Genomic DNA, 195,526 nt, shown 5'->3' on the forward strand with positions numbered 1-195,526 from the left:
TTGTGCTTGGCAACAAGCTGCGCAAACTCTGTTCTTGGAAAATGCTGAAGAAGTTGACTAAACAAACTGGAACCTTTTATCATGGACTAACCCTCTTCGTTGATTGTGGCTCTGTTTTTATTGGCGTAAAAACTTTATACCACATCTAACAAGAGGGTTTTCCTGTTTAAATGCTATTGGGGACAAGAGTGAACAGGCATACAACAAGGGTGTATAAGTCAAAACCATTTGCTGCCTGCGATCAAGTTTCTTCACATGTTTTTGCTCTGGTAAAACGCAGGTTAGCGGTTCGGTCCCGCTTTCTGGCTGACATAAAAACAGCCATTTAGAGAACTCTCTGGGTGGCTGTTTTGCTTCCAGGACAGCTATGGGACAGTTGTTTTTGTAGTGTTATTCTTTCCTTCCTTGTACTTCTTGCATAAAGGAAGAAAGATGTACCGAATAATCAGACCCGTTTTATTTTATCCTCACTTTACCAAAAAGGAGGAAAGAAAAATGAAAACGGTCTTAATCCTGCAGCTAATCTAACCAAAGTCGTTGTTTAGCGGTTTGGTTTTGCCTTATCACGCCACTTGACCTCTTTTACGTTACCAACTATAGAAGACACTGGTCAAAACCCCAGTTGGGCTGATTGCGGGCCAAACGCCCCCCACCGTGGCAGGAAGTTGCCGCATGAACTGAAACCCATCATAGAGAGGGGGAATGAGGTTTATGCATGAGATATTCGCCGAGCGAGATGAGGCGGTGTTGCAAGAGATAATGTCACCTCACAAACGGTCGATCAGCCAATTAGCCAAAGAGGAAGGTGTCAGCGAGAAGTCGCCTCTCAATGAAAATTGTTTTTATGAGAAAATGTGGCAACAATGCTGACACATAGCAAAAGGGAAACTGACATGTGTCAAACAGTGTCAAACACCTGGTTAGCTTTTATCGACGTCACTGGAATACGACTGTAACGAATTGTATTTGCGTAATTACAATCAAGGTGTGATAGCGGCAGTTCGGTGTGTGGCGCAATACGAGTAAAAGGAAAATAATCATTTGGCAAACAAGTCTATGCAGGATTTAAGCTTTATGAGCAAAACACTGGGAATTTTGGGTGTGGGACATCTGGCAAGTTATGTGGTTACGGGATTGCGTAACGCTGGCGATCAACGTCCTGTTCTTCTTTCACCTCGAAACAAAAAACGCGCCCTAACGCTGAAACAGGAATATGGCTGTGATATCGCCGTTGATAACCAGGCGGTTGTAAACCAGTGCAAGATTGTCCTGCTGTCCGTCAGGCCCGCCCAGGTTGAAGAAATTCTCAACAATCTGAAATTTACAGCCGACCATCTGCTTGTCTCTTGTGTTGCAGGAATTTCGCTTGAGCAGATAAAGATACTGGCCGGGCCTGCAGAAGTTGTGCTGACCCTCCCCCTGGCCTGTTCGGAGATGGGCCAAGGCGTGGTGCCACTTCATCCGGATAACCTGATCGCCCGAGAACTACTCAGCCGGTTGGGCAGGGTGATTGTATTTAATGACCAGGGTCAGTTTGGGTTAGCCTCAACAGCTGCGTGCATGAACGGCTGGATGTATGCCTTTCTCGATAACTTAACCAACTGGTTCGCAGCAAAGGGCTTATCTGAAACACAGGCACGCGAACTGGTGCTTCATTCGGTGCAGGGGGCAACAGCATTGGCTGCGGTTAAAACAGACCAGTCACTGCGTGAAATATGTGACTCCATTGCCACTTCTGGTACCTACACCCGGATAGGACTGGATATTTTAGAAGCAAAAGAGGCCTTCTCGCCGTGGGCAGAGGCGTGTGAAAAAATCAACGAGGCTCTTGCTGAGGAAAAATCGGACTAGCAAACATTGAGACCTTGTGCAGATATATCAAAAACTCGAGTGGCAGTAGAGCGGCGATTCTTGTGTGTTGGCAGTTGAATACTGCGATCACGCTATTTTGCCCGGTGGATCAATAACGCGCTTTACCAGATAATATTTACTTGGTCTTCTGAAAATTTTTTTACGATATGCTGCCAATAGGCGTCAGCTGCCATAAAAGATAGTTGAAGAAATGAAAAACAGGACCCGACAGAAAATCTGGACATTTGTTGGAGCAGGCCTGAACGGTTCGGTCGATTCTATCCTGAAGCTTATTGCTCGATCCTGAAAGAAAAATAAATCAACATTGGCTCAACGGGGTTATGACGTCCCCTTAACAAGCTTAATGTGGTAACGTAGGAGCCGGAATTGTTCTATTTACTTTGCCGTGAACGGGGTTGGGGTATCGTCGGTTTTCTGTGCAAAGAAATAAATTATCGATAATACAGGAAAAATATTTTGTTGGAAAAAATTATATCAGGACACCAGACAGGTGCGGACATTGCGGCAATCGATGCAGCCATGGCTCATGATTTCCCGTGCGGAGGGTGGATTGGCAGAGGGCGGTTAACGGAAGCAGGGCCTCTTGATGAACGTTATGTTGTAAACGAGATGCTAACGGGCGGGTATCCCGAGAGGACGAAACAGAATGTTCTCTATTCGGATGCAACGGTTGTTTTCACCCACGGTCTTCTGACCGGAGGATCGGCACAGACAGGAAAATTTGCCGATGAGTTGGAAAAGCCGTGGTTGCATATCGATCTTGCTCAGTCAGGTCCTTTTGAAAGCATCAGGATGATTGCAGATTTCATTAACGACCATAATGTCAAAACGCTTAACGTTGCGGGGAAATCGGCATCCAACGATTCCAGGATATACGATGCGGTATATAGAATAATCGATGGTTTTCTCAAATACGCCCTATAACATCCATTTTACCCTGGCACAATGAGTTGCCTTGTGATTTTACAACCGTTTTTCAGTGATCACCTCAGTGCTGCCGGGTGTGAACTTGGGGGTGTCATGGATGGAGGAAAACTTCATGGTAATAGGAGTTATTCTCTCGACTGTTGCAGAAATGAACTTATAGTTTGCCGAAACTTTCAAAGCCTAGTTATTCGTGAGGACGGCATGTAACCATCGTATTTGCAATACATGTTGTTACCTGCCGTATTTTTTATCAAAACAGGAGGTCGATACTATGGGTAAATCGCTGTTTCAACCTTACGCTCTAGGTGAGATGAAACTTAAAAACAGAATCGCGATGGCGCCTATGACCAGGGGGCGTGCCGGGGAGAGTAGGGTGGCCAACGAGCTAATGGCACAATATTATTATCAGCGTGGTTCGGCCGGACTTCTTATCACGGAAGCAACAGTTATCTCCCCCCAGGGTATTGGGTGGATCGGGTCTCCGGGAATATACACTGCAGAGATGGTTGCCGGATGGCAGAAAGTGACCGAACGGGTGAAGCCTTCAGGGGCGAAAATGTTCCTGCAGCTCTGGCATTGCGGCCGGGCGTCCCACAGTGATTTTCATAAAGGTGAACTTCCCTTCTCGGCATCAGCGATCAGGTTGAATGGTGATTATATTCACACCCCGGCTGGAAAAAAAGAATACGAGACCCCAAGGGCTATGACGGTTGCCGATATCAAGGCAACGGTCGATGACTATCGCAGGGCTGCAGCAAATGCCAAAGATGCCGGATTCGACGGAATCGAGATTCACAGCGCCAACGGCTATCTGCTCAACCAGTTTCTCGATTCGAAGACAAACCTTCGAAACGACCAGTATGGAGGGAGCCTGGAAAACAAGTTTCGCTTTCTCAGGGAGGTGCTTGAGGCCGTTTTTGAGATATGGCCTCCCGGCCGAGTAGGAGTAAGACTCTCTCCCAACGGCATCTTCAACGATATGGGGAGTGATGATTTCAGGGAAACCTACCTGTATGTTGCCAGGGAACTGAACAAACTCAGCCCCGGGTATGTACATATCATGGATGGCCTCGCTTTTGGTTTTCACAACAAAGGGGAACCAATGACACTTGATGAGTTCCGTAAATGTTTTACCGGAACTATTATCGGTAATTGCGGCTACACTCTAAATGATGCGGAACAGAGAATGACTGGCGGACAGGCGGATATCGCAGCTTTTGGCCGACCTTTTATAAGTAATCCGGATCTTGTTGCCCGGATGAAAAACGGCTGGCCCCTCGCCCCGTACGACGATATGACATTTTGGTATACATCAGGAGCTGAAGGATATACGGATTATCCATTTTTTTCAGAATAACCGGAGAGGTTACTTCTGCTCCCTTTGGTAGTCGACATAACACAGGAGGGTGCAAAGGGGTGGATAATCTGACTGGTTATTTTGCCAGGTGCAACTAACTGTGGAATGAACCGACTGTCGGATAACTTCCCAACCTGCCGTATAGGTTGTTAATGGTTAGTGTTTGCTATATATTGGACAGTTTTTCGATTTTGTTTCAGCTATTTCCGCCATTGAATTATAATTTTTTATTTTATAGTAATTGTCTTGTAATACTGAACGTTTTGTGTTGATAATCAGTTGGGCCGCGAAGCGGCACTCTGCTCTATTGCTCATGGCGATAGCTGTCGGTGATCGAATTTGCTTTATCTTGACTTTCAGTTAACATTCAGGAGCGTAAAGCGTGGACCGTAACTTTTTAAATATATTTTCTGATTATCAGGAAATAACTCTAAGATATGATGCAGAGCATCGGGCTATCTGGTGTTATTATAAACCGTCGTTTCGGCCATGCTTTTCGTTGAGGATGCTGCAGGAACTCAGGCAAATGCAGCAGGGAATAATGGATTATTTTCAACAAAAAAATCCGGATGCCGATTCATTGATCCACTACCAGGTGCTTCATTCACAGATCCCCGGAGTTTTCAGTATGGGTGGTGATCTGGCTCTCTTTAGCCAGGCGATCAGGGAAAAAGACCGTGAGACCCTGCATAAATATGCCCTGCAGTGCATAGATAACCTCTACCTCAATTCTGTTAATCTGCGTCTGCCTCTGACAACGATTTCCCTGGTGGAGGGTGACGCTCTTGGCGGTGGATTTGAGTGCGCATTATCGAGCAACGTTTTAATAGCAACCGAAAATGCCAGGTTCGGTTTTCCTGAAATTCGCTTTAACCTGTTCCCTGGCATGGGTGCCTATAGCTTTTTGGCTCGCAATTGTGGTATGGTTGTTACTGAAAGACTGCTTACCAGCGGGGAAACCTACAGCGCAAAAGAGCTGTATGATATGGGGATTATCCATCACCTTGGCGAGCCGGACAGGGGGGTTGAGTGCGTGGAAGACTTTATGCGCCAGCATCGCCATGCCGGCAATAGCCTGCGTGCCCTGCAGATGGTCAGGCAGCGTTATCATCCCCTTGAATATCAGGAACTCGTGGATATAACGGAGATATGGGTTGAGGCGGCGCTGCGGGTTACTGAGAAGGACTTGCGCCTTATCGACAGGCTCGTTAAGGTTCAGTCGGCGAAAATTCGCAAAGGGCTCGCGCTTCTGAGAACAAAACAGGATCGTCGGTTTAATACAGAACAGACAACGTTTCCTTTGAAAGATTGGTCCGGTAAAACGATTTTGCACGATCGGCGGAAGAATCTCGACCGGCGGTTACGCAATTGACGCTAAGATCGCACCTGTTGCCAATATGACTATGGTAGATAATTTTGACAGCGTCGAATATTACATAGAAAAAACCCGTCTCGATCATCTATACGTAAGGTCCAAAGTTGCATCTATCGGACTGTTTGTCTCAAGTGCTATTTATGTCCTTATTCTGTCGAAACAATTCGATGCTGTCAACCTTGTTGTCTGGTTCTTGATTCTCAGCGTCGTTCTTGCTTGGCGCTGGTTTTTGTTCAGGCGGTATAGGGAAGATTCCCGTTTCCCGAAATCCCTGCCGTCCGGACTTGCCATATTCAGGCTCGGGATATTTATCACCGGGTCGATTATGGGCAGTCTCAATATATTTTTTTTCCCGCAAGATTCCCTGTACCTGCTTCTTATTGCTATCTTGTTTCCATATGGCATTGCGATGGCTGCCGTGACGATGCTGCTCGATGTTTTTTCCTTTGCCCTGTACCTTGTAACGCTGTTGTCCCCGGTGCTTATTCAATCCACTTTCAACCACGATCTGCTGTACTCGGGGACGAGTATAATGACTGTTGTGCTCGGTGCTTTTTTGTTGAAGATGAGCCTTGAATACAATCGAAGTTATGTAATGAGTACGAGACTTCGGTATGAAAACAAAAAATTGTTAAAAAATCTTGAAGAGGAAAAGAACAAACTGAGCAATCGGTTGGGGCGCATCTTAAACGACAGCACTACGGAAATTTATGTAATCGATGCCGATACCCTCAAATGCCTGCAGGTCAATCAGGGGGCGCTGGACAACCTGGGATACTCTCAGGAGGAATTCGCGAGAATAACCCTTCTTGATATTTTTACTACCCTTGATCGAAAATCGCTTTTCAATCTCATTGAACCGCTGCACAACGGCAGATGGGAGCCGGTCAAATACCGCGGCATAAACCGTCGCAAGGACGGCACCTTTTTTCCGGTCGAGGCAAGTCTGCAATTATCCACTGCCGATAATCCGCCGATTATTGTTGCCAACGTGCAGGATATTACCGAGCGGACCAAGTGGGAAGAAAAACTCATCTATCAGGCGAATTACGATCAGTTGACCGGGATATACAACCGTCATTATATCCAGTCCTACATGCATTCCGTCTTTACCCGCGCCCGCCGGCTTCAGAAAAAGGTGGCCCTTCTTTTTCTGGATCTTGATCACTTTAAGGATATCAACGATACTCTAGGCCATGACGCCGGAGACGAAATAATACGTAAAACGGCAAACCGGATCCAGGCACAACTGCGGGAGAGTGATGTTGTAGCCCGTACCGGTGGCGACGAGTTCATAATTTTTCTGGAAAACCTGGAAAACAAGACGGATGCAGAGGTGGTCGCCCGGAAGCTTATCAATATTTTTGAGAAGCCGTTCTATGTGCGAAAAAAAGAAATTCATACCACTGTAACTATTGGTATCAGTGTGTATCCAGATGATGGTGACACCCATGAACAGCTCATGCAGTGTGCCGACATGGCAATGTATCAGGCGAAAAGTGATGGCCGGAACACATATCACTTTTTCTCCCAGGAGATGCGCCGTATTTCCGAAAAACAGCTCTTGATTTCAAACCACCTCCGATATGCTCTGGCGAAAAACGAAATTTCCCTGTTTTTTCAACCGAAGATAGATATAACCCTCAACCAGATAACAGGGGCAGAAGCTTTGCTCCGCTGGCATAATCCGGAACTTGGTGACGTCCCTCCAAGTGAGTTCATTCCCCTTGCGGAAAATATCGGAATAATAAGTGAACTGGGCGCCTGGGTACTGCAGCAAGCCTGTAATGAAGCCATGAAATGGCAGGGGCTAACGAAACAAAGACTGCAGGTATCTGTCAACGTATCGCCGCAACAGTTCCGCATCGGCTCTCTGCTGAAGGAAGTCAAGAAGGCTCTTACGGTAAGCGGGCTGCCGAGCGATCAACTGGAGCTGGAAATAACTGAAAGTCTGCTGCTTCAGGATTCCGAGCAGAACCTCTCTCAGCTTCGTGATTTCGCCGACCAGGGAATACGGCTGTCGCTCGATGATTTCGGGACAGGATATTCCTCTCTGAGCTACGTGCGTAGATTTCCGCTCCATATTCTGAAGATAGACCGCAGTTTTATTCACGGCCTGGAAAATGACCTGAATCACAAAGTTCTGGTAGACGCAATAATCGCAATGGCGCGCAGTCTGAACCTGGAGTTAGTTGCTGAAGGTGTTGAAAATAAACAACAATTGGAGTTTTTACGCCAGCGTGGTGTGAGAACGATCCAGGGGTATATTATCAGCCCGCCGCTGAATCCAGAGGATTTTCGTAAATTCCTCAAAAATGAACACCAATCTTCTCGCTCCAACCCCCGACGTTAACGGGTTTGTCCCCACAGGCCGCTATGCGGCCGCCTCTTTTTTGTTAAGCTTTTTCAGACTGAATTGTTGTGAAAACCGGCTTGATTGATTTTTGCAATTTTCTCTGATACTCCTGTAATTAGAAGGGTAATCGAAAGAAATCGCACCGGTCGGAATATGTTTTTTCCGTACCATATACTGGCATTGCTGGCAATAAAACAAGATTATGAACAAATGTATACTCTGCTTATCCGTACTTTGTCTTGGTCTGTTATCTGGTGTCTCCCATGTACAAGGTGAAAATTCTTCGCCCTCAACCGGCAACCGGTGGGGGGAAGAACAGGGGGGCGATCTGCCCCTTTTAACCGAGAATCAGGAAGAGATGCTGGATGAAATGTATAACCAGGCATCCGAAATGCTCATTGCTACTGCCGAGTGGATAGATTCATTTTTTGATGACGAACGCTCTGTTGCCGAGAGGAATACCACTCGAGGCACCCTGAAATTATCGTTTGACTATCTGGAAGATGACGGGGGTGAGGTCAAGCCTCGTTTCGACCTGAGATTGAGGCTGCCCCGACTGTCCAACAAGGCCCAGCTTATCATCTTGGGCTCTGAAGATCCTGATTTTGACGCCAGTGACAGTCGTGAGAAAAGAGCATCATCTCAGGACAATGATGACGCAAGCTTTGTTACTGCTCTGAGGTATTTCTTCCGGGAAAACGACAAATATAATCTGGCTTTTGACGTCGGTGTATCCTGGGACTATCTCTACAGCGGGTTTCGGTTCCGGCATTTGCAGGATTTCGGCACCCTGCAGGGCAGGTTTGCCAATCGTCTGCGCTACTATACCGATGACGGGTGGGAAAACAAGACCTTCTATGACCTAGAATTCCAGCTGGACAACAACTATCTGTTCCGGTCAACCAGTGAAATACTGTTCTCCGAGGGGAGGGACGGGTATCCCCATGGCCAGCATTTCAGGATCTACCAGAGGTACAGTAGCTACCAGGCGTTGTCTTACGAATCGTCATTTCTTTTTGAGACCGAACCGGAATACAATCTTTACAATATCCGGTTGCTGATGAGATACAGGCAACGGTTTTACCGTGACTGGCTGGTTATGGAAATTTCACCAAACGTCGAGTTCCCAGAAGATAATGGCCGTGAACCAAATCCGGGTGTAATTTTTAAATTTGAAGCTGCCATCGGCTGCGACTCCGGCAAGGAAGGGTACCACAAGGTCTTTTATTGACCAAAAAAATGAGCCACCTCTCTCCATTTCCCTTGAAGTGTTCATGAGATATTTGTGGAATCGGCCGACAACCTGGGTGTGGCCCATGGCTGTTCAGGTTTTCGGACTCTATTCACTATTTGCCGGCCTCTGGGCTATGGCGTGCAGGGCTCAATGTGTCGCCGTACTGTTGCTGTGGCAAAGTATTTCTGACTTTATAAAAAAGAAATTCTAATTCTAACTGGTTATCGATAGCCAAGAGGCTCGCTGGAGCTGAATGTTCTTTTTGAGGAGAGTGTCGTTTCAATGTTGCGATGACTACTTACAGCCAGCTGACGAGTACCGCTCTCATTCCCATCCCCCCTGTTTGTCTTTATGTCCAACCTGCTGCTGCGGCCCGGTATTTCCGATCGGCTCTATCAGGCTACTGGCTCCTGGTTCTCCGAGTTAAAAGGAGGTCTTGCCATTGTGTCACTTTTTGTTTGTGTTTGTCTCGCCATGACCGGAGGATTTGCCCCGGGGACGTTTACCATGGGGACTATTGCCGTGCCGGGCATGTACGCGCGAAATTATGACAAACACTCCCATCATCGATGGTCGGAGGGGGCGACGTCAATTAATCTGGTTAACAATCATAAGATTAAAGCTTATCTTATTAACCAGGAAAGAGAGTTGGCCAAGAGGAGGTGTATCATGAAAAAGATGACCGTCAGAGAGCTCAGTCACGGCAGGAAAACAACACTGACCGCCCAAAAAACATACCAGGATGGATTCGGCGAGTGGGTAGCCGAAGTGGACAGGGGTGAATATTGCAAGGCATGTTCCTATGTGTGCCAAGGGGTTGAGAACTGTGTCTGGGAAAAATTGCAGGTACAGGCGGACCAGGATGATGACGGGAAAGTATACAGGGTGCTGAGTAAGTAAACAGCCGCGACAGGACCAGCCGTGGGTCACAATCTGCTGGCTGTTATTGCTTCGATATGGGTATATATCCACCCCTGCGCAAGAGCAGTCAGCAGGATGTAGAGCGAGAGTATCAGGCTAAACTGCCAGCCGAAATAGTCGATCATCATCGGCAGCAGCGGCAGCTTGATGGTTCTGGAAGCGAAAAAAGTTACAATCAGTCCCTTCTTCATACCATGTTCCAGCAGCTCTTCAAACAGGGGGTACCATGCATACATGGGACCATGACTTACTACCCCGGAGGCTAAAGCCCATAACCACCCCTTGATGCCGCTCTGCTGGCCGAGGTGAGCGGCTATTTTTTTCGGTTGTAGAACATAGTTGAGCAGACTGGTCAGCACAATGACCAGCATCAAAATCGGCAGGACCTTGGTAAATACCACACCGCTTCTGTAAAGTGCTGCCGCAGCTTGTTCCCTGTTGGTTATAAGCAGCACGATATATGCAAGGAAGACGAGTGCAAAAAAAAGCTTGCCCCTAAAGGCGAAAGGTTTTTGCTGTTTCTTCATGACAGAAGATGGACGGTTGAGGTGGTCAGGATGGCAATGAGCATGGTGAAGAAAAAGGCCAGTATATTTCGCAATAATGTGAACTTTGCGCCAAATACTTCAGCTTCCGCCGGCAGGTGAACAAGCCCTAGGGTCACCCAGGAGAGGATGAAGGCTGTGACGGCATAAAGGGAAATTCCGTGGTCGAGCAGTTCTCCGCCCAACAGGTAGCTGATAACGGGGTTACCCACCGCAAAAGCTCCGGTGATGGTGCCGGTAAAGGTGTCGATCAGGATATCTCCCTTAAAAAAAGAGACAAGAGTCTTCGCGGAGACCAGGGTCTGGAAAAGGCCGACCAGGCCGATGACCCCAGCGAAAAGGGGAGTCATGCTCAGAAAGGCAAGGCTGCTTTTTTTCAGGACTTCAAGAAAAGAGCGTTGGGGCTCAGCACTTTTATGCGGTTTATTCTTCATGGCTTGTTCCGGTGGCGCCTGTCTGGGACCAGACCAACTATCGAGAAAGGCAAGGTCGTTGGTCTGGTCTGCGGTTTTAAAAATGCAATAAGGCTAACATTATTGCAGTGGCAACGCAATTACCAGCTTTCCTGATTGGCCGGCACACGAGAGTGCAAACAATAAAACTATGTCAGCCGCTTATCATTCATCTCATTCAAGATTTCCTGCAGATAATCTTTGCCTGTCTCTCTGAACGGTTACCCTTTATCATTTCGTTTTTTTCGTGATCCAAGCTTCTGGACCAAACAGTTCTGTCACGATCGACGGTGAAGTACCGATTCGTTTCGTTGGCTTTTTTAATTAAAGCATCATAAAATTATATAAATAAAAGTTTCACTGTAATTGATGGGAAATGTACGTTTGCGGCAACTTAGAGAGGGAAAATCAAGGGGACGTTGGGCTCGGAATAGGTGATGGATTTTATTTGCAGGCGCATCTTTTTTTTTCGTTTAATCGCGGCGGACATATTCTCCGGCGAGCATCCTTTGCTCAATAGGTCTGTTTATATGGAAAGAGACAAAATGTGCACAGGTTACACCCGGCGGGTATCGGATCTCCTGTTGGGATAGCAGGTTTTGGTTGCAAGACGGGTTCGGTGTTTTGCGAAAATCGAAATTTTATAACCTGTTATAATACCAATACTTCACCAAAAGTGGGAGGTGCCAAATGAAGACATTTCTTTTTGTAACAGTTGTCCTGGCTTTTTTTGTCTGCCTGGGAAAGAGTGTCCTGGCGAAAAATTGTGATGTCCATAACCCTGGCAGCATGAAAGCCAAAATGTGTGAAGTCATCAATGCAGAAGGTGGCCTTGTTGGTGAACTGGGCAATTATGTTGATAGTGCCTGTCCCCAAGGCAATAATTCGGATAGCTGCAACTCTTTGCGAACAAGGCATGGCAATTTGCAAAATGTGCACCGCCGGGCGCACGAAGAAAATGACTCCCTGGAGGAAAGTGATTTCCAGGAAATGATTGAAGGTGCTTACAAGGGAAAGAATAAAAATGATAACGGAGCCAAGACGTGCAGAAAATTCCCTGTAGATATAGATATCCGCAATGAAATTCTTTTCGAAGACCTGGAAATCGGCATAGTCAGTCCTGAAGGATATTACGATTTTTTTAAGGCCACAGATGGAACCAAGGCTAATGACGATAAATGCAACAATTGGAAACTAGTCTGGATGGAGCCGGATTCCGCCAACCCGGGTAGTTTTGTGAAAGCCAAGGGACCTCCTGTGAAAATCAATGAAGATCAGGAAGGTCTCTGTGTCACGGAATGTACAGGCAAACAGGCAGAAGTTGCGGCAAAAGGTGACAGGTTTAAAGAAGAACTCGACGAGGCAATAGGTCAGATCGAAGAAGCGTCAGTACAAATGGCGACATATGCGCCGTTGTTTGCCGAAAAAACAATGTTGTTTACGGAACAGCAAAATGGTGATGAGCCGTTGTGTCCGCCAAGAGGTGGGACACTGTTGGAGAACCCAATCCATGTCTCGGTGGTGCTGACATCGTATGTAGCTGCTAAAGCATTGGAAATATCAGCTGAAATCTGTAAACACCCGGCGAACCAGGACGTCTTGGGCAATAATGGTGCCGCGGCATGTACACCCTTGGAAATCAGTTACAGAATTGCCAAGGAAGTTTATGACATGATGGATTTTTTAAACTCGGATTTTCAAGGAGCCCAGATCGACTTTATTGAGAACTGTGTCGAGAAGATGGGGGATACCATCGCAGAAATAAAGGAGATTGTCCAAAGAATTGAAATTCTGGTGGTCACTCCGCAGGGAAAAAGAGAAACGGAGGTTTTGGATTGGCCCAATAAAGATCCGGTACAGTAATGGTTCTCGCTCAAAAAAAGTGAGTGCGGCCTTGTTATCCTCACATGCTTCCCCCGGGAGCGGGGTGAAAAGCCAGCGATTTGCTGTCCCAACGATCTTACCGGTAACACCCCTTGGTGGTCCCTTAGGGGTGTTCGGTGTTCCTTGTTTGTAACGATGCTCCAGAGGGGGTGCCGGGAAAAGTTAAATATCAAGGCAGCAAACGCGCGTTTTAATATGTCGTTATATGAAGTCTGGCGGTCATGTGTGCTAATTTTGGTTATAATTATGCGGACCGTTTCTACATATTTAGAAAACGTACGACTGCGTCGTATCGCATGATTGTTATGAATAACTCCTTGACATCGTAATTTAATTATTGTTCTGTTAAGATCACTTTTTCAGGTACTTTGTGAAAAGTATAAAAGGGAACTCGGTGTGATTCCGAGGCGGGCCCGCCGCTGTGACCGGGGACGAACGCTGCGAAATACCACTGTCATTTACAATGATGGGAAGGGGCAGCCAGTAGGTAAATCCGGGAGCCAGAAGACCTACCTGAAATTATGGGTCAACGTCTGTGGAAAAGACGCGGACAACCGTCTATCTGGGAGATGATAGGGCTATCCTGGGTCAATTATCTAATTGGTCTGGGATTTTTTATTTTCCGGACCGTGAAAAACGGAGGTTTTTATGAAGTTGAAGTCACTTTTTTTTACGGTTGTAGGTATTTTCCTGATTCTCGCCGCAAACGCTCAAGCAAGCGGTGACTATAAGGTAGAGCATAAAAATGCCATTGTTCTCGCCATGTTCGGCACTACTGTCGAACCTGCCCTCGAGGGGTTGTTGAATATCAGATCCAAGATAAATGCTAAATATCCGGACACTACGGTAAAGATAGCATTTACATCAAACATTATTCGAAAAAAATGGCAACATCGGGCGGAAGACCCGGATTATATTAAGGCTCACCCGGAAATTCCCGCGGACGTTCTTCATGTAAAAACACCATTAGCGACGATTGCAGATCTGCAAAATGATGGTTACGACACCATCGTGATTCAACCGACTCATGTCTCTATGGGGGAGGAATTTCTTGACTTGCACACGTATGTTGATGCGTTAATGAACATGGGCACTTTTAAAAAGGCAAAATATAAGCCTTTTAACAAAGTAGCACTTGGCAGACCGGCACTCGGAACGTATGGACAGGAGCACCCGTATGCAGAAGATATTGAAACGGTGGCCAGGATTGTGGAACCTGATGTAAAACTGGCAATGAAAGAAAAAGCAGGGCTCGTGTACATGGGGCATGGAAATGAATTTTTCCCAGGCAACGGAGGAGCCTATCTTGAATTGGCCTCCAAGATGAGAAGAATATATCCCGATGTTGTTACGGCAATCGGTAATGTGGAAGGCTACCCTGCAATTGAAGATGTAATTGAACTATTAAATTTATATGGGGTCAAAAAGGTAGTGCTCAAACCTTTCATGATAGTAGCCGGTGACCACTCAATCAATGATATGGCCAGCGAGGAAGATGATTCATGGAAATCTATTTTAGATAAAAATGGTTTCGAAGTTATCGTTGTAAAAAAGGGTCTTGGGGAAAATGATAACTTTGCAAATATTTTTGCAGATCATGCCGCTGATGCGGCAAAAGATGCTGGAATTATCTTGAAATAAGATTGTTGATTGTTTTTTATCAGTCGATTCAGAGAATATGCGGTTACTCTTTGAATCGACTATTTTGTTTCCACTGAATTTGAAAAAGCTGAAGCCAAGTAATAACAGTTTTTGTTCAAAAGTCCTATGATCTCTGGAAAATATCCTTTGGCGGCTTGGTCCATATAGTTGGAGTGTGAATTCACAACCTCTTCCGGATGAAGTCTGTATGGTATGTGTCTTTCGGTAATTTGACTGTAGTCCGGTAAATCCTGCGGTGGGAGGATCCCGGTTAGTCTGATCGATACAATAGTACCTTGGATAACTATGTGTTAAATTGAGTCTGGAGTTCTACAACTGATAGAATTTTACAGCGCCTGCTACGGGATGAAATGTCCATGTCTTCACTACGTATTTTTATATGCATTCTCATCTCTTGCTGCTCGTTCTCAACTGTCTGTCAAACCGCGGAAATAGATACCATTACCCCATATTCCAAAGCCCTGCCCGATATCACCGACACTCTCAATGAAATCATCAATAGACGCTTGCGTGAGGGAGTCGATAATGCTAATGCGCATCGGGATGATTTTACCCTCTTTTCTGAAAGAGGGATGTGTGACGAAGAAATACTTTACACCGAGTTGCGCAAGGCCATCTTTCACTCGTTTTCGGCTTCATTGGGATTAAAAGGTTATAGCCTTGATAAACAACTTCGTGAACTGCTCGCTAGCCAGAGCTATTCTCTCCCCCTTGAGGACTCCATCTATCGCGATATAACTTTCCTTGAAGGGATTTCGCTCAATCTCAAAGAGCTCAGCAACGTTGTCCGCATTCGGGATCAACTCATCGGGTTGGATAAGATTGGCCATTTCTTTGCTGAAGGGTGGAACTATTTTGAACAAACCCAAGAAGACAATGCAACCATAGAAACTGCCATTGCATGGGGAACGGAGCTGGAAGAAGGAACGTTTGGATACCTGACCACCGGTATTTTTTCTTATGCTGACCTCGTTGCCAACTTTAATGGTTTCCGGTTCTGGAACGGTTTGCGAAAAAAAACGAAAGATCCGATCGAGACAGTTATTGCAGATTTTTTTACATCGCAACAGATCAGTTGTAATTTTGACCTGTTCGCCTCAATAAAAAAAAGGAAGATCGTTCGCAAATGGGTACTCGGCAAAAAATTTGATATTTCGGAGTACGTTGATGGGAGCTGGAATGAGGCGAACAACTGTAACAGGTATAAAGACACGGCTATAGAGGCAAAAGTTACTGCTCGCATTGCCGAGGTAAGGCCGGGGTTTTTATGTCCGGAGGATCGCACGGTATGCATGAAGGCTTCGAAAAAATATGACGGCTACGCAAAATACCTCCTGCATCCCCAGTGCCTGATAGCTTCCCACGATAATTGACATAGAATCGTTCGGATCTGACTAGAAATTTACCTTGAAGAGATCAGGGGACCAGTTTGGCAGAGGTGCGAACCAAACATCAACACAGAGCAGATACTCCTCATGGTTTTCAACCCAATTCAACCTGTACTACGAGTCAAGTCGATCAGCGCTCTATTGTGGACAGTTCAAATATGCAGCATTAATTGCCCTTGCAACTGTTATTGATGCAGCGATTTGCAAAGTAAAAGACGCTTGCCAGTGCGCCGGTATTTGTTGTCACCGCATGAGACAGTACACTCATCATTTGTCTCATCGCAGCCTTGACCTGGCTATTACCATATAACAATATGGTCAGAAATGGGCAGTAAGGTGCAACTGCCTTGGACCATACAGTCAAAAATATTTACATCTTAGCAATAGAGATTAGGAATACAGACTGAAAATTCAAAATACCTGGTTTCTCGCTGTGTAAGGTATGATCCTATTTGTAAGAGCTATGGATCTCCCTACAAAAACAGACCAGTGTGAACAGTGTGACGTACTATAAAAAAACAATAAAAAAAGGGCGTTAAGCTATTGAATTAGCTTAACGCCCTGAATTTTCAAGTGGTCGGGATGAGAGGATTTGAACCTCCGACCCCTTGTCCCCCAGGTAGTTGGAACATTTATTATTTCAATGCGTTATATGTGTTTTGGTAAAAATTAGGGCAATTTGTATTAATTTTTTAAACCGGCTCTCCACCTTCACAGGCTCCAGCCAGTATGGGTTCCGGTGGTATAGAAGCTGCCGGCAGCGTGAATGGATATCTAGACGGATCGTTATTAAAGTAGAAACTAGCCTCAGATCCATTGGCGCTGGCAAGGTTGAGAGTTAATCCAGGGCCTTCTGATGTTGCTGGTAAACAATCTGGAGACCTGTCAACTTCAACAAGTGTTCCTACTCCTGGAACAGATGAGAAAGTTGCTTCCCATTTACGCGTGTCTAACATGTTTATTCGGACAAAAACTGCAGTCCCATCAGCATAAACCGTTAATGCGCCTCTTCCCCAGTCGTCTGCTGGTCCAAAAGGTATTACATCAAGAAAATAGGTTGCGACTATGCCGCTGGTAGCAGCATGTGCAGGTAAAAATATCTGGTCGACAATGGGAGTACCCCATTTCGAAGGTAAAGTGTGATACGCAGCAACAGCAGTTAATCCCCCGACAATTGTTTTTACCGCTTTCCGGCGTTCCGGATTCTTTACATTCTCGGCCATCTCTCATTTCCTCCCTTTTTGTTTTTGACACAATTTCTATTGTTATTCCAATAATCCTAGACAATCGTATGGGTAAAAGTCAAGTGAAACTTCCTGCTTTCATTGAGAATATTTGAGAAGAACTTAAATGGATTCAAATGAAAATAGATAAGATAATTGAGGGGATAAGAGCTCTAGGATCTCCACACCCTTGTCTGCCAGATATACTAAATGCGTTTTGTATCAATTTGATGTGGAATTATGAGAAAGATTTAGGTGTAAAAAATAGTATTTGATATGACAGCTAATAGTAAAACTGGCAGATTCGTAGATGTACAGGAATAGTGTTAAATAACAAGGAAAGTGCGGAATTGGAATCTTGGAATTGGAAATGTCAACGCTGTTAATCAGCGGTGGCGCACATGAACTTGCCACGTCAGCGCCACCGCCGTTCTCGCCATCTGGTGAATTATTTTGTTATACACTTTAAATCAATAAATCCTGGAAATCTTTACCTTCAGCAGCGATATTATCTACTTTTATATCGGAGTTGATTAAAAATGCTTCGGCACTTGAAATTATTTCAATTAAGCGAGGCCATTCTATATTTGCGATGATTGAATACTGACTATGTGCCAGTTCATTTCTGATCTTTTCCAAGTCCTTAACAAATGAATCAAAGCTCCTACGCGAAAAATCAAAATCTTTCCTAAATTGTTGAGATTTTGCCAATAGATCACGTTTGTCACAAAGTTGCAGGCACTCAATCAATGATAGATCTTGGTTATTACCTTGCCTTAGTTCGTAAATTTTGGATGCTTCTTGCATTCGCTGTCCAGGCACCTCACTAACCCAACTATCATCACTATAGTAATGTTTTACCCATGCGTTGAGATGCATTTCAAATAAAGAGGTTATGCCAAAAAGGTATATTCTTACAGGGGGTTTATTAATATCTGCCTTTGTAATTATCCCAGAGATATGCTTTCCAGAGATTACAAATGCAAAGTTAATTTCAGTGAGTACTGAAAAAATCTCTGCTATTGGTGTTGAATCGGAAATGAGGAGATCAGAGGTGATTTTTTTAACATATTTCCCAAGATCCTCATCACCGAGATCAACGGCTTGAACATACCCAACAACCTCACCACCCTCAGTTTCCTTAACCCCAGCAACATCAAAATCTCTGATCCTTAAAGCTTCTCTTGCATCATGAGCATGAGAATGAACTGGACAACAAAGTAGAGGTTCATAAATGTTTCTAGCAGTTATGTTGTCAATAAATATTTTCCTGAGAGCGGAGAACCTAGTTCCTTTTCTTCTGTATCCTGTTACTGGCGATACCCATAGTTGATAGCCCATATTGTTCTTTGGTGTATAATGACAATGTTGAGGGGCTGCGCTGTTTGCCGTCCCTCTCAAACTGGAGGTTATCCTTTAAAAAAGATTACCAGTATATTTATAGCGGCTAAGATAAAAAGAATGTAAGAATGGAAAAAGTCTGCTATTGAATATTCTCCGGCCATTCTCCCGGGAACAGCAAAAGATTCAGGCAGAACAGTTTCATTCTTAATGTATCTGTCTTTTTCGTAAAGGCCCCATTCTTTTTCAATTTTCAGCATTATTGCAAGACCTTTATCTGATTCATTCCTTTGTTGTTTAATAAACAAAGATATATAAATACAGAAGGCCAATATGCCAATCCCAGAAACCACTCTGATATATGTGTTTATAGGACCTCCGGCGAGAAGACCGCCCAAAATAACCAATAGTCCAGCTATAGCTAAACTGAATGAGTTATATATAGATTGCCTATGCTGGAGTGACTCTTGTCTTTGGCCACTATAAACCGAAATTAATATTTCGTTCTTTTCCTGTTGTTTAAGATCCATGACATTCCACAAATATTTTCAGAAGGGTAACGTGAAGGAAGTCGGCGAGCTTCGGCGAGTCCGTGTTGACCGCCTAGTTGGGCAAATTTTAATCTTTATCGAACTCGAGATCTAAAAAAATGTTACATAATTTTGTTGGCTTATATAGCATTCCATCCCATGCTGAGATAGGAGACGCAAAACCAGATGAAACCAATAAATCAATATCAATATAGTCGTAAATATTTTGGCTGTTTTCTTTAGATTTACTTTGAAATTCTCTTAGATTAGATATTTCGTAGTAAGGAATACGCTCAACAGCGAATAACAATTTTCTTAAAACTAAAAAATCAATTTGTTCATTTATGTATGAACAAAATATTTTTCCTATAATAGTTGGTTTTTTATGTGATTCAATTCTAGAGAGAATCTCTACCAACCTTTCACCGACTTTATTTCTGAATTCTTTTTTTGAATTTAGTCTGTCAATCATCTTTTTACGATCAACATCTGACAATTTAGATATGGGTAATAAGAATTTGATAACTTTTTTTATGAAAATACGATCATTAATCTGAAAACCAGTTCTTATAAGGCTTGATAATGTATTAATTATCGGAATGTCTCTAAGTAGACCATTATCAAGAAGTGAATCTATTCCTGTTTCAGTAGCAATTTTACCTAATTCGACTAGTTCAGAACATTTTACTGATTCAAAAATATCATCTTCTATTTTCTTTTCTGGAGTCATTTTTATCTAAGCCCAACGTTGAGTTCAGCGGCGAACTTCAGCGAGTCCTCTGGAACGCCTTGTTATACTAATTTTTATTATGAACCATATAAATGAGGCAAGCAACGAAGCTAAAAGCCCGAAGCCAAAACCAACCCATCTCTCTCGCCAAACAGTTTTTCTTTGTCTTTCTTCCTGGGCTTGGAATAATGCTTCTACCACTGCTTGGTCACTTTCAACGAGTGGTTGCAATTTTTCTTTTTCCTTTTTTAGTAACTCAACAGAATCTTGAGTCTCTTTTAAATTTGTTTTTTGGAACTCAATAAACTCGAGTAGTTTTTTTAAGTTGTTTTCAGTCTCGGCTAATTGATTTATTTGGGTTTCATATTGGAGATTTTTTAAACGCCTTTCTTCCTGCCTTTGCTTGTCATGCTCATTTATGAAGTAAATTCCGAATCCAATACAGATGGCAAATATTATTGTGATCACAGACGTAAGGATTGGCTTTTTATTTAATAGATCTAGCCATGCAACTGCCGCAAATTCGATGAGTGACGTATTTAATGACATAGTAATTTTCAAAAGTCTAACGATTGAGCTAAGCGGAGCGCTTTAGCGCATCCGTTGGAACGATTGATTGGGCGACTTTAATAAAGAGGGGGTGCATAGTCTGCATTGAGCCTCTCGTCTTCGATTCCAATTTTGTTAATTGTGATTCCCTTCCGCTCACAAATGATTCCGAGAGCCTCGATCATCGAAGGATTTATCCGGTGCCCACAAATAATCCTTCTAACTGGCGATGGAAGGGAGAACCATTCCCCTCTTTTAAGTATCCGCACTTCCTTTTCGTAGGCCCATTCGTTGTATTTTGATGAAAGGACCCGGTCAGCAGTTTCCGAGGCGTTGCGATGCTCCGCCATCGACACAAACGCGAAGACTCATCGGTAATCAACAACTTTTACCTCCTGGTGATTGTTCGGAAGTTCCACCTCTATGGCTAGGCCGCTGAAGCCAGAAGTGTAGTGGGACCAAAGCAAGTGACAGTCGAATGTGAGCGAAAGTGAGCATACTTTCAGCTTCTTTTTCTCTTCAATGGTCTGCTGAAATTCCCTCCTGTATTCGTTGCAACCATTAGAGGCGCGGCTGTATATGAAACTTCCTTCGACTGGGTCGTTCTATCTCTTCCAATCAGCGCAATACAAGCGATTGTTGAACATGATGTCCAAGGCAAAGGGGATTTGGTCTGCGCTTCTAAATTTGTATGCCTTCATTGTGTTGCCCAACAAGTTATTCTCTGGTTTCTTATTGTTCCTGTAAACAGAGATTATTAACAACGTAAATTCGACAAGTTGTCATCTTTGCTGCTCTATATCACGACAACTTTACTGGATATCGGCCTAATAGGATACCATTCATGTTGCAACTCCCTGCTCAAATCGCTAGCCAAAGTCCCATTAGCATAAACAGTCAATGCGCATAATTCCCAGTCGTTTGCTGGCCCAAATCCATTAAATCTAGAAATATCATCAAGATATTTTTCTCCCTATTAATGTTCGTGGTTTGTAGTGAATAATTACACTCTGGAACAGACACCGAAACAAGATGCTGTTCAATTTCTCTAAGCTTGATAATTAGTAAAAATTAAAATGGAACATAAGATTCAAAATAAATGTCACCTGTGTATTGATAGTAGTGTTTTAAGGAAAATAATATTTTAATTTTGATTTCTTCATTATTATTAAAAAATTCAAGTTCTTCATCATCATATACTCCATTAATTGATAGAGCAATGGAGCCTTTTTTGTCGTCCCATCGAATATTAACATGTATATCGCTATATTTAGGTGCATTGTCATTTCGTAAGTGTAAAAACGCACTATATATACACCATCTAATTCTCTGATTAAAATTTTGTTCAAAGAGTTTAACTTTTAATTCATTTTTTACACAATTGTCAAAGTATGAATTATATAAACGAAATGTTTGATCGACATTGTGAGAATGCAATGAGTCGTACGTTGGTAAACAAACAGGAAAATGTTCTGCATTTATAAAATGAACTCTAGAAATGGTTTCTTTCTTGTTTATAATGTAACTTCCAATGTAAATATCTGAATTGATAGTTTTTAAAGTAGGTTCGTCGCTGTCGTATTCAATTCTTACAAGAGGCGCGTCAACTATAGATATTAGATTAAAATTATAAACTGCGTCTTGTTCTTTTCTTTTCTTTAATGATTCAATTTCGTAATTTTGAGACTTCATTGATGAAACGATTGAATTGAAAATGTTTTTGTCATTTTTAGGAGAGCCTGTGCTTTTGCTCATTTCCTGGAAAGCAAAAATATGTTTTTCAGATGAAAAAAGATTTTCAAGTAATTTTTTTGATTTTGAAATATACTTTTTTTTCCAATCAAAATGATCAATCATTAATTTGATGATCTTATGATTTGTCCATACCGTAACTGGATACCAATCTATGTTTGGATCTTTGATATTCTTGCTTTTGGCCAATAACGCCCATGCATTTTCAATGTTTTTTTTGCAACTAATAATAAGTACCGTATATATTTGGATATTTTTCTTTATGGAAACCTTATATGCTAAAATGTCAATTTCTCTTGCAACTCCTTGTACATCATCAATATAGTATTTGTTATTAATGACAGTCCAGTCATTATCCATCAAGATTCGTGAAATAGAATATTCAAGACCAAAACCAGTCTTTTTTATACCTTCAATGAACTTGTTATATTTTATGGTAAGATGCTGATTGTGTTCTTTGTTCATAATGTATAAATTGCTAATTTTATGACCATTTGAAAATAAAAAAATGATCTTGTATGGCGCTAGTATTTATGTAGATTAAATTGTTTAATGCAATAATAATTTGTTTGAATTATTCGTGGGAATGGAATCAATAAACGTGTACTCAAATGTCGATAATAATCAATTGGTAATGTTTCTTTTATGATACTCAAGTTAAAATTGATTGATTTTTTTCAAATCAAATATCCCCAAAAGGGATCTGATTGACAGACATTAGTTTTATCTAGAATCTCAATAATCTGAAATTTCAGAAGTAATATCACTCTTGTCCAAAATAGCTTTTAAATGAAATACCCTCTTGGTGGATTGTGGTGTAAGATTTTTGCGCCAACAAAAAACAAACAACCACCACCGAAGAGGGCACTCCAATGATAAAGGGTAGCAGCTTGTTTAGTCAACTTTTACATCACTTTCCGAGAAACGAATTTGCCCGACTGGTAGCCAAACACCAGGCAGAGCGTCGCTCAAAAGGATTCTCCTGTTGGACTCAACTCGTATCTATGCTTTTTTGCCACATGGCCCACGCCGATTCATTGCGGGAAATATGTGGCGGGCTTTCCTGTTGTATAGGAAAGCTACGTCATCTTGGCATTTCAAAAGCTCCCAATAAATCTACTCTCTCATACGCCAATCAACATCGCCCAGCTGCCCTCTATGAAGAACTTTTCTGGACTATGTTGAACCGTTTTCGTACCAGTGGCGGGCTTGGCCATCGAAAACGTAAATTTCGTTTCAAAAATAAACTGCTCAGCCTTGATTCAACCACAATCTCACTTTGCCTGAGCCTTTTCCCCTGGGCTAAGTTCCGGCGAGCAAAAGGTGGTGTTAAAGTACATGTGCTACTTGATCATGATGACTATATGCCTTCATTTGCCCTAATAACAACAGCCAGCAAGCATGATCGTACTGTTGCCGGCAAATTTGATCTCAAACCAGGTTCAATAGTTGCCTTTGACCGGGCCTATAATGACTATGCCCTTTTCTCCTCTTGGACAGCCCGAGGTATCTATTTTGTAAGCCGGCAAAAAGAAAATGCTGTCTACGAAGTCATCGAAAAACGACGTCCTGCTTTGCATCGTTTTATCATTTCAGATGAGGTGATTAAGCTCACAGGGCCAAAAGCCCAGGAAAAATGTCCATATCCTCTACGTCGTATTGTCGTCTGGGACCGTGAGAACGACCGTGAAATTGTTCTTCTTACCAATCACCTCGAATTTGGCTCAAGTACCATTGCTGCCGTCTACAAAGATAGATGGGAGATAGAAATCTTCTTTAAAACCCTGAAGCAGCATCTAAAAGTAAGAACATTTATCGGTACAAGTGAAAACGCTCTACGCATACAAATTTGGACAGCCCTCATTGCTTTGCTGTTATTGAAATACCTCCATCATCTATCAAAGTTTGGTTGGTCTATGTCAAATCTGGCCACAATGTTACGCTTAAATCTGTTTACCTATAGGGATCTGCTGGAATGGCTGCACAATCCATTTGACCATCCGCCAGCTCTCCCTCTTGTGCAACTCCGGCTGCCTGGATTTGGACAGCCACAAACGGTATAAATGAAGAAAGGGAACTTGGTTTTGAAAAAATGGCTTTTTCATTCACCAACCCCTTTAAAATCAACACTCAATTTTAAATTCTGCTCTGTTTTGGACAGAAGTGAAGTAATATATTAAAATTTGATATCTGATAATCGATGTTCGGTTTGATATATGTGAGAAGCATAGAAAAAAATCAAAAGATACATGCTCTTATCCGCTAGGGTGTAGTTTTTATAACTGATTTTTTACTTAAATTTGACATTACGACATATAACTGTTAAATGGAGTTTAGGGTATTGTCACTATTATCGCTCGCTGGCTTTTTTTCACGTTTCCAGGAGCGATAATTCTCGTCTAAAGCGTGAAGTTTCTCCATGAATTCTTCGACGCCTTCTCGATCGAATCCGTAGATTTCGCCGATATAATCGATTAGCTCATCAAGGTATCCGGCAGCCTGTTGTTTGAAGAATAGTCTTTTTTGTTCCGCCAGAGTGTCGGCTTCGGTTTGTTTTTGTTTTATGGCTCTGAAATCTGCTGTTTTTGCTGGTAGTGCTGTTTGTATTTTAGGAAACGGTTCACCTTCTCCTGTTTCAAGCCAAATTATATCACATTCAAAATATGATGAAATTTTTAGAAGAGTCGTTCTTCTAGGTGTTCCAGTAGTGCCCGATAGCCATTTGCTAACTTGTGATTTATGAAAACCAAGATCGTCACCAAGTTGCTTTTGGCTGATTTTTTTTGAATCAACAAGATATTGTAATCTTTTGCTAAATTGAATTATAGTTTGCAATAGGTGTCTCTGGTTGTAATTTAAAAGTTGACACTAGTTTGCATATGCGGTTACCATAGTTACCATGAACAGCATACAAATTATAGGAGCCATCCAGTTGGCAACCGGGAAACTGGTCCCGGATGTAGCAAAAGACTGTGGGTATACGAAAACAGCTTTTTACAGGGTTATCAGGAAAGATCGGACTTCACCGACCATTAGAAACTTGATCTCCGAAATAACCGGGTTGTCAACTGAAGCTCTTTGGCCCGAGGCGGCCGAGAAGGGAAAAGAGAATTAAGTCCCGTCCCCTGGACGCAACAAGGGCGTTGTAGTGGGCGCTACATATCCTAACAGGGGACGGGCGTTTTCGGCAAGTAATATTAGATAGGTGGCGTTGTATACCTATCTTTATATAGCAGTAGATACAATTAGTATTTGCTGTTTTTTTGTGTATTGCCATGAAAATTTCAGGAGATAATCCTCATGCCAAACACTCTGACCATCAAGCAGACAAGGACGCTGAAAGAAGCATTGTATGAAATGATACATCATTCCGATGTATCGCCCAAAGAGATAGCGGAACATCTGGATATGGCTCTTTCTTACCTTTACCGGGCTGCGACTCCGGATCCGGATACCGATGGACCCAATGCGACTGGTGTTCGTTTCCCCGCAAAGAAGATAGTTCCGCTCACCTTACTCACCGGTAACTACGCTGCACTTGATGTGATGAACTATCAGGCGGGTAGAGTTGCTATTCCACTGCCTAAAGTTTCACGGATTAATTCCGATGAGGTTGTAGCTGGTGCCCTTAAAGCTACTGTCGAGTTTGGCGAGTTCGCCAAAGAGGTTCAGGAATCAATCGAGGATGGACATATCAGCGACAGAGAGCAGAAAAAGATAGACCGGGAAGGGTTTGAAACAATTCAGGCTATCCTGGCGCTGATGAGTGATAGCAAGAGGAGATAGGTCAATGGCTGCTACCAGGATTTCAGTTAAGTCTTTTGATGATCTCACGTTGATATCTATTACCCAGGCGACCAAACGCTATAGATGCAGCCGAAGTCATATAGAGCGGGAAATCAAAAAGGGTAACATTGATTCTTATCGTCCGGCTAATAAGCGGTGGATTGATCAGGAATCAGCGGATGCCTGGTTTTTGTCAAAAAAGGAAAAGCCGGTATTCAGGAAAGGGAACCGAAAGAGATGAGATATCTTTCAACTGAACATATCCATTCTGCTTTGGCATTTGTTGGCATTGGGTGTTTATACCTAGCTTGTTTCTGGTTGTTCTGTTTTCAACTATCCGTTCATGGGTGGTGCTCATGAGAGAATTCCCCCTACACCCCCTGATTTTACCATGGCGACCAGAAAAGGGTTTTCATCCTGCTTGCTCAAAAATATCACATCGTAAAATCATGGGTCCTTCCTGGCGGTGCCGGAACAACGGTTGCGGGACTCCCGGTGCGCGCCCGCATTTAATTTTTTGAAATGATTGGAAAAATGGAAAATGCATATCCTGCGCTTAACAAGAAAGTCCCATAAATCAAATTGATACAAAGCGAGAATTATGAGTGACACCATAGCTGACCAGGTAGCAGAGCGAGAACGGGAATTGATGGGTGATGAATCCAATAAAATGTATGACGCCGTAATTGCTCTGGGTCTCGATTTTGTACGGGACTGCTTTAACGCAAATGAGAGGGGGGATGGACTGCTGCTTGCCGCTCTTTTGTATGAAAAATATCTCTATGTTACGACTCCGGATAAAAAAGGGGAGTGGTACAGATGGGATGGCCATATATGGGAGTTTGACGAGTATGACAGTTGTTACAACATGGTTGAATATGCAGCTATCGCCTATGAGGAATACGCTCTTGATATAGAGGAAAAGAAAAAAGCCGAGCTGGAAGAACTTGCAGAAGAGCGCGAGACTAAAATCGCTGAAATAAAAAGCAAGTATGGTGATGAAGACGCCAAAATCAAGATTGAAAAATTACTCAAAAAGCCGCTTATCCCTTCGTCCTGGATGGATGCAACCATCAAGAGTTATCGGGATCGCGCATGGAAGTTGCGCGGGAAAAACAAGATGTCGACTGTTCTGTTTATGGCTCCGAGAGTCGACGATAGAATTGCGACGGTGACTGAAAATCTTGATCAAAAAGAATGGTTGTTGCCGGCTAAGCAAGGTGTCATTGACCTGCAGCGCGGTATCCTTGTTGACGGCCGCCCGGATGATCTGCTGACAAAGCGCATTGATGTCGCCTATCGTGCCGATGCAGATTACAGGTTTTGGCAGGATATTGTTGATGATACTTGTATTGATCCGGCCAATCCGAGCACAAAAGAGTTGCCTCGTTTTCTGAAACGTTTTTTCGGATCTGCGATAACCGGTAAAATCAACGAAGAATTTCTAGCTGTATTTCTAGGCCCTGGGCGAAACGGTAAGGGCACTATTCTTGGCGCGATCGCTGATGTTCTGGGGCCGTATTACCATGAGGCCAACAGGTCTCTTTTTATCGAACAAAAAAACGAGCCGCCGCCGTCGGCAACGTCTGAGCATATGTACGCTTTGCTCGGGAAACGACTTGTCGTCGGCGCCGAAACCAATAAGGGGCAAAAGATAGACGGCGGCTTGATAAAAAAGCTCACCGGCGGCAATAAAATTAATTATCGACGTAACTATTCCTCAGAAAAAATTGCCAACGCCACTCACACTCTCGTTCTTGAAACCAACAATATTCCATATGGTCTGACAAAGGAGTTTTCCCTTGTCCAGCGCCTCCTGCTGATCGAGCTCTCTTACAGATATGTCGATGATATCGAGGAAGAAGAAAAGAAATATCCGGCGTTAAAAGGGAAGTTTAAGCAAAAAGACAGCGGTTTGAAAGACAAACTCAAGAGCAAGGAAAACCGTGAGGGAATATTGCGATGGCTTGTGGAGGGGTGCCTTGAGTGGCAGGAACATGGTCTTGATATCCCGGACTGTATTCTGGAGTCCAGGGGGGAGCTGATGAAAAAAGAGGACCACCTGGGCCAATTCCTTATAGAAGTCATGGAGCATTGTCCTGATCAGGAGAATATGACCATGAAATTTGGAAATTTTTACAAGGCATTTGAATATTACTGGAAGGAATATATCGACGAAAGCGGAGCCAAAAAACCGAGTAAAAAAACGATCAGTAAATGGATGCGTGAGCGCGGGTATCTGATAGAAAAAATCGGCGGAGACATGTGTGTTCGTCATTTCAAAGTGCGTGATGATGTGGCGTTATCTGTTGAGGAGTTACTGGCATTATGAAATTTCATCCTATTATCCTGCTCTTATCCTGTTTTTGTCCTGCTGTTAACATTTTGTTATCTCAAAGTTTTTTGCGCAAACAGGATGAAAGGATGAAATTCCCTTACGTGCGCACGCGCGTAAGCATCTCCAAAATAGGCAAAAAATGTAAATACAAAAAACTCCTCCCGCGTAGACTTTTTTATCCTTTCATCCTGTTCGTATATTTTTATGTTTAAAATCAATTAGATATTGACAGGATAAAAACAGGACGAAAGCAGGACAACAGGACAAAACCAAAAAGAGCAAAAATGAATACTTCATCCATCGTAGAAAAAATTGCGGCAGATTACAGGCTTCGCCGGCGAGGCAAATTGTATGCCGGTCCTTGCCCTTTCTGCGGTGGCTCAAGCAAGTCTGATAAGTTCAATATCCGCCCTGACGGTGGGTATATCTGCAGGGGATGTGGGAAGACAGGCGATATTATCACCTGGCTGCGTGAAAAAGATGGAATGAATTGCCCGGACGCGCATGACCGTGCCGGTCGCCAGTGTCGACGGTCTGCGGCTTGTCCGGCATCTGAAAAATGCCGCTATGGCGATAAAAAACTAAATTCATCAAGAACAGGACGAAATCATGTCCGGCGCTCTCGTCATTATCCGCACCAGCAGGAAGACAGAACTATTTCCGAAATCATTCCTGAATATCCAACCAGAGTATGGCTTTCGTGGGCTGAAGAATTTGTCGGTAAATGCCATGACCGACTGCTGAAAAATGAAACGGAACTCGAATATCTGGCAGGACGGGGAATCGACAGAAAAAGTATTGAGCGGTTTTCACTCGGGTGGGTGTCGCACCAGTATCAGATTGCGAAAAAAGATATCGGCCTTGCGATCGAGGAAGATGGCAAAACGAACATGTGGGTCCCGGAAGGATTGCTTATCCCCATTTATGACAATGGCGGAGCACTGCACCGCATCAGGATCCGGAGGCCGGTCGCCGCGCGGGAAAAATTTCTCAAGACCTTGAAATATGTGTGGCTGAAAGGGTCTGGAAATCTCCCCATGGTGATTATGCCTGGAGAAAGTCACAGGGGAGCTGTTGTGGTTGAAGCAGAGCTCGACGCAATTGCCATAGCTGCCTCACACAAGGAGGTCATGGTTATTGCAGTTGGCACATTGCATGGTGGAGTTTCCCAGGAACTTCAAGAAATATTAGAGGGCACAGCTGTCATCCTGGTCGCTCTTGATGCGGAATCAAAATCGGTTGACGCCGCTGCCGCCTGGAAAAGAACTTTTCGTCACGCAAAGTACTGGCCAACTCCAAAGGCAAAAGATGCGGGGGATTTTTTCCAGCGGGGTGGAGACCTAGCTGGATGGATTGAGAGTGGTTTGCCTCCAAAGCGATCGGCGGGCTCCGTTGATTCCGGTCCGGCTTCACCTCCTGTCTCTTTTTCCCAGGATGAAGCCTTTTCCCCTGCGCGTGAGCGGAACGGGGGGGAGGGGGAGAAAGAATTATATCAACCTGAGAGTGAGCCGGAATGTATCGAAATCGTTCTCTCAAATGGGAAGGTCATTTACATTGTGCAGCAAAAAAATGAATTGTGGGAGCGCATGTCTGCAGAGGGGAAAGCGGTGTTCACCAGGTGGGAGTTGGAGAGACTCAAAAAAGCCACAGCAACGATGGACCCAAAACAACGAATCAAGGCGGCCATGGCCGCAATAGAGGCAAAAGAAGTGTTCGGCGGATATTTGTCGCGCGGAGAAAATTATGACCGGTGAAAGACGGCCAACAATTCTGGTCGGAGGTAAGCGGAGGGATGCTCGGTGTTATATGGACCGGATTAACCATCGTGTGGATGAACTGAATTCGGCCTCGCGGCCCCGGAGAAAGAGGGACCTGTTACCGGGTGAAGAACGGCAGCTGATGTTGCCGGGGATCGACCGGGGTTGATGGTCGGTATGTGTGTGGTGCATGGAACGAACGTATTATTAACCAGTTTGGAAGAACTAACTAGGAGAATTTCATGAAAAATAAATTAACTGACTTGAATAACCACTTATTTGCTCAGCTCGAAAGATTGAATGACGAAGAATTGAAGGGAGAAAAGCTCCAGGAGGAAATTGAGCGTAGCAAGGCAGTGTCTGCTGTTGCCAAGGACATTGTTGGCAACGCGAAGATCGTGCTCGATGCTCAAAAAGCGGCTTGGGAATGGAACAAGCAACCTGGTGAAGTGCCGAAAATGCTGGAGGCATAATCATGTCACGTTTTTCTTATACCACGGAAATGAAGAATTTCCTCAAGGTAGGGTTTGCTTCATGGAGAATTCCAGAATTGACAGAAAAGTTTAATAACCATTTCGGTCTTAAAAAAACTCCTGGGCAGATTAAGTCATGCCTGAAAAATAACGGCTTTACTTGTGGTCGGAGGGGAGGATGCAGCAAAGGTGAGCGGATTACCTTGCTCACTCCGGAGCAAGTTGAATTCGTAGAACGTAGATATAAAGAGATCACAAGGCATGAGCTCCTTGATGAACTCAATAGAAAGTTTGGTCTCTCCCTGAGACTTACGCAGCTTGTGGCGTTTATAAAAAAACACAAAATAACGTCCGGACGCACTGGGCAATACGAAAAAGGCTGCGTTTCATTTAATGCCGGGACTAAAGGTTTGATGAAGAAAAACTCTGGATCGTTTCAGCAAGGTCATCGACCGAAAAACTATAAACCGCTTGGCCATGAGAGGACAGATAAAGACGGGTACGTACTGGTCAAGGTTGCTGAGTGCAACCCATGGAACCATACAACATCCGGATGGTACCGGCATAAGCATGTAGTCATTTGGGAGGAGGTAAACGGTTCAGTTCCTAATGGCTATTGCGTTCGGTTTAAAGACGGAGATCGGCGTAATATCTGTCTGGAAAATCTCATATTAGTTTCTCGCGGGGAACATGTTCGCTTGACTCAAATGGGCTACGGAGATCAGCCTGATGAAATAAAACCTGTTCTGGTTGGTGTTGCGAAACTGGAGCAAGCAATCCACGAGAAGCGTTGTAAAACAACCTGAAGGATCCCGCGAACGAAAATGAAAGTGTTACCAAATTTGAGAAGATCAAAAAATGAAGCAGGAACAGACTGTAAAAAATGCCGTTAACAGCATCTGTTAAATTTTGTAAAAATTTAAAAATAATATGCAGTTATCCAAAATATTATAATAATGCATATCAAGAAAATTGCGCCCAGTATATTGTCATTTTGGATCAGGTTGATTGACCATATTGACAAGACGGAAGAAATGAGTGGCTCAAAACTGTTGTTCAACAGTTCGAAAAGCTCTTTTCTTGCAAATATCAGAAAAAAAATAAGTGAGACAACTAATATGCAGCCGAAAACAATTTCCATTAGACGTCCTTGTTTTTTTGTGAATAGCCTGGAACACCTTGAATTACAGGGAGTATTCTATATCAAGGGTAAAATTTAAACAAATTTTTTGCAGTATTTTCACAGTGTCGAGCAAAAAAAATTTCTTTTTCTTGGACCAAAGCGTCAGAACCCCGATTTGAGATGTCGGGATTTTTGAGATGCTCTGGTCCCCGGACGGGCGGCATGACAGGTAAATCGGTAGAGATGAAAAGACAGGATATTCCCGTTGTAGATTGGAAAAAATATCAAGAGACCAAAAATAAAGCGGATGTCCTTAGATTCCTGGTTGATTCTGGATGGATGATAAAAAGGCAGACGTTTTATAACCATTGTGCGTCTGGAAAATTGCGGGTGAACCGTGGTGGGGTTTATTCGAGTGGGATGGTCAGGAAGTATGCGGAAAAATATCTCATTCACAAGGCTGCCGGAACAACTTTGGAAGGTGCCGAAGAGAGTCTTGCTGTGCAAAAGACACAGCGGGAAATTAAAAGAATTGAAACTCAGGAGGCCCATGAGCGTTTTAAGCTCGATCTTCTGCGCGGCAAGTATCTGAAAAAATCAGATGTTTATGCCGAGTGGGCGGCTCGGGCCGTGGTGATCGACAGGGGGCTTGAGTATATGATCGAGGCCAATCTGGCAAAAATGATTGTCATGGTCGGTGGCGATCAGCAGAAGGCGCCCCAGCTCCTGGAGTATCTGATTGAACAGAAAAATATACAGATGAACGAATTCGCCAATATGGAGAATTTCCGGGTGGTGATGGAGCTTGAAGAGGAGAGCGAAAATGTCATTTAGGGCAACACGGCTGGTCGCCAGCTATGAAGACAGATCGGAACTGCATTTTGTCCAATCAACTGAGGGGTATGTCTGGATGCGGCCCCAAACGGACAAGGGCAAACGCTTGCGGTTTTATGAGACGGAAATTGTCGCAAGCTCAGACCGCGAGGCGCTGGCTGAGGTGCGGCGGATAGCGGACCAGGAATTTAGCGACCGTCTGTTTCCCGGGAAAATTTCACGGAGGTAAAGCGTGTTGACTTCCCCTGGGGCTCCCCCAACATACCATGTAAAACAGTTGCCGACATGGATGCGGAAATTGCCATCGCATATTCGCACTGGTTTTGACTGCACGACTTCTTTTTCAATATCTGAAAGAAGAGCTTATCGCAGAGCGAAAAAGATCCTGCCGTCCGAGTGGTGCGAAAAGTACCGTTTTATTACCCAGGGATCTATGGCCGGATCGCTGATGAAAATGGAGGTAACGCCCCATGTGGTCGGCCAGCTGGACGCAGCCGATCGTCCATTTGTCCGGTGTGTTGTTGTCTGCGCGGGGCCTCAGTCGGCAAAATCTACCATGGTCGACAGCTATATGGGCTACAGAATGGACAGGGCTCCAGGTCCTGCCCTTTCCGTTTATCCGGACAAGCTTACGGCGGAAAAGAATTGCCGTAAACGTATCCATACCATGATCGATATGTCTCCTCGGCTGCGCCGTCTGAAGACAGGTAACCGTGATGACATAACCAACTTGAGCGTTAAGTTGTCGACGATGGAGTTTCTTATGGGGTGGTCCGGATCTGCTATTTCCCTTTCAAACGAATCGATCATGCTGCTCGATCTGCAGGAGGTCGACAAATATCCGGAGTCGCCGAACAAAAAAGAGGCTGGCACTATCGAGGTTGCCGAAACCAGGGTTATAGCTTTTCCCAACAGCTATAAAATTTTTATCACATCAACTCCGACAACGGAAAACGGCCCGATCTGGCAAGCGCTGACAGTTGAGTGCGAGGTCATATACGATTACTACGCAAAATGCCCATATTGCGGGAAAGTGCAGCATATGGTGTTTGAAAACATCAAGTGGCCGAAAGGAGATGACGGTCATTCTATCGACTACAGGGACATTTTCCGGGAAAAACTTGCGTGGTATGAATGTGAGGAATGCTCGGCGAAATGGAGTGATTACGATCGGAACCAGGCTATCCAGACAAAGTCATGGTATGAGCGTCGATCAGACGGAAAGCGCGGGCTGAAACTCGAAGAGCACCTTGAAAAATTTCGTCCGGCATATATCGGTTTCCACCAGCCAAGCTGGATTTCTTCCCGCGTATCGCTGTCGAAGGTCGCTGCAGACTGGTTGCGGATAAAGGACCCGAGAAGGGATAAAAACCAGCAACGGAAAGCTCGAAAAAATTTCTATAACAAACATAAAGCCGAGGCATGGCTTGAGCGTGAGGTGACCAGAACCGACGATATGCTTCTGGCTTTGAAAGATGATCGCCCTGCAGGTGTTGTTCCCGGGAAAAACAAGGTTGCCGGCTTAGTCTTTGGGGCAGATACGCAGGACGACGGTTTCTGGTATTCCATTTACGCTATCGGTTACGGCAAGGTGCCTGAGCGGTGGCTGGTGCAGGATGGATTTGTTTTTTCCTTTGACGATCTGGAGGCTGTCCTCTGGGAGAATGTTTACAAGGATACGGACGGGAACATTTATCCTGTGCAGTTTGGGCTCCTTGACTCAATGGGGCACCGGACAAGTGAAGTTTATGATTTTTGCGATGGTTTCCCAGGATTGATATTGCCGTCAAAAGGTGAGCGCACAATGGCAACTCCCTATAATTATGCCGATGTGGAATTCTACCCCGGAACTGAAAAGAAAAAATTCCCAGGAAACCTTAAACGGGTACGGGTTAACACCACCCATTATAAGGACAAGCTTGACGGATTGTTCCGGGTGAAAGCGGCGGATCCTGGAGCGCTCCGGTTTCACTCCGAAATATCAGAAGACTTTGTCTTTCAGATGCTTGCTGAAGAACGGGACGAAAACGGGGTCTGGGTGAATGACAAAAACCGTGCAAACCATCAGTGGGACTGCGGCGTTCTTGCCCTGGTTGCCGCTGATATCAAGGGTATCCGGTTCTGGCCTACTCCGGAAGAAGCGCAGCAGGTGGTGAAGCCAATAAGGCAGAGAAAACAGAAACAAAAAAGGCAGAGGTGGTAAATGTCTGGGCTTGTTGGCATGAAGGCAATCTGTAACCATATGGGGCAGTCAGAGACCACTGTTTTAAAGCTCATCAGACAGGAAGGGTTTCCGGCAGTAAAGGTGTGCGGGACTTGGAATTCTGATTCGAGTGAGATTGAGGCGTGGCGAAAAGATAAAATCAGGATCGCAAGGGAAAATAATAATCAAAAATAATTAAAGGTATTTCTTCTTGTCGGTATTAATAAAATAATGTAGCATTCCTCAACCACTCAGAAGTAACGGTTCCATAAAATTCGGCATTTAACGGTATGTTTTTTATGGTTTTTAATCCTAACTTTAACCAAACTTGGGAGATAAGATCGTTATGAAAAAAGATAATGAAGAACAAAAAGTAAATGATCCTGGCAGACGCTCGGCTTTAAAGAAAATGGCTGTAGGTGCAGGTGCCGTAGCAGGAATAAGTTTACTGCCTGATAAGTGGTCTATCCCAGTCGTGGAATCAATTGTTGTGCCAGCTCACGCAGAGACTAGCGGACCAGCTCCTCTCCCAAGTGTTACAGTTACTATTATTAATAATAGTTCCCTTGGTGTCGGTTTCGACTATACAGGCCCCAGTGGCACAGAAGAGGTTGGGAATCTTGCCACACTTTCAAGCCTGACTGTTCAAGCAAAGCCATTAAGCGAAATGATAATACATCCAGAGGGCCATGTTGGCTTTTTGGATTACGTAGGTGATGGTGTAGCCAGCACTTTGGTTATTGACATATCCGCGACCGAAAGCCGTTTTATAGGTAATCTAGGACCTGGTGCTAGCGGAACTGTTACTATTACTGATAGTCGAGGTTAAAGGCGATGGGGGCAACGGAAGTTCTATGGGTTGCTTAGGTCGTATAGGAAAAATTCAACCTAACCTAAGATGTGTCCTTCCATTATCCGCAGCTTGCCGCCAAAAAGATAATAAACCATTGAACCCTCAGTTTGAGAGTTAATGGTTTATTTACAGACTCGCCGACGCATCTTTCCAAACGATACGTCGGCTTTTAAAGTCGTGTTGCTGGCTATCCAGAAAGCTTCAAAAAGGCAGTTAAGTTATACAGAATTATTTACAGAGTCGTTTCGGTTTCGTCGTCTGACGTTTTCCGCTTTCCCTGCTGTTTTCGCTGCTGTTTCTCTTCTTTCTTCTTTTTCTTCGCGAGTTCTTTCTGGCGCTTTTCGTACGAATAATTATTTCTGGTCAAGACTCCCTCCTGTATTTATGGTTTGTAATCGGAAACTCTGTCTTGAACCACCCCCAAATACCCCTGCAGATCGCCGAGGTATTTACGTGCTTCCGTGCAGGTCTTATTTTTTCTGGACAACATTTGCCGCAGCCGGGCCTTTTGGTCCCTCGACAATGTCAAAGGTGACCTCAGCCCCCTCAGTAAGGGTTTTAAACCCTTGTGCCTGAATTGCAGAATGATGAACAAAGATGTCCTCGCCCCCTTCCTGCTCAATAAAACCAAAACCCTTTGCATCATTGAACCATTTAACTATTCCTTTAGCCATTTTGTATTACTCCTCTTTCTTGGGGATATACCCCTTTCTTGATAATAGTCGAAATATCTCACTGAAATTTCGACACTTTGTGTTGATTTTCTGATGAAAATGCTATCTCAGTGCAGGTTTACGTACTCCGAAATCAAAAGTACATGCCCTTCTGCGACGGCTTTTCCCTCTGTTTATTTGTTTTACCGTAGTTTGTTGTTCCTCTCCAGCAGGAAGTGTTTTAACCTTGCTTTCGAGAGCCTCTGGGGGATGCTCAGCACGGCTTATCTTCTTGCCAAGACTACGTTCAATGGTGGAAATCATCTTCATGTCTTGAGGCTCCGCAAAGGTCATAGCCAGACCAGTACGATTGGCTCGTCCTGTCCTGCCCGTTCGATGAGTATAGGTTTCGACGGTGTCTGGCATATCGTAATTTATGACAAAAGAGACATCGTCGACATCGATTCCCCGCGCGGCAATATCAGTTGCCACCAGAATCCTGTATGTGCCGTTTCGAAAACCATCCATGGCCTGCTGCCTTTTGCTTTGAGACATATTGCCCTGGAGCGCAATAGCATTAAAACCGACTTTCTCCAGAATCCCGGCCAGACTTCGTGCCTTGTGTTTTGTTCGGGTGAAGACCAGGGTACAGGCGTTGCCGCCTTCGGCAAGAATGTTTTTCAGCAGGGCGTTTTTTTCCCCTTTAGAAACCTGATACAGGGAATGGGAAATTGTTGCCGCAGGAAGAGTATGACTGACCTGCACCGATACAGGGTTATGCAGAATATCCTGGGCCAGAGAACGAATAGCCTGGGGCATCGTCGCAGAAAAAACAAGTGATTGGCGTTTTTTGGGAAGCTGCCGGATTATCCGCTTTATATCAGGGAGAAAGCCCTTATCGAACATGTGGTCGGCTTCATCCAGAACCAGAACCTCGACAGAACGTAGATCAAAGTGCTTTTCATTCAGGAGGTCGATCAAACGCCCCGGACAGGCAACTAGAATATCTACTCCGTTGCGAATAGCTCTGATCTGCGGCTGTTTACCTACGCCACCGTAAACGACTGCGCTCTTCAGACCGGTCTTTTTAGCCATTTTGATAATGTTCTCATTGATCTGTTCCGCCAGTTCCCTGGTTGGTGCAACAATGAGGGCCCGGATTCCCTTCCTGGGGCTCTGGAGCAATACCTGTAAGAGTGGTAATACAAAAGCCGCTGTCTTGCCGGTACCTGTCTGGGCCAGGCCGAGCACGTCGTGGCCTGCCAAAATTTGAGGGATAGCTTCCTTCTGGATTGGGGTTGGAGATGTGTAACCGCAAGCTGCAATGCCTGCGTTGATTTTAGGGTCAAATTGAAAGTGGTTAAAACTCATAATGTCCTATAATGTTTCGTGATAAGGATCTGCAGACCGAATATTTTCCAGTCTGATGAAATCCTTTGTAAAGTCAAATAAATACGTGTTTTTTTGAAAATGATTTTAGACGAACGAATGGTCTTGTAACTTCTGCAATATCCGTCTTGGGTAAAATTTGATCAAACGTCATGCCCTGCACTTTCGTGATGAAACAAAGCAAGTGGTTTGATGGTATGCTGAATGTGAAATTGATTGCGGAACTCGGTTGCTAAAGTGACGATAAAGATCGTATGGTGCTGTAAGTATTCAGTATGGTGCTGTAAATATTTAATAAGTGCTTCAAGAATAACTAACAACGCGAGTAAAACAACGAGGTTGGCACGAAAGACCTGAAGAAATGGATGACTACTTAATTGTCTGATGCGACTATAGCCTTTTTTTTCGAATGTGCAAGTAATTATTATGCAGTAAATATTATTATATCCTTTTGCAAAGTGTTTTTGCTATGTCGTTGCGACAAGCATACCTAATATCTACGTCGCTTGCCTTTTTTCTGAGGCTTGGTTTCATTGCATATCAGATTTTTAAATAATAACTGTAGGTTAGAAATATTTTTGATCGTGTATTTTTAGAAACTGATTGTTGAATTTAACTTTGCCAGAATGAAGGTACTCAGTCCAGTCTTTCCCTTTGCCTTAAGATACTTCCTTTTTTTTGTAGGCCGTACTCTGAAACCATGGTTACGAAGTAGTTCGGTCTGTTGAAAGACTTTTCAGCAAGACCGGTCCGGCCCAGCCGCGCAAGAGGCAAATCGTGGATTTCCAAAACCTTGTCAACCGTAAAAACCGGTAAATACCGGTAAATACCCATCTCTGACCGGTAAATACCGGTAAATTTCCAAACCAGCCAAAAACGGCATGTATAATCGCTCCAAGCAAGTTGTGAAAAAAATACACAATATTTTTCATAAACAAAGGAGCGACGCAAATGGCATTTACTCAGACGGATATTGACAATATCGAAAGGGCTTTGGTCGATGTTGCCCTCGGTAAGCGTGTCACCTCAATTACAATTGACGGTGATCGAACCGATTTTGCCGATGGCGCGACTATTAATCAGCTTAAATCACTCCTTGCTTTAGTAAAATCCTCCGTCGCAGGTTCAAGTTTTTCCCCACGCACTATCGCCAAACATGGGAGGCGCAGATAATGGGTTCTGTCGTCTCGTTGAAAGATTTTAAACGTTACGCTGCCGGCAAGCCCAGCCGTTCCGGTGGTGACTGGCGACCTGTTGATAGCGGAATCAACGACCTAATCTCCATGGCCGGTCCTACCGTCCGGGCCAAGGTCCGGCAGCTTATCCGTGATTTTCCATATTTTGCCAGAGCCAAGAGAATTATCACCGACTTTACCGTCGGAGAGGGAATTTCGCTGCAGTCCAGGGCAAGTGGGGCTGATGGCAAATATAACAAAAGACTGGCGCAGCAGATCGAGGATGGCTATCGCTGGTTTTGCGATGAGGCTGATATTGCAGGAAAACTGCATCTCAAGGAGATGGAGCGTCTCTCCCGTGATCAGGATACCGAATGCGGCGAATATTTTTACATTAAAACCAGGTCAAAAAACAGGAATCGCTATGTTCCCCTGGCTCTGCAGATGTATGAGGCCGACTGGCTGACAACGTATGGCGCACAAGTTAAAAACCGTAATCACAGAATAGAGCAGGGTGTCGAATTTCACGCCGAAACCGGGGAAGTAAAAGCGTATCATTTTACCGACCCTAATGGTTACGGCAAGCCGCAGCGCATCGAGGCCGACCAGGTGATCCATGGGTTTGAGACGCTACGTCCCGGCCAGCTACGTGGGATTTCCCCTTTTACTCCAGGAGTTATCGTCACCGAAGATCTCAAGGACTGTATGGAAGGGGAGATTGATGGCTTTAAGTACGCCTCCAAATGGCTGGCAATAGTCAAGTCGATGGACCCGGTGGCCCGGCAGAAAGCGCTGACAACAAAAGAGGCGAATTTTCTCCAACCAATAGAAGAGCTGGAGAACGGCATTATCGAATATGTCAATCCTGGCGAAGATGTGCATTTGATGGCTAACCCCAGGCCGTCCGGCAACCTGGAACCGTTTGTCCGTCTCATTCTCTCCATGCTTTCGGTCTCAACCGGTGTTCCATATGAACTGCTTTCCGGTGATTATCATTGTCTGAACTGGGCTGTTATCAAGGTTGTCCGGGCTGATTTCAAGCATGTACTAAAGCCTGTATCTGCTCGCCACATCCGTCAGAACTGTCAGCCGATATTCAGGGCGTTTATGGACGACGCGGTTCTTTCCAACCGACTGAATATTCCAGGATACTTCTTTAATCCATATCCCTATCTGAAAGCTGTCTGGCAGCCGCCTGTCGCCGATCCGGTGGACAAACTGCGGGATGTGAAAGCCGACATTGAGGAAATGCAACAGAACCTGCGCTCGCCGCAGGAGGTTGTGGCGGCAAGAGGACGTCAGCTTGAAGATGTTCTCGACGAGATCGCCGACGCCAAGAAGATGATGAAAGACCGTGGACTTACTATGGAAGAGGTTTCTACGGCCCTGGCCAATAACCCGGCAGCATTACAAAAGGATTGAAAATGACCAAACGACAGTTTTACCGCTCTTTATCTCTGCGAATGGAAAAAGGCACTCCGTCCACTTACGACGAAAAGACCAGGTCGGTTGAGGTCGTGGTCGCGACTGAAGGCAGGGTTCGTGTTTACGATTGGAATCGAGGGGTAATTGATGAAATTCTGCTGATGTCCGGTCTCGAAATGCCTGATAATCGCCAGGTGCCGCTTCTCGATACCCACAGCCGTTATTCAAGTTATTCGGTTATCGGTTCCTGCCGCAATATGGCTGTTGAAAAAGAGGAACTGGTAGGGAGAGCTCATTTTTCTACTGTTCAGGAAGCAGAATCACAGCACACCAAGGTGCGTGAGGGACATCTCACTGACTTTTCTGCTGGGTATGAAATTTTGGAAGGTGGCGCGATCTGGGTCGAGGATGGAGAGAGCGCTGTAGTCGATGGCAGGAGTTTCGAGGGGCCGGTACGTGTCGTGTCGAAGTGGAGAATAAAAGAGTTAAGTGTCTGCCCAATCGGGGCGGATGGAAAAGCAAAGGCAAGGGCAGAATCGCCCGCGCCCCAACAAGAGGAACGACTCATGGACGAGAGATTGAGAGCATTCCTTGAGCGGCGAGGGCTGCCCAAGGACGCAACCGAAGAACAGGCATGGGAGTATTTTGGCCGTATGAGCGATGAAGATCAGCGTAAAGGGCAACGTTCCGCAGGAGCCAATAATCATACCGGTGGCAGCGGTCACCAGCCAGCGCAAATAGATCCGGCAGTGGCGGCACAAAATGCGATTGAGGCGGAGAGGAAGAGAAGTGCGGAAATTCAGTCAATGTGCCGATCGCACGGTTTTGACGACCTTGCCATCACTCTGGTTGCTGATGGTTCGAGCATTGAGCAAGCTCGTAAAACGGTAATGGATGAGATTCTCAAACGGCAGCAGGGTGACGGCGGATATGGCTTCCGTGCTCCTGTCGAGGTCGGCGTTGAGGAGATGCAGAAATTCCGCGCGGCCAGTCAGGACGCGATCATGGTTCGGGCCGGGGTGCCGGTTGAACAGCCTGCGCCTGGTTTCGATGAATTGGCCGGTCGTTCTCTGGTTGACCTTGCCAGGATGTCATTGATTCGATCCGGTAGATCAGACGCCGGTCGACCGCTCGACGTTGTCGGTCGGGCGCTTACGACCTCAGAGTTCCCGGTAATTCTCGGTAATACGGCAAATCTATCATTGATGTCTGGGTGGGATGCTTCCGGGGAAACATGGCAAATCTGGTGTGATACCGGATCGGTTTCGAATTTTCTTACCCACAAACAGGCAAGAGCGTCCGAGACTTCCGATCTTGATGAGATTCCGGAGGGCCAGGAATACAAGTATGGTGAGCGGTCTGAGGCGTTCGAGGAGTATGCCATCGCGACCTATGGGAAGCTCTTTGCCATAACCCGCCAGGCAATTATAAACGACGATATCGGCGCTCTTACCGATATACCGTTTGCTCACGGTGAGGCTGCTGCCAGAAAGGTCGGAGATATAGTTTACGCAGTGCCTATAGCAAACTCCGTAATGGGTGACGGCAAGGCGCTTTTTATCGCCGCGCATAACAACATCCTTACCGGAGGAGTAGTTTCCGAAACCACGCTCAACGAGGGTTATACCAAAATGGGCCTGCAAAAAGATATCGCCGGAAAGCGTGGGCTCAATATTTCTCCTGAATATTTTATCGGTCCCAAATCTATCCAGGGTTCAGCGGAAATATTTTTTAACTCCAACCAGTTTGCCGCCGACAACAAAGGGGCGACTAGGACCAATATCTATTCCGGCAACAAGCTGACCAGGGTCTACGATTCACGCCTTGATGATGACTCTACCACGGCATGGTATCTGGCAGCGAGGAAAGGCAAGACCGTTAAGGTCTTTTTCCTCGACGGAATCCAGAAGCCGTACCTTGAGCAGAAGTCAGGTTGGTCAGTTGATGGTGTCGAGCATAAGGTCCGGATCGACGCAGGGGCAAAGGCCATGGATTGGCGCGGTCTTTCCAAAAATGCCGGAGCGTAATGGGGTTGTTCCGGTGATGGACGCAGCTAGTTTCCTCTCCTGGCTGGCTGCGTCCAGCTGTAAAGAATAGGGGGGAAACGAAAATATCATTTATTGAGGGGATAACAATGCAAAATTCCGCACTTGAGAACAGAAAGAAAGTCGCTCTCTTTCAGTATGATTTTGAAAAAGACGGCGGCGCTGTTGGCGATATAACCCTTCGCGGTCCGTCGATTCCGGATGGCGCTCTTGTTGACTTCGGTCTTATCGATGTGCAGACCGCTCCAACCAGTGGCGGTGCCGCAACTATAGCTCTGGAACTTGCATCTGCAGGTGACGTAAAAGCTGCTACTGCAATCGCCTCCTTTGCCACTGGTCCGGTGTCTGCCGTTCCTGACAAAACAGCGGGGAATGCTATCAAGTTGGCAGCGAATGCTTCGCTTACCATGACCATTGCTGCAGCCGACCTTACTGCCGGTAAGATTGTGGTCGCTCTTGAATATTTTATGACCGAGTAAGACGATGACATCTTTTCGTGACCTGCAGCTGTCAGTCCTGGTCGACGCTTTCTCACCGGAAAAATTCGGCCAGGTTGTCAATTATAACGGCACTGATCTAAACGCTATTTTCCGTTCCCAGGGCAAGGACCGTGATAATCGTAATGGTTCTGCCGATGTCGGAAAATTGCAGGTTATGAAATCGGATATCCCCGAGTGGAATTATGGGGATGAGGTCCTCGTTGACGGTAGATGGTGGAAGGTCAAAAAAGAAGTTGAAGGTTCAACCTGGTTTAAATGGATGCTCCATGTTGAGCGTGATGTGAGGCACAAGCCATGAGTGGTCCGTCTGGAGCCAGAATGGTTGTTCGTAATATGAACAATTTTCGCCAGGAGCTGAAAAGCTACGATGAAAATCGGCGAAAGACCGGTGAAATCGCGGTGCGTGTGGAAGCGTTTCGGCTCTCGAAGTTGTTGAAAAAACAGATGCGTGGTGGTGGGGCTGGTGGCAAACAGTTCGCCCCGTTGCGAACGGTTTCCAAGGCTGTTCCATCAGGCCGGAGAAAACCTTTGGCGGCCCTGGCTATTGCCGTCCGTTACTGGGCTGAGACATTGAGTGATGGCCGGGTTTTCTCGGTCGGTTTTAACAAGAATAAAGTTATCAGTTTTCGTGGGACAAATGATCCGAACCATAATCTCTCGTCGTCATGGGTAAGAATTGCGGAAGTGATGCAGGAAGGGGTCGAACATCCAGTAATGGATCGTGGATTATGGTTTGCGCGTAGGGGCGGTCGATATGAAAAAATAGGTAAGTACCCACGGTTGAGGAAATACTTTTTCCTGCGTAAATCAACGACCTTTTTCAGGACTCCGGCAAGGCCGATTATTGACCCGTTCTGGCAGCAAAACAAGATGGATGCAGAACGAAATATCATATCAAACTACAACCGTAAAATGCGAGGCGAAAAAATCTGATGGATGCCAACGTGTTGACCTCTTCTTTTCAGCTTGCAGTTGCAAATAACGCAGGTTTCGTCGCCTGGTGCGTTGAAAAATATAACAGCGAACCTGTTGTCCAGGTTGGTCTTAATCTTGAAGACCCTCCGGACGGATATAACTATCCTCTGGTGGCTATCAGTTTTGCCACTAAAAGAGGAGGGTTGGGATCTGATAGAGAGACATTGCTCTATGCCGTATCGTTTGCAATTCTTGACGACGCCGCTCCGGATGTTGACGGAAAGCTGAAAACATACCGTCAGGTGGTCGACCTGGAAGAGGGGCGGCAATTGCTGGTAAAGGCTCTTGCGTCTGCCGATCTGGATGGAGGTCAATTCGGTGAGATAGAGGTTGAAAACGATCCTGTGGAATTCTTCCCTATCTTTTCCACCAATATGGCGATTCCGGTTACCAGGCCGTATGTGTTTCGCGAAGATAAACTCATTTAGGAGACTGCTATGGCTCTTACTCCAAACAATTTCCCGGCGGCGGTGGAGAGAATCCACGAGCTGGAGAAAGAAGTAGAAGAACTGAAAAACGAAAACATCCGGTTAGCGACTGCTCTTAAAGAGGTTCAAGGCTTTCCCCCGGATGCATCGATTAACTCCACAGAGGAGAAAGGATAATGTCTGGAGCACTTGATTATTTGACTGCTGCTGATGCGGCCATCGTTCTGAATTACGGTAAAGCTGAACAAGCTGTGGTGAAGGGTTTGAATAAACTTTCCCCACCAGGGTTTGAGCGTCAGGTTATTACCCTGGATGAGTTTCGTCAGGCTTTTGACCGAAAGTTTCTCGGGTCTGGCGCATACAATGATATCAGCTATGCAGGGTGGTTGATTGCCGATGATCATGATGGGCAGGGAGCTTTGAAGCAAGCTGCGCTCAACGGTACCAAGCTGGTTGGTCGTGACCTGCTCGGTTTTCTTGACTACAACCACTTTTTCACCACAGATCTGGCAAACGATCCATCGTCCTCGATGCAAATTTCCGGGGCTCTCTCCGGGGAGGCTGGCAAAAACGATGCTTTCCCGGTGTCCGGGAAGATCGTTCCCAATGGTCGGTTGGCAATCTATACCGCTCATATGGTGGAATCTGCCACTCCGACTCTTGCCTTTGTCGACGGCGCTGGCAGTAACGACACTATCACCGATTCGGCAAGCGGTTTTATTACTGCAGGTTTTGTTGCCGGAATGACTCTGCTTATTTTCGATTCTACATCAAACGATGCGGTTAACACCACTATCACCAATGTGGCTGCGGGAGTATTGACCCTGGCGTGTAAGTCTGTGGTTTCTTCTGAGGCCGGTATCGAGGGAATGGAAATCCACGGCGGCACCATTTAAGGACGACCGTTTTAAGATAAAAATGGCCCGGAGTCCGGGCCTGAAAAAAACAGGAGAAACAGTATGCCACGGCTTATCGGGAAAATTGAGGTCTGGTTTCCTTATATGGACGATGAAAAAGAGGGGAGGGTCCTTATTCAGAATCTGACCGACGAGGATCTGTCGGCGATCAAATCAAAGGCTTTGACTGAACGTGCGGTCTATGACCCGGAAAGAAACACCACGGTTACCGAAAGGGTGTTTAACCAGGAGGTTGACCGCGCTGAAACCGCTATCAGGACGGTGAAGGATTGGGAAGGCTTTTTCGACGAGGACGGCGTGAAAATGGAATGTACAGACCAGAATAAGGCTCGCTGGTCTTGTTCGTCTCAGTTCATGGTTTTTATCAACGGAAAACGCAAAATTGTAGACGAACAAGCCAGAGAGAGGGCGAAGGCTGCGTCAAAAAACTAATCGACTTTGCCGCCTGGTTGTCCGGGGTGGGGCGGCAAAGCTGCAGAGATTGCAAGGCGACATACGCGGCAAGAAACAAAAAGGCACCCTGGGACAAAGTTGCTCCGGTCAAAAAGGATCCTCCGTGCCGCAAATGCAAACCGGAGGAAAATCAAGACAACAAGCAGGTTTTTGATGTGTACAGCCGTTGCAGCGATCAGTGGCGGGAGTCTGGCGGTCTCTGGATTGCAAACGCTGATATTGAGGCTGCTATGGACGTTATTGGTGTTCCGGTAGGTGACCGGTTGGATCTTTTTGACCAGGTTAAACTTCTTGCCTCAGAGGTGGCTTTGCATATTGGTAAGGAGCGGGAAAAGCGGCGGCAGGAAGAGGAAGAGAAATTGAAGAACAGGGGAAAGGCGAGGTAATTCAATGGCGCAGCTCAAAGTCGACCTTGTGGTTGATGATAAAGGAAAGCTGGTTATTACCGGTTTCGGCAAAGAGGTCGACCGCGTTATGTACTCGTCCAGGGCCGCTGTTGCCGATTTCGGTCGCCAGGTTGCTATTGGTGGTGCTGCTCTGACCGCTTTTGTTGCTGCCGGTGGATATGCCGTTTCTCAGTTTACAAAAGTTGCCGACACCTACTCTCTGATTGAAAGCCGTCTCAAGCTGGTTACAGATGGAACCGAGCAGCTCAACCGTGTTCAGGAAAAGCTGTATCAGAGTGCGCAGGACACCTATCAGGGGTATGAAGCGACAGCCGGACTCTATACAGGTCTTGCCAGGTCAACCAAGGAGCTCAATATCTCAGAGGAGAGGCTGCTTGGAATAACCGAGTCTCTTAATAAGTCGATGGCCGTTTCCGGTGCTTCCCAGGAGGCCCAGGCCAACTCGATGCAGCAGCTGAACCAGGCAATGTTTGGAGGGATCGTTCGTGCTGAAGAATTTAATTCTGTCATGGACAACACGCCTCGGGTTCTGGAGGCGGTTGCTGACGGTATGGGCGTTACCATGGGAGAACTTCGCCAGAAGATGCTTGATGGCAAGTTGACCGCTGAGCTTTTCCTGGAGAGTTTTGAAAAAGGCGCTGGCAGAATAGACGAGGAATTTTCCCAACTGCCGCTCACGGTTGAACGGGCAACTACTTATCTTGGCAATGTATGGGAGTCCATAATCGATGGGGCAAACGACACCTCCGGAGCAACAGGATCAATCGCTCAGTCGATAAAGGATCTTGCCGATACTGTCGAGGAAAACAAGGATGGGATTATTTCTTTGTTTTCCAATCTGATTGATGCTTCTGCCTGGGTAATCGGTGCGATTGCCAATATAGCCAAAAGTTTTGAGGGGTGGGCTGCTGTCGTCGATGGCGAACTCGGATTTTTTGAATTTGCCACCATGAATGCTGAAGAGCTCGCGGTGTGGCTTGAAAAAGACCGGCAGGGCATTGTCGACCTGGAAAAGAAAATTGAAGAGTTGGGAAGAAAGCGTAAAGAGGTCGCTTATTCCTATGCTCTTACCAGCGAAGCGAGAAAGGCAAAACAGGCTGAGCTGAAGGCGATTGATGCTCAGATTGCTGCTCACAAGCTGCAGATCAAGGTTATTAAAAATCTGTCTCAGGTTGTAGAGGAAGAATATCACGACCCATGGATACAAGGGGCAAAGGAGGTTGTAAAGGGTACAGAAAAAGTCACCTACACGCAAAAGCAGCTCAATAAGTTTGTCAAAGACGGCGAAAAACTTGGGGAAGATCTCTGGCTGGTCCACGACAAGGGAATGAAAAAAGCAAACATGCGAGGCATTCAGCTTGTCGGGACAATGGAAGAGCTCAAAGAAAAAACCGCCAAAGTTGATGGAGCCCTTTCTGAATTCTTTGACGATCTTGACGATGGATCCTACCAGGCCACAACCAGTATGTCAGATGATTGGGAAGAACTTTCTTCATCAATTGAGACAAATTTCAAAACAATGGTTGGCGACTCCCTGAGAGGTGAATTTGACAGTATTGGTGATGCCTTTAAATCGCTAATTGACGACATGCTTTCAACGTTTCTCGGAATGGTTGCTGAGATGATGGCCAGTGAGGCGTGGAAGTGGCTGACGTCTTGGTTTACTGGAGATGAGTATTCTTTCGGTGGTTTCAGTTTTGGTGGCGGTTCTGGTGGCGGCGTTGGTGATTTGATGAGTTGGGGGTCTGCCTTAAAAACCGGGGTTTCAAAAGTGGGAGGGTGGCTTGGGATAACCAGCGCAACTTCTACTGCCCCAGCCGCTATTGCAAGCACTACTCCGGCGTATGTTGCCGGTGGAGCACCGCTCGCCTCCGCTCCAGCATACTCTCTCATGCCGTACAGCACGACTGGGACGCTTGCCGGGGCCGCAGGGGCGACTGGAACAGCAACAAGTGTTAATGCCGGAACGCAGCTTGCACTCGCAGAAGGGACATATGGAAGCTCGCTTGGCGGCGGTGGCGGCGCAGCCATGGCCGGAGCAGGGGTTGCTGCTGCTGCGGTGTTCGGGGCGAAAATGATAGCCGAATGGGGCGCGGACGGCAGCCTGTACGACCAGCTCCAACAGGCTGCCGTCGGAATTCAAGAATTGCAAGCTGCAGGGGTTGGGGACACACTTACCAGGATTACCGGAGATACTGCTGAGAACTTGGATGCCCTGGCCGATGATTTTGAGGCGTTTACCCATGTGTCGGCAAATGCGTCCGGGGTCATGTATTTGGCACGAGAGTCAATGGATGGCCTCACAACCTCCGTCGATTCGTCGGTTATGGTGTTGAACCAGGCTACAGGCGAGTGGGTCGACCAGACCAGCGCGTTTTCAGCGATGATGGGTTCTATGAGCGATGCGCTTGCCGGGGCGTCTGAGGTATCGATGGACGTTGTCCGGGCCACGGCACACCGGATTGCAGCGGAGCGAGGGCTTCCGAGTCTCGAAGATGAACTTGCCGCCGCGTTTATGGTCAATTACGGGGCCGCAACCGACCTTAACCAGGCGATGAAGATGCTTGCTGCAGGAACTGCATCGTCTGCCGATTCCATTTCCTCTTCTGCCAGACGTGTTGCCAGTTTTCGAAATTTTGATGTCCGGGTTTATAACCCGATGAACGAGGGACGCAGGGCTGATGGCGGCTTACTTCCACGAGGGTACGCGACGTTTAACGACGGAGGTATTCTCCAAGGTGGGTCCGGAATACGTGATGACCTATACCTCGGGACCATAAACGGCCAGGCGCAGATTGCTATGGGTGGCGAGTATATTATCAATACATATTCGACCGCCAAGCATAAGCAACTGCTTGATTATATCAATGCAGATCGGTATGCGGGTGGCGGTCACGTTCGGTCTACAGCTGTACCTTTGTCGTATGGTTCCTATTTTCCTGGAGGTCTGGATTTAGAAACTATGCTCCTGCAAATTTTAACGCATGTCAAAAAAGCTGCAGATGTCCTGAGACGCATAGAACATACCGGGTTGCCGGTTTCCAGTAGAGTTGGTGTGAGTGGATGAAAGTCATATACCCTGAGCCAATAGCAATGACCTATACAAATGTCGCTGTGAATTCTGAGAGTGAGTGGTCAGATTCAACGACGTATACCGTTGGTGATCTTGTGCAGGTTACTGATCAGACTCCGCATCGTGTATACAAGTCATTGCGCGGGAACAACACCGATAAATACCCGCCTGACAATGTTGATCCTCAGACTATAGAGTCTGCAAGTTCCACCAGTAACACGGTTGGTACCGGTGCAAAGACGTTTACGGTAGCTACAGGTCTTGGTTTTGTCGCCGGTATGGTTGTCAATATTGCCAAATCATCAACGCCTTTGTCGGTCAATATGACTGCTGAAATCACTAGTTACAACTCAGGTACCGGCGCACTTGGTGTGTCTGTGTATTCGAGCAAGGGTGATGGTACTCATGCCGCCTGGACTATTACCAGCGAAGATGAAATCGGTTTCTGGAAATTGGTGGAGAGTACGAATCAGTACAAGATGTTTGATGAATACGTCAATACCAAGACGGTTAATCTGAATTTAATCAGCGTGAAACTCAATGTCCAGCGTGCCGACAATATTGCCTTATTTGGTTTGACTGGCAATAAAGTAACTGTTGCTCTTTGGGATGCCACCGAGACCACAAAATATTGGGAAGAGGCTGTTGACCTTACTTATGGTGCGGCCATAGTCCAGCAGATCTCTGACTGGTATGAGTATTTTTTTGGTGAATATTCGGTAAAAGAAGAGGTGTCGCTTCGCTCAATTGTAAGCACGTACAATGGGGTACTCACGATAGATATAGCTGCTGAAACAGGTACGAATGCTGAGTGCGGGAATGTCGTTGTTGGCAGAGGGTTGGGTATCGGGAAGCTGCAGCATGGTGTGAAAGCAGGGATTATCGATTTTTCCCAAAAGGAGACTGATGATATTGGTCGAACCTCTATTACTCCTGGATATTGGGCAAAAACAAACAATATGAATGTGTTTGTTGAAAATATCGTTGTTGATGCAGTTTACAGAAAAATTTCATCTTTACGTGGAATCCCAACCGCCTGGATAGGCGATGAGACCGATGGGATGGAGATGCTTTTGGTCTTTGGGCTATTTAAAGATTTTTCAATTACCGTCTCCGGACCGTTTCATTCATGGTGCGACCTGGAGATAGAGGGGCTTATTTAAGAGGACATTATGGCTTTGAACATTCCGTCAATTACTTTACTTCCGGACCCGCCGTCAAAATCTGATCCTGCAAATTTTGCAGCTAGGGCTGATGCTTTTCTTGATGCGCTGGCTGATTTCTGTACCGAGTTGAACGCGTCTGTTGCGGAGCTGAACACGATTACCAGCGGTCTTGACCAGCAAACAGTTATGGTTGCCTGGGGTAATACCACAACCTATGATTTCCCGGACGTAGTGGCTGGGAGTGACGGTTATTCGTACCGATGCATTGACACCGGCGTACTGAACGTTGATCCGACCACTGACGATGGAACATATTGGTTGAAAATCAGCAATGTGATTCCGACAGGAGGGGGAAAAGGGCAAGTGCTGATAAAACCATCCAACTCTGATTTTGATACAGAGTGGGCGGATTTTCATCATAAAAACTTATTGATAAACGCTCTCGGACGCATCAACCAGGAAGATGTTTCAGGAACAGTTGTACTGTCTGCCGGAGAATATGGCCATGATGGGTGGAAAGCAGGTTCGGGTGGTTGCACATACACCTTCTCAACCACCGGAAATACAACCACCTTCACCATCACTTCCGGGACATTGCTCCAGATAATCGAAGATAAAAATGTCCCTGGAGGTAGCGTTGTCCTGTCATGGACAGGAACAGCACAGGCTCGTATCGATTCTGGCTCTTACGGAGATAGCGGAGAAGTAACCGCAACTTTTACAGAAGGGACTCAGACGCAGGTTGAGTTTGGAACCGGAACATTCAGCACGCCACAATTAGAAAGTGGAACGGTACCAACAAGTTTTGAGTATGTGGACTACCAGACAGACTTTGTTAAGTGTGAGCGATATTTGCGGCTGATCTACTGGAAGGGCATGATGCTTTCCGGGCGTTCTACAAACAGTTCCGTTCTTGGTTCGATTCCACTTAATCCTCCGATGAGGGCAACACCAACAGTATTAAAAAATCAAAGTTCAGGGTGGCAAGTACTGCAGTCCGGATACTCTTACGCTCCATCGTCAAGCCCGACGTTCACCACGACAGCAACGACCAAAGAACTTCTACAGATAAATTCAGACGGTGTCTACACGACACTGCCAGATCAGTCTATGGCCCTATCCGGTAACTCAGTGAATCACCTCATTTTAGACGCTCGCCTGTAAGGAGAATACAGTATGTATAAATATGAAAACGCAGAAGGGACGGTTGTGTCTGACCTGATGACTGGACGGTCAAATATTACGCCTTCAAGCAGGTTTTGGGCGGATTTCCAAGAATGGCTTGCCAAAGGGAACACGCCGGAAGCTTTTAGAACCCAGGAAGAGTTGGACGCTATAACAGCTCTTGAGACCCGGGTGGCAGAGTTGGAGGCTGAACGGAATGCTGCCGGGATTCGAGATATAACCCCGCAACAGGCTAAGGACTGGATCGACAACGAATTTGCGAGTGCATCGACCAATCCCGAGATAGTAGCTGTGATAAAGAAGATTCTCAAGAAGATTGTTGTGTTCCTTCTTCGGTAAACAAAAGTGAGGTGATGGGATGAAGATTTTTATCAATTTGTTTCTGCTGACCACGGTGTCTTTTCTTCTGAGTGGATGTTTCCCGGGGATGTCCACTCAAAGCACAATTAAAATGTTTGACGAAGCCGGCAAAGTGACAGCCACAATAACCGGCGCTGCGGTCCAGCGTGATTTCCTCTATACCGACCAGCATAAGAACCGGGATAACCAGACGGCGAAAATGTTCAAGAACTCAGGGGTTCAGGTCGAGATGGAGATGATCACGCTTGCCGACGGCAGCAAGGCATATCTGCCGAAAAAATTCTCGATTCGCGGAGAGCCGAAGTTCCAGCAGAATCTTGAAACCAGGCCGCCGGATCACCGAGGTTGGCAGACTGCCGACAAAGTGCTTGATGTTCTGACCTTCGGCTTGGGGTCATATTACCTGAACGATTTTGGAAAACATGCGGTAAGCAGTTCGCAACCGGCCTATCAAGGGGATTACAACTATCAATCGTACAACCCGCAGACTGCGGAGCCTTACATGGTACCGGTGGAGTAGTGCCATGCATGAAGGTGTACCTATTGATGTCACAGTAAGAAAAGTTGGCGGGGTGTATGTCTTGAAAAATCCTGGTTGCAAAGAGGTGTGTTCCATCCTTGACGAAAATAACAAGCTTGTGCGTCCATGTAAGTTTTATGACCATGGTTTGCATGGACTCGGGACATGTAAGAAAGATTGTTGAGGCTAAACGTTTATCCTGGGAGGATAAATAATGAGCATTGCAAAAAAGATCATCTACAACACAGTTTCGAAGTATCTGAAGCACCTGTCTGACAGAAATGTAGATGACATTATCTACATGAAGCAAGGGAAGGACAGTTCAGTCTTGATCCTCACTCAGCCTTTCCATGCTTATGGTATCACGGTTCCGTCCGGCTATAAATGGAACGGGGCAAGCTCGCCACCTGGCCCGGCTCGGATGGTAATCCCTAAATTTCATAAAATGATCAAGACCAGCTGCCGGCACGATCGGGCGTGCGAACTGGCAAAAAACAAGTTTGATCGATTAATGGCCGATATCGTTTTTTTTCTCATGGCGCATGAGGTGGAAGGAATGAAGTTGTGGCGCGCTGTTTCCGGTTTAGCTGGAGTCAGGATCGGCGCACATCTTGGAATTGGAAACAAATATTAATCTGGTTGTCGAAATGGATGGTGGCAAATTGGAGATCGACGGCAGGACAGCACTTACCGGTGCGGCATTTCTGGTCACATGGATTGTGCAAATTATAGCCTATGTGCGCAAGGATGAAAAAATCAGGTCCCAGGTGCAAGCGAACAGTGATGCTATAGAGAAACTTACTAAGGTACTTGCAAATGAAAACGGGGAACCGCATTTTATCACTGAAAATCGCTGCGAACGTACACAGGAATCTTGCAACAAGCTGAACAATGAGCGATTTACTCAGGTGGCCAAGGAGTTGTCAGATCAAAACAAAGCGATCGGGACCCTGACCGGGAAAGTTGATGGCCTGCGCGGTGACATACTGGAATATGTGCTCAAAAACAAGATAAAAAACTGACATGGACTTGATCGATGAACTCAAACGGCATGAGGGGTTCTCACCTCGTCCCTACCTGTGTCCTGCAGGAGTTTTGACAATAGGGTATGGGTTCACCTATTTGACCGAAGAAGAGGCACATATGATCTTAAAAACGAGAGTTAAACGGCTCCATAACCAGCTGTTGCCTTCAATGAAAAACCTGTCACCTGCCAGACAGGAGGTGCTTGTGAACATGTCGTTCAACCTGGGTGTCGAAGGATTGTTCAAATTTCGGCGCATGTGGGCGGCAATCCGGGCCCATAATTTTGATCTCGCCGCAGATGAGATGCTTGATTCAAAGTGGGCGCGTCAGGTAGGCAGCAGGGCTGAAGAGTTGTCTGAGAAAATGCGAAAAGGGTGATCAGCTGTAATAAACAGGATTCTGGACAGTTACAGAAATCCTGCCCCTCTTCATTGAGGGGCCGCCCCAAAAGAAACAGCCCCCTTTTAAAGAGAAAAGTATAGGACTTTATCTGTTATCGACAGATCCCTTTATTACATCGGTTACTGCAACAATCACTGTTATCACTACATTCCTCTTTGAATCCATTGCAGGTGACAGCAGGACAGTCAGCCGGGCAGGAGGTAGTATTCTCGTCAGTTTCACAGATTTTGTTACCACAAACAGAGGGCTGACAATCAATTGCGCACACATCGTATGTTTCCCCGCTCTCACAGATACCATCACCACAGCAATAGGAAGCCAAACAATCAGGGCAAGTGGGTCCATCCTTGGATAAATTGCACTTACCGTCTGCAACATGTTTGAAGCATTCACTCACATCACCATCACCCACTGTTCCAGAGTCACAGTCGGAAGGGCAAGTAAAACAGTCTTCTCCTGGATCGCCGCAATAACCATTGCCGCATAAGGGGTCACATCTATCGTTCACTTCATTGCAGATCTCATTTGAAGCGCATGGGTCACCTGAACTGCCGCATCCTCCGTTGGCTTCATTGCACACCTCTGTGCCATCACAGAAGGATCCATTCTGTTCGCAGGATACAGGTGTCCCTTCCTGACAGGTACCGCTTACACAGATTTCCACACCGTTACAGTAAATGCCATCGTCGCATTCCTGGTCGGTTTCACAACCTGTAGAGGTCAAACTGAAGTTGGCCATTGCAAAACCCAGGTTATGTGCGTGTCCATCATAGGCGATCCAGAAAGTACCGTCGCCGTTTGGTCCTCCACCACCCCAACTGTTTTTACAGAGAAATGCACCTTTGCTGTCATCCCATCCGATCAACAGTACCGCATGACCACCTACATAGCGATTGTCATAGTTAATGTACACTGCGTCAGGGTTATTACTGTACCAGTAATCATAAAAATCATCATAGACATTGTATCGCCAATAACTTGGCCCGTTGATAACGAGAGAGTTCTTAAACCCTTCTGTTGTTTGAGGAACCGTATGATAATCAAAAACGCGGTACCCTAATTGTTCCGCTGCTTCCTCAATGCAGTCTGTCGAATCAGAGCCAGTGTAGGGGAAATAACTCTCATCTACTGGTCCTTGACCATTTTCTTCATTGTAATACTGTATGGCGGTTGAAGTGCCCCCCGAGCAACCCCACATAGCTGTATTGCAGGAAACCTGTTGTTGCTCGGAAAGATCCTCCAGGCGGTCCACGCCGTATTGCTTGAGCAGGTGTGATTCAAAGGCGCCCACGGTGGCAAAAGCCCAACAGCTGCCGCAGGAACCCTGATCTTTTGGTGGCGTGACGAAGCCGTAATCTCTTGCATCGTAGCTTCCGGGCAGAGGTATATCTAAAGCCATATCCATGGGTTGGAGTTTTAAGAGCTTTTTGTAGACTGCAGGTGGCAGTTTAAAGTCTCCCAATTGGTGTCTGTTGGGGTCTGTATATCCCGGAGAGACTGTCATAGCCATCAATATGGCAGTTGATACCAGGAGCCCCAGCCATTTTTTATAGTTGCTTTTCTCTTTCACGATGATCTCCTTTGGTTCAAAATTTTTGATGAGATACAAACCGGATTTATAAATTCTCAAATGCTCTTTTAATTCACGGTATTGATTTTATCAGTTGTCTTTGTACTAAGGAGGTTAATGACTGCCAGCTATTGTTTTGCCTTTTGTGGTAAAGAACGTAATCTTAGTAATATGCGGCGATGTTTGAATGCTCCCTGATCGAGGTACTGGTTGATAAATATCACTGAGTGTATAGAAAATAGACGAATCAATCCATATTAGAAAACTATTCTATTAGAATAATTGTATTGGATCGTTAATAACCTTGTCAATCATCAGCAAAACAACATTTTGCCACTATAGGTCGTTGCTGTTGGATCACCTGAAGTCTAAATTCGAAAAGAAAATTATCGATGTTTGACCAAGACAAGACGGAAGGTTATTAATCGAACCGTCAGCCTGAAAGAGAACACCAAAAAACAGATTGTTACATTGGATAACGATATCTGCAATTTACAGGTTTAAATGAAGTTCAGGGTAGTCAAGTTTTGAGATCTGGGCAATCAGTCCGGCGTCGTCATAGTGGGTATAGGTCTTTTGCATTCGGTCGCCGACATGGCCGATGATTTCCTCCGCCGCGGAATCCTGAACTCCGCAGATTGCCATCCGGGAACGGGCCGTATGGCGAAAGGAGTAGAAGTCGATGTTCTGCCTTAACCTGGATCCGTCTTGCAGGAAAGTGTTTGTTCTGGCTGTTTCAAACGCTGAGCGGTAGATTTTATATGGATGTGTTTTCTGGCCGTGGCTGTTCGGGATGAATACGTATTTGAGAGTGCAGTCGTCTTTGGTGCCGGATCCCGGCCCGTTTCTCTTCTCAAGCTGCTCCCGCAGCTGTTGTTCCTTTGCCGATCTTAATCCTTCAAGGTGGCGAATTATTTTGGCGGCAACGGGGTGTGCCGGCACAAAACGGGTTTCCGTTTTGGTACCGACCTTGGAAAAGCCTCCACGCTCCAGGTCAACGTGGCCGAGGTGGATTGCTTTTTTTTTGCTTTCTTTTATTTCCCTTGCCGTTGGCGGGGACCATCTGAGATACGCTGCTTCGGTCGGCCTCATGCCGGTGTGAAGCAGGAACATAAGATATAAATAAAGAGTCTTGTTTCGATCACCGAATTTTGCAAGATACTTTTCAGAGGTTATAAATCTGTTGATGTGACCTGATCTGATTTTTTCCAGGAAGACGATCAGTTCATTTTCCTTGATGACCCGGTCAAGTTTCTCCTCCCTGGACGGATGTTTCTTTTTAGGTCGTACAATGTTTCTCTCCGGGCTCTCCACGGTAACTCCCCAGGTGCGGGCGGCGTCATACACCATTTTGATAAAAGAGAGCTCCTGGCACAATTTGGAGGATCCTACGCCGTCGATATTTTGGCGGTGGGTGACATACTCATACATTCTGCTCGGAGTGATCTGGGACAGCAGGGTCTTGTCTCCAAAATAATCAAGGATCTTGTTCTGGGCAAAATGATATCCGTTGATGGTGGCCCTGCTTTTATGGGAGCATCCCTTGATGAATTTATCGCTGGCTTCCCCGAGCTTCATATCGCCCTCGGGGACCTCCCCGGGCAATGGCTGTCCGGTGTGTAGCAGGTGCTCGGTTTGTTCCCGCCATTCGATTGCTTCGGAAAGTTTATCCCTTGTTGCCTGGAAAACTTGTCCCTTATACTGAACCCTGACCCGGTAGGTCATACCCCACCGCGTTTCCCTCGCTTCGATATTTCTCATTGGTTTTTTATTTTTCGCCATGAGCTCACTCCGTTTCGGTCCGCCCAGCTATTTCTCAGGGCAGTTTTTTGGGCAGTTTTTTCGATCTTAACATAAACAAATTGTTAAAATCCACCAAAACAGATCAATGTGAACAGTGTGACGAACTATAAAAAACCATAAAAAAAAGGGCGTTAAGCTATTGAATTAGCTTAACGCCCTGAATTTTCAAGTGGTCGGGATGAGAGGATTTGAACCTCCGACCCCTTGTCCCCCAGACAAGTGCGCTAACCAGGCTGCGCTACATCCCGACTCGTGCAGGTCTATCTACCATTTGTTGGCCCCGGTGTCAACAACCATAAGACTCAATTTGTCTCTTTTTTACTGTTGAGGATTCGCTGCAATTTTATGAGCTCGTCTTTTATGGATTTCAACTTATCCGGCACCGAACCCTGATGTTTTTTATCTTCGATTTCATCAAGGTTGATGGTGCTGCCGCTCTTTAAAAGCTTTTTCGCTCCTGCAATGGTAAACCCCCTGTCATGCAGAAGGTATTTGATCTGAAGAATAATCTCCACATCCTGTTTTTTATAGAGGCGCTGCTTTGAATTGGCCCGCCTCGGTTTAATTGCTGGAAATTCCGATTCCCAATAACGCAGAACGTGGGGGGGCACGTCTGCCATCTTTGCTACTTCACCGATCTTAAAATAGAGCTTATCTGGTATTGCGGGTATCATAATGCCAGTCACACCTCTATAGGATCAGAAGAAAGATTAATTATTGACCTGCTCCCGTAGTTTTTTGCTTGGCCTGAAACTGACCGCCTGTCGTTTTTTTATGGTGATTGATTCACCGGTGCGCGGATTTCTGCCTCTTCGCGGAGATTTGTCGCGGATGGTAAAGGTACCAAAATGAACCAGCTTTATCGATTCACCGTTGAGCATCGACTGCTTGATGTTGTCGAAAAAACTGTCAACTATCTGGGCGCAGTTGCTTTGTGAAAATCCAAGCTGCTCGGCCAGCGTTTCAGTTAATTCTTTTCTCGTGAGATTATTGCTGTTGTTATGCATGACGGAAACTTCCCCCGAATTTATTTGTTAGCATATGTACTATTTTTGCGTGGGATTTCTCCACGTTTTTTTCTGTAAGGGTTTTGCTCTGGGAACGATAGGTTATTGTAAGGGCAACACTCTTACACCCATCAGGAATTTTATCTCCCTTAAAAATATCAAATATTTCCGCATATTCGATCAATTTATCTCGACTAGTCCTGACCTCGTCAAGTAATTGCCCGGCTGATACGCTGTCCGGGACAACAAGGGCGATATCTCTTTTAACAGATGGATATACCGGCAGGGAAGAGAATTGTTTAGTTTCTGTCTGCAAATTACAGATGGCATCGAAATCAAGATCGAAAAAGTACACTTCGTTTTTTATTGAAAAACTGCGCAAAACATCGTTTTTCATTTTTATCAAAAAACCAAGTTTTATATCTGATGTTCTGATTTCTAGAGAATAGCCAGGCTCGGCGTATGGTTCCTCATTGCCGCTGTCAGGAACCTGAAAATAGATGTCGTCCGCTTCTGTGGAAAGAGCCATCCCCATTTCCCTGAAGATAAATTCGACAGTGCCTTTGGCATCGAAAATATCGACACTTTTATGCTTGAAATAGAGCGGTGAACTTTCGCCATACCGGTTGCCGGACAAAATTCCGGCAAGTCTTGTGGATTCCACCGGCTGTACATTGTCGCCGTTTGGAAAGAACACCTTTCCCAGCTCGAAAAGCCGTATGGCAGGTTTCTGGAAGTTGATGTTCCTTTTTACGTTTTCAAGCAGACCCGGTAGAAGGGTGGTTCGCATCACCGCCTGATCTTCGCTGAGCGGATTGAGCAGTTTGACAAAACAGTGTCTTTCATCTTCAGCTGTGATCCCGAGTGAGTCGATATGTTTTGCTGCAGTAAAGCTGTAATTTATAGCCTCTGAATATCCTATGGTTGTCAGTTTCCGGGCAATTTCAAGACGTTTGACCCGGGCCTGGTCCTGATCCGGATAACTCAAGGTAACGGCGGGAAGTGTAACCGGAATATTATTGTATCCATACAGTCTGGCAATTTCTTCGACCAGGTCGGCTTCGCGCTCAAGATCAACCCGGAAAGAAGGCACGGTCACCAGCAGAATATCTTCGTCCTTCTTGGTGCATGCAAGCTCGATTGACTCAAGCATCCGGCAGGTCTTGTCGATACTCAGGTCGAGACCTAGCAGGGTGTTGGTGCGGGTGACACTCAGGGGCAGGACCAGAAGTTCTTTTTTTCCTGGATACCGGTCAATCCCCTCGTCTACGATTTCTCCGCCGCCAAGCTCGCATATAAGCCGAGCTGCACGGTTGAGGGCATTAATCGTCCCTTCAGGGTCGACACCGCGCTCGAAGCGATAGGATGCATCGGTTGAGATATTGAGCGAGCGTGCGGTCTTACGGACAGACACGGCATTGAAGCAGGCACTCTCCAACAGAATATTGGTCGATTTGTCGGAGACTTCCGAATTGAGTCCCCCCATAACCCCGGCAACCGCCACGGGTTTTTCTGCATCGCAGATCATCAGCATATCGCTGTCGAGTTTACGTTCGGCCTCATCCAGCGTAGTGAATGTTTTTTCCTCCTCCGATGGAGTCCGGACTACAATTTTACCCCCCGCAAGGTTGTCAAAGTCAAACGCGTGGAGGGGTTGTCCGTATTCGAGCATCACAAAGTTGGTAATATCGACCACATTATTGATTGGGCGCAACCCTACACTGAGCAGACATTTCCTGAGCCACCACGGAGATGGTGCAATGGTCACACCCTTTATAAGCTTGCCGGCATAACGGAGGCAAAGTTCAGGTGAGTCTATCTGCACATCGAATTTGTCGCTCACCGAACTGATTTCCTGGTTGGTGACAGGAATCTTCAGTGCAGAGCCGGTAACAGCGGCAACTTCACGACCAATTCCTATTACCGAGGTGCAGTCGGGCCGGTTTGGGGTAAGGTCGACCTCTATGCATATATCAGCAAGCTTGACAGCTTCAGTGAACGCCTGGCCATGCTCGGTGCCCTCGGGGAGTTCCATAATCCCGTCATGTGCGGTGCTGAGGCCGAGTTCTCGCTCAGAACATATCATGCCGCCGGAGCCAACACCTCTTATTTTTGATTTGCTGATCTTGAAATTACCGGGAAGTATCGTCCCTGGAAGGGCGACAACGACTGCGAGTCCTTCCCTTACATTGGGAGCTCCGCAAACGATCTGGTGCGTCTCTGCTCCAATCTGCACCTGGCAGACGGTCAGCTTGTCGGCGTTGGGGTGTTTTTCCGTCGATACAACCAGACCGGTTTGCAGGTCGGCAAGCTCCTCATAGAGGTGTGTTACCGAGTCCACCTCAAGTCCCAGCATGGTGAGATGTTCAGCAAGTTCGTCCGGAGTAAGATTTCCTGTTTCTACGTAGTTTTTCAACCAACTGAGAGTAAACTTCATATCTATATGTAATTAGGCAAATGACTAAAACTGTGACAGAAACCGTTGATCATTTTCGTAAAAGAGGCGAATATCGTCAATACCGTATTTAAGCATTGCGATACGCTCAATACCAAGACCGAAAGCAAAACCACTGTAAACTTCCGGGTCGTAACCGACCATTTTAAAAACTTCAGGATCGATCATCCCCGAACCAAGGATTTCAAGCCACCCGGTTTTCTTGCAGACGCGACAGCCGGCACCGTTGCACATTACACATGCAATGTCAACTTCGGCGCTGGGTTCGGTAAAGGGGAAAAAAGACGGGCGGAAGCGAAGTGCAAGGTCGCGGTCGAACATTTTCCTGGTAAAGACCGTCAGGACCCCCTTGAGGTCGGCAAAAGAGATGTCTTTATCGACCAGAAAGCCTTCAACCTGATGAAACATGGGCGTATGGGTGATATCGGAATCGCAGCGATAGACTTTGCCGGGAGCGATTACTCTGAGCGGCGGGTCCTGTGCTTCCATTATACGTGCCTGCATAGGTGACGTATGGGTCCGCAAAAGGATCGAGTCGCTCACGTAGAAAGTATCGTGCATGTCCCGTGCAGGATGATGCGCCGGGATATTGAGCGCCTCGAAGTTGTAGTAGTCCTGTTCAACGTCCGGCCCTTCCGCAACCGAGAAACCGAGACTTTCAAATATTGCACAGGTCTCCTGCATAACCTGGGTGACCGGGTGCAGACGGCCGCCGGCCGGACATCGTCCGGGCAGGGTGAGGTCAGGTGTCGACAGTTTTTTGTCCTTGCCGAAACTCTGTTCGATCTCAATTTTTTTCTGTTCAAACAGTTTCTCAACCTCGGCCTTGACCTGATTAGCCATCTGCCCGAGCCTGGGCCTGTCCTCTGCGGCAACATTTCCAAGGGAGCGCATGATTGAGGTAAAATGCCCCTTTCGCCCAAGAAAACGAATGCGAAATTCCTCTGCTTCAGCCTTGTCCTTGAGATTTTGCAAAAAATCTTTAGCTTCGGTTGCTAAGCTTTGTAACTCTTTTTCCATATCCGCTGTGAAAGTCAGGTGCTCAAAGAAACAACGTGCCGGTGTTGGTTGCAGGGAACCAAAACCGGCACGCTAAGAAAGACTATGTAAGGTTGACCAGTTATGCGTTCGCTTCTTTTGCTATCTGTACCACTTTTGAAAAAGCGTCAGCGTCAAGAATTGCGAGGTTGGCGAGAACCTTACGATCAAGCTCAATATTGGCCTTCTTCAGACCGCCCATCAGCTTGGAGTAGCTCATATCGTTCATTCTGGCACCCGCATTGATCCTGGTGATCCACAGTCCGCGAAAATCTCTTTTCTTGACGCGTCTGTCGCGGTATGCGTAGGTTAAGGCGCGATCGACAGCTTCGGTCGCTGTTTTGTAGAGGCGGGAACGGCCTCCTCTAAAACCTTTGGCAAGTTTTAGTACCCTGTTTCTTCTTCTGCGGGCTTTAAAACCCCTGGTAACACGTGGCATCGTATACTCCTTTGGTGCCCGCTTCATCAGCAGGCGGTAAAACTCTAAAAAGAGTGAATTGTCATGTTGTTGTCAGTGACTATCAGGCGTAGGGTAAAATACGCTTGATCGATTTAAAATCACTGGCATCTACAGTTTCGGACTGACGCAGGCCACGCTTGCGCTTGGTGGATTTTTTCGTCAGAATATGGCTGGAGAAGGCTTTGTTTCTTTTCAGCTTACCGGAGCCGGTGAGCTTGAAGCGCTTTGCGGCTCCTCGTTTTGTTTTCATCTTAGGCATGATAAACTCCTTTGAACCTAAATATCATCAACTCTTGCGAGTATTTTTAATGATCAGCTGATGACAATAAAACCCGATCAACAGCGTCTGTCTATAAAAAAAGCGAGCTTAACGGGGCTCAAACTGCATATTGTAATTTTTATTTCGGACCGACGAACATCACCAGCTGCCGTCCTTCCATTTTCGGCGGCTGCAAAATTACTGCATCCTCTTCGAGGCTGGCGGCGATTTTGTTCATCGCGTCGACCCCTATGGTTTCGCAGTAGACGATTTCACGTCCACGAAAACGCATAGTGAGTTTTACTTTATGTTTTGCGGCAAGGAACTTTTTAATATTCTTTATCTTGAAGTTGAGGTCATGTTCCTCGGTCTTTGGCCGGAACTTGATCTCTTTCGTTTCTACCGTTGCCTGTTTTTTCTTCGCTTCCTGCGATTTTTTCTTCTGCTCGTAGCGGAACTTGTCGTAGTTCATTACTCGGCAGACAGGAGGATCAGCGTTTTCGGACACAACCACTAGGTCAAGGCCTGCGTTATAAGCTATTTCTCTTGCCTCTTCAATTGACAAGACGCCTCTCTGCTTACCGTCGTGATCAATAAGTCTGACCCTTGGAAAACGTATTCCTTCGTTTGTTAATGCTTTGACTTCTCGTTGTACCGGACCACTTCTTCCTTTTCTGATATCCTTACCCCCTCGAACTTACGAGCTAAAATTAAACGTTATTCCTGCAGGACCAGCGCCCGGCAGCTTACAGTATTTCTCAGTATCCTCGCCCTTCAGCCTCTTCCTGGCGAATTTTTTCCACGAATTCGGCAGGGGTCATGGGCGCTAAATTTTCTCCGTTCCTAAGCCGTACAGTGACGGTGCCGTCGCTTTTTTCTTTGTCACCGATAATAAGCATGTACGGAATTTTAGCAACTTGCGCTTCCCTGATTTTATAGTTAAGTTTTTCGTTGCGCAAATCTTTTTCAATCCGTAATCCCGCTTTTCTCAACTGGCTGAACACTTCGTCGCCGTAATCGAGCTGATCGTCGGTGATGTTCAGGATTCTCGCCTGGACCGGTGCAAACCAGATGGGGAACGCTCCGGCGTAGTGTTCTATGAGGACTCCGATGAACCTCTCAAGCGATCCCATCAACGCTCGGTGGATCATGATGGGCTGATGTTCCGCGTTGTCGGCTCCTGTATACTTCATCTGGAAACGTTCGGGAAGATTGAAATCGACCTGAATGGTCGAGCACTGCCAGGAACGTCCAAGCTGGTCCTTGATTTTTATATCTATCTTGGGCCCATAAAACACCCCTTCGCCGGGATCTATGGTGTAGTCGAGGCCTTTCTTTTCAAGCGCGAGTTTCAAGGCTTCGGTCGCTTTTTCCCAGTTTTCGTCGGTGCCGACATATTTTTCCGGCCTGGTCGACAGGTATACGTCATAGTTGTCGAAACCGAAGGCCTTGAGTATGTGCAGGTTCAGATAGAGGATGTTGAAAATCTCATCTTCGAGCTGGTCGGGCCTGCAGAAAATGTGCGCGTCGTCCTGGGTGAAGCCGCGCACCCGGAGAAGTCCGTGCAGAGCTCCTGCACGTTCGTACCTGTAGACTGTGCCAAGTTCACACCACCTGATCGGCAGTTCTCGATAGCTGCGTTTCTGGCTGTTGAATACCCCGATATGGAATGGGCAGTTCATCGGTTTGAGCTGGTACTGGACCTCGTCTATATCCATGGAGGAGTACATGTTCTCGTTGTAGAAATCGAGATGCCCAGAGGTCTTCCACAGATCCTGGCGCGCGATATGTGGCGTATACAGCAGTTCGTAGTCGTGCGAGTAGTGTTCGTCTTTCCAGAAGTCCTCGATCAGGCGTCGCAGCTGAGCCCCTTTGGGCTGCCAGAGAATCAGGCCCGGGCCGATATCATCTTTTATGGTAAAAAGCTCCAGCTCCTTGCCGAGTTTGCGATGATCCCTCTTTTTCGCTTCCTCAAGGGCGTTCAAATACTTCTTCAGGTCTTTTTTGTCAAAGAACGCGGTGCCGTATATTCTCTGCAAGACATCACGGTTTTCGTCACCGCGCCAGTAAGCACCCGCTACACGAAGCAGTTTGAATGCCTTTATAAATGAAGTGTCGGGGACATGAGGGCCACGACACAGATCGGTGAATTCACCAACATGATAGAGCGACACCGTCTCTTCGCCCAGGTCCTGGATCAGTTCGACTTTGTATTTTTCACCTTCAGCGCTGTATTTATCTATTGCCTCACTGCTTTTCATCTCCGTTTTTGCAAAGCCCAGGCCGGCGCCGATTATCTCGGCCATACGGTCCTCTATTTTTGCAAAATCATCAGGGGTGAAAGGGGCTTCGCGCTCGAAGTCGTAGTAGAATCCGTTTTCTATGGCTGGCCCGATGGCGACTTTTACATCTTGGCCGAAAACATCCCTTACGGCCAGTGCCATGACATGGGCGGTGCTGTGGCGGAGTATGTTCAGTGCCTCTTCAGATCCTATCTGGATTGGACTGAGTACCGTATCTTCAGTGAGTGTCGCGGTGAAATCGACGATGTCGTTGCCGATTTTCGATGCAACTGTCTTTTTCCTTTGTTTGTTCGACAGTAGCTTGTTTAGAGCGTCCCGGACGCTTGTTCCTGAGGAAACAGATGCGGAGTCACCTCCATCAATTGATACGGTTATGTCAGCCATTTTTCTTTTCTGTATAAAAATAAAGGCTAAAGAGCGAACGCCCCGATCGGAAGCGTTTTTACTTTAGCCTTTTTATGCTGGTAGGCGCGGACGGGATTGAACCGACGACATCCACCACGTCAAGGTGGCGCTCTCCCACTGAGCTACGCGCCTAGGAATGCTTTTTTATGCCTAGAAGCTGCAAAACTTGAGTGCGATGTTTAACTCAAGCGTCGCAAGGGCCATTTATTACCACGATTAAATTGCCAGTGCAATAGAATTTTACGCATTATAATCAAAAATTACGGTCTAGTTCAAACGACTTTGACAACCATACTGGGATTAAAGGTAATTCTTACAGAATATCAACCTTTTCAAGTTTTTGTCGCGGTCCGTTCAGGGGCGAAGGAATTTTGAGGTCTTAGAAGGTTTTTATACCTCAATGGGCCTGTGATCTCGCCTCGAGTGCTTTTGCCAGAGTGTATTTATCTGCATATTTAATGTCCATACCCATTGGTATGCCGCAGGCAAGTCTGGTCAAGGTTACCGGCTCCCGGGAGAGAATATCTATCAGATACGATGCCGTCGCCTCACCGGGCACAGTGGAACTGGTGGCTATTATGACCTCCTTCACGGCTCCGCTTCTGACCCGGCTGAGGAGCTCCCGGATTTTTATCTCACCTGGACCTACCCCGTCTAAAGGGGAAAGTACTCCATGGAGAACATGGTAGTGTCCCCTGAAGACGGCTGTTTTTTCAATAGCCAGTAGATCTCCTGAACCCTCGACCACGCAAACCGTTGAACCGTCTCTTCGCTGATCGGCACAGATGGAGCACGGGTCGTCCTCGGAAAAAGAAAAACAACAGCTGCAGAGTTGGATAGAGTTGTGAAGATCAGCCAAGGCGCTGCTCAGGTTCCTGGCGAGGGCAGGCGGCTTGCGCAAAATGTTGAGCGCCAGGCGAGTGGCTGTTTTTTTACCAATCCCTGGCAGCTGAGAAAGCTGCTCAATGAGATTTTCAAGGGCTGGCGGGAAGACCTGCATGGACAAGACTAGGGCCTCATGAAATTGGTAAGACCTGGAATATTAAGGCCGCCGGTCAGCTGGCCAAGCTCACGCTGGCTCAGTTCCTTGGCTTTTCTCAAGGCGTCGTTGGTTGCTGCGGCAATGAGATCCTGGAGCATCTCTGCCTCTTCAGGGTCTATGACGGGTTGTTCGATCATAACCGAAAGAACTTCTGCCTGTCCGTTTACGGTAACCTGTACCATTCCTCCTCCGGCAGATCCGGTAATTGTCTTCTTGCTCAAATCCTCCTGGATTTTTGCCATCTTCTCCTGCATGGCCTTGGCCTGTTCCATTATTTTGCTGAGATCCATTATGGTAGTCCTGTTCTGTTTTGTTATCTGCTTCTCGGACCGATTCGGATATCTCCGATCTCGCCGTTGAAAATGTCTGCGGCCATGATAACGATGGGGTCGTTGGCCAGCTGCTGCCTTTTCTTATGGGGGGAGTCTTCACCGTTTACATCAGTGGCCTCCTCGGTCTTGGGAACCGTGATGCGTACTTTGAGTTGTTTTTGAAAAAAATCCAGTGCAAATTCGGTGAGGAGGTTGAGATTTTCTTTCTGTTTCAAGAGGGAGCAGTTGTGAGGGTCGGAATAGGTGATGTGCAGTATCCCCTCTGCGTCTTCTTTGGCCGAGTCCGCCCGCTGAAGATCCTTGGCCATCCAGATTTTTCTGTCTCTGACATACTCTATGAAACGCGGCCACTCCTTGCGAATCTCTTTCTCGTGGGAGTGAATTTTTATCTTGCCGGCGTCGGGGGATGGTTTCGGTTGCTGCTGTTGACTTTGTTCTTGAGTCGGTTCCGCCGTGCCTGCTGAAGGCTGCTGCGCTGCCGCCGGGGGGACTGGCTGTTCAGAAGGGGCAGGCTGCTCAGCTGTTTTTTTTTCGTTACCGTTTTTTTTTGACTGTCTCGCGGCCTCCTGTGGCGGCGGGGCGATCGGGTTGGGAGTTTCTCCTCCGGTTGGAAGGTTGCTAAGAAACTGGTCGAGCTGTCCCAAAAGAGAGGAGATCGGAACGATGTTGGAGGTCTCGATAATCTTAAAAAACGAAGTCTCCAGGGACAGTCGTGGCAGGGTGGAAAACTTCAGTTCCTCGGCAGCCGCCATCAGTAGCGATAATTTCAAGTGGATGGTTTCCGCCGAATAGTCGGATGCGAGTTCTGTTAAATCGTTCAGATCCTCCTGGGGAAGGTCTATGAGATGGCTGCAGCCATTGATTTTGCAAAACAGCAGGTTCCGGAAATGATCGAGGAGGTCGACCATGAACCTCTTGATGTCGGTACCGAACTCAAACACTTTTTCAAGGGATAAAAAGGTCTCTTTTTTGTCTCCGTGCAAAAGCGCCCGGGACAAATTCATCAATATTTCACGATCGACAAGACCGAGAACTTCTACGACATCTTCCACCTTGATCTCTTGTTCGCCAAACGAAAACATCTGGTCCAGCAGCGACAACCCGTCGCGCACTGATCCAGCTGCTTCACGGACGATAAGAGAAAGCGCCTCCGGTTCTATCCTGTATCCTTCCATTTCGGCCAACTTGCCGAAATGCTCATAAAGTTCTTTCGCCGGAACTCTCTTCAGTTCGTATTGCTGGCACCTTGACAGGATGGTTACCGGTATCTTGTGGATTTCGGTGGTGGCGAACATGAAATAGACATGATCCGGTGGTTCCTCGAGGGTTTTCAGCAAAGCATTGAACGCCTCGGTGGTGAGCATGTGTACTTCGTCAATTATGATGACTTTAAATTTGGCGGATGTCGGGAGAAAGCGCAATTTTTCCTTGAGCTCACGTATCTCCTGGATCCCCCTGTTTGATGCACCGTCTATCTCGTAGAGGTCTATAAAATTGCCTTTTCTGATCTCCCTGCAGGATGAGCATTCGTCACAGGGCTTGTCAGGCTGGGTGCTGCTGCAGTTGATGGCCTTGGCCATGATGCGGGCAAGGGTTGTCTTGCCTACTCCCCTTACACCGGAAAAAAGGATGGCGTGAGCGATACGATTGCGGTCTATGCTGTTCTGGAGCGTCTTGACGACAGGTCGCTGACCGACAATCTGACTGAACCTTTGCGGGCGGAATTTTCTAGCAAGAACGAGGTAAGACATGGAGCACCGGGAGCTGATTATGGCCGTGCCGGAGATACCGGAGAAAAAATGATAGCCGGGTTACCAGTGCACACAGGGAGTGTCGCTACCGTTGCTTCCTCCCGGACCTGGCGGGGTTCGCGATTCCTTGTTGCACAGGGCCCGGCTATCAAAGTCGAACTCAATCTATGGCGGAGAGGGTGAGATTCGAACTCACGGTACTTGCGTACACACGCGTTCCAGGCGTGCACCTTAAGCCACTCGGTCACCTCTCCTCAATCAGAGATATTAAAAATGTGAGCTACTATGTAAACAGTAACCGATGTTTTGGCAATCAAAAATTCAAAAAAAATAAAAAAAAATGAATCAATTCCGGCAACGGTCGTTTTTTTGTCCACAACGCCTTGACTTGAAAAAATCCTTTAAAAGTGAGCCGCATTCAGCCTCCTGCACGCCGCCCGCTATCTCCAGCCGGTGATTGAGTTTTCCGTCGCTGCCTATGCGGTACACGGAATCCGCAGCCCCGGTCTTGGGGTCGGATGCACCGTAGACCAACCGGCTCACCCTGCTGTGAACGATGGCGCCCATGCACATAATGCACGGCTCCAGGGTTACGTACAGGGTTGTGCCCACCAGACGGTAGTTGCCGATTTTTTCCGATGCCATGCGCAGGGCGCGGATTTCGGCATGGGCAGTGGGGTCGTGCAGGCTAATCGGGCAGTTCCCGGCGGCGCTGAGAAGCTGGCCGTCTTTTACCAGGACGGCACCCACGGGCACCTCTCCTATTACCGCCGATTTTTTCGCCTGTTCGATTGCAAGGTGCATCCACTTTTCGTCGGGTGTTGCCACGGCCGCTGTTTCCTCTTATTATTGCTGGTTGACAGTTGCCCCATCTTAAGGGGAGGGCTGCTAGGATTTGCAAATTACACTAAATATACATATATAACAGTATAAATAGAGAACAACCAGCTGTAAGCCTGAAATCAAATTCCTGCTATTTTACGAAGTATGCTCCGAATTCTCATATACGACACGTTCCCCAAAACCAGGACAAGACTGGCACAGGTGCTAAGAGAACATTGTGCGGTGACGTGTATATCGGATCAGCGGGAATTTCTCGAAAAAATTAAGAATCCGCGGTTTGACCTGGTATTGCTCGATATCGATTCCGCCGGCCAGTCGCCGCTGTCTCTAGTCGAGCGGCTTCACAGAGTCGACCCGTTTTTGCCGCTTATAGTAACCAGCAGGGAGGAAAAAGCGGAACTTATCCTGGAGGCGATTAAAAAAGGAGCCAGCGACTTTCTGGTCCACCCTGTTTCATCAACCAGAATACGTGTGGTCATCGACAAAATCATCGAGTCCCGATCCCAGCGTTTTGAGCTGGCCTACCACCGAAGGCGGCAGAGGGTTGTCAATACTTTCGACGAGGTAGTCGCCCGCAGTGAGTGCATGAAAAAATGCATCCGGCAATTGGAAAAATATGTTGGAGACGAGCAGCCAATTCTTCTTGAGGGAGATATCGGCACGGGAAAAAAATATCTTTCCGGGGTTATCCATCTCAGCTCGCCCGGACGCAACAGGCCGCTGATCAGAATACGCTGTTTTCGGCGGGAGGACAAACGGCTTGAACGTGAGCTTTTTGGCTACGAAAAAAGCGAGACAGGCGACGCTGGCCAGATGCTGGCAGCAAGATTCGCCCAGCCAGACGGCGCCACGCTGCTGTTTGAGGAAATCGGTGAACTTGGGCTTGAAATGCAGAAAAAACTCCTGCACGTCCTGCAAAAACAGATGGTTGGCAGGGCAGGGGGGGGGAGGGCAATCCCCCGCCAATTCCGGATTATAGCCACGTCCTGCACGGATCTTGAAAAGCTTGTGGGCAAAGGTGAATTCCTGGATGAATTGTACCAATGCATCGCCCGTCGCAGGGTTGTGCTGCCAACCCTTAAAGAGAGAAGGCAGTGCCTTGTCCCTCTTGCCGAGATGCTTTTGACAAAATGGTGTGGTGCCCATCATCGTGAAATTAGTGGTTTTAGCGAACGGGCGCTGGAAAAAATCCGCCGTTACGACTGGCCGGCGAACATCAGGGAGCTGGCAAATGTTATCGAGCGGGCGGTTATTCTTGAAAAAACAAGCGTGATAGGCAGGGACAGTCTTTCTCTTACGCTCTCTCAGGAAAAACGTACTGGTACGTCCAGGGATAAAAAAACAAATATCGGGAGAACGGGGGTACTGCTGGCCGAGCAGGAAAAAGAACTTATCCTGCAGGTGCTCAAGGAGTGTATGTGGATACAAAAGAGTGCCGCTGAAAAGCTGGGGATAAGTCCGCGGGCCTTAAACTATAAGATCGCAAGGTTTGGGATAACGCATCCGCACTGGAGAAAAAACAGGTCACAGTCCTGAACCCAAAATTACCGCACTTGTGTTATTTCTTCGCACCGTTATGGATAATGGTGTAGAAAATACTGGCCGACCGGCCACCTTGAAAATGGTAATAAAAGAGTGGCTGGCGTAACCCTGATTACATAAAATTAAACAATAAAGAAAAGAGAGGATAGATGAATAAGGATATAGCCAAGTATCTGCTGGAAAAGGAATCTGTAAGGCTCAGCATTAAAGAGCCGTTTACTTTCGTGTCGGGAATAAAAAGTCCTATCTATTGTGATAACAGGAAAATGCTCTCCTTTCCCGCAGAGAGAGATGAGATAGTCAAAGCCTTTATGGATGCCTTGAAAGACAAGGAGTTCGACGTTATCGCCGGAACCGCAACTGCCGGTATCCCCTGGGCGGCTTTTATCGCCGACAGGCTGAACGTGCCGATGGCGTACGTCAGGAGTAAAAAGAAAGCTCACGGAACGGGGAGACAGATAGAGGGTGCGGAAGTAGCGGGAAAACGGGTCATCCTGGTAGAAGACCTCATCTCCACTGGAGGCAGCTGTATCACCGCTTTAAACGCCTGCCGGGAAGAAAAGGCGGCAGAGGTGGAAGTTGTGGCGATCTTCTCCTATCAGTTCGACAGCGCAAAAGACAATTTTTCCGAGGCAAACTGCAAGTGGAGTGTCTTGACCGACTTCCCGACTCTGCTCGAAGTGGTAAAGGACGAACACCTCATCAGTGAAGAAGAGTTCAATACCGCCAGACAATGGAGGAAAGACCCGCAGAACTGGCGGAAGACTGACCGGTAGATCCGGTTGGCAAGCCGGGGTTCGACTTTTTTCCTGACTGTTTCGCGTAAAAACATTTCTGCCTGAGACCGGCCCCGGTTACCATCCGTGCAGGGTTCAGCCGGTCAATGGCGAACTGGTCCTGTCTTTTCTTCCTGCTGAAAAACAATACCATAATATCATGGATGTCGACGGGAAAATCCTTGACGGGCCGAAATAGGCTTCGTATAAATATGATTTTACTGAACGATCGTTTAGCCAGTGTATCGGGGGGCACGCCAAGCGCGGATAGCAGACCTGGCGCCCCAGCCTGAAAAGAGAAATAAGCCGTGCAGGCGGCGAAACGAAACGAGGCGAGCCATGAGGTTGGATTTTACCGATAAAGTCGTTCTGGTTACCGGCGGTACGTCAGGTATCGGCTTGGCCAGCGTCAAGCTGTTTTTACAGGACGGCGCTCAGGTGATGATGTCTGGAACAAACAGCGAAAAAGCAGACGCAATAATCAGCCGCCTGGGGTACGACGTCGATGACGGTCGGGGCCGGTTGCGGTTTCACCAGGCCGATGTCGCAAAAGTCGATGAATGCAGGCGGCTGATTGAACGGACCGTCTCCTGTTTTGGACGGATTGACAGCGTGGTCAATTCCGCAGGAGTATTCAAGTTCGATCCCATAGACAACGTCAGTGAGGCCGATTACGACTGGATCATGGACGTCAATGTCAAAGGAACTTTTTTTGTGTGCAAATACGCTGTTCCGGAGTTGCGTAAAACCTGCGGAAATATAGTCAATATCTCCTCGGATGCGGGAATACAGGGTAATGCTCTGTCCAGTGCCTATTGCGCCTCCAAAGGTGCCGTGACAATTTTCACCAAGGCCCTGGCGGTGGATGTCGCCCCCGATAATGTCAGGGTCAATTGTGTGTGCCCAGGTGATATTGTCACGCCGATGCTGGACAAGGATCTGGCGCGGGCCGATAATCCCGGCCAGTATCTGAAAAACTTGACCGATCCATACCCTGTGGGGAGACTGGGCAATGTCGATGAGGTGGCCAGCGTGATCGCTTTTTTAGCATCGGATGCCTCGCTTTTCACCACCGGTGCGGCGTGGTCCGTCGATGGCGGCATAACTGCCTCGTAAATCTATTTCGGTAAGTTCTGTTTGTTGCCACCAAAAAGTGAAATTGCCGGCTCAGTCCATGCAGTCTTTGCTATAGCCCCAAAACGAAAAATATATCATTATTCCACCTGCTTGAGCAGTTGATCGATGACATCGAGACCGCTTAGCCAGAACTGGCAACTGTTCAGGTCAATACCAAAGGGTTGGAGGAGCTCGTACGGGGAGCGTGAACCGCCGGAACTCAGCAGCGTCAAATATTTGTCGATAAAGCTGTCGCCTTCTTTCTGGTAGATGCTGTAGAGTGACAGTACCAGCAGTTCCCCGAAAGCGTATGAGTAGACGTATCCCGGAGTGGAGAGGAAATGGGGGATGTATGCCCACCAGATTCCGTAATCATCCCGCAGTTCAACCGACTCGCGAAACATGTCACGCTGGGTGGTGAGCCAGAACTGGGTGAGCTGTTCCGCGGTGAGTTCTCCTTGTTCTCTTCTGCCCCGGTGCATAAGATCCTCGAACCTGTTCATGGCCGTCTGGCGGAAGACGGTGGCAAAAATCGACTCGAGTTTCTGGCAGATGAACGCTTTCTTTTCCTCTTTTGCCTGCAGCTGTTCAAGTTGCCTGGTAAAAACCAGCAGTTCGGCGAAAACCGACGCTGTTTCAGCAAGAGGCAGCGGAGTATCGCTGTTGAAATGTCCCTGGCCACCGGCGAGGACCTGGTGAATTCCATGACCAAGCTCGTGGGCCACGGTGGACACGTCGCGGAGATTTCCGGTAAAGTTGACCATAACATAGGGATGCACCTCGGGGACGCAGGGATGGGCGAACGCTCCACCTCGTTTGTTCTGCATCACGGGAGCGTGAATCCAGTTGCGGTCGAAGAATTGTTCGGCGATTTTGCTCATCTCGGAAGAAAATGCCGAAAACGAGTCAAGGACAATAGTTTTTGATTGGTCCCAGCTCACCTGTTTTTTGCTCAAGGAAGGCAGCGGGGCGTAGCGGTCGTAGTCCTTTAGCCGGTCAAGTCCGAGCAGTTCTTTTTTGAGATTGTAATACCTGGAAACGATGTCGTATCTTGAGGTGACCGCGTTGACCAGAGTGTCAACTGTCTTGTCTTCCAGTTCGTTGTGCAGATTCATCGAACTTACCCAGCCGGGATAATTGCGGAGCCTGTCCTCCACCATTTTGTCTGCGGCTAGGGTGTTGAACACGTGGGTCAGGATGTGCAGGTTTGCGCGCAGTCCCTCGGTTAATTCATCGGCGGAGTTCTTGCGTACAGTGCGGTCGCTGTTATAGAGATCGGTGAGGACTTCTTCTTCGGTACGCTGCCTCGCTCCGAATTTATGGTTGGCTAGCACCTTGGTGAAAAGGGTGGTCCAGGAGCTTCTTCCGGTGATTTGTTTTTCCAGTAAAATTTTTTCTTCCGCCTCGGACAGCTGGTGGGACCGGTAACGTCTGAGCGCCGACAGGTAGTGTCGATATTTTTCAAGGGCCGGATCCTCGAGGAAAACTGCGACGTGCTCCTCTTCTATCCGGTTCCATTCAAGCTCAAAAAAGATAGTTTTGGTGCCGCACTGGGAGTTCAGTTCCCTTATTCGCTGGTCAAGGCCTCCCGCCTGGCCGTTGTCGAGCTGTGTGGCAAAATTTAAAAAAGAAAAGGTGGCAAGCTTTAACAGACGGCAGTCGAGGGCTTCGAGCCTTACCACGAGTTTTAGCAGGTCGGTTGGCCGGAGATCAGTAACTCTTCCGTAATAGTCCTTGTTGATGTCTTGGGCTTCCTGCCTGCACCACGCTTCATCCCCGCCAATGGCATCGTCCTCAACGGATTTGTACAGATCCTCAAGGTTCCAGAGGACCTCGCTGGTCCCCAAGCTCTGGTTGAGCTCCGTGGAATTCATCATCTCAGTTCCTTTTGAGGTGTTGCAGGCCGCTGTCTCAGCCCGGCGATGAACGGACCTACCGCGTCAACTCCCTTTTCATCCACCAGTCGTATGGTCTGCGAGCCGATAACGGCAATATCGGCTTTGCCCTTAAGTGCCGCCACATCCTCGCTGTCCTGGATACCGAAGCCCACCGCAATGGGCAGGGTAGTGGACTTCCTGCAGGTGGCAAGATAGGATGAAAAGTCTTCGCCAAATTCTGATTTTTTTCCGGTAACGCCGCGTCTGGCAACACAATAGATAAAGCCGTCGCCTGTCTTGCCGAGGTAGGCCATTCTTTGCGGGGTGGAGGTGGGGGCGAAAATGAAAATCGGGGCGACCTGGCGGCTTTTGGCCAGCTGCAGAAAATCCCTGCCCATTTCCGGAGGGAGATCAGGGATGATCAACCCCTGGATGCCAGCTTTGCTGCAGTCGTCGAAGAATTTTTCTTCGCCGTATTTGAACAGGATGTTGTAGTAGGTCATGAACAGGAATGGGATGTCGTGGGTTGCAGCCATCTCCCTGCCGAACTCGATACAGTCAGCGACCCTGGTACCTGCAGCCAGGCTGTCCTGATTGGCCTTTAGTATCACCGGTCCGTCCGCCATAGGTTCGGAAAAAGGTATCTGCATTTCAATGCAGTCGACCCCGTTTTCCACCATCTGCGCCACAATTTTTCTGTTGGCGTCAAAAGAAGGATAGCCAAGGACAATGTGGGTCATGAGCAGGATCTCTTTATCCTGCATTGCTTTTCGTATATTTTGTTCTAGTTGCATTGCGGTTCACCATTTTTGCGCTGTTTTTACAATTGCCCTGGAAATCCGGTTAGATTCCATATTCCCTTGCCCGTGAGATAATGAACTCCTGCCATGAAGGATCGTTAAAAGCGTGAGCAATGGTAAAAATATCCTTGTCCCCGCGGCCCGACTGATTGATGATTATGGCTTGGTCGGGGGGGAGAGAGGAAGCTTCCTTGAAGGCCTGAACGAAGGCGTGGGTCGATTCGAGTGCCGGGATAATACCCTCTTTTTTCATGGTAAGATCCAGCGCCTCCATAACCTCCTGGTCGGTAGCGGCTGCAAACCTGACGCGTTTTCGCTCGCACAGATCGGCCAGGATGGGGCTGACCCCTACGTAGTCGAGTCCGGCGGCCACCGAGTGGGTTTCGAGCATCTGGCCGTCGCTGTCCTGGAGAAACATGGTTTTGTATCCTTGAGCCACTCCCGGGGTGGCATCGTGGCCGCAGAGCCGGGAGGCGTGCAGCCCTGAGTCGATGCCCTTGCCTCCCGCCTCGACCCCGACCAGTTCCACTTCCTCGTGTTCGAGAAAACCCTGGAATATGCCCATGGCGTTGGAACCACCGCCAACACAGGCATAGACCCTTGCCGGCAGCTTCCCGTGTATCCGCTCTATCTGTTCTTTTGCTTCCCGGCCGATGATGGACTGGAACCAGGAGACCATTTCCGGGAAAGGAGCGGGACCGCAGGCGGTTCCGAAGACGTAGTGGGTGGTGTCGACATTGGTCACCCAGTCCCTGAACGCTTCGTTGATCGCATCCTTGAGGGTCCTGGAACCGTCCTTGACCGGGACAACCTTGGCGCCCATTTTTTCCATCCAGAATACATTGGGACGCTGACGTTTTACGTCGACTTCGCCCATATAGACGGTGCAGTCGAAACCGAACTTGGCGGCCATGGTTGCCGTGGCCATACCATGCTGGCCGGCGCCGGTTTCGGCGATGACCCTTTTTTTCCCCATCTTGCGGACCAGCAGCCCCTGTCCGATGACGTTGTTTGCCTTGTGGGCACCGGTATGGTTAAGGTCTTCCCGCTTGATATATATCTGGGCTCCGCCGAAATGGCGGGTGAGGTTTTCGGCATAGGTCAGCGGGGTGGGACGGCAGGAGTATGACTGCATCAGGGATTCATACTCTTTCCAGAAGGAGGGATCCTCTTTGGCCTTTTTATAGCCTGTTTTCAGCTGCTCAAAGGTTTCGTGCAGTATTTCCGGAATGTACGCACCACCCCATTTCCCAAAAAAGCCATTTTCATTCATTGTTTTCTCCGTAAAATCATAACAGGGACGCGCACGGGTGATCGAGCCTTCCGGTTTTGGTAAAAAACAAGGCCCGGCCTGGTGGATTGTAGCGCGGCGTGCCGCCTGAAAAACTGTAATTTGTAATCAAAATACCTGCATAAAAAATTTATAACAAGTGAGAATCCCGGCCCGCGGGAAAGAATTGTATTTCCGGACGGCCGGCGGTCACGATGGGGCAATGGACGTTATAGACAATTTCTCAATGCCAGCGCAAAATCTTCGGGATAGTGGCCGTTGATAAAACGCAGCTGGGCTTCGCTGAAGGCCCCGGGAGATTCCGGCAGGCGGGGCATCAGACCATACATAAGAGGCTGGTTGAGCACGGGGGTTTTCCCGATTCTCTTGGAATATTCTATGGTCGTTACCATCTTGGCCCCAAGAGATGCAAGCGCACGCTGCGCGTTGAGGATACCTTGGTCAACGGAGTATCGCGTATCGGCATCACACTCTATGAGATTTCCCGGAGCGTTCCCGTCCTTGCGGGGCAGCGTCATAAGCTGGATTTCCCATTGTGAGGTCTGGGCTTTGGGAACGAACACCATAACGTTGTCGTCGCTGTAGATAACAAGGCTCGCCTCTTTATCCGGGTGATCGTCCATGCGCCGGTTTGTCCTGATGGCCTGCAGATAATCGGTAAAAAAATCGCTCTGATACTGCTGCCGGTACTCCTCGATTACCTGGGTTACGAGGTCTCCGCAGCTGTAAGCGGAGATGGTGCCGCAGCTGTCTTTGGTGCCGGAGGTAAAAGCCTCTATCCGGTCGGGGATTATGGCGTATTGCTGATGTATCTGCTGGTGTGAGGCGTGGAGCCGGTATCTTGTCGGTGCGTAGTCAAACCCGAAATTCCAGCCCCATAACGTGGCCACCCGGTCGCTGCAGCCTGCCAGGGCGCCGATGATACTAAGTCGCAGCTCTTCAAGCTCTGCAGCATTAAGCGTCCGTTGCTGTTCGATGCCGGCTGTTATGCCAAGTTGCGTTGCAAGGCGCACATAGGTCCTCTGGTAGTAGAGGTGGCGGAGTCCGTGAAAGTCTTGTTCCGACAGGTCGTCGATCGAATATCGTATGGCGTCATCAGCCATATTGGCGGCGTAGTGGCCGCCGGAGATATAGGAGTTTCTCCTGAGATATTCAAACACGTGAGTATGGTCCGCTGCGCGGTATTCACCCACTATCTCGCTTGCTCCCTGGGCTCCCGGCCGGATCACCATGGCAATTTTGTAGGCACCGGGCAGAAAAGGATTGTTGGCCACGGCCTCAAAAAGCTCGAAATCGTGTATTACCGCCCGCATTCTTCCACTGGGATCCTTATGGTAGCGCAGTCCGAGGCCGCCATCGTCGCGACTCGTGAATTCGCAGCTTATTTCCGCGAGCCGGCGAAGGTCTTCGGGATCGGTTGAAGTTGTGGCCAGCGCAAGCAACAGGGGGACGGGAAGACTCCTGAACAGTTCACTTCCCGCTTTCGACTGTTTCAGGCAGTTGCTGAGTGATACCTGCGGCGGTTCGGGAATTTTTATGTTGCCGATATTTTCTGCACTGGCATCGGCCCATCTCTTGTTAATATAGGTTCGGCCCCTGAACGGCAGGGGATTGGGGACTTCGTATATCCAGTCGGTTTCAGCTATCACAAGATCCGACTGCGGATAATTTATGGTATTGTCGACATACTGGCCGTCGTTGTCCAACCCGAGAGTGTCCGTTTTTGTCTTTCCGCGCAAATTTTTCACGCTGAAAGAAGGTTTGTGGATACCGTACTTGAATGTTCCCCCGGGGGTGATGCAACTCTCAATTCTGTTCATTTCTTCTACCGGTTCAAGTTGTACTGTTCCAGATTTTCAGCGCCTGCTTGTAGATCTCAGAGCGTGATAATCCCAGATCAGATGAAAGCTTTTTACTTACGTCCTTAAGGCTCAGGTCGCTGTTGTCCCGATACCAGACAAGCAATTCGTCGAGATTCTCTCCTGCTGCCTCCTCAACGGTCTCGGGATAAATGATAATTACAAATTCACCTTTTTGCGGCGCTTCACACAGTTGGACCAGTTCAGACAGTGATCCCTGCTGCAGATCCTCAAATGTTTTTGTCAGCTCCCTGGCCCAGAACCCCTGGCGGTCGCCCAGTATAGCCAGGGCGTCGGTAAGCATTTCTCCCACTCTCCTCGGCGATTCGTACAGCACCACCGGGTAGGAGCAATTTTTGATTTTTTGCAGGAATTTTTTCCGTTGTCCTTGCTTGGAAGGAGCAAAGCCGAGAAAAAGAAATCCGTCATCGGTCATGCCGGCAGCGGACAGAGCGGTGGTCGCGGCACATGCCCCGGGCAGTGGAACGATTTTTATCCCGGCCTGGCGGGCGTGCTGCACCAGGATCGCGCCGGGATCTGAAATGGCGGGGGTTCCTGCGTCGCTCACCAGGGCGATATCCTTGCCCTGGTGCAGCAACTTCACGATAGACACGCTTTTTTCCCGCTCTTTTTCCCGGTAGTAACTGATAACGGAGGTGGAAATCCCGAAGTGGCTGAGTAATTTCCTGGTGTGGCGGGTGTCTTCTGCGCAGACATGGGATACTTCTCTTAGAATGCGAATTGCCCTGGCCGTTATGTCTTCGAGATTGCCTATGGGGGTTGGAACTATATAAAGCGTTCCCGAACTTCCTGATTTTATGGTCTGCATAGCTGTCCACCTGTTGGTTGCTGCTTGTTGTATGGTGCTGCCATTATTGTCAATTACCATAAAAAATGCATCCTGTTTTCTTGACACAAAGAGAAGATGTTATATGAATATGTGTACATATATTAAAAACAGGAGGAAGGATGGACGCTGACAGGTGCGGAGCGCGCATAGTTCACGGTGACAAGGTGGCAAGGGCCAAGGCGAACGATCTGATGGTGGATTTTGTTGAAAAATCGACACTGCTCTTCAAGGCGGTATCCGATCCGGGCCGCTTGCGGATACTCCACGCTCTGCTTGATGCTGAGATGTGTGTCTGTGATCTTGCAGCTTTCCTCGATGCAACCGAGTCGTCGGTGAGTCATCAGCTTCGTCTGCTGCGAAGCATGGGGCTGGTGAAAAACAGGAGGGACGGGACTGTTCTGTATTATCGGGCGGTGCCTGTAAAAGCTCTCAAGGGACTGTTCGATGCGGCTGGACGGTTTCAGGCGGAGCCTTGATGACAAATGAAGTAGGAAGTTGAGGGTAGCAGGAAATGGATATTGTCTTACGTCTGATAAGTGAAATCTGGGAAATACTATTGGATTCCTCCCTGTTTATGCTGGGAGGGATCGGTGTTGCAGGGATGTTGAAGATCATGCTCGATCCGGACACCATTTTAAACCATCTGGGGAAGGGGAGGTACATGTCGGTGGTCAAGGCTGCTTTTTTCGGCGTACCTCTGCCGTTGTGATCTTGTGGTGTGCTGCCGGCGGCAGCATCACTCAGGAAGCAGGGAGCGAACAAGGGCGCGACTTCGGCGTTTCTTGTCTCAACACCGGAATCAGGAGTTGATTCCATAGCCATAACCTACGCACTGCTCGATCCGATGATGACGGTGATACGGCCTGTTGCGGCTTTTGTGACGGCAATGACGGCAGGGCTCGCAGAGAATCTGCTGTTCTGGGAGAAAAAAGAGGTTCAGCCGGTTGTCGACAGAAGCTGTAAAATTGACAATTGCTGCGACGGGATTGATTGCCCCGATGAACTCCACCGCAGACATCACAGTCTGTGGGAAAAGATACGGGCCGGGATGCGATATGGCTACCGGGAAGTGTGGGGTGATATCGCCGTCTGGTTTTTTGCCGGAGTAGGGTTGGCAGGCCTTATCACCACGTTTATACCGCAGGAGCTGCTGGAGACCTTTCTCGGCGGCGGCTTCGGTTCCATGGTTATCATGCTGGCAGCCGGAATTCCGCTCTATATCTGTGCCACGGCTTCCACCCCGATTGCCGCGGCGCTGATTTTAAAAGGGGTAAGTCCCGGTGCCGCCCTGGTTTTTCTGCTGGTCGGACCGGCAACGAACCTGACCTCTCTTTCCGTTCTTGTCAAGATTCTCGGCAAAAGAAGCACCGCCCTGTATCTGACGGTTATCGCTCTTTGCGCGGTTTTTTTCGGGTTGGTGGTCGACTATTTATATGTGCTGGCGGGAATATCCCCCCAGGCGATACTGGGGGAAGCCTCTGATCTCTTTCCGCCGGTGATGAAATACGCGGCTGTCGTGATCCTGCTGCTGCTGTCCATCCGCCCGGTCACCTCTTTTTGCAAAAAGCTGTTTGGCAAAAAGCAGGCACAGACCGTTTTTGTCAGTGATTTTCCACAGATGCCTTCTGCTGGATCATCCAAGTGTGAGCTAAAGAGCGAAGAAGAAAAGAAAAAATGCGATTGCAGCTGACAGGTGACAATCAAAACATCAACGCAAAGAGCCCTCTGGTCCCTGGTTTACGACCAGGGGCCACTTTCGGGGTTTGCCAAAAACGGGATAACCGCCTTGAGAAACTCCTCCGGACGTTCGCTATGCAACCAATGGCCGGCGCCATCGATTCCCGTCACCCTTGAACGCTTGAAGAAGCGGTGGCGATCGGCGTCGTGTTTGGCCTGATAGTAGTCGGAGTCGTTGCCCTTGACAAAGAGCGTTGCAACCGGAGTCGGACCAAAAGATTGCATCCTTTCAAGTCCAGTGAAAAGATGGGGCAGATCGTCGAGCAGCACCTTGAGGTTGCATTTCAGGCGGTAGGGGCCGCCCGAAGGCGGACTGACGATATTTTTTGCCAGAAACATGGCCAGTCGGCGGTCACCAAGCTTTTGCTGCAGCTGTGTTATAATCTGCCCCCTGCCGACAGTGGTTGCAAGGGGGATTGATTGCAGCGACTTGATAATATTGAGATGGAAGATATAGCCACCAGCCGGGTAGGCGGATGGAGCGATGTCGACAATCACCAGGCTCTTGAGCAGTCCGGGATGTGCAAGAGCAAAATGCATTGCCGCCTTTCCCCCCATTGAATGGCCTGCAAGGTGGACTCCGGCAAGGTCATGATCGTTGAAATATTCCAGCATGTCCGAGCACATATCAGGGTAGGTGTGGCTGTCTGCATGGGGCGAATCACCGTGATTTCGCATATCGGGAAGGTGGACGCAATATCCACTCTCACCGAGTTTTCTGGCTATGGGGAGCCAGTTGTCGGACATGCCGTAGAGACCGTGGATAATGACGACAGGAGCACCTTCGCCGACTATTTGTGAGGCCAGTTTCATTGTATGTTCCGGCAGCGGATGGAGACATCTGTTTTGTTGCGAATGTGGTGCTCAGGCTAATGATTATTTGGTTGGTTTTCAAGAGCGTTACGTTTTTTTTAACGAATATGCAGATTTTCCTTGGGAAAAAATAAAAAAAGATTATAACCCACCACCTTAAAAAAAAGATACCAAACGATGAGTTTCAGTTAACAAAAATAGTAATGAAAGGCGTTGGTTATGATTTATTATCTGGCTATGCTGGGGGTGGCGGCTTTTGCCGTTACCGGTGTTATCGCCGGCGGCAGAAAAGATATGGATATTTTGTCAGTGGTGCTGCTGGGGGTGGTGACCGCAGTTGGCGGCGGCACGTTGAGGGACATTATCCTCGATACTAACCCGATTTTCTGGGTCGGTGACATGTCTTATCTGTGGGTCGCGGTCGCTGCTGCAGTTATCTCTTTTTTTACCAATCGCCATATTGTCAGTCTCTACACCCTGTTTCTCTATTTCGATGCTTTCGGCCTGGCCCTCTTTTCCGTTCTTGCCACGGAGACTACGCTGAAATTGGGATTTGACAGTGTTACGGCTGTATTGATGGGGGTGACAACCGGGGTGACGGGAGGGATGATCAGGGACGTCTTGTCGGCCAGGGTTCCGGTGATCCTGGGAAAAGAGTTTTACGCAACTCCGGCCATGTTCGGCGCAGTGGTGTTTATCCTGCTGATAAAATATTTTCCGGATCACGAGTATAACCGGATTTACGGTATGGGGATCATATTCATCCTTCGCATCCTGGCGATCCGTTGCGGTCTGTATTATCCCCACTGGCTGACCTATAAAGGCAGTTGAGCAGCACCTGCCTGCTAGATACATGAAAAAAACGGGAAGTCCCTTGTGGAAGCGGTACCACAAGGGACTTCCCGTTTTTTTTGTCCGCCACTTCGCAAGGAATGTGAAAAGAGCAGCCCTCAACACGTTACAGGGAATATTTGTCGCTGTATCCCCTGGGGGTTACCATAAGGTCGTTCCAGCTGTAGGTCTGGCTGTTGCCGATTATGATCGTTGACTGCATCCCGATCTGCTGTTCAAGCATTTCACCGAGGGTGGTTACGACTATTGTTTCATTTTCTCTGGTTGCCGCGGTTACGATGCCTACTACGGTTTCTGGCGAGCGGTGGGCAAGAAATATTTCCTGTGCGCGAACGATCTGGGTGGTTCTTTTTTTCGATTTGGGGTTGTAGATCGCCGTTACGAAATCGGCGCTGGCTGCAGCGTCGAGACGTTTTTCTATCACCTCCCACGGGGTGAGAAGATCGGAGAGGCTTACCGCTGCAAAGTCATGCATCAGCGGTGCACCCAGACGGGCTGCGCAGCTGTTGATCGCAGCAAGTCCAGGAATGATTTCAATGGAACAGTCAGCGTCCATCTGCTTGGCCATTTCGTATACCAGGCCGGCCATGGCGTAGATGCCGGGATCTCCGCCGGAAACAAGGGCCACATTTTTCCCACCAATCGTTTTTTCAAGAGCGGACCTGCAGCGGTCCACCTCTTTCATCATCTCCGAAGAGACGACTTCCTTGTTCTCCAGGAACTCGGGGATAAGATCGAGATATGTCCTGTAGCCGATGATGATGTCTGCTTTTTTTAGAACCTCGGTGGCGTGAACGGTCATGTGCTTTACCGAACCGGGTCCGGTTCCTACCACGTAGAGGGTACCTGCGCCACTGCCATTGTTATGTTTTTCCATTTTCTTTTCCTAGAAAGTAGGAGATGGCTTTTGGCACTCAGCAGACAGGCCGGCTCGGCGACTCCGATGGCCCCGACCGCCTTGAGCGCGGCAAAAGATATCTCAAGGTTTTTAAGTGAATTTATTTCGTCGCTGGTAAAAAAATCAATTGTCCACCCGTTGTCGGTGGCAAATTTCAGCAACCCTTCTTCGTCGTTTTTTTTGTCGATCGACGCCAGGTTGCGTATGGAACCCGGCGCAAGTCCCAGCTCGGAAAAGAGCTCGTCCAGGGCCTGTTTGAATTCACTGGCAGGAGTGTTGCGGTTACACCCTGTGCCCACCACGAGGTCACGCGGCCTGAAAAAAGGCAGGTCGCTATCGCCGTACACCCTGTTGGAAATAGCAAAATCAGCTTCTGAAAGGGTGAGAACCCGTTCAAGTCCTTCGGGTGTGGAGCCGAACTCTTTGTCGCTGTAGAATTTCAGGCTGCCGCTGTTTACAAGTTTTGCCGAAAGCGTGGTCAGGATCCGGGGGGCAGGCGGCACCAGGTTGCAGTCCCTTGCCCAGAGGTCGAGCGCTGCCAACTCAAGGGTGTCCGATGCCGTTGTGATGACCGGGTTGGCGCCTAGAATTGCGGCAACCCGCCGGGTCAGGTCGTTTGCTCCTCCGAGATGGCCGGAAAGAAGACTGATAACATTTTTGCCCTTTTCATCAATTACCACCACCCCGGGATCAGTTTTCTTGTGTTCAAGCAGCGGCGCTATGGACCGCACCACTATACCGGCTGCCATAATGCATATGAATCCGTCGAACCGGTGCCAGTTGTCCCGGAGCAGGTCGGCCGTTTTCACCTGTTCCCGCTTTTCAAGCAGGGTGGCGCGATCAAGGGCGGCCGCAAGCTTTCTCCCAAGCGCGAGTCCTCCCCTGGTAATCGCCACAACAGCGATGTTCATGATTGTCCGGAGCCTTGTCGGTACCCGTGGGTGAACTCGCTGTCGTACAGTTTCGAGAGTGCCGGCGGAGCACTTTGCGCCAGCACGTCGCCTACGGAAATCATGGCGGTTTTGGTGATGCCCGCCTCCTTTATCAGGGACGCTATGTTAGCAAGGGTTCCGCGAATTTGTCTTTCATCGGGCCAGCTCGCTTTTTCCACAACCGCCGCGGGAGTATCTTCAGGGTATCCTCCAGCCACCAGATCCTGGACCACGTCATCTATCATGCCGACGCTGAGAAAGATCATCATCGTGGCTCGGTGTGAGGCAAGAGATGCCAGGCTTTCTTTTTCCGGAACCGGAGTTCTCCCGCCTCTTCTGGTAAAGATGACCGTCTGGGAAACTTCCGGCAGGGTCAGCTCGGTCTCAAGTGCAGCAGCCGAAGCGGTAGCCGAGCTCACCCCGGGAACGACCTTGAATGGGATTCCATGTTCCCTGAAAAGGGCAATCTGTTCGTTGATTGCACCGTAAATTGAGGGGTCACCGGTGTGAAGTCGTACTACATTCAAGCCTTTTTCCCAGGAACTTTTGATAATCGAGAAGACCTCGTCAAGGTTCAGCCCGGCGGAATTGTGCACCGTGGCCTGAAGAGAAGAGACCAGAGCTTTTGGCACCAAGCTTCCGGTGTAAATTACCACATCGGCTTCGTCCAGAAGCCGCTTGCCCTTGACCGTTATCAGCTCCGGATCACCCGGACCGGCGCCGACAAAATAGACGAGATTTTTCTTGCTGCTCATTTGCGTAGTATCACTTGGGGCGTGCATTACCTGGTTCCTGTTATAATGGTTATTGGATTAAATTGCTGCGTGTTACCTTCGCTGTCTGTCCTGGATACAGCAACCGTTGCCGTGCTGACCCTGAAATTGTTGGCTCGCATCAGGCGCGGCGCACTTTCCACGGTCTTGGCGATGACGCCGTTGACCACGATTCTTCCCGTCTGCGGCAGAATATCTTTTGCAATTTCGATGAGTTGCTGGAGGCTTCCGCCGCTTCCGCCGACAAAAATCCGGTCGGGGGACGGCAGTGAAGTGAGCGCGTCCGGAGCCCTGCCCGAAACCGGGACCACGTTAAAGCAGCGGAACTTCCTGATATTGCTCTTGATGTTTTCTATTTCTGTCCGGTTGTGCTCGACGGCGTATACGGTAAGATCCGGGTTTGCCCGTGCCGCTTCAATGGAGACGGAGCCACTGCCGGCGCCGATATCCCACATCACGCCTCTTGTGGGCAGTTGCAGGGTGTGAAGAGTTGCGGCCCGTACTTCGTTTTTGGTTATAAGGCCTCGGCTGTGGGCAATCGTCTCTTCACCGAGCCCCAGGCTGCAGACAGGAACATCGGTTTGCGGCTGTTGCGGCAGCAGCAGGCAGAATATGTTGAGTGGGGAGAAAGTGGTGTCAACACATTGCTGAAGCGATCCGGTAAATATATTTTCGGTTGCAAGTCCGATATCCGCAACAACCATGGCGGTTATCCTTGCGCCGTAGTCGGTGTCTTCGATTGTCTGAAAATATTCGAGAAGCCTGGCGGCGATTTTGTCGGGACTGTTGGCCCGGTCGGTAAAGATTATGGTTTTTGGGTGGCGCAGTAAAACGGTGGGCAGGTGGCCCGGACTCCTGCCGTGGAGACTGACGAATCTTGCGTCGTCCCAGGGTATTTTAAACCTTGAACAGGCCAGCTGGACAGAAGAGAGGGCCGGATAAAATTCCACCTGCTGTGGAGGAAAGCGGTCGAGCAGTTTTTTGCCGATTCCGTAAAAGAGCGGATCGCCGCTGCACAGGACAGCAACGGTTTCGTGCTCAAGTAATTTTGCCATGGCACCAAGGGAATCCGCCAGCGGGGTTATCGGTAGAAATTTTTCCGCGGCCACTCCGGCTTCTTCAGCAAGTGTGCCGAATCTCTGCGTTCCGAAGACGGTACCGCACCCGCAGATAAGCTCTTTCTGCCTTCGTGAGAGCACGTTCTCGCCAATGCCGATAACAAGGATTTTAAACATGGATTATTATATTTGCGCTTGAGTCGATAAGATACACGTTTACCTGAGTCCCGGACACCTCTTCACAGTACTCCCTGGCCTTGAGACAGACCGTTCTGATCAGTTCGTCCTCACCGCTGTCTTCAAGATGAGTAAGCATCTCCCTTGCGGTGTTGGCCCGTTGCAGTTTTGCCAGCAATTCTCCGGAGGCACCGAGGGACTCGAGCAGGTCGGCTCCGTCGCTTACCTCCAGGGCACCGTTGCGTACATGGGTCTGGGGAATTTTCAGGGCCGCTTTCATGATCTTGGCCCACATGCCGCAGAGGTGAATGGTGGCAAACTCTTTTTCGGCGGCTTTTTTCAGGCTGAACTCGAGGTAGTCGCCCATCATGGCATAGGCTTCTTCCCGGAGATCGAGCAGACGCTGACCCCCTTTTTCGGAGGTTCTTCCCGTCGACAGAACTATCTCGGTAAGGCCGGCCTCCCTGGCAACGTCCATGGATGCAACAATAGTTGCTTTCCAGGCGTCTGCTGACACCGGCCGGACAATGCCGGTGGTGCCGAGAATGGAGAGTCCGCCGACGATGCCGAGCCGGTTGTTCAGGGTCTTTTCCGCAAGAATTTCACCGTTTGGTATAGAGATGACAACCTCCACCGGTCTGTCGGTTACCTCACGCACCGCCTGGCAGATCATCTGTCTCGGGACCGGGTTGATCGCCGGTTCTCCGACCTTGGCCGCAAGTCCGGGTTTGGTGACGTAGCCAACGCCTTGTCCACGGCTGATCTGAACGTTTTTTAGCACCACGGCGTCACGGTCTGCCCGGGGCGTCTTTACAAATCGAACGGTGGCGCAGATCTCCGCACCGTTGGTGACGTCGGGGTCGTCCCCCGCGTCTTTTACGATGGAGGCAAAGCCCAGGACCTGTTGATTGCTGCGGTCGATTGCGCACCGACACAGGGGAAAGGTTTTTCTGCTGTTGTCCGGAAACGTTATCGTGACAGATTCCTGACACTCGCCGGTTACAAGCGCTTTTACCGCAGCTTTAGCTGCTGCGGCGCTGCATGACCCGGTGGTGAAACCGCTTCGAAGTTTTTTTCCCATGGTCACTTTGCTGCAAGTTTCATCATGGCGTTGATAATCGCTGCAGCAATGGGACTGCCGCCTTTGCGGCCCAGGCTGGTGATGTAGCAATTGTTTTGTTCAACGAGCAGTGCTTTTGATTCCGCCGCATTGACAAATCCGACCGGAACACCGACCAACAGCGGCGGCTCACTCATCTCCTTTACCTTTTTTATGGAGGCAACCAGTGCGGTGGGGGCGTTGCCCATCGCTACAATTCCAATCGACTCGTCGAGATACATCGATATGGCCATTTCCGATCTGGTGGTTCCTTCTTCTTTTGCCTTCCTGGCAACCTCCTGATCGGCGACCTTGCAGATAACCTCGCCGCCGAACCTTGCCAGCATGGTCTTATTGATGCCTGCGGCAACCATATTGACGTCGGTCAGAATGTTTTTGCCGGCTTTGAGCGCCTTAATACCCGCTTCAATGGCACCCGGCGCAAACCGCATGTTTTCGGCAAAGGAAAAATCGCCGGTGGCATGGATCACCCGCTGGACGATTTTGAAGGTGGCCGGGTCAAATTCTGTCGGCCCGAGTTCTTTTTCTATGATGTTGAAACTTTCCTGTTCTATATCGCCAGGGGCAACTTCCTGCAGTTTTACAGACATGATCATTTCTCTAGACAATAATTAATAAAAGCACTCGCCACATCGGGGGAGTATCCAAAATGCAGGTGCATGTATCCACCCAGAACCCTGCGGTACTGATACCCTTCCTGGGTATCATTGTTTACCCGGTAAATCGACGCCACATCGGGTGTCATCTCCTCGATGGTCGAGTAGTGGAATTCGTGTCCGCGCAGCACCGTTTTCTCAGGACCGAAGATGGACGGTTTTATGGTGGTAATCTCCCGGTATCCAAGACTCGCCCTCCTAGTCTGCATCCTGGCTCTTACCGGGTAAGCGCCGACCAGCGGATGAAACCTGCCTTCTTTATCCATGATCCCTTTGGTAAGGTACATGAACCCCCCGCACTCGGCATAGACCGGTCGGTCATTCTCGATCCAGTTTCTGAGCGAGGCAAGCATCCCGGTATTGCCACTCAGCTGTTCGGCGTAGAGCTCAGGATAGCCGCCGCCAAGGTACAGCCCGTCAATATTTTCCGGAAGAGACGAGTCTGTCAGCGGACTGAAGAACACCAGCTCGGCTCCAGCGTTGCGGAGAATGTCGAAGTTATCCTCGTAGTAGAAGCAGAACGCCTTGTCTCTGGCTACTCCGATCCGGCATCTGGGCGAGGGCGGCGTCGCATTTTCGGGGTCAAGCCTGCGACCATGCGCCGGCCTGGAGAGCTCGAGTATCCTATCCAGGTCTATATGCTGTTCGACGCTTTCCGCAAGAAGTTCTATCCCATCCTGGGAAATCGGCGCTTCATCCCCCGTATGTAGGCCAAGATGCCTGGAAGGGATTGAAAATTCCAGGGTCCTGGGAAGATACCCGATAATTTCAGCTTTGCAATGTTTATGTATTGCATCGCTGACCAGTTCAAGATGCCTGGGGCTGGCAATCCGGTTGAGAATAACGCCTGCCACAGCCGCCTGCGGATGAAAGGTCTCAAATCCCTTTACTATGGCAGCGGCGCTTTCCGCCATCGACCGCACGTCAAGAACCAGAATGTTGGGCAGCTGTAAAAAAGCGGAGAGTGACCCACTTGAGGAACGGTTGCCGTCAAACATGCCCATGACGCCTTCAACTATGGCGATATCCCCAGAGCTTGCATTCTGGTAGAAACTGTATTCGGTGAAATTTTCGCCGGCCATCCAGAGGTCGAGATTTCTTGAGACGTTGCCGGTAATCAATGTATGGAGGCCGGGGTCGATGAAGTCAGGACCGCACTTGAACGGTTGAACGTCAAAGCCCCGGGCCTTGAAGGCGGCCATTAATCCAAGAGACACCGTGGTTTTTCCGGAGCCGCTTGAAGTGCCTGAAATTACGAAAGCTGGAGTGTTGTGGATTGTCATCAGAGTAGCCCCGGTTCCCTGGCGGTGGTGTTGAAAAAGAGGTTATGGAGTTTTTCTATGCCGGTAATGATCCGCAGCGTCGGACGCGAAACCAGCTGCTCCTCTATCAGGTATACTTTTTTTTCTCTTACGGCTTTTATAGCGTCGAACCCGGGTTCTGAAGTGATGGTATCAACCGAAACCGGGTTCATTCTTCCTACCTGGGCGAGGAAAAAATCCACTTCCTCGCCATTGCTCAGCAGCTGCTCCTTGCCGAAGTAAGCGATATTGGTTTTTCGCACCTGCACCGCATCTGAGGCGACGTTTCTGCCACCCGCCTGTTCCAGCACGTAAGCGCCGATGCTCTCGGGAGCGAAAGTCTTTGACTTGGTGTGGATCGACTCGAAATAGACCAGGGGACGGTCGGTGTCGTCAATTGCCAAAACGCTGTCTTTTATATGTTGCAGCCGGTTCTGAAAATCTGTGATCATATCGTTTGCCGCCTGTACTTTTCCGGTCAACACCCCAAGCGTTCTCCAGTAGTCGAACATTTCCGAGACGCTGTTGGGCTGAAGGGAGATGACCGTTATCCCGCTGCGCCGTAATTTTTCCAGGAACTGGGGGTAAGATCTCTCTATCATCGGTCTGACAAGTACCAGGTCAGGTGTATAGGCGATGAACTTCTCAGGGTCCTCGCGATAGGAAAATCTTGTGCGGTCGAGTATCTCTTCAGGATAGTCGTCGGAGGTGGAGATTCCTACCAGCAGCTCGGCCGCCCCGAAACTGCAGATGTTCTCGGTATGGGCGGAGTAAAGGGAGATGATCCTGGTAAAAGGCTTTTTTACCTCGATCCGGTTGCCGTGGGCGTCCAGGATCACGGTCACCGGTTCGGCGGCCGGTGTTTTCACAGCGGCAGCGAGAAAAAAAACAAGAAGAACAAGACCAACAATGATTCCAGGCAACTTGCCGCTGCCTGATTGAAACGGTTGTAACACGCCTCTACCCCTTATACCTGTAACTGATCTGGTGTGAATTACTGTATTCGTCCCAGCTGATGCGGGAGTCCACCCCGAACACCGACCCGATCAGCGACTCCGTCAGGGTCGATGCCGTGGGTCCGCAAGCCGCTATTTTGCCGTCATTGATGAAACAGATCTCGTCGCAGTAGGCGGCGGCAAGGTTCAGGTTGTGGATAACAGCAATAACAGTTCTTTCTTCTTTGTCAACCAGTTGCCTGGCGAGGTTGAAAATCTGCAGGGTATATTTGATATCCAGGTTGGAGGTCGCTTCGTCAAAGAGCAGCACCTCGCTGTTCTGCGCCAGGGCTCTGGCCACCACCACCCGCTGTTTCTGTCCGCCGGAAAGACTGTTGATCGGCCTCTTCCTCAGGTGGTCGATACCGATCAATTCCAGGGACTGATCAACCTTTTGCCAGTCTTCCTGCCCGGGGCTGGCAAATCTGTCGATATGCGGATGTCGCCCCATAAGAACCATATCCTCGACGCTGAAGCCGAACCCGGTGTCATACTCCTGCGGCACCAGCGCCAGGCTTTTCGCCAACCGTTTCTTGGGATACGAGTCGAGCCGTTCTCCCTTGAACTCTATGGTGCCCTGCTGCGGCGTGCGGGAGCCGGTGAGCAGATCGAGAAAAGTGGTTTTACCGCACCCGTTGGGCCCGACGATGCCGTAAAATTTTCCCCTTGACAGCTGCAGCCTTATCCCTTTTATCACAGGCGCGCTGTCGTAAGAAAAAAATATGTCTTTTACATTGAACAGCAGACCGTTATTCATAAAACTTTCCTTTCTGTTTCTGCCTGAAAATCACACAAAAAAACGGTCCGCCAATAAGGGCGGTGAGCACGCCGATAGGTACTTCAACCGGTAAAACAGCGCGGGTTATGGTGTCGGCGGTTAACAGCAGAACCGCTCCTGCAAGAGCTGAGGCTGGGATAAGCTTGCGGTTATCAGGCCCTACGATGTACCGCATCAGGTGGGGGACGATAAGGCCTATAAACCCGATTATTCCGGTGACTGCTACACAGACGGCGGCAACAAACGAGGCACTGAGCAGCAGCATCCGCCTCACCCTGGCGGTGTCGACTCCAAGTGAGTCGGAGGAACGCCGTCCAAGACTCATGATGTTGAGGTCCCTGGCGAAAAAGAGGGTGACCCCAAGTCCTGCAAAAACCGTCAGTAGAACGAGAACGACCCCTCCCCAGGTGGCCGAGGCGAAACTGCCCATGAGCCAGAAAATAATAACCGCCACCTGTTCATCGGCAATATACTTCATAAAACTGATTCCGGCGGAAAGAATAGCTCCGACTATTACCCCGGACAGGATAAGTGTCTGGGCTGAAATCTGGCCGTTGAACGTTGAAAGCCTCATGACCAGCAACAGGGTCGCCACCGCCCCGGTAAAAGCGAAAAGCGGGGTGGAAAAAAAACCGAGCATGGAAATGTTGGCAAGAAGCGCAAGCGATGCCCCGAACGCCGCCCCGGACGAAATGCCAAGGGTATAAGGATCCGCCAGGGGATTGAGCAGAATCCCCTGATAGATAACGCCACTAAGCGCAAGTCCGGCCCCGACAAGGGCTGCCGTGAGTATGCGCGGCAGCCGGACATCCATAACCACGTAGGGGATTGAGGGATCGAGATTGGCGACAAGAGAGTTGCTGGAAAAAAGCCTTGCTCCTATTACCCGTAAGATATCGGACTGGCCTATGGCGATATATCCCATCCCGGCTGAAACAATGATGGCTGCCAGGGTCAGGATTACCAGCATGACGGTTATAAGTAGGAATCTGGTGTCTTTTCCGTGGAATTGTACTTTTGGTGTCATTTTACCAGGTGACAAAATAGATTAGCCCTACGGCGATAACGCATATGGCTCTGACGATCTGGCTTAACGACACCAGTTCAACGGCCAGTCTCGGTGAATAGATTCCGGTATAGTAGGGCAGCTGATGCCTTATGGCGCGGATTGGCGTTGATAAAATATTACCCACCAGCAACGCCATGACCACCTCTTTGTAGGTGAGGCTGTTGTCGGCAAGAAGTGCGCTGGCGGCGGCTAGGCCGGCTGAAAATTCAGTCGTCACGTGAAGAACGACGATTCCCAGCGCCTGGGGCGACAGCCAGCTGAGAAACCAGACGTTGCCGGCGAGAAACTGCTCGATCCTGGCAAAAACCCCGAACCAGTTCATGAAAAAAAAGAGCAGATAGACCGGCAGCATGAACTTTAACAGTTTAATTAAACGTTTTTTCAGCCTTTTGACCGATTTTTGAAAAGCACTTTTTAAGGTCGCCTTTTCTCCGGTGGCCTCGGGCAGATCGATTTTCAGTTCGGTTTTTGGCAGCAGGAATCTGCCCGCTGTTACCACAAGAAAGGTTTGCAGCAAGGCCCCTGAAAAGGTGATTCCCACGTACATCAGGGCCCCGAATTTGATAAGCGGGGCGGTAAGGAAAAAGACTGTGGGCAGATGGAGAAAGAATCTCGGTAGCGAGTTGAAAAGGTTGGCAAGTATGAGTTCTTTTTTGGTTATCTGGCCGCTGTCAAACGATTCGGCAAGCATGCTGTTGGCGGAGATGCCGGAAAAAAAGGCCACCGAAAAACTGGCACCGGTAATCGAAGAGAGATTGCCCATGCGGATCAATGGTCTGGCGAGTAGTGCAAGTCGATGGGTCCAGTTAAGGCTTTCAATGAAGTTCGCCACAAACAGCCCGACGATTATCAGGGCGGTAATGCGGAGCAGAGGAAAAAGAAGCTGTGGGCCCAGTGCCGATATGAAGTCCTGTTCCATTGATCGAGTTCTGAGGTTTGTGGCATATACCGGAAATTGCTGCGGCAATATCCGAGAATTTACTGGAAAAATGATTTTAGGGGCGATACTACACTTCTCAATCGAGAAAGAAAACAGTTAATGTAAAAACTTGTGAAGCGGTTGTTGTATTTTGTATACATAAATTGGCCGATGATAATCCGGCTGGGGAAAAAGGGTTGACTTTTCGTGCTGCACCCTGTTATACAGCACTTTTCAGGTGCCTGTTTGTACGGCTTGAGTGAAACCGGACTCTGATCGATCGAAGATCAGCGTCTTTTTTCAGAACTCAAAGGGAACCTTGTGAAATTCAAGGACGGGCCCGCCGCTGTAACCGGGGACATTGTTCATGGTAAGCCACTGGGTGATTACATCCGGGAAGGGATGGGCAATGGATGATCCGGGAGTCAGAAGACCTGCCTGGGAAATTACAGTTAGTGGAACTCCCGTGGAAAGGAGGCTTCATGCGAGACGAGGAATACAGGGAATCCCCGGATCATAAAAAAATGATCCGGGGATTTTTTTTTGCGCTTCAGCTATAGCGCCCACTCTGCTGTGGCCCCGGTCGATTCGATACGGTTCATCGCAGCAGCTGCACGGCATGCACGGATGCAGGAATGCACCGTTTGTACGCGGCAAAGAGAAGGAAGGTGAATGATGGAAGGAACATTTTATGTTGTCGGTGTTGGACCGGGCGATCCTCAGCTGGTAACGCTGAAAGCCGCGGCGATTCTTGAAAGATGCAATACCTGGTTCGTACCTTCGGCTTTTGAGAACGGCGGTTCCATGGCCTTGAAAATTGCTTCAGGTGCGGTCAAGGAAAACGGCAAGACCATCTTGAGCCACCGGTTTCCGATGAAGCAGGTGCACCGTGGTGCCGATGTCGACCCGGAGGTCAAGAAGGCGTGGCGAAAAGCGGCGGAGACCATCATCGAATATCTTAAAAAAGGTGAAGATGTGGTGTTTCCCACCCTTGGCGATCCCGCTATCTATTCCACGGGATTCTACCTGTGCGAAACGCTGCAGGAATATGGATCTCCCTTCAGGGTGGAAATCGTACCGGGGGTTTCGGCCATCGGCGCGTCATCGGCCGTTGCCGGACAACCCTTATGCCTCGGGGACGAACGGCTGGTGGTGATCCCCGCAACCTTTGAGAATGACCGCATCAAGGAAATTCTAGAACTCACCGATGTTGTCGTCTTCATGAAAGTCTACAAGGTCATGGACCGGCTCGTCTCACTGCTTGAAGAGCTCGATCTTGTGGAAAATGCCGTTTTAATAGAAAAATGCAGTCTCGAAGACCAGCGGGTGTGGACCGATATCCGCAAGGCGCAGGGTAAAGACATACATTATTTTTCGACCATGGTGGTGAGAAAAAAATAGTCGTCCCCCTGGAAATCCTGCTGCACCCCGGCAAAACGGCCGACCAGAGGGACTGTTCATCAACTGCTGCCGATCTTCCTTGTTGGTCGCCGGCGACCAGTTACCGGATAATTGATTTCTCGGGGTAAAAACCGGCCTTGGCTGTCGTGTTTGGTAAAAGGATGGTCTTTTTGGCCATCAGGGTGCCGGGGTTGGTGACCGAGTTGCAGCCTGTCTGGGCATCATCTCCGAGGATTGCCCCGAATTTTCTTCTGCCGGTATCAAGTTTTTCATTGAGGTAGGGGATCTTAACATTGCCCTGCAAAAACCTGAGGTTGGCAAATTTGGTGCCGGCACCCAGGTTGGCGTTGTTTCCCAGTATCGAGTCTCCCAGATAGGCGAAATGGCCCGCCTTGGCGTCTTCGAGGAAAATGGAGTGCTTTACTTCGGTGGTATGGCCCACGACGCACCGGCTGCCCAGGAGGCAATAGCCGCGGATGTAGGCTCCCTGTCGTATCTCGGCATGGTCGCCGATGATCGTCGGAGACTTGATCATCGCCCCGGATTCTATCAGGACTCCTCTGCCGATTGAAATCTTTTCCCCGACCAGAACGGAACCGGCCATGACAACCGAGGCGCCCTCCAGTTCGACTCCGTTTCTGGTTACCTTCAACTCTCCCCGCGTCGCATCTCCGAAGGTGATCACGATTTCGTTGAGGCAGAACGATCTGCCTTTATGCAGGACAAGATGTTCCGTCAGGGGCACACCGCTGCGCAGCACGCATGGGGCGTCGAAATCGTCGTAGGTAGCGTAATGATAGTTGTCCATAAACCCTTTTAAATCGTTTAAGGGCTGCCATACGGGAGCATCCTTTTGGAAAAAGGACATATTGGGATCATCCGGAAGATTAAAAAAAGATTGGACGGAGAGCATCAGTCACCTCATTGTATGAATAGGATAGACCACTGGGGTAATATTGGCCAATATGAGGGAAATCGGAAAAGACTTCAAGAAAAAAGCCTGTGGGTAGAGGCGGTGAATGTCGGCTTGACTTAACTTCCTTGGATGTTTAGTATTTGCGTGGCTTTTAAGGTGATATCCGAATAGTCGGGTTATCGCATTGATTATAGGTGTTTAACTGTTTAAAACAGCGAAGGACAGACTCGGTCTCAGTACCGAGAATGACGATTAACTGAGCTGTTTGCAGGAGGAATGAGTGGATTTTAATGATTCATTGAATATAGGGATGGACGATTTTTCCAATAACGACGAAATGGAAATTCCGGAAGTGTTGCCGATGATGGCTGTGCGGGATGTGGTAGTATTTAATTACATGATCATCCCTCTTTTCGTCGGTCGTCCAAGTTCAGTTGACGCAGTGAATGAAGCTTTGAGTTCAAACAAGCTTTTGATGCTGGTCACCCAGAAAGACGCGACCAAGGATAACCCGAAAAAGGAAGACCTCTACTCTGTCGGTATGGTCTGCATGGTTATGCGTACTCTGAAACTGCCCGATGGAAGGCTGAAGGTGCTGGTCCAGGCGATGTCGAAAGCGCGGGTCAAGGAATTCGTTCAGACAGAGCCCTCCTATCAGGTTTCGGTGGAAGTGATAGAGGACGTGGAGGCCAAGGAGGTGAGCATTGAGGTCGAGGCCCTGATGCGCACCGTGCGGGAGCAGACGGAAAAAATCATGTCCCTGCGCGGCATTCTCTCCGCAGACCTGATGATGATCATCAACAACATCGACGACCCGGGCCGGCTGGCCGATCTCGTTGGGTCCAATCTCAGGCTGAAGGTTGCGGAGTCGCAGGCTATTCTTGAGGAGGTCGATCCCGTCAAAAGGCTCAACCTGGTTAGCGAGCTGCTCGCAAAAGAGCTGGAAGTATCGACGGTGCAGGCGAAAATACAGAGCGATGCCAAGGAGGAGATGAGTAAATCCCAGCGGGAATATTTCCTGCGTGAACAGCTCCACGCGCTGCAGAAAGAGCTTGGCGACACCGATGAAAGGACCCAGGAGATCGATGAGCTCGAGAAAAAAATAAAGAAAACCAAGATGCCAAAGGATGTCCGCAAGGAGGCCAACAAACAGTTGAGCCGGCTGGAGATGATGCATCCGGACTCTTCCGAGGCGACGATTATACGAACATATATCGACTGGATTCTCGATGTTCCGTGGCAAAAGAGCACCAAAGATATTCTTGAACTCGATCATGCCACCAAGGTGCTTGATGAAGATCACTACGGGCTTGAAAAAATCAAGGAGAGAATTCTTGAATATCTTGCAGTACGAAAACTGAACCCGTCGTCAAAGGGACCGATTCTCTGTTTTGTAGGACCTCCAGGTGTCGGTAAAACCTCGCTGGGGCAGTCGGTGGCAAGAGCGCTGGGCAGAAAGTTTCACCGCATGTCCCTTGGTGGAATGCGTGACGAAGCGGAGATACGAGGTCACAGGCGCACCTATATAGGGGCGATGCCGGGCAGGATTGTCCAGGGGCTGAAGACGGTGGGTTCCAACAACCCGGTATTCATGATGGACGAGATAGACAAGGTAGGGTCCGATTATCGGGGCGATCCTTCCTCAGCGCTGCTCGAGGTGCTTGATCCCGAGCAGAATTTCGAGTTTTCCGATCATTACATGAATCTGCCCATCGATCTGTCGAAGGTGATGTTCATAACCACCGCCAACATGAGCGACACCATACCCGGACCGTTGCTCGACCGTATGGAGGTTATTCGGCTGTCCGGATATACGCTTGAGGAGAAAATTGCCATAGCACGAAGATATCTCCTTCCGCGGCAGATCAAGGAAAACGGGCTTAAGGCATCGAAAATAAGGATTGGCGACGATACGTTGCAATATATCGTTACCCATTACACCTATGAGGCCGGGCTGCGTAACCTTGAGCGCGAGATAGGCAAGGTGTGCCGGAAAATCGCGAGGAAAATAGCCGAGGGAGGGCGCGGTCCCTACACGGTGTCGGCCACCAACCTCCACCGCTATCTGGGGCCTGCCAAGACCATTCCCGAATCGGAGATGGAAATACTCGATCAGCCGGGGCTGGTGACAGGGCTTGCCTGGACCGAGGTGGGAGGGGAGATCCTGCAGATTGAAGTGAACATCATGCCCGGTAAAGGCAAGCTTACCCTGACCGGTCAACTCGGCAATGTGATGAAGGAGTCGGCCCAGGCGGCACTAACCTATTGCCGGAGTAGGACCCAGACCCTGGGCGTTGCGGACGATTATTTTGAAAATGTTGATTTTCATATCCATGTTCCAGCAGGGGCTATCCCCAAGGACGGTCCTTCTGCAGGTATAACCATGGCGACGGCGCTTTATTCAGCGATCACCGGAAAGAAGGTGGTCGGCCGGCTGGCCATGACCGGCGAGGTTACCCTGCGGGGGCGGGTATTGCCGATCGGCGGGTTGAAGGAAAAAGCACTTGCGGCCCTTCGCGCAGATATCAACAAGGTCATCATCCCCGAACAGAACAGGAAGGATCTTGAAGAAATTCCACCCAATATCCGCAATAAAATGAAATTCTATCCGGTTAAGGATATGGATGAAGTTGTCAAGATTGCTTTTAAACAGACAACGGAAAAAACAAAATGACGGCAGCCACAGCAGTATGGTGACTGATATATCACCTGATCATAGTAAAAAAAATCCAAACAGAACCAGGAGGGTCGCTTTTTATGCGATCCTCCTGGTTCTGTTTGGAGCAGCCTGTCCCAGCGGATGGTTTCTGCTCTACAGTTACCGCAACGGTCCCGAGATAAAAGAGCAGACGGTGACGGTCTCTATTCCTAAGGGGACCACTGTCGCCGGCATCAGGGAAATTCTCGCGGACAACAAAATTATCCACGACGATATCCGTTTTCTGGTTCTGGCCAAATTTTCCGGGGTTGCAACCAGGCTCCAGGCCGGGGAGTTTAGTCTGCCCAGCGGGAAAAAACCGGGCGAGATTCTTCGTATTCTCGCTTCCGCCCGCTCCATACAGTATCCGGTAACCATTCCCGAGGGGCTGCGGGCCGATGAAATTGCCCGGATTTTTTCCCAGGGCGGCTGGTGCAGGTATCAGCGGTTCATGGAGCTTGTCGATGACCAGACGCTCATTGCCAACCTCGGTTTTACAGGGGTAGAAAGTCTTGAGGGGTATCTCTTTCCCGACACCTACCTGTTGACCAAGGATTTTCAGGGCGCGGACAAACTTATCAGGATGATGGTCGCCAACTTTGAAAATGTGTGGTCAGGGATTTCAGCATCCCATCCTGAAATCCCTGAGAGACCGGCGGTGGTGACCCTTGCTTCTATCATTGAAAAAGAGACTGGAGAACCTTCTGAACGATCATTGATTTCAGGGGTTTTTCACAACAGACTGAACAAGGGGATGCGGCTGCAGTCCGATCCGACGGTTATTTACGGCACCGGTGATTTCTCCGGGAAAATTACCAAAACCCATCTGCGGACCCCGTCGCCCTACAACACCTATACCCTGCCCGGCCTGCCTAAAGGCCCCATATGCAACCCCGGGGAGGCGGCGCTTAAAGCTGCCGTCGAACCGACCGAGACCGATGCTCTTTATTTTGTTTCCAAAAATGACGGGACGCACTATTTTTCGACAACCCTTGATGAACATAATCGTGCCGTTGTAAAATATCAGAGGCAAAAGCAGAGCAAAAAAGGTAAATAGAAGCGGACTGTTATTAGAAGATGTCAACCGAAGGTACAACTGACTGGAGAAAAGTGTGAAGATCGGTCTGGTGCAAATAAATCCTGTGATCGGGGATTTCGCTTATAATTGTCGGAAAGTTCTTGAATGGTCGAGGAAAGCCGTTGACAAGGGATGCACGCTGGTGGTCTTCCCTGAGCTTGTCGTTTCCGGATACCCGCCGCAGGACCTGCTTGAACGGGAATCCTTCATTGAAGATCATGACCGGGCCGTAGCGCAACTGGTGGCGCAGTTGCCGGCGGTTGACGTGATGTTCGGCTGTTTTGAGAAGAGAACTGAAAGCAAGGGCAAAAGGCTGTACAACAGCGCTGTGGTTGCCCGGGGCGGCGCCATAGTTTTACGGGTAAGAAAACAGCTTCTGCCCACCTACGACGTTTTCGATGAGTCGCGATATTTTGAGCCCGGTTTCGGAACTGAGCTTTACCGGGTGCAAGGACTTACGTTCGGCGTCACCGTTTGCGAGGATGTCTGGGGAGACGAGGTGGACGACTACGGCATTGAGCCTGTTGAAACAATCGTTAAGGCTTGCCGGCAGCAAAGCTTAGGGCTGGATGCGATCATCAATATTTCCGCCTCCCCGTTCCAGAGAGAAAAGGAAAATACGAGGAAAAAAATATTTTCTGCGTTGTGTCAAAAACATAACGTCTCATTTCTTTACGCCAACCAGGTCGGCGGCCAGGATTCGCTCATCTTCGACGGCCGCAGTCTGGCCATGAACTGGGCAGGCGAGGTAGTGGCACAGGCAGAGGGGTTTGTGGAAGATCTGGTGGTGGTTGACACCGACTCCTGGCGCGGGGATATGAACGGTCCCGACCAGCTATCGGAACAGTCCGCCATCTATCGGGCACTGGTTACGGGCGTTGCCGATTATTGTCGGAAATGCGGTTTTTCCTCTGCCGTGCTCGGGCTTTCCGGAGGAATCGACTCGGCTCTGACCGCCGCGGTGGCAGTGGACGCGCTCGGTGCGGAAAATGTTCTCGGGGTGGCGCTCCCGTCGCCGTACAGCTCCGATCATTCCCTCGAAGATGCGCGCAGGCTCGCAGCCAATCTCGGCTGCAGATTCGAGGTCATTGCCATCGACAGACTGTTCTCGGCCTTTACAACGGAACTTCACGACCTGTTTGCCGGCACCAAGGAAGATTTAACCGAACAGAACCTGCAGGCACGCATCCGCGGGAATCTGCTGATGAGTCTTTCAAACAAGTTCGGCCACCTGCTGCTCACCACCGGCAATAAAAGTGAGATGGCTGTTGGCTACTGTACGCTCTATGGTGATATGAGCGGCGGGCTGGCGGTAATTTCCGATGTCCCCAAGCAGATGGTCTATGCACTGTCGAAATATGTGAACCGGGACCGGGAAATCATTCCGGACCGGATCATAACCAAGCCGCCTTCGGCCGAGCTTAAACCGGACCAGACCGATCAGGACGACCTGCCGCCTTATGAATTGCTCGACAAAATACTCGAACTTCACCTGGAAAACGGGCAAAGTGTCGATCAGATCATTGCCAGGGGCTATGCACCCGAGGTGGTACAGGACATTGTCCGCCGGATCAGGATAAATGAGTACAAACGGAAGCAAGCCCCCATGGGGCTCAAGGTGACGTCAAAGGCTTTCGGCAGCGGCAGAAGGTTTCCCAACGTACAGAACTATCAGGGCTAGAACCGGCTAAAAATGATATCCACCAATTGTGAATAAGAGCGGAGCAATAACATCGACACTGCTGGGGCTTCTCGCCGGTATTGCATTTCTCGGCGCGGTAGCCCTGCTGATGGTCAATGAACAGAAAACCGAACGACCCGAAAAACTGTACACCACCAGTGGTGGAACAGTCGATATGTGTCTTGCCTGTCACAAGGAGGAAAAACTCGATCCGGCACATGATCCGGCCGTTATCGGGTGTAGCTCATGCCATCTCGGCAACAGTCTTGCGGTTGCCAAGGAAGAGGCGCACCGGGACATGGTGCTGAATCCCGGTGACCTGCGGGTGGCCGAAAAGACCTGCGCAGCCGATGGGTGCCATCCCAGAGACATCCATAAAGTGAAGAATTCGCTGATGGCTACCAACAGGGGGATCCTCGGGACCCTGCTTTACTATTGGGGGGAGAGCGACAGTCAAAACACCGACCTCACCGTTGAACAATTGCTCGATTCCGAAGAAAACTCGCTGGCTCTTGATTATTTTCGAAAACTGTGCGCCACATGTCATCTCTGGAAACAGAAAAACGACTTGGAAAACGCCCCGGAATTTTTCAACAGCAAGGGAGGAGGGTGCTCCGCCTGCCATTATCATCTTCCGGATGCGGATTCCATGGCCGGGATCATTGTCGGCGATGGGACGGCAAGCGGTGTAATACCCACGGAAAATCGGAAAAAACATCCATGGATTACCAAAAAAGTAGAGTCCGCCAACTGCGTGCGATGCCATAACCGCTCCGGCAGGATAGGCCTTTCCTATCTCGGTATTTTTGAATCGGAGGGGTATGGAACCCCATATGAAGAGGGCGGGCTGAACAGTAAACAGCTGCCCGGGGCCCGCTTTTATCTTGAGATTTCCGATGATATTCACCACCAGAAGCAGATGGAGTGCATCGACTGTCACACCAGAGATGAAATAATGGGAAACGGCACCAGCTATGCTCATTATGAAGAACAGCTGGAAATATCCTGTACCGTCTGTCACGCCAAGAATCCGGGGACCACACGAAAAGGCAACGTGTTGACCAACCTTGACCGGATTGACGGAAAACCTGTTTTGACTGGCAAGCTTGACAACAAAACTCACCCGCTCAATCCCCCAAAAAGCGGGATCTGCGATTTTCCACCACACAGCCGGGTCAGTTGCGAAGCGTGCCACTCCACCTGGGTCGCCCAGTGTTACGGATGTCATGCCAAACGTGATGATTCGGGAAAACATCTGGACAAGCTCAGCCTGGAACAGACCAAAGGGCTTTGGGAAGAAGGGCGCTCCTACATCCGCTACGAAAGGCCGATGCTCGGGATATGGGAGGACGAGGTTGTTGTGGTGACTCCCGGTTGCCAGGATATCGTAACCGTGATTGATGATCAGGGAAATATTGAAAACAGCTTTAACCGTTTTACCATGGCGGCCATCAATCCCCACACCACCCAACCAAAGGGAAGAAGCTGTGTCGATTGTCACGCGTCAACGAAAACAGTCGGCCTCGGGGAAGGAAGGATCAGGGTTGTCGACGGCAAGATGATATTTGAGTCGACTGAGCAGGGGGTGGTTACCAGTGGCGGCGCTACTGTTCCGTTCGACGCTTATGTGACTATGGACGGCGATCCGTTGCAGCACAGCTCCAGATCTGCGCTGAGGCCGTTTAACAAGAAGGAACTGGAGGCGATTCTGCGGGTCGGGCTCTGCGTCGGTTGTCATGACAGCTATGAGGATCCGATCTGGAAGAATTACAGTGAGAAGAGCAGGTGCGTCCGTCAAGAAGGCTAAGCCGCCTGCGGGGAAAATCAAATTGATACAGGAGTGACGCCATCGCAATTGTTTCAGGTAATACTTCGGGACTAAAAGCCAATCAGCTCAAGGCGCTTGAGAGGTTGAGCCAAAAAAGGGTGCAGCGAGACAAGATAATAAACCCAGAACTTGCCCGCATGTTGTGCCAGCTCTCTTCCGAGCTCAACCGGCAGATTGGTCTGCTCATACACCGGTCAGGGAAAGTCGAGCAGGTCATTGTCGGCAGCTACGGCCAGATAGTCATTCCGCAGCTCGGACAGATCCGATCGACAGGAGGACGGCTGAGAGGGCTCCGGCTGGTACACACCCATCTCGCAAACGAGGACATCAGCGATGAGGATTTGATGGATCTTCTCTTTCTTCGCCTTGATCTTCTTTCCGCCCTCAAGGTTGATAAAAACGGACTGCCGCATGTCATGCAGACCGCGCACCTGCTTCCGGAATCAAGGGAAGGCAAGAGCTGGGTGTTTCTTGAACCGGTTCATCCGGCCAACCAGGTTGATTCCGCCGAAGAACTTATTGTTGCTCTTGAAAGGGAGTTCGCCCAGAAAAGCAAGAGCAGTGTGGTCGATTCCGGCCAGGATCGTGCCATCCTGGTCAGCGTTTCCACCGAACCGCGGCTGCAGGCTGAAGAATCGCTTGCCGAACTCGTTGAACTTGCCGCATCGGATGATGTCGCCGTACTCGATACCATTTTGCAGAGAAGGCAGAAGATCGATCCCAGGTTTATCCTGGGCAAAGGAAAGCTGGCCGATATCATGATCCGCGCCTTGCAGCATGACGCCAATCTCCTTATTTTCAATCAGGAGCTGAACCCATCGCAGATTCGGTCCATCACCGACTTTACCGATCTGCGGGTAATTGACAGGACCCAGCTTATTCTCGATATTTTCGCCCACCGGGCCATGAGCCGGGAAGGGAAGCTGCAGGTTGAGATGGCGCAGCTTAAGTATATGCTGCCGAGATTGTCATCCCGTGACGATGCCCTGTCGCGGCTGACCGGTGGCATTGGTGCCAGAGGACCTGGCGAGACCAAGCTGGAAATCGACAGGAGGCGGATTAACGACAGGCTGGCAAGGCTTGGCAGGGAGTTGGCCCAGGTGAGCAGGGAAAGATATCGCCGCAGGGCAAAGCGACGAAAAAAAGATCTGCCGGTGCTGTCTCTTGTCGGGTACACCAATGCCGGAAAATCAACCCTGCTGAACACCCTGACCAACAGCGATATTGTTGCCGAAGACAAGTTGTTCGCCACCCTGGATCCGACCTCGAGACGGTTGCGCTTCCCGACGGAGATGGAGGTTATAATAACCGATACCGTCGGTTTTATCAGGCATCTCCCTGCGGAACTTGTACAGGCGTTTATGGCTACCCTTGAAGAACTCGGGGAGGCCGACCTTCTTATCCATGTGGTCGATGTATCAAATCCTGCTTTCCGCCAGCAGATGAAGGTCGTGGATACTATTTTAAGAGAACTCGATCTGGGGGATATCCCGGTGATGAAGCTGTTCAACAAGGTGGATCTTGTTGAAAACAGGGGGGAGGTGGAACAGTTGATCGGTGATGAGGGGCTGTTGATCAGCGCCCTGCAGCCGGAAACTCTCAAAGGGTTTCTGGAGCAGGCCGGATCGCTCATAGAAAAGAGCATGCAATAGCGCGGACAAGCAAGATAGAGCTGCGAAAAAACGGTCTTGTCCGCAAGGACGCCTGGCGAGGGGGGGTGATTGTCGCAGGTGTTTATTTGTGTTTACAAAAAAACACCAATAAACAGCGAGATGTGGCTGAAGTGTGAAGTTGTTTCCAGGGGTGGTGCGGCGTGCACGAGAGCTTTAATCGTAAATTATCGCTGTATAGCGTTCGAGAATTTCTTCGGTTTTGCGGTCCAGCTCACTGGCCACTTCGTGGATCTGGTACTCCTTGCCGCAGGATGTGCAGCGCATTCGTACTTTTCTGCACATGCGGTGCACTTCCAGATTTCCTGAACATTTTTTACATTTCATTTCTAACCACCAAGAATTTTGTTACGGGAAAAACACCCATGGCCTCAAACTGTTTGTTCCGGATCACGGAACGTTGCAGCTGCTGTTTAAGGTCGCTGGCCGCCGACGACACGCTGACATTACCTTTTTTTCGCAAGAGTTGGAAGACTAAAGTAATCCTTGGCGATGTGCGGCGATTAATTACGACCGTTTCCGCTTTTTTATGAACTCTTATTGTTAACTTCAACTGCTTGAATTAAATTTTAAAAACATTTAAATATCATGGTGTTTTCTCGTTGCCGCCGGAGAGTTTCGTCTTTGGGACAATCGATTTGGACGGCAGCCTGATGGCTGCAGGTTTTCTTTTGCGACCGGATTTTGCCAGGTATCGGGTTTTGGACCTGATAAACAGATAAAGAGGAAAATATGTGTGGAATTGTAGGATATTGCGGTGACAGGCGGGTCGTTCCGGTAGTACTCGAAGGTTTGCGGAGGCTGGAGTATCGGGGGTACGATTCCGCGGGAATAGTCTATCTGCAGGATGGCGAGGTCGTCAAGCATCGCGCGGAAGGAAAACTGGTTAACCTGGAAAGTTGTATCGGCGATGCCATCATCGCCGATTCGCATATCGGCCTTGGCCATACCCGATGGGCGACCCATGGCGCTCCGACCACCGAAAATGCTCATCCTCACAGCGACTGCAGCGGAGAACTTGTTGTAGTTCATAACGGAATAATTGAAAATTATCATTCACTGCGAGAGGAATTAAAGGAAAAAGGCCATCTTTTTTCTTCGCAAACGGACACCGAAGTTATTGCTCACCTCATAGAGGAATATCTCGAAGACGATCTGGTCGCGGCGGTGAAGCAGGCAATCGGCCGTCTCGAGGGCTCTTTTGCCCTGGGAGTTTTCTGGACCGGAATGGCGGATACCCTGGTTGCCGTTCGCAACCAGAGCCCCTTGGTCCTCGGCATAGATAAGGAGTCGGGATCGTTTCTTGCTTCGGATATCCCGGCGATTCTGCCATACACCAATCAGGTAATTTTCCTCGATGACATGGAGCTTGCGGTGTTAACGCCTGAGCATCGCATTGTCTATTCCTTGACCGACGGTCGCGAGGTGGCCAAAGAGACGAAAACGATCGAGTGGAATGCCGCGATGGCGGAAAAGGCCGGGTATAAACATTTCATGCTCAAGGAGATTTTCGAGCAGCCGCAGGCCATTACCAATACGGTGAGCGGGCGAATCAATCTCGAATCCGGAGTGGTGAATCTGCCGGAGGTGGGGTTGCTGCCAAAAGATCTCGAAGATATCGATCGCATTTTCCTCGTTGCCTGCGGCACTTCCTGGCATGCGGCGCTGGTGGCCAAATACTGGATTGAGGAATTCGCCCGGATTCCCGTCGAAGTGGATATCGCCTCCGAGTTCAGGTACCGCACCCTGCTGATGAACCGGAGGGTTCTCACCGTATCGATCTCGCAGTCCGGCGAAACCGCTGATACCCTGGCCGGGATACGTATCGCCAGGAAAATGGGGGCAAAGATCCTGACCATCTGCAACGTGGTCGGCTCTACCATGACCCGCGAGGCCGACGGCACCATATACACCCACGCCGGCCCGGAAATAGGCGTTGCCTCTACCAAGGCGTTTATTTCACAGCTTTCGGCACTGTTCCTGTTTTCCCTGTATCTTGGCCAGATTCGTGGGACAATCGATGGTGCAACAGGCAAACGTTACGGCAGGGCGCTGATTGACATAGCAACCGTTGTTGCGGAAGAGTTGCCGAGATTGCAGGAGGAAATTGGCAGCCTGGTGGAAAATTATTACGACAGCAGGGATTTTCTTTTTATAGGGAGGGGGCTCAACTTTCCAATTGCTCTGGAAGGCGCGTTAAAACTGAAAGAAATTTCTTACATACACGCTGAAGGATACGCCTCGGGAGAACTCAAGCACGGGCCGATTGCGCTGATAGACAAGGATATGCCGGTACTGGCCCTGGTGCCAAGAGACAAGGTTTACCAGAAATCGATATCCAATGTCGAGGAGATAAAGGCGAGGCAGGGCAGGGTTATTGTTATCGGCACCAAAGGCGACGATTATCTGCATAATATTACCGACGATGTAATCTATATGCCGGAGGTTGACGAAGTGGTCAATCCGATTCTTTATACCGTTCCGGCGCAGCTGCTGTCTTACCAGATAGCTGTAAAGCGGGGCTGCGACGTGGATCAGCCCCGTAATCTTGCCAAAAGCGTGACTGTAGAGTAGCAGGGGCAGGTAACCGGGTACCTCTTATTATCTGGTGAAACTATAGCCCTATATCATGTTGATTCAGCTATGACGACGAAAAAATGGAAAAATAAAGGTTGCCCTTTCGGTCGGTTACTGCAGTTCTGGCGGAAAACCCATGCCATGAGCCAGGAGGATCTGGCTCTGAAGGTCGGAGTATCGCGGTGACATATTGGATTTCTTGAAGTCGGCAGGGCGAAGCCGACCAAGGATATGGTGGTGCGGATCGCCCAGGCTCTTGATTTCGGGAGCCGGGAGACCAGTTTTCTCTTGCGAGGGGCCGCATTTATGCTTTTTTCTTCCGGCAGGCAGATGGATGCCGAAGAAGAAGAGTTTTTGCGCTACTCGCTGGCTATTGCGCTAAGACATCAGGACCCCAACCCGGCTTTCATCCTAGACGAGTTTTCTAACATCAAGATGCTCAATAGAGCGGCTCTTCACTTTTTAAAAGAGCTGGTCAACCCGGAACTGCTGCAGAAACCTCTCAACCTGTTCCAGCTGGTCATGAAGGACGATGGACTGCGTCCATATATCCTTCACTGGGAGGATATGGTCGCACTTCGCCTTCTGCACCTGTATCAGGAGATTCTTCTCAACGATCGCCCCGAGGATAACCTGAAATTCACAAAATGCAAGCTTGAAACATCCCCTTCTGCCTTATTGAAAAAGAGTCATGTAGCTCCTTGTGCCTGGCAAAATAAATGATTTTCCAAGTGGTATGAAGCTGCAAATGATTGGTCGCGTGTAATCGCATAATCAACGGGTGCATAGCTAAAAAGTCCGATTCAAAAGTTATAATAGCTTGGCCGATTTTTCATAACAGTGCCGGTCACCGGTATATCTGATGCGAATCTTTCTCAGTCGCTGTTGGTTTTATCAAATATCATTCTGTGATAACAGTTACGTAAAATTCCCCCTCCCTTTTTTTTATTATTACCTGCCCCATCGACTTGACAGGGATGTCTCTGCCAATGTCCGCAGTCCCCGTATTATTTAAGAAAATATCGTTATTTTGCTATCTCCGAGGTAGTTGAGCAATGGTCGAAACCATTATAAGCTCCTGTTTGTCCGGTCGTATAACCTGATCGTATCTTAACGTAAAAAGGCATATGGAGGCGTCGCTAACGACCTATGTGGCCGGTATCCTGATTGTAATTTTTCAACCATACAGATGACGCCAATCACGGAAACAAGGGAGGGAATAATCTATCGACATTGCTTATAGCACACCACAGCTCCCTGGGGGGCCATTACCCCCTCGAACATGGGTTATCAGAGGATCGTCAACAAACGAAGGAGAAAAGAGGATGAAAAACGGTTTATTGGGAGAGAGGTTCTTGCTGACTGTTGCGGCAACCGCACTGGTACCGGTACTGACTGCAGGATCCGCCAGTGGTTTTCAGGTCGATTTGGGGTAGGAAGTTACTCTAGACTGTGACGTGGCTCTCAGCTATAGCGCAGGGTGGCGAGTAAAAGACCAGGATAGCAAACTGCTGGCCAATATCAATGGTGATGATGGTAATCGCAGCTTTGATAAAGGGGATATGGTCAATAATCGCTGGTCTGCTGTTGTTGACATGGATTTGCAATATAAAAACGTTGTTGTTTTTGTAAGGCCCCGGGCGTTCTTCCACTTCGCCTATGACGGTACCAATGCGAACATTTCTCTGACCAATAACAACGGCCCGCAGTTTGGCGGTCCACTGTCCGCCAGCAACGAGTTTATGGAAGAAACCCAGAATCTGCATCGTGACAAGGCGGAAATACTAGATTTTTTCGGCTACGGCCTGTTTGAGCTGGGTGAACGTTTTTTTGATCTGCGGGTAGGGCAACAGATGGTCAGCTGGGGTGAGAGCCTGTATTTGCAAAACAGTGTATCGGCTGCCATGAGCCCAGTCGATGCGACCGCTGCCAACGTTCCCGGTACTGAGCTCAAGGAAATTTTTCTCCCGGTAACACAGATATATGGGCAGATGGACCTCTTGTCCAACCTCTACGGCGCAAGTGTCGGCACTACTGTAGGAGATACCAATATCGGAGCGGAGGTGACCTACCGGCAGGACCTGCCCGTTTCGGTAACCGATCCTGTGAATCTGCTTGGATTCGGCTACAAGGATGCCGACGCGCTTCAACTCCAGGTTTCCGCAATTCATGTTTTTGGGACCAGTGCTCTGTGGGATAATTTGACCTTCATGGGCGAAGTCGGCGCAAACAGGGTCTATAACTATGGCGACGACGAACTTTACAACGACCGGTTCGCATGGGGAGGATCAGCCAGTCTGTCTTTTGAGTATCTGGGGATATTGCCAGAACTCAATCTTACCGTACCTGTCAGCTACAGGTTTAACCCCAATGGTGTTTCATCAGTTCCGGATAACCCTGACGGCGGTGAAGGTGGTGGCTGTCTGGCACAATATCGTGCCGGTTGTCGCGATGTCTTCAGCGGCAGCGCTGTTTTCATTTTTCTACCTTTTATACTTTGGCCGCCGGCAGGAACAATTCGGTTTTGAGAGATTTATCGGTCTCTTCGGGATGGGCTTTGGAACGGCTGCCAGCGGGCTTCTGCTGCTGAGGATAGTCGATCCCGATTATGAGACAACGGTGGCCACCGAAATTGGGCTGATGAACCTGCCGGTCATGATATTGGTCCCCCTCAGCTTTATCAGCTATACACTGCCCGAATTCGGGGCCGGCAAAGGGATGATCGTCTTGGTAGTCATGATTCTGGTCATGCTGATCCTGCTGAAGTCGTTGAAGATGTGGGGAAAAACTGCCTGGTAGATGACAATGAACCAAAAGGTCGCCACGCCTGCCACCTCCAGGGGGTAAAAATGGTCAACTACTAACCTGGCACTTATAAAAGAAGGATAACCGCAGAAATGAAAACCGACTCGAAACCTACTATTTTTACGGCAAAAAAGATAATAACCATGAATCCGGTCGTCCCCGAGGCCGCCGCCGTTGCTGTCCGGGGCGACCGGATTCTTGCGGTGGGTGCTCCAGACGAACTGAAAGGGTGGGGGGAACATGTAATCGACGAGACATTCAAGGATAAGATCCTGACACCCGGTTTTGTGGAGGCGCACAGCCACGTGCTCGAAGGAATATTGTGGATGTTTCCCTACGTCGGTTTTTTCGATCGGCGCGACCCGGACGGCAGGGTATGGCAGGGGTGCAGGGACCTGGATGCGTTGAGCAGGAGATTGAAGGAGCTGGAGACTGAATTGGCTAGTGCTGATGAACCGCTTGTTGTGTGGGGGGTCGATCCCTTATATTTCGCAGGAGACCGGCTGACAGCGACCAACCTCGACGTGATATCGACAACCCGGCCCATTTTTGTTTTGCACGCCAGCGGACATCTGGCAACCGTCAACACCGCGCTTATGAATCAGCAGGGAATCGATGAAAAAACCGATGTCGTAGGGGTGGCTAAGGGAGCTGACAACAAGCCGACGGGTGAACTGCAGGAGCTCAAGGCAATAATGCTGGCCGGGGACTTCCTGCAGCAAGTGATCGGCTCTTATCGTTCGCCAAAAGCATGGCATAATTTCGGCCGGCTGGCAAACAATGTGGGGTGTACCACCATCACCGATCTTGGATTTTTAAATCTTGATGACGATGCTGTGGAGCTGCTCAGGTCGGTAGTCGACACCCCGGATTATCCGGTGCGGGTCACGGTTTTATATTCACTTGTAGGACAATCGGAGGCAGATCTGGACGAGGTCGCCGAATATGTTGCGGCCCAGGCAAAACGGAGTTCAGAAAAGTTGCACCTGGGGCAGGTAAAATTAGTGCTCGACGGTTCCATTCAGGGATTTACGGCACGGTTGAGACCGCCGGGGTATTACGGCAGAAACGACAACGGTATATGGACGAGCCCCCCGGAAAAGTGTTTTGATACCCTGTTGCCGTTTCACAAGAAAGGAGTGACCGTTCATTGTCATTGCAACGGAGATGAGGCGGTTGATGTATTTCTCAATGCGGTTGAACAGGCGCAGGCCGAGTACTACCGGCCCGATATCAGGCACACCGTGCAGCATTGCCAGCTGGCCACCATAGATCAGTACCAGCGCATGGCTGCGCTGGGGGTTTGTGCCAATATATTTACCAACCATCTTTTCTACTGGGGGGATCAGCACGTGGCCGCCACGGTGGGTCCGGACAGGGCTATGCGCATGGAGGCATGCGCAACAGCCAAACTCCATAACATTCACTTTTCCCTGCACAGTGACGCGCCGGTTACGCCCCTGGGACAGCTGCATACCGCATGGTGCGCGGTAAACAGGCTCACTTCTTCCGGTCGCACCCTCGGCGAGTATGAAAAAATCTCTGTATACGATGCCCTTTATGCCGTCACTCTGGACGGTGCCTATACTCTCGGGCTGGACCGGGAGCTGGGGTCCATCGAACCGGGAAAACTTGCTGATTTTACGGTTTTTGAAGAAGATCCCCTGGCGGTCGATCCGGCCCGGTTAAAGGATATAGGGGTGTGGGGGACGGTCCTTGGTGGGAAGGTGATTCCTGCAGCAAAATAATATCTTGCGAGGAATTGTTTACGTGAAATCAAGATAAAATAATCCGGATCAGATCCGGGTGATCTCAACGGGGGTAAGCCCGGCCATTTTTTCCGGATCGAGGATAAACTCTTTTCTGTCTTCGTTTTCCAGGTAAACCAGGATGTCCTGCACGGTGACCTCGATCGCAAAAACGGTTCCTCCGCCGAGCGACTTGTCCGCCCACCGGTTGAGAATCCATTGCACCTCGTTTTTATCAACAGTCCAGCTGTGTCCCCTGGCGATACCGGTTACCGAACCGCGATACCCGGTCAGTTTGGCGACCGGCGGTGTACCACCTTGTCTTGCGAGCAATTCTCTGTCGCAGCGTAACAACAGCATTTTCCACGTATCATAGTCACCGCTGGTCACAAAAGGAGTGTTGCCCCGATAGTAGAGCTCCAGAACGGTCGGTTCCAGAAGCCCAGCCTGCTTGAACTGTTCCAGATTGTTGATTACAAATTTGACATGTTCCAGCGGGTTGAGGATCCTCATGGCCGCCGCCGGATCATTCTCGTTGGTGAGCCTGGCGAGTATCTCCATGATTTTAACCTGTTGCATCTCCTCGTGGCGCTGCTGCATCTTCTCGTTGGCAAAAGTCCCGGTAAAATCATCGGGAGGATGGAGAAAGCGGATGTTGTCAAGGTTCCAGCCCGTGTCTTTACTAGGGTTGAGTGTCTTCATGTGGTGTCCTGTAAAATGGGGTGAAGTTATTGTGTATGCGCCGTCGTTAAAGTTTGAGCCATCTGTTGGCAACGTCCAGCATCCTGCTGGCAAAGCCCCACTCGTTATCAAACCAGCAAAACAGCTTGACCAGCCGGTCACAGCAGACCTTGGTCTGGGTTCCGTCGATGACGCAGGAGCGGGGGTCGGTATTGAAGTCCACTGACGCATGAGGCTCTTCAGTAAAGCCTGCCAGGCCGTGCAGATCGTTTTCGCACTCGTGTTGCAGCAGTTGATTGAGTGCCCCCGCCGAAGTTGGCCGTTTGAGGTTTATCGACAAGTCCATCGCAGAAACATTTATGGTGGGCACCCGCACGTGCAGACACTCAAACCGTCCGGTGAGGTGCGGCAACAGGCGATTAATACCCTTTGCCAGGCCAGTGTCGACGGGGATAATGGAATGCAGCGCGCTCCTGGTCAGCCTGAGGTTGGTATGGTGATAGCTGTCGATGACCGGCTGGTCGTTCATTGCCGAATGAATCGTGGTTGTGGTGCCGCATTCAATACCGTATTCACGATCAAGTATATTGAGGATGGGTACGATACAGTTGGTCGTGCACGAGGCGTTGGAAACAACAGTATGGTGTGGCAGAAGCTCTTTCTCGTTGAATCCATAGACGATTGTGGCATCCACTTCCGAACTCATGGGGTGTGAGACCAGAATTTTTCTGGCCCCGCTGGCTACATGTATATCTGCGGTCCCACGATCGTCAAAAGTTCCTGAACACTCAAACAGAAGATCTATGCCAAGTTCTTTCCAGGGGAGTTTTGCGGGGTCTTTCTCGCTGATAATTTTGACCCGGTCGTCACCTATATAGAGGGTGTTGCCCTCAAATCGAAGAGGATACGGGAAACGGCCGTGGGTGGTGTCGTATCTTGTCAGATAGGTAAGGGTTTCAATATCGGCAAGCTCGTTTATGGCTATGATGGAAAATTCCGAGCGGTACGGGCTTGAATAGACAGCCCGCAGGACAGACTGGCCGATCCTGCCGTATCCGTTGATTGCAACTTTGTAGCTCATAGGGTGAAAATTGGTTGGATTGGTTTGTTGACTTGGCCCGGCAGTCAAAGTCCTGGCCGGTTACATCTCTCACACGTTACAGTCCGCAACATATATTTTTCCCCGCAGTAACTGCGGCTGCGATGTTTTTTGGCTGCAACAGGTATCATTACAGCGATTGGGTGCAATTAACAACCGCAGATTTCAGGAAAAGGTGTGTATCGGGAAAAAAAGGGTGGATGGGGGGAGTCGCCGGTGAACAGTTTTCCCTGGAACCTTAAGCGACAGGTAGAAAAATAAATCGATTCCGGGTAATACAAAGGATGCTTCACAACATTGCCGCTAACTTATCAATTCAACAAACCAGAGACGGGAGAGAAAATGGAAGCGGAAGGCCGCATAATCATAAATACCGGAGACGGTAAAGGAAAAACAACGGCAGCCCTCGGGACAGCCTTCAGGGCGCTTGGACACGATAAAAAAGTATGTGTTATTCAGTTCCTCAAGGGAAAAGGTAGATATGGAGAACGGATAATGGCGGAACGGCTGCCAAATCTGGACTGGCATATCTGCGGCAAAGGATTTGTTTTTATGAAAGAGAATCTTGAGGAAGACCGCAGGGTGGCAAGAGAGGGGTTTGAAACTGCAAAACGCTGTATTCTCAGTGACCAGTATGATCTGGTTATTCTCGATGAGATCACCTATCTGCCGTTGTACGATTTTCTCGACGTGGAGGAAATCGTCGAACTCATACGCAACAAGCCCAGGCGGTTATCCCTTATTCTTACCGGAAGGGACGCTGACCCCAAACTGGTGGAACTCGCCGATACCGTGTCCGTCATGGAACCGTTGAAGCACGCTTACAAGCAGGGAATAAAAGCGCAGAAAGGTATAGAATTCTGACAACAGCGGGCGCGAACTTCACAGCAACACATTTTGCGGAGAAAAAAAATGATGAACAAGGGGGTGCTGGAAAATATTTTGGTTCTCGATCTGTCACGGATGCTGCCCGGGCCGTACTGCTCGATGATTCTCGCCGATCACGGCGCAGAGGTGATTGCCATAGAGAGTTCTCGTTTTCAGGAGGATGGCCTCTTTTTTAACGACCTGAACCGAAACAAGCAACATATGTCGCTTAACCTGAAGTCGGCAAAGGGGGCGGAGATTTTTTTTGAGCTCGCCAAAAAGGCCGATGTGATTCTCGAGGGTTTTCGTCCGGGAGTGGTAAAAAGACTCGGGGTAGACTACGAATCGATACGGCAGGTAAATCCCGGGATAGTGTACTGCTCGATCAGCGGCTACGGCCAGACCGGGCCGAAGAGTCAGGAGGTCGGCCACGATGTCAACTATCTGAGCAGTGCCGGACTGCTCGACTTGATCGGTGAAAAAGACCGGCCGCCCGCTATTCCAGGGATCCAGATCGCGGATATTGCCGGAGGCAGCATGAATGCGGTTATCGGGATTCTGCTCGCACTTCTGGACCGGGAAAAAAGCGGCAAGGGGCAGCATATCGATATCTCCATGACCGACGGAGTCCTCGGGTTTCTCTCGCTGCCCTATTATTTCAGCAGAGCAACGGGCAACCAACCCGAAAGGGCGGACGGTATGCTTTCGCACCGATACGGATGCTATAACACCTACCGGACCGAAGATGGTAAATATGTGGCAATCGGGGCAGTTGAGCACCGGTTCTGGGCCAGGCTCTGCGCCATTTTGGAGCTGGATCATTTCACCAATCTGCAATATGACGAAAAGCGGCGGACCGAGATTATTGCTAAGCTGCGAAAAATTTTCAGCTCCAAAGCCCAGAAGGAGTGGGAAAGGATACTGGGCGGTGAAGATGTCTGCTTTTCCTGTATAAGGACAATGGACGAGGTGTTCACCTGTGACCTGTTTATCGACAGGGGGATGATCCAGTCCTACGGGTCTGAAGACGGTGAATCCGATACGGCCCGGTACGGGTTCGGCATCCCCGTCAAGCTGAGCAGAACCCCCGGGGCAATAAGGAGTAATCCCTGCGGCTTCGGTGTCCACACCGAACAGATCCTGCAGGAGCTGGGATATGACGAAGATGAAATTGAAACTTTCAGGCAAAGTGGCGTTATATGAGTTTTTTTGCAGATTGCAGCTGTGACAGCGGTTGTCTCTTTACCTTTCTGTGCATACAAGTTTACAGCGGACTTTGATAATGGTCCCGACTCGACTTTTCAACGAAACAGAGGAAAAGGAGGTATCCTATGTCGCTTACACCTTCAACCATGCAGGAACTTGGCACAAAAGCACCCGGTTTCACCCTTAGGGATTTTGACGGAAACATCTTTTCCCTGGAGGACCAGAAGATAGATCGGGGACTGCTGGTGATCTTCATGTGCAACCACTGCCCGTATGTGATTCATATCCGAAAAGTCATGGTGGAGAAAATCCTGGATTATCAGCACCAGGGGATCGCGGTTGTCGGAATTAATGCCAATGATTATATGATGTTCCCCGAAGATGCTCCGAAGAAAATGGCGTCGGTGTCGCAACAGTTCGGTTACAGTTTTCCCTACCTGGTGGACGAACAGCAGCAGGTGGCCAAGGCCTACAGGGCCGCCTGCACTCCCGATTTCTTTCTCTATGACAAAGACCTTAAGCTTGTATATCGGGGGCAGTTTGACGGCGCCCGTCCCGGCAACGGGGTGGAGATCACCGGAGAAGACCTGGGTGATGCGGTGGCCCGGCTCATCGGTGGATTGGAAATTTCGGCAGAGCAGCGACCGAGCATGGGGTGTAATATCAAGTGGAAGACAGGCAACGAACCCGATTATTTCCGTCGCTGACCGGAGCTGGAAGATCGGTGTTGAACTATTTTGCCTACGGCTCTAACATGTCTCTTGCAAGGCTGCAGGAAAGGGTTTGCCGCGTCCGGATCCTTGGCACCGGCATGCTGCGGGGCTACCTGCTGAAGTTTCATAAAAAAGGCATGGACGGTTCCGCCAAGTGTGATGCCTTTTATACCGGAAACCCTGACCATTATGTTTTGGGCAGGGTCTTTGCGATCAACGAGCAGCAGAAAATCCTGCTCGACAGGGTTGAGGGGCTGGGGAAGGGATATTGTGAAAAAATGGTGGAGATCCTTCCTGTCTGCAGCCTGTCCGCACCGGTTCAAGGTAGGCAAAAAGCCTCCATCTATTATGCAACGGATATAGATGAATCCCTCAAACCCTTCAGCTGGTACAAAAACCACGTCTTGCAGGGAGGAAGGGAGGCCGGGTTCGACTGTGACTATATGCGCCTGATTGAGCAGACAGCGGCAATTGAAGATCCGGACCTCTCAAGAGAGGCGCAACAAACCGCTGTCTACCGCCGGTAAACGGCCTGGGCCTGCAACCAAGCCGGCCCTCCCAAGCTATTTTTTACTTGAGTTTTTTCGGTTTGCAGACGTCTTCCGGCTTCGCCACGCTGCGGCCGCACCCTTCACAAAAGTGCGTCGCCGGCTGAATAAGCGAAATAAACGATTTGGCATCTTTTACCTGCAGTTCTTCCTCTACATAAGCACAAAGGGTTTTGTGTTTTTTATCACTCATTGCAGATCTCCTTGTATATATCAGAATAGCATGTTGTTCCTTTTGTCGGCCGGCCGCTCGTCAGAGAGCATGTTGCCGGCTCCTGATTGTACCTGCACCCGACTTTGCAAGTCATCTATAAATGATTATCATTGCTGTATCCTTGGGCAACCGGAATTATAAGTGGTGATTCCGTTTTCCCGGTATTTATTCAGGAGGAAACACGATGAAAACACAACAACAAATGGTAGAGTCGTTTCAAATGGCTCACCGCGGATATATGAAGAATCTCGGTTTATGTCTTGAGCGGATAGAAAAAGATTTTGAAGCTTCCCGCGAGATTGACGAAGTGTGCAACGGCGAATGGTGCCGGGCCATAGAGTATTCCCTGGATGAAATGGCAAAAGAGCTCTATTCAATCAGTGAACCACGCTGGGTTGCCGATGACTATTCAAGGACTCTTCGCAATATGCGTCGCAGGTTGCATGACCTCTACGCCAGATACCAGGGGCTCCGTTCAAGCGCAGAACATTGACGGCTGGTCCTCCCAAAAGGAGGACGGCAACATCCGTCATCTGTTGCCCGCCTGTCCCTGTCTCCTTGTCTACGGCCCACTGCTCTTAAAACGATAAACTGTTCGCCGGGTCACTATTATCTGTTACAGTAAGAGTACGGATCTGAATTACTGCATGCTGACAGGAGAATAGAACACAATCGTCATTTTTCTTTACCGGCGGAAAAGGTCGTTACAGGGAGGTGGGTGTAATGGAGACAAGGGGGCAACAAAAGAGCACGGGGGTTATTGTCGTAGATGTTCAGGGCGATTTCACAGAGTGGAAAAACGGTGCGCTGGCGGTAAGCGGGACCGGCAAGGCTTTTATCGATAAACTCGGCCAGGCAACCAGCACCCTGAAGAGCAGCGGATGTAAGATCTATGCCACTATGGACTGGCATCCCTCCGGTCACATCTCTTTTTTTACCAGTCATAACAATAAAAAGATTATGGACGTGATACGGGTCGATGGAAGAACACAGGTGCTGTGGCCGCCCCATTGCGTTCAGCACAGTTCCGGCGCAGAGCTTGTTCTTGATAAGGGACTCTTCGATGCGGTGGTCAAAAAGGGGCAGAATAAAAATTTCGACAGCTATTCCGGATTTAAAGACGACGGGGGTGAGAGCACCGAACTGCTCGACATCCTGAAAAAAGACGGAATTGAGCAGTTGATCGTCTACGGCATAGCGATGGATTATTGCGTCAGGGCTACTGCAATCGATGGCGTATACGCCGGATTTGACGTCACCGTCATTGAGGATCTGACCGCTCTAATCACTCCCGAGACCTCCTTAAAAGCGAAACAGGATATGATTAACAGCGGTGTTGTTTTCCAAAAGCAGCTGTAACCGGACGGAAGGTACGTTACTGCAGCAGAGAAGATTTTTTTCTCCGGGAAGATCCGGGCAGTTTACCAAACAGGATCCCCACCAGGAAAACTCCGGCTCCCGCCAGAAACCAGTGCAGTTTTTTGTCTTTTTGCAGCTCTCTGTTCTCCTCTTCGATGGTGGCTATCCTGGCGGTGAGTTCTTCGTTTTTCTTTTCGGTCCGCTGCTGCAGTTCCTTGAGCTCAATCACGTCGGAAGTATCCTGAAGCAGGGTCTGGTATTCATCGTGAATGCGGTCTTTTTCAAGGGCAATGGTTTGCAGTTCAACCCGGGCCTGCTCAAGAGCCTGGTCGGTCTCTTCGAGCTGTTGTTTTGTTTCGGCTTCCCGTTCTTTTATCTCATCATTTTCCTTGCGCAGGGAAGTGACCATTTCGGTAAGCGGTGGGGTGGGGCTGAGAAACCTGCTCAATATCCAGCCTTCGTTGCCGTTTTGCAACCGGACCCTGGAGTAGTTTCCCTGCTCTTCAAGAAGCGACAGGGAACTTCCATCCTTTACCATTGCAATAATCTTAAAATTCGTTCCCTGGCCGGTACGAACGACAACTTCTGCAGACGGTTTGACGTACCGTACCTGCGAAGCCGTGGCCAGGGCGGCGGCAGTAACAACGACCGCAGCGGCAACAATAGTTACGAGATATTTTTGAGGGCCCGGTGATGATGGGACAAAGTTTGTTTTCATGATTAAGCGTTGGTACCAGTATGATTATGATAAACGTCGGCTGTGGTGCTTTTTGCGCGGGTTATGCTTGTGATCAGGGGACGTGCGTTGGATTTTGCAGCGGCACCCCTGACGCATTGATTACGGGCTCTGTCTATCGGTGAACCAGTGACACCGGTCGTAAGCCATGACTCTAATGAAATAGAGTTGTTTGCAAAAAACAATCGTTTTTTATGCAGATTTACAAAATTTTAACAATCAGTAGCGGTCAGAGAAAATTGTCAACAGCGGAATGATTAAGTGCGGTGGCAAAATTCTCGGCGAAGCCTGGATAGGTCTTCCGGTAGGCTGAGAAAATCTCATCAAACGGCACATCGACGAAGGTGCCGCGATCTCTTAGATATTCCATGTGTTTTCTGCCCCTGGTGTCAAATTCATGAAAAATCGAATCGGCTTGGCCGTCAAACTCCAGAGGTTTGACGCCGAAACGTTCACAGAGCGAGAGGTTGAATGCCGGGGTCGCCTTGACCCACTTCCGGTCGAGAAGCATCTCGGTATAGCCGTGATAAATAAAGATATCTGTCCCCATAAGAGCCCGCAGCTTCGGGGTGGTGAGATGGTTGGTAACATCACCGAATCCCAGCCTGCAAGGTATTTTCTGCCGGCGCCCCAGCGCGGCGAGAAGTACCGCTTTGGCAACGCAATATCCCTTGCCTTTTTTCAGGATTGCCGAAGCTCTCATTGAATCGCGGCTGTAGCCCAGATCGTATGGGTCGTAGAGTATCCGGTCACGTACCGCATAATAGAGGGTGATCGCTCGCTGGACCGGGGTGTGGCAGTCGCTGCAGAGGGTGTCGGCAAATTCGATTATGTCGGGATGATCGGAATCAATGAAAAATGACGGCTGCAAATAGGGATGGTTGTTGTCGTACATGGTATCTGGCAAAATATTGTGATGGTACTGTTATGTTTGTGGTATCCGGCCCGGACAGCTTAAAACATCTGCACATAATAGTAAACCTGTGTTTGCCCTGTACGGCTGCCGCCTGGCTTTCAGGCGACCCCTCTCCCGTAGTTTCAGCAGGAAAAGTTCCCTTTGAAGGATTTTACCTGGGATTAAAGAGGTATTGGACAAGAGAACAGCAAGCTCCGGGAAGTATTTTTGTAAAATTGACTTAATCCATTTTATCGCAGCCAACAGGTGGTATTTTGGCAACGGTATGGTGGCAGGGGTCTTTCGGTTGCCAATAAATGAGATTGCCGAAACGATGAAAAATTGTAACAGTAAGGGGAGAAATGATAAAACTCGCCATTCTCGTAAGAGAGGAGACCACCGCCAGGTGTACCGGCAAAGGATGTCTGAAAAGTTTTTTTGCAAAATCTGAAAGCTTTGCCCGATACCAGGGCAGCGAGGTAGTTCTCGCCGGTTTTTTTCACAGCGGCGGAGACCTGGAGTATAAGATCGGGAAAATGAAAGAGGCCGGCGTACAGGTGATCCACGTCTCCACCTGTATGAGGGCAAAGTATGAATACTATGAAGAACTGGTGAAAAGACTGGCAGAAGATTTTGACGTCGTCGGGTATACCCACGGTTCAGAACACGGCAAGATCAGGAATACGCTCACCATCGTCGGCAAAACTGGTAAATTCTAGACTCTTGCTCGTGGGCTTATCTTCGGGTGAAGCCGGACAAACAGATTATACGTATCATGAACAGGAGCATCTCTTATAAAAACGGGACAAAAGCGGACACCGGTTGGCCGTGCAGTAGATCCTTCAGGGAACAATTACAAGGCAATCTCGACTCCTTTACCCGTTGCGAGGTGAAGCAGCCGCCTGGAAGTATGCGGTTTGCAGCTGTCGCCGTCACTGTGATCGATTTCCGTCATCAGGGCAATCTTGCCGGGCTGGGAGAACAGAGGGACGACAGTGCCGCGCTGATATTGACGCGGCGGTCGCCGATGCTCAGAAGCCATGCTGGTCAGTGGGCTTTGCCAGGGGGCAGGATTGACCCAGAAGAATCACCGGTGGAGACCGCACTCAGGGAGTTGCGGGAGGAAGTGGGGCTTCACCTCACCAGGGACAACCTCATGGGTCTGCTTGATGATTATGTTACCCGCTCAGGGTTTCATATTACCCCGGTGGTGTTCTGGGGAGGCACGGTGGGGAAATTACAAAAAAATGACGGCGAGGTTGCCTCGATTCACCGCATTCCCTGCTCTGAACTGGCGCGACAGGATGCTCCCTTGCTGGAGAACGGTGTCGTTCCCGGCCGTCAGGTGCTTTATATGCCGGTGGGCAATACGGTGATTGCTGCTCCCACCGCGGCCGTGTTGTTCCAGTTTCGGGAAGTCGCCATGTTCGGCAAATCTTCGCGGGTGGCCCATTACGATCAGCCGTACTTCGCCTGGAAGTAGTGTTTTCCGAAACAAAAAAGTCTGCCGGTAAAAATCTAGTCCACATATCTTACGATGTTGCAGGCTTGTTTCGACTCCAGGAGATCAATCGCCGCCTCGAGTACCCGGTTCTGGTAAACTATATCAAACGGGGTGCCGAGAACCAGCGCTCCATGATGTTACCGGTCAGGAGGGATTTTGGGATCGACATGGCCGTGAGCCTTTCGGCAAAACCGGCAACGGCAATTACAACCGTTGCAATACCTGTCATGTAGGAAATGACTAGCGCGTTCAATTAGTTTTTCTACATGAAGTCTGAAGGAAAGGTGGGGAGTGTTGTCAGCAGTTGTCTCTTTAATCTGTATCAGTTAAAAATCAGTTAAAAGCATTACCGCTCTTGTATAAATGTTGTGTAGTACTATCTGTACCCCATGGATTTGCCAGCAAACAATAAAATAAAGCATCATCGGTGCAATAGCAAAAAGTTGATAAAAGTTGATTTTTGTTAACTTCATCTTTTCACTAGATGAAATACACCGATATTCCATAGATAATATATTTATTCTTCCCGAATAATCTGGACATGGTTCCAGAATTTTTGCAATAGAGTCAAGATGTCACCAGGCAGGATGTGGTTTCGGCAGCCGGAAGATTGCTTGAGGCGGGTAATCTTATTCAGTTTAACTGGAATCCTTTTTACAAGTTCCATTCTATGGGCAAACATCGTGATTGATGTGGCAATTTGTAAGGGGAAACAATTTGGTTACGAAAAAGTAATGCACCACTGAAGTAGGGGCAATCTTATATTTGTGAAATCACACGTCATAGACATCATTTTATAGCATGAAAACGAACTGGCTTTAGTGTAAGGTGTTGTGGTAACCTGATTTCTATGGGGAATTTTTGTTTCCACCAAAACAGTTTACGGTGAATTTAGTGGTTTTCGTGTATTCAACAGTCAAAAACAGCTATGCCGAAGAAAAAAAATCTGGATGATAGAGAGATAGAAGATCACGTTAATGATAACTCACAACCGTTGAACATGGTTCACTCGAAAGTAAAGTTCGAGGTGTTCGGTGAGGAAATGATCGAGAAAAGTGTGAAAGCCAGTGGTAATAGCGGCAGGATCTATCTACCCCCTGACTGGGTTGGTCATCGAGTGAAAATCATAAGAATAGACTGATTGAGTGAAAGGAAATATGGACACGAAAAAAGATCTGAAGATTCGCAGTTGGAAAAAAGAAGATACCGATGGTATCTGTGAGATTTACAGCCTCATAACCAATAAAGATGTTGATGCAGATTTTAGGCGTGTTGTTTTGGAGCGAGCTCAACAGGCCGGAAAACAGGCTCATTTTGTCGCAGAGTTTGAAGGCAAAATTGTAGGGTTCCTGATCTCTTACATTCTCCCTTTCGGGTTCGGTGCTGAAGATTGTGCGTATATTGCCACGATGGGCGTTCATCCGAAATTTATGGATCAGGGTATCGGAGCCGAAATGACGAAAGAGGCGTTTATGTACTACAAATCTCAGGGGATTGTTAGTGTTTACACTTCGGTTCGTTGGGATTCCCCTGATCTGCTTTCATTTTTCAAAAATATGGGGTTCGAACGAAGCAACTATATAAACCTCCAAACAAAATTCAGCCTGCTAAAATAATAATGGATTAGTAAAAAGTGAGGTCTGCAACGAGGTAGGCTGCACGTCTTTGATGTCAATTGATACGGACCTCTTTAATGTCCATCCTATACGGACCCTTTTAGGGTTTCGTGCCTCTCTTACTTGTTCAATGTCATATTTGTACGCGAAATTTTATCCCCGAAGGTCAGCATAGACTCAGATGTCAGTCATATGTCTGTGGTAAAATTACTCGCATACCATGATTTAGAATAAATCCCCCCTCTTTTATCTCAAGTGCTGTAACCTTTCATGGCAGGCGGTTTATTGGCCGGTTCTGATCTCCCCTCCCTTGAGTGGCGGCTATCAAGGGATCATAAAGCAAAAGTCTCCACCACCCAGCATCCATTTTAACGAGTTTGTCGTGCCAGGTGCGATCAACTTTGTCGAATTTACATATTTGCCTTTTGCGACTTGTGTCGAGAAATCCGTGTGATATTGGCTGGAAACCTGGAACGGGCACAAGGTTGTTCAGCAATTATACTCTTTTTCTTGACATAGTATGAAACAATGGTTTATACAATAGCTACAAGATAGCTTTTAAGTAAGCATTATGAAGCTTATTTCCGCTATATTGTATCTTGGACGGATACTGAAACTGTTTGGTCGCGGATGGATTTATGGCAGGTAACGAAAGAATGAGAAGCAGGTGTTCAAGATCGGTTGTTTTTACTTCGATTCACTAAAATCAGTTGATATTGGACTCATAACTATAGATTAGGAAAAAGTAAGAAAAGAGAGAAAAAGAGCCTGAGGGAGAAGGGATGTCTACGAACACGGTACGGATAGGAAACATCTTTAAAGATTTACCTTTCACTTCGTTTCAATACCGCATCTGTATTTTCTGTTTTCTTGTTTGTTTCCTGGATGGTTTTGACTTAACCATCATCGGCGTCACTTTGCCGAAAATCGCCGAGTATCTGGGGGCTTCCCATGAAGCTCTTGGCTTTGCGCTTGGAGCGGGTCAGTTTGGTCCACTGGTAGGAGCCATATTTCTTGGCATGCTTGCCGACCGGTTAGGTCGTAAGTGGATGTTGTGTGTGTCTGTCTTTATTTTCGGTATATTTACACTGCTTACCCCGACGATTTCAGACGCGGGTCAACTTGGTTTGTATCGCTTTCTGGCGGGGATAGGTCTGGGAGGTGCGATACCGAACGGACTTGCAATTGCCTCAGAATATGCTCCAGCAAAATCCCGATCATTTATTGTGGCCACGATGTATGCCGGGATGCCAGCAGGTGCCATGACGGGCGGCTTTGCAGCTGCGTACATCATCCCCAATATGGGTTGGCAGCATATGTATTATCTCGGCGGCTGGGCTCCGATTGTGTTGGGGTGCTTTATTGCGCCTTTGCTACCTGAATCCCTGGAATTTCTTGCTTCGCGCGGCAAGCTGGGTGACCAGGAGAAAATTCGTTCCATCGTCGCTAAAATATCCCCTGATATAATCTGCAATGGTCCTGTCAGGTTCATCAACACCGTTGCTGTTAAGCCAGGTGTGCCAATCAAACGGCTCTTCACTGAAGGTCGTGCGGCAACAACTCTACTGTTGTGGATTGTGTGTAGCGGCGCACTCTACCTGCTATGGGTTTTGAACACTTGGTCACCGACATTACTTAAAAACAGCGGCGCAACGGTTCAGCAATACAGTTTCGCCTATTCACTGCTCTGTTTCGGGGCAATGATTTCGTCACTGTTTGTGGGATGGACAATGGATAGAATCAATCCGTTCCGGGTGTTGCAAACAGGTTTTGTGTTTGCAGCATTTAGCCTTATTGCATTTGGAATCGGTGCCGAAAGCGGGTCTTTTGCTGTCATCGCGATTCTATCAGTAGTTTGCGGAATATTTATCAATGGCAGTCAGACGGGGACCCTCGCTGTTGCAACACTCTCGTACCCTGCAGATATCAGGGCCACAGCTATTGGCTGGGCATATGCGGTAGCTAAGATAGGTGCCATGATGGCACCTGTGGCTGGTGGCTACATGCTTGCGGCAGAATGGCCAGTGACGAAAATATGCAGCGCCAATGCCCTCATGGGATTCTTTACGGCTGTAATGGTGTTTCTCCTTCATTACCAACTTTCCGGAAGGTGTTTTACGACCTCTGCCAATGAGGAAGAACAACTGCGTGTTCTAACAAGAGAGGTCGGCGCACAGGTCGTCAAGCAGGTATCGGATAACTGATCAGGGTATCGGACATGAGACATGGAAAAAATGAGAAATTGAAAAGAGGACAAGATGGAAGCAAGTCGTGAAATCTATTGGAATGTCGGACATGGAATCGTAACTCTTTTGCCGATGTACCTGCTTGCCGTTTTTGGATTGGCATGCATGGCCATAGGGCTCTTGAAAAGAATCAAGGTTTATAAAACGGGCCTTCCGATGAACAGAAAAGATCAACCGGGAAAGAGACTTCTTTGCACTCTGCAGACCGCTCTTCTGCAAAAACGGGTGACCTCTCCTCTTCTCCCTGGACTCTTCCACGGTCTTTTTTTCTGGAGTTTTCTTATCCTGTTCATCGGAACCGCTCTGATCGTTCTTCAGGCTGACTTTACCGATCTTTTCTGGGACATAAAGTTTCTTGAAGGGTCTTTTTACAAACTGTTCTCTCTGGTGCTTGATCTGGCTGGCATTCTGGCGGTGGTGCTGCTCATCGCACTGCTCGTTCGTCGATTTGTAATATTGAGACATAGCATCAATGAAGACAGGGAACAGCTGTTCATGCATGTTCTCATGTTGCTCATCCTGGTCACTGGCTTTCTTATAGAGGGTTTCCGCATGGCGGTAACCGAGTTGGGCACCCCCCTGGCGTCCTGGTCGCCGGTGGGGCTATTTATAGCAACCATTTTTTCAGGGGCAAAAGAACAGTCAATGCTCCTTCTGCATAAATTCACCTGGTGGATCCATCTGCTGCTTGTCATTGGTTTTATAGCTGCTATTCCATTTACTAAGTTTCGTCACATCGTCACTACTGCCTCTAATTATTTTTTCAAAGACCTTGGTCCAAAAGGGAAATTAATCAATCTCGACCTCGAGGATGAAAATAAGGAAACCTTTGGCGCAGTGGCTGTAACAGATCTGGCATGGAAGGATATTTTAGATGCTGATGCGTGTACCACGTGCGAGAGGTGTCAGGACAGGTGTCCGGCGTACAACACCCAGAAACCTCTTTCCCCCATGCAGGTGGTTTCTCAGATTGGGGATGCCGCATTTACAAAACCGGATCAGAACCTGATTGACAAAATAGGCAAGGATGCATTGTGGTCTTGTACGACCTGTGGGGCATGTCAGGAAATTTGTCCTGCATCAATAGAGCACGTACGCAAGATTGTCGATCTGAGAAGATCCTTGGTGTTGATGGAAGGTGAATTCCCAGGCGATGAAGTCATGACGGCAATGGAACAGACAGAAGTGAACGGTAACCCGCTCGGTATGGGCTATGCAGGACGAGGCGACTGGGCAGCCGATCTGGAGGTACCAACTCTGGCCGAGAATCCGGAGGTTGATGCTCTGTATTTTGTTGGCTGTTACGGCTCTTTTGATAAACGAAATATCAGGGTGGCACAAAGTTTTGTCAAGCTTTGCAAGGCCGCAGGGATCAAGCTGGCTATTCTTGGTAAAGAGGAGAAGTGCTGTGGTGAACCAATGCGGAAGATGGGCAATGAGTATCTCTACCAGACACTGGCCCAGGAAAATATAGAGCTGATTAAATCGTACGGTATCAAACACATAGTTACCACCTGTCCACACTGTTTTAACACCTTGAGCAAGGATTATGCAGACTTGGGTCTGGAGGGAGTGGCTATAGATCATTACACGGTTTTTCTCGATGAACTCATTGCTGAAGGAAGTCTGGACATCGCCGCTGACAATTTTTCATGCACATATCACGATTCATGCTACCTCGGCAGACACAATGAGATATATGAACCACCAAGGTCACTGTTGCAACATGCGGGAGCCTCGCTGGTAGAAATGGAGCGTAGCGGAAGTGAGGCGTTTTGCTGCAGCGCCGGAGGGGGCCGGATTATGGCTGAAGAAAAGCTTGGTGAACGTATCAATATAAAACGGGCGAAAATGGCAGCTGATCTTGATACAGGTCTCCTGGTATCAAACTGTCCTTTTTGCCTTACGATGTTTGAAGATGGTATCAAAGGTGCTGAGTTAGAGAATAAACTAGAGCCGAAAGATATCGCCGAAATTCTTGTCGAACGGGTGAAACATTAAACAAAACCGCTCAGATAAGTCCATTTTGAGATGAGACGTTTTCAAATTATCGGTTTTTGCTAAAAACCTGGTAGCAATATCATTTGAGGAGACAAATATGAAACTGCTCGTATGTATGAAACAAGTTCCTGATATGGAGTCAAAATTCCAGATTGACGGCAACGGTACATGGTACAGCCTCGAGGACCTTGCCTGGCGCATGAACGAGTATGACGAATACAGTGTTGAACAGGCCGTCTTGATAAAGGAGCAGCTCGGTGACGTCGATGTTACGGTACTTTCGATTGGCTCAGATAAGGTTAAAGAGACCATGAAAAAGGCACTTGCTATGGGCTGTGACCGGGGCGTTCATATTGATGATGCGAATGTCTTTACCCGTGAGCCGTATGAGATCGCAGGAATTATCGCTGAATTTGCAAAAGATAAAGGTTTCGACGTCATCCTTACTGGTATGCAGTCCCAGGACAGGGGGAGTGGACAAGTGGGGCTTCTGGTCGCAGAGATGCTTGATATAGCGTCTGTTTCCACAATTGTCTCCTGTTGCTGTACAAGCGAGGATGTTGAAGTTGCCCGTGAACTGGAAGGAGGTATCAAAGCGAAGATCAAAGTGAAGCTTCCCGCCTTACTGACCTGTCAGCTCGGTCTCAATGTTCCCCGCTATCCAACCCTGCCAAACATCATGAAGGCCAAGAAAAAAGAACTTCTCACACTTCCTGGAGAAGACTTCCTGCAGGTTGCTCCAAGGATGACAACGGAAGCGATGTTTATACCAGAGAAAAAAGCCGGGGGAATCATTCTGGAAGGCGATGAAAATGAACTGGCTGACAAGCTGATAGCGATTCTCAAAGAAAAAACTGCTGTACTGTGATGGAGGGAAATATGAAACTATTACTTGTTGCTGAGTACAGAGAAGGGAAAATACTGGATACTTATGGAGAGTTGCTTGGCTTTGCCCAAAAACTTAATGCTGAAAGCTCCATGGTTCTGGTCGGTGCAGCGGACAGTCTGCCGTCTTTTGATGGAAAACTTTATCTTGCGGATGTTGCCACGCATGGTGAGTCCAATGCAGATGTTCACAAGCAGGTGGTGCTGGACGTGGTTTCCAGGGAAAATCCGGATATGGTGGTGCTCTGCCATTCTTCCTACGGTTGGGATCTTGCCCCAAGGATTGCCTATCAATTGAAGGCGGCCCAGGTTTCTGAGGTTGTTGATATTCAGGATGGAAAGCTCGTGGTACCTGTATGTAATGCAAAATTGCGTCGGACATTGGTTCCCGGAAGTGCGCTTACCGTGGCAACCATCCAGTCTGGTGCTTTTGCAGCGCCTGAATTGGCGGGTGCAGCGCCAAGGGTGGAATCGATTGAGGTCTCTACAGACGGAAGTTATACATTTCTTGGCTATGAAGAGGCTACGGAAGGTGGGGTCGATCTTACTAAGGCAGATATTATTGTAAGCGCAGGACGGGGCGTCGGGAAAGCGGACAATGTAGGTCTCGTCATTGATCTTGCCAAGGCTCTTGGTGGTGAGTATGCAGCATCCAGGCCGGTTGTGGATTCTGAATGGGTTGCCCATGAACGTCAGGTTGGAACAACGGGCCAGACAGTGGCGCCGAAATTGTATATAGCCTGTGGTATTTCTGGTGCCATACAGCACCTTGCCGGAATGAAAAAGTCAGATTTCATAGTTGCGATTAACACCGATCGTGACGCACCCATTGCAGAAGAGGCGGATGCCCTGGTGATAGCTGATCTTTTGCAGTTTGTTCCGATCTTGACAGAAAAAATACAATCCCTTTAAGGGGGGCTCGGGGTTTTCTTATATGAGGAAATCCCGGGTTGATTTGGGTATACTAGTAGGGAGACCTGAAAAACAGGATAGTGTTTGCGAATTTGAAGAGCTTTTAAAATTTCCCCGCAGATTTAAAAGCGATTCTGTTGAGGATACAATTCTTGATGCAGGCATGAAGTAGAGTGGTTAAGTAAGGTTATCAAGGTCTCCTTCGTATACAGGGAGATTCCGACCCGAGAAGTACGGCCGGATTATCAGCGTGTTTTCAAGCTGTTTGAATTCTTTTATCGAATTATGCAGATGAAAAAAGCACAGACTGTCAAGACAATACTGGCACGGGGATGCAGATACGGAGGCAACAAACCAGCTCTGGTTTCCGAAGGGACATCATACTCTTTCAACACCTTACAACAACGGGTGAAAAAACTGGCCAACGGGTTCCTCGATCTCGGTTTACACAAAGGGGATCGGGTGGCGATACTGAGTAAAAACAGTGTGGTAGTTGCGGAATCGTATCTGAGTGTTCCATCGGCAGGGTTGGTGCTGGTTGTTCTGAATTACCGGTTTTCCCCTAAAGAACTTCTGGCGGTATTAATCGATTCTTCCCCACAGGTGTTGCTGGTATCTGAAGATTACCTTGAACTTGTTCGGCAACTTGAGGACAAACTTTCTTTTATCAAATGGTTTGTTCATGTTGACGGGAACCATAATGTTTCAGGTAAATGGACGCATTATTCAACAATCCTTTCTAGAGGTGTTGAAAAACAAATTCCCGTAGATGTTGCCAATGGTGATCTGGCGGCCTTGATGTACACCAGTGGAACAACGGGCACACCCAAGGGTTGTATGATTACCCACCAGAACCTGTTTCATGCCGGCCATAGCCTGTCGGTTGAGATGGACATGACTGATACTGATGTTGGTCTCGTACCGGTTCCCCTCTTTCACGCTTCAGGGCAATGTCTGTTGCTGACCTGCGTATACAGTGGTTGTACAGCTGTAATTCAACCATGTTGGGATATTGGCAACTTCGTAAATCTCGTTACAGAGTACAAGGTTACCGCAACGATGCTTGCTACGCCAATGGTTACCAGTCTTGTTGCTGTATCAGAAGGTGAGCGTGATCGTATTGTTTCCCTGAAAAAAGTACTTTTTGCAGGAGCACCAGCGTCTGCTGTTATCTGGGCGAGGGCGATTGAAAGATTTGGAAATATCTTTATTCACGGTTTTGGTACCACAGAAACCGTGGGCTCCATCTCAATACTTCAACTCGACGACTTGCAGCATGCCCTAGATTCAGGATATTCGGACATTCTTAAATCCTGCGGCAGAGGGTATATGGACATGGAAGTAGAAATCGTTGACGAATCGCGAAAAAAACGTGTCGCTCCTCTCACAATTGGTGAAGTGCGAGTCCGCGGTAAAGGAGTCTCCAGGGGCTACTGGAGAAAACCGAAAGAGACCCGGCGAGCGTTTGTTGATGAATGGTTCTATACCGAAGACCTTGCCGTTGTCGATGAGAGAGGATTCATATCAATTGTCGGCAGAATGAAGGACATGATTATTTCAGGAGCGGAAAATGTTTTCCCAGCTGAAGTTGAAAATATCCTTCAGAAGCACCCTGCCGTATACCAGGCCGCCGTTATCGGTATAGCTGATGAAAAATGGGGTGAAGCAGTCACCGCATATATCCAGCTGAAAGCAGGAAAATCAACTGACGCCGAGAGCATAATAAACTTTTGTAAGCAGGAAATTGCATCGTATAAGGCTCCCAAATCCATCCACTTTGTCGATCAGCTCCCTTTAAGTGCAACAGGCAAGATTTTAAAGGGGAAACTGAAAGGCGCAGTTCATAATTTCGCACTGTAGATCTCGTTATTTACACGTAAAACGATAGTCGCTTCATGTCCACTATGTGTCGGTTGTTCTTCACCGGCACATCTCTCAATCTAAAAAGTAGCTATTATATAGCTTTCATGTCCCTGTTGTCTACGTCTTGATATTATTCATATAATCTCTTGAAAGCAGCTGTGACGGCATAAATTCTGCAAAATTATCCTGAATATTTCCTTGACAACATTGTAGCTACAATATAACTATAAACTACAAAGAAGCTATATTGTAACTATAGCGTCTAGGTTGATTTTTGCTGACCGACCTGGAGCTTGCACAATAACGAATCAAGCACAGGCAAATTTCTACAATGGAGGCCAGACAAATGGAAAGATGGCAGAACGTTGAGCGAGTACCCGCACCGGCAATAGTTCCTGAATATGGAGGTCTCGCCGGCATGAGAGTCCTGATGACCGGAAGCGTTGTTGCAGCACCGTTTGCCGCAAGTTTTATGGCGGAACACGGAGCGGAAGTAATACATGTGGAGCGACCAAAAATCGGAGATGCTTTTCGCGGTCAAGCCCCGGTTATTACGAATAGCAAAGACGGGGACAAGCAGTTCGATCTTGCAGGACCAGATGTGGCTCCACATGAAAAAGTCAGTACGGGCTGGATTCAAGAAGGCCGGAACAAGTTAAGCCTTACTCTCGAACTCAATCTGAACATTCCGGAATCAAAAGATATCTTCCTTTCTCTTATTAAAAACTGCGATGTCTGGGTTGAAAACATGGTTTGGGTTGAAAAGCTGGGCATCACCGAATCGATGTTGTTTGAAGTAAATCCCAAATTGGTCATTGCTCATATAAGCGGTTTCGGGCGTCCCCAGTTCGGAGGTGTAGAAGAAGAGTGTAACCGACCTTCTTACGATGCAATTGGCCAGGCGGAGAGCGGTTGGATGCATCTCAACGGGTACGAGGATCGTGCACCGTCTCTGGGTGCAATGTTCGTCAATGATTATGTCAGCGCCATGTTCTGTGTCAGCGGAATTCTGGTTGCCTACATCAATGCACAAAAGACAGGAAAGGGTCAGGCTGTGGATGTGTCTCAGGCTGAGTGTATGAGTAAATGTCTTGGCGATACCTTCGTCAACTACTTTACCCTTGGAATGGTTAAGAAGCGTGCCGGCAATAAAATACCGATCTTCCAGCCGGCTAATCTCTTCAAAACAAAGGACAATTATCTGTTTATCGGCGCTTTTGGTCCCGCAGTATATAACCGTGCACTTCAAGCAATGGATATTGATACAGATATTTACTCACACAAAAAGGCTGGCGGTTCCCGTGAGGCAGTTAACTCTGAGCTTGGCCTGGAAGTTAACCGGCTCATTGAAGAGTGGATGCTGCAACGAACTTCAGAGGAAGCTGCCAATCATCTCAAAAGCAAAAAAGTGCCCTGCGGGATACCGAGAACAGCAGAAGATCTCGCAAACAGTGAGCATTACAAAAAGAGGGGCAACTGGATCCAATACGAAGATGAAACATTAGGTGAGACCGTAACAGCTTATGGATTTGCGCCAAAGATGAGCAGTACTCCACAAAAGGTTTGGCGCGGTGGGCCGCGACTTGGTCAGGACACTGATACGATTCTTAGGAAAATCGTCGGATACAGCGAAGATGAGATCATTGCCCTCAAAGGCAAGGGAATTATCGACTGACCGATACCACTGAAAAATCTGAGTTCGGCTTAGGCCGGACAAGGAACAACCATAATCAACATTACAAAGAGAATAGTCATGGGAAAAAAAATCACGACAGTTGGAATAATCGGTTTCAACGTAATGGGAGCTGCCATTGGTTTGAACGCTGCGAGTTCGGGTTACAAGGTGATCTACAAAGAACTCAATGATGAATTGGTAAGCGCAATGTATGACCGTTGGGTAACCAAGGCATTGGCCAAGAGAGTAGAAAGGGGCAAATTGAGTCAGGAGGATGTTGATCTTATCTCTGGCCGTATTACTGGAACTGCCGATTTTAATGAACTGGCGGATTGCGACCTTGTAATCGAGGCCGCCGTCGAAAAAATGGACCTGAAAATTGAAATATTCAAGCAATTGAGTGATGTCTGCCGTCAGGATACCATACTTGCTTCTAATACGTCGACTTTCCTGATCGAGAAGCTGATGGAGAAGGTGGACAATCCAGGTAGAACTGCAGGGTTGCACTACTTTTTCCCGGCAAATGTCAATCGACTGGTTGAAGTAATTCGTCAGAAAAATACCAGCGATGAGACGTACGAGGCACTCATGGAATTTTCCGAGAGAAACAAAAAGGTACCAATCTCTGTCAGTGATTTTCCAGGGTTTGCCATTAACCCGGTTTTTATTTCAAGTTACATGGTTCTCTGTTCACTCCTTGGTGATAAGTACAATAGCGCTACACTCGACCAGGTATCTCAATCAGCCCTTGGAGTTAAATACGGTATTATCTGGGTATTGAATGGTTCGGGGCTTGGCACTGCCTATCACGCTGCTGCATCAATGAACGAATACCTGGCAGGAACAGATGTAGGTTTTCCAAAGACTCCGGCTCCGCTCAAGGAACAATTTGAGAGCGGTAACCCGTTTGATCTTGAGACTCCCGCATCAGATGATCCCAAGCTGCTGAAAGCAGCTGAGGAAGAACTCCTCGGTTCTGTTTTCTGTATCGCCACCCACCTGATTGAAAAACGTGTTGTTTCTAAAAAGGATCTCGAGCTTGGTGTTCGTACCGCACTTGCCTGGCCTAAAGGCCCATTCACTATGATGAACGAGTTGGGGATGGAAGAAGCGGCGAGGCTCGTTCAACTAAATGTTGAGAAAGGAAATTTCAAAATGCCGGCCACCTTCGCTAAAGGGGTCCCTGAGCCTTGGCAGATCTGACATGCGCGTGAAGTATGACAGTGGCTCGCGACGGCACAGAGCATCTTGGATTAATAAAGATATATACAAGGAGACAGGACAATGAGTAGTGCAACTACAGTTGGGGTGGTAGGTGCCGGGAACATGGGATCCGGTATTGCCCAAAAGCTCGCCATGGAGGGTGTACAAGTCATACTCGCTGATGTTGATATGGTATTTGTCGAGCGTGGAAAATCAACGATCAGCAGAATTCTGCAGGAGGGAGTTGAACGCAGACTACTCAGTGACGAGCAGATGCAAAATGCCCTGAACAGAATAGCAGGTACCGCCAACCTTGGAGATCTCAAAGATGCGGATATGGTCATCGAGGCGATTTATGAAGATGAAAAGGTAAAGACTGAACTATTTACCAAGCTTGATGCAATATGCTCTGATAAGACCATCCTTGCAACCAACACCTCGAGTTTTTATGTCAGGCAGTTCGCCGAGGCAACTTCAAGACCGGATCGTTTTGTCGGTATGCACTACTTTTTCCATCCAGCAAAGAACCGGCTGTTGGAAGTTATCCCTCATGAGGGTACAAGTCCTGAAACAATAAAAAAATCTCTTGAAATTGGCAGGCTTCACGGGAAGACAACCATCTGTGTGAAGGACGCCTCCGGATTTTGTGTCAACCGGTTCTTTTCCCCTCTGCTCACCGAGTCGGTCCAGATTCTCGATGCGGGGATTGCAGACATTCCAACCATTGAAGCAGCGGCAAAAGCCGCCTTTAAAATAGGGATGGGTCCGTTTGAGTTGATGAACGTGACAGGAATCCCGATCTCGGTTCATGCTTCGGCGACGTTTGGCCGGGAGCTCGGATCAATGTACGGCACCCCAGAATCATTGCCGATAAAGATGGAGCAGAAAGACTTGTATGACCTGGAAGGTACGCCGGATGAGAGCAAATTTGAAATCGTACAGGACAGGTTGTACGGAGCTTGTCTTGGTGCCGCAGCCGCTTTGGTCAGCGAAGGGGTTGCCTCTGTGGAGGACACAGATCGTGGAGCCAAAATAGGATTACGGTGGAGACAGGGACCGTTTGAAATCATGAACCGGCTGACCATCGCAAAGAGTTGCGAACTGGTCGAGGCAATGACGAAAATTTATCCCGATTTTACCATGCCTGAGATCCTGTTGAAACAGCGTGAAACCGGCAAGCCATTCAGTTTCCAGTATGTCGATTATGAGGTGGATGACGGTATCGCTTTCATTACGATCAATCGTCCGGAAGCCATGAATGCCCTCAATGAAGTCACAGTCAACCAGCTTGACGAAAAATTTGCCTTGGCGGAAGGTGACGACGGCGTCAAGGCTATAGTTCTGCGCGGGGCAGGTAAGGCCTTTGTCGCAGGAGCCGATATTCGCTATTTCATCAATAACATAAAGAAAAAGCAGCTCGACAAGACTGAGTCCTTCACCCGGGCAGGACACGAACTGTTCCTGCGTATTGAAAACTCGGAAAAGATAACAGTTGCAGTCCTCGATGGTCTCTCATTAGGCGGCGGCAGCGAGCTGGCCCTCGCTTGCCAGGCGATTGTCGCAACCCCCAGTGGTTCCATGGGTTTTCCCGAAACTGCTATTGGCATATTCCCCGGTTTGGGAGGTATGATACGCAGCGCCCGTCATATCGGTACCGAACTGGCGAAATATTACGTTTTTTCCGGACGTCCGATCAGCGCTCAAGACGCTTATGATCTCGGTATTGTGACCAGACTGGTCGCACCCGAAAAATTAGACAGCACTCTTCGGGAGCTCTGTAATGGCGAGAAGCTGGATAAGTATCACTCCAGAGAGATTCCAGAACGTTTTGCTGATTTTGCTACCTTGGGCAGCCAGGAAAATATCGCCAAATTGCTTTCAGGTGAAAAACCTGTCGGGGTTCCTGAGCAATTGGCTGAAAAGACACTCAAGTCCATCTCTCGTAAAGCGCCTATCGCCTTGAAGCTGGCTGACGAGTTGATCAACGCACAGCAGAAGGTAACCATTCCTGAGGCGATAGAGCTGGAGCTTAAAGAACTGCACCATATTTTCTCTACCGAAGATGCCCTTACGGGCCTTACCTCTGCAGGACGCGGAATTCCGCAGTACCAGGGGAAATAAACAACCAATATCAACCTATATAAAAACACCACGGAGGATTTTACCATGCTACAACACGCATACATTCCATACAAAGGGTACTTCAGCAGTCCTTTTTCAAAATGGCAGGGTACTCTTTCCAACGACAACTCGATAGTACTCGGTGCAGAAACAGCCAAGCGCTGGTTTGCAGACAAAGGCATTGACGCCGGAATGTTCGATTATAACTACCATGGCATGACTGTTGTCCAGAAACAGTGCTTTTATGGTTCCACCTGGTCTGCGGCTCTGATGGGTATGCAGGTTCCCGGTATGACCGTTATGCAGGCGTGCTCAACCACAACGACCTGTGTCCAGCTTGCCGCTATGGCCGTGGAAGCCGGGACCCAGAAGATGCCATTTTGCTTTATGGCGGACCGCATGTCGAACGCTCCACACCTGATTTGGCCGAACCCGAAGGGACCGGGTGGTGAAGTCATTGCAGAAAACTGGGCAATGGATAATTTTGGTGCCGATCCTGTAACCGGCAAAGCAATGCTGGTTGCTGCAGAAAACGTCGCCAAGTTAGCCGGAGCAACAAGGGAACAGGCTGACGAACTCGTGCTTCGCCGTTACGAACAGTATCAGGATGCACTGAAAGACGGCCGCGCTTTCCAAAAGCAATACATGTATCCCGTCGAGGTGAAAATCAATAAGAGAAAGACCATCGTGTTCGAGGAGGATGAGGGCATCACTCCTGTAACCAGAGAAGGTGTCAGCGGACTGAGAAATGTACTGCCTGACGGTATTCACACCTACGCCCACCAGACACACCCGGCTGATGGAAACGCAGGGATAATCGTTACCGATAAATCCCGGGCCATGGAATTGAGCCCGGACCCCGACAAAACTATTCAGATCCTCTCCTATGGATATGCCAGGGTTGAACCGGCTCATATGCCTGCAGCGCCCGTTCCGGCTACCAAGATGGCGCTTCAAGACGCAGGTCTTAAAATCGAAGATATGAAGGTTATCAAGACCCATAACCCATTTGCAGCAAATGATCTGTACTTCGCCAAGGAATTCAATATTGATGTCAACAGCATGAACAATTACGGCTGCTCCATGATATTCGGCCATCCTCAGGCGCCCACCGTGGCACGGCTGCTCATTGAGGGTATTGAGGAGGCAGTCATGCTTGGTGGCGGGTACGTACTGATAACCGGCTGTGCTGCAGGTGATACCGGCGCATCACTGATTCTCAAGGTGAGCTAGCAATATTTTCTTATTAAACGGTCGTGTGTCCTTTGGATTCACGACCGAGAAGAATGGAGGAAGATTGTATGCGATTGGAAGAAAAACGCTGGATTTATCTGGTTGTCGGCACCATGATCAACGTTATCATCGGTCAGACATATGCCTGGTCCGTTTTTGTCAATCCCCTGGCCCAGGAGTTTGGCTGGAGCGTAGCTGATGTATCTATTGCCTTTGCAATTTTTCATTCAATTTCCTGTATACCGATTATCATAGCTGGTAAAATGCAGGATTGGGTTCAACCGAAGTTCATCATTCTGTTTGGGGCGATTATGTATGGCCTCGGTATGCTCGCAGTTGGCTTTGTGACTTCCTTGCCTCAACTCTATATAGCATATGGTGTTATGGGAGGTATTTCCATGGGAACAATCTATTCCGGCATCGTTCCCAACATGGTTCGTTTCTTTCCGGACAGGCGTGGTCTTGTCTCAGGTATACTCGCTGCAGGGGTTGGCTGCGGAGCGTTCCTCTGGGCTCCTGTAGCCGCCGTAATGATCGAGCGTTTTGAAGTTCTTCCAACGTTTAAAATGCTTGGGACGCTTTACCTCGTACTTCTCTGTATCCTCTCTCTGCTTATCCAGACCGCACCTGCCGATTTTGCTCCAGCCGGCTGGACTCCCTCTCCGGTACAACAAAAAACCATGATTATTCCGGACAAGGACTGGAAAGGCATGCTGCTCGATCCACTTTTTTACTGTCTGGCTATAGTTATTGTTATGGGTGGTATCTCCGGACTGATGATTATTGCCCATGCTTCGCCAATTCTCCAGTCCGTAGGTATGTATTCCGCGGTTGCTGCCGGAACATGGGTTGGTGTACTAGCGCTCTGTAATTCCAGTGGCAGGGCCGGATGGGGATTTATCTCAGATCTTATCGGCCGGATGCCGTCCCTGGTAATCATCTATGTCATTCTCGGTGTGGCAATGTTCTGGCTGGCTTCGAGTTCATATGCCGTGGTGGTACCTTTGCTGCTGGTCGGTATGTGCTTCGGCGGTTTTATGGGAATGCTTGCTTCGCTAACAGCAGACGCCTTCGGGCCCAAAAATCTCGCAGTAAATTTCGGCGTTATGTTCCTGCCGTTCGGGCTTGCAGCGTTTACAGGTCCTCGTCTGGCCGCTGTAATGAAAGCAGGCAGTGGGAGCTATGCACAGGCGTTTCTAATCGCAAGTGCGCTCAGTATAGTAGGCATTGTCATGGCTGTAGTTGCCAGTTACATGATAAAGAGACGTCGTATGGTTGCTGAAAACTCCGGGGATCTGGTTCTGGAGACTTCATAACAAACATCTTTTCCCTTTCCCATATGCAGGACTCAAGGGGATGAAAAATAAGGAGTACACTATGTCTGAACTCGCTAAAGGAGGCAGTTTCCTCCTTCAACACACCGATACGACAAGGGTTTTTACACCGGAAGATTTTGATGATGAGCATCGACTGGTTGCTGAAAGTATGACCAGCTTCCTTGAAGAAAATGTCTTTCCACGAATGGATGAGATAGACGCTAAAAAAGAAGGCCTCATGAAAGAACTGCTGGTTGAGGCCGGTGAATATGGTTTTCTTGGTTCAGACATACCGGAAAAGTACGATGGCACCGATACGGATGAAGTCTGTTCCACAATTATCGCCGAAAAAGTTGGAGCAGCAGGTTCTTTTGCGATCGCCCACGGTGGACATACTGGAATCGGTAATCTTCCTATTGTCTATTTTGGCAACGAAGAACAAAAATCCACATATCTTCCTTCCATAGTTACGGCCGAAAAAATTGCCGCCTACGCACTCACGGAGCCAGGTTCAGGTTCTGATGCGCTTTCTGCAAAAACCAGGGCCGTACTCAGCGAAGATGGAGGCCATTATATACTTAACGGCAGTAAGACGTTTATATCCAATGCCGGAATGGGCGATATCTTTATAGTCTACGCCAAGGTGGACGGCGATAAATTCAGCGCTTTTATTGTTGATGGTGACAGTGAAGGGCTGACGACCGGAGCCGAAGAGCATAAAATGGGACTGAAAGGGTCGTCCACCCGCAGTGTTTTTTTCGACAATGTCAAGGTTCCCGCAAAAAACCTGCTCTTCAAAGTCGGTAAAGGACATGTCGTTGCTTTCAACATTCTTAATATCGGACGGCATAAGGTGGCTGCTAATGCAGTCGGTGCCGCCAAGTATGCATTGGACCAGTCCGTGGCTTATGCGAATGAGCGAAAGCAGTTTAATTCCCCAATTTCGAATTTCGGCCTCATTAAAGAGAAAATTGCTGAAATGGCAATTCGTATTTATGCTGCTGAAAGCACGGTCTACAGGACAGCCGGCCTGCTCAACGACATGATGCACAGCCTTGACAGGACTGGTGATGACGCCGGTGCAGTTACGGCAAAAGGCATTGAAGAATATTCCCTCGAGTGTTCTCTGGAAAAAGTCTTTGCCAGTGAGGTTGAAGCGTTCGTCGTAGATGAAGGTGTCCAGATTCACGGCGGGTACGGGTTTATCGCCGAATATCCCATCGAAAGATTGTACCGTGATGCCAGGATTCGTCGAATTTTCGAGGGAACAAATGAAATTAATCGAACGATTATACCAACAACATTGCTGAGACGTTCCCAGAAAGGAGCACTGCCTCTCTTTGAGGAAGTTGGAAAGATTCTTAAAAAATCTAACGGGCAGCTTACCGTACGGGAAACTCCCAGTGATATCGTACAGGCGTGTAAGGAAGTGTTTCTGTTTGTACTAGGCCATTCCCAGGAAAAGTTTGGGAGCGATCTTATGAAGCATCAGGAGATTCTTGGTCGGCTTGCGGACATTGCCATCTATTCCTATGCAATGGAAAGCTCATGGCTGCGTGCCTGCAAGGCTGAAGCGTCTAAAGGGCGAAATGTTCAGTTGAAGACGAATATGGCAAAGGCTTTCATTCATTCCGGGATTGTTAAAGTGACGAACACAGCCATGGAGATACTTGCCCATGTTGCTGCCGGGAGTGCGCTTGAAGAACTCCAGAGTCATCTTGTGAAACTGACACAGTATACCCCTATGGACCTTATCGCAGTGCGTGAGAAGGTTGCGGGAGCGATATCCGCAGCAGGAAAATACGTGGTCTGATAGGTTCTTGTAGTGGCGAGTACCAGATTCTTGGTACTCGTTTATATATCATGGCAGAACGGGTGAAGCCTCGCTTCAGCCTTTCTGTCATAATTGAATTTTCCCACGAAAATAAATAGCTACGGAGATTTGTGACATGTTTTACGCAGAACCTGTTTACCGGCCACCCAGTGAACATGCATCTCTTCTGGTCCAGGCTACGACAGGATGCTCGTCTGCTGCTGTCGGAAGATGTCATTTTTGCAATTCTAACGTGTTTAAGAAGCGTTATACGCAAAAGAAATTCGGGGTACGTAAAACAAGCGAAATTATCGCGGATCTCAGGGAGGCAAGGAACCTTTATGGCGGGGGTGTCGAGAAAATCTTCCTCCTCGATTCAAATGCCATGGTCATGAAAACGAATGATCTCCTGGATGTCCTTAAGGCATGTAACGATTATCACCCAAAACTGACACAGATTTCCTGTTATGCCTGCTGTGAAGATATTCTCAGGAAATCAATTGATGAATTGCAGGCGCTGTATAGCAGTGGCTTGAACCTTGTTTATCTTGGCTTGGAGAGTGGGGACCAGGCGGTGCTTGATTTGATGAATAAGGGAGTATCGGTGGAAAAACAGGTTGAAGCCATATTGAAAGCAAAAAGCAGTGGAATGCGTACTTCCGTATCCGTAATTCTCGGGCTTGGAGGGCAAAAGCATTCCTCCAATCATGCTGTCAATACAGGGAAGGCATTGTCTGCCATGGCTCCAACGTATGCTGCGGCCCTGACCCTGATGGTAGTACCGGATACGATGTTGGATCATATGATTCGTGACAATCTTTTTGATCCGGTTGACAGTGCGGCTGACTTGTTGGGAGAGGCCAGGACAATACTGGATAATATCACCACCAATGAACCGGTGGTTTTTCGTGCCAATCATGCTTCGAACTATTTCGCCATAGCCGGAACCCTGCCTTATGACACGGAGAGGATGATGTCGTCAATTGAAGAAGCCATTCAAGACGCTGCTCTCCTGGGTGTCGAGGAATATCGCAGGCTTTAACCCATCTCCCAGCACCACATGGACTGGTGAGAAATCGGGTTTAGCCACAAGAAAAGCCCCGGGCAACAGCTTATGCCTGAAATTAACTCAGTTGAGGGTGACGCGATTTTTCAGGTAAGCACTGATAGCCGGCCTCATTTCGGGCAGGCTTTCTCCCTTAAGCAGGGCTGTTATCATTTCAGCAATCAACATTCCTTGTTCTTCAAGATGGATTCGCCCAAGATCATCATTGGCCAGGGCCGGACTGCCGACATATCCATCTGTGGCTCCCATCTCCCTGAAAGTTTTCTTTCCTTCTTTCATCCCCTGCTTTATATCGATGAGTACAGGCTTTAGTGTATGATAATCCAGCTTGAGAAGATCCGTGTCTTTATGAAGTATGTAGGATGTTTCGCGAACATCCCCATGCATTTCTGTTCGTATATCAAGGCCAAGATTCCTGCACTCTTCCAATTCGCTGAGTTGCATATCTGAATACAGAAGACGCCCTGCTGTTTCAACTATCCTGACATCGTTTTCCTGCTCCACCTTCTCTATAGCTTCAAGAATTGCCTTCAGGTGAACTGAGTCTAGATGATGATTTACTATGACAATATAACGAAAACCGCTCTTTGTCAGACTTTCACAGAATTCGGAGATAAGATTTTTAAAGGTATTTCCTGAAATAGGAAAGGTTCCAGGGAAATCTGCTGTAATCGGGGCGCAACCAAGGGGAATAACGGGAGCGAGAACAGCGTGGGTGTCAGGGCTGGATTGAGAGAGATAAGATACGGTTTTCCCGGCAATATCTTCAGCACCAAACACGTCTGTTCCTACAGGAAGGTGTGGGCCGTGCTCTTCGATCGGACTGACAGGTAACAAGACAACTGTACGGCTCTTATCAAGTTCATTGATTTCAATCCAGCTTAAATTGAGTAACCGATGAATGTTGGGAGAAGAGTCGTAATTGGCAGTATTTTTAGTTTTCATTTTTGAATTTCAAGATCTGTTCTCTGATATCTTCGGGTATACTGCAGGGAACAATTGGGTTTTTGGATAAATTGACCGCTACTACTGTTAATTTTACTGTAATTCGTGTCTCCCCGATACATTCTGCTTCTACACCAAGAGTAATGGAACTTGTTCCAGTGCTAATTACTTGTAATTTCCATTCCAATACATCCTCAAGGCGACTTGGCCGTTGAAAATCTACGTTCAGATTTTTTATCGGAAACCCTATTTTACGGTCGAGATTCATGGTGCCCAGTGAGATTCCCAGCCCGTCAGCAAACCAATCTTCAAAATGACGATGCAACATAAGAATGTAGTTGGGGTAGAAAACGATGCCGGCGGGGTCGCAATCCTCAAACCGAACCTTCCTGTGGTGAGTAAACATTGACATGAGAAATCCGGGCTAAACGTTAAGCAATTAAAATCACTTTTGATACGAGTAAAAGGTGGATATGTATATTAGGTACATATGTATTATCGTAATTTGTGTTTTTTGTGTTATTATATCTTGTTATATGTATATCATGTTTAGTGGTAAACACACCGTGTATTGTATAATGCGATTACAATGTAGTCATAATTGAGCTGTATTTCCAGGTGTTTCTGTAAAATTATTTGGTATCTCCTTATTAGATATCCGAAAATTGATCTTGCAACAATAAAGAGGAGTCTAGGTTAAGTCGTTTTCTCATTGAATGTGAAGACCACTTCTTATTTGCCTCATTCATCTGTGTGTCCGGTAAATTTAATAAATTCTTCTTTAATAGTCTGTTTCGCATTATCCAGACCAGATATCCACGTCTTTCGTTGATGCCATGACGCTATAGACCAAAAATCTGCTCACACTATTTGACTGTATCCTTTATGGAGCAGTTGCTGGCCTTCCGAACGATTGTGGTGCCGGTTGTTGTAACCCTGAGAAACGTTATACTTTTGCTGGGTAACGATTTGATCATTTGCACGATAAAAGGTCGCAATCCTCTATTTGGCTAGTGGGAAAAGGTCGGGTCTTGCTTGAGAAGGTCAAAAATTCGCTGTTCGGCCTGTGGCTGACTCAGGCCGTCAATTCCAAACGGTCTGGGGGCGTTGTCCGCACTGAAATATCAGGATGAGGTGAGAAGGGTAAGCCGGGCTCCTTCGGGCTTACCCTTAAACGGCGCGAAGGGACCGTCCCGGCAGGTGAATCAGGTCGGGTTGCAATGTGCCCTGATCTACCCCTTTATGAGGTGCTGCCCAAAGGGGCGCAGATTTCCTTCGTCCAGGGCGGCGGTTACATTTTAAAAGAGCGAAGCAATAAACGAAGAGGCCTCTTCATCGTCGAGACGATCGACAAACTTGAAGTTCAGCTCGGAACGGCTGCCGTAAAAAAACGATTTCCTGAACTGTTCAAACGTTTCCCTACAGAAGGTCTCTTCGCTTATAACTGTTTTTTACATGTTGCGACGGTATTGTCCGCCTACTTTATAAAGAGAATCGCAGATCTGTCCAAGACTGCAGCTCTTTACCGTATCGAGCAGTTCTGCAAAAATATTACCGCCGCTCAACGCAACTTCCCTGAGTCTTGCAAGGGCCTGTTCCGACTCTTGCTCATGGGCCTTGTGGAACCGATCGAGCCTCGCGATCTGTTCGTCCTTGTCCTCCTTGGTAGCCCTGGCCAGCTGCAGAGTGGCGGTCTGCTTGGAAAAGTCGGTGTCGGGGTTGCGGAAGGTGTTTACCCCTATTATCGGATATTCTCCGGAATGCTTGAGGTGCTCATAGTACATCGACTCTTCCTGGATCTTGGAGCGCTGATATCCGGTTTCCATGGCACCCAGGACCCCGCCGCGATCATTTAATTTGTCAAATTCAGCGAGTACCGCTTCTTCCACCAGGTCGGTCAGTTCCTCCACCACGAAACTCCCCTGGTTCGGGTTTTCGGATTTAGCCAACCCCCATTCCCTGTTGATTATCATCTGGATCGCCAGCGCTCTCCTGACCGATTCACTGCTGGGAGTGGTGATCGCCTCGTCATAGGCGTTGGTGTGCAGGCTGTTGCAGTTGTCGTAGATGGCACAGAGCGCCTGGAGCGTGGTTCTGATGTCGTTGAACTGAATATCCTGACTGTGCAGGGACCGACCTGAGGTCTGGATATGGTACTTGAGACGCTGGGATGAAGTCGAGGCCCCGTATTTTTCCTTCATGGCGACCGCCCAGATTCTTCGGGCCACCCTGCCGATGACGGTGTACTCGGGATCCATTCCGTTGGAGAAAAAGAACGACAGGTTGGGAGCGATCTGGTCGATGTCCATCCCCCGCGACAGGTAATATTCCACATAGGTGAAGCCGTTTGAGAGGGTAAGGGCCAGCTGGGTGATCGGATTGGCCCCGGCTTCAGCGATATGGTATCCGGACACGGAGACGGAGTAGAAATTCTTTACCTGGTTGGCGATGAAATACTCCTGGATATCACCCATCATCTTCAGGGCGAATTCGATGGAAAAAATGCAGGTATTCTGTCCCTGATCCTCCTTGAGAATGTCGGCCTGAACGGTTCCCCTGACGCTAGTCAGTACCTGCTTTTTAATACCTTTATACTCATCTTCGGTGGGCTGCCGGTCGTTTTCCTCGACAAAATGGTCGATCTGCTGGTCGATTGCGGTATTCATGAACATGGCGAGGATGATCGGCGCGGGTCCGTTGATCGTCATGGATACCGAGGTGGTGGGGGAGCAGAGTTCAAAACCGTCATACAGCAGCTTGACGTCGTCAAGCGAGCAGATCGATACCCCCGAGGTGCCTACCTTGCCGTAAATATCGGGCCTTATCGCCGGATCCCAGCCGTACAGGGTCACGGAATCGAATGCGGTCGAGAGCCGTTTCGCCTCATAATTGCCGGAAAGAAGTTTGAACCGGGCGTTGGTCTGGGCGGGTCCTCCCTCGCCGGCAAACATCCTGGTCGGGTCCTCCCCGGTACGTTTGAGCGGGAAAACGCCGCCGGTATAAGGAAAGTACCCGGGCAGGTTTTCCCGGCGCATCCATGAATAGATATCAGCAGGGTCGGTAAATCTGGGCAGGCTCAGTTTCGGAATCTTTAAGTGGGAGAGGGACGTGGTGTAGAGCGGGACACGGATCTCCTTGTTCCGCACCGAATAGACATATTCGTCTCCTGCGTAGGCGTCTTTCATTTTCTGCCACTGAGTCAGCAGTTCCTCCGTCTCCCTGGCAACGTTCTGTTTGGCGCTGCTGCTCTCATTTTTTAGAACCTCAAGGGCGGTGTCGTATTGCAGTTCTTCTTTTTCCGACAGTATTCTGGCGCTTTCTGACAAATGGGTGTAGGCGCGGAGCGCTTTGGCCTGTTTCTCGGTCGCACCGTGATATTTCCTGATAGATGAACTTATCTCGGAGAGATAGCGCAACCGGTCCGAGGGGATGACGATTGATCTTGAAGAAGGAGTTTTCTTGCTCGGCCGCGCCAGTTTCGGCTCCAGCTTGAGTGGTGTCTTGTCGGCCAGCTGGTCGATTATCCCATGATAGAGCGAGGTGACGCCGTCATCGTTGAACTTGGACGCAATGGTGCCGTAGACCGGCATCTCCTCAAGGGGGGTTGCAAATTGTTTACGGTTGCGCTGGACCTGTTTGCGGATGTCTCTGAAGGCGTCCTCGCTGCCCTTTTTCTCAAATTTGTTCACCACAATGAGGTCGGCGTAATCGAGCATGTCGATCTTTTCAAGTTGGGAAGGCGCGCCGAACTCACTTGTCATTACGTATATCGAGATGTCTGCAATATCGGTTATCTTGGAGTCTCCCTGGCCGATCCCTGCGGTTTCGGCGATGATCAGGTCAAATCCCGCACCTTTGGCAACCTGTATCGCTTCGGGCAGGGCTTCGGAAACCTCGGTCGCCGAGCTCTGGGTCGCGAGACTGCGCATATAGATGTTGTCCGAGCCTGAGATCGAATTCATCCTGATGCGGTCACCCAGCAGGGCGCCGCCCGTTTTTCTCCTGGTCGGATCACAGCTGATTATCGCGATCTTGATATCCTTGATGTCGAGCAAAAACCTGACAATGATCTCATCGGTAAGAGACGATTTTCCCGCTCCGCCTGTTCCGGTGATGCCGATGACCGGACAGTTGTGTTTTTCCACCAGCGGCTCAAGGGACGAGAGCAGTTCGGCAAGCTTGGCGTTATCGGATGTTTTGGCCTGCTGCACGGCGCTTATAAAGCCGCCAATGGTTTTCGGGCTGGTCACCGCAAGCTCGCCCGGATTGAGCGAATGAAAAGGGAGGGTCGAAAAATCAAGTTGCTCGATCATGTGGTTGATCATCCCCTGCAGCCCCATGCTTGCGCCGTCTTCCGGTGAATAAATTTTGGTGACTCCATAGGCTTCAAGCTCTTTGATCTCGTCGGCGACAATAACGCCGCCACCACCACCGAATACCTTGATGTGGGACGCATTTTTTTCCTTCAAAAGGTCGATCATGTATTTGAACGCCTCTACATGACCGCCCTGGTAGCTCGACATGGCGATCCCCTGGGCATCTTCTTCTATGGCGGTGTCGACCAGTTCCTGGACAGACCTGTTATGGGCAAGATGAATGACTTCTACCCCGGAATCCTGCAGTATGCGCCGCATGATGTTGGTGGAGGCGTCATGTCCGTCAAAAAGAGATGTGGCCGTGATTACGCGAACAACGTTTTTGGGTTTATAAATTTCGACATCCTCGTGCATGGTCTTACTCCTCCTGTCAAACAAAAGGCGGCCGCTTTTTTAAACTTGCTCTGCCGGCCTCCCGGGGTTGTATTGATTTGCCCTGTCTGGGAATAATCCTGAAAAAAAGTTATCTTCCTCTACCGTGCAAAAAACTCATGATGAATGCGGTCTGTTGCCTGGTGTATTCATCAAGGGTGAAATTTTTTGAAAAATACCAGCGTCTAAACGACCAGGTATGTCCAATTACTGAGATATTGTGGCCGATCAGGTTGATAATATGGCTGTCAAGTTCCGGGAGCTTGCCGTCTCTTATCAGCGTGTGCATGGCCTCTACGAACAGATTGGTAATCCTCAGTTCACCTTCGAGCACCTTCTGCTGCCATTTGGCGGGCAAAAACTGCGTCACCTGATACAGCAGCAGGATATGGTCGCTCATCCGGTCGCAAACCAGAAAGAACGCTCTTATGACATCCGCCAGGGGCTCCCTCTCTGTTTTCGATCTGGACAGCGCCTCCATCACCCCTTTTTCAACTTCCAGATGAATGGCGTTGCAGACGAGGAAGAGCACGTCTTCCTTTGATGAGACATACTCGTAGAGAGAGCCTATGGACAAACCTGTCTCTTTGGCCAGTGCCCTGGTCGTGGTTTTATGGTAGCCGTGACGGACGAGAAGCTTGACGGCGGCATCAACTATCTGGCCGCGGCGCTTGTTAACGAGTTCCCGGTTCTTTATCTGGGTTACAACTTCCTGGGAAGCTGATGTTATTGGTCTCATCATCAGTTGGTTGGCTACCGCAAATTTGTTTGACGATGGTTGTCGGCGAAAAGATTAGTCAGGTGCCACCAACCACCGCAAAACCTGTCCTGGATTCAGCGTATCGCTACTTTTAACCTGAAGGTTTCTGCATCAACCCGCACCAGGTGCGGGCTGGTTGCATTGATAACCTGACAAAGTCGCGGGATTTGGCAGTTACCTGGTAATGGAACTGCCGATCACCATCCTCTGTACTTCGCTTGTCCCTTCATAAATTTCGGTTATCTTGGCATCGCGCATCATGCGCTCGACTGGAAAGTCGCGGGTGTATCCGTATCCACCCAGGACCTGAACCGCCTGGGTTGTCACCTTCATTGCTGTCTCACTGGCCATCAGCTTGGCCATTGCCGATGCCTGGGAGTAGGATTTTCCATTGCTTGCCAGGTAAGCCGCCTGGTAGACCAGGAGCCTGGACGCCTGTATCTGGGTAGCCATGTCGGCAAGCTGGAACTGGATACCCTGGAAATTTGCTATCGGAGTATCGAACTGTTTGCGCTCCTTGGCATATTCGACCGCAGCTTCGTAGGCGCCCTGGGCGATGCCCAGCGCCTGTGAGGCTATTCCTATCCGGCCGCCATCAAGGGTCTTCATGGCAACCTTGAACCCTTCTCCTTCGTTTCCGAGGAGATTGGCCTCCGGGACGGCGCAGTTCTCAAAGATAAGCTCAACGGTCGGTGAGCTCCTGATGCCAAGTTTTTCCTCTTTTTTGCCAAAGGAAAATCCAGGGGTGCCCTTTTCCACGATAAAGGCGCTGATGCCGTGATGTTTTTGCGCCTCCTTGTCCGTTCTGGCAAAAACCACGTAAGTGTCCGCATCACCGGCGTTGGTGATAAAAATCTTGGTACCGTTGATAATCCAGGAGCCGTTTTCCTTTCTTGCAGTGGTCTTGGTACCGCCGGCATCGGTACCGGCGGAAGGTTCGGTGAGGCCGAAAGCGCCCAGTTTCTCGCCTGCTGCAAGCGGGGTCAGGTATTTCTGTTTCTGTTCCTCGGTACCGAACAGGTAGATGGGATTGGCGCATAAGGACAGATGGGCGGAAAGGGTTACCCCTGTCGACGCGCACACTCTTGAAAGTTCCTCGACGGCGATTGCGTAGCTCAGATAATCGGCTCCGGCACCACCGTATTTTTCGGGAAAAACAATACCGGTCAGACCCAGCTCCCCAAGTCGGTCGAACATCAGGGGCCTGTCAAAACGTTCTTCTTCATCGCGAATCTTGGCTGTCGGAGCAATTTCTTCTTCAGCGAATTCTCGAACCATCTCTTTAATGAGATTCTGTTCCTCAGTCAGTTCAAAAATCATTTCTTTCTCCAGAAAAGCTATATTATTCTCGTGTTTGCTCTGACCGCCGGAATCTCTCTTTCGATTGTCATCGGCGCCAAAATTCCGGACCGGGTCAATTGGCCGGCAAGGGGATAAAAGAACTCCCCCTGCCGGGTTATGGATCGATTACTGTTTCTTCTTGGAGCTCAGTTCAGGAAAATCCCAGTAGAAGTATTCCTGGCGCTCGCCGCCGTCACCCTTGGCCTTTCTGTCTATTTCCTGTTGCCGCAGTTCCACCCGGCGGATTTTGCCGGACAAGGTCTTGGGGACCTCCGGTACGAATTCAATGATCCGCGGGATCTTGAATTTGGCAAGGATGTCGATGGTATGCTGGAATAACTCTTTTGCCAGATCCGGTGACGGCTCCACCCCATGTTTTAAGATGACAAAGGCTTTTACCAGCTGGTGCCTCTTTTCGTCGGGTACGCCGACGATCGCCGATTCGGCGACGGCGTCATGTTCGAGCAGGGCGCTTTCGACCTCAAACGGGCCGATACGAAAATCCGAAGACTTGATGACATCATCGCTTCTTCCTACAAACCACCAGTACCCGTCTTCATCGCGGGACGCCCGGTCGCCGGTGTAGTAATAATTGTCAACAAAAACACCCGCCATCTTTTCGGGGTTGCCGATATATTCGGTAAACAGCCCTATGGCACGCCATTTATCAAGCTTAACTACGATATGACCGGGCTCGTCGGCGACGGTAATTTCCTTGCCGTCGTCGTCAACAAGGGCGACGTCATACAGGAAGGAAGGCTGGCCGAAGGAGCCGGAGCGCATCTTGCCATTCATCCAGGGATGGTTGCCGATCATTGCTGTGGATTCGGTCTGGCCGTAAAAATCCCTGATCTCGGTTCCGGTCAACTCCCTCCACCTGGAAATGACTTCGGGGTTGAGAGGTTCGCCGGCACCTATAGACTGGCGCAGCGCGGAGAAGTCGAACTTGGAGGTGTCAAGGTTGATGAACATTCTCCAGGCGGTGGGGGGCGCACAGAAGGTAGAGATCTTGTGGGTGGTTATCTGGGTGAGATATTTATCTCCGTCAAGCACCTTGAAATTGAATCCGGAAGCGGTGGCGCCGACGTTGAGAGGCGCGAAAAAACTTGACCAGGCCCACTTGGCCCAGCCGGGCGCGCCCAGGTTGTGATGGATGTCGTCGGTCCTTATGCCGGTCATGACGGAAGTGGACAGATGGCCGAGCGGGTAGGAGGTGGCGGTATGTCCGACCCTCTTGGGAAGCCCCGTGGTACCTGAGGTGAAAAAGCAGAAAAGCAGATCGTCCGACCTGGTTTTTGCCGCCTCGGCTTCCACCGATTCACCCGAGAGGTCGTCGTAGCTTGTCCAGCCCTCTTTGTCCCCGAGGACAATCTTGATCTTCGGTGCAACGTTTTTTGCCTGAAGCGCTTCGTCTATTATGTCGGTGTAGATGGCGTCGGCAACGATAGAATCGGGCGGGTAGGTTTCAAACCGGAATTCAAGCTCTCTCACAGTCATGGTGGTAGCGGTCGGCACCGCAACGAGACCACCCTTGACGCAGGCAAGGCTGGCGAACCAGGTCTCCGGAACGATGGGCACCATCATGTACATGTTGTCACCCTTGGCCACATTCTTGTTTCTCAGACTATTGAGACATTGATTGGCCCGGAAGCAGAATTCCTGATAGGTGAACGATTTGCTCTCACCTGTTTCCGTATCCGCCCAGACAAGAGCGGTTTTGTCAGCTCTTTCTTTGACGTGAAGTCCCTCAAAAATTTCTTCTGCCCAATTGAAGTGTTCAGGAAGCTCCATGAAGTTGAGTTTCTCGAAAAAAGCTTTGGCTGCGTCTTTTTTGCGATCATCATCTGCCATCATGTTGATGTCCATAACTTCCCGATACAGATTTTGCATGCTCATGAGTGACTCCTTACGGTTCAGATTTGAAAGTGATTTCAAGCGGTGCTTCCTTGCTCAGCCCTGATTGTCTGTGAACTTTGCCAGTTTAAAGTCAAAAAATTGGTAGGAAATCAAGGCTGACCATCCACGCAAAACAATAAAACTGAGCGCTCGATCGGTTGATGATTAAATAAGATAATAAATATTTATGTTTGTCAAAGGATTTTTTAAAATCGGCTGAAGAAATGTCGGGGTATGGGGCTGCGGCCACAGCCGTTATATTCATATAAGTGTTTAATATTGTATCGTTTGAAGGTATATATTGCTATGAAAGAAGCTTTGCTCTCTCCACAATGGCGGATAAATGGCCGGGGGGCGATGGGCAAAATTCAAGTTGGTTAAGGCGGTTAAAAGTTATTGACAAAAGCAGTATGCTGAGTAACCATAGAGGGTGTGATTGAGCGCTTGGTCGGTTTTTGACGGATGTGAATAACACCTTGAAATGGTGACGATAAATGTCACCGGACCGCAACAGGCCCATGCGACGTCATTTCGAATCTACCAGAAATCTCAAAACAGCGAGGATACTCATGAAAACAGCAGTAATAGTCAGTGGGGTGCGAACACCTTTTGGAAGTTTCGGCGGCACCTTGAGCAAGATCGGAGCGACCGATCTCGGAGCCCTGGTTATCGATGAAGCGATCAGCAGGGCAGGTATCGGCAAAAATGACGTTGATGAATGTATCATGGGAATGGTGCTGCCATGCGGGTATGGCCAGAATCCGGCAAAACAAGCGGCAATAAAGGCTGATCTTCCTCAGGATGTGGGGGCGGTCACGGTCAACAAGGTGTGCGGTTCCGGACTGAAATCGGTGATGCTGGCGGCCCAGGCAATTCAGTGTGGCGATGCCGAGGTTGTCGTAGCCGGGGGGATGGAGTCGATGAGCAGTGCTCCCTATTATATGGAAAAGGCCAGGTGGGGGCACAGGATGGGCCCTGGAAAAATAGAGGACCATATGGTACACGACGGATTGTGGGATGTCGTCAACGATTTCCATATGGGAATGGCCAACGAATATATTTGCGAAAAGTGGAATGTAACAAGAGAGCAACAGGACAGTTTCGCTGAAAACTCGTATCAGAAGGCTCTTGCTGCAATTGGTGGAGGGACGTTCAGGGATGAAATTGTACCCGTGAAGGTTCCCGGCAGAAAAGGGGAACAGAAAATTTTTGACACCGACGAATGCGCTCAGCCCACCTCCTATGAGAGCCTTTCAAAGATGCGTCCTGCTTTTAAAAAGGATGGCGTCGGCACGGCGGGAAATGCCTCGATAATCAGTGACGGTGCCGGGGCGGTAGTGGTGATGAGCGAGGAGAGGGCCAGGGAGCTCGGGTGCCGGATCATGGCCAGGATAGGCGCCCAGGCATCGGCCGGTATCGATCTGAAATATGTGTTGATGGCACCCATTCATGCAATTCCCAAAGTATTACAGAAAGAGGGCGCGACCCTGGCTGATGTCGACCTGTTTGAGATAAACGAGGCGTTCAGCGGTACCTCCGTAGCCATCAACAAGGTCCTTGAACTTGACACTTCCCTGGTAAATGTCAACGGCGGCGCGGTAGCGCTCGGTCACCCCATCGGAGCCAGCGGCACCCGGCTATTGGTATCGATTCTTTACGAAATGGAACGAAGAGATGCAAAAAAAGGGCTGGTTACCCTCTGCCTCGGCGGCGGGGAAGCTGTTGCCATGATAGTGAACAGATAAAGTAAAACGAAGGGAGAAAGAATATGAAGGTTACCACTTTTGGCGTTGTCGGTTCAGGGCAGATGGGTAACGGTATCGCCCAGGTCGCGGCGTCCAGCGGACTCAACGTTGTAATGAGCGATATCAAGGAAGAATTTGCGGCCAGGGGACTCGCTGCAATCGAGAACAATCTTGCCAGGTCTGTTGCCAAGGGAAAAATATCCGCCGACGAAAAAGATGAAATTCTCGGCAGGATCAAGATCACGACAAATCTTGAAGATATGGCGGCGGTTGATTATGTGGTTGAAGCAGCGGTTGAGCGTGAGGATCTCAAATTCAATATCTTCCGGGAACTCGACAAGATATGCCCTGCCCATGTAATTCTCGGTACCAACACCTCCTCGATCCCGATCGGCAGAATCGCCGCGCAAACGTCGCGGCCGGAAAAGGTTATCGGCATGCATTTCATGAATCCGGTGCCGGTGATGAAGCTGGTTGAGGTGATCAAAGGTATCGCTACCAGCGAACAAACCTTTGATATCACCTGGGAACTGTGTGAGAAATTTGGCAAGACTCCGGCCGAGGCCAACGATTTTCCAGGGTTTATCGCCAATCGCATCCTGATGCCGATGATCAACGAGGCCATTTTCTGCCTCTATCAGAGTGTCGGAAAGGCCGAAGATATAGATACGGTAATGAAGCTCGGCATGAATCATCCCATGGGGCCGCTGGCCCTGGCGGATCTGATCGGACTGGATACCTGTCTGGCGATCATGGAGACCCTGTATGACGGGTTCAAGGATTCGAAGTACAGGCCTTGCCCGCTTCTGCGCAAATACGTCGAGGCCGGATGGCTTGGCCGCAAAAGCGGCAGGGGATTCTACACCTATTAAGACGAACCTGAAACAACCAAGAGGTAAAGTCCATGCACATCGCGGGGCAACCGGTAACAGCTACGGTACCGAAACCTGAACTCGATTCAAGAACGGCAAAACTCCAGAAAACCCTCTGCAGTAAAGGGCTGGGGGGAGCGCTTATCGTCGAAAAAACGGATTTGTACTATTTCGCGGGAACTTCACAGCAGGGATGGCTGTACGTCCCTGCCGAGGGGCAGCCGCTGCTCATGATATTCAAGGATTACGACCGTGCCTGCCAGGAGTCAACAGTTGAGAGAATCGTCTCGATATCCGGAACCAAAAAGATACCTTCGGTGCTTGGCGAATATGGCTGTCCGCTTCCTGAAAAGCTGGGGATGGAACTTGACGTTTTGCCCGCAGCCTTATATTTCCAGTACAATACAATTTTTACAGACAGCAAAATAGAGGATATATCCCTTGAAATAAGGTTGACCAGAGCGATCAAATCACCCTATGAAATAGACAAGATACGAAAGGCAGCGGAGCTCTCCGACAAGGTGGCCGCCCATGTCGAGACCTGTCTGCAGGCTGGGATGACAGAAGTAGCCCTGGCAGGCCAACTGGAGGGCTACTGCCGCAGTCTCGGTCATCAGGGGGTGGTGAGAATGCGCATGTTCAACAACGAGCTGTTCTACGGCCATCTCATGTGCGGAGATTCGGCGGCGGTGCCGAGTTATCTCGCTTCGCCCACAGGAGGCAGGGGGGTGAGTTCGGTCATCGGCCAGGGAGCCGGGTTTGCCAGGATAAAGGAGAATCAGCCGGTTCTGGTCGATTATGTGTTTGCCCTTGATGGATATCTCTCGGATCACACAAGGATTTTTTCCCTTGGAAAAATCGACGAGGAGCTCTGCCGGGCTCATGAGGCAATGGTACAGCTGCAAAACAGAATAAAAAATCTTGCCAGGCCGGGGGTGCTGACCGGAGAGTTGTACGAGGAGATGGTCGCCTTCGCCGCCGAAAAAAAAGTAGGAGATCATTTCATGGGCTTTGGCCAGCGCAAGATCCGGTTTACAGGTCACGGCGTAGGGCTTGAACTGGACGAGTTTCCCTTTATTGCCAAAGGGCAGAAAATGGCCCTTGAAGAGGGAATGGTCATTGCTCTTGAACCCAAAGCGATATACCCCGGCAAGGGGGTGGTCGGGATAGAGAATACACATGTTGTGACCGGAAACGGACTGGAGACTCTCACACAGTTTCCCGATGACATAAAAGTTCTGAAATAAAATCTCTGACAGAAAATCATAAAAGGGGGAATCATGGAAACCGGTGCCCAAAGTGCAGGTGAACTCAACAAGAAAGAGATAGCAGAATTCATCGTCGACCTGTTTCACCGTCTCGTACTCCATCACGGGTTGTGGTATGCCGAGGTCAAGCATCAGATGGGGAGCGACCGGGCGATGGAACTGCTTGACAGGGCCTCGAAAAAAAGTTTGCAGATCCAGTTGAAGCATCTTGGTGATCTGCTGGGATTCTCCCTGGAAGACGGGATTCCCTCTTTTCTGCTGGACCTTGACGAGGAAAAATTAGTTGAGCTAAAGAGCAGGCTGGCAAAGAACTGGCTGGTAAATGACGGAGTCTGGTTCCAGACGGTGGAGTTTGCCGAGGGAATGAACGAGGCGAAGCGGTGCAATGATTCATGCTGGGCCCAGTTCTCCCCGGTTGAGGCCGGCTGCATCAAAAACCTTCTCGAGCTCGGCCCGAAACCGGGGCTTGAGGGATTGAAGAAAGCGCTTGGCTTTCGGATATATGAATGCATCAACACCCAGTCGATAGTTGAGGAACAAGAAAACAGTTTTGTGTTTCAAATGAACAGATGCCGCGTCCAGGATGCGAGAAAAAGAAAAGGGCTCGCCGATTATCCGTGCAAGTCGGCAGGGCTTGTCGAGTACAGCTATTTTGCCAAGACGATTGACCCGAGAATCAAGACCAGCTGCATCGGATGTCCTCCGGACCAACATCCGGACGAGTGGTACTGCGCCTGGAAGTTTTCCATGGAAGAGGAATAAATACGACTGAAGACAGGTGCATTTCAACGCCCGCAATTCAGCTGGATACCAACTTTTAACACTTATCAGGAAAAGGAGAAAAAATGGCTTTTGAGAATATCGTGTTCGAACAATCTGACGGGATTGCAAAGATTACAATCAACAGACCGAAGGCGCTCAACGCCTTGAATAAGCAGACGCTGCTGGAACTGCAGAGCTGTCTGGCGGAAGTCGCTCTCAATACCGCTGGTATCAGAAGTGTCATTATCACCGGAAGCGGGGAGAAATCCTTTGTCGCCGGCGCGGATATCTCCTACATGCAGCCGCTCGATCCTGCCGGGGGCAAAACCTTCGCCTCCCTCGGGCATAAAGTGATGGCGATGGTTGAAAATCTTCCTCAGCCCGTGATTGCCGCGGTAAACGGTTTCGCGCTCGGCGGTGGCTGCGAGCTCGCCATTTCCTGCGATATCCGCTATGCCAGCGACAATGCCAAATTCGGGCAACCGGAAGTAAACCTTGGGGTAATTCCGGGATTTGGCGGTACCCAGCGCCTGCCTCGCCTGATCGGTAAGGGCCTTGCGAATGAGTTGCTTTTCAGCGGCAAGATGATAGATAGCGCGGAAGCGGAAAGGATCGGGCTGGTCAACAGAGTGTATCCCCAAGAGCAGCTGATGGAAGAGAGTATGAAACTTGCCGCGATGATAGCTTCAAGAGGACCCGGTGCGGTGCGTTTGTGCAAGGAGTCGGTAAACAACGGCATGGAGATGGATCTTAACCGCGGCTGCGCTTATGAAACTGATCTCTTTGCCCTGTGCTTTGCCGACGAGGAGCAGCAAGAAGGGATGTCGGCCTTTTTGGAGAAACGTTCACCCAAGTTCTAATTTGCGGCTATCGCATTGGAGAAGCTATGGATCTTGATCTTACAGAAGAACAGAAACTTATTCAGGATACGGCCAGGGAATTCGCCCTGGCAGAACTTGCGCCTGCAGCAGCGGATCTCGACAGGGGAGAAAACAAGGAACTCTTCTTGGAAAACCTGAAAAAGCTCGCCGAGCTTGGCTTTATGGGCCTGAATGTCAAGGACCAGTATGGCGGCTCGGAAGCGGGAGCGGTGGCGTTTAGTATCGCCATGACCGAGATAGCCAGAGGTTGTGCCTCGACCGCCGTTACCGTATCTGTCAACAATATGGTCAACGAGGTCATTCAGGCGCTTGGTTCTGAACAACAAAAAGAAAAATATATCCCGAAAATCTGCAGCGGGGAATATCTGGCGGGGGCCTTTGCCCTCACTGAGTCCGGTGCCGGATCTGATCCGGCCGGGATGACTACCACCGCAGTCCGTGACGGTGATGACTGGGTGATCAACGGCTCGAAGATCTTTATCACCAGCGGTTCCTTTGCCGGGGTCTTTGTTGTCTGGGCCGTCACCGATCCTGCTGCCCCAAAGGGAAAAGGGATCAGCCTGTTTCTGGTGGAACCGGAAACGGAGGGGTTTGTCGTCGGCAAAAAGGAAGAGAAGATGGGGCAGCACGGCTCGCCCACCAACGAGATCATCTTCCAGGACTGCCGGGTACCAAAAGACGCCCTCATGGGCCAACTCAACGACGGGTTCCGGGTGGCGGTGACGGAGCTTGCCGGCGGCCGGATAGGCATCGGCTCGCTCGCGCTTGGACTCGGGCTGGCGGCCATGGATATGGCTACGCAATACACTCTTGAGCGAAAGCAGTTTGACAGAAGGATAAGCGAGTTTCAGGCAATTCAGTGGAAGATCGCCGACTGCTATACCGAGCTTGAGGCGGCACGACTGCTGCTGTACAATGCCGCGTTTAAAAAAGATAGAGGGCGACGGTTTGCCAAGGAAGCGTCTATGGCCAAGATGTTTGCCTCCGAAGCCGCCAACAGGGCGTGCTATGAGGCGCTGCAGATGTATGGCGGCTACGGTTACACCAGGGATTACCCGATAGAACGTTTTGCCCGCGATGTCAGGATCACCTCCATTTACGAGGGGACAAGCGAGATCCAGAGGATGATAATTGCCAGGGAGATTCTGAGCAGTTTCTCCTGAATGTTTAAAAACTTTTGACGTATAAATAAACGGGAAAAGTATTATGGACGATATTTTCAGCACCAGGAGAAGCGTCAGGAGATTTCAGGATAAAGAGGTGGAACAGCAGAAAATAACCTCAATCCTGAAAGCTGCGCAGATGGCGCCGACCTGGGGAAACATGCAGTGCCAGGAACTGATAGTGGTAAGGGATAGGGAAAAGATAGCAAAGCTGGCCGGGCTGCTCAGTGAAAAAAATCCGGCGACGCTGTGCACCGGTAAGGCAACTGTTGTCTTTGCCGTATGCGGCAATCCGCTGCGATCCGGATTTTATAAAGGTGTACAGGTTACCCGGTATGACCAGTGGTTCCTCTACGATTTAGGCATAGTCAGTCAAAATATCTGCCTGAAAGCCTGGGAGCTTGGCTTGGGATCGGTTATTGTCGGCTCCTTTGACCATGAAAAAGCCGAACGACTCCTTGAAATTCCCGGTGAATACAAGCTGGTCTCTCTTATCCCCGTCGGTTATCCCGACCACAAGCCAACTCCGCCGAAAAGAAGGGAACTCGATGATTTCGTTCATTACGACACTTTTTCCGGGAAATAAAAAGTAGCATTTTGATACGGAAATCACCTAGTTTTTGACTTTTTCCCTATCCGCAAGTAAGATACCTCATCTACAGAGCGAGCCGGGTAGTTTGAAACCACCTTCAAGCTACCCGTTTTTTTTAATTTTTCATTGTAAACACTATGCTTCAGGTCGGCCTTGAACGTCTTCTCGAAAGGGGAGACGACTTTTTAAAGGGACAAAAAACAGGGTACCTGTCGAACCATGCCTCGACCGATCACCGGTTTGTGCATGGACGAGTCCTGCTCAAGAAGAAATACGGCGACCGGCTGACCTGCCTGTTCTCGCCCCAGCACGGGTTTTTCGCGGAGAAGCAGGACAACATGATCGAGTCCGGCCACGCAGTAGACGCTGTCACCGGCCTGCCGATCTTCAGCCTTTACGGAGAGCACCGCAAGCCGACCCCGGAGATGCTGGCGCATCTTGATGTGCTGCTCATCGACTTGATGGATGTCGGTACCAGAGTCTACACCTTCATGCATACCATGGCCTACTGCATGCAGGCGGCCGCGGAGCTGGGTAAAAGGGTTGTAATTCTGGACAGGCCCAACCCCATCGGCGGAACAAAGGCGGAAGGGAATCTGCTCAAACCCCAGTGGAGTTCGTTTGTCGGGCTCTATCCACTGCCAATGCGGCACGGGCTCACCCTTGGGGAACTTGCCCTCATGTTGAACAAGGAGTACCGCATCGGTGTCGAGCTCGACGTTGTGGAGCTTGAAGGCTGGGACCGGAGCCGGTTGTTCCGGGATACTGGCTTCCCATGGCTTGCTCCCTCTCCCAATATGCCTACGCCTGAAACCGCTCTGGTCTATCCCGGCCAGGTAATCTGGGAGGGAACCCACATCTCCGAGGCAAGGGGGACTACCCAGCCTTTTGAACTGGTGGGAGCGCCTTACTGGAACCATGAGGCGATAAAAGACCGATTGAAACAAAACGAGCTCCCCGGCTGTGTCTTAAGAGACGTCGTATTCGAGCCGACATCAGGGAAATGGGCGCACCAAACGTGCTGCGGTTTTCAGATCTGTGTTACAGATCAAGAGAATTTTATGCCGTATCGTACTTCACTTGCACTGTTTCAGGCGGCTTTTCTTGCCTTTCCCGATAAGTTTGAGTACAAACAACCTCCATATGAATATGAGTATGAACGGTTGCCGATGGACCTCATTTTAGGCGACGGTGCGGTTCGTAAATTGCTGGAACAGGGAAAACCGGTTGAACAGATAGAACAGACCTGGCAAAAAGAGCTGGATGAGTTCGAAGAGATGCGCGCCGGCTATTACCTTTACTGACAGGGAAACATGGATCAGAAAGAGATTACGGTTGAAGCGCTCGCGGACCTGGTCGGCGGGCGGGTAGTTGGCAACGGCGCAAAGAAAATCACCGGGTTTGCGCCAATCGAGACAGCAGGCCTCGATGATGTGACTTTTCTTGCGGACAAGAAAAGGCTCTCCCTGCTGGCCGACAAAGAGTTTGATACGGTCATCGTGCCGCACGATGTGGAGGAAGCGTTCGGGAAAATACTTATCCAGGTGCGCAATCCTTATCTGGCGGTGGCACTCATTCACAATTATTTTCTGGAAAAACCTTTTGTCGCCAAAGGCGTCCATCCTCGGGCTTTTGTCGGGGAGGGGAGCCGGCTTGGCAAGGAAGTGACCGTGGCGCCGATGGCCGTGATCGGCGACAATGTGACGATCGGCGAACGGGTGCTGATCGAGTCCGGTGCCGTGATAGGAGATAATGTGTCCATCGGCGACGACACCGTGATCCATGCCAATGTGACTGTCTATAAAGAATGCGTTATCGGCAACAGGGTGTCGATACATTCAGGGACTGTGGTGGGCAGTGACGGCTACGGGTACGCGACCGACGAAAAAGGAGAACACGTCAAGAGGCCGCAGACCGGAATCGTAAGGATCGGCGACGACGTAGAGATCGGCGCAAACGCCTGCATCGATCGCGCAGCTTACGGCGAGACCCACATCAAGGCCGGGGGCAAGATCGATAACCTGGTTCATGTCGCTCACAATGTCGTTGTCGGAGAGAACTGTTTGCTGGTGGCCCAGACCGGGATTGCCGGTTCGACGACGTTGGGACGAAACGTTGTCATGGGCGGTCAGTCAGCCTCGTCGGGGCATATTCACATCGGTGACCGGGTGATGATTGCCGGCCGGGGAGCGGTCCATAACGATCAGCCCGACGGCGCCCTTCTCGGCGGGACCCCGGCGATCGATTTCAAGCAGTGGGCCAAGGCCAGCGCAGTGTTTAACAAACTTCCCGCCTTACAGGCTGCTGTGCGTAAAAACAGTAAGGCAATCAAGCAATTACAGGGATCAGTAGATGGAGAAGACAATAAAGGAGAGAGCGGCAAATGAGTGAGATTGTTATTCCGGAAAAAATAGACATTCTGGGGATATTGGACCTGCTTCCACACCGGTATCCTTTTGTGATGGTGGATAGAATCCTGTCCCTTGATTTAGGCAAGGAAATTGTCGGATTAAAGAATGTGACGATCAATGAACCTTTTTTTCAGGGGCACTTTCCGCAAAGGCCTATCATGCCGGGCGTACTGATCCTTGAAGGGATGGCCCAGGTAGGCGGGATCATGGCGTTTTATGCAAATCCGGAAGCAATAGGCAAGAAACTGCTCTTCTTCGCCGGGATCGATAAAGCACGGTTCAGGCAGCCGGTGGTTCCGGGGGACCAGCTTATATTTACCCTGAACATGCTCAGGCAGAAACGAAATATCACCTCAATGTCGGCACGGGCAAGCGTTGACGACAAGGTTGTCGCAGAAGCCGAGTTGATGGCCACCTTCTCCCCAGACCCCGGCGGCAGGAGTTGAGCCATACCCGTTGTAAGAAAGAGAAAGAGGCCTGCAGCGATGTTGCAGGTCTTTTTCCCGTTAAGCGCATAACGGTTTTTAAAAAGCCAGGAGACTGATCATGCGGTTGACAGCAGACGGGGTACTTTACGTATTTGATTGATTTTTTATGAATTATCTGGGTGCAGACCAAAGACGTGGATAGAGAAAATATCGGCATAATTGCCGGGGGAGGACAATTCCCCCTGAATTTTATTGAGGCTGCCAAGAGGGAAAACAGGAGGGTGGTCGTTGTCGCCCATAAGGGGGAAACCAGCCAGCAGGTCGCCGATGCCGCCGATGCTGTATGCTGGGTAAAGCTTGGCCAGCTTGGCCGGCTGATCTCTTTTTTTAAAAAGGAAGGGGTTGCGGAAACAGTATTTCTGGGGACCATCACCAAAACGAGAATCTTCAGGGATGTACTGCCCGATCTCAAGGCTCTTGCGTTGTGGAATAAAATTGACAGAAAGCAGGATGATGCTATTCTGCGCGCAATTGCAAACCTTCTTGAAAGCGAAGGTATTATGGTGCTTGAGTCGACGACCTATCTCGAACACCTGTTGTTTCCTCCGGGGGTGCTGACCAAGGCCAGACCAAACAAGGCCCAGCGCAGGGATATAGAGTTCGGGTGGTACAATGCCCGGGAGATAGGTCGGCTCGATATAGGTCAGTGTGTCGTTGTAAGGGATTGCACGGTTCTTGCCGTGGAGGCCATTGAGGGTACCGACAAGACAATTCTTCGCGGAGGTAAACTTGCCGGTGAAAAAGCGGTGGTGGTCAAGGTGAGAAAGCCGGGACAGGACTTTCGTTTCGATCTTCCGGCAACCGGACTGGCCACCGTCCAGACCCTGGCCCGTGTCAAGGGGTCGGTGCTTGCCGTGGAAGCGGGACAGTCCCTTGTCTTCGACCGCGAGGAGATGATAAAAGAGGCGGACAGGGCCGGCATAGTGGTTGTGGGAGTGGTCGAACGCGATGACGGCACCCTGGAGATCGGTTAAGAAAAAAGCGAGCGGACGGGAAGGATCGGGAGGATATGTTACCGGTCCGAAACCCTGGTAGCCATGGAGACAGGACGCAAATGCAGGCAATGATACTGGCAGCCGGACTGGGGACCAGACTTCTCCCGCATAGTGCTGTTCGGCCCAAACCGCTTTTTCCCATCCTCAACAAGCCTCTGCTGCCGGTGCTGGTTGCCCGGTTGAAAAATTTCGGTTTCGATCATATCATTGTAAACTGTCATCACCTGCGCAGCCAGATAGTAGAAGCGTTGTCGGCGACCGAGGGGGTGGTGGTGCAGGAGGAGGAAATCCTGCTCGGCACCGGAGGCGGAATGCGCAAAGCGCTCCGGCATATGCGAGACGAACCGCTTCTGGTCGTCAACGGAGATATTTATCACACCGTAAATCTTGGTGAAATGTACCGCGATCACTGCAGCAATGAACCGGGGATTACCCTGGCGATGCATGATTATCCAAGGTTTAACGGGGTTATGGTGAACCAGGGCAGGGTGGTGGGGTTCAACAACACCCAAAATGGTCGGCAACTCGCCTTTACCGGCCTGCATGTGGTTGACCCGGTGCTGCTGGAAAATATAGAGTTAGACCGGTTTTCATGCATAATAGATCACTACCGAAAACTGCTCCAGGCAGGCCTTGATATCAGGTGCTATCGTGTCGATCACTGTTACTGGACCGATATGGGAACGGTGGGAGATTACCTGCAGCTGCACCACGACCTGCTGACAGGCAAAGTGGATCGCTGGGCTGAGCTGGGGGAGGTTTCTCACCCTTACTGTATCGATGGGGATGCGAAGTTAGCAGAGCGGGTCGCCATGTCCGGATGGGTGTCGGTAGGCAAGGCGGAAATCCTTGGCGACAGCCTGCTGGAACGGGTCGTCGTCTGGGACGATGTGTCGATTCCTGCGGGGATAAAGCTTGTTGATACGATAATTTCAGGGGATGTTGCGGGCGAAAACTGAAGTCCGGCGAACCGCTCCGGACATGTTTTCCAGGCCAGGCGTCATGGTAAAAAAGTGCAAGTGATATCGGCTATAGACACGAAAATTCTGCAGACAGCCGCGCAACAGTTCAGTAAAGCCAAGTTGTTGCCGCAATCGGCGGTGACACGGCTTTTTTCCCCGGATAACTGTACCCTCCTGATCCCGGACGGTTCGACCAGGCGTTTTTTCCGGGTGGCAACAGGAGAGCCCGCCGGAACTGATCGGTCCAGGGTAACAAGTGCGGTGATTGTGGCGCCTGGAAAAATCGATGGTGAAAGTCTTGCAGAAGCCGAATCGACATGGAGGATCGGCCGTCACCTGGGGCAACGAGGAGCCGCCGTACCCCAGAGTTACTGCTGGGACCGGCAGAGTGGTATTGTGGTGGTAGAGGACCTTGGCCAGACCCGTCTGTACGATTTCGCCAGGAGAAAGGACGGGGAGGGGGCGGCAGGCCAGGAGGAACTTATTGCCAAATATGAGCAGGTGCTGGAGCAGCTTGCAAGACTTCAGATTATTGGCGGCAGGGGCTTTGATTCCAACTGGTGCTGGCAGGGCGGAAAATATGACGCAGACCTGATGATTGAAAAGGAATCAGGATATTTTTATCGCGCCTGCTGGCAGGATCTTCTCGGAAACGGCAAAGTCTGCGGGATCGACCTGGAATTCAGGGAAATAGCAAGACGGGCGTCACAGGCGCCTGGACATTATTTTCTCCATCGCGACTGCCAGTCGAGAAACATAATGCTGAAAAACGGCGACCCGGTCTTCATCGATTTCCAGGGCGGACGGCTTGGCCCCCTGGGGTATGATGTGGCCTCCCTGCTGATTGATCCCTATTGTCGGTTGTCGCCCGAGATCGAGCAACGTCTGGTTGAAAGATACTGCTTTTTCGCAGGCCTTCTGGAGCCGATGGACGACAGTCAGTTTCTTGGGCACTATCAGTATCTGGCCCTGCAGAGAAACATGCAGATCGTCGGTGCGTTCTCTTTTCTCTACTCAAAGCGGCGCAAACCGTTTTTTAAAGAATTTATCTTACCCTCGCTGGCAATGCTTGCAACGAGACTTGAAGAAAGTTGTTTCGCTGATTTTCCCATTTTGAAAAAAACAACAGATACGGCCCTGCAGCAGGCCCGCAAGATCATCTGACACGTAACAGTCGCTGCGCCCATACCATTACAAAAAGAATACAAAACCGTTATGTCTACTTCAGAAAAACTTCCCATCGTTGCCCTTGTTGGTCGTCCCAATGTGGGAAAATCAACGCTCTTCAATCGGATAACCAAATCCCGCAAGGCGTTGGTGGATCCTACCCCGGGCGTCACCCGCGATCGCCATTATGATCGCGTTACCTGGGAGAATAAAAGTTTTGTCCTGGTCGATACCGGCGGAATAGATGACAATCCCGAAGATTTGCTGGTGCACCACATCAAAGAACAGGCGCTGGCGGCGATAGAAGAGGCTGATATAGTCCTGTTCCTGCTGGACGGCAAACAGGGCGTGACCCCTGCCGACTGGGAGGTGGTCGAGCTGCTGCGCCGTACCGAAAAACCGGTTTTCCATATTGTCAACAAGGTGGACAGCCCTGAAAACGAGCTGGAGCTGGTGTCACAGTTCTATGAGCTCGGCATTGATAAATTATGGCCGCTCTCAGCGGAACACAACTACGGGTTCAAGAGTTTCATGGACGGTCTCTGCGAAACAATGCCTGCAGAGGCTATCGATCTTGATCTGCCCGAAGGGACTATAAAAGTAGCGTTTTTCGGCAGACCCAATGTCGGCAAGTCATCGATGATCAACAAGATTCTCGGTGAAGAGCGGATGGTTGTCTCCGATATCAGCGGCACCACCCGGGACAGCGTCGACACCCTGGTTTCCCGAGGCAACTACAACTATCTCTTTATCGATACCGCTGGGATTCGGCGTAAAGGCAAGACGAAGGAAAAACTGGAAAAATTCTCGATCCTCAAGTCGCTTGCGGCGATGAACAGGTGCGATGTGGCCGTGGTGTTGCTCGATGCGGAAGAGGGCATCACCGAACAGGATACCAAGGTTATAGGTTATGTGCTGGATGAGGGGAGAGGGCTTATCGTTCTGGTAAACAAATGGGACCTGATTGAAAACGACCGGAAGAGGCAGGAAGAGGTGATGGCAGAAATAGGCAGACTGCTGCCGTTTGTCGGGTTTGCCCCGCTGCTGAAAGTGTCGGCCCTTACCGGATACGGTATCAAGCTGATGTTTCCTACCATCGGTTCCGTTTTTCGCCAGTACAATGCCACATTTCCCACCTCGGCACTCAACAGGCTGTTACAGGATGCGACGGAACAGCACTCGCCTCCAATTTACAAGAATAAGCGGCTCAAATTTTACTACACTGCACAGGTCGGAACCTGCCCGCCCAAATTCGTCATCATGACCAATTCTTCCAAGGGGGTGCATTTTTCCTACGAGAGATACCTGATTAACAGGTTTCGCGAAGGACTCGGTCTCGATAAGGTGCCTATCCGGATCCTGTTCAAGGACAAGACGGCACAGCGCAAGAAGAAATAATCGATCCCGGGGTTCTAAGATTTTTACCGGGCCCTGGAGAGAACACTCCCTCCAGGGCCCGGTAAACGAAAGCCTGTGGCCGGTCAACCGGCCACAGACAATACTATCTTGTTGCTTTTTTTACAGCGTTTTTAAAGCCTTCCGCAGAATTTTCGATTACCTTGTCGGGGACGCAGAAAGCGATCCTCATATAGCCGGGCGCACCGAAACCGCTGCCGGGAACAGCAAGGATCCGCTCGTTTTGCAGTAATGCCACAAATTTGACGTCATCCTTGATCGGTGTCTCGGGGAAGACATAGAAAGCGCCCTTGGGTTCGGTAAAATGAAAACCAGCATCCCTTAGGATATTGCAGATCAGTTCTTTTCTCCTGGCGTATATGGAGGTGTCGACGGTTGCGTCCTGGAGTTCGGCCACCACTCTCTGCATCAGCGCGGGGGCGTTGACGAAGCCGAGAATCCTGTTGGCAAGGGTCATTGCGTCGAGAAGCTGCTGTTTATCCTTGATATCAGGATGTACCGCGAGATAGCCGATTCGTTCCCCCGGCAGGGAGAGGTCCTTGGAGTAGGAAGATACCACGATTGCGTCGGTATACGATTTGAAAACCGGCGGGACCGCATGGTTGTCAAAGGTGATCTTGCGATACGGCTCGTCGGCTATCATGAAAATAGTGGTATTATGAGCGGCGGACTTGTCCCTCAGCAGTTGTCCCAGCCTGTCAAGGTCACCCTCGGGGTAGATCTGTCCGGAGGGGTTGTTGGGGGAGTTGATGATGATCGCCTTCGTCTTTTCGCAAACGGCCCTGTCGATGGCCTCGAAGTCGAGGTTGAAGTTGTTGTCCGTTGACACAACCCTGGTGACGCCTCCGTGGTTATCGATATAAAAGCCGTATTCCACGAAATAGGGCGCGAGCACAATCACCTCGTCTCCCGGATTCAGGATTGCCTTCATGACCACGTTCAGCCCTCCGGCCGCCCCGCAGGTCATGAGCATATCTCCGTGGCTGATATCGGTCTGCTGTTCCGCCGACATCCGTGCGGCGATAGCCTCACGGACCCAGGGGTATCCGCCGTTTGGCATGTAGGAATGCACGCCGGGGCTGGTGTCCGTTACCGCTTCGAGGATAACCTTGTTGAATTCCTCTGGCGGGGGGGCGTCCGGGTTGCCAAGACTGAAATCGAACACATTTTCCGCGCCGTGTTCGGCTTTCATCTTGGCCCCTTCTTCAAACATCTTGCGGATCCAGGACGATTTTTCCGCGTATGATTTCATCTTATCTGAAACAGGCATGGTATCTCCTTGATGTCTATTGTCGCTCGGAACATTACCCGGTTCTGGGTCACCGTACCAGGTGATCGGCGGCCGGTAATGTCCCTGCTTATTGCGAGTTCTTTTTAAAATAATCGTAAGCTGCGTTGATTTCCTTCATCTTTTCTTCCGCCACTTTCTTGAATTCTTCACCCAGGTGGCTGACCTTGTCGGGGTGGTACTGCATGCTCAGCTTGCGATACGCCTTTTTAATCTCTTCAAACGTTGCGCCCTTCTCGAGTCCCAGGCTGGCATAATGTTTGGCGCTCGAATCTGCAGCACCATAGCTGCGGTACTGCTGGTGGTATCGGTATTTGGCCTCGACGGTCTTCTGGTCGTACGAGGAGATATCGAGATAATCGGCAATATACCTGGCGATATTGAGCTCGTATTCCGGAACCTCCGTTTTGGTGTAGAGTATCTGATAGACGAGTTCGAGAAGGATAAGCCTGGGCTCATAGGTAAAGGTGGATTTGAATTCATGCAGCAGGGCGTCAAGCGACTGTTCGGCCTGTGCCGCTTCCTTGATAAGTTCCTTTACCCAGGCCATCTGGGTCTGATTATATCTCAGGTTGGTCTGGAAAAAACGGTGGATGGTCTGTACCTCGGCCCTGGTAATCTGGCCGTCTATTTTCGCGGTATGGATAAGGATCTGCACCAGCAGCCACACGAACCTGTTGTGGCTTTCCGTCTGCGATTGTTCGTAGGTGGCAACTTTTTTCTGCAGCCAGTAACTGAAGCCCCAGAACATCGCAAAAAGCAGAAGGATACCGAAAAAACCGGTGTAAAGAAGGGTGCCGAGGAAAGAGATCAGCGCCGGAGCTCCGCCGGTGAGAAATATGATAAGAAGCAGAATAAGCAGACATCCGCCGCAACCGGGCTGCTGTTGTCGTTGGTATTGCATAATCGGTCAGAGAGGTAGTGGTTTATCGTGACTGTTGATTTGTATCGGCAAACAGCGCGTCGACGAAATCACCGGCATCAAAGTCACGCAAATCGTCCATCTGTTCGCCGATTCCGATAAAGCGAATGGGAATTTTCATCTCGCGACAGATATTGGCGACAATGCCTCCTTTGGAGGTACCGTCGAGTTTGGTGAGGGTAAGGCCGGTTACCCCCACGGCATCATTGAAAAGACGAGCCTGGGATATGCCGTTCTGGCCGGTGGTCGCGTCTATCACCAGCATTATTTCGTGGGGGGAGCCGGGAAGTTTTTTGTTCATTACCCGTTTTATCTTTTTCAGCTCCTCCATGAGGTTGTCCTTGGTATGCATCCTCCCCGCGGTATCAACGAGGACGACGTCGACATTTTTGCTCTGGGCAATACCGAGTGCGTCGAAGACCACCGAGGAGGGGTCGGCCCCTTCCTTGTGCGCTATCACCGGAACGTTGTTCCTCTCTCCCCAGATCTTCAGCTGGGAGACAGCTGCCGCACGGAATGTATCACCCGCAACCAGCATCACCGAGCTTCCGGACTGGATAAACTTGTTGGCTATCTTGCCGATGGTGGTGGTTTTGCCGACGCCGTTGACACCGATGACCATTATGACAAAGGGGCCCTGCTCTGGCATAACCAGCGCAGCGTCCTCGTCGTTTTCGAGGATAAAGGCCCGGATCTGTTTTTTCAGCAGCTCTTTGAGGGCGCTGGGGTCGGATAACTCCTTGCGCTTGACCTTGCGCCTTGCCTCCTCGATCAACTCCATGGCGGTGTTTACACCGATATCGGCCGTTATCAGGATCTCCTCAAGATCGTCGAGCATTACCCCGTCGATCTCTTTTTTGCCGAGGAACAGGGCGTCCATCTGGTAGGTAAGCGATTCCCTGGTCTTGCCGAGCCGCTGGGTGAGTCTTGAAAAAAGCGACGTCTTTTGTTTGCTGCTTCCTGGTCCACCCTCCTGCTTCTGTGCATCAGCGCTCTTGGCGGGAAATTGCGGTGAGACCCGGGGCTTTGGTACCGGATCGGTGTGTGGCTTGACAGGAGCTTCCTGAGTCTGCTGCTGCACCGGTTCAGCCGGTGTAACATCCTCATCTTGCTGCTGGTCTGGCTGTTCCCCGACTTCTTCTTCTGCCGCCGCTGTTTCGGCACTCTCCGTTTGGGCGACGACGACCTCTTCTTCAGGCAAAGCCGTATCGAGGCCAACCCCTTGTTCCTGTTCCTCCTCTTCTACCTCGGTTACCGCGGTTTCTACGGTTTCCTCGGCAGCACCATCATCCGGTGGTGGCTGCTGCTGGCCGACAGAGGGGGGCTCGACTTCAGCCACCTCCTGGTGAGCCTGATCAACCGTTGTCTGCACACCGGCCGCTGTTTCTTCCGCCGGCTCGATTTTTTCTATATCTTCGGAAGATTCGAGGGGTGTTTCTTCGGCGACCAGAGGTTCCTGTTGTGGTTCTTTCTTGGTGAATTTTTTCTTAAACCAACCTAACATGTTGAATTCCTGAGTAGTTTTCGTCAAAAAGGGAAAGGGTTGAAGGCCTGGCAAATCCTGTATATTACGATCCAACAATAAAGAAAGCAACAATAACTGTAACCACGCAACGAACAGGCCGCGCAGATACTCTTTTATCACAGGTAAAACTGCGATGAAAGTATTTGCATTTCCGGCCAACGGCATTACTGTACAGGATGTTCGATCTCGTGTTATATATTTTGTTCGTTCGGGCAGGTGGACAACGGCAAGACCGCTTTACCGAACTGCCCCGTTTATAGCTGTTTAGATTACAATTTTTAGGAGGACCGGAAATGGCTGGATCTTGTGGAGGATCCTGTGGTACTGCAGAGGCGCAACAAGCTGCCGCTGCGCAACAGGAACTGGCAATAAAAAAATCCCTTGGAAAAATTAAAAATAAAATCCTTGTAATGTCGGGTAAAGGCGGTGTAGGAAAATCCACCGTGTCCGTGAATCTTGCGCTGGGCCTGGCCAAGCAGGGATACCAGGTCGGGCTGATGGATGTCGATATCCATGGGCCGGATGTGGTAAGAATGCTTGACCTCAAGGGTACGATAGAGCCGCCCGCCACCGAGGGCGGGCTGGTGCCGCCTCTCAAATACAGCGACAACCTCAAGGTGGTCTCCCTGGAATATATGATGCGTGATCGCGATGAAGCGATTATCTGGCGCGGTCCCCTCAAAATTCAGGCTATCAGGCAGTTTGTATCGGATATGGACTGGGGTGAACTCGACTACCTGGTGATCGATGCTCCCCCGGGGACCGGCGACGAACCGCTCTCCGTGGCACAGACCATTCCCAATGTCAAAGCGGTGGTAGTGACCACCCCGCAGCAGGTCGCTCTGGCCGATGTGAGGAAATCTATCAACTTCTGTAAGACGGTCAAGGTGGAGATTGCCGGCGTTATAGAAAACATGTCCGGTTTTGTCTGCCCCCACTGCAACGAAACAGTGGATATCTTCAAGTCCGGCGGCGGCGAGCAGCTCGCCCGCGACCTCGAGCTTCCCTTCCTTGGCAGGATCCCCATGGATCCGAAGGTGGTCATGGCCGGGGACGACGGCAAGCCTTATCTATCTTCGGACGCTGACAGTCCGGCGATAACAGCCTTCGGCAAGGTGGTGAAATCAGTTGAACTGAGACTCCCGCCGGTTGCCGAACCGGTCCCGCTGCAGATGGCCAGCACCGCGACAAGCTCCTGTGCATGCAGCGGTGGAAGCTGTTCGTCAGGATCCAACTGATTTTTCCACAGCGGATCGGTACTGTTGCCGGGAGTTGGCGAAAGTTGCTGACAAACAACGGCGCAGCGCCACTATTGTAACAATCAAAAAGGCTGGTGAATCATTTCACCGGCCTTTTGCAACTCATACCAACTAGAATAAAGCGAGATTATGATACTACAACAGCTCATGGTGGGGTCGATGGCAGTCTGCTGTTATATAGTGGCCTGTGAAGAGACGAAGATCGGTGCGGTCGTTGATCCTGGAGGAAATGAGGAGCAAATTCTGGAGGAAGTTGAAAAACTGGGTGTGAAGGTAAAGTATATCATTGCCACCCATGGCCATCCGGACCATGTATGCGGTAACCGCAGGATACAGGAAGCGACCGGTGCCAAGATAATCATGCATGAAAAGGATGCCGAGTTTTTTGAAAGCGACGATGCCAGAAAATATTTTTCCATGCTCGGCCTTGAACCTTCTCCTCCGACCGACATCAAGGTTGCAGAGGGCGATGTTATCGAAATAGGCAACGTCACTCTCAAGGTGATTCACACCCCCGGACACACCCCCGGCGGAATGTGTCTGCTCAACGGCTCCGATGTTATCACCGGGGACACTCTTTTTGCCGGCGGCATAGGACGGACTGATTTCCCCGGCGGCTCCCATCAGCAGCTGCTCGATTCCATCCGCAACAAGCTTCTGGTGCTGCCGGAAGACACCAATGTATGGCCGGGTCACGGTTATGGCGGCCTGAAGTCTACCATCGGTGTCGAGAAAAGGAGCAACCCCTTTCTGTAGACTCCGCTGGTTGTCTGGAAAATAAAAGATTTTTCCGCCATCCCTGTAAACAGGAAACAACAGGGGAGGGACCATCTCCGGGCTCGCTGCCGGGCGCAGTGCGGATGATTACAGATGGGCTTTCATTAATCAGTGAACAATATTATTTCGGTAACCACATACGATGCGTGAAATAGTACTAGGAACGGCGGGACACGTCGACCACGGCAAGACAAGCTTCGTAAAAGCGCTGACAGGTTTTGAAACCGACAGGCTCAAGGAAGAAAAAAAGCGGGGAATAACCATTGAACTCGGGTTCGCCTACCTTGACCTTCCATGTGGCCATCGTATAGGGATTGTCGATGTTCCCGGCCATGAGAAGTTCGTCAAGACCATGGTCTCGGGTGTTAGCGGAATCGATATCCTCATCTTCATCGTTGCCGCCGACGAAGGGATCATGCCGCAGACGGTGGAGCACTTCGACATCTGCCGACTGATGGGTATTGAGCAGGGGATTGTCGTTATCACCAAGAAAGACATGGTCGATTCCGACTGGCTGGAAATGGTCAACGATGAAGTCGTCGAGTTCTGCGAAGGTTCCTTTCTTGAAGGTGCGCCGATAATAAACGTCTCTTCAATAACCGGTGAAGGTATTGAAGAGGTGCGCAAGGAAATCGACAAGATGGTCCGGGCGCATAACTTCACCGAGGTGTTCGGGCCCTTCAGGTTATCGGTGGACCGGATTTTTGCCGTGAAAGGGTTCGGTTCGGTGGTAACCGGAACATCGATATCCGGACGAACAGAGATTGGCGAAGAACTATGCCTCTACCCATCGGGCCGGGTTGCCAAGGTCCGCGGTATCCAGGTGCATTCCCGGTCGGTAGAACAGGTGGAAGCGGGGCACAGGACCGCGATAAACCTGCAGGGTGTTGACACCGATGAAATAAAGAGAGGAATGGTGCTGGCGCCGCCAAACACCTTGAAGCCGAGCTATATGCTCGACTGCCACTTGATCTATCTCGGGGCAAATCCAAAGCCGCTGAAACATCGCACCAGGGTGCGGGTTCACCTGGGAACCGCCGAGATTCTCGGCAGGATATCCCTTCTTGACCGCGATGAACTGCAGCCGGGGGAGGAAGCGGTGGTCCAGTTCCTGCTCGAGGACAAGGCTTCGGTCTGGCCGGGGGACAAGTATGTTATCCGCAGCTACTCCCCGATCCTGACCATCGGCGGAGGGACTGTGCTCGGTAACGTTTCGCCGAGAAAAAGGAAGAGGTTGGTTGAAAAAGACCGCGAGTATAATCGCAGTGTTGCTGAAATTATGCAGTCAGGGACGGTCGAGGACAAGATCCTGTGCCTGTTGAGCGAAAAGCAGGAAATGGGGCTTACCGCCGAGGAGATGTCTATACGTCTCGGCCTGTTCGGCAAACACCTGAACAAGGCTCTGCAGAACCCGATCTCGCAAAAGAAGATCGCAGTGGTGGATTCGGCTACCCAGCGCTACGTGGTTGTTGAAATAGCCGAAAAGATAAAGGACATGCTGGTTGCAAGGCTTGAAAAACATCACAGGGATAAGCCGATGCTGCCCGGCCTGGCCAAGGAAGAACTGCGGTCCAGCCTGGGACGGGCGGTGGACCCCAAGGTGTTTAATTACTGCGTCAACGATCTGGTCAAAAAAAACGTCATGGTCCAGGAGGGCTCTGATATCCGCATGGCCGGCCATGAAGTCGCGCTCAAGGCGGATGAAAAAGAGCTCCAGCAGGAACTTGCCAGGTGGTACAGCGAGAAAGGGCTCTATACTCCGACTATAAAAGAGACCATGGACCATTTCGACGAATATCCTGCAACCCTGGTCAAGGAGGTTATCAGCCTGCAGCTCAGGGAGGGACAGCTGGTAAAGATCAGCGAGAGCCTGTACTACGCCAGACAAGTTATCGATCCGCTGATCGACTCCGTTGTCTCCCATATAGAGAAAAACGGCGAGATTGACGCCCCGGCGTTTAAGGAGCTTACCGGGCTTACCAGAAAATTTTCCATTCCTGTGCTCGAATACCTCGACCGGGTGAAAATAACCATGCGTGTCGGCGATAAGAGAATCTTGCGCAAGAAGGTTTCGTAGCGTTGTACAGGAACCAGGGCAAAAAGGTATTATGTGAAAAGTTATTTCAAGCTGTCAGTGTCGACCAGTTCGATCTGCAGGATTGTCCGGCTGGTGGCCTGCAGCCGAAAGCGGTAGTCGATTTCAAGTCCGATTACCGCCACCACCTCGTTGTCGTGAACGAGCAGCGGCCAGCTTGACCGCAGCCGGGATGGGATGGCTTTCTCGTTGAAATAGCGGGCAATTTTCTTCTTTTTTTTCAGGTGAAACGGAGTGAATTTCTCGCCCTGGTAAAAAGGACGAATCTCAAGAGGAAACTGCAGGTTGTCGACGGCCACTGAAAGAACGGTGCCCGTTTTGTCAACCCGGATGGCAGGTGCATCAGCCTCTATTCTTGTCAGCACCACCGTTTTTCCTATGGCCGCCACTGGATAACAGCCTGGTCCTTCCACCATCAGACGATACGGAGCGGGGGCAGGGGCGGAGCCTCTTGTGGCGCCCTCTGCCAGGGGGCGGCTGAAAACCAGTATATCTTCTTTCAGGTAGAGCCGTACCCCGTCCGGCAGATGAAGCTCGCAGACCGCCTGGTTGCGGCGGTCTTGGCTGTAATTTTCCAGCATGGTGGTGATTGTAGTTATCTGTTCGAAGTCCGGGCGGATCGCCATTGCCCAGAAACATTTTTCAAGGATTCTCCTGGCAATTGCCGGATGCTCGCTGAGCAGCGCGTTTGACTGCACCAGGATTTTTTTGTTTTTTCCCCCGTCGTTTTCTTCACTGGTACATCGCCTGAACCGGTCGGCTGTAAATTGTTCGAGGAAATCGTCATCGTTTTTGATGATATCCATGGTGTTGAGAACGCGCCGGTCGATGGCCGGGTTGAACTCTTTTCTGAGCATCGGCAGCAGTTCGAGCCTGATGCGGTTGCGCAGAAACCTGCGGTCCAGGTTGGAGGAATCCAAACACCAGCCGACCCCCAGGGTCTGCAGATAACTCTTAACTTCGCTCTTTGTCTGCAGCAGCAGGGGTCTTATGATCCTGCCATGACAGATCTGCATTCCGGCAAATCCCTTCAGCCCGCTGCCCCTGATAAGGCGGATGAAAAATTCTTCTACCTGGTCGTCGGCGGTGTGGCCTACGGCTATATGATGTGCTTGTTCCTCTTTGCGGATCCCTTCCAGTGCCCGGTATCGCAAAATACGTGCGGATTCCTCTATTGACCGGTGTTCCTCTTCGGCGAGTTCGTTTACCGCTACCGTCACACACCGGATGGTGACGCCAAGCGCGGCGCAGATTTTAGCAATCGCCCGTTTTTCCTCATCAATCTCCCCCGGGCGCAGTCCGTGGTCGACATAGACAGCGACAAGCTGCGCAGCAGAAAAAATCTCTGCCATCAGGTGAAGAAGGCCTACGGAGTCGGAACCGCCCGACACACCAATGACCATGCGGTGGTCGGGTGCGGCCAGGTTATGTCTGTTGATGACCTCGTTTACGGCTTGGGCCAGGGGGGTAAGTTCGGTGTCAGTCAAGTGAATGCAGTTATGGCTTAATTCTTGGTTATTGATTTGCTATAATTACTACAGCATAACACGTAGGTTCACGGCTGGCACGTGACATTTAGCGATGAGACAGCGCAACTCCTGTAAAAAATGGATATTTAATAAAAAGGCGGCCTGGCTGCCTTTTATGGTGAAAGCAACATGAGCGTAGAGCAGATAAGGCAGCACCTGGCGAGTCAGTATCATCTTACCGAATCCCAGATCGCAGAGATGTTGCCGCGTTTTCTGGAAACCCTTTGTTCACATATGGATGATGTGGAGGAAGCCCTGAAAAATAATGATTACAAACGGTTGGGTGAAGCGGGCCATAAAATAAAAGGCGCTTTTCTCAACCTCGGCCTGGAAGAGAACGCAAAAAAAGCGTTCGTTCTGGAGAAAATCGGCAAGGAAGTTGATACTGAAAGCGATTGCGGTCAACTGGCTGCAGAACTCAGGGCGGCGGTTGACTCGTTGCTCGCCTAGATTAAACGGGATTTCCCTTTGGTTTATCCGGGGAGCGGAAACAGACAATTGGTAAACTTATACTGATTTATAAAGCGGGCTCCGGGAACAGTGTCAGGGGTGCAGCGGACTGCTTCTCCCCGGAGCCTCTCCTGTTATTTTATTTGGCAAAAGACACTGTCGTCATGTTGCGCAGCTGTTCCAGCAGCCTGTTGTGGATATTGTCGAATCCTCCGTTGGACAGAATCGCCACCACGTCCCCTGGCCTGAGCACGTCCTGCAGTAACTCCAGGATTTTTTCGGTAGTGTCAAAGGAAAAAGCCATGACCTTGCGATCCCGGGTAAGATCCTGCGCCAGTTTTGACGAAGAAAAAAGCTCATCTTCAGGCAGTCCCTCTATCGGAATAGGTTCGCGCAGGATGACCATGTCCGCCGCATCGAAAGAACTGACGTAGTCGTTTTGAAACACCGACCTTCTCGATGAGTTGGTTCTCGGTTCAAAGACCGTCACCAGCCGTTTTCCGGTATAGCTCTGTTTAAGGGATGCGAGGGTTTCCTTTACCGCGGTGGGATGGTGGGCAAAATCATCGATGACAGTGATGTCGTCAACCACACCGCGCACCTCCTGGCGTCTTTTGGCCCCCTTGAACCGAGCCAGTCCTTTCGTCATTGCATTGACGGATACCCCCAGGTGATCCATGACGATACAGACGGCCAGAGCGTTAAGGCAGTTGTGCGTCCCTGCCATTGCCAGCTCCATCTTCCCCCACAACTGGCTGTTGTGAAAAATCTCAAAACTGGAACTACCGCTTGATGTCTGCTGGTTTTTAAAGGTCCAGCTGCAGGACTGGCCCAGGCCGTAACTTTCAACCCGGCAGCGCGCTTTTGCCGCAATTTCCCTGACGTTTTCATCATCAAAGTTGGCAATCAGCAGGCCGTCTTCGGGAATAAGGGAGACAAATTTGGCAAAGGAGCGCTTGATGGCGTCAAGATCGGCAAAGATGTCGGCATGGTCGAACTCGATGGAGGTGATGACCGCAACCTGGGGGCGATAGTGCAGGAACTTGGATTGTTTGTCAAAAAAAGCGGTGTCGTACTCATCACCTTCGGCAACAAAATAGCTCCCTTCGCCCAGCCTGAAATTGGTGCCGAATTCGGATACGATTCCACCTATCATGAAGGTGGGATCAAGCCCGGCGTGATAAAGGCTGCTGGCGAGCAGCGAACATGTCGTCGTTTTCCCGTGGGTCCCGGCAATAACCAGCGACGTGCGTAAGCTGATAAAAAAATGAGACAGCGCCTGGGGGAAGGAGAGGTAGCGGATATCGGTTTGTGAGAGTGCGACCGCCTCCGGGTTTTTTCTGGTGATAACGTTGCCGACGATCACCAGATCGGGTGGTGGATTGAGGTTTTCCGGGCGATAGCCGTTTTCGATCTCTATTTTCTGGTCCGCCAGAAAATCGGACATTGGCGGATACACGTTGCTGTCGCTTCCGGTAACCCGGTATCCCGATCTCTTCAACATGCCGGCAAGGGCTGCCATGCCGGTGCCGCAGATCCCCATCAGGTGAATGTGGCGTATGTTTTCCGGTGCGTAATTATAGGCTGGGTCAAGATTCATCATAACTTATCGGTTTCGTACACTGTTGGCGATTGTCGTGTAAATGTTGTCAAAAGTATGGGCAAAGGTCGCCGGCGTCACCCTGCCTACCTCGATAAATTTTACCGTGATCTCTTTAGCGAATTTTAAAATAGTCTCATTGGAAACATCTGATTTTTCGATGTTTTTTGAGGTGTTGTTTCTAGCGTCGTTCATTACTTATACTCCTTTTATCAATAAACGCCTCCGCCGCATGAAGAAGGCCAGTTCGTCGTGAGAGCAGCGGAGGCGGTGTGTCGGGAATAACCGGTCAAGCCATCCCCGTAACTGGTAGATTAATACGTCATACACCAACTTTATTCCACAACTGATTATTACACAACGTGCATGATAACAAAATCAGCATGTGAGGATCACCGTTCCTTATTACCGGCTCTGTCCATCATCTTCTTGGTTTTTCGCGTGGCCTGTGCCGTAGCCGGATCTTTGGGCCAGAAATGTTTCGGGTATCTGCCCTTGAGTTCCTTGACCACCTCGGGGTAGCTCCGCTGCCAGAAACCGGCAAGGTCGCTGGTTACCTGGATCGGCCGGTTTGCAGGCGAGAGCAGGTGAAGAACCAGGGCTATATCACCGCCACCCACGGTGGGGGTGCTCGTCGCACTGAACATCTCCTGAATACGAACGGAGAGCACCGGTGGATCCTGGAGATAGTCGATGGATATTCTGGAACCGCTTGGCACCACAACTGAGCCCGGCAGAAGAGTCTCCAGGTTCTGCTGCTGCTGCCAGCTCAGCTGTGCCTTGAGGATCGAGAAAAGATCAAGGCTCTTGAGCTGCGAAATTTTCCTGATCCCGGCAAGATAATAAGAGAGCCAGTCAAAGTCTGCAGACAGGGCGGTGTCGTCGACCCTGGGCCAGTTTTCCCCGGGCAGGAGGTGGCGGGCAAGGGTGATCCTGGCCTGGAGCTGACGACTTTTATTGTTCCAGGGAAGACAGCCGACTCCGAGCTCGGCCAATCCCTCCAGCAGACAGTTTTGCAGCTGCTGGGGGTCGATCTGTTCAAGAGGTTGGCGGGCAAGGGTGATCTCTCCCAGCATGGTGGTGGACGTCGCGACAACATCCTGCTTCTGCCTGTCCCAGCAGGTAAGGTCTTCTCTTGTTATCAGGCCGTCGTGATGCAGCAGCTGATCCCTGGTGACGGCCAGGCCAAGATGTATGCGGCCCTCTCCTTTTACCGAGCTGAGTTGCAGTGCCACCAGGTACGGCACCTGGCAGAGCGGGTCGTCAACCGCAACAGAGCCGCCATGGCCAGAGGAAAGCAGGAATTTTCCCATGTTGCTGCCTCTATTTGCCGCGATTCTGTCACCAAATCCGGGAATCAGAAGATCGGCAAGCTCGTTAAGATCATATTTTCCCCGTGACCATTTCAGCATCCTGAGGAACTGGGCGGAGCTTTTGGCAACCCGCCTGCAACCCGACAGGGAGCCGCCGGATCGGGTTATGTACAAGGAGTTTTGGTCGCGCCATTTCTCAAGCAGGAAAAGTCTTTCAAGAATGTCCGAAGAGGGTGCCTGTCCTCTTTTGAAAATATCATTTTCCGATAAAAGAGCGCAGACATCTGAGCCCAGACCGGCAATATTCATCTGCTTTGCCCGCAACAGGATATTGCCGAGCCTGGGGTGTACCGGAAGGGAGCAGAGGGTTTTCCCGGTCGCGGTTATCCTGCCTTTTTCGTCTATCGCCCCAAGGGTGCGCAGCATCTTTACCGCCGAATCGTACTGGCTTTTTCGCGGCGGATCAAGCCACTTGAGGGTTGTTGGATCGCCGCTGCCCCACCGGAACAGTTCCAGGGCGAGGCTGGCAAGGTCTGCGGTGATAATCTCGGGGGGATGAAAGGCGGGAAGACTATGGTGTTCGTTTTCCGTCCATAGCCGCATACAGCGGCCCGGACCGAGACGGCCGGCACGTCCTTTTCTCTGGTCTGCCGCAGCCTTTGATACCCTCACCGTCTGGAGGCTGTTGAGCCCTGTGCGGGGGTCGAAGCCCGGCAGCCGTGACCAGCCGGAGTCGATAACGGTCTCGACGTTTTCAATGGTAAGACTTGTCTCGGCGATGGAAGTTGCAAGGATGATTTTACGTTTGCCATCGGGGTCGGGGTTTACCGCATAATCCTGCTCTTTTCTTCCGAGGCCGCTCATCAGGGGGGCAATCGAAATGGAGCTGAAAAGAGGATCGTCAAGAAGTCTTCTCTCAACAGCGCGAATCTCGTAATTGCCCGGCAGAAACGTGAGGATATCGCCGCCGGTTGTCTGTACCGCCCTTAAAAGGTTATGGCAGACCGAGTCGATCATGGAACAGGCTGCCGGACGGGCAAGATATGTTACTTCCACCGGGAAGGATTGTCCCTTGGCCGAAATTACCGGAACTCCACCCATAAGCGACGCCACCGGCTCAGCGTCCAGGGTGGCCGACATCACCAGCAGCCTGAGGTCTTCTCTGACCTCGCAGATTTCAAGACAGAGGGCCAGGGCAAGATCGCCGTGGATAGACCGTTCGTGGAACTCGTCGAAGATGATCAGGCCGACATCCTCGAGCAGCGGATCGTGCTGGAGCCGGCGGGTAAGGATTCCTTCGGTAACAAGCTCTATCCGGGTAGTGCTGCTGACTTTACGCTCGAACCTGATATGATAGCCGACGCTCTGGCCGACCTGTTCCCCTAAAAGCGAACTCATCCGATCGGCGGCCATTCTCGCCGCCAACCGCCTGGGTTCCAGAAGAAGAATTTTTTTGCGGTCAAGCCACCCCTCACCGGCAAGGGCCAGGGGTACTACGGTGGTCTTGCCGGAGCCGGGCGGAGCCGAAAGCACCGCTGAGCAAGAACCCAGTATCTCTTTTAGCCGGGGCAGGACGGTGTTGACCGGAAGATCAGGCAGCTTGAGTTCACCCACGGCTACCGCCACCCGGTTTAATGCATGATGATTCCGGCATACCCCACAACCTGGTCTGTATCACCGCTTACGGCGCCCGAGTCGGTGTATTCCACCAGGGTGGCCCTGTCCGTGCCGAGAATGCGTGTCGCCACCATGGTTATCACCACCGGTATTACCCCGCACATGGAGATACTGTTGGCAAATACGGTGCGATAGAGTTCTTCGCTGTCAAGTGCCATGATGGCATCGAGGGCTTTTTGATCTTTTTTCCGGCTGACACTTCGTGATTCGTAGTGGTTCATGTCGGAAGATGCGACGATTAACACTTTTTTGCCATATTCGGTGATGGCACGGGCGATCGCTTCACCCACCTCGGTGCACTGCTGGTAAGAGAGCCTTGAGACCACCATGGCGCTGAAGGTGAGGTTCTTCTGTAATGCCTGGAGAAACGGCAGCTGCACCTCCAGGGAGTGTTCGTCGCGGTGAGCCAGCTCGTCTGTCTGTATCAGGTCGCAGTGGGAGTTCAGCGCTGCAGTCAGTCCGGAGGCGTTGGGCACGATACCTGTCACCATGTTCCAGTCTTCACCGGACAGGGCGACGGCTGCACCTCGTCCGTGGTGGTTCGGACCGATGACGAGCACGGTCTCGGGAATATCGATCATGCTCAGTGTTTTTGCCGCCACCCCGCCTGAGAATACATACCCGGCATGGGGGGAAACCACCCCCCGGGCGGCTGTTTTTTCCTGCTTTTCAGTTGGAAAGAGGTCCTGCAGGGTTTGCGAAAGGGCTTGGGGCGAACCGGGATAAAACCGACCCGCAACGATTGGTTGTCTCATGGTGTCCCCCGTGAAATGTTGTTTGCATGTGATGGATCTGCGTTGATTGCCAACCTGCTCTTTCTCTATTTTATCTCAAGTTGTCCGTACAACCCAAGTCGTTCCGTCGGGGCCGTCTTTGAGTTCTATATTCTTTGCCAGAAGCTCGTCCCTGATCTCGTCGCTTCTCGCCCAGTTTTTTTCCTTGCGGCACTGGATTCTTTCGTTAATAAGCGATTCGATGGTCTCTACGTCGATATCGCAGGCGGCAACCATTTCCTGTTTCCTCTTTGCCAGGAAAGTTTTCGCATCTTCTGTGAGCAGTCCCATGATCCCGGCCAGGTTCCTGAGGGTGGCAACACTCTTTTTAAGAGTTGCTATATCAGATGACGACGGACTAACGCCAAGCTGCCTTCTGATGCGGTTCAAGGTTTTAACGGTGTCGAAGAAGACGCCCTGAGCCTGGGCGGTATTGAAGTCGTTGTCCATGGCCTGCTGGAAACGGCTTTCAAGCTGCCCCAGCTTGGCACCATCCTTGTCCGTCAGGATGGAAGGGGAATGGTCCGTGGTGTCCTGTTCATTGAGTTCATCGATGGCCGCGACACATTCGTAGAGTCTCTCAAGGCCGCTGGTCGCATCCTGCATTGCCGATTCACTGAAATCCAGAGGGTTTCGGTAGTGGGTGGAAAAAATAAAAAACCTCAGGATCTCCGGGTGATAGTTGTTGAGGATGTCGCGAATGGTGAGGAAGTTGCCCAGCGATTTCGACATCTTCTCATCGCGTATGGTGACGAAGCCGTGGTGAATCCACATGTTGACGAATTTTTTGCCGTTTGCGCCTTCGCTCTGGGCGATTTCGTTTTCATGGTGCGGGAAAATGAGATCCTGGCCGCCGCCATGAATATCGAAGGTTTCCCCAAGATATTTTTTACTCATCGCCGAACATTCGATATGCCATCCCGGTCTGCCGGGTCCCCAGGGGCTGTCCCATTTGGGTTCGCCCGGCTTGGAGCTTTTCCACAGCACAAAATCCATCGGGTGTCTTTTCTGTTCGTTAACGGCGATGCGGGCTCCCGCTTTCATGTCTTCGATATTCCTGCCTGACAGCTTGCCGTACTCGGGGAAGCTGTCGACAACATAATAGACGTCTCCCCCTGAGGGGTAGGCTTTATCCTGCCGGACGAGTTCTTCAATAAGGGCGATCATCTCAGGGATGTGTTCGGTTGCCTTGGGCTCGATATCGGGTCGGTCCACTCCCAGCGCGTCCATGTCGGTATAGAACTCTTCGATGAACCTGTTCGCCAACTCTTCGGCACTGGTTCCCTGTTCATTTGCCCTGGCGATGATCTTGTCGTCTATGTCAGTGAAGTTGCGGACGAACGTAACCTTCAGGCCGCGATAGCGCAGGTACCTCACTACCATGTCAAAGGCGAGGGAAGATCTGGCGTGGCCTATGTGGCAGTAATCGTAAGAGGTGATGCCGCATACATAAAGTTTTACATGGCCCTCTTCGATGGGTTGGAGAAGTTCTTTTTTTCCTGATAGAGTGTTGTGGATTCGAATATTCATTTTCATCTGAACTGGTTATGGACAGTTCGGGTCTGATGTATTATGTACAGCGCCTGCAGGCACTTTGCTATATTTATTGCCCTGTTGCGGTTACAGTTGCCGCCCAGGTGGAATACCATAATCTTATTGTAAGGAAAAGACAACAATGAGCCGGATCATAAAAGAAAAACGCAGCTGGGGGCAGACAATGAAGGCTTGGCTGCAGCCAAAGGCCGTGGCGCTGCTGTTTCTCGGCTTCGCCGCGGGGATACCCCTGCTGTTGATTTTCTCCACACTCTCTGTCTGGCTCACGGAAGCAGGGGTTGAACGGTCGGCGGTGACGTTTTTCAGCTGGGCTGCCCTGGGATATTCCTTTAAATTTCTGTGGGCTCCGCTGGTCGACCTGCTGCCTCTTCCTGTTCTTACCAGGCTGCTGGGCAGGAGAAGGTCATGGATGCTGCTCTCCCAGATGTCGATTATTGGTGCGATCTTGTGGATGAGTTCGATAAACCCCGTCTCAGGGGAAGAGTTTCTCACAGTGATGGCGCTGGCTGCGGTGATGCTCGGCTTTTCTTCGGCGACGCAGGATATTGTAATCGACGCTTACCGGATTGAATGCGCCGAGGAGTCGATGCAGGCGCTGCTCGCCTCGATGTATATTGTCGGATACCGCTCCGGAATGCTGGTTGCCGGTGCAGGCTCCCTGTTTCTTGCTGATTATCTGGGTACGACTAGCGAAATGTACAGCTATGGTGCGTGGAGCAGGACCTATATGGCGATGGCAGCGATCATGACCGTAGGGGTGGCAACGACCCTTGTTATCGCCGAACCCGGTGAAAACAGGAAGGTCTCCTCCTACAGTTATTCGGCGGACCAGTATTTCAGGCTCTTTATACTGTTTCTCTTCTGTATGACAACTTTTGGCCTGACTTTTTTTAACTCTTCAGCACTCTTTGACTGGATTGGCGTCAGCGGTGGCCAGGCGTCGTTTTTTGATAGTGTGCTGGGGTCTTTTCTCAGGGAGCTGATCAGGTTCTCGCTTGCAGCGGCGTGCAGCTGCTGTGCCGGGCTTGGGATGGTGCGGTGCAAGCTGGTCGATATGGAAATGGCCAGCCGCAGCTATGTTGATCCTATCCGCGAATTTTTTCAAAGGTACGGTGCCAGGACGGCGCTGCTCATCCTGATGCTGGTCGGGTTTTACCGGTTGTCCGATATCGTTTTCGGGGTTGTTTCAAATATCTTCTATATCGATCTGGGATTTTCCAAAAACGTTATCGGCGGGGTGACCAAAACCTTCGGCTTCGCCATGACCCTTGTCGGCTGTTTTCTTGGAGGAACCCTGAGCGCGAGGTACGGGGTGCACCTGATCCTCTTTCTTGGTGCGGTGCTTTCGGCGGCGACCAACCTTCTGTTCATGGCCCTTGCCGGGATGGGCAGTGATGTAATGATGCTGGCGGCGGTGATCGGCGCCGACAATATCTCGGCAGGAATCGCCACAACCGCGTTTGTCGCCTACCTGTCAAGCCTTACCAATATCTCCTTTACCGCCACACAATATGCCATCTTCAGCTCCCTGATGACCCTGTTGCCAAAACTTTTCGGCGGCTATTCGGGGGTTATGGTGTCCGGCCTTGGCTACAGCGGATTCTTCCTGCTCACCGCCGTTCTGGGGATCCCGGTGATGTTTCTGGTGTGGCTGGTACACAAAAGGGTTGCGTGAACCCTGGATATATGGGCCAACGCCATTCGGCGTCCGGTGCAGCAGGAGGCTTTGCACGGAAATGACCAGCGGCCATCGGCTGTTTATGCGGTTACGGCCACAGAAAGGGAGTCTTGCCCTTTTTCTTCCTGATCCAGTCCATGCTCTTCTGGACCTTGTCGCTGCCTATAATGGCGCCTATAAGGCGCTGTTTTCCCGGAAAAGAGAGGACGGTGAGCGCTATCAGGATGGTCAGGATGCCCTGGCCGGGAAGAAAAAGCATCGCTATGCCGGCAACAAGAAGTACGATTCCCACCAGGTTTTTCAGCACGAACAGCATCAGGAAAAGACCGTTTCCGGCTTTTGGCCGACGAGACTTTGAAAAATCAAGGAAGTAGGTGCTTGGCAGTCTTGCCACCATCCACGGTATCAAAAGAAGACTGAGGACAAAGGTTGCCGCGGAGACCAGGGCAAGCCAGCCGAAAAAAGAGCCTGTCTGCACGGTTTCAAGCTCCTGGGGCGTGATCCCCATGGTGGCGAGCAGTTCGGACCAATTAGCTGGCAGATCTGTTGCCGCTGAGAAAAAGGAAAACATGCTGCTTATCATCACTTACCGCATCTGACTTAAATAGTGCAGAACCAATATTTACGGTTCATTCACCGTTCCACCGCTCGCAGGGTAATCGATACCCCCGGTGGTCCGGCGTCATTTTCTGTTACCGGTTGTTTCGGAAGCTCCACCTGTATACGCTTGAATTCAAGGGACGACAGGGGAGCAAAATACTCACTTACTACTGTAACCCGTTTTGTAGCCATGTCCAGCAACATCGAATTGGCCACGTTGATTTTCCGCTCTTTTTCCGGGGTGAAGCCGGAAAGGATTTTTTGCGGAATATCTTTTTCGACTATATCCCCGGTTTCGGCAGTTTCGCTCTGTTTTGACCCAAGGCCGGATTCAAAGAGCTCTTTTTCCTGCAAATACTTTTTCAGATGTATTTCGTTGGCCTCCCTGACCCTTTGGCTTTCTCTTCGCTGCAGTTTTCTCTCTATGGCCGGACGGTCCGCCTGACTGGGGATCCCCCTCAGGGTTAAACCGACAAATGGATGCTTTTTCAGCAGCTCCGTGTAGCGCCCAAGCAACTTCACATCATCCTTGGTGAGGGTGAATTCCCCCGGTTCAAACAGTATAGTGCCGGCGTCGAGCAGTTCGCTGAACTCGTCTCCGGCGAGAAGCACGGGGGAAAGTTCCGCCTTGATGAGCAGAGTCTGGACCGCGGCATATATCTCTTCAAAAAGAACCGTGTTCCTGTCTTTGTCCGAGCCCGAAAAGCTGAAAGGCACGGTGAATTTGTTGTCTAGATCGGACAGCAGCGCAAGGGCAAGGCCGGAACTGGTGGCGGCCGATTGCGGATAGAGGTCGGTAAAGGTTATTTCGCCGGAGCCGCTGATTTCATCCCGGTCGACTTCGGTGGAGCACTCCAGGGAGAGCCGCCCGGAAGATGTATCGATTCCCGCCGCTCCCTGCAGCTGCCGGTGAAATGATGCCATAGGGTAATCGTTTATCTTGAAGCTGTAGGACGTTTTGGCAGCTGGAGCAAAAAGCGAACTCGTGCCGGACATCGCAAAAGACGATTGATCAAGTAGGCCGGTAAAGGAAAACGAGCTGCTTTTCTCTCCGCCTGCCGAAGCGGGGGTTACAACCGTTCCCTCAAGGCGGGACAGGGTTTCACTCCACACCGGGGTCATCCGTGAATCCTCAATTTTGAGGGTGCTCCCTTTTACGTCGATTTTTTCAACAGCAACAGCTGCCGGCAAACCTTGTTTTTTGTCCCTGGATGTCATCATTGTCATTTCCCGGATGGCGCTGGCGGCTGTTGTTATGGGGTCGCCACTGGTTTTTCTCATTTTCCAGGAGTAGTCAATACCGTTTGCCAGGATATGATCCATCGACAGATTTGCAGGGGAATCTGTGTAGCTCAATCCGTTTATAGTCAGCTCGTTCCAGTGGATCGGGTTGTTTTTCGCGAGCTCGTACCACCCCTTATGAAGGGTGATATCACCTGAAAAAGAGCCGCCGGGAAGTGTCAGGGATCCTTTACCGCTGAAGTTTGTGTAGAGTTTGTCAAAAAAAGCGGATTGCGAGAAAAGCGCGAGAGTGGAGCGGCCCTGGAGTTTTTTGAATTCGGTGTCAAGTTTTGCCGAAAACGGGTTAAGGGAAAAGGTACCTTTTGCCTCATATTTGCCTATGGCTCCCAGGGTTCCTGATATAATAATATTTTCCCGGTTTTTTTCCGGGTTGGCAACCTCTGTTGTCTCAAGGGAGAAATCTGAGAAGATGACCTCGCTGTCAGGCTGTGCCGGCGGGTGGAGAATCAGGTCGCCGGTGTAGTTGATGCTGCTGTATTTCAGCTCTTTGCCGGCAAGATTTTTTAATACCCCGGGACGGGTGCCTATGGTGTAGTTGGTGGTGCTGTTTTTTGCGACAACCTTGCCCAGGTAGAGTTCCCGGTCCTCCATCCGGATCGGGCCCGCAGTTATGAGCGGCGCCGTCAGTAGATTCTTTTTCCCGTCTTTGACGATAAAATCGGTAATTGAAAGGTAGCCGTCAGCCAGTTGGTGGTTGAAGGTACCTTGTTTCTTGTCTCTTTTAATCTCAAGGTTGCCGGTAAGGTTTGCCAGTCCCTTGAACTCCCTGCCTGTGGTGCTGAGCAGTGTATGGAAAAGCACGCCGCCCGGAATGTTGAGGAGCTTGAGTTTGCCTCTGACTGTTTGTTCCGGATCTATTGTTCCTGCATAGGCGAGGATTGATCCGTCTTCACCATGCTCGCCGGTAATGCGGAAATCGGCCTGGCCGGCAGTGGCGGTTTTCGGGTTTTCACAGTAGAAGAAGTTTTTCACCTGGAACTGCAGGTTCAACCAGGTATCGGCTGCAGTTTTTTCCCTGGCTCCATCGATAAATTCCAGGGTGCCGTCAAACAGGTTGACGCTTTCGAGGCGCAGGGAAAAGGGATTTGCCTCCACGTTGACATCGATTTTTTCCCCTTCTGATTTGTCCTTATGGGGAAACAGGGCGTCGAGGTATGTAAGATATGAGCTGTCCCTGGAGGTTATCTTCGGGCTCTGGTAGATGAGCTTGTGCAGGGTAAGCGCATTGGTGGTGGGGTTGAAGGTGCCGTTGACGGTCATGGAAGGAACGGCCAACTTTATGGTTTCTTCCTTGTTTTGCGCCTTTACCCCGGTGAGCTTCAGGTCAAGCTTGAGCGAGAGTTTGTTCGATTTTTCTTCCTTTGGATCAAAATAGAGATCTATCTTGCCGTCGGCAAAACCGCCGCTTATTTCAAGCGGCAGGTCGATTGGAAGATAGGATACGTAGCTGCTCAGGTCGAGTTTTTTAATATCGCTTGAAAGCTGGGTCGGCTGATTGCCTCCCTCGCCGTATCCGGCCAGGGCGTGTCCGGTGAGCTCCACCGGACTTCCGTTAATGGTGGCAGAAAAATATGGTCTTATATATTTTTTCGCCTGAAAGGGGATGTTGGAAAAGGTCGGCAGCTTCAGCTCGATATTTTCAACCAGATGTTTTTTTCCTGCCGGTATGTCGGTAAATTGCGCCTTACCGCCGGTAATAGCGATATTGTTGAGGGAGAAATAGAAGGGCAGTTCGGAAAAGCCCATCATGTCTCCGGACTCTTTGTCGCTTCGCTCCGGGATGGTACGAAAAATATTCTCTATATTGTAGGTCCTGTTCAAATTTCTCGTAATGTTTACCACGGGGGCGTCTATGGTCACGCTGGAACAGATCATGTCCCTGCGCAGCAGCGGCAGCGGCTTGAGCTTTAAATCCAGCGAGCCGATCGAGACGACAGGCTCAGCGTAGTTGCGGTGAATCGATACCGGACCTGTTAAGAACCTGAAAGTGAACGGATTGAAGTGTATCTCCGAGAGGGTGAGGGTGTAGCCGGTCCTCTCCTTGAATTTTTCCGGGAAAATATGCGTAAAATAGTACGCCACTCCGGTAAATCCGATAAGGCTGTAAAGCAGTACCAGTGAAAGCGGAATCAGCCCCCAGAGAAAATGTTTTTTTTTCAGCTGCAGCACAGGGGACAACCGGCGAGGTGAAACTCTTTTTCTTGCCTTCCGGCGGGGCTTGTCCACCTCAGGCTTGGGGCCGGCATCTTCATGCGGCTTGGCCACGCTGGGGTCCTTGGGCTTTGGTGATACAGCCCCTTCCGGTTGAATCGGGATTTGTCCGAAACGATCTGGCATATCTATAGATCAGTCTGAAAATGACAATGGGATACGACAACAAAATCAACAAGTGTAACACCATCACTGTGGGCATATTTTTAGCCCATCGAATCCGATATGTAAATTGAAGATATTAAACATAAAAGAAAAAACTCCGTAATATGCAAAAATAATATATATTCCAGTGTAATAACTGTTCAATCTCTGGTAAGCTGTGCTATAGTTTTGGAGGTTGGCAGGTTCTCAGTTCGATTCCACTGATTGCAAATATTTAGAACTTTTACATTAATCAACGGTTCATGTTAGAAAATTTCAGCTATTTTCGCTGGCAGGATCTTGTTGATATCCTGGTGGTGGCTTTTGTCATTTATCAGCTGATATCCATCATAAAAGGGACCCGGTCGGTACAGATGGTTGTCGGTATCGGTATCCTGACCGTAGTCTATTTCATGGCTACCGTGCTCGATTTGTCGTCTTTGAAGTGGATTTTCCAGACTTTTCTCAGCTCCATCCTGATCATCGTTATCATTGTATTTCAGCAGGATATCAGAAGGGCGCTTACCAGGGTGGGAAAGTCCCCTTTTCACCAGGGGCATGATATCCTGGAAAAGGATCTGGAGGAAATTATCCGGACCCTTTTCTATCTGGCAAAAAGGCGCATAGGTGCGCTGGTTGTCCTGGAAAGGGACACCGGACTCGGCGATTTTATCGAGTCGGGGTTCAAGCTTGACGCAAATCTCACCAAGGAGTTGCTGATCTCCGTTTTTATGCCGGTCTCCCCGCTCCATGACGGGGCGGTGATCGTCAGTGAAGGGAAAATAAGCCATGCCGGCTGTATTCTGCCTCTCACGCAGAATCCGTATATTAACAAAAAATATGGAACCAGGCACCGGGCGGCGATCGGACTGAGCGAAGAGACCGATGCCGTGGTCCTGGTCGTTTCAGAAGAAACCCAGGAAATATCCATAGTCAGGCACGGGGCGCTCACCACCGTGGAGGATGAAATAAGTCTTACCAACAACCTGAGGGCAATTTTTATCGGTCAGAACAACCGCGCATCAAACTGGAGAAACTGGATCAGCAAGTAATGAAAGATAAACTCAGTTCTATTTTTGACATTAAGGTATTAGCTACCCTCTTCTCCAGGGACTGGCTGCTCAGGTTCATCTCTCTTTTCCTTGCCGTGGTTCTCTGGTATTTTGTCGGCGGCGAGGACCGGGTTGATAAAACCGTCATGGTTCCGTTGGAGATAATAAACCTGCCCCGGGACCTGGTGATATCCAACCAGTTCAAGAAAGAGATGGAGGTCACGGTCAGCGGGCCGAGAACCCAGATCATGGAGATGGCGGAAAAAGGCGTGACCAGGCAGGTGGACCTCTCCTCAGCCTCCCCCGGTTCCATGGTTATCGAGACCAGAAACGAACAGGTCCCGGTCCCCCGCGGGGTTACGGTGCAGCGGGTTCAACCCTCTTCCATCATCCTGTCCCTTGACAAGCTGATCCAGAAACATTTTCCGGTCAGCGCCAGGACGGTAGGCAAGGTGGCAAACGGTTACTTTATCAAATCGCTGACAACGGATCCCGCCGAAATAACAATTACCGGCCCCCAGACCATTCTTTCGCAGGTGGACGAATTGTACACCAAGGCGATCAACCTGACCGGGGTCAAGCAGTCTGGCCAACTGCAGGTGCCGCTTGAGCTTGATGCTGCGATCGTGGAGCTGATCGGTGAGACTTCGGTTACGGCAGAACTACATATCGCCTTGGAAACCCAGACGATTGTGTACGATGACTTGAAGGTTCATGTGACAATAGACGGGGCGCCGGTGGTGGTCGATCCGCCAACCGTACAGGTAACTGCAAGGGTGCCGGACCTGCTGCTCAAGAAAACAACCGACCCCAACGATTTTATCAGTGTCACCGCTGAAAGACAAACCGGGTACGATGGGTTGAGAGTCGTTGTTTCCGCCAAATCCAGTGCTGGCTTTCCGGTTGAAGTTGTCGAGGTAAATCCGCAGACGGTTTTTCTCGCCAATGAAAAATCCGGATCGCGGCCAAAAGGGGAGAGTGGTCACGTACAGTTTTCCGCTTCCGGGAAAGCGGATGTTGAAATGGTAAAGCTTGTCAAACAGATACGCGAAGAGAGCAACAGCGCAGGTTCTGGCGGTGTGATTGTTATAAAAAGAGATCGGGTAAAAAAATATATCGAGCAATGAGAAAGTTATTTGGTACAGACGGGATTCGGGGTGTTGCCAACAGCTATCCCATGACCATAGAGATCGCCATGCAGGTGGGAAGGGCGATCGCGTTCATCGTAAAAGACAAACCCAAAGGCCACAGAATCGTCATAGGAAAGGATACCAGGCAGTCCTGCTATATGTTTGAAAACGCCCTCGCAGCAGGTATCTGCTCCATGGGGGTCGACGTTCTGCTGCTGGGGCCCATGCCTACCCCGGGGATTGCATTTATCACCACCTCAATGCGTGCCGACGCAGGGGTGGTGATCTCCGCGTCCCACAACCCGTTCCAGGATAACGGAATCAAGATATTTTCAAATGACGGCTTCAAGCTTCCCGACCAGGTGGAAGCGGATATCGAAGACCTGATCTTTTCCCAGAAAATGGCCGCCCTACGTCCGGTTGCCGATGAAGTGGGCAAGATGGCAAGGATCGTCGATGCCAGGGGGCGCTATATTGTCTTCTTGAAAAATACATTTCCCAAAAAATTCACTCTCGATGACTTCCATATCGTCCTCGACTGCGCCAATGGCGCCACATACGGGGTCGCACCGCATGTGTTCAGCGAACTGGGCGCAAAGGTCACGACCCTGGGTGTTGCGCCCGACGGGAAGAACATAAACCATGAGTGCGGTGCGCTCTATCCTGAAAAGATGGCCGCGAAGGTGAGAGAGACGGGGGCGGATATAGGGCTTGCGCTCGATGGCGACGGCGATAGGCTGATCGTCTGCGACGAGAAGGGGGAGATTGTCGACGGCGACCATATAATGGCGATCTGCGCCAAGGAGCTGCTTAAAAGAAGAAAGTTGAAGAAAAAGACCCTGGTGTCCACCGTGATGTCCAACATGGGGCTTGAACTGGCAATGGAACGGATGGGCGGCAAGATGGTCCGCACCGCTGTAGGCGACAGATACGTTGTCGAATGCATGCGCAAAAAAGGCTACTCTTTTGGCGGCGAACAGTCGGGACACCTCATTTTTCTCGACCATATTACCACCGGCGACGGTATTCTGGCAGGGCTTCAGTTGCTCTCGGTAATGAAAAAGAGCAGAAAACCGCTTTCCGAGATAGCTGCTGTCATGGAGAGTTTCCCCCAGGTGCTGAAAAACGTAAAAACATCGTCAAAGATAGCTGTTGATTCAATCCCCGGTTTCTCTGAAGCGGTAACAACGTTTGAAAACCAGCTTGGAAGCAACGGCCGTATCCTGGTACGCCCGTCGGGAACCGAACCGGTAATCAGGGTTATGGTTGAAGGCCGGGATGAAAAAGAGATCAATACCATAGCCGATGAACTTTGCGGACTGGTGATGCAGGTTGAGAATAACTAACAAGAAATAAAGCAACCCAACAGATATTATCAGGAGAAAAAATGGCCGCCGACAACAGCGTTGAGGTGACAATCCTACTACCGGCGTATAATGAAGAACTTGCAATCGGCGAGACTATCAGAAAGATACATGGACTTTATCCCGATTTTGAAATCCTGGTAATCGACGACGGGTCAACGGACAACACAATGCAGGCGGCAATGGACGCCGGAGCAAATGTCTGGCCGCATCCGTATAATATCGGTAACGGTGCAGCCATCAAGACCGGACTGAGAATGGCCCGCGGCGAGTATATAATAATGATGGATGCCGACGGCCAGCACAAACCCGAAGATATAGCAAAACTCCTTGAATACAAAGACCGCTACGATATGGTAGTAGGGGCCAGGAACAATAAATCAGACACAAGTCTTCACCGGGATCTGGCGAATAAAATTTACAACTGGTTTGCTTCTTATGTAACAAAATTCCAGGTGGAAGACCTTACCTCAGGGTTTCGCTTGATAAAAAAAAATGTTGTTAAGCAGTTTATCTATCTGCTGCCAAATACATTTTCCTATCCTTCTACACTTACCATGGCCTATCTCAGAAGCGGCTATACAGTCAAGTATGTGCCGATTGAAACACTTGCCAGAAAAGGAAAAAGCAAGATTAAGCTTGTGCATGATGGGATTCGCTTTCTACTGATAATATCCAAAGTTGCTACACTTTTTTCGCCGTTGAGAGTGTTCCTTCCAGTGAGTTTCAGCCTGTTTGTAATAGGACTGTTCTACTATTTCTACACGTTCATGGTTTCGAGCCGTTTTACCAACATGTCGGCACTTCTTTTCTCAAGTTCGCTCATAATAGGCATGATGGGGCTTGTTTCCGAGCAGATATCACAGATGCGTTATGAACGAAGTGAGTAGTCACAAGCATGATTAGGAAACAAAAGCCTAAACTTCTGGTCGTAACATCGACCTTTCCACGATGGAAGGAGGATACCGACCCTCCTTTTGTTTACGAACTGTCAAGAAGGTTAACCAAAAAGTTTGATGTTATCGTACACACACCTCATTATCCGGGTGCCCTTAGAAAGGAAAATCTGGAGAACATAAGTGTTTACCGATTTCGTTACTTTTGGACCAGATATGAAAAATTAGCTGGTTCCACGGGAATTCTTCCCACATTAAAAAGTAACAGACTCTATTATGGTTTGGTTCCGTTTTTTCTTTTTGCTCAATTCTTCTCATTGTTGAAGCTGGTAATTAAAAACAAACCAGATGTGATTCATGCGCACTGGATAATTCCTCAAGGATTTGTTGCTGTTTTAGTTAAGCTTATAACAGGTGTTCCGGTTGTTGCTACAGCGCACGGAGCAGATATCTTTGGCTTAAGTGGGGCTGGTTTTAACTTGGTCAAACGTTTTACTTTAAAAAAAATTAATACTGGGACCGTGGTTAGTCAGGCACTTGTCGATGCCGTTTCTGAATCTATATGTATTGATAAAAAATTAGATATCATTCCAATGGGGGTAGATAGCCAAGTTTTTACATCCGAGAGAAAAGATCTTTCTCTCTTAAAACGTTACAATATAAATGGTCCTGTATTACTTTTTGTCGGAAGATTAACTGAGAAAAAAGGAGTTAAACACCTGATTGATGCTATGCCCGATGTCCTTAAATATGAACCAGACGCAAGATTACTGATCGTCGGTAGTGGGGAATTGGAGAATAAATTACGAAGACAAACAGAATCTATAGGCCTGAAGGATAAAATTCATTTTGTCGGAGCCGTTTCTAATGGAGAAATAGCCAAATATTATGCCACCGCAGATATTTTTATCGGACCATCTATCAAAGATAAAAATGGAGACACCGAAGGATTTGGCCTTACCTTTGTTGAAGCGGCGATGTCTGGATGTCTTGTTATCGCATCAGATATTGGAGGAGTAGGGGATATTGTCATCGACAATGAAACTGGGTTTTTGGTTGTGGCAGGAAATTCAAAAAAATTATCCGAAAAGATTATCTTTGTATTGAAAAACAACAATAATTTTCAGGAAATTGCAAAAAAAGCAAGAGAATTCTGTGTTGAAAATTACGAGTGGAAAGTTATTGTAACTAAATATGACAAGATTTTTTTAAAAAATATTAAATGCTTCATGCATTGCAATAAAAAACGTGGTTTTTTTAACTAAAAATGGATAAACACAAACCATATGTAAATTTTGATAGTAACTCTAGAAGATTGAAAGGAAAAAAAATTGAATCTCTTCTCAACCTTCAACCATCATTAAAAAAAAAGAAAATATTAGAGATTGGAACTGGTTCTGGAGGAATTGCAAATTATTTTTCTACACATCAATTGATGAATTTCGATGTTACTGCTGTAGATGTTGTAGATCAATGTGATTTTAAAAATAATTTTAAATTCCAAAAAGTAACAGGAACAAAATTGCCATTTGAAGATGAATTTTTTGACATTGTAATATCAAATCATGTTATTGAACATGTTGGCGATTTAAAGAATCAACAGCATCACTTAGAAGAGATTAATAGAGTATTGAGAAAAGAGGGAAGTGGTTATTTAGCAACTCCCAATCGGTGGATGTTGGTTGAACCGCATTATAACATTATTTTTTTGAGTTGGTTGCCTCATAACTTGAGGAACAATTATCTGAACCTTGTCAAGAGGATAGAAAATTATGATTGTAATCCATTGTCACTCGGTGAGTTGGAAAAAATGTTAATAAAATCAGGGTTGATATTTGAAAATATCTGCACTTCTGCTTTCCGAGAGACTGTTGAGATAGAAAATAAAAAATGTTTGCTAATAGCGATTGCAAATAAATTCCCTGCAAAAATATTAGATTTTTTGTCATTCATCAGCCCTACGTTAGTATATAAAGTTAAGTCAAGTAAGTAGCAATATTTTTGCTAATTCTATGTACAGACTTTCTGTTTTGATAATTTTTTGTTTCTTAAAGATGTACCTTTCATATAATAAATAGCAGAGTATAGCTTTACTAGTAATCGTAGAACGCCATATGGCAACAGATTATTTTTTATGATAAATTCTACTGCATCTAATAATTTTGATAAAATAGGAAATAAAAAGAGAAGTAGTAAGTGCATACCTCTTTTTGTGTCAGCTATTCCCGATGTAAATATAAGTCATTGAAATTGCGCCATTCAGCAAAATCATCTTTCGTAAACATTTAATATGAAGTATGAACTTAATCTATTGAAATAATGTGAAAAATATTTTTTAGCATGACACTTTTTTCTTGACAAACCTACAAAGAAGTGTCGCGCGTTTTCTATGTGATATCAAGCCCATACATAGGAGACGCGATGAAAGTATCAGCATACCAAACGAGCAAAGCTTTAACCCCGACAGTAGCATCTGGCAGAAAAGTGAGAAAACACCTCAGCGCAGATTCTCTTCTTGCAGTGATTCGGCGGGATTTCCAGAACATCCCGGACAACCGTGGTGCGAACACAAAAATCAGCATTGTTGATGCAGTGATGTCTGCCTTTGCCATGTTCCACCTCAAGGACCCATCGCTTCTGGCTTTTGACAAAAGGCGTAGAGAGGAAGAGCATAATCTGCATTCAGTCTACCATCTGGACAACATTCCCTGCGACAGCCAGATGCGCACAATTCTGGACCAATTGCCGCTTTCTTCCTTGAGAGCCCCGTATCTCTCAGT

Annotated in this window: 173 protein-coding genes, 3 tRNA genes, 1 other RNA gene, 2 pseudogenes and 2 riboswitches; of the genes and pseudogenes, 108 read left to right on the plus strand and 71 right to left on the minus strand. The window is 49.3% G+C overall.

Annotated elements, in window-relative coordinates; translation table 11 throughout:
* Window positions 1-1,041 precede the first annotated feature (1,041 nt).
* The 7 genes from BLQ17_RS06865 to BLQ17_RS06895 all read left to right on the plus strand — a co-directional run bounded on the left by BLQ17_RS06865 (window position 1,042) and on the right by BLQ17_RS06895 (window position 10,021).
* Window positions 1,042-1,851 carry an NAD(P)-binding domain-containing protein gene (locus tag BLQ17_RS06865; RefSeq protein WP_143005453.1) on the plus strand — a complete coding sequence of 270 codons (810 nt, stop codon included), beginning with the start codon at window positions 1,042-1,044 and terminating at the stop codon, window positions 1,849-1,851.
* Window positions 1,852-2,331: 480 nt separating this feature from the next.
* Window positions 2,332-2,796 carry a putative molybdenum carrier protein gene (locus BLQ17_RS06870; protein ID WP_245695024.1) on the plus strand — a complete coding sequence of 155 codons (465 nt, stop codon included), beginning with the start codon at window positions 2,332-2,334 and terminating at the stop codon, window positions 2,794-2,796.
* A 274-nt stretch (window positions 2,797-3,070) separates the two neighbouring features.
* The gene (locus BLQ17_RS06875; protein WP_092221214.1) at window positions 3,071-4,156 is read left to right on the plus strand and encodes an alkene reductase; all 1,086 of its coding nucleotides are present in this window, start codon (window positions 3,071-3,073) and stop codon (window positions 4,154-4,156) included.
* A 382-nt stretch (window positions 4,157-4,538) separates the two neighbouring features.
* Entirely contained in the window at window positions 4,539-5,528 is a 990-nt protein-coding gene (locus tag BLQ17_RS06880; protein ID WP_092221216.1) for a crotonase/enoyl-CoA hydratase family protein, read from the plus strand.
* Between the two features lie 25 nt (window positions 5,529-5,553).
* The gene (locus BLQ17_RS06885; RefSeq protein WP_092221221.1) at window positions 5,554-7,884 is read left to right on the plus strand and encodes a putative bifunctional diguanylate cyclase/phosphodiesterase; all 2,331 of its coding nucleotides are present in this window, start codon (window positions 5,554-5,556) and stop codon (window positions 7,882-7,884) included.
* Window positions 7,885-8,089: 205 nt separating this feature from the next.
* Window positions 8,090-9,118 carry a hypothetical protein gene (locus BLQ17_RS06890; RefSeq protein ID WP_143005454.1) on the plus strand — a complete coding sequence of 343 codons (1,029 nt, stop codon included), beginning with the start codon at window positions 8,090-8,092 and terminating at the stop codon, window positions 9,116-9,118.
* 342 nt (window positions 9,119-9,460) lie between these two features.
* Entirely contained in the window at window positions 9,461-10,021 is a 561-nt protein-coding gene (locus BLQ17_RS06895; RefSeq protein ID WP_281180511.1) for a TRAP transporter large permease subunit, read from the plus strand.
* Window positions 10,022-10,047: 26 nt separating this feature from the next.
* Here BLQ17_RS06895 and BLQ17_RS06900 read toward each other — a convergent pair whose 3' ends face one another.
* Window positions 10,048-10,569, minus strand: a complete 522-nt coding sequence (locus tag BLQ17_RS06900; RefSeq protein ID WP_092221227.1) for a permease — start codon at window positions 10,567-10,569, stop codon at window positions 10,048-10,050.
* Entirely contained in the window at window positions 10,566-11,021 is a 456-nt protein-coding gene (locus BLQ17_RS06905; RefSeq protein WP_092221229.1) for a permease, read from the minus strand. The genes BLQ17_RS06900 and BLQ17_RS06905 overlap by 4 nt, the downstream gene beginning before the upstream one ends.
* A gap of 819 nt (window positions 11,022-11,840) precedes the next feature.
* Between BLQ17_RS06905 and BLQ17_RS06910 the strand changes: the two genes are divergently transcribed.
* The 3 genes from BLQ17_RS06910 (at window position 11,841) to BLQ17_RS06920 (ending at window position 15,958) form a co-directional block, all read left to right on the plus strand.
* On the plus strand, window positions 11,841-12,902 hold the full coding sequence (locus BLQ17_RS06910; protein WP_176761118.1) for a hypothetical protein: 1,062 nt from the start codon (window positions 11,841-11,843) through the stop codon (window positions 12,900-12,902).
* A gap of 365 nt (window positions 12,903-13,267) precedes the next feature.
* Window positions 13,268-13,454, plus strand: a riboswitch (cobalamin riboswitch).
* Window positions 13,455-13,571: 117 nt separating this feature from the next.
* Entirely contained in the window at window positions 13,572-14,564 is a 993-nt protein-coding gene (locus BLQ17_RS06915; RefSeq protein ID WP_092221232.1) for a sirohydrochlorin cobaltochelatase, read from the plus strand.
* 377 nt (window positions 14,565-14,941) lie between these two features.
* On the plus strand, window positions 14,942-15,958 hold the full coding sequence (locus BLQ17_RS06920) for a hypothetical protein (protein ID WP_245695025.1): 1,017 nt from the start codon (window positions 14,942-14,944) through the stop codon (window positions 15,956-15,958).
* A 707-nt stretch (window positions 15,959-16,665) separates the two neighbouring features.
* On the opposite strand, the gene BLQ17_RS06925 is transcribed toward BLQ17_RS06920, so the two are convergent.
* The 6 genes from BLQ17_RS06925 to BLQ17_RS06955 form a co-directional block, all read right to left on the minus strand.
* Complete coding sequence (locus BLQ17_RS06925) at window positions 16,666-17,196, minus strand: hypothetical protein (RefSeq protein ID WP_092221234.1); 531 nt, start codon at window positions 17,194-17,196, stop codon at window positions 16,666-16,668.
* Between the two features lie 465 nt (window positions 17,197-17,661).
* A complete protein-coding gene (locus BLQ17_RS06930) occupies window positions 17,662-18,537 on the minus strand; it encodes a hypothetical protein (RefSeq protein WP_092221236.1) in 876 nt (291 codons plus the stop codon).
* A 68-nt stretch (window positions 18,538-18,605) separates the two neighbouring features.
* On the minus strand, window positions 18,606-19,067 hold the full coding sequence (locus tag BLQ17_RS06935) for a hypothetical protein (protein WP_092221238.1): 462 nt from the start codon (window positions 19,065-19,067) through the stop codon (window positions 18,606-18,608).
* A gap of 88 nt (window positions 19,068-19,155) precedes the next feature.
* A complete protein-coding gene (locus tag BLQ17_RS06940; RefSeq protein ID WP_092221240.1) occupies window positions 19,156-19,797 on the minus strand; it encodes a hypothetical protein in 642 nt (213 codons plus the stop codon).
* 24 nt (window positions 19,798-19,821) lie between these two features.
* Window positions 19,822-20,346: a hypothetical protein gene (locus tag BLQ17_RS06945; protein ID WP_092221244.1), complete on the minus strand. Its 525-nt coding sequence runs from the start codon at window positions 20,344-20,346 to the stop codon at window positions 19,822-19,824.
* A gap of 1,071 nt (window positions 20,347-21,417) precedes the next feature.
* On the minus strand, window positions 21,418-22,563 hold the full coding sequence (locus BLQ17_RS06955; protein WP_092221245.1) for a hypothetical protein: 1,146 nt from the start codon (window positions 22,561-22,563) through the stop codon (window positions 21,418-21,420).
* 407 nt (window positions 22,564-22,970) lie between these two features.
* On the opposite strand from BLQ17_RS06955, the gene BLQ17_RS06960 reads away from it, so the two are divergent.
* The gene (locus BLQ17_RS06960; protein WP_092221247.1) at window positions 22,971-24,161 is read left to right on the plus strand and encodes an IS4 family transposase; all 1,191 of its coding nucleotides are present in this window, start codon (window positions 22,971-22,973) and stop codon (window positions 24,159-24,161) included.
* Between the two features lie 259 nt (window positions 24,162-24,420).
* Here the strand turns inward: BLQ17_RS06960 and BLQ17_RS06965 are convergent, their stop codons facing one another.
* Window positions 24,421-24,933: a helix-turn-helix domain-containing protein gene (locus BLQ17_RS06965; protein WP_092221249.1), complete on the minus strand. Its 513-nt coding sequence runs from the start codon at window positions 24,931-24,933 to the stop codon at window positions 24,421-24,423.
* Between the two features lie 64 nt (window positions 24,934-24,997).
* On the opposite strand from BLQ17_RS06965, the gene BLQ17_RS06970 reads away from it, so the two are divergent.
* From BLQ17_RS06970 to BLQ17_RS07035, 11 genes are all read left to right on the plus strand, one after another.
* Window positions 24,998-25,213 carry a hypothetical protein gene (locus tag BLQ17_RS06970; protein ID WP_092221251.1) on the plus strand — a complete coding sequence of 72 codons (216 nt, stop codon included), beginning with the start codon at window positions 24,998-25,000 and terminating at the stop codon, window positions 25,211-25,213.
* A gap of 185 nt (window positions 25,214-25,398) precedes the next feature.
* Complete coding sequence (locus tag BLQ17_RS06975; RefSeq protein ID WP_092221253.1) at window positions 25,399-25,884, plus strand: phage regulatory CII family protein; 486 nt, start codon at window positions 25,399-25,401, stop codon at window positions 25,882-25,884.
* A 4-nt stretch (window positions 25,885-25,888) separates the two neighbouring features.
* Entirely contained in the window at window positions 25,889-26,125 is a 237-nt protein-coding gene (locus tag BLQ17_RS06980) for a MerR family transcriptional regulator (RefSeq protein ID WP_092221255.1), read from the plus strand.
* 360 nt (window positions 26,126-26,485) lie between these two features.
* The gene (locus tag BLQ17_RS06985; RefSeq protein ID WP_092221257.1) at window positions 26,486-28,216 is read left to right on the plus strand and encodes a DNA primase family protein; all 1,731 of its coding nucleotides are present in this window, start codon (window positions 26,486-26,488) and stop codon (window positions 28,214-28,216) included.
* 290 nt (window positions 28,217-28,506) lie between these two features.
* Window positions 28,507-29,976 carry a CHC2 zinc finger domain-containing protein gene (locus BLQ17_RS06990; RefSeq protein ID WP_092221259.1) on the plus strand — a complete coding sequence of 490 codons (1,470 nt, stop codon included), beginning with the start codon at window positions 28,507-28,509 and terminating at the stop codon, window positions 29,974-29,976.
* Between the two features lie 245 nt (window positions 29,977-30,221).
* A complete protein-coding gene (locus BLQ17_RS07000) occupies window positions 30,222-30,452 on the plus strand; it encodes a hypothetical protein (protein ID WP_092221263.1) in 231 nt (76 codons plus the stop codon).
* 2 nt (window positions 30,453-30,454) lie between these two features.
* On the plus strand, window positions 30,455-31,258 hold the full coding sequence (locus BLQ17_RS07005; RefSeq protein ID WP_092221265.1) for an HNH endonuclease signature motif containing protein: 804 nt from the start codon (window positions 30,455-30,457) through the stop codon (window positions 31,256-31,258).
* Between the two features lie 737 nt (window positions 31,259-31,995).
* Window positions 31,996-32,409 (plus strand): hypothetical protein, encoded by a 414-nt coding sequence (locus BLQ17_RS07015; RefSeq protein WP_143005456.1) that lies wholly within the window; start codon window positions 31,996-31,998, stop codon window positions 32,407-32,409.
* The gene (locus BLQ17_RS07020) at window positions 32,399-32,638 is read left to right on the plus strand and encodes a hypothetical protein (protein WP_092221270.1); all 240 of its coding nucleotides are present in this window, start codon (window positions 32,399-32,401) and stop codon (window positions 32,636-32,638) included. Before BLQ17_RS07015 ends, BLQ17_RS07020 begins: the two co-directional genes overlap by 11 nt.
* 204 nt (window positions 32,639-32,842) lie before the next feature.
* Window positions 32,843-34,612: a terminase gpA endonuclease subunit gene (locus BLQ17_RS07025; protein WP_176761119.1), complete on the plus strand. Its 1,770-nt coding sequence runs from the start codon at window positions 32,843-32,845 to the stop codon at window positions 34,610-34,612.
* A 346-nt stretch (window positions 34,613-34,958) separates the two neighbouring features.
* A complete protein-coding gene (locus BLQ17_RS07035; RefSeq protein ID WP_092221276.1) occupies window positions 34,959-35,441 on the plus strand; it encodes a hypothetical protein in 483 nt (160 codons plus the stop codon).
* 256 nt (window positions 35,442-35,697) lie between these two features.
* Here BLQ17_RS07035 and BLQ17_RS23385 read toward each other — a convergent pair whose 3' ends face one another.
* From BLQ17_RS23385 to BLQ17_RS07045, 3 genes are all read right to left on the minus strand, one after another.
* A complete protein-coding gene (locus BLQ17_RS23385) occupies window positions 35,698-35,832 on the minus strand; it encodes a hypothetical protein (protein WP_281180506.1) in 135 nt (44 codons plus the stop codon).
* A 103-nt stretch (window positions 35,833-35,935) separates the two neighbouring features.
* A complete protein-coding gene (locus BLQ17_RS07040) occupies window positions 35,936-36,139 on the minus strand; it encodes a cold-shock protein (protein ID WP_092221278.1) in 204 nt (67 codons plus the stop codon).
* A 102-nt stretch (window positions 36,140-36,241) separates the two neighbouring features.
* Entirely contained in the window at window positions 36,242-37,489 is a 1,248-nt protein-coding gene (locus BLQ17_RS07045; protein WP_092221280.1) for a DEAD/DEAH box helicase, read from the minus strand.
* Window positions 37,490-38,458: 969 nt separating this feature from the next.
* Between BLQ17_RS07045 and BLQ17_RS07055 the strand changes: the two genes are divergently transcribed.
* The 19 genes from BLQ17_RS07055 to BLQ17_RS07140 all read left to right on the plus strand — a co-directional run bounded on the left by BLQ17_RS07055 (window position 38,459) and on the right by BLQ17_RS07140 (window position 53,540).
* A complete protein-coding gene (locus BLQ17_RS07055; protein WP_092221284.1) occupies window positions 38,459-38,680 on the plus strand; it encodes a hypothetical protein in 222 nt (73 codons plus the stop codon).
* The gene (locus BLQ17_RS07060; RefSeq protein WP_092221286.1) at window positions 38,680-40,104 is read left to right on the plus strand and encodes a phage portal protein; all 1,425 of its coding nucleotides are present in this window, start codon (window positions 38,680-38,682) and stop codon (window positions 40,102-40,104) included. Before BLQ17_RS07055 ends, BLQ17_RS07060 begins: the two co-directional genes overlap by 1 nt.
* Before the next feature lie 2 nt (window positions 40,105-40,106).
* Window positions 40,107-42,134 (plus strand): prohead protease/major capsid protein fusion protein, encoded by a 2,028-nt coding sequence (locus BLQ17_RS07065; RefSeq protein ID WP_092221288.1) that lies wholly within the window; start codon window positions 40,107-40,109, stop codon window positions 42,132-42,134.
* 107 nt (window positions 42,135-42,241) lie between these two features.
* The gene (locus tag BLQ17_RS07070; protein ID WP_092221290.1) at window positions 42,242-42,631 is read left to right on the plus strand and encodes a hypothetical protein; all 390 of its coding nucleotides are present in this window, start codon (window positions 42,242-42,244) and stop codon (window positions 42,629-42,631) included.
* A 4-nt stretch (window positions 42,632-42,635) separates the two neighbouring features.
* Complete coding sequence (locus BLQ17_RS07075; protein ID WP_092221292.1) at window positions 42,636-42,950, plus strand: head-tail joining protein; 315 nt, start codon at window positions 42,636-42,638, stop codon at window positions 42,948-42,950.
* A 20-nt stretch (window positions 42,951-42,970) separates the two neighbouring features.
* Window positions 42,971-43,585 (plus strand): hypothetical protein, encoded by a 615-nt coding sequence (locus BLQ17_RS07080; protein WP_092221293.1) that lies wholly within the window; start codon window positions 42,971-42,973, stop codon window positions 43,583-43,585.
* Complete coding sequence (locus BLQ17_RS07085) at window positions 43,585-44,055, plus strand: hypothetical protein (RefSeq protein WP_092221295.1); 471 nt, start codon at window positions 43,585-43,587, stop codon at window positions 44,053-44,055. Before BLQ17_RS07080 ends, BLQ17_RS07085 begins: the two co-directional genes overlap by 1 nt.
* Window positions 44,056-44,064: 9 nt before the next feature.
* On the plus strand, window positions 44,065-44,232 hold the full coding sequence (locus BLQ17_RS22525; protein ID WP_176761120.1) for a hypothetical protein: 168 nt from the start codon (window positions 44,065-44,067) through the stop codon (window positions 44,230-44,232).
* Window positions 44,232-44,951, plus strand: coding sequence for a hypothetical protein (locus BLQ17_RS07090; protein WP_092221297.1), 720 nt, complete (start codon window positions 44,232-44,234; stop codon window positions 44,949-44,951). The genes BLQ17_RS22525 and BLQ17_RS07090 overlap by 1 nt, the downstream gene beginning before the upstream one ends.
* Before the next feature lie 63 nt (window positions 44,952-45,014).
* On the plus strand, window positions 45,015-45,404 hold the full coding sequence (locus tag BLQ17_RS07095; protein ID WP_092221299.1) for a hypothetical protein: 390 nt from the start codon (window positions 45,015-45,017) through the stop codon (window positions 45,402-45,404).
* 26 nt (window positions 45,405-45,430) lie between these two features.
* Window positions 45,431-45,811 (plus strand): DUF1799 domain-containing protein, encoded by a 381-nt coding sequence (locus tag BLQ17_RS23650; RefSeq protein ID WP_281180507.1) that lies wholly within the window; start codon window positions 45,431-45,433, stop codon window positions 45,809-45,811.
* A gap of 4 nt (window positions 45,812-45,815) precedes the next feature.
* Window positions 45,816-48,899 (plus strand): tape measure protein, encoded by a 3,084-nt coding sequence (locus tag BLQ17_RS07105; RefSeq protein WP_092221302.1) that lies wholly within the window; start codon window positions 45,816-45,818, stop codon window positions 48,897-48,899.
* Entirely contained in the window at window positions 48,896-50,068 is a 1,173-nt protein-coding gene (locus BLQ17_RS07110) for a hypothetical protein (protein WP_092221304.1), read from the plus strand. The genes BLQ17_RS07105 and BLQ17_RS07110 overlap by 4 nt, the downstream gene beginning before the upstream one ends.
* 9 nt (window positions 50,069-50,077) lie before the next feature.
* Entirely contained in the window at window positions 50,078-51,235 is a 1,158-nt protein-coding gene (locus BLQ17_RS07115; protein WP_092221306.1) for a hypothetical protein, read from the plus strand.
* A gap of 12 nt (window positions 51,236-51,247) precedes the next feature.
* Window positions 51,248-51,595, plus strand: coding sequence for a hypothetical protein (locus BLQ17_RS07120; protein ID WP_092221308.1), 348 nt, complete (start codon window positions 51,248-51,250; stop codon window positions 51,593-51,595).
* 19 nt (window positions 51,596-51,614) lie between these two features.
* Window positions 51,615-52,136 (plus strand): hypothetical protein, encoded by a 522-nt coding sequence (locus tag BLQ17_RS07125; protein WP_092221310.1) that lies wholly within the window; start codon window positions 51,615-51,617, stop codon window positions 52,134-52,136.
* Window positions 52,137-52,350: 214 nt separating this feature from the next.
* Window positions 52,351-52,770, plus strand: coding sequence for a DUF1353 domain-containing protein (locus tag BLQ17_RS07130; protein ID WP_092221312.1), 420 nt, complete (start codon window positions 52,351-52,353; stop codon window positions 52,768-52,770).
* A gap of 13 nt (window positions 52,771-52,783) precedes the next feature.
* Window positions 52,784-53,158: a hypothetical protein gene (locus BLQ17_RS07135; RefSeq protein ID WP_143005457.1), complete on the plus strand. Its 375-nt coding sequence runs from the start codon at window positions 52,784-52,786 to the stop codon at window positions 53,156-53,158.
* A gap of 1 nt (window position 53,159) precedes the next feature.
* The gene (locus BLQ17_RS07140; protein ID WP_092221316.1) at window positions 53,160-53,540 is read left to right on the plus strand and encodes a glycoside hydrolase family protein; all 381 of its coding nucleotides are present in this window, start codon (window positions 53,160-53,162) and stop codon (window positions 53,538-53,540) included.
* A gap of 115 nt (window positions 53,541-53,655) precedes the next feature.
* On the opposite strand, the gene BLQ17_RS07145 is transcribed toward BLQ17_RS07140, so the two are convergent.
* The 18 genes from BLQ17_RS07145 to tadA form a co-directional block, all read right to left on the minus strand.
* On the minus strand, window positions 53,656-55,134 hold the full coding sequence (locus BLQ17_RS07145) for a C1 family peptidase (protein ID WP_092221318.1): 1,479 nt from the start codon (window positions 55,132-55,134) through the stop codon (window positions 53,656-53,658).
* Between the two features lie 492 nt (window positions 55,135-55,626).
* Window positions 55,627-56,916, minus strand: a complete 1,290-nt coding sequence (locus BLQ17_RS07150) for a tyrosine-type recombinase/integrase (RefSeq protein WP_092221320.1) — start codon at window positions 56,914-56,916, stop codon at window positions 55,627-55,629.
* Window positions 56,917-57,107: 191 nt separating this feature from the next.
* Window positions 57,108-57,185, minus strand: a tRNA-Pro gene (locus BLQ17_RS07155).
* Between the two features lie 54 nt (window positions 57,186-57,239).
* Window positions 57,240-57,611, minus strand: coding sequence for a MerR family transcriptional regulator (locus BLQ17_RS07160; protein ID WP_092221322.1), 372 nt, complete (start codon window positions 57,609-57,611; stop codon window positions 57,240-57,242).
* 36 nt (window positions 57,612-57,647) lie between these two features.
* On the minus strand, window positions 57,648-57,944 hold the full coding sequence (locus BLQ17_RS07165; protein ID WP_092221325.1) for an integration host factor subunit alpha: 297 nt from the start codon (window positions 57,942-57,944) through the stop codon (window positions 57,648-57,650).
* Window positions 57,937-60,381, minus strand: coding sequence for a phenylalanine--tRNA ligase subunit beta (gene pheT, locus BLQ17_RS07170; RefSeq protein WP_092221327.1), 2,445 nt, complete (start codon window positions 60,379-60,381; stop codon window positions 57,937-57,939). Before pheT ends, BLQ17_RS07165 begins: the two co-directional genes overlap by 8 nt.
* Window positions 60,382-60,405: 24 nt before the next feature.
* Window positions 60,406-61,419, minus strand: a complete 1,014-nt coding sequence (gene pheS / locus BLQ17_RS07175) for a phenylalanine--tRNA ligase subunit alpha (protein ID WP_092221328.1) — start codon at window positions 61,417-61,419, stop codon at window positions 60,406-60,408.
* 100 nt (window positions 61,420-61,519) lie between these two features.
* Window positions 61,520-61,876: a 50S ribosomal protein L20 gene (rplT, locus tag BLQ17_RS07180; protein WP_092221329.1), complete on the minus strand. Its 357-nt coding sequence runs from the start codon at window positions 61,874-61,876 to the stop codon at window positions 61,520-61,522.
* 82 nt (window positions 61,877-61,958) lie between these two features.
* A complete protein-coding gene (rpmI, locus tag BLQ17_RS07185; protein ID WP_092221330.1) occupies window positions 61,959-62,156 on the minus strand; it encodes a 50S ribosomal protein L35 in 198 nt (65 codons plus the stop codon).
* 139 nt (window positions 62,157-62,295) lie between these two features.
* Entirely contained in the window at window positions 62,296-62,835 is a 540-nt protein-coding gene (gene infC, locus BLQ17_RS07190; protein WP_092221332.1) for a translation initiation factor IF-3, read from the minus strand.
* A gap of 79 nt (window positions 62,836-62,914) precedes the next feature.
* Window positions 62,915-64,843 carry a threonine--tRNA ligase gene (gene thrS / locus BLQ17_RS07195; RefSeq protein WP_092221334.1) on the minus strand — a complete coding sequence of 643 codons (1,929 nt, stop codon included), beginning with the start codon at window positions 64,841-64,843 and terminating at the stop codon, window positions 62,915-62,917.
* 78 nt (window positions 64,844-64,921) lie between these two features.
* A tRNA-Val gene (locus BLQ17_RS07200) sits at window positions 64,922-64,996 on the minus strand.
* Between the two features lie 265 nt (window positions 64,997-65,261).
* On the minus strand, window positions 65,262-65,864 hold the full coding sequence (gene recR, locus BLQ17_RS07205; protein WP_092221524.1) for a recombination mediator RecR: 603 nt from the start codon (window positions 65,862-65,864) through the stop codon (window positions 65,262-65,264).
* An 8-nt stretch (window positions 65,865-65,872) separates the two neighbouring features.
* Window positions 65,873-66,196 carry a YbaB/EbfC family nucleoid-associated protein gene (locus tag BLQ17_RS07210; RefSeq protein ID WP_092221335.1) on the minus strand — a complete coding sequence of 108 codons (324 nt, stop codon included), beginning with the start codon at window positions 66,194-66,196 and terminating at the stop codon, window positions 65,873-65,875.
* Between the two features lie 23 nt (window positions 66,197-66,219).
* Window positions 66,220-67,989 carry a DNA polymerase III subunit gamma/tau gene (dnaX, locus tag BLQ17_RS07215; RefSeq protein ID WP_092221337.1) on the minus strand — a complete coding sequence of 590 codons (1,770 nt, stop codon included), beginning with the start codon at window positions 67,987-67,989 and terminating at the stop codon, window positions 66,220-66,222.
* Between the two features lie 50 nt (window positions 67,990-68,039).
* Window positions 68,040-68,136, minus strand: an RNA gene (gene ffs / locus BLQ17_RS07220) — signal recognition particle sRNA small type.
* Window positions 68,137-68,157: 21 nt separating this feature from the next.
* Window positions 68,158-68,243: transfer RNA gene (locus BLQ17_RS07225), tRNA-Ser, on the minus strand.
* 91 nt (window positions 68,244-68,334) lie between these two features.
* The gene (tadA, locus tag BLQ17_RS07230; protein ID WP_281180508.1) at window positions 68,335-68,817 is read right to left on the minus strand and encodes a tRNA adenosine(34) deaminase TadA; all 483 of its coding nucleotides are present in this window, start codon (window positions 68,815-68,817) and stop codon (window positions 68,335-68,337) included.
* Window positions 68,818-68,976: 159 nt separating this feature from the next.
* On the opposite strand from tadA, the gene BLQ17_RS07235 reads away from it, so the two are divergent.
* The 3 genes from BLQ17_RS07235 to BLQ17_RS07245 all read left to right on the plus strand — a co-directional run bounded on the left by BLQ17_RS07235 (window position 68,977) and on the right by BLQ17_RS07245 (window position 72,266).
* Window positions 68,977-70,368, plus strand: coding sequence for a sigma-54-dependent transcriptional regulator (locus BLQ17_RS07235; RefSeq protein WP_092221339.1), 1,392 nt, complete (start codon window positions 68,977-68,979; stop codon window positions 70,366-70,368).
* Between the two features lie 155 nt (window positions 70,369-70,523).
* Window positions 70,524-71,150: an orotate phosphoribosyltransferase gene (pyrE, locus tag BLQ17_RS07240; RefSeq protein ID WP_092221341.1), complete on the plus strand. Its 627-nt coding sequence runs from the start codon at window positions 70,524-70,526 to the stop codon at window positions 71,148-71,150.
* A gap of 339 nt (window positions 71,151-71,489) precedes the next feature.
* Window positions 71,490-72,266, plus strand: a complete 777-nt coding sequence (locus BLQ17_RS07245; RefSeq protein ID WP_092221343.1) for an SDR family NAD(P)-dependent oxidoreductase — start codon at window positions 71,490-71,492, stop codon at window positions 72,264-72,266.
* Window positions 72,267-72,364: 98 nt separating this feature from the next.
* Here BLQ17_RS07245 and BLQ17_RS07250 read toward each other — a convergent pair whose 3' ends face one another.
* The 5 genes from BLQ17_RS07250 to rsmI form a co-directional block, all read right to left on the minus strand.
* On the minus strand, window positions 72,365-74,143 hold the full coding sequence (locus BLQ17_RS07250) for a M3 family oligoendopeptidase (RefSeq protein ID WP_245695027.1): 1,779 nt from the start codon (window positions 74,141-74,143) through the stop codon (window positions 72,365-72,367).
* Window positions 74,140-74,937, minus strand: coding sequence for a tryptophan synthase subunit alpha (gene trpA, locus BLQ17_RS07255; RefSeq protein WP_092221345.1), 798 nt, complete (start codon window positions 74,935-74,937; stop codon window positions 74,140-74,142). Before trpA ends, BLQ17_RS07250 begins: the two co-directional genes overlap by 4 nt.
* A 49-nt stretch (window positions 74,938-74,986) precedes the next feature.
* Window positions 74,987-76,216: a tryptophan synthase subunit beta gene (gene trpB, locus BLQ17_RS07260; RefSeq protein WP_092221347.1), complete on the minus strand. Its 1,230-nt coding sequence runs from the start codon at window positions 76,214-76,216 to the stop codon at window positions 74,987-74,989.
* Window positions 76,217-76,443: 227 nt separating this feature from the next.
* On the minus strand, window positions 76,444-78,054 hold the full coding sequence (locus tag BLQ17_RS07265; protein WP_092221349.1) for a hypothetical protein: 1,611 nt from the start codon (window positions 78,052-78,054) through the stop codon (window positions 76,444-76,446).
* A 13-nt stretch (window positions 78,055-78,067) separates the two neighbouring features.
* Window positions 78,068-78,922, minus strand: coding sequence for a 16S rRNA (cytidine(1402)-2'-O)-methyltransferase (rsmI, locus tag BLQ17_RS07270; protein ID WP_092221351.1), 855 nt, complete (start codon window positions 78,920-78,922; stop codon window positions 78,068-78,070).
* 140 nt (window positions 78,923-79,062) lie between these two features.
* Here rsmI and BLQ17_RS07275 point away from each other — a divergent pair, with 140 nt between their 5' ends.
* Window positions 79,063-79,419, plus strand: a complete 357-nt coding sequence (locus tag BLQ17_RS07275) for an ArsR/SmtB family transcription factor (protein WP_092221353.1) — start codon at window positions 79,063-79,065, stop codon at window positions 79,417-79,419.
* Window positions 79,420-79,454: 35 nt separating this feature from the next.
* Window positions 79,455-80,633, plus strand: coding sequence for an SO_0444 family Cu/Zn efflux transporter (locus BLQ17_RS07280; RefSeq protein ID WP_176761122.1), 1,179 nt, complete (start codon window positions 79,455-79,457; stop codon window positions 80,631-80,633).
* Between the two features lie 47 nt (window positions 80,634-80,680).
* Here the strand turns inward: BLQ17_RS07280 and BLQ17_RS07285 are convergent, their stop codons facing one another.
* A complete protein-coding gene (locus BLQ17_RS07285) occupies window positions 80,681-81,493 on the minus strand; it encodes an alpha/beta fold hydrolase (RefSeq protein WP_092221355.1) in 813 nt (270 codons plus the stop codon).
* Window positions 81,494-81,712: 219 nt separating this feature from the next.
* Here BLQ17_RS07285 and BLQ17_RS07290 point away from each other — a divergent pair, with 219 nt between their 5' ends.
* Window positions 81,713-82,324 (plus strand): trimeric intracellular cation channel family protein, encoded by a 612-nt coding sequence (locus BLQ17_RS07290; protein ID WP_218121734.1) that lies wholly within the window; start codon window positions 81,713-81,715, stop codon window positions 82,322-82,324.
* A 127-nt stretch (window positions 82,325-82,451) separates the two neighbouring features.
* Here the strand turns inward: BLQ17_RS07290 and cobJ are convergent, their stop codons facing one another.
* Genes cobJ through BLQ17_RS07345 form a run of 11 tightly spaced genes read right to left on the minus strand, consistent with a single transcriptional unit; the run spans window position 82,452 to window position 93,021 of the window.
* Window positions 82,452-83,222, minus strand: a complete 771-nt coding sequence (gene cobJ / locus BLQ17_RS07295) for a precorrin-3B C(17)-methyltransferase (protein WP_092221357.1) — start codon at window positions 83,220-83,222, stop codon at window positions 82,452-82,454.
* Complete coding sequence (locus BLQ17_RS07300) at window positions 83,174-84,154, minus strand: cobalt-precorrin 5A hydrolase (RefSeq protein WP_092221359.1); 981 nt, start codon at window positions 84,152-84,154, stop codon at window positions 83,174-83,176. Before BLQ17_RS07300 ends, cobJ begins: the two co-directional genes overlap by 49 nt.
* Window positions 84,151-84,930 (minus strand): precorrin-4 C(11)-methyltransferase, encoded by a 780-nt coding sequence (gene cobM, locus BLQ17_RS07305; protein ID WP_092221361.1) that lies wholly within the window; start codon window positions 84,928-84,930, stop codon window positions 84,151-84,153. Before cobM ends, BLQ17_RS07300 begins: the two co-directional genes overlap by 4 nt.
* A 26-nt stretch (window positions 84,931-84,956) precedes the next feature.
* The gene (gene cbiE, locus BLQ17_RS07310) at window positions 84,957-86,183 is read right to left on the minus strand and encodes a precorrin-6y C5,15-methyltransferase (decarboxylating) subunit CbiE (protein WP_092221363.1); all 1,227 of its coding nucleotides are present in this window, start codon (window positions 86,181-86,183) and stop codon (window positions 84,957-84,959) included.
* The gene (locus BLQ17_RS07315) at window positions 86,176-87,264 is read right to left on the minus strand and encodes a cobalt-precorrin-5B (C(1))-methyltransferase (protein ID WP_092221365.1); all 1,089 of its coding nucleotides are present in this window, start codon (window positions 87,262-87,264) and stop codon (window positions 86,176-86,178) included. Before BLQ17_RS07315 ends, cbiE begins: the two co-directional genes overlap by 8 nt.
* A gap of 2 nt (window positions 87,265-87,266) precedes the next feature.
* A complete protein-coding gene (locus BLQ17_RS07320) occupies window positions 87,267-87,893 on the minus strand; it encodes a precorrin-8X methylmutase (protein WP_092221367.1) in 627 nt (208 codons plus the stop codon).
* 2 nt (window positions 87,894-87,895) lie between these two features.
* On the minus strand, window positions 87,896-89,242 hold the full coding sequence (locus tag BLQ17_RS07325) for a cobyrinic acid a,c-diamide synthase CobB (protein ID WP_092221369.1): 1,347 nt from the start codon (window positions 89,240-89,242) through the stop codon (window positions 87,896-87,898).
* Window positions 89,242-90,216: an ABC transporter substrate-binding protein gene (locus BLQ17_RS07330; RefSeq protein WP_176761123.1), complete on the minus strand. Its 975-nt coding sequence runs from the start codon at window positions 90,214-90,216 to the stop codon at window positions 89,242-89,244. The genes BLQ17_RS07325 and BLQ17_RS07330 overlap by 1 nt, the downstream gene beginning before the upstream one ends.
* Window positions 90,217-90,220: 4 nt before the next feature.
* Complete coding sequence (locus tag BLQ17_RS07335; RefSeq protein ID WP_092221373.1) at window positions 90,221-91,012, minus strand: ABC transporter ATP-binding protein; 792 nt, start codon at window positions 91,010-91,012, stop codon at window positions 90,221-90,223.
* Window positions 91,005-92,060 carry a FecCD family ABC transporter permease gene (locus BLQ17_RS07340; protein WP_092221375.1) on the minus strand — a complete coding sequence of 352 codons (1,056 nt, stop codon included), beginning with the start codon at window positions 92,058-92,060 and terminating at the stop codon, window positions 91,005-91,007. The genes BLQ17_RS07335 and BLQ17_RS07340 overlap by 8 nt, the downstream gene beginning before the upstream one ends.
* 1 nt (window position 92,061) lies before the next feature.
* Window positions 92,062-93,021: a hypothetical protein gene (locus tag BLQ17_RS07345; RefSeq protein WP_092221378.1), complete on the minus strand. Its 960-nt coding sequence runs from the start codon at window positions 93,019-93,021 to the stop codon at window positions 92,062-92,064.
* 272 nt (window positions 93,022-93,293) lie between these two features.
* Window positions 93,294-93,477, plus strand: a riboswitch (cobalamin riboswitch).
* A gap of 216 nt (window positions 93,478-93,693) precedes the next feature.
* On the opposite strand from BLQ17_RS07345, the gene cobI reads away from it, so the two are divergent.
* Window positions 93,694-94,422, plus strand: coding sequence for a precorrin-2 C(20)-methyltransferase (gene cobI, locus BLQ17_RS07350; RefSeq protein WP_245695030.1), 729 nt, complete (start codon window positions 93,694-93,696; stop codon window positions 94,420-94,422).
* 100 nt (window positions 94,423-94,522) lie between these two features.
* Here cobI and BLQ17_RS07355 read toward each other — a convergent pair whose 3' ends face one another.
* Window positions 94,523-95,290 (minus strand): acyltransferase, encoded by a 768-nt coding sequence (locus tag BLQ17_RS07355; RefSeq protein WP_245695031.1) that lies wholly within the window; start codon window positions 95,288-95,290, stop codon window positions 94,523-94,525.
* A 328-nt stretch (window positions 95,291-95,618) separates the two neighbouring features.
* Here BLQ17_RS07355 and lon point away from each other — a divergent pair, with 328 nt between their 5' ends.
* From lon to hflX, 5 genes are all read left to right on the plus strand, one after another.
* On the plus strand, window positions 95,619-98,012 hold the full coding sequence (gene lon / locus BLQ17_RS07360; RefSeq protein WP_092221382.1) for an endopeptidase La: 2,394 nt from the start codon (window positions 95,619-95,621) through the stop codon (window positions 98,010-98,012).
* Window positions 98,013-98,028: 16 nt separating this feature from the next.
* Window positions 98,029-99,093, plus strand: coding sequence for an endolytic transglycosylase MltG (mltG, locus tag BLQ17_RS07365; protein ID WP_176761124.1), 1,065 nt, complete (start codon window positions 98,029-98,031; stop codon window positions 99,091-99,093).
* A gap of 55 nt (window positions 99,094-99,148) precedes the next feature.
* Window positions 99,149-100,795 carry an NAD+ synthase gene (locus BLQ17_RS07370; RefSeq protein WP_092221386.1) on the plus strand — a complete coding sequence of 549 codons (1,647 nt, stop codon included), beginning with the start codon at window positions 99,149-99,151 and terminating at the stop codon, window positions 100,793-100,795.
* Between the two features lie 28 nt (window positions 100,796-100,823).
* Complete coding sequence (locus BLQ17_RS07375; RefSeq protein ID WP_092221388.1) at window positions 100,824-102,602, plus strand: multiheme c-type cytochrome; 1,779 nt, start codon at window positions 100,824-100,826, stop codon at window positions 102,600-102,602.
* A 104-nt stretch (window positions 102,603-102,706) separates the two neighbouring features.
* A complete protein-coding gene (gene hflX, locus BLQ17_RS07380; protein WP_281180509.1) occupies window positions 102,707-104,275 on the plus strand; it encodes a GTPase HflX in 1,569 nt (522 codons plus the stop codon).
* A 174-nt stretch (window positions 104,276-104,449) separates the two neighbouring features.
* Here the strand turns inward: hflX and BLQ17_RS22535 are convergent, their stop codons facing one another.
* The gene (locus BLQ17_RS22535; protein WP_176761125.1) at window positions 104,450-104,620 is read right to left on the minus strand and encodes a dual CXXC motif small (seleno)protein; all 171 of its coding nucleotides are present in this window, start codon (window positions 104,618-104,620) and stop codon (window positions 104,450-104,452) included.
* 405 nt (window positions 104,621-105,025) lie between these two features.
* Between BLQ17_RS22535 and glmS the strand changes: the two genes are divergently transcribed.
* The 6 genes and pseudogenes from glmS to BLQ17_RS07405 all read left to right on the plus strand — a co-directional run bounded on the left by glmS (window position 105,026) and on the right by BLQ17_RS07405 (window position 111,423).
* Entirely contained in the window at window positions 105,026-106,867 is a 1,842-nt protein-coding gene (gene glmS, locus BLQ17_RS07385; RefSeq protein ID WP_092221392.1) for a glutamine--fructose-6-phosphate transaminase (isomerizing), read from the plus strand.
* A 240-nt stretch (window positions 106,868-107,107) separates the two neighbouring features.
* Complete coding sequence (locus BLQ17_RS07390; protein WP_143005458.1) at window positions 107,108-107,593, plus strand: MmyB family transcriptional regulator; 486 nt, start codon at window positions 107,108-107,110, stop codon at window positions 107,591-107,593.
* A gap of 728 nt (window positions 107,594-108,321) precedes the next feature.
* Window positions 108,322-108,864: pseudogene (locus BLQ17_RS23395) on the plus strand (DUF1302 domain-containing protein); the annotation flags it as partial.
* Window positions 108,862-109,398, plus strand: coding sequence for a DUF1302 family protein (locus tag BLQ17_RS23400; RefSeq protein ID WP_281180512.1), 537 nt, complete (start codon window positions 108,862-108,864; stop codon window positions 109,396-109,398). The pseudogene BLQ17_RS23395 and the gene BLQ17_RS23400, both read left to right, overlap by 3 nt.
* A 22-nt stretch (window positions 109,399-109,420) precedes the next feature.
* On the plus strand, window positions 109,421-109,669 hold the full coding sequence (locus BLQ17_RS07400; protein WP_092221398.1) for a hypothetical protein: 249 nt from the start codon (window positions 109,421-109,423) through the stop codon (window positions 109,667-109,669).
* Between the two features lie 98 nt (window positions 109,670-109,767).
* Complete coding sequence (locus tag BLQ17_RS07405) at window positions 109,768-111,423, plus strand: amidohydrolase (RefSeq protein WP_092221400.1); 1,656 nt, start codon at window positions 109,768-109,770, stop codon at window positions 111,421-111,423.
* 48 nt (window positions 111,424-111,471) lie between these two features.
* On the opposite strand, the gene BLQ17_RS07410 is transcribed toward BLQ17_RS07405, so the two are convergent.
* On the minus strand, window positions 111,472-112,125 hold the full coding sequence (locus BLQ17_RS07410; RefSeq protein ID WP_092221402.1) for a hypothetical protein: 654 nt from the start codon (window positions 112,123-112,125) through the stop codon (window positions 111,472-111,474).
* A 46-nt stretch (window positions 112,126-112,171) separates the two neighbouring features.
* Complete coding sequence (locus tag BLQ17_RS07415) at window positions 112,172-113,185, minus strand: glyceraldehyde 3-phosphate dehydrogenase NAD-binding domain-containing protein (RefSeq protein WP_092221404.1); 1,014 nt, start codon at window positions 113,183-113,185, stop codon at window positions 112,172-112,174.
* 360 nt (window positions 113,186-113,545) lie between these two features.
* On the opposite strand from BLQ17_RS07415, the gene cobO reads away from it, so the two are divergent.
* The 4 genes from cobO (at window position 113,546) to BLQ17_RS07435 (ending at window position 116,516) form a co-directional block, all read left to right on the plus strand.
* On the plus strand, window positions 113,546-114,067 hold the full coding sequence (cobO, locus tag BLQ17_RS07420; RefSeq protein WP_092221406.1) for a cob(I)yrinic acid a,c-diamide adenosyltransferase: 522 nt from the start codon (window positions 113,546-113,548) through the stop codon (window positions 114,065-114,067).
* Between the two features lie 48 nt (window positions 114,068-114,115).
* Window positions 114,116-115,273: a CaiB/BaiF CoA transferase family protein gene (locus BLQ17_RS07425; RefSeq protein ID WP_092221408.1), complete on the plus strand. Its 1,158-nt coding sequence runs from the start codon at window positions 114,116-114,118 to the stop codon at window positions 115,271-115,273.
* 128 nt (window positions 115,274-115,401) lie between these two features.
* The gene (locus BLQ17_RS07430; protein WP_092221410.1) at window positions 115,402-115,983 is read left to right on the plus strand and encodes a thioredoxin family protein; all 582 of its coding nucleotides are present in this window, start codon (window positions 115,402-115,404) and stop codon (window positions 115,981-115,983) included.
* Between the two features lie 17 nt (window positions 115,984-116,000).
* On the plus strand, window positions 116,001-116,516 hold the full coding sequence (locus BLQ17_RS07435) for a gamma-glutamylcyclotransferase family protein (protein ID WP_218121735.1): 516 nt from the start codon (window positions 116,001-116,003) through the stop codon (window positions 116,514-116,516).
* Between the two features lie 43 nt (window positions 116,517-116,559).
* On the opposite strand, the gene BLQ17_RS22540 is transcribed toward BLQ17_RS07435, so the two are convergent.
* Window positions 116,560-116,730 (minus strand): hypothetical protein, encoded by a 171-nt coding sequence (locus BLQ17_RS22540; protein WP_176761126.1) that lies wholly within the window; start codon window positions 116,728-116,730, stop codon window positions 116,560-116,562.
* 205 nt (window positions 116,731-116,935) lie between these two features.
* Between BLQ17_RS22540 and BLQ17_RS07440 the strand changes: the two genes are divergently transcribed.
* A complete protein-coding gene (locus tag BLQ17_RS07440) occupies window positions 116,936-117,244 on the plus strand; it encodes a hypothetical protein (RefSeq protein WP_092221412.1) in 309 nt (102 codons plus the stop codon).
* Between the two features lie 230 nt (window positions 117,245-117,474).
* Window positions 117,475-118,110, plus strand: coding sequence for an isochorismatase family protein (locus BLQ17_RS07445; RefSeq protein WP_092221414.1), 636 nt, complete (start codon window positions 117,475-117,477; stop codon window positions 118,108-118,110).
* Between the two features lie 16 nt (window positions 118,111-118,126).
* Here BLQ17_RS07445 and BLQ17_RS07450 read toward each other — a convergent pair whose 3' ends face one another.
* Both BLQ17_RS07450 and BLQ17_RS07455 read right to left on the minus strand, forming a co-directional pair.
* Window positions 118,127-118,828 carry a TIGR04211 family SH3 domain-containing protein gene (locus BLQ17_RS07450; RefSeq protein WP_092221416.1) on the minus strand — a complete coding sequence of 234 codons (702 nt, stop codon included), beginning with the start codon at window positions 118,826-118,828 and terminating at the stop codon, window positions 118,127-118,129.
* Window positions 118,829-119,075: 247 nt separating this feature from the next.
* Window positions 119,076-119,741: a transglutaminase-like domain-containing protein gene (locus BLQ17_RS07455; protein WP_092221418.1), complete on the minus strand. Its 666-nt coding sequence runs from the start codon at window positions 119,739-119,741 to the stop codon at window positions 119,076-119,078.
* Window positions 119,742-120,103: 362 nt separating this feature from the next.
* On the opposite strand from BLQ17_RS07455, the gene BLQ17_RS07460 reads away from it, so the two are divergent.
* The 17 genes from BLQ17_RS07460 to BLQ17_RS07540 all read left to right on the plus strand — a co-directional run bounded on the left by BLQ17_RS07460 (window position 120,104) and on the right by BLQ17_RS07540 (window position 141,171).
* Window positions 120,104-120,460: a CGGC domain-containing protein gene (locus BLQ17_RS07460; protein WP_218121736.1), complete on the plus strand. Its 357-nt coding sequence runs from the start codon at window positions 120,104-120,106 to the stop codon at window positions 120,458-120,460.
* A gap of 56 nt (window positions 120,461-120,516) precedes the next feature.
* Window positions 120,517-121,224 carry an NUDIX hydrolase gene (locus BLQ17_RS07465; RefSeq protein WP_245695032.1) on the plus strand — a complete coding sequence of 236 codons (708 nt, stop codon included), beginning with the start codon at window positions 120,517-120,519 and terminating at the stop codon, window positions 121,222-121,224.
* A gap of 65 nt (window positions 121,225-121,289) precedes the next feature.
* Entirely contained in the window at window positions 121,290-121,478 is a 189-nt protein-coding gene (locus tag BLQ17_RS07470) for a hypothetical protein (RefSeq protein ID WP_143005459.1), read from the plus strand.
* 809 nt (window positions 121,479-122,287) lie between these two features.
* Window positions 122,288-122,386 carry a DUF2080 family transposase-associated protein gene (locus tag BLQ17_RS23500; protein ID WP_245695038.1) on the plus strand — a complete coding sequence of 33 codons (99 nt, stop codon included), beginning with the start codon at window positions 122,288-122,290 and terminating at the stop codon, window positions 122,384-122,386.
* Window positions 122,387-122,402: 16 nt separating this feature from the next.
* Window positions 122,403-122,861 (plus strand): GNAT family N-acetyltransferase, encoded by a 459-nt coding sequence (locus tag BLQ17_RS07480; RefSeq protein WP_092221421.1) that lies wholly within the window; start codon window positions 122,403-122,405, stop codon window positions 122,859-122,861.
* Between the two features lie 782 nt (window positions 122,862-123,643).
* Complete coding sequence (locus BLQ17_RS07485; protein WP_092221423.1) at window positions 123,644-125,065, plus strand: MFS transporter; 1,422 nt, start codon at window positions 123,644-123,646, stop codon at window positions 125,063-125,065.
* A gap of 54 nt (window positions 125,066-125,119) precedes the next feature.
* Window positions 125,120-127,108 carry a (Fe-S)-binding protein gene (locus BLQ17_RS07490; RefSeq protein ID WP_092221425.1) on the plus strand — a complete coding sequence of 663 codons (1,989 nt, stop codon included), beginning with the start codon at window positions 125,120-125,122 and terminating at the stop codon, window positions 127,106-127,108.
* Window positions 127,109-127,205: 97 nt separating this feature from the next.
* Window positions 127,206-127,976 (plus strand): electron transfer flavoprotein subunit beta/FixA family protein, encoded by a 771-nt coding sequence (locus BLQ17_RS07495; RefSeq protein WP_092221427.1) that lies wholly within the window; start codon window positions 127,206-127,208, stop codon window positions 127,974-127,976.
* Between the two features lie 11 nt (window positions 127,977-127,987).
* Window positions 127,988-128,905: an electron transfer flavoprotein subunit alpha/FixB family protein gene (locus BLQ17_RS07500; protein WP_092221429.1), complete on the plus strand. Its 918-nt coding sequence runs from the start codon at window positions 127,988-127,990 to the stop codon at window positions 128,903-128,905.
* 291 nt (window positions 128,906-129,196) lie between these two features.
* Window positions 129,197-130,765 carry a class I adenylate-forming enzyme family protein gene (locus tag BLQ17_RS07505; protein WP_176761127.1) on the plus strand — a complete coding sequence of 523 codons (1,569 nt, stop codon included), beginning with the start codon at window positions 129,197-129,199 and terminating at the stop codon, window positions 130,763-130,765.
* Window positions 130,766-131,114: 349 nt separating this feature from the next.
* The gene (locus BLQ17_RS07510; RefSeq protein WP_092221433.1) at window positions 131,115-132,443 is read left to right on the plus strand and encodes a CaiB/BaiF CoA transferase family protein; all 1,329 of its coding nucleotides are present in this window, start codon (window positions 131,115-131,117) and stop codon (window positions 132,441-132,443) included.
* Between the two features lie 78 nt (window positions 132,444-132,521).
* A complete protein-coding gene (locus tag BLQ17_RS07515) occupies window positions 132,522-133,646 on the plus strand; it encodes a 3-hydroxyacyl-CoA dehydrogenase family protein (RefSeq protein ID WP_092221435.1) in 1,125 nt (374 codons plus the stop codon).
* Between the two features lie 81 nt (window positions 133,647-133,727).
* Entirely contained in the window at window positions 133,728-135,767 is a 2,040-nt protein-coding gene (locus tag BLQ17_RS07520) for a 3-hydroxyacyl-CoA dehydrogenase/enoyl-CoA hydratase family protein (protein ID WP_092221437.1), read from the plus strand.
* 45 nt (window positions 135,768-135,812) lie between these two features.
* The gene (locus BLQ17_RS07525) at window positions 135,813-137,000 is read left to right on the plus strand and encodes a thiolase family protein (protein ID WP_092221439.1); all 1,188 of its coding nucleotides are present in this window, start codon (window positions 135,813-135,815) and stop codon (window positions 136,998-137,000) included.
* A 68-nt stretch (window positions 137,001-137,068) separates the two neighbouring features.
* Complete coding sequence (locus tag BLQ17_RS07530) at window positions 137,069-138,316, plus strand: L-lactate MFS transporter (protein ID WP_176761128.1); 1,248 nt, start codon at window positions 137,069-137,071, stop codon at window positions 138,314-138,316.
* Between the two features lie 61 nt (window positions 138,317-138,377).
* Window positions 138,378-140,129, plus strand: a complete 1,752-nt coding sequence (locus tag BLQ17_RS07535; RefSeq protein ID WP_092221443.1) for an acyl-CoA dehydrogenase family protein — start codon at window positions 138,378-138,380, stop codon at window positions 140,127-140,129.
* A gap of 136 nt (window positions 140,130-140,265) precedes the next feature.
* Window positions 140,266-141,171, plus strand: coding sequence for a radical SAM protein (locus BLQ17_RS07540; RefSeq protein WP_092221444.1), 906 nt, complete (start codon window positions 140,266-140,268; stop codon window positions 141,169-141,171).
* A gap of 87 nt (window positions 141,172-141,258) precedes the next feature.
* Here the strand turns inward: BLQ17_RS07540 and BLQ17_RS07545 are convergent, their stop codons facing one another.
* From BLQ17_RS07545 to BLQ17_RS07570, 6 genes are all read right to left on the minus strand, one after another.
* Window positions 141,259-142,140 carry a creatininase family protein gene (locus tag BLQ17_RS07545; RefSeq protein ID WP_092221446.1) on the minus strand — a complete coding sequence of 294 codons (882 nt, stop codon included), beginning with the start codon at window positions 142,138-142,140 and terminating at the stop codon, window positions 141,259-141,261.
* Complete coding sequence (locus BLQ17_RS07550) at window positions 142,130-142,552, minus strand: acyl-CoA thioesterase (protein ID WP_092221448.1); 423 nt, start codon at window positions 142,550-142,552, stop codon at window positions 142,130-142,132. Before BLQ17_RS07550 ends, BLQ17_RS07545 begins: the two co-directional genes overlap by 11 nt.
* 1,039 nt (window positions 142,553-143,591) lie before the next feature.
* Entirely contained in the window at window positions 143,592-146,870 is a 3,279-nt protein-coding gene (icmF, locus tag BLQ17_RS07555; RefSeq protein WP_092221450.1) for a fused isobutyryl-CoA mutase/GTPase IcmF, read from the minus strand.
* Window positions 146,871-146,979: 109 nt separating this feature from the next.
* Window positions 146,980-147,630 carry a TetR/AcrR family transcriptional regulator gene (locus tag BLQ17_RS07560; protein WP_281180510.1) on the minus strand — a complete coding sequence of 217 codons (651 nt, stop codon included), beginning with the start codon at window positions 147,628-147,630 and terminating at the stop codon, window positions 146,980-146,982.
* A 192-nt stretch (window positions 147,631-147,822) separates the two neighbouring features.
* Complete coding sequence (locus tag BLQ17_RS07565; RefSeq protein ID WP_092221452.1) at window positions 147,823-148,968, minus strand: acyl-CoA dehydrogenase; 1,146 nt, start codon at window positions 148,966-148,968, stop codon at window positions 147,823-147,825.
* 147 nt (window positions 148,969-149,115) lie between these two features.
* A complete protein-coding gene (locus BLQ17_RS07570; RefSeq protein WP_092221454.1) occupies window positions 149,116-150,885 on the minus strand; it encodes an acetate--CoA ligase in 1,770 nt (589 codons plus the stop codon).
* Between the two features lie 569 nt (window positions 150,886-151,454).
* Between BLQ17_RS07570 and BLQ17_RS07575 the strand changes: the two genes are divergently transcribed.
* From BLQ17_RS07575 to der, 14 genes are all read left to right on the plus strand, one after another.
* Window positions 151,455-152,630 (plus strand): acetyl-CoA C-acetyltransferase, encoded by a 1,176-nt coding sequence (locus BLQ17_RS07575; RefSeq protein ID WP_092221542.1) that lies wholly within the window; start codon window positions 151,455-151,457, stop codon window positions 152,628-152,630.
* A 23-nt stretch (window positions 152,631-152,653) separates the two neighbouring features.
* Entirely contained in the window at window positions 152,654-153,502 is an 849-nt protein-coding gene (locus BLQ17_RS07580) for a 3-hydroxybutyryl-CoA dehydrogenase (protein WP_092221456.1), read from the plus strand.
* A gap of 32 nt (window positions 153,503-153,534) precedes the next feature.
* A complete protein-coding gene (locus BLQ17_RS07585) occupies window positions 153,535-154,749 on the plus strand; it encodes a M24 family metallopeptidase (protein WP_092221458.1) in 1,215 nt (404 codons plus the stop codon).
* A 33-nt stretch (window positions 154,750-154,782) separates the two neighbouring features.
* Window positions 154,783-155,532: a DUF6125 family protein gene (locus BLQ17_RS07590; RefSeq protein ID WP_092221460.1), complete on the plus strand. Its 750-nt coding sequence runs from the start codon at window positions 154,783-154,785 to the stop codon at window positions 155,530-155,532.
* Window positions 155,533-155,615: 83 nt separating this feature from the next.
* Window positions 155,616-156,392, plus strand: a complete 777-nt coding sequence (locus BLQ17_RS07595; protein ID WP_092221462.1) for an enoyl-CoA hydratase-related protein — start codon at window positions 155,616-155,618, stop codon at window positions 156,390-156,392.
* Between the two features lie 26 nt (window positions 156,393-156,418).
* On the plus strand, window positions 156,419-157,576 hold the full coding sequence (locus BLQ17_RS07600) for an acyl-CoA dehydrogenase family protein (RefSeq protein WP_092221464.1): 1,158 nt from the start codon (window positions 156,419-156,421) through the stop codon (window positions 157,574-157,576).
* A 43-nt stretch (window positions 157,577-157,619) separates the two neighbouring features.
* Window positions 157,620-158,162: a nitroreductase family protein gene (locus BLQ17_RS07605; RefSeq protein ID WP_092221466.1), complete on the plus strand. Its 543-nt coding sequence runs from the start codon at window positions 157,620-157,622 to the stop codon at window positions 158,160-158,162.
* A 143-nt stretch (window positions 158,163-158,305) separates the two neighbouring features.
* The gene (locus BLQ17_RS07610; RefSeq protein WP_092221468.1) at window positions 158,306-159,472 is read left to right on the plus strand and encodes an exo-beta-N-acetylmuramidase NamZ family protein; all 1,167 of its coding nucleotides are present in this window, start codon (window positions 158,306-158,308) and stop codon (window positions 159,470-159,472) included.
* A gap of 9 nt (window positions 159,473-159,481) precedes the next feature.
* On the plus strand, window positions 159,482-160,555 hold the full coding sequence (gene lpxD, locus BLQ17_RS07615; RefSeq protein ID WP_092221470.1) for a UDP-3-O-(3-hydroxymyristoyl)glucosamine N-acyltransferase: 1,074 nt from the start codon (window positions 159,482-159,484) through the stop codon (window positions 160,553-160,555).
* Complete coding sequence (fabZ, locus tag BLQ17_RS07620; protein WP_092221472.1) at window positions 160,552-161,025, plus strand: 3-hydroxyacyl-ACP dehydratase FabZ; 474 nt, start codon at window positions 160,552-160,554, stop codon at window positions 161,023-161,025. Before lpxD ends, fabZ begins: the two co-directional genes overlap by 4 nt.
* Before the next feature lie 176 nt (window positions 161,026-161,201).
* On the plus strand, window positions 161,202-162,041 hold the full coding sequence (locus tag BLQ17_RS07625) for an LpxI family protein (RefSeq protein WP_176761129.1): 840 nt from the start codon (window positions 161,202-161,204) through the stop codon (window positions 162,039-162,041).
* An 80-nt stretch (window positions 162,042-162,121) separates the two neighbouring features.
* Window positions 162,122-163,021 (plus strand): nucleotidyltransferase family protein, encoded by a 900-nt coding sequence (locus tag BLQ17_RS07630; RefSeq protein ID WP_176761130.1) that lies wholly within the window; start codon window positions 162,122-162,124, stop codon window positions 163,019-163,021.
* 54 nt (window positions 163,022-163,075) lie between these two features.
* Window positions 163,076-164,188, plus strand: coding sequence for an aminoglycoside phosphotransferase family protein (locus BLQ17_RS07635; protein WP_092221478.1), 1,113 nt, complete (start codon window positions 163,076-163,078; stop codon window positions 164,186-164,188).
* 51 nt (window positions 164,189-164,239) lie between these two features.
* On the plus strand, window positions 164,240-165,589 hold the full coding sequence (gene der, locus BLQ17_RS07640; RefSeq protein ID WP_092221479.1) for a ribosome biogenesis GTPase Der: 1,350 nt from the start codon (window positions 164,240-164,242) through the stop codon (window positions 165,587-165,589).
* Window positions 165,590-165,692: 103 nt separating this feature from the next.
* Here the strand turns inward: der and BLQ17_RS07645 are convergent, their stop codons facing one another.
* From BLQ17_RS07645 to ftsY, 3 genes are all read right to left on the minus strand, one after another.
* Window positions 165,693-166,877, minus strand: coding sequence for a pyridoxal phosphate-dependent aminotransferase (locus BLQ17_RS07645; RefSeq protein WP_092221482.1), 1,185 nt, complete (start codon window positions 166,875-166,877; stop codon window positions 165,693-165,695).
* A gap of 88 nt (window positions 166,878-166,965) precedes the next feature.
* The gene (locus tag BLQ17_RS23405; protein WP_092221484.1) at window positions 166,966-167,799 is read right to left on the minus strand and encodes a DnaJ domain-containing protein; all 834 of its coding nucleotides are present in this window, start codon (window positions 167,797-167,799) and stop codon (window positions 166,966-166,968) included.
* A gap of 22 nt (window positions 167,800-167,821) precedes the next feature.
* Window positions 167,822-169,321, minus strand: a complete 1,500-nt coding sequence (gene ftsY, locus BLQ17_RS07655) for a signal recognition particle-docking protein FtsY (protein WP_092221486.1) — start codon at window positions 169,319-169,321, stop codon at window positions 167,822-167,824.
* Between the two features lie 314 nt (window positions 169,322-169,635).
* On the opposite strand from ftsY, the gene BLQ17_RS07660 reads away from it, so the two are divergent.
* The 3 genes from BLQ17_RS07660 (at window position 169,636) to selB (ending at window position 173,455) form a co-directional block, all read left to right on the plus strand.
* The gene (locus BLQ17_RS07660) at window positions 169,636-170,580 is read left to right on the plus strand and encodes an Mrp/NBP35 family ATP-binding protein (RefSeq protein WP_092221488.1); all 945 of its coding nucleotides are present in this window, start codon (window positions 169,636-169,638) and stop codon (window positions 170,578-170,580) included.
* Between the two features lie 150 nt (window positions 170,581-170,730).
* Window positions 170,731-171,357, plus strand: a complete 627-nt coding sequence (locus tag BLQ17_RS07665) for an MBL fold metallo-hydrolase (protein ID WP_092221490.1) — start codon at window positions 170,731-170,733, stop codon at window positions 171,355-171,357.
* 163 nt (window positions 171,358-171,520) lie between these two features.
* Window positions 171,521-173,455: a selenocysteine-specific translation elongation factor gene (selB, locus tag BLQ17_RS07670; protein WP_092221492.1), complete on the plus strand. Its 1,935-nt coding sequence runs from the start codon at window positions 171,521-171,523 to the stop codon at window positions 173,453-173,455.
* A gap of 41 nt (window positions 173,456-173,496) precedes the next feature.
* On the opposite strand, the gene tilS is transcribed toward selB, so the two are convergent.
* Complete coding sequence (gene tilS / locus BLQ17_RS07675) at window positions 173,497-174,960, minus strand: tRNA lysidine(34) synthetase TilS (RefSeq protein WP_092221494.1); 1,464 nt, start codon at window positions 174,958-174,960, stop codon at window positions 173,497-173,499.
* A gap of 171 nt (window positions 174,961-175,131) precedes the next feature.
* On the opposite strand from tilS, the gene BLQ17_RS07680 reads away from it, so the two are divergent.
* Complete coding sequence (locus BLQ17_RS07680; protein ID WP_092221496.1) at window positions 175,132-175,452, plus strand: Hpt domain-containing protein; 321 nt, start codon at window positions 175,132-175,134, stop codon at window positions 175,450-175,452.
* Between the two features lie 139 nt (window positions 175,453-175,591).
* Here BLQ17_RS07680 and mpl read toward each other — a convergent pair whose 3' ends face one another.
* From mpl to cysS, 5 genes are all read right to left on the minus strand, one after another.
* A complete protein-coding gene (gene mpl, locus BLQ17_RS07685; RefSeq protein ID WP_245695034.1) occupies window positions 175,592-177,055 on the minus strand; it encodes a UDP-N-acetylmuramate:L-alanyl-gamma-D-glutamyl-meso-diaminopimelate ligase in 1,464 nt (487 codons plus the stop codon).
* Between the two features lie 3 nt (window positions 177,056-177,058).
* Entirely contained in the window at window positions 177,059-177,247 is a 189-nt protein-coding gene (locus BLQ17_RS07690) for a hypothetical protein (RefSeq protein WP_092221498.1), read from the minus strand.
* Between the two features lie 197 nt (window positions 177,248-177,444).
* Window positions 177,445-179,979 (minus strand): ATP-dependent helicase HrpB, encoded by a 2,535-nt coding sequence (gene hrpB, locus BLQ17_RS07695; RefSeq protein ID WP_176761131.1) that lies wholly within the window; start codon window positions 179,977-179,979, stop codon window positions 177,445-177,447.
* A 17-nt stretch (window positions 179,980-179,996) separates the two neighbouring features.
* Window positions 179,997-180,797, minus strand: a complete 801-nt coding sequence (gene amrB, locus BLQ17_RS07700) for an AmmeMemoRadiSam system protein B (RefSeq protein ID WP_092221502.1) — start codon at window positions 180,795-180,797, stop codon at window positions 179,997-179,999.
* 75 nt (window positions 180,798-180,872) lie between these two features.
* Complete coding sequence (gene cysS / locus BLQ17_RS07705; RefSeq protein ID WP_092221546.1) at window positions 180,873-182,345, minus strand: cysteine--tRNA ligase; 1,473 nt, start codon at window positions 182,343-182,345, stop codon at window positions 180,873-180,875.
* 145 nt (window positions 182,346-182,490) lie between these two features.
* Between cysS and BLQ17_RS07710 the strand changes: the two genes are divergently transcribed.
* Window positions 182,491-184,044 (plus strand): AmpG family muropeptide MFS transporter, encoded by a 1,554-nt coding sequence (locus BLQ17_RS07710; protein WP_092221504.1) that lies wholly within the window; start codon window positions 182,491-182,493, stop codon window positions 184,042-184,044.
* Window positions 184,045-184,135: 91 nt separating this feature from the next.
* Here BLQ17_RS07710 and BLQ17_RS07715 read toward each other — a convergent pair whose 3' ends face one another.
* A complete protein-coding gene (locus BLQ17_RS07715; protein WP_176761132.1) occupies window positions 184,136-184,618 on the minus strand; it encodes a PGPGW domain-containing protein in 483 nt (160 codons plus the stop codon).
* A 62-nt stretch (window positions 184,619-184,680) separates the two neighbouring features.
* Window positions 184,681-188,214 carry a DUF748 domain-containing protein gene (locus BLQ17_RS07720; RefSeq protein ID WP_176761133.1) on the minus strand — a complete coding sequence of 1,178 codons (3,534 nt, stop codon included), beginning with the start codon at window positions 188,212-188,214 and terminating at the stop codon, window positions 184,681-184,683.
* Window positions 188,215-188,567: 353 nt separating this feature from the next.
* Between BLQ17_RS07720 and cdaA the strand changes: the two genes are divergently transcribed.
* The 7 genes and pseudogenes from cdaA to BLQ17_RS07755 all read left to right on the plus strand — a co-directional run.
* Complete coding sequence (cdaA, locus tag BLQ17_RS07725; protein WP_092221510.1) at window positions 188,568-189,356, plus strand: diadenylate cyclase CdaA; 789 nt, start codon at window positions 188,568-188,570, stop codon at window positions 189,354-189,356.
* Window positions 189,356-190,483 (plus strand): CdaR family protein, encoded by a 1,128-nt coding sequence (locus tag BLQ17_RS07730; RefSeq protein ID WP_092221512.1) that lies wholly within the window; start codon window positions 189,356-189,358, stop codon window positions 190,481-190,483. The genes cdaA and BLQ17_RS07730 overlap by 1 nt, the downstream gene beginning before the upstream one ends.
* On the plus strand, window positions 190,480-191,832 hold the full coding sequence (gene glmM / locus BLQ17_RS07735) for a phosphoglucosamine mutase (protein ID WP_092221514.1): 1,353 nt from the start codon (window positions 190,480-190,482) through the stop codon (window positions 191,830-191,832). Before BLQ17_RS07730 ends, glmM begins: the two co-directional genes overlap by 4 nt.
* A gap of 41 nt (window positions 191,833-191,873) precedes the next feature.
* Entirely contained in the window at window positions 191,874-192,740 is an 867-nt protein-coding gene (locus BLQ17_RS07740; protein ID WP_092221516.1) for a glycosyltransferase family 2 protein, read from the plus strand.
* An 8-nt stretch (window positions 192,741-192,748) separates the two neighbouring features.
* Entirely contained in the window at window positions 192,749-194,011 is a 1,263-nt protein-coding gene (locus BLQ17_RS07745) for a glycosyltransferase (protein ID WP_092221518.1), read from the plus strand.
* 2 nt (window positions 194,012-194,013) lie between these two features.
* Window positions 194,014-194,739 carry a class I SAM-dependent methyltransferase gene (locus BLQ17_RS07750; RefSeq protein WP_092221520.1) on the plus strand — a complete coding sequence of 242 codons (726 nt, stop codon included), beginning with the start codon at window positions 194,014-194,016 and terminating at the stop codon, window positions 194,737-194,739.
* 428 nt (window positions 194,740-195,167) lie between these two features.
* Window positions 195,168-195,526: pseudogene (locus tag BLQ17_RS07755) on the plus strand (hypothetical protein); the annotation flags it as partial.

The sequence above is a fragment of the Desulforhopalus singaporensis genome (assembly GCF_900104445.1).
Lineage (GTDB): Bacteria > Desulfobacterota > Desulfobulbia > Desulfobulbales > Desulfocapsaceae > Desulforhopalus_A > Desulforhopalus_A singaporensis.

Bases quoted from the DNA above. Each gene is read 5' to 3' on its own strand.
- BLQ17_RS06875 (WP_092221214.1), top strand. From the start codon at position 3,071: ATGGGTAAATCGCTGTTTCAACCTTACGCTCTAGGTGAGATGAAACTT.
- BLQ17_RS06885 (WP_092221221.1), top strand. From the start codon at position 5,554: ATGACTATGGTAGATAATTTTGACAGCGTCGAATATTACATAGAAAAA.
- BLQ17_RS06890 (WP_143005454.1), top strand. From the start codon at position 8,090: ATGAACAAATGTATACTCTGCTTATCCGTACTTTGTCTTGGTCTGTTA.
- BLQ17_RS06900 (WP_092221227.1), bottom strand. From the start codon at position 10,569: ATGAAGAAACAGCAAAAACCTTTCGCCTTTAGGGGCAAGCTTTTTTTT.
- BLQ17_RS06905 (WP_092221229.1), bottom strand. From the start codon at position 11,021: ATGAAGAATAAACCGCATAAAAGTGCTGAGCCCCAACGCTCTTTTCTT.
- BLQ17_RS06910 (WP_176761118.1), top strand. From the start codon at position 11,841: ATGTGTGAAGTCATCAATGCAGAAGGTGGCCTTGTTGGTGAACTGGGC.
- BLQ17_RS06915 (WP_092221232.1), top strand. From the start codon at position 13,572: ATGAAGTTGAAGTCACTTTTTTTTACGGTTGTAGGTATTTTCCTGATT.
- BLQ17_RS06920 (WP_245695025.1), top strand. From the start codon at position 14,942: ATGTCTTCACTACGTATTTTTATATGCATTCTCATCTCTTGCTGCTCG.
- BLQ17_RS06925 (WP_092221234.1), bottom strand. From the start codon at position 17,196: ATGGCCGAGAATGTAAAGAATCCGGAACGCCGGAAAGCGGTAAAAACA.
- BLQ17_RS06930 (WP_092221236.1), bottom strand. From the start codon at position 18,537: ATGGGCTATCAACTATGGGTATCGCCAGTAACAGGATACAGAAGAAAA.
- BLQ17_RS06935 (WP_092221238.1), bottom strand. From the start codon at position 19,067: ATGGATCTTAAACAACAGGAAAAGAACGAAATATTAATTTCGGTTTAT.
- BLQ17_RS06940 (WP_092221240.1), bottom strand. From the start codon at position 19,797: ATGACTCCAGAAAAGAAAATAGAAGATGATATTTTTGAATCAGTAAAA.
- BLQ17_RS06945 (WP_092221244.1), bottom strand. From the start codon at position 20,346: ATGTCATTAAATACGTCACTCATCGAATTTGCGGCAGTTGCATGGCTA.
- BLQ17_RS06955 (WP_092221245.1), bottom strand. From the start codon at position 22,563: ATGAACAAAGAACACAATCAGCATCTTACCATAAAATATAACAAGTTC.
- BLQ17_RS06960 (WP_092221247.1), top strand. From the start codon at position 22,971: ATGATAAAGGGTAGCAGCTTGTTTAGTCAACTTTTACATCACTTTCCG.
- BLQ17_RS06970 (WP_092221251.1), top strand. From the start codon at position 24,998: ATGAACAGCATACAAATTATAGGAGCCATCCAGTTGGCAACCGGGAAA.
- BLQ17_RS06975 (WP_092221253.1), top strand. From the start codon at position 25,399: ATGCCAAACACTCTGACCATCAAGCAGACAAGGACGCTGAAAGAAGCA.
- BLQ17_RS06980 (WP_092221255.1), top strand. From the start codon at position 25,889: ATGGCTGCTACCAGGATTTCAGTTAAGTCTTTTGATGATCTCACGTTG.
- BLQ17_RS06985 (WP_092221257.1), top strand. From the start codon at position 26,486: ATGAGTGACACCATAGCTGACCAGGTAGCAGAGCGAGAACGGGAATTG.
- BLQ17_RS06990 (WP_092221259.1), top strand. From the start codon at position 28,507: ATGAATACTTCATCCATCGTAGAAAAAATTGCGGCAGATTACAGGCTT.
- BLQ17_RS07000 (WP_092221263.1), top strand. From the start codon at position 30,222: ATGAAAAATAAATTAACTGACTTGAATAACCACTTATTTGCTCAGCTC.
- BLQ17_RS07005 (WP_092221265.1), top strand. From the start codon at position 30,455: ATGTCACGTTTTTCTTATACCACGGAAATGAAGAATTTCCTCAAGGTA.
- BLQ17_RS07015 (WP_143005456.1), top strand. From the start codon at position 31,996: ATGGTCAGGAAGTATGCGGAAAAATATCTCATTCACAAGGCTGCCGGA.
- BLQ17_RS07020 (WP_092221270.1), top strand. From the start codon at position 32,399: ATGTCATTTAGGGCAACACGGCTGGTCGCCAGCTATGAAGACAGATCG.
- BLQ17_RS07025 (WP_176761119.1), top strand. From the start codon at position 32,843: ATGGCCGGATCGCTGATGAAAATGGAGGTAACGCCCCATGTGGTCGGC.
- BLQ17_RS07035 (WP_092221276.1), top strand. From the start codon at position 34,959: ATGAAAAAAGATAATGAAGAACAAAAAGTAAATGATCCTGGCAGACGC.
- BLQ17_RS07040 (WP_092221278.1), bottom strand. From the start codon at position 36,139: ATGGCTAAAGGAATAGTTAAATGGTTCAATGATGCAAAGGGTTTTGGT.
- BLQ17_RS07045 (WP_092221280.1), bottom strand. From the start codon at position 37,489: ATGAGTTTTAACCACTTTCAATTTGACCCTAAAATCAACGCAGGCATT.
- BLQ17_RS07055 (WP_092221284.1), top strand. From the start codon at position 38,459: ATGGCATTTACTCAGACGGATATTGACAATATCGAAAGGGCTTTGGTC.
- BLQ17_RS07060 (WP_092221286.1), top strand. From the start codon at position 38,680: ATGGGTTCTGTCGTCTCGTTGAAAGATTTTAAACGTTACGCTGCCGGC.
- BLQ17_RS07065 (WP_092221288.1), top strand. From the start codon at position 40,107: ATGACCAAACGACAGTTTTACCGCTCTTTATCTCTGCGAATGGAAAAA.
- BLQ17_RS07070 (WP_092221290.1), top strand. From the start codon at position 42,242: ATGCAAAATTCCGCACTTGAGAACAGAAAGAAAGTCGCTCTCTTTCAG.
- BLQ17_RS07075 (WP_092221292.1), top strand. From the start codon at position 42,636: ATGACATCTTTTCGTGACCTGCAGCTGTCAGTCCTGGTCGACGCTTTC.
- BLQ17_RS07080 (WP_092221293.1), top strand. From the start codon at position 42,971: ATGGTTGTTCGTAATATGAACAATTTTCGCCAGGAGCTGAAAAGCTAC.
- BLQ17_RS07085 (WP_092221295.1), top strand. From the start codon at position 43,585: ATGGATGCCAACGTGTTGACCTCTTCTTTTCAGCTTGCAGTTGCAAAT.
- BLQ17_RS22525 (WP_176761120.1), top strand. From the start codon at position 44,065: ATGGCTCTTACTCCAAACAATTTCCCGGCGGCGGTGGAGAGAATCCAC.
- BLQ17_RS07090 (WP_092221297.1), top strand. From the start codon at position 44,232: ATGTCTGGAGCACTTGATTATTTGACTGCTGCTGATGCGGCCATCGTT.
- BLQ17_RS07095 (WP_092221299.1), top strand. From the start codon at position 45,015: ATGCCACGGCTTATCGGGAAAATTGAGGTCTGGTTTCCTTATATGGAC.
- BLQ17_RS07105 (WP_092221302.1), top strand. From the start codon at position 45,816: ATGGCGCAGCTCAAAGTCGACCTTGTGGTTGATGATAAAGGAAAGCTG.
- BLQ17_RS07110 (WP_092221304.1), top strand. From the start codon at position 48,896: ATGAAAGTCATATACCCTGAGCCAATAGCAATGACCTATACAAATGTC.
- BLQ17_RS07115 (WP_092221306.1), top strand. From the start codon at position 50,078: ATGGCTTTGAACATTCCGTCAATTACTTTACTTCCGGACCCGCCGTCA.
- BLQ17_RS07120 (WP_092221308.1), top strand. From the start codon at position 51,248: ATGTATAAATATGAAAACGCAGAAGGGACGGTTGTGTCTGACCTGATG.
- BLQ17_RS07125 (WP_092221310.1), top strand. From the start codon at position 51,615: ATGAAGATTTTTATCAATTTGTTTCTGCTGACCACGGTGTCTTTTCTT.
- BLQ17_RS07130 (WP_092221312.1), top strand. From the start codon at position 52,351: ATGAGCATTGCAAAAAAGATCATCTACAACACAGTTTCGAAGTATCTG.
- BLQ17_RS07135 (WP_143005457.1), top strand. From the start codon at position 52,784: ATGGATGGTGGCAAATTGGAGATCGACGGCAGGACAGCACTTACCGGT.
- BLQ17_RS07140 (WP_092221316.1), top strand. From the start codon at position 53,160: ATGGACTTGATCGATGAACTCAAACGGCATGAGGGGTTCTCACCTCGT.
- BLQ17_RS07150 (WP_092221320.1), bottom strand. From the start codon at position 56,916: ATGGCGAAAAATAAAAAACCAATGAGAAATATCGAAGCGAGGGAAACG.
- BLQ17_RS07160 (WP_092221322.1), bottom strand. From the start codon at position 57,611: ATGATACCCGCAATACCAGATAAGCTCTATTTTAAGATCGGTGAAGTA.
- BLQ17_RS07165 (WP_092221325.1), bottom strand. From the start codon at position 57,944: ATGCATAACAACAGCAATAATCTCACGAGAAAAGAATTAACTGAAACG.
- pheT (WP_092221327.1), bottom strand. From the start codon at position 60,381: ATGAAGTTTACTCTCAGTTGGTTGAAAAACTACGTAGAAACAGGAAAT.
- pheS (WP_092221328.1), bottom strand. From the start codon at position 61,419: ATGGAAAAAGAGTTACAAAGCTTAGCAACCGAAGCTAAAGATTTTTTG.
- rplT (WP_092221329.1), bottom strand. From the start codon at position 61,876: ATGCCACGTGTTACCAGGGGTTTTAAAGCCCGCAGAAGAAGAAACAGG.
- rpmI (WP_092221330.1), bottom strand. From the start codon at position 62,156: ATGCCTAAGATGAAAACAAAACGAGGAGCCGCAAAGCGCTTCAAGCTC.
- thrS (WP_092221334.1), bottom strand. From the start codon at position 64,843: ATGGCTGACATAACCGTATCAATTGATGGAGGTGACTCCGCATCTGTT.
- recR (WP_092221524.1), bottom strand. From the start codon at position 65,864: ATGCAGGTCTTCCCGCCAGCCCTTGAAAATCTCATTGAGCAGCTTTCT.
- BLQ17_RS07210 (WP_092221335.1), bottom strand. From the start codon at position 66,196: ATGGATCTCAGCAAAATAATGGAACAGGCCAAGGCCATGCAGGAGAAG.
- dnaX (WP_092221337.1), bottom strand. From the start codon at position 67,989: ATGTCTTACCTCGTTCTTGCTAGAAAATTCCGCCCGCAAAGGTTCAGT.
- BLQ17_RS07235 (WP_092221339.1), top strand. From the start codon at position 68,977: ATGCTCCGAATTCTCATATACGACACGTTCCCCAAAACCAGGACAAGA.
- pyrE (WP_092221341.1), top strand. From the start codon at position 70,524: ATGAATAAGGATATAGCCAAGTATCTGCTGGAAAAGGAATCTGTAAGG.
- BLQ17_RS07245 (WP_092221343.1), top strand. From the start codon at position 71,490: ATGAGGTTGGATTTTACCGATAAAGTCGTTCTGGTTACCGGCGGTACG.
- BLQ17_RS07250 (WP_245695027.1), bottom strand. From the start codon at position 74,143: ATGATGAATTCCACGGAGCTCAACCAGAGCTTGGGGACCAGCGAGGTC.
- trpA (WP_092221345.1), bottom strand. From the start codon at position 74,937: ATGCAACTAGAACAAAATATACGAAAAGCAATGCAGGATAAAGAGATC.
- trpB (WP_092221347.1), bottom strand. From the start codon at position 76,216: ATGAATGAAAATGGCTTTTTTGGGAAATGGGGTGGTGCGTACATTCCG.
- BLQ17_RS07265 (WP_092221349.1), bottom strand. From the start codon at position 78,054: ATGAACAGAATTGAGAGTTGCATCACCCCCGGGGGAACATTCAAGTAC.
- rsmI (WP_092221351.1), bottom strand. From the start codon at position 78,922: ATGCAGACCATAAAATCAGGAAGTTCGGGAACGCTTTATATAGTTCCA.
- BLQ17_RS07275 (WP_092221353.1), top strand. From the start codon at position 79,063: ATGGACGCTGACAGGTGCGGAGCGCGCATAGTTCACGGTGACAAGGTG.
- BLQ17_RS07285 (WP_092221355.1), bottom strand. From the start codon at position 81,493: ATGAAACTGGCCTCACAAATAGTCGGCGAAGGTGCTCCTGTCGTCATT.
- BLQ17_RS07290 (WP_218121734.1), top strand. From the start codon at position 81,713: ATGATTTATTATCTGGCTATGCTGGGGGTGGCGGCTTTTGCCGTTACC.
- cobJ (WP_092221357.1), bottom strand. From the start codon at position 83,222: ATGGAAAAACATAACAATGGCAGTGGCGCAGGTACCCTCTACGTGGTA.
- BLQ17_RS07300 (WP_092221359.1), bottom strand. From the start codon at position 84,154: ATGAACATCGCTGTTGTGGCGATTACCAGGGGAGGACTCGCGCTTGGG.
- cobM (WP_092221361.1), bottom strand. From the start codon at position 84,930: ATGAGCAGCAAGAAAAATCTCGTCTATTTTGTCGGCGCCGGTCCGGGT.
- cbiE (WP_092221363.1), bottom strand. From the start codon at position 86,183: ATGTTTAAAATCCTTGTTATCGGCATTGGCGAGAACGTGCTCTCACGA.
- BLQ17_RS07315 (WP_092221365.1), bottom strand. From the start codon at position 87,264: ATGGGAAAAAAACTTCGAAGCGGTTTCACCACCGGGTCATGCAGCGCC.
- BLQ17_RS07320 (WP_092221367.1), bottom strand. From the start codon at position 87,893: ATGTCTGTAAAACTGCAGGAAGTTGCCCCTGGCGATATAGAACAGGAA.
- BLQ17_RS07325 (WP_092221369.1), bottom strand. From the start codon at position 89,242: ATGACAATCCACAACACTCCAGCTTTCGTAATTTCAGGCACTTCAAGC.
- BLQ17_RS07335 (WP_092221373.1), bottom strand. From the start codon at position 91,012: ATGAATAACGGTCTGCTGTTCAATGTAAAAGACATATTTTTTTCTTAC.
- BLQ17_RS07340 (WP_092221375.1), bottom strand. From the start codon at position 92,060: ATGACACCAAAAGTACAATTCCACGGAAAAGACACCAGATTCCTACTT.
- BLQ17_RS07345 (WP_092221378.1), bottom strand. From the start codon at position 93,021: ATGGAACAGGACTTCATATCGGCACTGGGCCCACAGCTTCTTTTTCCT.
- cobI (WP_245695030.1), top strand. From the start codon at position 93,694: ATGATGGAAGGAACATTTTATGTTGTCGGTGTTGGACCGGGCGATCCT.
- BLQ17_RS07355 (WP_245695031.1), bottom strand. From the start codon at position 95,290: ATGTCCTTTTTCCAAAAGGATGCTCCCGTATGGCAGCCCTTAAACGAT.
- mltG (WP_176761124.1), top strand. From the start codon at position 98,029: ATGGTGACTGATATATCACCTGATCATAGTAAAAAAAATCCAAACAGA.
- BLQ17_RS22535 (WP_176761125.1), bottom strand. From the start codon at position 104,620: ATGAAATGTAAAAAATGTTCAGGAAATCTGGAAGTGCACCGCATGTGC.
- glmS (WP_092221392.1), top strand. From the start codon at position 105,026: ATGTGTGGAATTGTAGGATATTGCGGTGACAGGCGGGTCGTTCCGGTA.
- BLQ17_RS23400 (WP_281180512.1), top strand. From the start codon at position 108,862: ATGGACCTCTTGTCCAACCTCTACGGCGCAAGTGTCGGCACTACTGTA.
- BLQ17_RS07400 (WP_092221398.1), top strand. From the start codon at position 109,421: ATGGGCTTTGGAACGGCTGCCAGCGGGCTTCTGCTGCTGAGGATAGTC.
- BLQ17_RS07405 (WP_092221400.1), top strand. From the start codon at position 109,768: ATGAAAACCGACTCGAAACCTACTATTTTTACGGCAAAAAAGATAATA.
- BLQ17_RS07410 (WP_092221402.1), bottom strand. From the start codon at position 112,125: ATGAAGACACTCAACCCTAGTAAAGACACGGGCTGGAACCTTGACAAC.
- BLQ17_RS07415 (WP_092221404.1), bottom strand. From the start codon at position 113,185: ATGAGCTACAAAGTTGCAATCAACGGATACGGCAGGATCGGCCAGTCT.
- cobO (WP_092221406.1), top strand. From the start codon at position 113,546: ATGGAAGCGGAAGGCCGCATAATCATAAATACCGGAGACGGTAAAGGA.
- BLQ17_RS07425 (WP_092221408.1), top strand. From the start codon at position 114,116: ATGATGAACAAGGGGGTGCTGGAAAATATTTTGGTTCTCGATCTGTCA.
- BLQ17_RS07430 (WP_092221410.1), top strand. From the start codon at position 115,402: ATGTCGCTTACACCTTCAACCATGCAGGAACTTGGCACAAAAGCACCC.
- BLQ17_RS22540 (WP_176761126.1), bottom strand. From the start codon at position 116,730: ATGAGTGATAAAAAACACAAAACCCTTTGTGCTTATGTAGAGGAAGAA.
- BLQ17_RS07440 (WP_092221412.1), top strand. From the start codon at position 116,936: ATGAAAACACAACAACAAATGGTAGAGTCGTTTCAAATGGCTCACCGC.
- BLQ17_RS07445 (WP_092221414.1), top strand. From the start codon at position 117,475: ATGGAGACAAGGGGGCAACAAAAGAGCACGGGGGTTATTGTCGTAGAT.
- BLQ17_RS07450 (WP_092221416.1), bottom strand. From the start codon at position 118,828: ATGAAAACAAACTTTGTCCCATCATCACCGGGCCCTCAAAAATATCTC.
- BLQ17_RS07455 (WP_092221418.1), bottom strand. From the start codon at position 119,741: ATGTACGACAACAACCATCCCTATTTGCAGCCGTCATTTTTCATTGAT.
- BLQ17_RS07460 (WP_218121736.1), top strand. From the start codon at position 120,104: ATGATAAAACTCGCCATTCTCGTAAGAGAGGAGACCACCGCCAGGTGT.
- BLQ17_RS07465 (WP_245695032.1), top strand. From the start codon at position 120,517: ATGAACAGGAGCATCTCTTATAAAAACGGGACAAAAGCGGACACCGGT.
- BLQ17_RS23500 (WP_245695038.1), top strand. From the start codon at position 122,288: ATGATCGAGAAAAGTGTGAAAGCCAGTGGTAATAGCGGCAGGATCTAT.
- BLQ17_RS07480 (WP_092221421.1), top strand. From the start codon at position 122,403: ATGGACACGAAAAAAGATCTGAAGATTCGCAGTTGGAAAAAAGAAGAT.
- BLQ17_RS07485 (WP_092221423.1), top strand. From the start codon at position 123,644: ATGTCTACGAACACGGTACGGATAGGAAACATCTTTAAAGATTTACCT.
- BLQ17_RS07490 (WP_092221425.1), top strand. From the start codon at position 125,120: ATGGAAGCAAGTCGTGAAATCTATTGGAATGTCGGACATGGAATCGTA.
- BLQ17_RS07495 (WP_092221427.1), top strand. From the start codon at position 127,206: ATGAAACTGCTCGTATGTATGAAACAAGTTCCTGATATGGAGTCAAAA.
- BLQ17_RS07500 (WP_092221429.1), top strand. From the start codon at position 127,988: ATGAAACTATTACTTGTTGCTGAGTACAGAGAAGGGAAAATACTGGAT.
- BLQ17_RS07505 (WP_176761127.1), top strand. From the start codon at position 129,197: ATGAAAAAAGCACAGACTGTCAAGACAATACTGGCACGGGGATGCAGA.
- BLQ17_RS07510 (WP_092221433.1), top strand. From the start codon at position 131,115: ATGGAAAGATGGCAGAACGTTGAGCGAGTACCCGCACCGGCAATAGTT.
- BLQ17_RS07515 (WP_092221435.1), top strand. From the start codon at position 132,522: ATGGGAAAAAAAATCACGACAGTTGGAATAATCGGTTTCAACGTAATG.
- BLQ17_RS07520 (WP_092221437.1), top strand. From the start codon at position 133,728: ATGAGTAGTGCAACTACAGTTGGGGTGGTAGGTGCCGGGAACATGGGA.
- BLQ17_RS07525 (WP_092221439.1), top strand. From the start codon at position 135,813: ATGCTACAACACGCATACATTCCATACAAAGGGTACTTCAGCAGTCCT.
- BLQ17_RS07530 (WP_176761128.1), top strand. From the start codon at position 137,069: ATGCGATTGGAAGAAAAACGCTGGATTTATCTGGTTGTCGGCACCATG.
- BLQ17_RS07535 (WP_092221443.1), top strand. From the start codon at position 138,378: ATGTCTGAACTCGCTAAAGGAGGCAGTTTCCTCCTTCAACACACCGAT.
- BLQ17_RS07540 (WP_092221444.1), top strand. From the start codon at position 140,266: ATGTTTTACGCAGAACCTGTTTACCGGCCACCCAGTGAACATGCATCT.
- BLQ17_RS07545 (WP_092221446.1), bottom strand. From the start codon at position 142,140: ATGAAAACTAAAAATACTGCCAATTACGACTCTTCTCCCAACATTCAT.
- BLQ17_RS07550 (WP_092221448.1), bottom strand. From the start codon at position 142,552: ATGTCAATGTTTACTCACCACAGGAAGGTTCGGTTTGAGGATTGCGAC.
- icmF (WP_092221450.1), bottom strand. From the start codon at position 146,870: ATGCACGAGGATGTCGAAATTTATAAACCCAAAAACGTTGTTCGCGTA.
- BLQ17_RS07560 (WP_281180510.1), bottom strand. From the start codon at position 147,630: ATGATGAGACCAATAACATCAGCTTCCCAGGAAGTTGTAACCCAGATA.
- BLQ17_RS07565 (WP_092221452.1), bottom strand. From the start codon at position 148,968: ATGATTTTTGAACTGACTGAGGAACAGAATCTCATTAAAGAGATGGTT.
- BLQ17_RS07570 (WP_092221454.1), bottom strand. From the start codon at position 150,885: ATGAGCATGCAAAATCTGTATCGGGAAGTTATGGACATCAACATGATG.
- BLQ17_RS07575 (WP_092221542.1), top strand. From the start codon at position 151,455: ATGAAAACAGCAGTAATAGTCAGTGGGGTGCGAACACCTTTTGGAAGT.
- BLQ17_RS07580 (WP_092221456.1), top strand. From the start codon at position 152,654: ATGAAGGTTACCACTTTTGGCGTTGTCGGTTCAGGGCAGATGGGTAAC.
- BLQ17_RS07585 (WP_092221458.1), top strand. From the start codon at position 153,535: ATGCACATCGCGGGGCAACCGGTAACAGCTACGGTACCGAAACCTGAA.
- BLQ17_RS07590 (WP_092221460.1), top strand. From the start codon at position 154,783: ATGGAAACCGGTGCCCAAAGTGCAGGTGAACTCAACAAGAAAGAGATA.
- BLQ17_RS07595 (WP_092221462.1), top strand. From the start codon at position 155,616: ATGGCTTTTGAGAATATCGTGTTCGAACAATCTGACGGGATTGCAAAG.
- BLQ17_RS07600 (WP_092221464.1), top strand. From the start codon at position 156,419: ATGGATCTTGATCTTACAGAAGAACAGAAACTTATTCAGGATACGGCC.
- BLQ17_RS07605 (WP_092221466.1), top strand. From the start codon at position 157,620: ATGGACGATATTTTCAGCACCAGGAGAAGCGTCAGGAGATTTCAGGAT.
- BLQ17_RS07610 (WP_092221468.1), top strand. From the start codon at position 158,306: ATGCTTCAGGTCGGCCTTGAACGTCTTCTCGAAAGGGGAGACGACTTT.
- lpxD (WP_092221470.1), top strand. From the start codon at position 159,482: ATGGATCAGAAAGAGATTACGGTTGAAGCGCTCGCGGACCTGGTCGGC.
- fabZ (WP_092221472.1), top strand. From the start codon at position 160,552: ATGAGTGAGATTGTTATTCCGGAAAAAATAGACATTCTGGGGATATTG.
- BLQ17_RS07630 (WP_176761130.1), top strand. From the start codon at position 162,122: ATGCAGGCAATGATACTGGCAGCCGGACTGGGGACCAGACTTCTCCCG.
- der (WP_092221479.1), top strand. From the start codon at position 164,240: ATGTCTACTTCAGAAAAACTTCCCATCGTTGCCCTTGTTGGTCGTCCC.
- BLQ17_RS07645 (WP_092221482.1), bottom strand. From the start codon at position 166,877: ATGCCTGTTTCAGATAAGATGAAATCATACGCGGAAAAATCGTCCTGG.
- BLQ17_RS23405 (WP_092221484.1), bottom strand. From the start codon at position 167,799: ATGCAATACCAACGACAACAGCAGCCCGGTTGCGGCGGATGTCTGCTT.
- ftsY (WP_092221486.1), bottom strand. From the start codon at position 169,321: ATGTTAGGTTGGTTTAAGAAAAAATTCACCAAGAAAGAACCACAACAG.
- BLQ17_RS07660 (WP_092221488.1), top strand. From the start codon at position 169,636: ATGGCTGGATCTTGTGGAGGATCCTGTGGTACTGCAGAGGCGCAACAA.
- BLQ17_RS07665 (WP_092221490.1), top strand. From the start codon at position 170,731: ATGATACTACAACAGCTCATGGTGGGGTCGATGGCAGTCTGCTGTTAT.
- selB (WP_092221492.1), top strand. From the start codon at position 171,521: ATGCGTGAAATAGTACTAGGAACGGCGGGACACGTCGACCACGGCAAG.
- BLQ17_RS07680 (WP_092221496.1), top strand. From the start codon at position 175,132: ATGAGCGTAGAGCAGATAAGGCAGCACCTGGCGAGTCAGTATCATCTT.
- mpl (WP_245695034.1), bottom strand. From the start codon at position 177,055: ATGATGAATCTTGACCCAGCCTATAATTACGCACCGGAAAACATACGC.
- BLQ17_RS07690 (WP_092221498.1), bottom strand. From the start codon at position 177,247: ATGAACGACGCTAGAAACAACACCTCAAAAAACATCGAAAAATCAGAT.
- amrB (WP_092221502.1), bottom strand. From the start codon at position 180,797: ATGAGACAACCAATCGTTGCGGGTCGGTTTTATCCCGGTTCGCCCCAA.
- cysS (WP_092221546.1), bottom strand. From the start codon at position 182,345: ATGAATATTCGAATCCACAACACTCTATCAGGAAAAAAAGAACTTCTC.
- BLQ17_RS07710 (WP_092221504.1), top strand. From the start codon at position 182,491: ATGAGCCGGATCATAAAAGAAAAACGCAGCTGGGGGCAGACAATGAAG.
- BLQ17_RS07715 (WP_176761132.1), bottom strand. From the start codon at position 184,618: ATGTTTTCCTTTTTCTCAGCGGCAACAGATCTGCCAGCTAATTGGTCC.
- cdaA (WP_092221510.1), top strand. From the start codon at position 188,568: ATGTTAGAAAATTTCAGCTATTTTCGCTGGCAGGATCTTGTTGATATC.
- BLQ17_RS07730 (WP_092221512.1), top strand. From the start codon at position 189,356: ATGAAAGATAAACTCAGTTCTATTTTTGACATTAAGGTATTAGCTACC.
- glmM (WP_092221514.1), top strand. From the start codon at position 190,480: ATGAGAAAGTTATTTGGTACAGACGGGATTCGGGGTGTTGCCAACAGC.
- BLQ17_RS07740 (WP_092221516.1), top strand. From the start codon at position 191,874: ATGGCCGCCGACAACAGCGTTGAGGTGACAATCCTACTACCGGCGTAT.
- BLQ17_RS07745 (WP_092221518.1), top strand. From the start codon at position 192,749: ATGATTAGGAAACAAAAGCCTAAACTTCTGGTCGTAACATCGACCTTT.
- BLQ17_RS07750 (WP_092221520.1), top strand. From the start codon at position 194,014: ATGGATAAACACAAACCATATGTAAATTTTGATAGTAACTCTAGAAGA.